At 32.2% G+C, this 182,826-nt stretch carries 157 protein-coding genes, 2 tRNA genes and 5 pseudogenes; 103 read left to right on the top strand and 61 right to left on the bottom strand.

Annotation, left to right across the window (positions count from 1 at the left end; translation table 11 throughout):
* The 5 genes from ACKTSW_RS11275 to ACKTSW_RS11255 form a co-directional block, all read left to right on the top strand.
* On the top strand, positions 1-689 hold a 689-nt coding region (locus ACKTSW_RS11275), incomplete at its 5' end, for an energy transducer TonB (protein WP_408025364.1).
* A gap of 684 nt (positions 690-1,373) precedes the next feature.
* Positions 1,374-2,003: a hypothetical protein gene (locus tag ACKTSW_RS11270; protein WP_408025363.1), complete on the top strand. Its 630-nt coding sequence runs from the start codon at positions 1,374-1,376 to the stop codon at positions 2,001-2,003.
* Positions 2,004-2,095: 92 nt separating this feature from the next.
* Positions 2,096-2,284: a hypothetical protein gene (locus tag ACKTSW_RS11265; protein WP_408025362.1), complete on the top strand. Its 189-nt coding sequence runs from the start codon at positions 2,096-2,098 to the stop codon at positions 2,282-2,284.
* Positions 2,285-2,346: 62 nt separating this feature from the next.
* Positions 2,347-3,264, top strand: coding sequence for a carboxypeptidase-like regulatory domain-containing protein (locus tag ACKTSW_RS11260; protein WP_408025361.1), 918 nt, complete (start codon positions 2,347-2,349; stop codon positions 3,262-3,264).
* 349 nt (positions 3,265-3,613) lie between these two features.
* Positions 3,614-5,776, top strand: coding sequence for a peptidase domain-containing ABC transporter (locus tag ACKTSW_RS11255; RefSeq protein WP_408025360.1), 2,163 nt, complete (start codon positions 3,614-3,616; stop codon positions 5,774-5,776).
* A gap of 80 nt (positions 5,777-5,856) precedes the next feature.
* On the opposite strand, the gene ACKTSW_RS11250 is transcribed toward ACKTSW_RS11255, so the two are convergent.
* Genes ACKTSW_RS11250 through ACKTSW_RS11230 form a run of 5 tightly spaced genes read right to left on the bottom strand, consistent with a single transcriptional unit; the run spans position 5,857 to position 10,465 of the window.
* A complete protein-coding gene (locus tag ACKTSW_RS11250; RefSeq protein WP_408025359.1) occupies positions 5,857-6,705 on the bottom strand; it encodes a 5-oxoprolinase subunit C family protein in 849 nt (282 codons plus the stop codon).
* Positions 6,698-7,417: a 5-oxoprolinase subunit PxpB gene (gene pxpB / locus ACKTSW_RS11245; protein WP_408025358.1), complete on the bottom strand. Its 720-nt coding sequence runs from the start codon at positions 7,415-7,417 to the stop codon at positions 6,698-6,700. Before pxpB ends, ACKTSW_RS11250 begins: the two co-directional genes overlap by 8 nt.
* Positions 7,410-8,150 carry a 5-oxoprolinase subunit PxpA gene (gene pxpA / locus ACKTSW_RS11240; protein WP_408025357.1) on the bottom strand — a complete coding sequence of 247 codons (741 nt, stop codon included), beginning with the start codon at positions 8,148-8,150 and terminating at the stop codon, positions 7,410-7,412. The genes pxpB and pxpA overlap by 8 nt, the downstream gene beginning before the upstream one ends.
* Positions 8,140-9,366 carry an Nramp family divalent metal transporter gene (locus ACKTSW_RS11235; RefSeq protein WP_408025356.1) on the bottom strand — a complete coding sequence of 409 codons (1,227 nt, stop codon included), beginning with the start codon at positions 9,364-9,366 and terminating at the stop codon, positions 8,140-8,142. Before ACKTSW_RS11235 ends, pxpA begins: the two co-directional genes overlap by 11 nt.
* Complete coding sequence (locus ACKTSW_RS11230; RefSeq protein WP_408025355.1) at positions 9,359-10,465, bottom strand: DUF2891 domain-containing protein; 1,107 nt, start codon at positions 10,463-10,465, stop codon at positions 9,359-9,361. Before ACKTSW_RS11230 ends, ACKTSW_RS11235 begins: the two co-directional genes overlap by 8 nt.
* 77 nt (positions 10,466-10,542) lie before the next feature.
* Here ACKTSW_RS11230 and ACKTSW_RS11225 point away from each other — a divergent pair, with 77 nt between their 5' ends.
* The 10 genes from ACKTSW_RS11225 to ACKTSW_RS11180 all read left to right on the top strand — a co-directional run bounded on the left by ACKTSW_RS11225 (position 10,543) and on the right by ACKTSW_RS11180 (position 21,122).
* The gene (locus tag ACKTSW_RS11225) at positions 10,543-11,862 is read left to right on the top strand and encodes an anthranilate synthase component I family protein (protein ID WP_408025354.1); all 1,320 of its coding nucleotides are present in this window, start codon (positions 10,543-10,545) and stop codon (positions 11,860-11,862) included.
* Positions 11,863-11,928: 66 nt separating this feature from the next.
* Positions 11,929-12,441, top strand: a complete 513-nt coding sequence (locus tag ACKTSW_RS11220; protein WP_408025353.1) for a hypothetical protein — start codon at positions 11,929-11,931, stop codon at positions 12,439-12,441.
* Complete coding sequence (locus ACKTSW_RS11215; RefSeq protein ID WP_408025352.1) at positions 12,442-13,266, top strand: alpha/beta hydrolase; 825 nt, start codon at positions 12,442-12,444, stop codon at positions 13,264-13,266.
* Between the two features lie 12 nt (positions 13,267-13,278).
* Positions 13,279-14,592: a tRNA lysidine(34) synthetase TilS gene (tilS, locus tag ACKTSW_RS11210; RefSeq protein WP_408025351.1), complete on the top strand. Its 1,314-nt coding sequence runs from the start codon at positions 13,279-13,281 to the stop codon at positions 14,590-14,592.
* 23 nt (positions 14,593-14,615) lie between these two features.
* Entirely contained in the window at positions 14,616-16,574 is a 1,959-nt protein-coding gene (locus ACKTSW_RS11205; protein ID WP_408025350.1) for a protein-disulfide reductase DsbD family protein, read from the top strand.
* 78 nt (positions 16,575-16,652) lie between these two features.
* Complete coding sequence (locus ACKTSW_RS11200; RefSeq protein ID WP_408025349.1) at positions 16,653-17,225, top strand: DUF4126 domain-containing protein; 573 nt, start codon at positions 16,653-16,655, stop codon at positions 17,223-17,225.
* A 220-nt stretch (positions 17,226-17,445) separates the two neighbouring features.
* The gene (locus ACKTSW_RS11195) at positions 17,446-18,981 is read left to right on the top strand and encodes a YifB family Mg chelatase-like AAA ATPase (protein WP_408025348.1); all 1,536 of its coding nucleotides are present in this window, start codon (positions 17,446-17,448) and stop codon (positions 18,979-18,981) included.
* Between the two features lie 148 nt (positions 18,982-19,129).
* Positions 19,130-20,137, top strand: coding sequence for a TlpA family protein disulfide reductase (locus tag ACKTSW_RS11190; RefSeq protein ID WP_408025347.1), 1,008 nt, complete (start codon positions 19,130-19,132; stop codon positions 20,135-20,137).
* Positions 20,138-20,237: 100 nt separating this feature from the next.
* A complete protein-coding gene (locus ACKTSW_RS11185) occupies positions 20,238-20,516 on the top strand; it encodes a hypothetical protein (protein ID WP_408025346.1) in 279 nt (92 codons plus the stop codon).
* Between the two features lie 99 nt (positions 20,517-20,615).
* Positions 20,616-21,122 (top strand): ferritin, encoded by a 507-nt coding sequence (locus tag ACKTSW_RS11180; RefSeq protein ID WP_408025345.1) that lies wholly within the window; start codon positions 20,616-20,618, stop codon positions 21,120-21,122.
* Between the two features lie 58 nt (positions 21,123-21,180).
* Here ACKTSW_RS11180 and ACKTSW_RS11175 read toward each other — a convergent pair whose 3' ends face one another.
* Both ACKTSW_RS11175 and ahcY read right to left on the bottom strand, forming a co-directional pair.
* Positions 21,181-22,362, bottom strand: a complete 1,182-nt coding sequence (locus ACKTSW_RS11175) for a hypothetical protein (RefSeq protein ID WP_408025344.1) — start codon at positions 22,360-22,362, stop codon at positions 21,181-21,183.
* Positions 22,363-22,538: 176 nt separating this feature from the next.
* The gene (gene ahcY, locus ACKTSW_RS11170; protein ID WP_408025343.1) at positions 22,539-23,855 is read right to left on the bottom strand and encodes an adenosylhomocysteinase; all 1,317 of its coding nucleotides are present in this window, start codon (positions 23,853-23,855) and stop codon (positions 22,539-22,541) included.
* Positions 23,856-23,917: 62 nt separating this feature from the next.
* Between ahcY and ACKTSW_RS11165 the strand changes: the two genes are divergently transcribed.
* From ACKTSW_RS11165 to ACKTSW_RS11120, 10 genes and pseudogenes are all read left to right on the top strand, one after another.
* Complete coding sequence (locus ACKTSW_RS11165) at positions 23,918-24,544, top strand: 4'-phosphopantetheinyl transferase family protein (protein WP_408025342.1); 627 nt, start codon at positions 23,918-23,920, stop codon at positions 24,542-24,544.
* Between the two features lie 149 nt (positions 24,545-24,693).
* Positions 24,694-24,954, top strand: a complete 261-nt coding sequence (locus ACKTSW_RS11160; protein ID WP_408025341.1) for a hypothetical protein — start codon at positions 24,694-24,696, stop codon at positions 24,952-24,954.
* Complete coding sequence (gene pnuC / locus ACKTSW_RS11155) at positions 24,938-25,570, top strand: nicotinamide riboside transporter PnuC (protein WP_408025340.1); 633 nt, start codon at positions 24,938-24,940, stop codon at positions 25,568-25,570. Before ACKTSW_RS11160 ends, pnuC begins: the two co-directional genes overlap by 17 nt.
* Positions 25,531-26,196: an AAA family ATPase gene (locus ACKTSW_RS11150; protein ID WP_408025339.1), complete on the top strand. Its 666-nt coding sequence runs from the start codon at positions 25,531-25,533 to the stop codon at positions 26,194-26,196. The genes pnuC and ACKTSW_RS11150 overlap by 40 nt, the downstream gene beginning before the upstream one ends.
* A gap of 227 nt (positions 26,197-26,423) precedes the next feature.
* Positions 26,424-26,558 (top strand): hypothetical protein, encoded by a 135-nt coding sequence (locus ACKTSW_RS11145; protein WP_408025338.1) that lies wholly within the window; start codon positions 26,424-26,426, stop codon positions 26,556-26,558.
* An 85-nt stretch (positions 26,559-26,643) separates the two neighbouring features.
* Positions 26,644-26,766: pseudogene (locus ACKTSW_RS11140) on the top strand (IS1 family transposase); the annotation flags it as partial.
* A 131-nt stretch (positions 26,767-26,897) separates the two neighbouring features.
* Positions 26,898-27,920, top strand: a complete 1,023-nt coding sequence (ruvB, locus tag ACKTSW_RS11135) for a Holliday junction branch migration DNA helicase RuvB (RefSeq protein ID WP_408025337.1) — start codon at positions 26,898-26,900, stop codon at positions 27,918-27,920.
* A gap of 1 nt (position 27,921) precedes the next feature.
* Entirely contained in the window at positions 27,922-29,652 is a 1,731-nt protein-coding gene (locus tag ACKTSW_RS11130; protein ID WP_408025336.1) for a SulP family inorganic anion transporter, read from the top strand.
* 11 nt (positions 29,653-29,663) lie between these two features.
* Entirely contained in the window at positions 29,664-31,073 is a 1,410-nt protein-coding gene (locus ACKTSW_RS11125) for an MBL fold metallo-hydrolase (protein ID WP_408025335.1), read from the top strand.
* Positions 31,074-31,080: 7 nt separating this feature from the next.
* Positions 31,081-31,461, top strand: a complete 381-nt coding sequence (locus ACKTSW_RS11120) for a rhodanese-like domain-containing protein (protein WP_408025334.1) — start codon at positions 31,081-31,083, stop codon at positions 31,459-31,461.
* 29 nt (positions 31,462-31,490) lie between these two features.
* On the opposite strand, the gene ACKTSW_RS11115 is transcribed toward ACKTSW_RS11120, so the two are convergent.
* Both ACKTSW_RS11115 and ACKTSW_RS11110 read right to left on the bottom strand, forming a co-directional pair.
* Positions 31,491-32,177, bottom strand: a complete 687-nt coding sequence (locus ACKTSW_RS11115; protein WP_408025333.1) for a TlpA family protein disulfide reductase — start codon at positions 32,175-32,177, stop codon at positions 31,491-31,493.
* Between the two features lie 165 nt (positions 32,178-32,342).
* Positions 32,343-34,721 carry a TonB-dependent receptor gene (locus tag ACKTSW_RS11110; RefSeq protein ID WP_408025332.1) on the bottom strand — a complete coding sequence of 793 codons (2,379 nt, stop codon included), beginning with the start codon at positions 34,719-34,721 and terminating at the stop codon, positions 32,343-32,345.
* A gap of 491 nt (positions 34,722-35,212) precedes the next feature.
* On the opposite strand from ACKTSW_RS11110, the gene ACKTSW_RS11105 reads away from it, so the two are divergent.
* The 6 genes and pseudogenes from ACKTSW_RS11105 to ACKTSW_RS14340 all read left to right on the top strand — a co-directional run.
* Positions 35,213-35,698 (top strand): acetyl-CoA carboxylase biotin carboxyl carrier protein subunit, encoded by a 486-nt coding sequence (locus tag ACKTSW_RS11105; protein WP_408025331.1) that lies wholly within the window; start codon positions 35,213-35,215, stop codon positions 35,696-35,698.
* A 1-nt stretch (position 35,699) separates the two neighbouring features.
* Complete coding sequence (gene accC, locus ACKTSW_RS11100; protein WP_408025330.1) at positions 35,700-37,136, top strand: acetyl-CoA carboxylase biotin carboxylase subunit; 1,437 nt, start codon at positions 35,700-35,702, stop codon at positions 37,134-37,136.
* 192 nt (positions 37,137-37,328) lie between these two features.
* A complete protein-coding gene (locus tag ACKTSW_RS11095; RefSeq protein ID WP_408025329.1) occupies positions 37,329-38,870 on the top strand; it encodes an acyl-CoA carboxylase subunit beta in 1,542 nt (513 codons plus the stop codon).
* 549 nt (positions 38,871-39,419) lie between these two features.
* Positions 39,420-40,508, top strand: coding sequence for a hypothetical protein (locus ACKTSW_RS11090; RefSeq protein ID WP_408025328.1), 1,089 nt, complete (start codon positions 39,420-39,422; stop codon positions 40,506-40,508).
* Between the two features lie 27 nt (positions 40,509-40,535).
* Complete coding sequence (locus ACKTSW_RS11085; protein ID WP_408025327.1) at positions 40,536-41,627, top strand: hypothetical protein; 1,092 nt, start codon at positions 40,536-40,538, stop codon at positions 41,625-41,627.
* Positions 41,628-41,874: 247 nt separating this feature from the next.
* Positions 41,875-42,437: pseudogene (locus ACKTSW_RS14340) on the top strand (IS1 family transposase); the annotation flags it as partial.
* Between the two features lie 46 nt (positions 42,438-42,483).
* Here the strand turns inward: ACKTSW_RS14340 and ACKTSW_RS11075 are convergent.
* The 6 genes from ACKTSW_RS11075 to ACKTSW_RS11050 form a co-directional block, all read right to left on the bottom strand.
* Positions 42,484-43,551, bottom strand: coding sequence for a CNNM domain-containing protein (locus ACKTSW_RS11075; RefSeq protein ID WP_408025326.1), 1,068 nt, complete (start codon positions 43,549-43,551; stop codon positions 42,484-42,486).
* Positions 43,552-43,636: 85 nt separating this feature from the next.
* The gene (locus tag ACKTSW_RS11070) at positions 43,637-44,476 is read right to left on the bottom strand and encodes a DUF3078 domain-containing protein (protein WP_408025325.1); all 840 of its coding nucleotides are present in this window, start codon (positions 44,474-44,476) and stop codon (positions 43,637-43,639) included.
* Positions 44,477-44,557: 81 nt separating this feature from the next.
* Positions 44,558-45,508, bottom strand: coding sequence for a DUF3078 domain-containing protein (locus ACKTSW_RS11065; protein WP_408025324.1), 951 nt, complete (start codon positions 45,506-45,508; stop codon positions 44,558-44,560).
* Positions 45,509-45,538: 30 nt separating this feature from the next.
* Complete coding sequence (locus ACKTSW_RS11060) at positions 45,539-46,051, bottom strand: DUF2480 family protein (RefSeq protein WP_408025323.1); 513 nt, start codon at positions 46,049-46,051, stop codon at positions 45,539-45,541.
* Positions 46,052-46,111: 60 nt separating this feature from the next.
* Positions 46,112-46,432 (bottom strand): DUF59 domain-containing protein, encoded by a 321-nt coding sequence (locus tag ACKTSW_RS11055; protein WP_115899355.1) that lies wholly within the window; start codon positions 46,430-46,432, stop codon positions 46,112-46,114.
* A gap of 5 nt (positions 46,433-46,437) precedes the next feature.
* A complete protein-coding gene (locus tag ACKTSW_RS11050) occupies positions 46,438-46,872 on the bottom strand; it encodes a SufE family protein (protein ID WP_408025322.1) in 435 nt (144 codons plus the stop codon).
* 190 nt (positions 46,873-47,062) lie between these two features.
* On the opposite strand from ACKTSW_RS11050, the gene ACKTSW_RS11045 reads away from it, so the two are divergent.
* Together ACKTSW_RS11045 and ACKTSW_RS11040 are read left to right on the top strand one after the other, a co-directional pair.
* A complete protein-coding gene (locus tag ACKTSW_RS11045; RefSeq protein ID WP_408025321.1) occupies positions 47,063-47,989 on the top strand; it encodes a PfkB family carbohydrate kinase in 927 nt (308 codons plus the stop codon).
* Positions 47,990-48,068: 79 nt separating this feature from the next.
* Positions 48,069-49,967 (top strand): amidophosphoribosyltransferase, encoded by a 1,899-nt coding sequence (locus tag ACKTSW_RS11040; protein ID WP_408025320.1) that lies wholly within the window; start codon positions 48,069-48,071, stop codon positions 49,965-49,967.
* 66 nt (positions 49,968-50,033) lie between these two features.
* Here the strand turns inward: ACKTSW_RS11040 and ACKTSW_RS11035 are convergent, their stop codons facing one another.
* Positions 50,034-50,396, bottom strand: a complete 363-nt coding sequence (locus ACKTSW_RS11035) for an SPOR domain-containing protein (protein ID WP_408025319.1) — start codon at positions 50,394-50,396, stop codon at positions 50,034-50,036.
* A gap of 217 nt (positions 50,397-50,613) precedes the next feature.
* Here ACKTSW_RS11035 and ACKTSW_RS11030 point away from each other — a divergent pair, with 217 nt between their 5' ends.
* From ACKTSW_RS11030 to ACKTSW_RS10990, 9 genes and pseudogenes are all read left to right on the top strand, one after another.
* Entirely contained in the window at positions 50,614-51,906 is a 1,293-nt protein-coding gene (locus ACKTSW_RS11030) for a c-type cytochrome (RefSeq protein ID WP_408025318.1), read from the top strand.
* A 32-nt stretch (positions 51,907-51,938) separates the two neighbouring features.
* Entirely contained in the window at positions 51,939-55,103 is a 3,165-nt protein-coding gene (locus ACKTSW_RS11025; RefSeq protein WP_408025317.1) for a TAT-variant-translocated molybdopterin oxidoreductase, read from the top strand.
* Between the two features lie 27 nt (positions 55,104-55,130).
* The gene (gene nrfD, locus ACKTSW_RS11020) at positions 55,131-56,531 is read left to right on the top strand and encodes an NrfD/PsrC family molybdoenzyme membrane anchor subunit (protein ID WP_408025316.1); all 1,401 of its coding nucleotides are present in this window, start codon (positions 55,131-55,133) and stop codon (positions 56,529-56,531) included.
* Positions 56,521-57,048 carry a DUF3341 domain-containing protein gene (locus ACKTSW_RS11015; RefSeq protein WP_408025315.1) on the top strand — a complete coding sequence of 176 codons (528 nt, stop codon included), beginning with the start codon at positions 56,521-56,523 and terminating at the stop codon, positions 57,046-57,048. Before nrfD ends, ACKTSW_RS11015 begins: the two co-directional genes overlap by 11 nt.
* Positions 57,049-57,057: 9 nt before the next feature.
* A complete protein-coding gene (locus ACKTSW_RS11010; protein WP_408025314.1) occupies positions 57,058-57,606 on the top strand; it encodes a c-type cytochrome in 549 nt (182 codons plus the stop codon).
* 22 nt (positions 57,607-57,628) lie between these two features.
* A complete protein-coding gene (locus ACKTSW_RS11005) occupies positions 57,629-59,251 on the top strand; it encodes a quinol:cytochrome C oxidoreductase (RefSeq protein ID WP_408025313.1) in 1,623 nt (540 codons plus the stop codon).
* A gap of 34 nt (positions 59,252-59,285) precedes the next feature.
* Positions 59,286-60,293, top strand: a complete 1,008-nt coding sequence (locus ACKTSW_RS11000) for a cytochrome c oxidase subunit II (RefSeq protein WP_408025312.1) — start codon at positions 59,286-59,288, stop codon at positions 60,291-60,293.
* Positions 60,294-60,326: 33 nt separating this feature from the next.
* Positions 60,327-62,096 (top strand): cytochrome c oxidase subunit I, encoded by a 1,770-nt coding sequence (locus ACKTSW_RS10995; protein WP_408025311.1) that lies wholly within the window; start codon positions 60,327-60,329, stop codon positions 62,094-62,096.
* Between the two features lie 96 nt (positions 62,097-62,192).
* Positions 62,193-62,321 (top strand): annotated as a pseudogene (locus ACKTSW_RS10990) (IS3 family transposase); the annotation flags it as partial.
* A gap of 513 nt (positions 62,322-62,834) precedes the next feature.
* On the opposite strand, the gene ACKTSW_RS10985 reads toward ACKTSW_RS10990, so the two are convergent.
* The 4 genes from ACKTSW_RS10985 to ACKTSW_RS10970 form a co-directional block, all read right to left on the bottom strand.
* Positions 62,835-65,249 (bottom strand): sodium-translocating pyrophosphatase, encoded by a 2,415-nt coding sequence (locus ACKTSW_RS10985; protein ID WP_408025310.1) that lies wholly within the window; start codon positions 65,247-65,249, stop codon positions 62,835-62,837.
* A gap of 116 nt (positions 65,250-65,365) precedes the next feature.
* Entirely contained in the window at positions 65,366-65,893 is a 528-nt protein-coding gene (locus ACKTSW_RS10980; RefSeq protein ID WP_408025309.1) for an inorganic diphosphatase, read from the bottom strand.
* Between the two features lie 103 nt (positions 65,894-65,996).
* Entirely contained in the window at positions 65,997-68,525 is a 2,529-nt protein-coding gene (locus ACKTSW_RS10975) for a DUF5686 family protein (protein ID WP_408025308.1), read from the bottom strand.
* 75 nt (positions 68,526-68,600) lie between these two features.
* Positions 68,601-69,581: a pyruvate dehydrogenase complex E1 component subunit beta gene (locus tag ACKTSW_RS10970; protein ID WP_408025307.1), complete on the bottom strand. Its 981-nt coding sequence runs from the start codon at positions 69,579-69,581 to the stop codon at positions 68,601-68,603.
* Positions 69,582-69,794: 213 nt separating this feature from the next.
* Here ACKTSW_RS10970 and ACKTSW_RS10965 point away from each other — a divergent pair, with 213 nt between their 5' ends.
* The 29 genes from ACKTSW_RS10965 (at position 69,795) to ACKTSW_RS10825 (ending at position 107,422) form a co-directional block, all read left to right on the top strand.
* The gene (locus ACKTSW_RS10965; RefSeq protein ID WP_408025306.1) at positions 69,795-70,535 is read left to right on the top strand and encodes an electron transfer flavoprotein subunit beta/FixA family protein; all 741 of its coding nucleotides are present in this window, start codon (positions 69,795-69,797) and stop codon (positions 70,533-70,535) included.
* An 83-nt stretch (positions 70,536-70,618) separates the two neighbouring features.
* On the top strand, positions 70,619-71,572 hold the full coding sequence (locus ACKTSW_RS10960; protein ID WP_408025305.1) for an electron transfer flavoprotein subunit alpha/FixB family protein: 954 nt from the start codon (positions 70,619-70,621) through the stop codon (positions 71,570-71,572).
* Positions 71,573-71,718: 146 nt separating this feature from the next.
* On the top strand, positions 71,719-72,330 hold the full coding sequence (locus ACKTSW_RS10955) for a bifunctional nuclease domain-containing protein (RefSeq protein WP_408025304.1): 612 nt from the start codon (positions 71,719-71,721) through the stop codon (positions 72,328-72,330).
* Positions 72,331-72,345: 15 nt separating this feature from the next.
* Positions 72,346-74,091 carry a NupC/NupG family nucleoside CNT transporter gene (locus tag ACKTSW_RS10950; RefSeq protein WP_408025303.1) on the top strand — a complete coding sequence of 582 codons (1,746 nt, stop codon included), beginning with the start codon at positions 72,346-72,348 and terminating at the stop codon, positions 74,089-74,091.
* 106 nt (positions 74,092-74,197) lie between these two features.
* Positions 74,198-74,380: a hypothetical protein gene (locus ACKTSW_RS10945; RefSeq protein ID WP_408025302.1), complete on the top strand. Its 183-nt coding sequence runs from the start codon at positions 74,198-74,200 to the stop codon at positions 74,378-74,380.
* Positions 74,381-74,497: 117 nt separating this feature from the next.
* Positions 74,498-75,322 carry a thymidylate synthase gene (locus ACKTSW_RS10940; protein ID WP_408025301.1) on the top strand — a complete coding sequence of 275 codons (825 nt, stop codon included), beginning with the start codon at positions 74,498-74,500 and terminating at the stop codon, positions 75,320-75,322.
* Positions 75,323-75,387: 65 nt separating this feature from the next.
* Positions 75,388-75,573, top strand: a complete 186-nt coding sequence (locus ACKTSW_RS10935; RefSeq protein ID WP_408025300.1) for a hypothetical protein — start codon at positions 75,388-75,390, stop codon at positions 75,571-75,573.
* 18 nt (positions 75,574-75,591) lie between these two features.
* Positions 75,592-76,077, top strand: a complete 486-nt coding sequence (locus ACKTSW_RS10930; protein WP_408025299.1) for a dihydrofolate reductase — start codon at positions 75,592-75,594, stop codon at positions 76,075-76,077.
* 97 nt (positions 76,078-76,174) lie between these two features.
* Entirely contained in the window at positions 76,175-77,068 is an 894-nt protein-coding gene (gene gldA / locus ACKTSW_RS10925) for a gliding motility-associated ABC transporter ATP-binding subunit GldA (protein ID WP_408025298.1), read from the top strand.
* Positions 77,069-77,349: 281 nt separating this feature from the next.
* Positions 77,350-77,925 (top strand): DUF4255 domain-containing protein, encoded by a 576-nt coding sequence (locus ACKTSW_RS10920; protein WP_408025297.1) that lies wholly within the window; start codon positions 77,350-77,352, stop codon positions 77,923-77,925.
* A 6-nt stretch (positions 77,926-77,931) separates the two neighbouring features.
* Entirely contained in the window at positions 77,932-79,002 is a 1,071-nt protein-coding gene (locus ACKTSW_RS10915; protein WP_408025296.1) for a hypothetical protein, read from the top strand.
* Positions 79,003-79,025: 23 nt separating this feature from the next.
* A complete protein-coding gene (locus ACKTSW_RS10910) occupies positions 79,026-80,990 on the top strand; it encodes a phage tail sheath family protein (protein ID WP_408025295.1) in 1,965 nt (654 codons plus the stop codon).
* Between the two features lie 42 nt (positions 80,991-81,032).
* Entirely contained in the window at positions 81,033-81,479 is a 447-nt protein-coding gene (locus tag ACKTSW_RS10905) for a phage tail protein (protein ID WP_408025294.1), read from the top strand.
* Positions 81,479-81,916 (top strand): phage tail protein, encoded by a 438-nt coding sequence (locus tag ACKTSW_RS10900; protein WP_408025293.1) that lies wholly within the window; start codon positions 81,479-81,481, stop codon positions 81,914-81,916. Before ACKTSW_RS10905 ends, ACKTSW_RS10900 begins: the two co-directional genes overlap by 1 nt.
* 1 nt (position 81,917) lies before the next feature.
* Complete coding sequence (locus ACKTSW_RS10895) at positions 81,918-82,079, top strand: DUF5908 family protein (protein WP_408025292.1); 162 nt, start codon at positions 81,918-81,920, stop codon at positions 82,077-82,079.
* Positions 82,079-82,765 (top strand): CIS tube protein, encoded by a 687-nt coding sequence (locus ACKTSW_RS10890; RefSeq protein ID WP_408025291.1) that lies wholly within the window; start codon positions 82,079-82,081, stop codon positions 82,763-82,765. Before ACKTSW_RS10895 ends, ACKTSW_RS10890 begins: the two co-directional genes overlap by 1 nt.
* Entirely contained in the window at positions 82,766-84,511 is a 1,746-nt protein-coding gene (vgrG, locus tag ACKTSW_RS10885; RefSeq protein WP_408025290.1) for a type VI secretion system tip protein VgrG, read from the top strand. It abuts the gene before it with no gap.
* Between the two features lie 3 nt (positions 84,512-84,514).
* Positions 84,515-84,805, top strand: coding sequence for a PAAR domain-containing protein (locus ACKTSW_RS10880; RefSeq protein ID WP_099215617.1), 291 nt, complete (start codon positions 84,515-84,517; stop codon positions 84,803-84,805).
* 2 nt (positions 84,806-84,807) lie between these two features.
* Positions 84,808-85,221 (top strand): GPW/gp25 family protein, encoded by a 414-nt coding sequence (locus ACKTSW_RS10875; RefSeq protein WP_408025289.1) that lies wholly within the window; start codon positions 84,808-84,810, stop codon positions 85,219-85,221.
* Positions 85,222-85,229: 8 nt separating this feature from the next.
* A complete protein-coding gene (locus ACKTSW_RS10870) occupies positions 85,230-88,406 on the top strand; it encodes a baseplate J/gp47 family protein (RefSeq protein ID WP_408025288.1) in 3,177 nt (1,058 codons plus the stop codon).
* Positions 88,394-91,132, top strand: coding sequence for a hypothetical protein (locus ACKTSW_RS10865; RefSeq protein ID WP_408025287.1), 2,739 nt, complete (start codon positions 88,394-88,396; stop codon positions 91,130-91,132). Before ACKTSW_RS10870 ends, ACKTSW_RS10865 begins: the two co-directional genes overlap by 13 nt.
* A 45-nt stretch (positions 91,133-91,177) precedes the next feature.
* Positions 91,178-96,295 (top strand): hypothetical protein, encoded by a 5,118-nt coding sequence (locus ACKTSW_RS10860; RefSeq protein WP_408025286.1) that lies wholly within the window; start codon positions 91,178-91,180, stop codon positions 96,293-96,295.
* The gene (locus ACKTSW_RS10855) at positions 96,295-97,971 is read left to right on the top strand and encodes a contractile injection system tape measure protein (protein ID WP_408025285.1); all 1,677 of its coding nucleotides are present in this window, start codon (positions 96,295-96,297) and stop codon (positions 97,969-97,971) included. Before ACKTSW_RS10860 ends, ACKTSW_RS10855 begins: the two co-directional genes overlap by 1 nt.
* A 29-nt stretch (positions 97,972-98,000) precedes the next feature.
* Positions 98,001-98,450 carry a hypothetical protein gene (locus tag ACKTSW_RS10850; RefSeq protein ID WP_408025284.1) on the top strand — a complete coding sequence of 150 codons (450 nt, stop codon included), beginning with the start codon at positions 98,001-98,003 and terminating at the stop codon, positions 98,448-98,450.
* A gap of 11 nt (positions 98,451-98,461) precedes the next feature.
* The gene (locus ACKTSW_RS10845) at positions 98,462-99,853 is read left to right on the top strand and encodes an eCIS core domain-containing protein (protein ID WP_408025283.1); all 1,392 of its coding nucleotides are present in this window, start codon (positions 98,462-98,464) and stop codon (positions 99,851-99,853) included.
* A 319-nt stretch (positions 99,854-100,172) separates the two neighbouring features.
* A complete protein-coding gene (locus tag ACKTSW_RS10840; RefSeq protein ID WP_408025282.1) occupies positions 100,173-104,510 on the top strand; it encodes an eCIS core domain-containing protein in 4,338 nt (1,445 codons plus the stop codon).
* Positions 104,503-105,198 (top strand): hypothetical protein, encoded by a 696-nt coding sequence (locus ACKTSW_RS10835; RefSeq protein WP_408025281.1) that lies wholly within the window; start codon positions 104,503-104,505, stop codon positions 105,196-105,198. Before ACKTSW_RS10840 ends, ACKTSW_RS10835 begins: the two co-directional genes overlap by 8 nt.
* A gap of 36 nt (positions 105,199-105,234) precedes the next feature.
* On the top strand, positions 105,235-106,587 hold the full coding sequence (locus ACKTSW_RS10830) for an ATP-binding protein (protein ID WP_408025280.1): 1,353 nt from the start codon (positions 105,235-105,237) through the stop codon (positions 106,585-106,587).
* 13 nt (positions 106,588-106,600) lie between these two features.
* On the top strand, positions 106,601-107,422 hold the full coding sequence (locus ACKTSW_RS10825; RefSeq protein WP_408025279.1) for a hypothetical protein: 822 nt from the start codon (positions 106,601-106,603) through the stop codon (positions 107,420-107,422).
* A gap of 6 nt (positions 107,423-107,428) precedes the next feature.
* On the opposite strand, the gene ACKTSW_RS10820 is transcribed toward ACKTSW_RS10825, so the two are convergent.
* Both ACKTSW_RS10820 and dnaE read right to left on the bottom strand, forming a co-directional pair.
* Positions 107,429-107,785, bottom strand: a complete 357-nt coding sequence (locus ACKTSW_RS10820; protein ID WP_408025278.1) for a hypothetical protein — start codon at positions 107,783-107,785, stop codon at positions 107,429-107,431.
* Between the two features lie 3 nt (positions 107,786-107,788).
* Positions 107,789-112,162 (bottom strand): DNA polymerase III subunit alpha, encoded by a 4,374-nt coding sequence (dnaE, locus tag ACKTSW_RS10815; RefSeq protein ID WP_408025277.1) that lies wholly within the window; start codon positions 112,160-112,162, stop codon positions 107,789-107,791.
* A 235-nt stretch (positions 112,163-112,397) separates the two neighbouring features.
* Between dnaE and ACKTSW_RS10810 the strand changes: the two genes are divergently transcribed.
* The 3 genes from ACKTSW_RS10810 to rimM all read left to right on the top strand — a co-directional run bounded on the left by ACKTSW_RS10810 (position 112,398) and on the right by rimM (position 113,809).
* Complete coding sequence (locus ACKTSW_RS10810; RefSeq protein ID WP_028891302.1) at positions 112,398-112,589, top strand: cold-shock protein; 192 nt, start codon at positions 112,398-112,400, stop codon at positions 112,587-112,589.
* 170 nt (positions 112,590-112,759) lie between these two features.
* Positions 112,760-113,263: a 30S ribosomal protein S16 gene (locus tag ACKTSW_RS10805; RefSeq protein ID WP_408025276.1), complete on the top strand. Its 504-nt coding sequence runs from the start codon at positions 112,760-112,762 to the stop codon at positions 113,261-113,263.
* Between the two features lie 18 nt (positions 113,264-113,281).
* Positions 113,282-113,809: a ribosome maturation factor RimM gene (rimM, locus tag ACKTSW_RS10800; protein ID WP_408025365.1), complete on the top strand. Its 528-nt coding sequence runs from the start codon at positions 113,282-113,284 to the stop codon at positions 113,807-113,809.
* Here rimM and ACKTSW_RS10795 read toward each other — a convergent pair.
* Positions 113,806-114,309, bottom strand: coding sequence for a GNAT family N-acetyltransferase (locus tag ACKTSW_RS10795; protein ID WP_408025275.1), 504 nt, complete (start codon positions 114,307-114,309; stop codon positions 113,806-113,808). The genes rimM and ACKTSW_RS10795 overlap by 4 nt on opposite strands.
* Before the next feature lie 50 nt (positions 114,310-114,359).
* On the opposite strand from ACKTSW_RS10795, the gene ACKTSW_RS10790 reads away from it, so the two are divergent.
* Positions 114,360-114,950 (top strand): PhnA domain-containing protein, encoded by a 591-nt coding sequence (locus ACKTSW_RS10790; RefSeq protein ID WP_408025274.1) that lies wholly within the window; start codon positions 114,360-114,362, stop codon positions 114,948-114,950.
* A gap of 179 nt (positions 114,951-115,129) precedes the next feature.
* Positions 115,130-116,167 carry a hypothetical protein gene (locus tag ACKTSW_RS10785; RefSeq protein WP_408025273.1) on the top strand — a complete coding sequence of 346 codons (1,038 nt, stop codon included), beginning with the start codon at positions 115,130-115,132 and terminating at the stop codon, positions 116,165-116,167.
* A 166-nt stretch (positions 116,168-116,333) separates the two neighbouring features.
* Here the strand turns inward: ACKTSW_RS10785 and ACKTSW_RS10780 are convergent, their stop codons facing one another.
* On the bottom strand, positions 116,334-117,389 hold the full coding sequence (locus tag ACKTSW_RS10780) for a nucleoid-associated protein (RefSeq protein WP_408025272.1): 1,056 nt from the start codon (positions 117,387-117,389) through the stop codon (positions 116,334-116,336).
* Positions 117,390-117,422: 33 nt separating this feature from the next.
* A complete protein-coding gene (locus ACKTSW_RS10775) occupies positions 117,423-118,022 on the bottom strand; it encodes a ribonuclease HII (RefSeq protein WP_408025271.1) in 600 nt (199 codons plus the stop codon).
* Between the two features lie 70 nt (positions 118,023-118,092).
* Here ACKTSW_RS10775 and ACKTSW_RS10770 point away from each other — a divergent pair, with 70 nt between their 5' ends.
* Together ACKTSW_RS10770 and ACKTSW_RS10765 are read left to right on the top strand one after the other, a co-directional pair.
* On the top strand, positions 118,093-120,045 hold the full coding sequence (locus ACKTSW_RS10770) for a putative porin (protein ID WP_408025270.1): 1,953 nt from the start codon (positions 118,093-118,095) through the stop codon (positions 120,043-120,045).
* Position 120,046: 1 nt separating this feature from the next.
* Positions 120,047-120,298 carry a hypothetical protein gene (locus ACKTSW_RS10765; protein ID WP_408025269.1) on the top strand — a complete coding sequence of 84 codons (252 nt, stop codon included), beginning with the start codon at positions 120,047-120,049 and terminating at the stop codon, positions 120,296-120,298.
* Positions 120,299-120,309: 11 nt separating this feature from the next.
* Here ACKTSW_RS10765 and ACKTSW_RS10760 read toward each other — a convergent pair.
* From ACKTSW_RS10760 to ACKTSW_RS10745, 4 genes and pseudogenes are all read right to left on the bottom strand, one after another.
* Positions 120,310-120,588: pseudogene (locus ACKTSW_RS10760) on the bottom strand (GNAT family N-acetyltransferase); the annotation flags it as partial.
* A gap of 174 nt (positions 120,589-120,762) precedes the next feature.
* Complete coding sequence (locus ACKTSW_RS10755; protein ID WP_408025268.1) at positions 120,763-122,229, bottom strand: Na+/H+ antiporter NhaC family protein; 1,467 nt, start codon at positions 122,227-122,229, stop codon at positions 120,763-120,765.
* Between the two features lie 71 nt (positions 122,230-122,300).
* Entirely contained in the window at positions 122,301-122,939 is a 639-nt protein-coding gene (locus ACKTSW_RS10750; protein ID WP_408025267.1) for a MarC family protein, read from the bottom strand.
* Positions 122,940-122,948: 9 nt separating this feature from the next.
* Positions 122,949-124,148, bottom strand: coding sequence for an aminotransferase class I/II-fold pyridoxal phosphate-dependent enzyme (locus ACKTSW_RS10745; RefSeq protein WP_408025266.1), 1,200 nt, complete (start codon positions 124,146-124,148; stop codon positions 122,949-122,951).
* 163 nt (positions 124,149-124,311) lie between these two features.
* Here ACKTSW_RS10745 and ACKTSW_RS10740 point away from each other — a divergent pair, with 163 nt between their 5' ends.
* On the top strand, positions 124,312-124,770 hold the full coding sequence (locus tag ACKTSW_RS10740) for an Lrp/AsnC family transcriptional regulator (RefSeq protein WP_408025265.1): 459 nt from the start codon (positions 124,312-124,314) through the stop codon (positions 124,768-124,770).
* Positions 124,771-124,786: 16 nt separating this feature from the next.
* Here the strand turns inward: ACKTSW_RS10740 and ACKTSW_RS10735 are convergent, their stop codons facing one another.
* From ACKTSW_RS10735 to ACKTSW_RS10700, 8 genes are all read right to left on the bottom strand, one after another.
* Positions 124,787-126,739: a DUF3857 domain-containing protein gene (locus ACKTSW_RS10735; protein ID WP_408025264.1), complete on the bottom strand. Its 1,953-nt coding sequence runs from the start codon at positions 126,737-126,739 to the stop codon at positions 124,787-124,789.
* A complete protein-coding gene (locus tag ACKTSW_RS10730) occupies positions 126,739-128,748 on the bottom strand; it encodes a transglutaminase domain-containing protein (RefSeq protein ID WP_408025263.1) in 2,010 nt (669 codons plus the stop codon). The genes ACKTSW_RS10735 and ACKTSW_RS10730 overlap by 1 nt, the downstream gene beginning before the upstream one ends.
* A 7-nt stretch (positions 128,749-128,755) precedes the next feature.
* Positions 128,756-130,762 carry a transglutaminase domain-containing protein gene (locus ACKTSW_RS10725; protein WP_408025262.1) on the bottom strand — a complete coding sequence of 669 codons (2,007 nt, stop codon included), beginning with the start codon at positions 130,760-130,762 and terminating at the stop codon, positions 128,756-128,758.
* Positions 130,763-130,767: 5 nt separating this feature from the next.
* Entirely contained in the window at positions 130,768-132,681 is a 1,914-nt protein-coding gene (locus ACKTSW_RS10720; protein ID WP_408025261.1) for a DUF3857 domain-containing protein, read from the bottom strand.
* A 56-nt stretch (positions 132,682-132,737) separates the two neighbouring features.
* Complete coding sequence (locus ACKTSW_RS10715; protein WP_408025260.1) at positions 132,738-133,838, bottom strand: DUF4407 domain-containing protein; 1,101 nt, start codon at positions 133,836-133,838, stop codon at positions 132,738-132,740.
* Positions 133,839-134,080: 242 nt separating this feature from the next.
* Complete coding sequence (locus ACKTSW_RS10710) at positions 134,081-135,538, bottom strand: M56 family metallopeptidase (protein WP_408025259.1); 1,458 nt, start codon at positions 135,536-135,538, stop codon at positions 134,081-134,083.
* Positions 135,538-135,906: a BlaI/MecI/CopY family transcriptional regulator gene (locus tag ACKTSW_RS10705; protein WP_408025258.1), complete on the bottom strand. Its 369-nt coding sequence runs from the start codon at positions 135,904-135,906 to the stop codon at positions 135,538-135,540. Before ACKTSW_RS10705 ends, ACKTSW_RS10710 begins: the two co-directional genes overlap by 1 nt.
* Positions 135,907-136,040: 134 nt before the next feature.
* A complete protein-coding gene (locus ACKTSW_RS10700; RefSeq protein ID WP_408025257.1) occupies positions 136,041-137,429 on the bottom strand; it encodes a dipeptidase in 1,389 nt (462 codons plus the stop codon).
* 101 nt (positions 137,430-137,530) lie between these two features.
* Here ACKTSW_RS10700 and ACKTSW_RS10695 point away from each other — a divergent pair.
* Positions 137,531-137,612 (top strand) — tRNA-Leu (locus tag ACKTSW_RS10695).
* 112 nt (positions 137,613-137,724) lie between these two features.
* On the opposite strand, the gene ACKTSW_RS10690 is transcribed toward ACKTSW_RS10695, so the two are convergent.
* Genes ACKTSW_RS10690 through ACKTSW_RS10670 form a run of 5 tightly spaced genes read right to left on the bottom strand, consistent with a single transcriptional unit; the run spans position 137,725 to position 142,040 of the window.
* Positions 137,725-138,534, bottom strand: coding sequence for a DNA/RNA non-specific endonuclease (locus tag ACKTSW_RS10690; RefSeq protein ID WP_408025256.1), 810 nt, complete (start codon positions 138,532-138,534; stop codon positions 137,725-137,727).
* Between the two features lies 1 nt (position 138,535).
* Complete coding sequence (locus tag ACKTSW_RS10685; protein ID WP_408025255.1) at positions 138,536-138,979, bottom strand: acyl-CoA thioesterase; 444 nt, start codon at positions 138,977-138,979, stop codon at positions 138,536-138,538.
* Positions 138,980-139,012: 33 nt separating this feature from the next.
* A complete protein-coding gene (locus tag ACKTSW_RS10680) occupies positions 139,013-140,080 on the bottom strand; it encodes an ABC transporter permease (protein ID WP_408025254.1) in 1,068 nt (355 codons plus the stop codon).
* Positions 140,073-141,338 carry a mechanosensitive ion channel family protein gene (locus ACKTSW_RS10675; RefSeq protein ID WP_408025253.1) on the bottom strand — a complete coding sequence of 422 codons (1,266 nt, stop codon included), beginning with the start codon at positions 141,336-141,338 and terminating at the stop codon, positions 140,073-140,075. Before ACKTSW_RS10675 ends, ACKTSW_RS10680 begins: the two co-directional genes overlap by 8 nt.
* Positions 141,339-141,350: 12 nt before the next feature.
* Positions 141,351-142,040, bottom strand: a complete 690-nt coding sequence (locus tag ACKTSW_RS10670; RefSeq protein ID WP_408025252.1) for a queuosine precursor transporter — start codon at positions 142,038-142,040, stop codon at positions 141,351-141,353.
* Between the two features lie 66 nt (positions 142,041-142,106).
* Between ACKTSW_RS10670 and fabD the strand changes: the two genes are divergently transcribed.
* Complete coding sequence (gene fabD, locus ACKTSW_RS10665) at positions 142,107-142,991, top strand: ACP S-malonyltransferase (RefSeq protein ID WP_408025251.1); 885 nt, start codon at positions 142,107-142,109, stop codon at positions 142,989-142,991.
* 67 nt (positions 142,992-143,058) lie between these two features.
* On the opposite strand, the gene ACKTSW_RS10660 is transcribed toward fabD, so the two are convergent.
* From ACKTSW_RS10660 to ACKTSW_RS10645, 4 genes are all read right to left on the bottom strand, one after another.
* Entirely contained in the window at positions 143,059-143,253 is a 195-nt protein-coding gene (locus tag ACKTSW_RS10660) for a hypothetical protein (protein ID WP_408025250.1), read from the bottom strand.
* 271 nt (positions 143,254-143,524) lie between these two features.
* Entirely contained in the window at positions 143,525-143,926 is a 402-nt protein-coding gene (locus tag ACKTSW_RS10655; protein WP_408025249.1) for an MFS transporter, read from the bottom strand.
* A gap of 12 nt (positions 143,927-143,938) precedes the next feature.
* On the bottom strand, positions 143,939-144,157 hold the full coding sequence (locus ACKTSW_RS10650) for a hypothetical protein (protein WP_408025248.1): 219 nt from the start codon (positions 144,155-144,157) through the stop codon (positions 143,939-143,941).
* Between the two features lie 46 nt (positions 144,158-144,203).
* A complete protein-coding gene (locus ACKTSW_RS10645; RefSeq protein ID WP_408025247.1) occupies positions 144,204-145,328 on the bottom strand; it encodes a DegT/DnrJ/EryC1/StrS family aminotransferase in 1,125 nt (374 codons plus the stop codon).
* A 73-nt stretch (positions 145,329-145,401) separates the two neighbouring features.
* Here ACKTSW_RS10645 and ACKTSW_RS10640 point away from each other — a divergent pair, with 73 nt between their 5' ends.
* Positions 145,402-147,786 carry a penicillin acylase family protein gene (locus tag ACKTSW_RS10640; RefSeq protein ID WP_408025246.1) on the top strand — a complete coding sequence of 795 codons (2,385 nt, stop codon included), beginning with the start codon at positions 145,402-145,404 and terminating at the stop codon, positions 147,784-147,786.
* Positions 147,787-147,959: 173 nt separating this feature from the next.
* Here the strand turns inward: ACKTSW_RS10640 and ACKTSW_RS10635 are convergent, their stop codons facing one another.
* The 7 genes from ACKTSW_RS10635 to ACKTSW_RS10605 form a co-directional block, all read right to left on the bottom strand.
* Positions 147,960-148,172: a hypothetical protein gene (locus ACKTSW_RS10635; protein WP_408025245.1), complete on the bottom strand. Its 213-nt coding sequence runs from the start codon at positions 148,170-148,172 to the stop codon at positions 147,960-147,962.
* 121 nt (positions 148,173-148,293) lie between these two features.
* Positions 148,294-149,028 (bottom strand): nitroreductase family protein, encoded by a 735-nt coding sequence (locus ACKTSW_RS10630; RefSeq protein ID WP_408025244.1) that lies wholly within the window; start codon positions 149,026-149,028, stop codon positions 148,294-148,296.
* 50 nt (positions 149,029-149,078) lie between these two features.
* Positions 149,079-150,452: an aldehyde dehydrogenase gene (locus ACKTSW_RS10625; RefSeq protein WP_408025243.1), complete on the bottom strand. Its 1,374-nt coding sequence runs from the start codon at positions 150,450-150,452 to the stop codon at positions 149,079-149,081.
* Between the two features lie 3 nt (positions 150,453-150,455).
* Positions 150,456-151,487, bottom strand: a complete 1,032-nt coding sequence (locus tag ACKTSW_RS10620) for an alkane 1-monooxygenase (RefSeq protein WP_408025242.1) — start codon at positions 151,485-151,487, stop codon at positions 150,456-150,458.
* A 29-nt stretch (positions 151,488-151,516) separates the two neighbouring features.
* Positions 151,517-152,203 (bottom strand): RluA family pseudouridine synthase, encoded by a 687-nt coding sequence (locus ACKTSW_RS10615; RefSeq protein WP_408025241.1) that lies wholly within the window; start codon positions 152,201-152,203, stop codon positions 151,517-151,519.
* Between the two features lie 33 nt (positions 152,204-152,236).
* Positions 152,237-152,848 carry a ribosome biogenesis GTP-binding protein YihA/YsxC gene (yihA, locus tag ACKTSW_RS10610; RefSeq protein WP_408025240.1) on the bottom strand — a complete coding sequence of 204 codons (612 nt, stop codon included), beginning with the start codon at positions 152,846-152,848 and terminating at the stop codon, positions 152,237-152,239.
* A gap of 25 nt (positions 152,849-152,873) precedes the next feature.
* The gene (locus ACKTSW_RS10605; protein WP_408025239.1) at positions 152,874-153,638 is read right to left on the bottom strand and encodes an alpha/beta fold hydrolase; all 765 of its coding nucleotides are present in this window, start codon (positions 153,636-153,638) and stop codon (positions 152,874-152,876) included.
* A 203-nt stretch (positions 153,639-153,841) separates the two neighbouring features.
* Here ACKTSW_RS10605 and mraZ point away from each other — a divergent pair, with 203 nt between their 5' ends.
* From mraZ to ACKTSW_RS10525, 16 genes and pseudogenes are all read left to right on the top strand, one after another.
* Entirely contained in the window at positions 153,842-154,309 is a 468-nt protein-coding gene (mraZ, locus tag ACKTSW_RS10600; RefSeq protein ID WP_408025238.1) for a division/cell wall cluster transcriptional repressor MraZ, read from the top strand.
* Positions 154,296-155,192: a 16S rRNA (cytosine(1402)-N(4))-methyltransferase RsmH gene (rsmH, locus tag ACKTSW_RS10595; RefSeq protein ID WP_408025237.1), complete on the top strand. Its 897-nt coding sequence runs from the start codon at positions 154,296-154,298 to the stop codon at positions 155,190-155,192. Before mraZ ends, rsmH begins: the two co-directional genes overlap by 14 nt.
* Positions 155,192-155,521, top strand: a complete 330-nt coding sequence (locus tag ACKTSW_RS10590) for an FtsL-like putative cell division protein (protein WP_408025236.1) — start codon at positions 155,192-155,194, stop codon at positions 155,519-155,521. Before rsmH ends, ACKTSW_RS10590 begins: the two co-directional genes overlap by 1 nt.
* 6 nt (positions 155,522-155,527) lie before the next feature.
* Positions 155,528-157,540, top strand: coding sequence for a penicillin-binding protein (locus ACKTSW_RS10585; RefSeq protein WP_408025235.1), 2,013 nt, complete (start codon positions 155,528-155,530; stop codon positions 157,538-157,540).
* Positions 157,541-159,007 carry a UDP-N-acetylmuramoyl-L-alanyl-D-glutamate--2,6-diaminopimelate ligase gene (locus tag ACKTSW_RS10580; RefSeq protein WP_408025234.1) on the top strand — a complete coding sequence of 489 codons (1,467 nt, stop codon included), beginning with the start codon at positions 157,541-157,543 and terminating at the stop codon, positions 159,005-159,007.
* Between the two features lie 3 nt (positions 159,008-159,010).
* Positions 159,011-160,237 carry a phospho-N-acetylmuramoyl-pentapeptide-transferase gene (gene mraY, locus ACKTSW_RS10575; protein ID WP_408025233.1) on the top strand — a complete coding sequence of 409 codons (1,227 nt, stop codon included), beginning with the start codon at positions 159,011-159,013 and terminating at the stop codon, positions 160,235-160,237.
* Complete coding sequence (gene murD / locus ACKTSW_RS10570) at positions 160,238-161,572, top strand: UDP-N-acetylmuramoyl-L-alanine--D-glutamate ligase (RefSeq protein ID WP_408025232.1); 1,335 nt, start codon at positions 160,238-160,240, stop codon at positions 161,570-161,572. It begins immediately after the preceding gene.
* 16 nt (positions 161,573-161,588) lie between these two features.
* A complete protein-coding gene (locus ACKTSW_RS10565; RefSeq protein ID WP_408025231.1) occupies positions 161,589-162,779 on the top strand; it encodes an FtsW/RodA/SpoVE family cell cycle protein in 1,191 nt (396 codons plus the stop codon).
* Positions 162,780-162,851: 72 nt separating this feature from the next.
* Positions 162,852-163,943, top strand: coding sequence for an undecaprenyldiphospho-muramoylpentapeptide beta-N-acetylglucosaminyltransferase (gene murG, locus ACKTSW_RS10560; RefSeq protein ID WP_408025230.1), 1,092 nt, complete (start codon positions 162,852-162,854; stop codon positions 163,941-163,943).
* A complete protein-coding gene (murC, locus tag ACKTSW_RS10555) occupies positions 163,943-165,289 on the top strand; it encodes a UDP-N-acetylmuramate--L-alanine ligase (RefSeq protein WP_408025229.1) in 1,347 nt (448 codons plus the stop codon). Before murG ends, murC begins: the two co-directional genes overlap by 1 nt.
* Before the next feature lies 1 nt (position 165,290).
* Positions 165,291-166,031: a cell division protein FtsQ/DivIB gene (locus ACKTSW_RS10550; protein WP_408025228.1), complete on the top strand. Its 741-nt coding sequence runs from the start codon at positions 165,291-165,293 to the stop codon at positions 166,029-166,031.
* Positions 166,018-167,355 carry a cell division protein FtsA gene (ftsA, locus tag ACKTSW_RS10545; RefSeq protein WP_408025227.1) on the top strand — a complete coding sequence of 446 codons (1,338 nt, stop codon included), beginning with the start codon at positions 166,018-166,020 and terminating at the stop codon, positions 167,353-167,355. Before ACKTSW_RS10550 ends, ftsA begins: the two co-directional genes overlap by 14 nt.
* Before the next feature lie 75 nt (positions 167,356-167,430).
* Positions 167,431-169,296: a cell division protein FtsZ gene (ftsZ, locus tag ACKTSW_RS10540; RefSeq protein ID WP_408025226.1), complete on the top strand. Its 1,866-nt coding sequence runs from the start codon at positions 167,431-167,433 to the stop codon at positions 169,294-169,296.
* Positions 169,297-169,365: 69 nt separating this feature from the next.
* Positions 169,366-169,812, top strand: a complete 447-nt coding sequence (locus tag ACKTSW_RS10535; protein WP_408025225.1) for a GatB/YqeY domain-containing protein — start codon at positions 169,366-169,368, stop codon at positions 169,810-169,812.
* A gap of 12 nt (positions 169,813-169,824) precedes the next feature.
* A tRNA-Arg gene (locus ACKTSW_RS10530) sits at positions 169,825-169,898 on the top strand.
* A gap of 160 nt (positions 169,899-170,058) precedes the next feature.
* Positions 170,059-170,919: pseudogene (locus tag ACKTSW_RS10525) on the top strand (IS1595 family transposase).
* Between the two features lie 91 nt (positions 170,920-171,010).
* On the opposite strand, the gene ACKTSW_RS10520 reads toward ACKTSW_RS10525, so the two are convergent.
* On the bottom strand, positions 171,011-171,643 hold the full coding sequence (locus ACKTSW_RS10520) for a Crp/Fnr family transcriptional regulator (protein WP_408025224.1): 633 nt from the start codon (positions 171,641-171,643) through the stop codon (positions 171,011-171,013).
* A gap of 141 nt (positions 171,644-171,784) precedes the next feature.
* Between ACKTSW_RS10520 and ACKTSW_RS10515 the strand changes: the two genes are divergently transcribed.
* Entirely contained in the window at positions 171,785-172,204 is a 420-nt protein-coding gene (locus ACKTSW_RS10515; protein WP_408025223.1) for a CBS domain-containing protein, read from the top strand.
* A 326-nt stretch (positions 172,205-172,530) separates the two neighbouring features.
* On the opposite strand, the gene rpe is transcribed toward ACKTSW_RS10515, so the two are convergent.
* The gene (gene rpe, locus ACKTSW_RS10510; protein ID WP_408025222.1) at positions 172,531-173,187 is read right to left on the bottom strand and encodes a ribulose-phosphate 3-epimerase; all 657 of its coding nucleotides are present in this window, start codon (positions 173,185-173,187) and stop codon (positions 172,531-172,533) included.
* Between the two features lie 134 nt (positions 173,188-173,321).
* The gene (locus ACKTSW_RS10505; protein ID WP_028891227.1) at positions 173,322-174,185 is read right to left on the bottom strand and encodes a sigma-70 family RNA polymerase sigma factor; all 864 of its coding nucleotides are present in this window, start codon (positions 174,183-174,185) and stop codon (positions 173,322-173,324) included.
* Between the two features lie 254 nt (positions 174,186-174,439).
* Between ACKTSW_RS10505 and ACKTSW_RS10500 the strand changes: the two genes are divergently transcribed.
* Genes ACKTSW_RS10500 through ACKTSW_RS10490 form a run of 3 tightly spaced genes read left to right on the top strand, consistent with a single transcriptional unit; the run spans position 174,440 to position 176,065 of the window.
* Entirely contained in the window at positions 174,440-175,009 is a 570-nt protein-coding gene (locus ACKTSW_RS10500; RefSeq protein ID WP_408025221.1) for an RNA polymerase sigma factor, read from the top strand.
* Positions 175,010-175,014: 5 nt separating this feature from the next.
* Positions 175,015-175,209 carry a hypothetical protein gene (locus ACKTSW_RS10495; RefSeq protein WP_408025220.1) on the top strand — a complete coding sequence of 65 codons (195 nt, stop codon included), beginning with the start codon at positions 175,015-175,017 and terminating at the stop codon, positions 175,207-175,209.
* A gap of 37 nt (positions 175,210-175,246) precedes the next feature.
* Positions 175,247-176,065, top strand: coding sequence for a mechanosensitive ion channel family protein (locus tag ACKTSW_RS10490; RefSeq protein ID WP_408025219.1), 819 nt, complete (start codon positions 175,247-175,249; stop codon positions 176,063-176,065).
* 379 nt (positions 176,066-176,444) lie between these two features.
* Here the strand turns inward: ACKTSW_RS10490 and porT are convergent, their stop codons facing one another.
* The 5 genes from porT to ACKTSW_RS10465 all read right to left on the bottom strand — a co-directional run bounded on the left by porT (position 176,445) and on the right by ACKTSW_RS10465 (position 181,586).
* Entirely contained in the window at positions 176,445-177,143 is a 699-nt protein-coding gene (gene porT / locus ACKTSW_RS10485) for a type IX secretion/gliding motility protein PorT/SprT (protein WP_408025218.1), read from the bottom strand.
* Between the two features lies 1 nt (position 177,144).
* Complete coding sequence (gene ubiE, locus ACKTSW_RS10480) at positions 177,145-177,873, bottom strand: bifunctional demethylmenaquinone methyltransferase/2-methoxy-6-polyprenyl-1,4-benzoquinol methylase UbiE (protein WP_408025217.1); 729 nt, start codon at positions 177,871-177,873, stop codon at positions 177,145-177,147.
* Positions 177,874-177,893: 20 nt separating this feature from the next.
* Positions 177,894-178,787 carry a NifU family protein gene (locus tag ACKTSW_RS10475; RefSeq protein WP_408025216.1) on the bottom strand — a complete coding sequence of 298 codons (894 nt, stop codon included), beginning with the start codon at positions 178,785-178,787 and terminating at the stop codon, positions 177,894-177,896.
* Positions 178,788-178,884: 97 nt separating this feature from the next.
* Entirely contained in the window at positions 178,885-180,279 is a 1,395-nt protein-coding gene (locus ACKTSW_RS10470) for an OmpP1/FadL family transporter (RefSeq protein WP_408025215.1), read from the bottom strand.
* Positions 180,280-180,323: 44 nt separating this feature from the next.
* Entirely contained in the window at positions 180,324-181,586 is a 1,263-nt protein-coding gene (locus ACKTSW_RS10465; protein WP_408025214.1) for a splicing factor U2AF large subunit, read from the bottom strand.
* 145 nt (positions 181,587-181,731) lie between these two features.
* Here ACKTSW_RS10465 and proS point away from each other — a divergent pair.
* A partial coding sequence (proS, locus tag ACKTSW_RS10460) for a proline--tRNA ligase (protein ID WP_408025213.1) occupies positions 181,732-182,826 on the top strand: 1,095 nt, incomplete at its 3' end.

Genomic DNA, 182,826 nt, shown 5'->3' with positions numbered 1-182,826 from the left:
TAATTACCCTTTTTTTAATAAGCAGTAGCATTAATTTTGCTATAGCCCAAGATAAATGTACATCTAAAGATGATGGTTTAGTAGATGTGAACATGGTAGATAAATGTCTCATAGAAAAAAAAGAAAATAACAACTATAAATCTCCCGTTATAGTTACAGTAGTTTCTAGTAGAAGATATTTAAGAAAACGTGTTTATTTTAAAAAAGCTATTAGTTTAACAAATAATTTAAAGGCTACTGCTTTGGCTCCTTTAAAAATTAATAATAAATTACTAATGACCAGCTTAGATAATATAGCACCTATTACAATTGAGTCTGAAAAAGGAGTTAGCTTTGATTCAGTTGATGAAATTCCAATGTTTTTATCATGTGTAGAATTATCAACAGATAAGATAGATTGTTTTAACTATGAAATGCAAAGGCATATAATTAACACATTAGTATACCCAGAAGAAGCATTAAAAAAAGAACTAGAAGGAGAGGTCAATGTTAGTTTTGTTATAGATGAAACAGGTAAGGTAACAGATGTTGAAACTAAAGGAATTAATGTACATGAAACCTTTAAAAATGAAGCAAGAAGAATTGTATTATTGTTGCCCAATTTTACTCCTGGAAAGCATAAAAGTAAAAATACTAAAGTCGTTTACAGCTTCCCTATGAATTTTAGTTTAGATACTTCTGTAGATTAGGGTGTAAAACTAGCTGTTTTTTATGGTTGATGAATTGTAATTTGTTGCTTGTAAAAGCACTAAACCCTTAGGTATAAAAAAAGTGATTTTATTAATGACATTAGTTGATTTTTATGCAACTAGTGTAATGTCACAACAAAAAGTATGTGAAAGCCTAGAGGAGTCTTTAAATTTTAATAGTATTACAAAATATACTATTGTCCCAAAAGACAAAAAAATAAAAAACAAGAAAAATTTTTGTAAGGGTATCTGCTAATAAGAGATACTTAAAAAAGAGATGTTTTTAAAAAGAAAGTAGTTTCAAAGACCACTGGATTATCAGGAGCAGGAACTGCTGCAATAGAAAATACAAATTCTCAAACAACTTTAAACCAGTCTTTAACTTTAAAAAGTAATCTTGAAGATTTAACTAGCAAGTTATCGTCAAAAGAGGTTAAGCAAAAAGTGGAGGAATAAGCTGAGAAAAAAGAATAAGCTTCTAGTTATAGTAAAACAAAGCCCCGATAGTTATATTACTGTCGGATTTTTTGTTTTTCAAAACACAATAACAGTGTGTATTCTTTAAAAGAACACTCTAAAACAAACAAATCAACACAATAAACGTTAAAAAAAAAGAATTGCTATCTGATGAAATTGCTATCTGATGAAATTGCTATCTGATGAAATTCTGTTAATTTTAAAAACGTGTCAAAACTTAGAGTTAGGTATTTATTTTTTGTCCTTATTGTATTATTAGTTACGATATTTTTTATAGAATTTCTATGTATAAACTCATACATAGAAAGTATGTTTCAATACACAAATTCAGAAATAAAAAACAATGCTTTAAATAATGAATTAAGAGAGTTTAAATTCCTATTGTTAGACACATTCCTGTTTTTATTCTTGCAAAGCCTAGGAATGTTTTTTTGCTTAAACATAGGTTTGCTTTGTTTTGATATTAAGGTAAAAATCAAAAATATTGTACAACTTATAATATTAAGCTCTTTTGCCATAATAATTTATCAATTTTTAACCATACTCATTATTAAAATTAATGGTTGGACATTTACAGTTGGTTCAATAAATTCAGTTTCAGAAAAATTGAGTATAGCAAACTACGTTTATTTAGGCAAAACAATTTCATGGACAAAGTTATCACTCAGCAGTATAAATTTATTTCAATTATTAACTATAACTCTATTAACAATAGGAATTCATAAAATTCTGCTATTAAATTATAAAAGAGCATTTTTTATAACCCTTAGAACCTACGGAATTGGTATTTTATTATGGTTTGTTTTTGCCATGGTTATGGAGATGAATTTTGGTTAGCTATCTATAGACGTCAGCTGATAGAAAAGGTTTACTTATTTACCTTCACATAAAAAATGAGAAAAAATTATTAATTTAAAAAATTCTAAAAAATGAAAGAATTATCAGTAAACAAATTAGAAAACCTTGAAGGAGGTAAATTTTGGGGAACAACAGAAACATGTCATGATGAATATGATGCATCTAGTGGCTGTACAACAACATATTGTGATTATGTAACACAGCGTTTTTGGATTGTTACTGAAAGATTAAATCATATTCCTTCAGGAACTACTTGTTAATATTAACTTTTACTGGCACAGTTAATGTGTTATCTTATACATTAACTGTGTATTTTTTATCTATGAACTACTTAAAATATACTATCTCCTTTTTCTTTTTTTATAATGTAATATTATTCGGTCAGAACTTATACATTATAGACTCAATCACGTCTGAAATTATTTCTTATGCTAACGTAAAACACATCAACAAAAACAGGGGTGTTTTTAGTGATGAAAATGGAATATTTAATAAAGAATATTTTAATACTCAAGATACTATCAAAGTTTCGCATTTAAATTATGTTAGTAAAACTTTAAGTATAAGAAGCATTAACAACAATACTATTTTTTTGAAACCAAAATCTGAAAGATTAAACGAAATAATAATTTCGAAAAAGGTTGGAAAAAATAAGACAATTGGCTATTTGAAAAACAATAAAAATTTATCTTGGTTTATTCAACCTAATAACGAGCTTGCTACATTAATTAAATATGAAAAAGATTATAAAACAGCATATATAAATAAAATTTTTATTCCCATAGGAAAAAAAACTATCATAAGAGATAATGGGAAGTTAAAAAAAAGTTATCCTAAGTTTAATAGTGTTTTCAAAGTTCATATTTATTCAAACAAAGGAAATCTACCTTCTAAAGAAGTTATTGATAAACCCATTATCATTAAATGTAATCAAAACTCCAATGATATAATTGAAATTAATATTTCTGAGCAAAATATTGAACTACCCAAAGAAGGTTTGTTTTTTGCTGTTGAAATGATAGGTGAAGTAAATATCAAAGGAAAAATAATAGAAAATAAAACCTTATTACCTTCTTTTAAGTTCACAAAAAAAAGTAAAAAAGATATTCAATCTATATCCTATACAAAATTTGCTTTTTCTAACAATGAGTGGATTAGTATAAAGAATGACAAAAAATATAAGCATATTTCAAAATATAATATGGCAGTTGGATTATCATTAGAAATATATAAAAACTAATTGTATACTAATACGAGTGTAAAACTCATGCTTGAAACCATAAATATCATATATTTTTTGTTTCAGTTATAAAAATGAATTTTAGTTGAATATAAATTAAGACATGAAAGGGTTTCTTATTTACATTTCAAAAAAGAAAAACTAAGTATAATTTAAAATTCAAAAAATTCCAAAAAGCTATGAAAGAATTATCTATAAATAAATTACAAAACCTTGAAAGAGGTAAGTTTTGGGGCACAAAAACAGTCTGTGAAAACATTGGTGATTTTTGCTATTGTGAAAGTACTTATTATGCTTTTTGGGTCACTACTAAAAGGGAAACTATAATTTCATTTGGTAACTGTTAAGAATGAGAAAAGGTAAGTTTAAAAAAGTTCATTCCCAACACCATGACCAATCTGATTGTGGTGTCGTTTGTTTACTTACGATCTTAAAATATTACAAAACTCATGTTTCATTAGGAAAGTTAAGGGAATATAGTGGTACTTCTAAGCAAGGTACAACAATGTTAGGGCTTATGCAGTGTGGTAATCAAATAGGATTAGAGGTAAAAGGCTATGAATCTACTATTGAAGTATTAAAGAAAAATAAAGTACCTGTCATCCTACACACTATCTATGAAGAAAAACTACAGCATTATATTGTCTGTTTTGGCTATAACAATGAACAAAAAAAGTTTATAATCAGTAATCCTAATAGTTCTAAAATTGAATATTTAAAGGAAGAAGAATTAAATGATATATGGAAGTCCAAAGCCTTATTACTTTGTAACGAAACTGATATCTTAGTTAAAGACAGGGCACAAAAAAAGAAAAAATGGAAATGGGTTTTTAACTATATCAAAGAGGATTTAAACCTACTTATAATGGCGCTGTTTTTAGGGATATTTTTAGCTATTTTAAACTTATCTACAGCAATTTATTCTCAAAAGTTAATAGATGTTTTATTACCTTCTAAAAATTCATTTAAGATAACATCAAGTATTTGCTTACTTCTACTTTTATTCTTAATTCAAGTTTTTTTCGGATATCTAAGAAGTTTGTTTTTAATACGACAAACGAAAAATTTCAACACAAGAGTTCTATATTTTTTTTACAGTAGTTTATTAAAACTTCCTAAACCTTTTTTTGATACCAGAAAAATTGGAGATATGGTATCTAGAATGAATGATACCACTAGAATCCAAAAGACTATTTCTAAAATAATTGGGAACATAATGATTGATATTTTAATGATTATTGTAGTTTCTATTGCTATTTTTAACTATAACAAAACTCTTGGTTTTATCTCTTTATCATGGATTCCAGTTTTTATCTTAATTGTTCTATTTTTTAACCCTAAAATAAAGAAAAAACAAGAGTTAGTTATGCAGTCATATGCAAAAAATGAAAGTAATTACATTGATACTATTGAAGGAATAGAAACCATAAAGATTAATAATAGAGAATCTTTCTATACAAAATACACAAGTGATATATTCAAATCATTTCAAAAGTCAGTATATGATTTGGGTAAGTTAGGGTTAAATTATGCTGCTATAAGTCAATTGATTTCGAATATTTTTATAATTACATCTTTAAGCTACAGTATATACTTAGTTTTAAATGAGAATTTAACAGCTGGTGTGATTATAGCAATTTTACAATTAGTAGGAATCTTAATGTCCTCTAGCTCTAACTTAGCATTAATTAATATTGAAATTCAAGAAGCCAAAGTTGCTTTTAACCGTATGTTTGAGTTTACATCGATAGAAAAAGAAAAACAAGGGAGTATTGAACTTCAAAAGTTTGAGTCTTTAGAAATAAACGACCTATCATTCCGTTTTGCAGGCAGAAGTCAACTATTAAAAAAAGTAACCCTTACCATAAAAAAAGGAGAGCTCTCAGCAATTGTTGGAGAAAGTGGAAGTGGAAAAAGTACTTTAGGGCAAATACTTCAAAAATTTTATGACTTTGAAAATGGGATAATAACTGTTAATAAAAAAGATTCTCTTAAAGATGTAGATTTAACTGATTGGAGAAATTTAGTTGGGGTTGTACCACAAGAAATTACCATTTTTAATGGGAATGTGTTGGATAATATTTTATTAGGTAAAGAAGACACCCCAGAAAACGTTGTAAAATTTTGTCAAGAACACGGTTTTGAAGAATTCATTAAAGAATTTCCACAAGGTTACGCTACTATTTTAGGTGAAGAAGGAGTAAATCTTTCTGGTGGCCAAAAACAAATTATAGCCTTAGCACGCGTTTTATACAAAAGACCTCAATTACTAATTTTAGATGAAGCTACTGCTGCAATGGATAGAAAAACTGAGAAGTTTAGTATTGGATTAATTTCAAAATTAAAAGAACAAATGGGAGTGTTGTTTATCTCTCATCGTTTAGAAACCTTAAAAAAATACGCAGACACTATTTACGTGTTAGAAAATGGAGAAACTAATATAAATGGTAGTCATAAAGAACTATTGATGACTTCTAATTTTTACAGCGACTATTGGAAAGAATTAGCGTAACATGAAAACTAGAGAAAGTAGATTACATCATACAAACCGTTATGCTTCTCGTTATAATGTTTTACAATATCTGTCTAAAATCAACGGTATAGTTTAAACCTCAACCTATCTCCTGTAGTTTTTTGAGCAAGGATGTTAATGGCGTTTTCAGAAAGTTGTAGTATACGAGGATACCCTCCTGTAACCTGACAGTCTCTCATTAGCACAATTAATTTTCCCGATGGTGTTAATTGTACCGTACCGGGTAATACCCCAGAAGTTAACATAGAATCGAATTTATTCGGTATACCTTCATTGAGTCGGTAACCCATTCGGTTATTATCAGAAGAAATGCTGAACACCGTTTCTTTAAGTAATGTGATTTGCTCTTGAGAAAGTAAGTTAAATTCAGGACCTTTAAAACAAAGAATACTTTCAGAAGTAAAGTGAGTTTCCTGTACTTTTACTGTAGCTAAAGATTGTTGTAAGTTATTCTTTGGAATAGCTAAGGGCAGGATATCTCCTTTTTTTAAAATAAAATCAGGAGTGATTTCTTTATAAAAACTTCGGCTGTTTAAAAATAGTGCAGTTTGTATGCCTCCCGAAACTCCAATATACGTGCGTACACCATATTTTCTTTTTTTAAAAGACAATACCATTCCCTTGGCTACTCTTTGCAACGAATTTAACTTGATATTTACATCATTCAGTCTCGGAGAAAAATCGGCTCCTGTAATACAAATAAAGGTATCACTTAAAAACTCTAATTTGCAACCTCCAAAAGTAATTTCGATTACCGCAGCCTCTTCTTCATTATGTAATAAATGATTCGCTAATTTTGCAGAAAAAACATCCATAGCTCCAGAAACTGGAACCCCTATTTTTCGATACCCTTTTCTGCCTAAATCTTGTACAGAGCTGTAAATTCCAGAAGTTAACACTTTAATCATATAGAACTGATTTAAATATTTGATATACTTCTTTTTGTGCTGTTATCTTTTCATATTCTGACAGTGTAATAGGTACAAATTGTATTTTATCGCCTGCTTTAGCAAAACAGGGTGTTTCTTTGCTTATATCAAACAAAGAAATAGGTGTACTACCAATAATATTCCAACCACCTGCACTTTGTTGTGGGTAAATACCTGTTTGACTTCCACCAATAGCGACCGACCCTTTGGGTACTTGTAATCTTGGGGTTACTTTTCTAGGAAAATGCAACCGTTTTTCTAAACCTCCTAGATATAGAAAACCTGGTAAAAAACCTATAAAATAAACAGTATAAATCGTGCTACTATGTTTCTGTACGAGTTCATCAGATGTTAACTGCAATCCTTTTGACAATTCTACTAAATCAATTCCAAATGTGGTGTCATAACACACGGGAATTTCCCATAAGCTGTTTTTTACTTCTAAAAAAACATTTCTTTTCTTGTAGAGTTCTTGGAGTGATTTTATTTCCTCTGTTACTGGTTTATCTCTATAAATAAGCATCAACGAATTATAACCTATAACACTATCTTCAATGGCTTTAGATTTCTCTGAACGTATGAGTTGTTCGAACCGAGTGATATCTTGTATAATTTCTTCTGAAATTACAGCTTCCCACTCTATTAAAACAGTACGTTCTCCAAAAAGTTTATATGTAGGTTTTTTAGGCAATTCTTATGTTGTTTTCAGTAAGTTTTGCATGAATATAGGCTACCAGTTCCACCGCATTTTTAGTATCTCCATGTACACAAATTGTATTGGCTATGATTTTTTTAACTCCCGAAATGGTATATACCTCTTTATCTACAATCATTCTTTTAACATGTGAGAATACCAGCTCTTTATTGGTTATCAAGGCATTTTTTTGACTTCTCGAAACCAAGCTTAAATCATCATTGTAATTTCTATCAGCAAAAGTTTCGTATTGTATTTGCAAATTACTTTTTAAAGCTTCTTTAGCGATTACTGAGTTGTAAGGAATATATAAAAACACTTCTGGATAGGTGTTTTGAACCGCTCGTATAACCAATTGCGCCATCTCCTTGTCTTTAGCTATTAAATTATATAAAGCACCATGAGGTTTTACATGATGGAGTTTTACATCTTGCAAAACAGTTCTTTCTTTCAATAATTGAATTTGCGCTTCAATACTTTTTTGCAAGGCTTCCGAAGAAATATCCATCACCACTCTTCCAAAATTTTCTCGATCCGGAAAGGAAGGATGTGCTCCTATTTTTACGTTATGTTCTTTAGCCAATCCTATTACTTTATCTATAACCTCAACACTTCCAGCATGAGCTGCACAAGCAATATTACAAGAAGAAATATAAGGCATGATTAATTTTTCATTTCCTACACCTTCACCTACATCACAGTTAATATCTATACTAAATTTAGAATACATTAAACACGTTTAAAATACTTTTCAATCCCAAGAATATACTCATGGTTAAAATAAATAATCCTATAAGATTTTGCCATTTCGTATTGCTATAGTTTCCTAATACCGACTTCTTATTCATAATCCATAATAAGATTCCTGCTACTATAGGTAACAACATTCCGTTAGCTACTTGTGCAAATTTGATAATTTCTATGGGTTTTATTCCTATAGAAGAAAATACCACTCCAATAATTAGAATTGTAATCCAAACAGCTCTAAATCGTTTTGATTTTAATCCATCTTTCCAACCTAAACATCCTTTGGCAACATACCCTGCTGCTAAAGGTGCTGTAATTGCTGAAGTAATTCCTGCTGCAAACAATCCTAATGCCAAGAAATATTTTGAAAAACTTCCATACAAAGGTTCGAGCCCTTTGGCTAAATCGGCTGCATTATTAATTTCTGTAGAATTAATTGCCGCTGCTGAAACAATAATTGCCATCGAAACCAATCCGCCAAGTACAATGGATACAATCGTATCTTTTTTAGCTAGCGGTAAATCGTTAGATGTTTTCCATTTTTCTTTGACCAAAGAAGCGTGTAAAAATAAATTATAGGGCACTACCGTGGTTCCTATTAACCCGATGATGGTTAACAAACTTTTCTCTGGAAACTTTGGAACCAGCATTCCTTTAAAGACTTCAATAAGATTCGGATTGGTAATAATTGCGGTTATTAGAAAGGAAACACTCATTAACAATACCAAGGCTACCAAGGCTCTTTCTAAAAATTTATAGTTACCTATGTACAAGAGTATAAAAGCAATAATTCCAATAATAAGACTCATCGCATTCAGGGTAAAACTTCCGAGGGTAAACGACCAGTTTCCAAATACAGTTTCTAATCCTAAAATTCCGCCACTAATATTTCCTGCTTCATAAGAAGCGTTTCCAATCACAATAGCTGAAAGTATTAAAATAGTAATCAATTGTTTTAAAAAAGGCGATTTTATTTCTTCTCGAATGACTTCCGATAATCCTTTTTGAGAAATAATTCCCAAACGAGCCGCCATTTCTTGTAAAACAATCGTTGCTATGATAGATAATAACATCGCCCATAACAAGTTCATTCCAAAATTCACTCCTGCCAGTGTGCATAAGGTTACAGTTCCTGGTCCAATAAAAGCTGCTGCTACTAAAGTACCTGGTCCTATATTTTTAAACCAGTCTTTAATCATTTTTGGTTGAGTTTAAAGCATAAATAGCAAAACTCCCTAACCAATGTCCTCCTTCATAACTGTCTCCTACTATATTTGGCAACGAATAATTTATGTGCTCATTGGCTATATTTTTTAAATGTTTTAACTCTGGCATACCATCAACAATTCTATATAATGCCCATGCTCTTGAAAAGTTTACTCCATCTAGGTGGACTAGTTTCCCATCTTTTCTATCCGACACCTCTCCTACGCTTAAAGTAAATTCTTTGTTTTTTAGTTGTGGTAAAAAATCAGCAAACCATAATCTAAATTCTGCAGGAGACATAATACGTTTCATAATGGCTGCCTCTTGTAAACATGGCGATAAGAAATCGTATCCGCTTGGCTCCCAAGACAACGGGCAGTGTGCATCTTTTAGATAAAAACTTCTGGCTCTCTTTCTAATTAAATCCTTTAATTTATCGTTTCTCACTGTATTGGCATAATCCCACGCAAATGTTAATCCGAAAGCCGTATTGGTATGTTCTCCTACTCTTATAGGGTATTTTAATTTAGGTAAAAACGCTATATATTTTTCAACAATTAAATCGGTTAATGGCTGTAGGTTTTCTTCTAACTGTTTTGCTACAGGATCATTCCACGTATGCAACTCTTCTGCTAGTTTTAACAACCAAGCCCACCCATAGGTTCTCTCCCAAGATTTATTGTGTTTTCCATGAAAGTATTCAACTTCTTTTTTAATATTTTCTTTTGAAATATTAGCTAGCAATTGCTGTTTAATACCTTCAGCATTATTTAAGTTAGGGAACTGTTTTAGTAACGAAATCAAACTCCAATGTCCATGTACTGAAGAATGCCAATCGAAGCATCCGTAAAAAGCAGGGTGTAGTTCTTTAGGAGATTGTAGGTCTTCATTACCTCCTATAACCTGATTCAATTTGTTAGGGTACTCTACATTAATACAGTTTACGGGTAAAAATGCTAGTTTGTTGGCTTGGGTTAAATTTAACTCAGGAGCCATTACTTCTTTCGCTTCTATTTGTGTTTTGTTATTACTATCAACTTGTTTACAGGCTACTCCTAAACAAATTAATCCTAAGAGGTATAGTTTCTTCATTTGATTTAAAAACTTAAATTTTTATAAAAGTAACAAAAGAAAACAGGAATATTCTCTTCATTTTCTATTTTTGTCGCATGTCAAAAAGAACACAGCGTAACTTTTCGGTTGACAATATTAAAATGTTTCAAGAAAAACTTTTTGCTTGGGCTCAACAATATGAAACTATCGTTTGGTTAGATTCCAATAATTATAAACAAGAATATTCTTCTTTTCAATGTGCTTTAGCTATTGATGAGTTTACTTGTATAAAAACAGATTACCACAACGCTTTTGATAAATTGAAAGAATACCAATCTTTTACCAAAGATTATATTTTTGGATACATTAGTTATGATGTTAAAAATGATACTGAAAAACTACGTTCAACTAATTTTGATGGACTTCATTTTCCTGATTTGTATTTTTTTCAGCCTCAAAAGTTGATTTTTATTAAAGATAATACGGTTGAATTTCACTATTTACAAATGATTGATGATGAATTGGAAGAAGATTTTGAAGATATTATTGAAATAAACCCTACAATTCAAAATCATATACAAGAAGAAACCAGTGAAGTAAAAATAAAACTACGTATTCATAAAGATGAATATTATGAAAAAGTAGGGAGTATTTTAGACCATATTCAAAGAGGTGATATTTACGAAGCTAACTTCTGTCAAGAATTCTATGCGGAAGAGACCATTATAAATCCGTATAAAGTATATACACAGTTAAACCAAATATCAGAACCTCCGTTCGCCACTTTTTTTAAAAACTACAATCATTACCTATTATCTGCTACTCCTGAAAGGTATATTAGAAAAGAAGAATTAAAAATTATTTCACAACCTATAAAAGGAACAGCAAAACGGCTCATTAACCCTATTGAAGATGAAAAAATTGCTTTTGATTTAGCTCGTGATGAAAAAGAACGATCAGAAAATATTATGATTGTTGATTTGGTACGTAACGATTTGTCGAGAACCGCAAAAAAGGGAAGTGTTCAAGTAGAAGAGCTCTGTAAAATATACTCTTTTAAGCAAGTGCACCAAATGATTTCTACAGTAGTTTCCAAAATTGAAAACACTACACATCCGGTTGATGTAATTAAAGACACTTTTCCGATGGGAAGTATGACTGGAGCCCCAAAAATTTCAGCAATGCAAATTATAGAAGCCTTAGAAGAAACTAAACGTGGCTTGTATTCAGGTACCGTTGGCTATTTCACCCCTGATGGTGATTTTGATTTTAACGTAGTTATTCGAAGTATTTTATACAATGCCGAGAACAAGTATGTTTCATATTCGGTCGGTGGTGCTATAACCGCAAAGTCTACTCCAGAAAAAGAGTATGAAGAATGTTTACTTAAAGCAAAAGCGATGAAATATGTTTTAACTCATACTAATAAAAGTTAACTATATTTATAGCAAATACTCATAATAGGTATTTATAACCAACAAATTATCACAAAAAACAAAGAAATGAAAAACACTTTTAAAATTATACTCTTCGTTGTTATCATTGCTACACTTACCTCATGTAAAGTGAACAATTATTCCTTTTTAAATGACTACCCTACTAAGACTGTTCCTTTAATTGACAGTACAAATTTTAGTAACCATATAGAAAGTACATTATTAACAAAGTCGCAGCAAGAACTTTTGAAACTTCCTTCAATTTTTGAAGAACAGTTAAACGATAAAAATGCTAAAATTGGTATTTCTTATCTTCCAAAAATTTCAGAAAACTTTCAATCAGTAGTCTATTATTTTTATCCTAATAACACGGAACTAATTTCTATGCTGGTGAATTATGATGATCAATTTAACATTATCAACAGTCAAGTGTTAGCTTATGATGAAATAGCAGAAGGCATGCTGCAAACTACATCTACACTTAATAAAAATAGTATTGAGTTAGTAGAATATATTTCTGATTCTCCTTCTACTATTATTTTTAATATTTTAGAAGACGGAAACATTACTAGAGACTAAATGACACATAATACATTTACATTCAAATTTCAAAAAGCTGAGTTTTTTGGTCAATACTGGAAACCTAAAAGCATAAAAGCTATAGTTGTAATTATTCACGGAATGGGAGAACATTCTGACAGGTATGAACATGTTGCAAAAAAGTTAAGCGATAATAATTTTGGTGTCATCGCTTTTGATCACTTTGGCCATGGAAAAACAACTGGAAAAAGAGGTCACAATCCAGGTTATGATTATGTATTAGAAAGTATTACTAAACTAATTGAAAAAGGCAAAGAAGTTTTTGATGACAAACCTATCTTCTTATACGGGCACTCTATGGGAGGAAATGCTGTAATTAATTACACACTTCGAAAAAAACAAAATCTAAAAGGAGTGATTGCTACAAGTCCTTTTTTACGTTTGGCTTTTCAACCACCTGCATGGAAACTTTCTTTGGGAAAAGTAATGCAAAAAATAGTTCCTTCAATTACCCTAGGTAATGAATTAGATGCGAATGATATCTCTAGAGATACCATTGAGGTTCAAAAATATATTGATGACCCTTTGGTTCACGATAAGGTTAGTCCTAATTTTTCTTTATCGTTTATTGATGCTGGTGAGTGGGCTATAAAAAATGCTTCCTCTTTAAAAATACCAATGTTATTACTTCATGGTACAGGAGATAAAATTATAGACTTTAAAGCAACAAAAGCTTTTGCTGAAAACACTACTAAAGTAGATATAAAATTGTATGAAGGTGGCTACCATGAGTTACAAAACGACTTATGTAAAGAAGAAATGTTACAAGATGTTGTAAACTGGTTAAATATTCAATTACAATAATTCTTTATTTGTATGCTTCAGAAATTAGCTAAACATATTGACCAACAGTTTTCTTTTTTAAAAGAAAAAAAAATGCTTATAGCTATTTCAGGAGGAGTAGACAGTGTAGTACTAACACATCTACTGTATCAACTACAATTTAATATTTCGTTAGCACACTGTAATTTTAAGCTAAGAGAAGAAGAAAGTGATAAAGATGAAAAGTTTGTTAAAGAATTAGGTAAAAGCTTAAATATCCAAACATTTACAGCACAATTCAATACTAATGAATATGCTATAAAAAATAAACTCTCAACACAATTAGCTGCAAGAGAATTACGTTATGATTGGTTTGATCAATTATGTAAACAACATTCTTTTGATTATATTTTAACAGCACACCACGCAGATGATAATTTAGAAACCTTTATAATTAACCTTAGTCGTGGTAGTGGTTTAGATGGCTTAACAGGTATTCCTTCAATTAACAAAAACATTGTTAGACCTTTTCTTATTTTTTCTCGTGAAGAAGTTTTAAGTTTTGCTAAAGAAAATAATATTAATTGGCGTGAAGATCAAAGTAATGCTGAAACAAAGTATTTAAGAAACAAAATACGACACCAAATAACTCCCTTACTAAAAGAGCTAAACCCCAGTCTTTTAACTAATTTCAATAAAACTATTAATCATTTAAAAGAATCTCAACAAATCATTAATGACAAAATAGAAGAAATTACTGATGAGATTCTTTTAAAAGAAGATAATTTGTTAAAAATCAATATTGAAAAAGTGTTAAAGTTATCAAACCCTAAAGCTTACCTCTACCAACTCTTAAAGCCTTATAAATTCAGAGAATGGGACGATATTTTTAATTTAATTCATGCTCAATCTGGAAAACGAATTTTAACAAAATTTTATACTTTGTTGAAAGACAGAGATTTTTTATTACTTTTACACACTAATGAAAAGGGCTTATTTGAGAATGAGCTTTTTATCATTAATAAAGAAAATAAAAGAATAACAGATCCTATTGATTTGGTATTCGAAGATGTTAAAAAACAAACTACTATTGACCATAAAACTATTTATGTTGATAGTGAATTACTTAGTTACCCCTTGTCTCTGAGGCGATGGACTGCCGGTGATTATTTTTACCCTAAAGGAATGCTAGGTCGTAAAAAAGTAAGTAAGTATTTTAAGGACGAAAAAATATCAATAGTAAACAAAACCAAAATTTGGTTACTCTGTTCTGGTAAAAATGAAATTATATGGATTATTGGAAAACGACAAGACAGACGTTTTTTACCTACAGAAAAAACAACCAAACTTTTAAAAATTAGTATTTAATTAACCCCATCAAACTACATAGAATGAAAAAATTCTTTCCTCTATTTTTATTATTCATAGGTTTAGCGGTTTATTCTCAATCTGATGATAACCCCGTAGTTGTAACTCCAACTGTAGAAAAAGTTTCTGACACTGAGTACGACTTAATTTTTAACGTGTTAATTGCTGAAGATTGGCATTTATACTCTCAGTATAATCCGGAAGACGCTTCACTACCTATGACAATTACACCAGCAGAAGGACAATCTGGATATACCTTAAACGGTAAAGCCAAAGAAAGTGAAACAGAAACTCAGTTTAGCGAAATCTGGGGAAAAGACGAAATTTTTTTCTTAGATGAAGGTAAGTTAATCCAAAGAATTACTGTTTCTGACTCTACATTAACAAAAGTAATATTGAATCTTGACGCACAAGTGTGTAAAGAATACTGCTTACCTTTTGATGAAGATTTCACATTCTCATTAACGGGAGATAAAGTAGAGCAAACTGTTGCTGAAGTAGATGATAAAAGTAAAGAACTATCTCAATCTTTAAATTTAGATTTAAAGAACACCGTGTTATTATCAAGATCTACGAATTCTTCTACTGGTGAAAAAGATAACAGCCTAGTTAATATTTTCTTATTAGGTTTTGTTGGTGGTTTATTAGCTTTCTTAACTCCATGTGTTTTTCCAATGGTTCCTTTAACTGTATCTTTCTTTACCAAACGTGCAGAGAAAAAAGGTAAAGGTATTGGTAGTGCTGTTTTATACGGTTTCTTTATCGTATTAATTTATGGGTTAATAAGTCTTCCTTTCCACTTCTTAGATACATTAGACCCAGAGATTTTAAATAATATTTCAACCAATATTTGGTTAAACTTATTCTTCTTTGTTATTCTAATATTTTTTGCTGGTTCGTTCTTCGGTTTTTACGAATTAACGTTACCTAGTTCTTGGAGTAATAAGGCTGATAGTGCTTCTAATATTGGAGGAATTATCGGAACATTTTTTATGGCTTTAACACTAGCTATTGTATCGTTCTCTTGTACGGGTCCTATTTTAGGGTCTTTATTAGCAGGGTCTTTAAGCGGTGGTGCAATGCAATTATCAGTAGGTATGGTTGGTTTTGGTTTAGCTTTGGCATTACCATTTGCTTTATTTGCTATGTTCCCTAACTGGTTAAACACTTTACCAAAATCTGGTGGATGGTTGAACACTGTTAAAGTTGTTTTAGGATTTATAGAATTGGCTTTTGCCTTTAAATTCTTATCAAATGCAGACTTAGTAGGTCACTGGGGAATTTTAAAAAGAGAAGTTTTTATTGGTATTTGGGCGTTTATTGCATTTTTAATGGCTTTATACTTATTTGGATTTATAGGAAAAAAATATGGAAAAATAACTCTTTTTAGAGTATTAATGGGATTAGGTTCTTTAGCTTTAGCTGTATACTTAGCCCCTGGAGTTATGGAAAAACCAGCATGGAATCAAAATGAATTATTAAGTGGTTTTGCTCCTCCTAAATTCCATAGTATTTTCCAAAAAGATAATCAATGCCCTCTTAATCTAAATTGTTTTAAAGATTTTGAAGAAGGTGTTGCTTATGCTAAATCAGTTAATAAACCTATATTATTAGATTTTACTGGTTGGGCATGTGTGAACTGTCGTAAAATGGAAGAAAATATTTGGAGTCAACCAAATATCTACTCAATAATTAATGATGACTATGTTTTAATTTCGTTATATGTAGATGACCACCAAAGAATGTTACCAGAAGATCAACAATTTGATTTTATAAAATCTAATGGTAAAATAAAAAGAATTAGAACCTATGGTGATAAATGGGCTACGTTACAAGCAGCTAATTTTCAAACAGCTTCTCAGCCATTTTATGTATTAATGAGCCCTGAGTTAGAGGTGTTAAATTCACCTCAACAATATACAGATCATACAACTTACTATAATTGGTTAAAAACTGGTTTAGAAAGATTTAATTCTAACTAATCTTAGTATAGTTATATAATATTAAAAGCCTCTTTTTTTTAAAAAAGAGGCTTTTTTTATATCTTTCAAAAAAAATAGATGACACCAGAAACAATAATTAGTATTTTCCTAGGAATTGGTTTAGCAGCCTCAGTTGGCTTTAGAGTATTTTTACCGTTGTTTGCATTAAGTTTAGCAGGATACTATGATATAATACCTTTAAACCATAACTGGGATTGGATAGCAAGTTCATCAGCTATTATTACTCTCGGTATTGCCACTTTACTAGAGATATTCGCATATTATATTCCTTGGTTTGATAATTTACTAGATACCATAGCTATTCCTTTAGCTGCTGTTGCAGGAACTGCTGTTATGGTATCTACAATAACAGATTTATCTCCTGTTATTACCTGGGCATTAGCAATTATTGCTGGCGGAGGAACAGCTTCTGCAATAAAAGGAACTGCTGCCTCCACTAGATTAGCTTCTACTTCAACAACCGCTGGTATTGCAAATCCAGTTATTTCTACGGTAGAAACTGGAACTTCAGTAATTATGTCTGCTTTTTCTATTTTTTTGCCTATTGTGGCTATTATTTTAGTAATCTTAATGTTTTTCGCTATGCGAAAAATATACAAGTATATCTTCTCTAAATCCAAAAAAGCATAATCATTGGCATATTTTTCATAATAAACCAAGACGATTATAGTAATGATTATTTTTCTATTTAGCAAAGCTTGTAAAAAAGCATTACTTCTTATTTATTGACAATTTCAATATAAGATGATTCTACAAGACTTCTTAAAAGAAGAGTAACCATACTCGTTGGAATTCTAAAGTTAGAGTTCCAATAAGTTTTATTTTTTTCTATATTTAACGAAAAAAAAATATGCTAGTAAAAGTTTATGGAAGTGCTGTTTTTGGTATTGAGGCAAGCACAATTACCGTCGAAGTAAATATTGACAAAGGCATCGGTTATCATCTAGTTGGATTGCCCGATAAAGCTGTAAGTGAAAGTTCATACAGAATTTCTGCCGCTTTAGCTAACAATAATTACAAACTCCCAGGGAAGAAAATTATCATTAACATGGCACCTGCAGATATCCGGAAAGAAGGTGCTGCCTATGACTTAACACTCGCCGTTGGAATCTTAGCAGCTTCTAATCAAATAAAATCTGAAAAAATTGACGATTACATTATTATGGGTGAACTTTCTTTAGATGGAGGTTTACAGCCTATAAAAGGTGCTCTACCTATTGCTATCAAAGCACATGAAGAAGGTTTTAAAAACTTCATCCTTCCAAAAAAAAATGCTAAAGAAGCTGCTATTGTTAGCGATTTAAATATTTTAGGTGTTGATAATATAATGGAAGTAATCAATCATTTTGATGGTAATAAACTCATTGAAACCACAACTGTTGATACACGTGCTGAGTTTTACAAACATATTGACTTTCCAGAGTTTGATTTTGCTGATGTAAAAGGACAAGAGTCTATAAAACGCTGTATGGAAATTGCAGCAGCTGGTGGGCATAACATCATTCTTATTGGACCTCCAGGGGCTGGAAAAACTATGCTAGCAAAACGCTTACCTTCTATTTTACCTCCTATGACTTTACATGAAGCTTTAGAAACCACCAAAATACATTCTGTTGTAGGGAAAGTAAAGAATACAGGTTTAATGTATCAACGCCCTTTTCGTTCGCCTCACCATACAATTTCAGATGTTGCGTTGGTGGGTGGTGGTCAATACCCACAACCTGGAGAAATCTCATTAGCTCACAACGGTGTTCTTTTTTTAGATGAGCTACCCGAGTTTAAACGTTCAGTTTTAGAAGTTATGCGACAGCCTCTAGAAGACAGGGAAGTTACAATTTCTAGAGCTCGTTTTACGGTAAATTATCCTAGTAGTTTTATGCTAGTAGCAAGTATGAACCCGAGTCCTTCAGGATATTTTAACAACACCGATTCACCTGTTACCTCATCTCCAGCTGAAATGCAACGCTATTTAAGTAAAATTTCTGGCCCTTTGTTAGATAGAATTGATATTCATATTGAAGTAACACCAGTTCCATTTGATAAACTATCAGATGAACGAAAAGGGGAAAGTAGTGTAGGTATTAGAAAAAGAGTTACACAAGCTAGAGAAATTCAAACAATACGATTTAAAGATTTTGAAAACATTCATTACAATGCCCAAATGAATGTAAAACAAATTAGTGAGTTTTGTAAATTATCAGAAGAAAGTAAAAACCTATTAAAAATAGCTATGGAAAAATTAAACCTCTCAGCTAGAGCTTATGATAGAATTTTAAAAGTATCTCGTACTATTGCCGATTTAACTTCTTCAGATAACATACGACCTGAACATATTACCGAAGCCATTCAATATAGAAGTTTAGACCGTGAGGGTTGGTTGGGGTAATATTATAAACTATAATTATCACATTAACTATTTAATTTTTTTTCTACAAAAAATGAAAGCAAGTGATAAAAAATTGCGATTTCATTTAAAATTACTAATTTAGGCTTTTATTATAAAGTTAAAAAGCAAAATTAAACATACACACCTAATGAAAAAATTAGTTTACTTATTGGTAATTTCTATTGCCTTAGTTTCATGTAAAAAAGAGCAAAAAGATTATGTGACTTTTTCAGGGAAAATTACGAACAAGAACTCAGACTCTGTTGTTATTTCTAATCCTCAATTCAAATTTAACAAAGTTATTACTGTTGATGAAAATGGAATGTTCAAAGACACCATGAAGGTAAAAGACGGTTTTTACAGACTTTTCGATGGTAAAGAGGCAACTACGCTTTATTTACAAAATGGAGCTGATATTAAAATGACTCTTGATACTAAAGAATTTGATGAAACCATTACTTATACAGGTGCTGGTTTTGAAGAAAGTGCTTTCTTAGCAAAAGTTTCTGTAGAGCAAGAAAAATTATTTAAAGATGAAGAGCTAATGGATTTACCAGAATTAGACTTTAGAAAAAAAGTTTCTACTTATGTTGACAATTTTAACAAAAGATTTGAAGGAACTTCTTTAGATTCTGCATTTGTAGCAAGTCAAAAACAAAATATTTCTGGTTTAGAACAATACCTAACCAAAGTATACAATGACAAGCAGTATATGGCAAAAAACTTAGCCAAAGGTATGGAATCTCCTAAGTTTGTTGACTATGAAAACAATGCTGGGGGTGCCACCTCTTTAGACGATTTAAAAGGGAAGTATGTATATATCGACTTATGGGCGACTTGGTGTCCACCATGTAAAGCTGAAATTCCTTTTTTAAAGAAAGTAGAAAAACAATACCATGATAAAAACATCGAATTTGTGAGTATTTCTGTAGATAGTAAAAAAGACTATGGAACTTGGAAACAAATGATCGTTGATAAAGAATTATCAGGAGTTCAGCTATATGCTAATGGAGATAAAGCCTTTATGGACGCATATAAAGTATCAGGAATTCCAAGGTTTATCTTATTAGATCCAGAAGGAAAGATTGTAGATTCTAATGCTCCAAGACCTTCTAACCCTAAATTAGTTAAATTACTCGAATCATTGAATATTTAGTCTTAAAAGACGTTTATAGCTTAAAAGCTCGCAAACTTGCGAGCTTTTTTGTTTTTAATTATTCTTCTTTAGATTAATTAAAAATAATTATATTTACCAGATGAATTTTTTTGTAGAAGAATTATCATTTAAAATATCTTGTGGTAGCAGAAACTGTTACCAACTAGATTTTGGCTATAAAGTAATAGAGTTTACTTTTTGTCAACTATTAGCCTTTAGGAAAAAAGTTCTACAACACTCGTCTTACGAATCGTTAGAAGCCATTATTAACGGAGATAACTTTATACTTCTTTTTGCTGCAGACAATAAACATGTATTACTCTTAGATGTCCCTCAACTTATAGAGCTTAGGCAACTTCTTTTATCAGTTTTTAAGTAATAAAGTCTTTACTAAGACTAGCTTTAAATTAGAACCTCCATTCTCTTTAGAGTCTTATAATCTGTATCTTTATGCTATATTAAAACTAAACGAAATATTATGGAAACAGCAATAAGAAGAGATATGATTTTAGATGTGGAAGTAGTTGATTTGCTAAACCACCAAATAATGATAGAGCAACAAGCTTCTTCTAAATATTTAGCTATGGCATCGTGGTGTGACCAAAGAGAGCTTAGAAATAGCGCTACATACTTTTATAAGCAAGCAGAAGAGGAAAGAACACACATGATGAAGATTTTTAAATTTGTAAACGACAATGGCGGTAGTGCATTGTCACCAACAGTTACAGAAGTTGCTCATGAATTTGAAAGTTTACGAGCTATTTTTGAAGCTTCGTTAGATGCAGAAATAGAAGTAACCAAATCTATTCACCACGTATTTAAAACCGCAAGAAAAGTAGGTGATTTCACTTCTGAAATCTTTTTACAATGGTTTGTAACAGAACAAGCTGAAGAAGAAGAAAAAGTAAGAGATATATTAGACCTAATTGGTTTAATGGAAGATATGCCATTAAAAATGATTGATGAGCGTATTCCTACTGAATAAAACAAAACGTTTATAAACAGCATAAAAAAATCCCGCAACTAAGTTGCGGGATTTTTTGTTATCTTTTTAATAGAAGAGCCTCTATTCTCGCCAATCGTTCTTTTAATTTTTCTGTTTCATCTTCTAGCTTCTTTAGCTTAACATCTTTAGTATGTAATGCTTTTTCTTGCTGAATAGTATATAAGGTTAATTCTTCTATTTTCTGCAATAATTTAGCATCCATCTCACCTAAATAAAAACCGTTTTTCTTAACTTCTTTGGCACTCGGTATATTTTCTAAATGCCCTTTTTCTTTAATATGTTGTTCTACCTCAGTAAGTGTTGGTAAATTATAGTCTTTTTCAAATACATAATCGGGCCAATTGGTTTGCAGTTGTACTTTCACTTCTTCTGTAATGGTTTTACCTGCAACTGCTAATTTATATCCTGTTGGTGCTGAAAGTGTACCTACAGCAACATTTCCACCTCCTCTAGCTAAAGAAATATTATTAGTACTAAATCGATTAAGTTGCATAGTACCTCCGGTTAAATCAATACTTCCATTTCCTGCATCTAATTTAATTTTTCTTCCATTAGCTACATTTCTTACTTGAACACTTCCATCTACAATATCCAATTTTTGCTCAGGAGTTGTTGTACCGATTCCTACATTGCCATTAGCATTTATAGTAACTTTTTCACCTGTACTATTTCTTAGAGCAATAACATCAGCTCTGGAAGCACTTTTACCATATAATAAAATATTAGCTCCAGAACCTAAGGTTGATGCACTTCCATACCCTGAGTAACCATAATCGTTGAATCGAAGAAAAGTATTAGAACCCGCTCTCTTAGATGTAATATGAGAAGTAAAACTCACCTCGCCAGTATCATTCATTATTATAGAAGGAGTTTCTAAATTTCCTGAAGTCCCTATAATTCCTATCTCACCAAAAGAACGATCACTATTTCTTCTTCCTCCCTTTAAATAAAGTCCCCTGTCATTTGAGTGATTAATTCTAACAATTGCGGCTGTATTATCACTATCATTTCCTCCTTCAAACCTAGCTACCTCAACATCTCCAGAAGTATTAACTTTTTTAACATGTAAAACAGTTGGTACTGCTACTGTCTCATTCTTATTTTTTGGAGTTGTTGTCCCTATACCTACGTTTCCTTCAGCTGTTTCTGTTATCACTGATTGCGCTTGCGTATTTACCCCAATAGCAAGTATAGCAATTACTAAAATTATCTTTCTCATTGTAATTCATTTTAAAAATTAAAAGTATGAGCCAGATAAAATTGACTTTAAAACAGAAGAAATTCTTTCATAGCTCTTTTTCTTTCGCAAAAAAAAGAAAATAAAACAACCCTTGCAAGAAAAATACAAGGGCTGTTTTATATCAAACCTTAAACCTTAAACCTTAAAACTATAATCTAGTATCTATAATGTTCTGGTTTGTATGGACCTTCAACAGTTACACCAATATATTTCGCTTGGTCTTCACGTAATTCTGTTAACTCAACACCAATCTTAGCTAAGTGTAATTTTGCTACTTTTTCATCTAAGTGTTTTGGTAACATATACACCTCGTTTTTATACGCATCAGAATTTTTCCATAATTCGATTTGTGCTAAGGTTTGGTTTGTAAAAGAGTTAGACATTACAAAACTTGGGTGACCAGTAGCACAACCTAAGTTTACTAAACGTCCTTCTGCTAGTAAGATAATATCATTTCCTTTTACCGTATACTTGTCAACTTGAGGTTTAATTTCAACCTTAGTATCACCATACGTTTCGTTTAACCAAGCCATTTGAATTTCGTTATCAAAGTGACCAATATTACAAACGATTGTTTTGTCTTTCATTGCTTCGAAGTGCTCAGAACGAACAATATCTTTATTACCAGTAGTAGTAATTACGATATCAGCATTTCCTACCACAGTTTCTAATTTCTTTACTTCAAAACCGTCCATAGCCGCTTGTAACGCACAAATAGGGTCAATCTCCGTAACCGTAACGATAGAACCAGCTCCACGGAAAGATGCCGCAGTACCTTTACCAACATCACCATAACCACAAACTACCACTCTTTTACCAGCTAACATTACATCGGTAGCACGACGAATTGCATCTACTGCCGATTCTTTACATCCGTACTTATTATCAAACTTCGATTTGGTAACCGAGTCATTTACATTAATAGCAGGCATTGGTAAGGTTCCGTTTTTCATACGCTCGTATAAACGGTGTACACCTGTAGTAGTTTCTTCAGACAATCCTTTAATTCCTGGCGCTAACTCAGGATATTTATCTAATACCATATTGGTTAAATCTCCACCATCATCTAAAATCATGTTTAATGGCTTTTTATCTTCACCAAAGAATAACGTTTGCTCAATACACCAATCAAACTCTTCATCGTTCATACCTTTCCAAGCATAAACAGGCGTTCCAGCAGCAGCAATAGCAGCAGCAGCTTGATCTTGCGTAGAGAAAATATTACAAGAACTCCAAGTAACCTCAGCACCTAAAGCCTGTAATGTTTCAATTAAAACCGCAGTTTGAATCGTCATGTGTAAACATCCTGCAATTCTTGCTCCCTTTAAAGGTTGCTCATCTTTGTACTCTTCGCGTAAACTCATTAACCCTGGCATTTCAGCTTCTGCCAATTCAATCTCTTTTCTTCCCCAATCAGCTAAAGAAATATCTTTAACTTTGTAAGGAACATATGTTGCAGTTTTTGTACTCATATTTTTATATATTTATATATCTTAAATTTGAGTCGCGAAATTACGAAATAACTTTCTAAAATATGCCTCTTTACAAAACATTAACGGTAAACAACCATGCTAAAGCATTGATTTGGAAGATTGAAGAATCTTTTGAACAACTTTCTAGCGGCGTTTCTTTAACAAAAGGAAATCAACAAAGAGTAAATGGCATGAAGTCCGATTTACACCAAAGAGGTTTTATGAGCGTACGTCATTTACTAAAAGAAGTTGGTTATACCGATGATGATTTACTGTACGATGGCTACGGAAAACCACACTTAAAAGACGGCAAATTTATTTCAATCACTCATTCATTTACCTTTTCAGCAATTATTATTTCTGATACGCAACCTGTGGGGATAGATATTGAAATGCAGCGCGATAAAATTATAAAAATCGCACACAAGTTTACTCCCATAGAAGAATACAAATCTATTGCCAACCACGATGCCTTGGTAAGTAAATTAACCATTGTTTGGGGAGCCAAAGAAAGCCTGTATAAAATATACGGAAAGAAAAAATTGCACTTTTTAGAGCATATTTATATTGAAGATTTCTCTTTTGAAACAAATGTAACTACAGGAAAAATCTTATACGAAGGACAAACTTTGGAATACGATATCCACTTTTTAGAAATGGAAGGTTTTACCTGCGTGTGTGCTTGTTAAAAAAACACCTACTCTGAAACTCCAAAACCTCACAACTTTGAAACTCTGCATCTTTAAATTCTACAACCCCAAAAAAACTCCCAAAAACCTTTTCCACACAACAACAACTTAACTTTAGTAACTTTGTATCTTTCTAATAAGGAACAACAATGAAAATATCCGTAGAATTGACCTTAAGTCCGCTTCAAAACGAATTTGAAGAACCCATTATCAATTTCATCAAAAAACTAAGAGCCTCGGAATTGACTGTATTAGAAAATCCGTTAAGCACACAGGTGTATGGTGATTATGATATCGTGATGAGTTTGGTTACTTCTGAATTGAAAAATGCCTTTGAATTGATTGACAACGGATTGCTATTCATGAAAATAGTAAAAACCGATCGTAGCGATTATGAGCCAACTTTTTGATTTTCTTTTTGGGCAGTATGCTGATTACAATCCTACTGATGTTTGGCTAGAAATTATCGCCGTTATCTTTGGTTTTTTATCCGTTTGGTATTCAAAACAGAATAAAATTTGGGTATTCCCTACGGGGATGATAAGCACTGCTATTTTTGTGTACCTATTATTAAAATGGGAGCTGTTAGGTGATATGATGATTAACGGTTACTATTTTATTATGAGTGTATACGGTTGTTATATCTGGACACGTAAAGTAGACGCTACACATGTAACTCCTATTTCTAGAACCACGCTCAAAGAAAAAAAACAAAGTGCAGCCATATTTGTAGCTACCTTAGTTTTTGTCTACGCTGTTTATACATTTTTTGATAAATGGACGAGCTGGACAGCTTATGTAGATACCGTTACCACTGCCATTTTCTTTGTAGGAATGTGGCTCATGGCAAAACGAAAAATAGAAAACTGGATTTATTGGATTATTGGTGATATTATCTCCGTTCCGCTTTACTTTTACAAAGGATTTACCTTTACCAGTTTTCAATATTTATTATTTATCTTTATAGCAATAGCAGGATATTTAGCATGGAAAAAGCACTTACACAACAACCTATTAACCTTGTAAAGGTGGTTTTATTTGGACCTGAAAGCACAGGAAAAACAACCCTTTCAGGTCAGTTAGCACGTCATTATAATACCGTTTGGGCTCCTGAATTTGCTCGTGAATACTTACAAGATAAGTGGAACAACGAACGTAAAACTTGTGAGCAGGACGATTTAATTCCGATTGCTGAAGGACAAATTGGTTTAGAAAATGAATTGGCTAAAAAAGCCGATAAAGTACTCATCTGTGATACCGATTTGTTAGAAACAAAAGTATATTCTGAAGAGTATTATGGTGGATTTGTAGATCCGAAATTAGATAAAGCAGCCATTGCAAACACCTACGACATGTATTTTTTAACCTATATTGATACACCTTGGGAAGCCGATGATTTGCGCGACCGACCCGAGCAACGTTTGGAAATGTTCAAAGCGTTTGAAAATGCCTTGAAAAAACACAACCGTCCGTACGTATTATTAAAAGGCGGAAAAGAAACCCGTTTTAAAAAAGCAGTAACAGTAATCGATAAATTACTCTCTAAAAAACAAAACTTATACTCTTTTTCCGACACCCTTACCGATTTAGACATGCATTTTATGCTCCAATCACAGGTAATGGGTCAAAATGGAGTTTTTGATTTTGACTGATAAAAAAGTATTTTCAATCAACATATATAGTCATCAAGCCTATAAATCTGAAGTAGACAATTTAATTAAAGATATGTTGAAAGAAGGATGTGAAATTAGAAGTGTAGGAAGGATATTGAATATTTGCCCTAAAACAGTTTTATCAAGAATACTGAAAATTTAGTAAACAAATCAAAGTTCCATGTTTTAATAAGTTTGGCTGTAAATTTGAGGTAGATGAGCTATTTATGAAAATAGCAAATGGTAAAACAGAATTGGTAATTTATGCTATTGAGGAAAAGACTAAAAATGTTATCGATTTTATAATTAATAGTAGAAATACAGAAAATTTGAAGTCAGTTTTTGATAAAGTTTTGCTATAAAATCAAAAGAAAAATTATACAGATAGATTGAATAATGTACCCAAGTTTAACTCCCAAATAAATTCATAAACGATTTCAGTATTCTACAAACAGAATTAAGAGAATGAATTTAAATTTAAGAACACACCTAAAAAGGTTAAGTAGAAAAACAATCTGCTTTACTAGAAATCAAAAATATTTAGAAGCTCATTTAAAAAAATATTTTTGAAGTTAAAAAACAACCTAAAATTTAACAATAAGGGTAAAACCTCAACGATTACCTGCTTATATAAGGTAAAAAATAGTTATGTTATAAAAGTTACATAACAAACATTACATTTCGATTATATTTGCAATAATATGAACGAAAACCTAAACCCTGAAAATACAAATTTCTCAAATGAAGAATTAGATGTAGAAAAAAAACTGCGTCCACTTTCCTTTGATGATTTTTCTGGTCAAGAACAAGCAATAGATAATTTAAAGATTTTTGTAGAGGCAGCAAACCAACGAGATGAAGCGCTTGACCATACCTTGTTTCATGGACCTCCTGGTTTAGGAAAAACCACTTTAGCACATATCTTAGCGAGTGAATTAGGGGTAGGTATTAAAGTTACCTCAGGTCCAGTACTAGACAAGCCAGGAGACTTAGCAGGTTTACTTACGAACTTAGACGAAAGAGATGTGCTGTTCATAGATGAAATACACCGATTAAGCCCTATAGTAGAAGAATACTTGTATTCGGCAATGGAAGACTACAAAATTGATATCATGATTGAGTCTGGGCCAAATGCACGTACTGTTCAAATCAACTTAGAACCATTTACGTTAATAGGAGCAACAACACGTTCAGGATTGTTAACTGCCCCAATGCGAGCCCGTTTTGGTATTAGTAGCAGGTTACATTACTACTCAACAGAATTGTTAACCACGATTATACAACGAAGCGCCTATATTTTGAAGGTTCCTATTTCTATGGAAGCAGCGATTGAAATTGCAGGAAGAAGTAGAGGTACCCCTCGTATAGCGAATGCATTACTACGTAGAGTACGTGATTTTGCACAAATAAAAGGGGATGGAACTATTACTATAGAAATTGCACAATATGCTTTAAAAGCATTAAATGTAGACGCTCATGGTTTAGATGAAATGGACAACAAAATTTTATCCACTATTATAGATAAATTTAAAGGAGGTCCAGTTGGAATAACCACCTTAGCCACAGCAGTAGCTGAAAACGCTGAGACCATAGAAGAGGTATACGAACCCTTTTTAATCCAACAAGGATTTATAATGCGCACGCCAAGAGGAAGAGAAGTAACCGATTTGGCTTATAAGCATTTAGGAAGAATTAAAGGAACTAGTCAAGGAGAGCTCTTTTAAAATGAAGCTATTAAAAAAACTCATACCCATATTAGAATGGTTACCTAACTATAAAAAATCACAACTAAGAGGAGATGTTGTTGCAGGTATAACCGTAGCCATTGTATTAATTCCACAAGGTATAGCCTATGCGTTAATAGCAGGATTACCCCCAATATATGGGTTGTATGCTGCATTAATGCCACAGCTACTATATGCCATATTTGGTACATCACGTCAAGTAGCAATTGGACCAGTAGCTATGGATTCGTTAATTGTAGCAACAGGAGTTTCTACCTTAGCACTTACAGGCTCAGAAAGTTATATAGCTATAGCAATACTACTCGCATTAGTCGTAGGAACTATTCAGTTTTTAATGGGGATTTTCCGTTTAGGCTTTATTGTTAATTTTTTATCAAGACCAGTAATTACAGGGTTTACATCGGCAGTAGCTTTAATTATTGGATTAAATCAATTTAGAAACTTATTTGGTGTTGAGTTTGTACAAAGTGATCAAATTTATGTACTTCTTGAAGATGTATTTGGAAAACTAAAATATTTAAAAACGAATACAACAATCATAGGCTTAATAGCATGTTTAGTTATAATTGTTTTTAGAAAAATTAATAGAAAAATACCAAATGCTTTAATCGTAGTCGTATTAGGAATCATAACAATGCGCTTTTTCGGAAATCAATTGGCAGACGTAGCCATTGTAAAAGATATACCTTCAGGATTACCTAAGTTTTCAATTCCAGTTATTGATGTAGCATTAATACGAGAATTAATACCAATAGCAGCAACATTAGTTATGGTAGGGTATTTAGAAACCATTTCTATAGGGAAAACGTTAGAAGCCAAACAAGATGAGTACAGAGTAAGACCAAACCAAGAATTAGTAGCCTTAGGGTTAAGTAATATGATAGGGTCACTATTTCAATCATATCCATCGGCATCAAGTTTTTCACGTTCGGCGATTAACCAAGAATCTGGAGGAACTACAGGAGTTTCTGCTATAGTTTCTGCAATTTTAGTGGTATTTACGTTACTTTTTTTAACACCAGTATTTTATCATTTACCAAAAACTATTTTATCAGCAATTATTATTGTAGCAGTTTTTAATTTAATAAATGTAAGAGAAGCAAAAAGGTTATGGAGAGCTAATAATTTAGACTTTTGGTTACTACTAGCTACTTTTTTAGCAACAATTTTTTTAGGAATTGAATACGGAATTTTAACTGGAGTAGCTTTATCATTAATCGTTTTGATTTTTAGAACCTCAAGGCCCTATGTAGTTGAGTTAGGAAAAGTGCCAAATTCAGATTTTTATCGTAATAAGAATAGATTTAAGGAAGTTATTTTAGATGAAGAAATATTAGTATTTCGTTTTGATGCACAGTTGTTTTATGCCAATTCAAACTATTTTAGAGATAAGTTAGACGAAATGACAGAAGAAAAAGGGAAGGCATTAAAATTGATTGTATTAGATGCAGAGAGTATTAATAGAGTTGATAGCACAGGAATAGAAATGTTAAAAGAACGTATTCTTTACTTTAATAAGCACAATATTCAGTTTTACTTTGCAGGTGTAAAAGGGCCTGTAAGAGATGCCTTTTTTAGAGGAGGTTTACTAGACGTAGTATGTCTAGATCACTTTTTTATGAGAGCCAATGGAGCTGTAAATTATTATAAAACAGGAGATAATCAAAATCAAAAAAAATACGCACAGTATATACACCAAGCGTATAAATAATTAATAATATTATGAAGATAGAGCAAATATATACAGGTTGTTTAGCACAAGGAGCATATTATATTGAAAGTAATGGAGAAGTAGCAATTATTGATCCTTTACGTGAAGTAGACCCTTATATAAATAGAGCTAAAAAACAAGGGGCTACAATTAAATATATTTTTGAAACACATTTTCATGCAGATTTCGTAAGTGGTCATGTTACGCTGGCCGAAAAAACAGGAGCAACAATTGTATACGGACCAACAGCAAAAACAAATTATGAAGCACATATTGCATCAGATGGAGAGGTTTTTACTTTGGGAAATATTACCATTACAGCACTACACACACCAGGGCATACTATGGAGAGTACCTCGTATTTATTAAAAGATGCAGATGGGAAGAACCATGCAGTTTTTAGTGGAGACACCCTGTTTTTAGGAGATGTAGGTCGTCCAGATTTAGCACAGAAAGCAGCAAATCTAACACAAGAAGAATTAGCAGGATTGCTGTACGATAGTTTACGTACTAAGATTATGACTTTGGCTGATGATGTAATTGTATATCCAGCGCACGGTGCAGGATCGGCTTGTGGTAAAAACTTAAGCAAAGAAACAGTAGGTACAATTGGCGATCAAAAGAAAACCAATTACGCATTGCGTGCAGACATGACTAAAGAAGAGTTTGTTAAAGAAGTAACTGACGGATTACTACCTCCACCTGAATATTTTCCTTTAAATGTAAAAATGAATAAGGAAGGGTATCAATCTATCGATGAAGTTATCAAAAGTGGAGCAACAGCTCTATCAGTAACAGATTTTGAAAAAATAGCAAACGAAACAGATGCGTTGATTTTAGATGTACGTCATCAATCAGAATTTATTAAAGGATTTATTCCACAATCAATTTTTATTGGTTTAGGAGGAACATTTGCTCCATGGGTAGGGGCATTGATTAAAGATGTTACACAACCAATTTTATTAGTTACTCCAGAAGGAGAAGAAGAAACCACTATTACACGCTTATCTCGTGTTGGTTTTGATAACGTGTTAGGTTATTTAGATGGAAGCTTTGCAGCTTGGAAAGAAGCAGGAAAAGAAGTAGACACGTTACGTTCTGTTTCTGCAAATGTTTTAGCAGAAGCAATAACAAAAGAAGCACCTGTTTTTGATGTTAGAAAACCAGGAGAATATGGCAATGAGCATATTGTAGATGTATCAAATACACCATTAGACTTTTTAAATGAACATGTAGAAGAGTTTCCAACGAAGGAAGATTTTTATGTACACTGTGCTGGTGGATACCGCTCAGTAATTGCAGCGTCTATTTTAAAAGCTAGAGGATTCCATAATATAATTGATGTTGCTGGAGGATATAAAGCGATTAAAGAAACTGATATTCCAAGAACAGCAACGGTATGTCCATCAACTTTAAAATAAGTAAAAAATGAATAAAGGTATTTTTTTAGTAAGTTTATTTTTAGCGGTGGTATTGTCGTGTAAGCCACAAACCAATGAGGCAAAAGATATCACAGTAGAAGATTTACAAGTAGTTTTAGAAAACGAAGATAATGTACAGTTATTAGATGTTAGAACCCCAGAAGAGTGGGCTGGAGGAGTTATTAAAACTCCAATTAAAATAGATATTACAGGTGATGATTTTGAAGGAAAGGTTTTAGAAAAGTTAGACAAAACACAACCTGTATATATTTACTGTCGCTCAGGAGGTAGAAGTAAAAAAGCTACCGAACTTCTAGCCAAAAAAGGTTATGAAGCTTATAATGTTTTAGGAGGCTATTTAGAATGGACAGAGAAAAATAAAGAATAAAGAAAAAACCGAGCAAATGCTCGGTTTTCTTATTTCTGGATTACGCTTATAAAACTTTTAGTTACTGGTTTAATAAATTCTGTTAGTTTTTTTTCATTTATTTTGTTGACTTTACCCCACCCCATGTTTTTATTAGGGAATGCTGCTCCTCTAGTCATGTCAAGAATTTTTTTGTGTTCATCAATTAAATAAGCAGCAGGATAATCAAGTTTATGATTGAATCCATTAATCAGTATAGATGATTTGTCAAGAGGTTCAGTTTTTGAAGGGATTAAGTGAATTCTTTTGTCATATTTTGAAGCCATTTTTCTCAAGTCTTTCTTTTTATTCCAGAAAAGAACAATAAACTCAATTTGACCATCATATTTTTGGGCTAGCTTGTTTAAAGTTGGAATTTCTCCCCAACAAGGGCCACACCAATTAGCTGAAGTTAGAAGAACAATTGGAGTGTTAATTTTACCAGTACTTATAGTTTTATTTTTTATAGTTTTAAAATCGTAGTTCGATAAATACTTTCCCTTGATGCAATTGTTTACAAGTGAATCAAATAATTTTATAGCTTTTTTATTTTCTTTGTCTTTCCAAGCTTGATTTATTTGTTTATTTAAATCTTCAATACAATTGTCAACAATATCTTTATAATAAATTTTTTCAGTAGTTTGACTATAAGAATTTAATGAAGTTAAAAAACCAAGGATAAAAAAAAGCTTCCTCATAAGTTTAAAATGGTGTGAATTAGTTTAAAGATGTAAATCTCTTTCCATGATTTATATTTCAAGTAAGCGATTTGTTTTTTATAGGGTAAAAATAGTAAAGATTATTCCATAAAAAAAAACCGAGACAATTTGTCTCGGTTTTTTGTTTTTCTAGCTTTTTTCCACTTAAAATTTGAAAGTTGCACTCACTAAAAAGTTTCTAGTAGCTTGCGGATAGTATCCAGCGCCGTCAAGAGTGGTTGTCGTTCCAGGATTGGACCAAGTATCGTCATACGTGTAATAGTAACCTCTGTCAACATATTCTTTATTAAAAATGTTGTTTACCAATCCGGTAAGTACAATCGATTTAAAAATCTTCTTAGTTTTAATTTCGTACACAATATTTAAATCACTTGTAAAAAATCCTTTTAGAACATCTAAATCAGATACATTACTATCTAGGTTACTCATAAATTGTTTTCCAACATATTTAGATAAGAATGCGATTTGTACATTGTTAACTGGTTGATACACCAATGCATTTCCAAAAATAATATCAGGAGAAAAAGTAATAGGAGTATCTCCTAAATTTTGTAATTCCCCATTAATTTCAGCATTGTAATCCTTATTAATATTTTTACTAAAAGCAATGTTAGGACGCATAGATACTTGTTCAGATAAGGTAATATCTGCATCAATTTCTAATCCTAAACGATAACTGCTACCACTAGAAGCACGTAAAGGTTCTCCTGTGTTTTGATCAATAGCACCCGTAAGAATCAATTGGTTTTGATAATCCATATAATACACATTGGTATTTAATCGAACTGTTTTATTAGCCAAACGCCAACCTAATTCATAATCATCTAAGCTTTCGTGTTGAGAATTACCACCTTCAAAATCATTTCTATTAGGTTCTCTGTTCGCTTTAGCGTACGAAGCATATAAACTATGCTCATCGTTTATGGTATAGGTAAGCCCAAACTTAGGATTAAAGAAGTTATAATCTTTATCAACATCAATAGGAACTCTATCAGATGTTAGCCCTTTCGTCTGATAGTTTACAAACCTTCCTTGTACATCAACAAAAGCTTTAAATTGCTCAGAAAGACTAAACGTAGCTTTTGAGAAAATACTCAAATCTGTTTTTTCAGAAGTACTATCATAATAATGATCATTAATGTTGGTATTCGGAGCTAAATCACTTCCCCAAATAATTTCTCCATAATGGTCGTTATTATAGGTACTGTACGAAACCCCTGAAATAACTTCTAACTTGTCATTTTTGTAAGTAGCATTCCCATTAGCAATATAAAAATGGTTGTCTAACCATCTTCTAACAATAACATCGCTTCCATCAACAATTAAACCATCGTAATCGGCAGCATCGCTTTCACCTTTAAATTGCTCGTAATACCCTTTACCACGAGTATAATTTAAACCTATGTTGGTAGACCAATTTTCAGAAAGTTTTTCATTCCAGTGTAATTGATAATGATCTTGCCAATAATTATCAGTTTCATTATCGTAGGTATACGGATTTTGACGACGATTTTCTTTTAGTTCCTCAGGAGTCAATCCGTACCAAGCTTGATAGGTTCTTTCTTTACCTCCAAAAACTAAGGCTTTAATCAACGTATTGTCATCGGTATAGCTACCTTGTAAGAAATACGATTTTAAATCGGTGAAAGCTCTATCAACGTAACCATCAGAGTAAATGTTAGATAAACGTCCAGCAAATTCAAACCCATTATTTAATTTTCCAGTAGTAAATTTTACGGTGTGCTTTCTTGTTCCGTACGAACCAAAAGCGTTTGAAATTTCTCCACCAGCTTCTTCCGAAACAGCATCGGTTAAAATATTTAAACTAGCACCAAAAGCTCCCGAACCATTAGTAGAAGTACCTACACCGCGCTGTAATTGTAAACTTTGTGTAGACGAAGCAAAATCGCCCATATTAACCCAAAAAGTTCCCTGACTTTCAGCATCGTTATACGGAATTCCGTTAATCGTAACATTTACACGAGTAGCATCTGAACCACGTACACGAATATAAGTATACCCAATACCAGCACCCGCATCTGACGAAGATGTTACCGAAGGCAAATAGTTTAATAACACAGGAATATCTTGCCCTAAATTACGTTTTTCAATTTCTTGTTTGCTAAGATTAGAGTGCGTTACGGGCGCATCCGCTTTTACACGAACCGCAGAAACCAATACTTCATCTAAAATGGCTTCATCAGAAGTTAACTGAAATGTAAACTGTTGATTTTTGGTTATAATAACCTCCTGTAAAAGTGGCTCAAAACCAACGTGAGAAACTTTAAAAACATAAGTTCCTTTTAATAGATTTAATTTAAAATCACCATTAAAATCGGTAGCAGTTCCTTTGTTTAGAGTGACAATAGTAACGGTAGCACCTACTAAAGGCTTTTTGCTAGCATCAATTACTTTTCCTGATAAAGTAACCATTTGTGCATTTGCTGTTAACGTTGTAAATAATACGAGTAAAAAAGCTACGACTTTTACTTGTATAAATTGTGATTGGAGTTTAAAAGACATCGGTCTCATTTTATAAAAAACAAAATCGAATAAAAAGAGGTAATTATTCTTTAGTTAAACATTGAATAATTAAAATTTGTCATTACGAGGAGTTTACGACGAAGTAATCTTTTCATCAATAAACAAGTTTCTCGTAATAATTGGTTTCCAAATGGCGATTATCGCCTCCCTAAACAGCATTACCTGTTCTAGGTTCGTTGGGTATGATCTCAGCCTACTTTTAATTATAAGTTATAAATGTTGAATTTGAAGTTAGCTAACAACTATTCACTAAACACTAATAACTCAAAAAGGCACCCCTTTATGAGAACAATGCAAAGGTATATATGAAATATGAATTAAGAGCGATAAATAGCAGGTTTTTCTAGGGTTGCTTGTAAATGAATAGGAAGTAATTAAGAAAGGAAAAAAACATTCTAATCAATTTATAGATTTAACTCATGTATTCCATCGTAATTTTAATATTTTAGTGGTGAAAATATCAGATATTTATGAGTAAATCTTTTAAAACGAGCGTTAATAAAATGCATGATTTTGACTTTACTGAAGCGCAAATAGAGGCGCTTGATATAGTAGAAAAATCAAAAAATAACTACCACGTACTTGAGGGTAACCAATCGTATCAAGCTACCATACTTCAAACAAATTTCAACAAAAAAACATATACCATTCAAATCAACGGAAATACTTACGAGGTAAATATTGCTGATGAATTAGATATGTTGATTGATGAATTAGGGTTAGAAGTAGCAACGGAGAAAAAAGAAAACGATATCAAGGCACCAATGCCTGGGTTAATTGTTTCTGTTGATGTTGAAATTGGTCAAGAAGTAAAAGAAGGAGATGGAATTTTGGTGTTAGAAGCCATGAAAATGGAGAATACCTTACAAGCACCAAGAGACGGAGTGGTAAAATCGGTAGCGATACAAGCAGGTGATAAAGTAGAAAAGAATACGGTTTTAATAGAAATGGAATAAGATGAAAAAGATATTAGTAGCAAACAGAGGAGAAATTGCCTTGCGTGTAATGCGTACTGCAAAAAAGATGGGAATTAAAACCGTAGCTGTTTATTCGGAAGCAGATAGAAATTCACCACATGTAACTTTTGCAGACGAAGCAGTATGTATTGGTCCTGCACCTTCTAATCAATCGTATTTACTAGGAAATAAAATTATTGAAGTAGCGAAGGAATTACACGTAGACGGAATTCACCCAGGATACGGATTCTTAAGTGAAAATGCAGCCTTTGGAGAAGCCGTAGCAAAATCAGGAATTGTATTTATAGGACCGAAAACCCATGCGATTGAAGTGATGGGAAGCAAATTGGCTGCAAAAGATGCAGTGAAAGCCTATGATATTCCGATGGTTCCGGGTATTGATGAAGCAGTAACCGATGTAGCATATGCATCGAAAGTAGCGAATGAAATTGGGTATCCGATTTTAATTAAAGCCTCAGCAGGTGGTGGAGGAAAAGGAATGCGTGTTGTTGAAAAAGAAGCAGATATAAAAGAACAAATGCAACGTGCCATTTCAGAAGCAGAATCTTCTTTTGGAGATGGTTCGGTGTTTATAGAAAAGTATGTAGGCTCACCACGTCATATCGAAATCCAAATATTAGCAGATGCTCACGGAAACGTAGTACATTTATTTGAACGTGAATGTTCGGTACAACGTCGCCACCAAAAAGTAGTAGAAGAAGCACCATCAAGTGTATTAACTCCAGAGATTAGAGAAGCTATGGGAGCCGCAGCCGTAAGAGTTGCGAAAGCGTGTGATTATTTAGGAGCAGGAACGGTGGAGTTCTTATTAGATGAAAATAAAAACTTCTACTTTTTAGAAATGAACACACGTTTACAGGTAGAGCATCCAGTAACCGAACTTATTACGGGAGTAGACTTGGTAGAGCAGCAAATAAAAATAGCAAGAGGAGAGGAGCTATCATTCACGCAAGAAGACTTACAAATTAGCGGACACGCGCTAGAGTTACGTGTATATGCTGAAGATTCGTTAGATAATTTTGCACCGAGTATTGGAGTGTTGGAGGTTTACCAACATCCGAAAGGAGAAAATATTCGTGTAGATGATGGTTTTGAAGAAGGCATGGAGATTCCTATTTATTACGATCCGATGATTTCTAAATTGATTACCTACGGAAATACGCGTGAAGAAGCTATTGAGTTAATGAAACAAGCGATTAGTAATTATAAGGTAAAAGGAATAGAAACTACGTTGCCGTTTGGAAAGTTTGTATGTGAACACGAAGCTTTCACCTCAGGTAATTTCGATACTCATTTTGTAAAGAAGTATTATACACCTGAGTTGTTAGAAGCAGGATATGAGAAGGAAGCAAAGATTGCTGCACAAGTAGCCTTACAGCAGTATTTAAAAGAGCAACGTATTTTAAAAACTTGTTAATACATAATGTGCGTTAGGGATTGCAGCGGCATCCTTTTTTGTGTTAGTAAATCTGTCATTACGAGTGAAACGAAGTAATCTCATCAATTTAAGAGATAGCCACAGCAAATAGTTAGTTGCTTCGCAATGACTCACAAAAAAAGATATAGCGGAAAGCCCGACCCTTGGGGAACGCCCAAAAAAAGAATATAGATGAAATCTAAAATAGAAGAATTACAACATAAAATTACCGAAGCAAAGTTAGGAGGCGGACAACAACGCATCGACCGTCATCATCAAAAAGGAAAATTGACCGCTCGTGAGCGTATCAATTATTTCTTAGATGAAGGTTCTTTTGAAGAGGTAGGTATTTTAGTAACCCATAGAACGACCGATTTCGGAATGGAAAATCAGCAATTTTATGGTGACGGAGTGGTAACAGGATACGGAACGGTAAACGGACGCTTGGTATATGTGTTTGCACAAGATTTTACGGTATTTGGAGGTTCGTTATCGGAAACCCATGCCGAAAAAATCTGTAAGATTATGGATTTAGCAGTGAAAGTAGGCGCACCTTTAATCGGGTTGAATGATTCTGGTGGAGCACGTATACAAGAAGGAGTACGTTCGTTAGGTGGTTATGCCGATATTTTTTACAGAAATGTACAAGCATCAGGAGTCATTCCACAAATCTCTGCAATTATGGGACCTTGTGCCGGAGGTGCGGTATACTCACCGGCGATGACCGATTTTACCATTATGGTAGAAAATACCAGTTATATGTTTGTTACGGGACCTAACGTAGTAAAAACAGTAACGAATGAAGAAGTGACTTCGGAAGAGCTAGGAGGCGCAAGCACCCATGCAACCAAATCGGGTGTAACACATTTAACGGCTGCGAACGATGTACAATGTTTGGAGGATATCAAAACATTGTTGAGTTATATGCCACAGAACAATCAGGAAACTACGCAGAAATTACCATTTGAATTAGGGGATGAATTCCGTGAAGAGTTAGCGAATATCGTTCCAGATAATGCAAACAAACCATACGATATGCGTGCGGTGATTGACGGTATTGCTGATGCTGATTCGTTTTTTGAAATCCATAAAGATTATGCGGATAATATCGTAGTTGGATTTGCACGTTTAGGAGGAAGAAGTGTTGGGATTGTAGCCAACCAACCGATGAGTTTAGCAGGGTGTTTGGATGTAAACAGTTCTAAAAAAGCAGCACGTTTTACCCGTTTTTGTGATTGTTTTAATATTCCGTTATTGGTATTAGTAGATGTACCTGGATTCTTACCAGGAACCGACCAAGAGTGGAATGCCATTATTACTAACGGAGCAAAATTATTGTATGCGTTGAGTGAAGCTACCGTGCCAAGAGTTAGTGTGATTACCCGTAAAGCTTATGGTGGAGCGTATGACGTAATGAACTCAAAACATATTGGTGCCGATATGAACTTTGCGTGGCCTAGTGCAGAAATTGCGGTCATGGGAGCGAAAGGAGCGAGTGAAATTATCTTTAAAAAGGAAATTGCCGAAGCTGACGATCACGAAGCGAAACTAGCTGAAAAGGAAGCGGAGTATGCCGATAAATTTGCGAATCCGTACCGAGCAGCAGCACGCGGATTTATAGATGAGGTTATTTTACCACAAGACACCCGTAGAAAATTGATTAAAGCCTTTGCCATGTTAGAGGGTAAAAAGGTAGAACGACCTAATAGAAAACATGGGAATATACCGTTATAAAAAATAAAGGGTAAAATATTAATATTTTACCCTTTATTTTTTAGGTGTTATTGTTTGTAAGAATTGTTATAAAAAGAAAGTACTACTTACTAAATTAAATTTCAATACACAGCTATGGTGTAGTGGAGAGATACGACAAATTTCCCTTCGTGTCATTTCGACTTTAGGAGAAATCTCATCTAGTCATTTCTATTTTATTGGTTTTTCCAGGTTTCTCAGTCGTTATCAATACTTCAAAAAGACTTTGGCCTTTTGTAGCGGACAAAGTAATCTGTCTATAAGAGGAGAATGCCACAGCAAAAGTGCTTGCTTCGCAGTGACGGTATTATTCTTAAAATCGGAAATTTGTTGTACCCCATGTGCACGCCATCCTTAATTTCAATATACAGCTATGGTATGATGAAGTAACTTTTAAAAGTACTATTGATTTTTAATATTTTATGTACTTTTGGCAAAAAATTGATGAATATTCTTTAACCGTAAATCTATATTGCTATGAATTTTAAAAGGTTACATCTTCTTAAGAACAAAACAAATAAAAATAAATATATGAAAACAACAATTAAAATTGCTGTCTTAGCTATAGCTATGCTTATGTTTAATGTAAGTCTTTTCTCACAAGGTAGCTTTAAAAATTATGTCAAAAATTTTACAGTAAATAGTACAACGTCCGCTGAATTGACAGATAAGGATGGTAATACGTTAAACTTAAATAATGTATATAAAGTACAACTTGTTACAAGAGGGACAGGAACTGATACTGGTGCAGAATATTTAGTATGGTCAAATAATTCTCTTTGGAATATCAGAGCGGTTAATTCAAACGGAAATTTTTCAAATCACCCAATCTTAGTTATAGAAGACAATATAATAAAAGTAAAGACAAACCATACATCTAATTATGGTGTAAGAGCATTTGTTGAGGAATTAGTAACAGAGGAGGGGGATGTGAGACCAAATATTTTTGGTTCTTCTTATCAATGGCAAAGGTATGCTAATAACTTATTCTACACTGATGGTAATGTAGGTATTGGTAAAAGTAGTCCAAGTACCCCTTTAGAAATTCTATCTAGAAAAACAAACAAAGGTTTAATGATAGGTACTAGTGGTAAGAGTACTAAAATTTCTATGTTTGTAGCGGATGGAAATTATGGGTATCTTAACCTAGGCGGAGCTACAATACTTCGTGGAAATGGACAAATATCATATTTTGATGGAAATTTAGGAGTAGGAACTAAGACAACAGGCAATCATAAACTAGCCGTTGAAGGTTCAATAGGAGCAAGGGAAATAAAAGTGGAAGCTAGCGGTTGGTCTGATTTCGTATTTTATGAAGATTACCAATTACCAACTTTAACCGAAGTAGAAAATCACATTAAAGAGAAAGGACACTTAAAAGACATTCCAAGTGCTAAGGAAGTAGAGAAAAATGGATTTTTCTTGGGAGCAATGGATGCTAAATTATTACAGAAAATAGAGGAGTTAACCTTATATACAATAGAGCAAGAGAAAAACTTAAAAACTCAAAATTCTAAAATAGAAGAGCAGCAAAAAGAAATTGAAGCATTAAAAAAACAAAATTCTAAAATTCAAGAATTAGAAAAATTAGTAAAGAAATTATTGGAAGATAAAAACTAAGCTATTTAAATAAATAAAAATAAGAATATGAAAACAGTACATAAAATTGCCGTGATGGCTATGATGGGAATGAGTTTGGGAATAAAGGTACAAGCCCAAGCAATAACTGATACGGGTGATAAAGTAGGAATAGGAACAACAACCCCTCAAACCAAACTAGATGTTAATGGAATTATTCAAGTAGGGGAAAAAAAAGCTACTGATGGAGGTATTATAATCGCTCAAAAATATAATGATAATAATTATATAGGTACATTGAGTTCGAATTACAGTTCAGGTGCATTAATTATGGGGTATGGCGCTGCAGGTATGCCTAATCAAGGAGTAGGACAGTTAGTTTCAACTTTTGATAATTGGAATGGTTTCCGAAGTGCAATAAGAGTTGCTTCAGGAACATTTGAATTTGTTAGTTCTCCAACAAAATTACAAACGACAGTAGGGGAACAGATAAATGTTGAGTCTAGATTCTTTATTAACAATCAAGGAAAAGTAGGGATTGGAACTACTAACCCGAGTGCTAAATTGGATGTGAATGGAATTATTACTTCTCGAAATGAAATAAGATCGTTGTCTGTAAACCCTGGTTTTCTTTTTGATGAATCGGATGTAATCGATAAAAACTGGCATATCCAAGTTAATGGAGGGAATTTAAAATTTTATGAAGTAAATGATGCACGTTCTATTTGGAGTCAAAAAATGTTCATTGAGTCTGGTAGTGGAAAAGTTGGAATTGGTACAACTACAACAGGAAATCATAAGTTGGCAGTTGAAGGATCAATAGGAGCAAGAGAAATTAAAGTTGAAGCAGGAACTTGGTCTGATTTCGTATTTTATGATGATTACCAATTACCAACGTTAACAGAAGTAGAAAATCACATTAAAGAGAAAGGACACTTAAAAGACATTCCAAGTGCTAAGGAAGTTAAGAAAAATGGATTTTTCTTGGGAGCGATGGATGCTAAATTATTACAGAAAATAGAAGAGCTAACACTGTACACAATTCAGCAAGAAAAGAAAATAAAGGTTTTAGAAAAACAAAATACTAAACTAGAGGAGCAAGAAAAGAAAATTGAAAGGTTGGAGATTTTAGTAGAGAAATTATTGAAAGAAAAAAAATAGAAAAGCCTGTTGATTGCTATTACGGTCACTCCTGCTGAGACAGGACGCTAACCTTGGTAATGGGTCAAAATGGAGCTTTTGATTTTTACTGATAAAAAAGTGTTAAATATCAGTTAATTATAAAATATATACCGCTTGAAAGGGCGGTATATTATGTTCATTGAAATAGTAAATTTTTTGTTACAGTTTTTAAAATCTAGGTTTATTTTTTCTACGTGTATTAAATTGGTGCTTAAAAATAAGTGCTATGAAATATAAAAATTGTAATTCTAATAGGTACATCAAAAAAGGTATACGTAATACAAATAACTATTTTACTGTAAAGAATGTAAAAAGTATTTTCAATCAACATATAGTTATCACGCTTATAAATCAGAAAAGGTATGTTGAAAGAAGGTTGTGAAGTTCGAGGTATTTTCAGAATATTAAATATTTCTAAAAATACCATTTTACAGAGAACACTAAAAATTAATAAACAGGTAAAATTCCATATTTCTACAAGATTGGATGTAAGTTTGAAGTTGATGAAATGTTTATAAAAATAGCTAATGATAAAAAACAGAATTGGTTAATCAATGCTATTGAACAAAAGACTAAACATGATATTGGCTTTATAATTGGCAGTAGAAATACAGAAAACATGAAGTCAGTTATTAATAAATTACATCTACTCCATCCAAAAAGAATTTATACAGATAGATTAAACACATACCCGAGTATAATTCCAAAAGAAATTCGCAAACATTTTCAATTTTTACCAACAGAATTGAACGAATGAATTTGAATTTAAGAATGTATATAAAATGGTTGAGGGTAGTATCTCACTAAGTGTGTAAAGTTTATTATATATGGTTGTTTATTCGTTGTCTTCAATAATTCCTAATCGTTTAGCACGTTGTTCCCAGCTTTTTCTAGCTAAGCTTTGTAAGTTAGCAACGTTGTCACTTTCATCCATGATTTCATAACCTAAAAGAGTTTCTATAACATCTTCTTGAGTTACCAAACCGCTTACAGCCCCATATTCATCTACAACTAAAGCTAAGTGTTCTCTTTGCTCGATAAGTTTTTCAAATAAATTTGGAATTGATAACTCTCTACTAGCTATAATAATTTCACGCTTAATTGTTTTTAAAGGTTCTTGTCCTTTATTATCAACTAAAGAAAGGAGTAATTGGTCTTTTAAAACATATCCAGAGATATTATCTGGATTTTCTGCATACACAGGTATTCTAGAGAAACGTAAAGGTCTGTTTTCATTAAAGAAAGACTCAATACTTTGGTTTTCATCAGCGATAGTAAGAACAATACGTGGAGTCATAATATGTTTTGCTTGAACTTCTTTAAAGTTTAGCATGTTTCTAATTACTTTACTTTCACTCTCATGAAAAACACCTTCTTGCTCAGCAATATCAGTCATGGCAGAGAAATCTTCTCTACTTAAAACACTTTCACCATGAGCTCCTTTACCAAATAGTTTTGTGAACAACTGAAGAGTCCAAATAATACCAGTGTATTTACATATAAAAATTAATACATTTAAGGCCTTAGTTGTAAAACCAGCTAAAGATTTCCAGTAGGTAGCACCAATAGTTTTTGGAATAATTTCAGAAGCAACTAAAATTAAAATTGTCATTATTGCAGAAACGATAAAAACACCATTTCCTTCATCACTAAATATTTTTTTTGCTTGTGCTCCAACGAGTATAGCACCCACGGTATGTGCAATCGTATTTACTGTTAAAATAGCAATCAGAGGTTTGTCAACATCTTTTTTTAGTGTTTCAAGATCGTTAGCATAAGCTTTTCCTTCCTTCTTTTTAACATTAACAAAGGTTGGGGTTACACTTAGTAAAACAGCTTCTAGTATAGAACATAGAAATGAAAAAAAGATAGATAAGGTGGCGTAAACAATTAATAATGTCATTTGTTGAAATTTTAAGCTAAAATACGTAAAAAAGAAAACCTCAAGAGTACACCCTTGAGGTTTTGATGTAAAATTGTATATTTTTTTAGAAACCGTAGTTTACACCTAAACCAAATACTTCTCTTGTTTGAAATCCTTTAAAGGCATTATCATCATAGATTGCTTGTATAGAAAGATTGGCAGATAAATATTCGTTAACCTTCATAACCACATTAACAGTATAATCAATATCTACATTTTGGAAGTCTTCTAAATAGTTACTATAAAGGTTTAAGATGTTTTCTACAGATACATTTTTCATTACTTCTAATTTATAATAAGCATTAACAGCAGCACCTAATTCATAACGTATAGTTTCACCTTGTTGAACCCCAAAAGCTGAGCCAAAATCAGTTAAATGTTTATGTACATATATCAATTTAGAGGTTATAGGAGCAATATTAACTTTTAAATTATCATCTTTTTTCCACAACATCCCTGGTCCAAATAGAAAGTATGCAGGAGAAAAGAAATGAGAAGTTTGTTCTCCACCAACATATGTTGACGACATTTGAGTTTTAAAATTAAAAAATATTGAGTAATACCAATAATCTTGTGCTTTTTTACCAGCTAATGAGCTTAACTCTAGGCGGTCATCTGTTTTTTGTAATTCTTGTCCTCTTAATTTAGTTAAACCATAAGAAGCAATTAATTTATTATCCCACGTCCAATCACCTTTGGTGTAGTTAAAATCATAATTTAAACCGATAGTACCAGAAATATTGTTTGTTCCACCAGCTAACCAGTTATTAAAAGCTGATTGGTTGAATAAGAAAGAAATATTACCACTTCTTTTCCACCCTTCTTTAGGTTCGTCTTTTTTTTCTTTTTGTGCATTAACTGTTAATGCTCCAAACAAAAGAATAACTGCTAATAATTTTTTCATTATAATAATTTTAAATTGATTTTTTTTGAGGGCGCAAATGTATAATTTACCTTGGATTTAGACAATATTATTGTGTAAAAGTCACGTTTTATGAAAAATATAATTTAATCCTAAACCAAACACTTCTTTAAATTGTATTCTACTAGAAGCATCATCATCTAGTATAGCATGTAACCCTAGGTTAGTAGATAAATTCTTGTTAATTTTAACAAAAAAGTTTAATTGATAATCAATATCAATGTTTTGTGGTTTGTTTAAATAGTCTGAGTATACAGCAACAATGCTTTCCATAGTTATATCTTCCATAACTTCTTTTTTTAAGTAAGCAGAAAAGTTAAAACCTAAACTAAAGTTTGTGTTTTTACCTTCGTTTACACCATACTTTCCAGAAAACTCATCAGATACAAATGTATAACGGGCTGTTGCAGGAGCTATGTTTATTCTTGCATCATCATTTCGTTTCCATAACATACCAGGGCCAAAACTCCAATAGGCAGGGGAGAAGAAATTAGAAACTGCTACTTTTGGTTCTTGTTTATAATCATAACCCTTTGAATACTGAGTTTTAAAGTTGCTAAAAAAAGAAAGAAACCACAATTTGGATGTCTTTAAACCTAATAGGGAGTTAAACTCAAAGCGATCATCTGTTTTTCTTACACCCTGACCATCAACATAGCTTAGTCCATAAGCAGAAAGTATTTTGTTGTCCCAGTTCCACCTTTTCTTTTTGTAGTTAAAGTCGTAACCAAGTGTCATATTTCCTGCAACAGTATTATTTCCACCTGCAGACCAATTAGAAAATGATGATTGGTTAAAAAGGAAAGTATATTTTCCCGTAACAGTCCATTTTTTTGGTGGGTTTTTTTTAACTAAAGGCTCTGCAAATACTCGTTTGTTAAATATATAAGATGCAAAACTAGTATTTAAAGGAGAGTTTACTAAACCTAGAGTAGATATACTGTCTTTTGGGATTTCTTGAGAAACTATAGAAAAAGTACAGCATGAAAACAAGATTAAAAACAGCTTTTTCATTGGTAATAAAAGTTGAGGAATTCTAGGAATCTAATTATCTTTTCTCTTATAAAGTGGTACAGTTGAACAAGCCTCGCCAAACATAATGGTTTTAGCTACAGGTTTAATTTTTTCAATTAAAAAAGTGTATGCAGAAGGTGGTATTGGCTTATTAGCACATCCCTTAATTATTACAGGTTTGTCTTTGTAATCAGAGACATCTAACTGTTGAATTATCTCTTGATATATTACAGTTTCTAATACTATTAAATCACCAACAATAACTTTTTTGGCAAAGGGAATAAGTTCTGTAGTTAATAAAAGGTAAGCCCAAGAAGGAATAATAGCATCAGTTGAACATGTTAAAGAAACATAACTATCTTGGTATTGAGACCAATCGTGATTTTTGACAAACTCTCTAAAATCTTTTTCACGAAGAATTAATTCTTCAAACAACCAATCCTTAATATCAAACACTATACGCCTACCTTCAGGGTAAAAATCTTCAAGATCTACCGTTGTAAGCTTACTATTTGCAACTCTATTTATAATTTCGTTTGCCATGTTTTAGTTGAAAAATTTAAAGTTGTATACTTTGTTTTTTTAATAGTTTTATCAACTGCTTTATAGCATTCCTAATTCTAATTTTGCTTCTTCGCTCATCATGTCTTGTGTCCAAGTAGGATCAAAAGTAATTTCAACTTCACAGTTATTAATTTCTTTTAAAGTTTTTACTTTTTCTTCTACTTCAACAGGTAATGTTTCAGCAACAGGACAATTTGGAGAAGTTAATGTCATTAATATTTTGGCATCATTCTCTTCTGATATAAAAACATCATAAATTAACCCTAGTTCATATATATCAACAGGTATTTCAGGGTCGAAAATTGTTTTTAATACACGAACAATTTTATCTCCTAATTCTTCTAATTTATCTTCAGTCATAATTTTTACTTCTTTGAATTGGCTAACTTACTTTGTTGTGCAATCGCATACATTTTTATTTGCTTTACCATAGATACTAATCCGTTAGCACGAGTAGGGCTTAAATGTTCTTTTAGCCCAATTTTATCAATAAAGTCAGTATCAGCATCTAAAATTGTTTTTGGTGTTTGGTTAGAGAACACTCTTAATAATAAAGCCACAATACCTTTGGTTAAAATAGCATCGCTATCGGCAGTAAAATTTATAGTATCACCGTTTAACTCAGAATGTAACCATACTTTCGATTGGCAACCTTTAATTAGATTTTCATCTAATTTGTATGTTTCATTTATTAGCGGTAGTGATTTTCCTAGTTCAATGATGTACTCATAACGTTCCATCCAGTCTTCAAACATTGAAAACTCGTCAATAATTTCTTCTTGTATTTCTTTGATAGTCATTTTTTAAAACTATTTTTGCAGAGTCAAAAAGACCGTTTTTAATTAAAGACACAAAATTACGACAAAAAAGGCAGTTAACATGAGAGTTTAAGCCTTAATGAGTAGAATTAGTAAAATTTTAAGTCTTAGTGATTTAAGAGACTTAATGAAATAAATACATTTCTTTAGGTAAAGGATATTAAGTAGAGTTATGAGTAAATTATTAGCAGTAGGAACCGTAGCATTTGACGCTATAGAAACACCATTTGGAAAAACTGATAAAATTTTAGGAGGATCAGGAACTTTTGTTGGATTAGCAGCTTCACAATTTGGAGTAAAAATAGGAGTGGTTTCTGTAGTAGGAGGAGATTTTCCACAATCATATTTAGATATGATGAACGAAAAAGGAATCAATACGAATGGAGTAGAGATCGTAAAAGAAGGAAAGACATTCTTTTGGAGTGGAAAATATCATAACGATATGAATTCTCGTGATACTTTAGTAACGGAATTAAATGTATTAGAACATTTTCAACCAGTAGTTCCAGAATCATTTAAAGATGCACCGATTGTAATGTTAGGAAACTTACATCCATTAACACAAGCATCAGTTTTAGATCAAATGAATGAAAGACCTAAGTTAGTAGTGTTAGATACTATGAACTTTTGGATGGATATAGCACTAAACGATTTACATGAAGTATTAAAACGTATAGATGTTATTACGATTAATGACGAAGAAGCACGTCAGTTAAGTGGAGAGTATTCTTTGGTAAATGCAGCAAAGAAGATTCATGAAATGGGACCTAAATATGTAGTAATTAAAAAAGGAGAACATGGGGCTTTATTATTTAATGAAGGAAATATGTTTTTTGCACCAGCTTTACCATTAGCAGAGGTGTTTGATCCAACAGGAGCAGGAGATACTTTTGCAGGGGGCTTCTGTGGATATTTAGCTAAAACCGAAGATATTTCATTCGAAAACATGAAGAATGCAATTATTTATGGATCTAACTTAGCGTCCTTCTGTGTTGAAAAGTTTGGAACACAGCGTATGGAAGAGCTAACTAGCGAAGAAGTACAGGCACGCTTACAAGCGTTTAAAGAATTAACACAATTTGATATAGCACTATCATAAGATATAAATCCGCGCTTTTTGCTGCGGATTTTTTTATACAGTACACAAAACTACAACACAACTAAATACTTGAAATTAAATGAGTGACGCTATTAAACACGAATGCGGAATTGCAATGGTTCGTTTAAAGAAACCATTACAATACTATAAAGATAAATATGGTACCGCATTTTATGGTGTAAACAAAATGTACCTGTTAATGGAGAAACAGCACAATAGAGGGCAAGACGGTGCTGGATTAGCAAGTATAAAATTTAATGTAGCACCTGGAACAAGATATATTAGTAGAATACGTTCCAATCAATCACAACCTATCCAAGATATTTTCGGGAAAATTAATCATAGAATTAATGGTGTTTTTGAAGAAAACCCAGACAAGGTTGATGATGTGAAATGGCAAGAAGAAAAAGTACCGTATATTGGAAACTTGTTCTTAGGGCACGTTCGTTATGGTACATTTGGTAAAAATTCTATAGAAAGTGTACACCCCTTCTTACGTCAAAGTAATTGGAAACATCAAAGTTTAATTGTTGCAGGAAATTTTAACATGACTAATTCCAAACAATTATTAAATGATTTGATTGATTTAGGACAACACCCAAAAGAGTTTACTGATACAGTAACTGTGATGGAAAAAATAGGCCATTTTCTAGAATCAGAAGTTTCTGATTTATACTTAGAAGCAAAAGAAGCAGGCTATAGTAAAAAAGATGCATCACCTTTTATAGAAGAACATTTAGATCTTCAACGTATTTTACAACGGTCAGCTAAAAACTGGGACGGAGGTTATGCTATGGCTGGGTTATTAGGTCATGGAGATGCATTTGTTTTGAGAGATCCTTCTGCAATTCGTCCGGCATTCTTTTATGAAGATGATGAAGTAGTTGTAGTAGCTTCAGAACGACCAGTAATTCAGACGGTGTTTAATGTTCCAATGGATACTATTAAAGAGATAGATAGAGGTCATGCGTTGATTATTAAGAAAGATGGTCAAACCACAATGGCACCTGTTTTAGAGAAAAGACCTAAAAAAGCATGTTCGTTTGAGCGTATTTATTTTTCAAGAGGAAGTGATGCTTCAATTTATGAAGAACGTAAGAACTTAGGAAAATACGTGTTTCCTGAAGTTTTAAAATCGATTGATAACGACATTGAAAATTCGGTATTCTCCTATATACCAAATACCGCTGAAACCTCATTTTTTGGAATGATAGAGGCAGCTGAAGATGTATTAAACCAACAAAAAACTGAAGCTATTTTAGCTGGTGAAGGAAAACTTTCAAAAGAAAGAGTAATTGAAATTCTTTCAAAAAGACCACGTTTTGAAAAAATAGCAATCAAAGATGCAAAGTTACGTACGTTTATTACAGATGATAGTAGTCGTGACGATTTAGTAGCGCATGTTTATGATGTAACTTACGGAGTAGTAAAGCCAACGGATAACTTGGTGATTATTGATGATAGTATTGTAAGAGGAACTACTTTAAAGAAAAGTATTATTAAGATTTTAGACCGATTAAATCCAAAGAAAATAGTAGTAGTTTCTTCGGCACCTCAAATACGCTATCCAGATTGTTATGGAATAGATATGGCTAAGATAAACGACTTTATTGCGTTTAAGGCAGCTTTAGAGCTATTGGAAGAGACAGGTCAATATCACATTGTTGATGAAGTGTATCAAAAGTGTAAGCAACAAGAGAATAGCGAAGATAAAGATGTAGTAAATTATGTAAAGGAAATTTATGCGCCATTTACTGATGAAGAAGTCTCTGCAAAAATTGCTCAAATGCTAAAAACTGCTGAAATTAAAGCAGAAGTAGAAGTAATATTTCAACCAGTTAGTGGTTTGCATAAAGCATGTCCTGAAAATTTAGGAGATTGGTATTTTACAGGAGATTACCCTACTGATGGAGGTCATAGAGTTGTAAATCAAGCGTTTATTAATTTCTATGAAGGAAGTGATAAAAGAGCCTATTAAAATTATATAGTGTAAAAGAAAAAGAGTAATTGTACAATTACTCTTTTTTTATGCTGTAAAAATTAGTTACATGGGTACCACAATTGCACCTGAGAATTTTTCACGAATTTTATTCAAAGCTCTATCAGCATGTAATCGTGTTTTGTAGTTACCCACCTGTATTTTCCATTCAGGAGCTTTATAAGTTAACTTAGTATAAATTCCTGGGTATTCAATTTGAAACCTGTTGCGTAAACTTCTTGCTTGTCTTTCTTGACCGTTGTATAGTTGAATTCTATACCCAGTACCATTATTTTTATTATATGCTCTTTTTTTTTCTATTAAAGAAATAATATCCTTATTATCAGTGTGTTCTCCCTGTGCGTTAGTGTTAAAAACACCGCTAAAAACGATGAATAGAAAAGCAATATATAAGTTATGTTTCTTCATTTTTTTTTGAATCTTTTTACAAAAGTAATGACTTGTCAGTTAATACATTGTTAACGTTAATTATTTAGAATTGTTATAAATTACAGATTAGGATTCTCTTAACATTTCACAATTTAGACAGAAGTAGTACTTTTGCGCAACTTTCTGTGTGCTGATTTTTAATTAGTGTAACAGAAAAAATTGTACCAAAATAGATACAAAACTTATATTTTATAGTATGAAAAGTGTGAATCATCACAGTAGATTAACCAAAACTCTAGTAAGGAGTTTAGCTTTCTTTTTAATTTTCTTAGTAAGTTTTTCAGCGTTTTCACAAGATATTGACGAAGCGCGTCAAAAAGAAGGGAAAAAATTATTTAAGTCTCTTTGTGCCTCATGTCATAAATTAGACAAGAAACTTGTAGGTCCTGCATTAGCTGGCGTGGAAGAAAAAAGAAGTAATGAGTGGTTGAAAGCTTGGATTAAAAACAATGCTGAACTTAGAGCTTCTGGAGACAAAGACGCGATAGCTGTTTTTGAGGAGTACAAAGGTTCTAATATGACTGCATTCCCTCAGTTAACAGATCAAAATATTGATGATATTCTTTATTATACGACTGTTGGAGAGGTGAAGAAAGCTGCTGTTGCAGGAGCAGAAATTGCTGGTCAACCTGAAGGAGGTCAAGCTCCAAGTTGGTTGATTTACATTTTAGCAGCGGCCATTGTAGTAGCATTTTTAATTATTGGTAGTTTGTTAAAGACTATTAGTGAGTTAAAAGGAGCTCCGAAAACTCCAGGATTAATGGGGCAAACTGCAGAATTATGGGAAGGTATTAAGCAAAATACATTCTTAAAAGTCTTAACAGTTATTTTTGGTGCTTTGGTAACAGCTTACTTTTTGTTTGGTACTTTGTTTAAAGTTGGTGTAGATGAAGGATACCAGCCAATTCAACCAATTGCTTTTTCGCATAAGATTCACGCAGGAGATAATAAAATAGATTGTCAATACTGTCACTCATCTGCTAAGCATAGTAAAACATCTGGAATTCCTTCAGTAAATGTTTGTATGAACTGTCATAAAAATATTTCAGAAGTTGCCGATGATACTAAAGTGGTTATGGATGATCATACTTTAGTGAAAGCAGATTTAGATAAAGAGATTGCAAAGATTTATGAAGCAGCAGGCTGGGATGCAGATAAATTAGAATACACAGGTAATACAAAGCCAATTAAGTGGGTAAGAATTCACAATTTACCAGATTTTGCATACTTTAACCACTCGCAACACGTAACAGTAGGTGGGGTAGCTTGTCAAAAATGTCACGGGCCTGTAGAAGAAATGGAAGAGGTATATCAATATTCTCCATTAACAATGGGTTGGTGTATTGATTGTCATAAGGCAACTAAGGTTGACTTAAAAGGCAATGAGTACTATGCTAAGATTCACGAAGATTTAGCTAAAAAGTACGGTGTTGAGCAAGTAACTATTGCGCAATTAGGAGGAAAAGAGTGTGGTAAGTGCCACTATTAATCAATTTAGAAAGTAGAAAAACACATATATAAATGGCTTCAAACAAAAAATACTGGCAAAGTGTTGAAGAACTAAAAGGTAGTTCTATTGTTGAAACGCTACGTAATAATGAGTTTGTACAAGATATTCCTACAGATGAATTTTTAGGCGACAAAGAAACCTTAGAAACATCATCAACGTCACGTAGAGATTTCTTGAAATATGTTGGATTTACCACAGCAGCAGCTTCTTTAGCAGCTTGTGAGGGTCCAGTAAGAAAATCAATTCCTTATGTAGTGCAACCTAATGATATCGTAGTAGGTGTTGCTGATTGGTACGCAACTACAATTGCAGATGGTTTTGATTTCGCAAACGTATTAGTAAAAACACGTGAGGGGCGTCCAATTCAAATCATGCCAAACAAAGAGGCAGGAGGAGTAACTAGCGCACGTACTCAAGCATCAGTTTTATCATTATACGATGAAAAATTACGTTTAAAAGAACCTAGAAAAGGGGAAGCTCAAATTTCTTGGGCAGATGCTGATAAAGAGATTGTTGCTAAATTAAACGAGTTAAAAGATGCTAACGAATCGGTAGTGTTGTTAACAGGTACTTTAGCGAGTCCTTCTACTGAAAAAGTAATTGCTGATTTTATTGCTGCTTACCCAAATGTTAAGCATGTAGTATACGACGCGATTTCTGATAGCGCAGCGGCAGATGCTTTTGAAGCTATGTATGGTAAAAGAGTATTACCAAATTACGACTTTAGTAAGGCAGAGGTTATTGCATCTATTGGAGCAGATTTCTTAGGAGATTGGCAAGGTGGGTACGAGAAGTCTTATGCAGAAGGACGTAGAGTTCAAACTGGTAAAATGTCTTACCATGTTCAAATAGAAAGCAATATGTCTTTAGCAGGAGCAAATGCTGATAAAAGAATAGTTGCTAAGCCATCTGAACAAGTTTTCGCTTTAATAAACTTATATAACCAAGTAACAGGAAGCAGTCTCCCTTCTAAAGCAACAGCTTTTGATACTGAGGTAAAGCAATTAGCTAAAGACCTTAAAAAAGCTGGTTCAAAAGGAGTTGTTGTTACTGGGTTAAATGATAAAAATGCTCAATTAATTGCCTTAGCAATTAATAAAGCACTAAGCAGTGAAGTAATTGATACTAGGGCTGTGAATTTAAAACGCCAAGGTAACGACACTCAAGTGGCTCAATTAGTAGCAGACATTAAAGGAGGTAAAGTAAAAGGATTAATTACTTATAATGTAAATCCTTTATACTCTTTGTCAAATGCAGCTGATTTAGCAGAAGGAATTAAGAACTTAAAATTATCTGTTGCTTTATCTACTCAAGATGATGCTACAGCTAATGCTACACAATATACATTGCCAGCACCTCACAACTTAGAAAGTTGGGGAGATGTTATGGCTAAACAAGGTGTTTATAGTTTAATGCAACCTACAATTCAACCATTATTTAATACACGTCAAGTACAAGACGTATTGTTAAAATGGTCAGGAAGTACAGTAAACTACTATGATACCTTAAAAGAATTTTGGAGTACTAATGTATTAGGAGGAGCTTCATGGAATCAAGCATTACATGATGGATTCTTTAAAGCTGAAAATGTTACAGTAGAAGAAGAAATAGCTTTTGAAGCTACAGCAGATGTAAATGCAGCAGCAGTACAATTAGTAAGAAATGCTAACAATACTTCAGGATTCGAATTAAACTTATATTCATCAACAGCTTTAGGAGATGGTAAACAAGCAAATAACCCTTGGTTACAAGAATTACCAGATCCAATTACGCGTGCTTCTTGGGATAACTACTTAACCGTTTCTATGGCTGATGCCAAAGAATTAGGTTTTGAAAACCCAGTTAAAGATAACGGTGCTATTGATGGTAACTATGCTAATGTAACAGTTAATGGAGTTACAATAAACAAAATTCCAGTAATTATACAGCCAGGTCAAGCAAAAGGATCAGTAGGTTTAGCATTAGGTTACGGTAGAACTCAAGGATTAAAGTCAGAAATGCAAGTAGGTATTAATGCATATCCTTTCTACCAAAACGGAAATAATGTACAGTACAATGTTTCTATAGAAAAAGCTTTAGGATGGCACAAGTTTGCTTGTATGCAAGTACAAAGTACCTTAGCAGGTCGTCACGATATCTTAAGAGAAGCTTCATTAAAAGAAGTAAACAATAAAAAATTAGACCCTAAGCATACTTGGAACAAGCCATTTATGGTTTCTTATGATCATCAAGAAGTAGAAGGAAGTACAATCGATTTGTGGGATGAGCATGATAGAAGTTTAGGGCATCACTTTAACTTATCTATCGATTTAACATCATGTACAGGATGTGGAGCATGTGTTATTGCATGTCACGCTGAAAACAACGTTCCAGTTGTTGGGAAAGATGAAGTTCGTGTAGGTAGAGATATGGCTTGGTTGCGTATAGATCGTTATTATTCATCAACTGTTGTAGATAAGCAGTATGATAAGAATGAAGACGGTGAAGTACGTATGACGCTAGAAGAGTTCAAAGCTAAAAACCCTAGTCTTGCAAACCAAGAAGTTGAAAGACGCTATACTGAGAAAGTATTAGAGTTAAGTAAAGGTGATTTATTTGATGCATTAGAGAACCCTGCTGAGAACCCTCAAGTAGCATTCCAACCAATGATGTGTCAGCACTGTAACCACGCACCATGTGAAACAGTATGTCCAGTAGCAGCAACTTCTCACGGTCGTCAAGGTCAAAACCAAATGGCATATAACCGTTGTGTTGGTACTCGTTACTGTGCAAACAACTGTCCGTATAGAGTTCGTCGTTTCAACTGGTTTAACTATGCTGATAACAATGAGTTTGATTTCAATATGAATAACGAATACGGAAAAATGGTGTTAAATCCAGACGTAGTTGTTCGTTCTCGTGGAGTTATGGAGAAATGTTCTATGTGTATTCAAATGACACAAGCTACTATCTTAAAGGCTAAGAAAGAAGGTAGAGCTGTTAAGAAAGATGAATTTGCAACTGCATGTTCATCAGCATGTTCTACAGGAGCAATGGTGTTTGGAGATATAAACAACTCAGAAGATTCAGTTGCAACATTAAAAGAAGATAGAAGAGCTTTCCACGTGTTAGATTATATTGGTACAAAACCAAACGTAGTGTATCAAGTGAAAGTAAGAAATACAAACGAAGCTTAATAGTAAAATTAATAAGTATATAGATTTATGTCGTCTCATTACGAATCATCTTATAGAGAACCTTTAATACTTGGTGACAAGAGTTACCATGATATTACTGAAGATATTGCTAGACCTATTGAAGGTAAAGCAAACAAAAATTGGTATATAGCATTTTATATCTCCTTAGCAGCAATGTTATGGGGATTTGGATGTATCTTCTACACCGTAGGAACAGGTATTGGTGTTTGGGGATTAAGTAAAAACATCGGTTGGGCATGGGATATCACCAACTTCGTATGGTGGGTAGGTATTGGTCACGCCGGTACACTTATTTCTGCGGTACTTTTATTATTCCGTCAAAAATGGAGAATGGCAATTAACCGTTCGGCAGAAGCGATGACAATCTTTGCGGTATTCCAAGCAGGATTGTTCCCAATCATCCACATGGGACGTCCATGGAACGGATACTGGGTATTACCAATTCCTAACCAATTCGGATCATTATGGGTAAACTTTAACTCTCCATTATTATGGGATGTATTCGCAATTTCTACGTATTTATCGGTGTCATTAGTGTTCTGGTGGACTGGTTTATTACCTGATTTTGCAACGATTCGTGATAGAGCTGTAAAACCTTTCCAAAAGAAAATTTATTCATTATTATCTTTCGGATGGTCAGGTAGAGCAAAAGATTGGCAACGTTTTGAAGAGGTGTCTTTAGTATTAGCAGGTTTAGCAACTCCATTAGTACTTTCTGTACACACAATTGTATCGATGGACTTCGCAACTTCTATTAACCCAGGATGGCACTCAACAATTTTCCCTCCTTACTTCGTAGCTGGGGCAATTTTCTCAGGATTCGCAATGGTACAAACGTTACTAGGTATTATGCGTAAGGTTACGAACATGGAAGCATATATTACACGTTTACACGTTGAGTATATGAACATCGTAATTATCTTAACAGGAGGTATTGTAGCTGTAGCTTATGCAACTGAGTTCTTTATTGCATGGTATACAGGTTCTCCTTACGAAAACTACACATACTTATCATTTGGAGCAGAAGCAGGAGCATACGGATGGGCATTTTGGTCATTATTAATCTGTAACATTTTTACTCCACAATTATTATGGATTAAGAAAATTAGAAGAAGCTTTATTTGGTCTTTCATTATATCAATTGTAATCAACATAGGTATGTGGTTCGAGCGCTTTGATATTATCGCAATTGTATTAAGTAAAGGACAATTACCATCTACTTGGTGGCGTTTTGAGCCAACGTTTGTAGACGTAGGTATCTTCATTGGAACTATAGGATTTTTCTTTGTATTATTCTTATTATATGCAAGAACTTTCCCCGTAATTCCTACAGCAGAGATTAAAACAATCTTGAAGTCATCAGGTGAGAATTTTAAAAAATCAAGAGAAGAGAACAATGAGCACTAATAAAGTAATTCACGCATTATATAATGATGATGATATCTTAATGGATGCCGTTAAGAAAGTAAAAGCAGAACATCATCATATTGAAGAAGTATTTTGTCCATTCCCAGTTCACGGATTAGACAAAGCAATGGGATTAGCACCAACACGTTTAGCAATTACAGCTTTTATGTATGGAATTACAGGTTTATCTGTTGCAATTTGGTTAACATGGTATACTATGATTGCTGATTGGCCTCAAGATATTGGTGGTAAACCAAGTTTTTCTTGGGCTTCAAATATGCCAGCGTTTGTGCCAATATTGTTTGAATTAACAGTGTTTTTTGCAGCACATTTAATGGTTATTACTTTTTATATGAGAAGTAGAATTTGGCCATTTAAAGAAGCAGAAAACCCTGATCCAAGAACAACAGATGACCACTTTCTAATGGAAATTCCTGTAAATGGAAATGAAGAAGAATTGAAAGCTTTGTTAGAAACAACGGGAGCTGTAGAAATTAACGTAGTAGAAACGCACTAATAAAGAGATATGAAAAGTTTTAAAATAATTATCGCTTTAGCTGTAGTAGTAACAAGCTTAAGTTCTTGCAACGATAAACGTAAACCACAATTACAATACATGCCAGACATGTATGTATCTGTACCTTACGATGCAAATGGTGCCGAAGGTTTAAATGGTGAAATGGTTAATAGACTACCTGTTTCAGGTACTGTTAACAGAAAAGGAGAAGTAGCTTATGACATTCTTGATACTAATGATGGATACGAAAAAGCTAAAACTGAATTAAAAAACCCATTACCAACAACTGAGGAAAACTTAGAAAAAGGTAAAGAGTTATACGAAATTTACTGTGCTTCTTGTCACGGAACAAAAGGTGATGGAAACGGAGTATTATCACAGAGAGATAAATTCAATGGTATTCCAAATTACGCAGATAGAGAGTTAACTCCTGGTAGTATTTATCATGTAATTATGTATGGTAAAAACTTGATGGGGTCTCATGCGTCACAGTTAAGACACAACGAGCGTTGGCAAGTTGTACAATACGTAGAAAAATTAAGAAGCGAATTAAAATAAGTCTATAATAGATAGTTAAGATATGTACCAGTTTTCAGGAAAATTAAAAATGCTAGCTATTGCTCTTATGATTTTAGGAGCTTTAGGTACCGCCTACAATTTTATGTCGGCACCTAAAACATTAGAAGAAGCAAAAGAAATTTTAGCAAAACAAGATGCACACCACGGAGGTCATGAAGCAGCAGCTACTCATACTGATGAAGGGCATACTGAAGAAGCTAAAGTTGAGAAGCATGTTGAAGTTGAAAATCACGAAGAAGAGGCAACGACAGAAGAACATGCTGCTGATAGTACAGCAACTCATAAAGAAGAAGCAGTTCATAGCAGTGAGCAAGAACATTCAGAAGAAGCTACAGAAAACACACAAGAACAAGATAGTTCAGCAGTACACGTAGCTGAAGATACTCATGAAGAAGTAGAAGTAGCAACTGAAGGAGCACATGATGAAACTACTGAAGTAGCAGAAGCACATAGTGAAGATCACGGAGATGCTCATGCAGAGCATGCTTTCCATCAAATGCAAAACAGACCTTGGTCTGCTGTGTATGTTGCTTTATTATTCTCTTTAGGAATTACATTACTAGTATTAGCATTTTATGCTTCTCAAAGAGTGGCACAATCAGGATGGTCTGTTGTGTTATTCAGAGTTATGGAGGCTATTACAGCAAACCTACACTATGTAAGTCTTGCTATGTTAGTATTTTTAATTCTTACAGTAATGCACATGAATCATTTATTTCCTTGGATGGGAGAAGGAGTTGTAGATCCTACAAGTCCAAACTATGATTCAATTATAGATGGTAAAAAATGGTATTTGAATACTCCAGGTTGGTTAATGAGAAGTATTTTCTATTTACTAGTATGGAATGCATATAGATTTATTATCAGAAGAAATTCTATTAAACAAGATAATGGAGACTTAAAACTACATAAGAAGAACTATAACATTTCTGTTATATTCTTATTTTTCTTCATGATTACTGAAAGTATGATGTCTTGGGATTGGATTATGACAATTGACCCACACTGGTTCTCTACATTATTTGGATGGTACGTGTTAGCTACTTTCTTAGTGTCAGCTTTAACAGTAATAGCATTAGTAACTATTTACTTACGTTCTAAAGGAGCTTTACCATTAGTTAATGATAGTCATATTCATGATTTAGCAAAGTTTATGTTTGGTTTTTCTGTATTCTGGACATATTTATGGTTTGCTCAGTTTATGTTAATATGGTATGCTGATATGCCAGAAGAAACTACCTATTTCTTATTGCGTTTTAACGAATATAAGGTGCCATTTTTAGCTATGGTAGTTATGAATTTTGTTTTCCCAATATTATTATTAATCAATAGTGATTTTAAGAGTATTCCTTGGTTTGTTACCTTAGGTGGTTTAGTAATATTAGTAGGTCACTATATCGATTTATTTGTAATGATTATGCCTGGTACAGTTGGAGGACAATGGGGATTCGGAATTGGTGAAATAAGCGGATTATTATTCTTTATAGGATTGTTTATTTTTGCAACATTCACCGCCTTTGCTAAAGCAAATCCAATACCAAAGGGTAATCCGTATTTACACGAAAGTGAAACATACCATTACTATAATATCGAACACAAAGGAGAAGATAGTAATCATCATTAATAAATAGAATTAATAAACAAATAGTTTAGATAATATGCTCGCTTTATTTTATATTTTCATAGCAGTTGCAATCGGAGTAAGTTTTTGGCAAATTACTCGTATAATGAATTTCCGTTCTGTAATTGCTACAGATGAGGACAACGAAAGACAAGGTAAATATGCTTTAGGTTTTTTAGTATTCCTTTATGCAATGATGATTTACTGCTTAATAGCCATGAACGTAATAATGTTACCAGAAGCTGCTTCTTTTGAAGGAGAGCACGATGATAATTTATTCAACATTACTTTTTGGTTAATTGGTATTGTTCAATTCGGTATGCAGTTTTTAATTTTCTTTTTTACCTATAAGTATAAAGGAAATAAAAACAACAAAGCATTATTTTATGCAGACAGTCATAAATTAGAGTTAATTTGGACAACTATACCTGCAGTAACAATTGTATTGTTAATTGGTTATGGTTTATGGGCCTGGAATAACATAATGTATGTTGGAGATGAAGAAAACCCAATAGTAATAGAGGTGTATTCACAACAATTTCGTTGGGATGCACGATATGCAGGAGAAGACAACCAATTAGGTCTTGGTAATGTAAACTTTATTAAAGGAATTAATACAATGGGTGTTGATATGTCAGACCCAAGTGCACAAGACGATAAACAAGTAACTGAACTATACTTACCAAAAGGTAAAAAAGTATTGTTTAAGTTCCGTTCACAAGATGTATTACACTCAGCTTATATGCCTCACTTTAGAGCGCAAATGAATTGTGTTCCTGGTATGGTTACTCAATTTGCCTTTACACCTAAATATACTACTGCAGAAATGCGTCAGAACAAAGAGGTAATGGCGAAAACAGAAGGAATTAATAAGATTAGAAGAGCAAAAGGGGAAGATCCGTATGAGTTTGATTACCTATTACTATGTAATAAAATTTGTGGAGCATCTCACTACAATATGCAAATGAAAATTACTGTTGTAAGTAATGACGAATACAACAAGTGGTTATCAGAACAAAAAACATTAGCTCAAGTTATTAAATAAGATATTTTTAAAAAGTATATAAAGATATAGATTATGTCAGATCATCATCACAAAGAAACATTTGTAACTAAATACATCTTTAGTCAAGATCATAAAATGATCTCAAAGCAGTTCCTAATCACAGGTATATTCATGGGGATCATAGGAGGTTTCATGTCTATGTTGTTTCGTTTACAAATTGCATGGCCAGATACATCATTTTCAATCGTTGAGGCATTTTTAGGAAGCCATCAAACAGATGGAATTATGAATCCAGATATGTATTTAGCGTTAGTTACAATTCATGGTACTATAATGGTGTTCTTTGTATTAACAGCAGGCTTAAGTGGTACATTTTCAAACTTATTAATTCCGTTACAGATTGGAGCACGTGATATGGCTTCTGGATTCTTAAATATGGTATCTTACTGGTTGTTCTTTTTATCATCAGTAATAATGATTATTTCACTGTTTGTAGAAGCAGGACCAGCATCAGCAGGTTGGACGATTTATCCTCCACTATCTGCATTGCCACAAGCAATTCCAGGTTCAGGTACAGGTATGACATTATGGTTAGTATCGATGGCAATTTTTATTGCATCTTCATTAATTGGATCATTAAACTATATCGTAACCGTTTTAAACTTACGTACAAAAGGAATGAAAATGACAAGATTGCCATTAACAATGTGGGCATTCTTTATTACAGCAATCATTGGTGTAATTTCATTCCCAGTATTATTATCTGCAGCATTATTATTAATTTTCGATAGAAGCTTTGGTACTTCATTTTATTTATCAGATATTTTTATTTCTGGTGAAGTATTACACTATCAAGGAGGATCACCAGTATTATTTGAGCACTTATTTTGGTTCTTAGGTCACCCAGAGGTTTATATTATCTTATTACCAGCATTAGGTATTAGCTCTGAAGTAATCTCAACAAATGCACGTAAACCAATTTTTGGATACCGTGCGATGGTTGGGTCTATTATGGCAATAGCATTCTTATCAACAATTGTATGGGGACACCATATGTTTGTATCAGGAATGAATCCATTTTTAGGGTCAGTATTTACTTTTACAACAGTATTAATTGCAATTCCGTCAGCAGTAAAAGCATTTAATTATGTAACTACTTTATGGAAAGGTAACTTACAGTTAAATCCTGCGATGCTCTTTTCTATTGGATTAGTATCTACATTCGTTACAGGAGGTTTAACAGGATTGGTATTAGGTGATTCAGCTCTAGATATTAACGTTCACGATACTTATTTCGTAGTGGCACATTTCCACTTAGTAATGGGAGTATCTGCTTTATTAGGGATGTTTGCTGGTGTTTATCACTGGTTTCCTAAAATGTTTGGAAGAATGATGAACAAGACTTTAGGTTATTGGCATTTTTGGTTAACAATGATTACAGCTTACGGAGTATTTTTCCCAATGCACTTTATTGGTTTAGCAGGTTTACCACGTCGTTATTATACAAACACAAACTTTCCAATGTTTGATGATTTGGCTGATATCAACGTATTTATGACGCTTATGGCTTTAGTAGGAGGAGCTGCACAGTTAATCTTTATAGCAAACTTCTTTATCTCTATGTATAGAGGTCAAAAAGCTACACAAAACCCATGGAAAGCAAATACTTTAGAATGGACTACACCAGTAGAACACATTCATGGTAACTGGCCAGGAGCTATCCCTGAAGTACACAGATGGGCTTACGATTATAGTAAAACAGATGAAAATGGTGAGTATGTTCACGGAAAAGATTTCGTGCCACAAACAGTACCATTGTTAGATGGTGAAGAACCATCATAATAAAAAATAAGTAGTAAAAAGCCTTCCAAAATGGAAGGCTTTTTCATTCCTAAATTTGTCCCGTCCTGAAATAAGTTGAAACAAAATCGACTTATTATGAGTAAAGGAGTAAACAAGCTGGTTAAGCGCACCCAACGCGATTACAATTTAGGCTTTAAATTAGCTGTGGTATCATAGGTAAAAAAAGAGGTAAGCTATAAACAAGTACAAAAAGCTTATAGTATCTAAGGCAGAAGTACTGTTTTGGTAACTTAACTGAAATAACGCCTCAATCCATTCCATGCCAAAATCAAACGAAATACCTGCATAAAATATCAACGGTTAGAACGAGGATTTAAGGATGAGATTCTCAACACGATGATAGATATTTCAGACAAGCAATATGGCACCTCTATTAGAAAAAAAATCACCCAAACCATGAGATGCACCCAACAAAAGCAAAGAATAAGTCTAGCTCATTGTTGTCATTTTTTTTGAGGTTATTAGACATGCTATATATCAGTCTGAACATAGATTATTACTTAGAAAACCTTCCATAAAATGGGTAAACTTTTTATCGAGGCTTTAACTTTTACACGATTTCTTTTTAGTCACTCATAGTTTTATGACCATTTCTTTGCAAAAATATTTTAAGTTTTGTGTTATTTTTTAATAAAATATATTGTTATTGTATTCTGGAAAAACATAAAACCGATAGTAATCTTACTATCGGTTTTATGTTTTACTATGACTAGAAGGTTATTCTTTTTTTTCTAATTTTTCTTTTATGTTTTTTTCAGTTTGCTCTACAATTTTTTTAACATCCTCTTCTTTAATAGTATCTTTATCCATAGTTGCCTTTACCTTTTGCTTTACTTCTTCTACAGTACCTTCAATGGTTTCTGTTTCAGAAATAGTCTCACCATTTTCAGTTTTGGTAGTGGTTACTACAGCTGTTGCTTTTTCATCATCAGTAGATTTTATTTCTACTTTAACTTCTTTATGACTTTCTTTAGTATGTGTAGAATGTCCGCCTAAAATTGGTGCAATTACCAAACCAACCAAACAGGTTAATTTAATTAAGATGTTCATAGATGGGCCAGAAGTATCTTTAAAAGGGTCACCTACCGTATCACCAGTAACCGCTGCTTTATGAGCGTCAGAGCCCTTATAAGTCATTTCTCCGTTAATTTCAACACCAGCTTCAAAAGACTTTTTAGCATTGTCCCATGCACCACCGGCATTGTTTTGGAAAATAGCCCACATTACACCTGATACACAAACACCTGCCATATATCCACCTAAAGGCTCAGCACCAAATAATAATCCGATAAGAATAGGCGTAATAATAGTAATTAACCCAGGTAAAATCATTTCTTTTAAGGCAGCTTTGGTTGAAATATCTACACATTTTGCATATTCAGGAGTACCTGTTCCTTCCATAATTCCTGGAATTTCTCTAAACTGACGACGTACTTCGTGTACCATTTCCATCGCTGCTTTTCCTACTGACTGCATTGCTAATGCCGAAAATATTACTGGAATCATTCCTCCAACAAATAACATTGCCAATACATCTGCTTTAAAAATGTTAATTCCGTCAATTCCTGTAAAAGTTACATAAGCGGCAAACAAAGCCAAAGCTGTTAAGGCGGCAGAAGCAATGGCAAATCCTTTACCAACTGCTGCGGTAGTGTTTCCTACAGAATCTAAAATATCAGTACGTTCACGAACGTGATCTTCTAGTTCACTCATTTCTGCAACTCCTCCTGCATTATCGGCAATAGGTCCGAAAGCATCAATAGCTAATTGCATAGCGGTAGTAGCCATCATTGCAGAAGCTGCTAAAGCAACTCCGTAAAAACCTGCAAAGTAATATGAACCATAAATTGCAGCAGCAAATAATAGAACAGATAAGAATGTAGATTTCATACCTACGGCTAAACCTGCTATAATGTTAGTTCCTGCTCCTGTAGCACTGTTCTGTACAATATCTAACACAGGTTTTTTACCTAAACTAGTGTAATAAGATGTAACCATTGAGATTAATGCTCCTACAGCTAAACCAATACAAGCAGACCAAAATACATTCATAGAAGAAACATCTTTAATTCCTTCTCCAAAGAAACTCATTTGCATGGTTTCTGGTAGCATCCATTTGATTAAAAAGAAACTTGCAGCTAATGTTATTATTATGGATGTCCAGTTACCAGTATCTAATGCTTTTTGTACTTGTGCTTCTTTCGCAGTATTATCTTTAATACCGACTAAAAATGTACCTATGATAGATGCAATTATACCAATACCAGCAATTACTAGAGGTAATAGAATAGGCCCCATATTGTTAAAATCATCAGTAAATGGAGTATTGATAGACATGTCTCTGATTACATAATTTCCTAGTACCATGGCCGCTAAAACAGTTGCAACATATGAGCCAAATAAATCAGCTCCCATACCTGCAACATCACCAACATTATCACCAACATTATCGGCAATGGTTGCTGGGTTACGAGGGTCATCTTCAGGAATCCCCGCTTCAACTTTCCCTACTAAATCGGCACCAACATCGGCTGCTTTAGTGTATATACCTCCACCAACACGAGCAAATAAAGCAATTGATTCAGCTCCTAGAGAAAAACCGGCTAAAGCTTCTAGAACAACAGTCATTTCATTATAGAAGTTTTCGCCATCTGTAATAAATTGACCAATGAATAGTAAAAAGAATAAACTTAGTCCTAAAACAGCTAAACCAGCTACCCCTAAGCCCATTACAGTTCCACCACTAAAAGATACTTTCAAAGCTTGTGGTAAACTTGTTTTTGCGGCTTCAGCTGTTCTTGCGTTAGCATCAGTTGCTATGCGCATTCCTATATTTCCTGCTAAGGCAGAAAAAATTGCTCCTATAATAAATGCAGGAACAATCATAATACTTGTCGTTTCTACTAATTGAGAGATTCCGAATAAAGCTAATGAAGCAATAATTACGAAGATTAATAACAGTCGATATTCGGCAGCTAAAAAAGCAAGAGCCCCTTCTTTAATACTTTTTGAAATGGATTGCATTTTTTCATTTCCTGCATCTTGTTTTTTAACCCAGACCATTTTTATATACATAAAAATGAGTCCTAAAATAGCCAATACTATTGGCACATATATCATGTTTTGTTTCATGTTATTATTATTTGATTAGTTATAAGTGTTCGTAAATATAACAAAATCAATAACTAAACAAAAAACCTCTCAGTTAGAACTAAGAGGTTTTTTTTATAAAAGTTGAATTTTACATATTAAATGATAAAATCTCCATTTGTTTTATGTTCGCTATTTTCATAACGTTCTAAACATTTATCTAAAATTTCGTAAGCTTCATCAGCATTACCCCAATCTCCGATATCAACTTTTTTCTTCTCTAAATCTTTATATACTTGGAAGAAGTGTGTGATTTCTTTTTGACGGTGTGGGTTTAAGTCTGTAATGTCGTTATATTTATTCCAAATAGGGTCTGATACTGGTACACAAACGATTTTTTCATCTGGACCTTTTTCGTCTGCCATGTGGAAAACTCCAATTGGTTTTACCTCCATAACACACATAGGAAAAGTTGGTTCTGCTCCTAAAACTAAAACATCTAAAGGGTCTCCATCTAATGCTAGTGTTTGAGGGATAAATCCATAATCTCCAGGATACATCATTGATGAGAATAACATTCTATCAAAACGAATTTTTCCTAAATTAAAATCGTACTCGTACTTGTTTCTACTTCCTTTTGGTATTTCAATTAAAACATCTACTGTTTTTCTTTCTTTTGCGGTCATATATTCTTAACTTTTCTTCGTTTTCTGAAATCGGTTTGCAAAAGTAGTGATTTATTAGCTTTTTAAAAGAAAAAATAAAGGTATTTTAAGGTTAAATGTATGATTATAAGCCGGGTTTAATGCCTATTCTAATTGCAAACTTAGGTGTTGGTGTTACAATTGAACCTGTAGGAGGAGTGTAATTGCTTCTCCAAATAGCGTCAATTCTAAGAAAACGTAAGTTACCATACCCAATATTTTCTAAGCCAACACTGTATTCATAATATAGTTTTTTAGGAGCATTATAGTTAATATTAAGTGCTCCATTACTATTAGATAAACCATCATTGATAGCTCTGTTTTCTTGCGAGATGTTTCCGTATGCAGCTCTAAAAGAAACCAAACTTCTTAGTTTTAATTTTTTTAATAATGGAATTCTGTTTAGTATATAGCCATTAAAGTGGTGTTCAAAATGTCCTGCTAAGTATTCATCAGTAACAAAATCATAGTAATTTAGTAAGGCAAAGGTATCTTTAACTAATGAAAATGTTTGATTGGCAGGAACTGGACTTAATAAAGCAACAGGAACAGTGCCAAACGTTTTTCCTGCTTCGATACTGGCATCTAAAGTTCCAAATTTACTAAGTAAAATAGGTTGACTGTATTTGAACTGAATTTTATCATAGCTGTGTGTTCCATTAAAAGGTCCTTTATACCCTTTTCGGTAGTTTAACACGAACGTAGGAAATATGTTTCGGCCAAAACGTCTTTCTACCCCTAAGCCGTATACAAACCTTCCTGGTGTAAAAGAAATATAAATATCAGAAGTAACATCAGTAACTCTTGACTGTATATTTCCATTTTGACCTCTATAATTCATAGAAAAATTTTCTTCAGAAGCTGAGGCTATTTTAGAATGAGAAAAGTTAAATCCGATATGTAAGTTTTGTTGAATTTGATAATCGAAGTTTGCGGCTACCTTTTCAACATCAGATAAAAAGAAGTTATCTCCTCTTGAAAATAATGCAGTGGTACCAAAGCTTCTACCTATGAGTTGTGTTGTATTTAATAACGTACTACCTAATTGTTCTATGTCATTTTGATAGGCCACACCAACTGCAATTCTAGGTTTGTATGTTAAGAGATATCGAGCTTCTAAGCCATATTTTACACGCTTGTCTTTAAAGCCATAAGCAACATGGCCGCTTAAACGAAAACGATCATCTTTAGTAACAAAAGTTCTAAACCCTAATTTAGTTCTAAATCCTTCAACTTGGTTGTTAGCAAAAGTTGTCCATAAAGACCCTATTTGTATACCAATATTAGTGTTTATAAAACCACTTGCTACAGTATTTATAAGACCTGTTAAGTTTTTAATTTGTTTTTTTTCTTTAACACTTTCAATTAATTGGTATGTTTTTTTGCTTTCGTCAGTTTGAATGGTTTCCCAATACGATTGTTCTTTTTTGTATTGATCAGGTCTAATCTTCTCAATAGTTTGTTCATAGAATTTTTTAGGAAGAGTTTTGTCTAGGATGTAATTTTTAAAAACAATATTTTTTTTAATAGTAAGTCCTTTGTTGCTTTCGTTTTTGTCAAAAAAAGTAAAATCTCCTTCGTAAGCATTTTTAACAGGAATATAAATACTATCATTACGTACCTCAAATTCTTTTTCAAAAGTTAACCTTCTTACAAAGTTTAGGTTGATGCTTTTATGAACTTTCATTTTAAGTTTTTTGATAGAGAAGTTTTTATCAGCAACCCAAAAATTCCCTTGAAAAGCTAAGTCACCATCTCTTCTTGGGAAGAAGTATATATTATATAACTTTTTATTATTGTTAATAATACTATCGTATAAAACATAATCGTAAGTTGAAAACCCATCTGTAGATAAAGGACTGATAAAAGGTTTTTGAAGTAGTGTTATGTTGTTTTTAAAAACATCAATATTTTGAAAAGTGTTTGCCATTCGGTCAAAAATAAAACCTTGAGCGCTTAGACCTTCAGATTTTTCAGCTTCTATGTCTTCTCTTATATTATTGTTTATATTGTCACCGTATACATTAGCAACTTGCTCATTTAAGTGAATGGGTATATAATAGTTTATCCCGTCACTATCATACTTAATTTCTTGAAGAGCTTTTTCATAGTCGTTTTTAAATATTTTTTTTAAGAAAAGCGTATCTAAGTTGTTAAGCCCAATTTCTATTGCTGTATTTTTTTTATACTGGTAATAGTCTACTAAATCAAGTCCATTTTTCCTCTTACGTTTCCAAATTTCTTTTAAAATTCTATAAGCTGGATTTTCTTTTTTCTTTAAACGTTTTTTAGGTTTGGTAACAATAACTACTTCTTCTAGTTCATTACTTTCTTCTTTTAGAACAATACTTAGAAATTTTGTTTTTTGACTTACTTTAATGGTTTGAGTTTGAAAACCCACAAAAGATATCTCAAGTATACCTCTATATTTTTTAGTTTTTAAATAAAATTTACCATTATCACCAGTGGTTGTTCCATATGTAGTTTTCTTTAAAATTACATTTACAAAGGGAATAGGGTTGTTAAATTCGTCAACTACTTTACCTTGTATAGTTAGCTGTGCGCTTAAAGTGTTGGTAACTAGCAGTAGTAGTAGGGCTAGAAGATGTTTCATTATATTTTTTACTACAAAATCCTTTTGACAGAAGTCAAAAGGATTTTAATTTATTTTCAATTTCTTTTTCTCTAATTATTTACGGTACATTACCTCTTTTACAGCAGCTATAACATCATTTGCATTTGGCAACCATTCTTCTAACAATACTGGAGAATATGGTGCAGGAGTATCTGCAGTAGTAATTCTTTTTATAGGAGCATCTAAGTAATCAAATGCTTCGTCTTGTACTCTAAAAGTAATTTCTGATGAAACACTACCGAAAGGCCATGCTTCTTCTAAAATTACTAATCTGTTAGTTTTCTTTACAGATTCTAAAATGGTTTTATGATCCATTGGACGAACCGTACGTAAATCAATAATTTCAACTGAAATTCCTTCCTTAACTAATTCATCAGCGGCTTTGTATGCTTCTTTAATTATTTTACCAAAAGATACTACAGTTACATCTGAACCCTCTCTTTTGATATCAGCAACTCCGATAGGAATAATATATTCTCCTTCAGGTACTTCCATCTTATCACCATACATTTGCTCAGATTCCATAAAAATTACTGGGTCATCATCGCGAATAGCTGCTTTTAATAAACCTTTTGCATCATATGGGTTCGAAGGGACAATTACTTTTAAACCAGGGCAGTTTGCATACCAACTTTCAAAAGCTTGTGAATGTGTGGCAGCTAATTGACCAGCAGAAGCAGTAGGGCCACGAAAAACAATAGGACAGTTAAATTGTCCACCACTCATTTGACGAATTTTCGCAGCATTGTTAATAATCTGATCAATTCCTACTAGTGAGAAATTAAAAGTCATATACTCAACAATAGGGCGATTACCATTCATTGCCGATCCTACAGCAATACCGCCAAAACCTAACTCGGCAATAGGAGCATCAATAACGCGTTTAGCACCAAACTCGTCTAGCATTCCTTTACTGGCTTTATATGCACCATTATACTCAGCAACTTCTTCTCCTATCAAGTAAATGCTTTCATCTCTGCGCATTTCTTCGCTCATTGCTTCGCAAACGGCTTCTCTAAATTGTATTGTTTTCATACGTTTTATAAGTAGTTGTTTATCAAGAGTGCAAAAATAATAAAAATAGGAGTAATATTGTAGCTTTAAAATCAACAAATGATTAAGTAATAATAATACCTTAATTTTGAGGGCGATTAAAGTAGGATAAAAAATTTACTATGCACGCATAGTAAATTAAAAAAAATCCTTAACTTCGTCGCACAAAATTAAGTTTCTTTAAAACAACGATATATGAAAATATTAGTTTGTATCAGTCATGTACCTGATACTACTTCAAAAATCAACTTTACTGATAACGATACAAAGTTTGATACTAACGGGGTTCAATATGTTATAAACCCATACGATGAGTTTAGTTTAACTCGTGCAATGTGGTTTAAAGAAAAACAAGGAGCAAGTGTAACGGTAGTGAATGTTGGAGGGGCTTCTACTGAGCCTACTTTACGTAAAGCTTTAGCCATTGGAGCAGATGATGCAATTCGTGTAAATGCTGAGCCAACGGATGGATTTATGGTTGCTAAAGAATTAGCTGAAGTTGTTAAAAATGGAGGATATGATTTAGTTTTAGCAGGAAAAGAATCTGCTGACTACAATGGACAAATGGTTCCTGGAATGTTAGCTTCTTTGTTAGATTTTAACTTTGTTAATGGATGTGTTGGTGTAGAGGTAGACGGGACAAATGCTACGTTAAATAGAGAGATTGATGGAGGGGAAGAAAAAGTATCTTCAACATTACCAATGGTAATTGCAGGTCAAAAAGGAATCGTAGAAGAAAAAGATTTACGTATTCCTAATATGAGAGGTATCATGATGGCGCGTAAAAAACCATTAAATGTGGTTGAACCAACTGGAGCTCCTGCAGCAACAGCTACACAAAACTTTGAAAAATTAGCACCAAAAGGAGCTGTCAAGTTAGTAGAGAGTGTAGATGAATTAATTGATTTATTACATAACGAAGCAAAAGTAATATAATCAGCTAAATAAAATAAATATAAAAACTTGTTAGTGTTTGAAAATCAAAAACAAATCATTAACAACTAAAAATTAAAATAATTATGTCTGTATTAGTTTTTGCCGATTCATCGGAAGGAAAATTCAAAAAAACAGCTTTTGAAGTGGTTTCATACGGAAAAAAAGTAGCAGAGCAATTAGGAAGCGACCTAGTAGTGTTAACTGTTAATGGAGGAAATGCTTCTGAACTATATACTTTTGGAGCAGAGAAAGTAGTAGAAGTAAAGAATGATTTACCTTCTTTTAATGCTAAAGGATATGCTTCAATTATTAAGCAAGTAGCGGAAGCAAAAGGGGCAACTACTGTAATTATTGATTCTAGTGTTGACGGACTAACTCTAGCGCCATTAGTAGCAGTTGCTTTAGAAGCAGGATATGCTTCAAATGTAGTAGCGTTACCAAGTAGTACAAATCCTTTTGTTGTTAAGAGAAAAGCATTCTCAAACAAAGGATTTAATAATACTGAAATTTCAACAGAGAAGAAAGTAATAGGTGTTGCTAAAAACTCTTATGGAGCGCATGAAAATTCAGTAAGTGGATCTACAGAAGGATTTGATGCTACCTTACCTGAATTAGGAGTGAAGTCTGAAAATATTAATAAAGCAACAGGTAAGGTTACTATTGCTGATGCTGATATCGTAGTTTCTGCAGGAAGAGGCTTAAAAGGTCCTGAAAACTGGGGAATGGTTGAAGAATTAGCTGATGTTTTAGGTGCAGCAACTGCATGTTCTAAGCCAGTATCTGATTTAGGATGGCGTCCTCATAGTGAGCACGTTGGTCAAACAGGAAAGCCAGTAGCATCTAACTTATATATTGCCATTGGTATTTCTGGTGCAATTCAGCATTTAGCAGGAATTAATGCTTCAAAAGTAAAAGTAGTAATTAATACAGACCCTGAGGCACCTTTCTTTAAGGCTGCAGATTATGGTATTGTTGGAGATGCTTTTGAAGTTGTTCCTGAGTTAGTAGATAAATTAAAAGCTTTTAAAGAAGCATAAAATAGTGGTGATTTTTTCTTTTACTAGAAATTAGAGTACAACTCATAATTTTTAGTAAATTGTGCCACTTAAGAAGGCTGTCTAAAATTTTAAGCATAAGGCCTAAATTTAGACAGCTTTTTGTATTTTATGATGATTGATTTTACATGAGCTTAATTAAATTAACTATAAAAGGGATTTCATATAGCCAAACACAAAGTGGGGCATATGCTTTAGTACTTAGTGAAATGGAAGGAACTAGAACACTTCCTATAATCATAGGAGCATTTGAAGCACAATCAATAGCCATCGCTTTGGAAAAAGAAATTCGCCCGCCAAGACCACTTACGCACGATTTGTTTAAAACGTTTTCTGATCGATTTTCCATTACTGTTAAACAAGTAATTATACACAAATTAGTTGATGGTGTATTTTATTCAAGTTTAATCTGTGAACGAGAAGGGGTAGAAGAGGTTATTGATACAAGAACATCAGATGCGATAGCATTGGCAGTTCGATTTGAGGCACCAATTTTTACTTATGAAAATATTTTAGATAAAGCAGGTATTTATCTAAAAATGGATGAAGAGTTAACAATTGAAGAAGACCTAGATTCGGACGAAGATGAAATAGAATTTTCAATTGAAGAGGAAGAAGAGCAAGGTAGCTACTCAAACTTATCACTTAAAGAATTACACGAACAACTTAACGACGCTGTAGCCAATGAAAACTACGAATTGGCAGCTAAGATTCGTGATGAAATTAGCAAACGTTCTTAATTTAAAATATTAAAAATGAAGAAACTATTTACTTTCATAATGCTTTGCGTTACGATGATAACTTTTAGCCAAAGCATTGAAAAAAAGTGGAATTTCTCATCAATTACAACAACAGAAGGAGATTCAATTGTCTCTATAGACCCTACAGATGTTTTTACCTTATCAGAAGGAAACTTTACATACTCTTTAGTAGAAAAAGATAGTTTACAAGCTTCAGGAAACTATATTCATCAAAACAACTTATTAATTTTCAACTACAAGCAACCTAATGATACTGTTCGTTATTACAACGTGGTTGAATTGACAAATGAAGTCTTAACACTTTCAGAAAAAAATATACTTTATAATTTTACAGCAGAGCCAAAAGTAGTTTTAGCTCAAGAAACTGAAAAAGAAGCAGAAGGTACAAGTAAAATAATTCCAAGCCAAGGTTTTTCAATGAAAAGTTTATGGCGAGGAGCTTTAGGAATGATTACCCTACTCATTATTGCTTTCTTATTCAGTGCTAATAGAAGAGGAATTGATTGGAAAACAGTGGGCTTAGGTTTGGCTTTTCAGCTAATAATTGCCATTGGGGTTTTGAAAGTTCCTTTCGTACAGGCTATTTTTGAGTTTATAGGAAAAGGTTTTGTAGAAATATTAGAATTTACAAAAGCAGGAAGTAAATTTTTATTCGAAGGACTTATATCAGATATGGATACTTTTGGTTTCATTTTTGCATTTCAAATTCTACCAACTATTATTTTCTTTTCAGCATTAACTTCCTTGTTGTTTTATCTAGGAATAATTCAAAAAATAGTTAAGCTAATGGCATGGTCATTAAGTAAAATTCTGAAAATTTCTGGTGCCGAAAGTTTATCGGTAGCAGGAAATATATTCTTAGGACAAACTGAAGCTCCATTATTAATTAAAGCCTATTTAGAAAAAATGAATCGCTCTGAAATCCTGTTAGTAATGATAGGAGGAATGGCAACGGTAGCAGGAGCGGTTTTAGCGGCATATATTGGGTTTTTAGGAGGAGATGATGAAGTGTTACGCTTATTATATGCAAAACACTTATTAGCAGCTTCGGTAATGGCAGCACCAGGAGCAATCATTATTTCAAAAATTTTATATCCTCAAACTGAAGAAGTAAATACTGTTGTTGAGGTTTCCCAGGAGAAAATAGGTTCAAATATTTTAGATGCCATTGCTAATGGAACCACTGAAGGTTTACAATTGGCGATGAATGTTGGTGCTATGTTACTAGTTTTTGTTGCCTTTATAGCTATGGTAAATGGAATACTAGGAGGTTTAGGAGGTTTCGATGGGATAGAGTATTTTAATTGGAAATTCACCAGCTTAAATCAGGTCATAGCAAATGCAACATCATACAAGTCGCTCTCACTAGAATTTATTCTAGGATATATTTTCGCTCCTCTAATGTGGTTAATAGGAGTAGCCAAAGAAGATATGGCATTGATGGGACAGTTATTGGGTATCAAACTAGCTGCAAGTGAATTTGTAGGCTATATTCAGTTAGCAGAATTAAAAAATATAGCTTCTGCTACACATTTAACATACAACAAATCAGTAATTATGGCAACATATATGTTATGTGGATTTGCTAATTTTGCTTCTATTGGAATTCAAATAGGAGGAATTGGATCATTAGCTCCAGGACAACGTAAAAACTTATCTGAATTTGGTATGAAAGCATTAATAGGAGGAACAATAGCTTCGTTAATGTCGGCAACTATTGCAGGAATGATTATAGGTTAAAACATTTTTTGTTAGTATAACTTATTGTTTTTTAGATTAATAATTTTTATTATTCTTTTTTTTTGATACATTTATACCAATATTAACCCTCGAAATTAAATCTATCATGAAAAAACTAAAAAATTTAAAAGGAATTAAAACGTTATCAAAAAAAGAGCAAAACGAAATTAACGGTGGAGGTTATACCTACTGTAAAGGAAGCAACATGTGTTGTACGAGATTTGGAAGCGGTTTTGAGTTTTGTGACTATGGGTATTGCCAAAGTAATGGAAACTGTATTTGGGCATAAGTATAGTTGATAACTTATTAATATAATTTTTAAAAGCATTTACATTTTTTGTAGATGCTTTTTTATTTTTACGCTGTTAAACAAGTCAAAATTTTAACGATTAAATGTAGTAGTAGAATGAAGCAGTATCATGATTTAGTAAAGCACGTTTTAGACAACGGAAATGAAAAAGGGGATAGAACAGGAACAGGAACCAAAAGTGTTTTTGGATATCAAATGCGATTTGATTTAAGTGAAGGTTTTCCGATGGTAACGACTAAAAAGTTACACCTAAAATCAATAATTTATGAATTGTTATGGTTTATAAAAGGAGATACAAATGTTAAATATCTGCAAGAAAATGGAGTGCGTATTTGGAATGAATGGGCAGATGAAAAGGGTGATTTGGGGCCAGTGTATGGTCATCAATGGCGTAATTGGAACAGCGATGAAATAGATCAGTTAAAAGAAGTAATAGAAACGTTAAAACAGAACCCAAATAGCCGTAGAATGCTAGTTTCAGCTTGGAATCCTTCGGTTTTACCTGATACTTCAAAATCATTCACCGAAAATGTAGCAAATGGAAAAGCAGCACTTCCTCCATGTCATGCATTTTTTCAATTTTATGTAGCAAATGGGAAATTATCATGTCAATTGTACCAACGAAGTGCAGATATATTTTTAGGAGTTCCTTTTAATATAGCATCGTATGCATTATTTACAATGATGATTGCACAAGTTTGTGGTTATGAAGTAGGAGAGTTTATTCATACGTTTGGTGATGCGCATATTTATAACAATCACATGGAACAATTAGAGTTACAGTTATCTCGTGAACCAAGACCACTTCCAAAAATGAAAATAAATTCAGCAATAAAAAATATTGAAAGTTTTACTTTTGAAGATTTTGAATTGATAGGGTATAATCCTCATCCACACATCAAAGGAGTTGTGGCAGTATAATTTAATTTTATTTTATACGTATTGTTTAGTAGCTTTGTATAAAACCAATCTAAAAAGTTATAAGAATGAATACAGATGTTGATGTTTTAAAAGAAGACCTCTACGATAAAATAGCAGAAATTAATGATGAAAATGTATTAAAAGCTATTCATACATTAGTTGATAATATGAAAAATGAAACTTTTGATGAAGCTATTACTGAAAAAAGAGACCTTACAGGATATATAAAAGAATGGGTGAAAAGTATGTAACCTATCCAAATTCAATTTATGATAACACTCATAGCAGCAATTGCAAAAAATAATGCTTTAGGGAAAGATAATGACTTAATCTGGCATTTGCCTGCCGACTTAAAACGATTTAAGAAAATTACTACAGGACATTTTATTTTAATGGGACGAAATACTTTTGAGAGTATAGGGAAACCATTACCCAACAGAACTTCGATTATTATTACCAGAAATAATAATTACTTTGTAGATGGGTGCTTAATAGCAAATAGTTTAGAAGAAGCGATAGCTTTAACGGAAGGAAAAGACGCATTTATTATAGGTGGTGCACAAATTTATAAAGAAGTTTTAGAAAGAAATTTAGTTGATCGATTAGATATAACTGTTATACATCATGAATTTGAAGCAGATGTTTTTTTTCCTGAAATTAATACAGATAAATGGAAAGAAGAAGTACGAGAAGACTTTAAAGCTGATGAGAAAAATAAATATGATTATAGCTTTGTTTCTTACATAAGAAAATAGAACAATTCTATTATTACTAAAATTTAGAGACTTCAAGAAACAATAATTTAAATCAACTAGATGCACTCTTGCTTGTATAAGAGTAACGAAAGAAACTATGTCAATAGAACTTACTAACATAACGAAAGTATACGAAGCACAGAAGGCAGTAAATAACATTTCTTTTTCAGCAAAAAAAGGAGAAATAGTAGGCTTTTTAGGTCCCAATGGAGCTGGGAAATCTACCACAATGAAAATATTAACTGGGTTTATTAAACCTTCAGAAGGAACTGTATTGGTAAGTGAAATTGATGTAATCTCAAATCCTATTGAAGCACAAAAAAAAATAGGATATTTACCAGAGCATAATCCGTTGTATTTAGATATGTATGTACGAGAGTATTTACAGTTTCAAGCATCTCTACATAACATAGAAAAATCTAAGGTTAATGATACTATTGAAAAAGTAGGGTTAACGATTGAAGCACACAAGAAAATTAACCAATTATCTAAAGGATATCGCCAGAGAGTTGGTTTAGCAGCTGCTATTTTACATGACCCAGAAGTATTAATTTTAGATGAACCAACAACAGGATTAGATCCAAATCAATTAGTTGAAATACGTCAATTAATCAAAGAACTAGGAAAAGATAAAACAGTATTATTGTCAACACACATTATGCAAGAAGTAGAAGCAATGTGTGACAGAGTTATAATTATAAAAAAAGGTGAAATAGTAATTAATAAACCTATTTTAGAACTTAAAACAGACAACGAACAAGTAATTAAAGTAACGTTTGATTATAAATTAGAAGAACAGTTTATAAAACGCTTACCTAATATAGTATCGTATAAAAACACTCTAGAAAATAACTGGATACTTGTTTTTAATTCAAAAGAAGATATGCGACTTGTAATTTTTGACTTTGCACAAGAAAACGGGTTAAAAATTCTAGGATTAAATACCGAAAACAAAAACTTAGAAAGTTTATTTAGAGAGTTGACTCAATAAAAAATTACAACTTAAAAAGTATAAACTCCTTGCATACACAGTATGTAAGGAGTTTTTTGTTTTACTTACTTGGTATCTCTAAAATTTAAGCTTTACTATTTAAAAAAGTCAGGGTGATTTCCCCTTTTTTGCACCTGCTATTCTATTTTATTTTTTTAGGATAAACTACCTTTTTAAAAGAGTTTTTCATTGCAGTTTCTTTTCACAGCAGAGGTTAATTTTACAATGTATGATTGTGTACCCTTCAATCACACACTAAAAATTAACCAAACTTACTACCAATGATTTTTGAAATATTACAAATCATTACTGAAGAATTAAATAACTATTTCGACGAAAAGGCTGTAGATTTATCTAATATAGCTATGGCAGAAGGAGAAGGTAACTCTCCTGGTAACAACCCAGATATTTCACTAACATTGATTAATACACAAGAAGAGTTTGCCTTAAAAAACACTTCAAATAATCGTGTAGAAGGTACTTCAGTAAGCTATAGAAACCCCAAAGTATACCTAAACCTTTATATTTTATTTAGTGTAGATAAATCTAGTTATTCTGAGTCATTGAAGAGTTTAACTAAAATATTAGCCTTCTTTCAGGGAAAAAAAGTATTTACTCATAAAAATACAAACTTTGAGGCTATAGATGGACTTGGAGACTTAAAGACCTTTAAGTTTATAACACAATTATATACACCATCATTTGAAGAGCTAAACTATATATGGGGAATATTGGGAGGAAAACAGTATCCGTCGGTACTCTACAAAATAACATTGTTAGAAATAGAAAGAGATATTATAACTAAAGAAGGTACTGTAGTATCTGCTGTTGAACAACAATCTATAATTAAAAATTAAAAGATTATGCACAAAACATTGTTCAATATAAATATATATCACTCTTATTTTTTAGATGAAGGAGAACGAACTTTTTTCGAATTGAACGGAGGAAATAATGGAGTAACACCATTAACAGACAAAGAAAAACAAAACTTAGAAGAACAGTATAATATCAATGATTTTTTATCAATCCAGCCAACTAAAGAAACTAATAAAAAGTTAAAAAATCATAGATTATTACTAAGAAACCATAAAAAAGGAATTCGAGTATTATCAGAAACTTTAAAGGTAATTACAGAAGAAAATAATCAAGAAGTTACTCGATATAGTCCAATAATTACACTGCCCAATTCGTTAACCTTAACTTTTTACTTAAAAGCACATCATCCATACTTTGAAAACTTTTCAAATGTTATTCAAAAAAAAGAAAAACAGTTGTATTATTTATCAAATAAAAGCTCATCAGCAATCAATTTATTTGAAACAATTTCAGAAGTAAAAAAATGGAACTCTTTTTTAATTTCAGATAGCGAAACAAGAAAATTGGTGCATCAATTAGAAAGAAAAAAAGAGTTTGAAACAGCTACACCAAACTTGGTAACTATAGCAAATATAGAAACTTCAGAATTAGAAGCTATAGAATCTAAAATAACAAATGCTATTCCTTTAACTGAAGAAGAGCAAAAAGTAATAGATACAATCAACGCCTTTGTGAGAAGAATTAAAAATAACAAGGTAATAGGAATTTTACAAATTCAAGTATCTGGAGCCAATAATACCAATTTAACCGAAGAAGTATTGGTTAAGAACGAGCAAACACAATTGTTTGATGTACCTAAGCAATGTTTGTTAAAAGAGTTTCCTCAGTTTGCTATTTGCATTGAAAATAGAACCACATTTTGGCGCTATACAAAAGTTAGCGAGAACTTAATCATGACAACATCTGAAGAGAAACCTTTAACAATGAATGGACGTGTGGAGATAGCGAAACAAGATGTTTCTCCAGTACCACAAGAGGATTATTACTTCCCTAATCCTACTCCAGAAAGCATTAAGAAAGAGGCACAAGATTATTATTCGGAAGTATTTATATAAACAAAAATTAAAAACTAGTAATTATGTCAGCGTACAAAACACCAGGAGTCTACGTAGAGGAAATTGTAAAATTCCCCCCATCGGTAGCTCAAGTAGAAACAGCAATTCCAGCTTTTATTGGTTATACTGAGAAAGCTAAAAAGAAAGAAGATGATGATTTACTGTTAGAGCCAAAAAGAATTACTTCGATGTTGGAGTATGAAACGTATTTTGGTTTTTCTGAAAAAGAAACAAGTATTGGAGTCAATGTAACAAATGCAAACCAAGCAAACGAAGAAGTTTTGGTTACACAACCAAGTACTGCATCTCCTTTTAAAATGTACTACAACATGCAAATGTATTTTGCAAACGGAGGAGGCCCTTGTTATGTAACTTCAGTAGGAACTTATACTTCAGCAAGAAGTAATAACAATGTAAGTCCTGTGCTTCTTGAGGAGGTAGGAAATAATGGTTTTAAAGGCTTAAAAGAAGGTTTAGAAGAAGTAGAGTATATAGATGAGGTAACCTTACTAGTGTTTCCTGATGCAACATCACTAACATCAGATACAGACTTTTATAGTTTATATGCTTTAGCACTTGCTCAGTGTAATAAATTACAAGACCGTTTTACTATTATCGATACCTATTCAGATAAAGAATATGATGATGGTGGAGGCGATGTAGATCCAGTAGAAGCCCTAAGAGATAAACTTTCTTTAGGAAAAGATTACTTAAAATACGGAGCAGCTTATTTTCCTTATTTAAATACAATTCTAGATTTTTCTTATGATGAAGATAGCATTCAAATTCAAGGTATTGAAGAAAGTTTATCAGTGCAAGCAGCCAATGTAATCGATGGAATAGATTTAACAGAACTAGATGGATTATTAACTGCATTAGTTGATACAGAAAATGCTATTGATGCAGCAGCAGACAATACAGCAGCATTATCGTTTAAAAACAATGCTATTTCTAATGTTAAAAATATTATAAGCTATTTGGAAGATGTTACTTCATCGATTAATGATTTAATCTCTGCAGCTGAAAATTCAGGAGAAGCTTCTTTAATAGCACCAAGTGCTGATATGACAACTTGGATGGACAATAACTTAGAAGCTACTCTAGCCGATTTACATGGTAAAGTATTTAAACTACAACAAGACGATACTAAAGCTAAGTTAACCGGAAGCTTAACCTCAAATGCAACCAATGTATATGGATTATTAGGAATTACTGACGAAGTAGATATGACTAATAATGGAATTTACACAAGCTTAGAAGATCAAACAACAGCAGGTGGATTATTTGTTTTAAAAGGAGTGATAGACGGTTTAGGAGGTGTAACAACAGTCCCTTCATTAGCTGACTTAAAAGTAGATAACAACGCATTATACAATAAAATAAAATCTGAGATTGGTTTACTGCCTGTAAAAGTAGCTCCTAGCGCAACCATGGCAGGTATTTATGCTAAAGTAGACTCAGATAGAGGGGTATGGAAAGCACCAGCAAATGTGGGGTTAAATTATGTATATGCCCCATCTGTTAACATATCACACGATGCACAAAAAGACTTGAACGTAGATACAAAAGCAGGTAAGTCTGTTAATGCAATTAGGTCCTTTTCGGGAAAAGGAAACTTGGTATGGGGAGCAAGAACACTTGCAGGAAATGACAACGAGTGGAGATATGTATCGGTAAGACGTTTCTTTAATATGGCAGAAGAGTCTATTAAAAAAGCATCAGAACAATTTGTTTTCGAGCCTAATGATAAAAATACTTGGGTACGTGTAAAAGCAATGATTGATAACTTTTTAACACAACAGTGGAGAGCAGGGGCTTTAGCAGGTCCTACCCCAGAAAAAGCATTTTATGTAAGTGTTGGTTTAGGAGAAACAATGACCGCTCAAGATGTTTTAGAAGGAAATATGATTATAGAAATTGGTATGGCAGTAGTACGTCCAGCTGAATTTATCATCCTTAAGTTCTCTCACAAAATGCAAGAAGCATAATTAAATAAACGAATCAAAAAAATATAAATAAAAATAAGAATCATGGCAGAGTTATATCCAATTCCAAAGTTTTCCTTCGAAGTGACTTTTGGAGATACGAAATTTAACTGTACAGAGGTATCTGGATTAAGTTTCGATAATAAAGTAATAGAATATCGAGGAGGAGCAGATAAAGAATACCATAAATCAAAACAACCAGGATTGTTTGAGTACAGTAATATTACAATGAAGCGAGGAACCTTTGTAGATAAAAGTAAAGATTTTTATCAACAATGGGCAAAAACAGTTTACTTCCAAGAAGGAGGTGAGCAATTTAGAGGAGACTTAACTATTAAGTTATTAGATGAAAATGGAGAGCCAGCAGTAGTATGGGAAGCTCAAAATGCATACATCACCAAGGTACAACCTACAGATTTAAAAGCAGATGGTAATGAAATTGCCATTGAAACTGCTGAGTGGGCTATTGAGAAATTAAAAATGCCATCATAATGAGCTATTATCCACCAGTAGGCTTTAGTTTTCAAGTAGAATTTGTAGATGTTTCAACTTCACAAGGAGATAATTCATTTCAATCAGTTTCGGGTCTTTCAGTAGACCTTGAGACTGAAGAAATAACCGAAGGGGGAGAAAATAGATTCAAACACACAATACCTGTACGTTCTAAGTATTCTAATTTGGTTTTAAAAAGAGGAATGTTGATGGATTCTGAAGTAATTAATTGGTGTAAAAAAGCAGTGACAAATTTCGAAATACAACCCTCAGATATTAATGTGATGTTATTGGGTGAAGATGGGCAAACCATACAAACTTGGAATATTGTTCGTGCATATCCTGTAAAATGGAATGTAGGGGACTTTAATGCTGAAGAAAGTAAGTTGGTTATTGAAACACTTGAATTAACCTATAACTATTTTAAAGTATCATAAGATGCCTATTACAATCAAAGAATTACATATCAAGATTAATGTAGATGAAAAATCAGCCTCACAAGGTAAAGCAGGTGGATCAAAAAACGGAAATACAGCAGCTATTGTTGCAGCATGTGTTGAAGAAGTAATGGATATTTTGGAAAGACAAAAAGAACGATAATGAGTCAAGGAGAGTTAAAAAAACTACTTATAAAAGCGTATAAAGATATTGCTTTTTCTGAACCAGTTGGCGATGGAGAATTTACAACATTAGTAAATCCAGAAAAGTACATGATTGCCTATAAACCTGAGTATGAAGAAGAACAAGGGCAAGGTACGAGTGCAACACAACCAAGTTTTACGAGAATCGCTCCGCAAGAACTAGACTTAGACTTATTATTTGACAGTAGTGGAGTTATAGATGGTAACCCTGATTTAAAAGATGGGATTATTGATAAAATAGAGGCATTTAAAAAAATTGTATTCGATTATAGCGGAGAAGAGCACAAACCATATTATTTAATGATAAAATGGGGAGCATTACTTTTTAAAGGCTCGCTAGTTGATCTTTCTATTGAATATAGATTGTTTGCACCTGATGGAACTCCTTTACGCGCCAATGCAAAATTAAAGATAAAAGGTACTGTTGATGATGATTTACGAGTAGCAAGAGAAAATAACCAATCACCAGACTTAACACACTACCGTAAAGTAAAATCAGGAGATACATTACCGCTAATGTGTCATCGTATTTATGGAGACTCAAAGTATTATTTAGAAGTAGCTCGTGTTAATAAAATAATACAGTTTAGAAAATTACAACCAGGACAAGAAATCTTTTTTCCACCCTTACAAAAATTCGCCTAGATGAATAATACAGGAACCATACAGACTTCAAAAAGTGCCGATTTAGTCACTTTTAAAATCTTAATTGAAGGTGAAGAACTCTCAAAACAATATGAGGTAAAAAATATTACTGTAGCAAAAGAAGTAAACAAAATACCTACAGCTCAAATTGTTTTATTAGATGGAGATGCTTCTCAGAGAGATTTTAAATTAAGTAATGAAGAATTATTAATTCCTGGAAAAGAAATTGAGATTACCGCAGGGTATCATTCAGATGAAGAAACCATTTTCAAAGGAATCGTCATCAAGCATAATCTAAGAATTAGAGCTAATTCAGCACAATTAATAGTTGAATGCAAAGACGAAGCGGTAAAAATGACGGTAGGTAGAAAAAGCAAGTATTTCTATGAAAGTACCGATAGCAACATTTTTGAAGAAATTATAGGTAACTACAATTTGTATAAAGAGGTAGAAGCTACCAATTACAACCACGCAGAATTAGTACAATACAATGCGTCAGACTGGGATTTTATGGTTTCGAGAGCACAAGCAAATGGGAAACTGTGCTTTGTTGATGATGGAACCATTATCATAGCCAAACCCAATGTGAGTCAGTCAGAAATTGAAACCGTAACTTTTGGAAGTTCATTATTAGATTTTGATGCAGAAATAGACGCACGTCACCAAGTAAAAAAAGTAGCTGCTTATAGCTGGAATCATGCCGACCAAGAAGTAGTTGAAATCGAAGGAAAAGACCCAAATATAAGTTTAAACGGAAACTTATCTGTTTCAGATTTAAACAAAACTATAGGTTTAGAAAGCATGGAGTTACGACACGGAGGCACAGTTACCGATACCGAGCTGCAAGATTGGGCAGATGCGAAATGGCTATTTCAACAATTAGCCAAAGTAAGAGGGCGTGTAAAATTTCAGGGAATCCCATCGGTAAAACCAAACACCATTTTAAAACTAGAAGGTGTAGGAGACCGATTCAATGGTAATGTATATGTAACAGGAGTTCAACATGTAATTTCAGAAGGAAATTGGGTGGTCAACGCACAGTTTGGATTATCAACAGAATGGTTTTCTGAAACGTTTGAAATCTCAGCAAAACCAGCTTCAGGATTATTGCCTGCCATTCAAGGATTACAAGTGGGGATTGTTTCTCAATTAGAAGAAGATCCTGATGGAGAAGATAGAATTCTGGTACAAATTCCCATAGTAAATAACGAAGAAGAAGGTATTTGGTGTAGAGTAGCTTCACCCGATGCAGGAGAAAATAGAGGTATTTTCTTCCGTCCAGAAATAGGAGATGAGGTAATTGTAGGATTTATCAATGAAGATCCTAACGATGCCATTGTTTTAGGAATGCTACATAGTAGTGCAAAACCATCACCAATAACTGCAACTGATGATAATCACGAAAAAGGAATCATTACTAGAAGCGAAATGAAAGTGTTGTTTGATGATGATAAAAAAATAATCACTATTGAAACACCCGCAGGAAAAATTATTTCACTTGATGAAGATGAAGGAGCAATTACAGTTAAAGATGATAACTCCAATATAATTACTATAAACAGTGATGGAATATCAATGGAAAGCGCTGGAGATATATCATTAAAAGCATCAGGAGATGTAAGTATTGAAGGCACCAATGTAAATATTACAGCCAATGCAGAATTCAAAGCAGAAGGTAGTGCAGGAGCAGAAGTTTCAACAAGTGCTATAGCTGTTTTAAAAGGCTCATTAGTTCAAATAAATTAAAAAATGGGAAATCCAGCAGCAAGAATAACAGACATGCATGTATGTCCGATGGTAACAGGAACGGTTCCTCACGTTGGAGGGCCAATTTTACCAGCAGGAGAACCTACCGTATTAATAGGAGGGTTACCAGCAGCTAGAGTAGGTGATATGGCTACTTGTACAGGACCACCAGATAGTATAGTGGCTGGATCAGGAACCGTGTTAATAGGAGGAATGCCAGCAGCAAGAATGGGAGATAGTACCTCGCATGGAGGAACTATTGTGCTAGGAGAAGCAACAGTTTTAATAGGATAACAATGGAAAATAAAAAAGCATTTTTAGGAATAGGTTGGGATTTTCCGCCAGAGTTTTCAAAAGATCTAAGTGAAGTCATTATGATTTCTGAAGAAGAAGACATTAAAAGTAGTTTAGAAATACTATTAACTACCAGATTAGGAGAACGTGTAATGCTACCTAACTATGGTTGTAATTTACAAGAGCTTCTTTTTGAAAAGTTAGATAGAACGCTAATAACCTATGCCAAAGACTTAATTGAAACAGCAATTTTATATCACGAACCAAGAATTGATGTGATTCGTATTGATGTTTCAGAAACAGATCCTTTAGAAGGAATGTTAGTTATAAAAATTGAATACAGAGTTAGAGCTACCAATAGTAGAACCAATGTGGTTTTCCCTTTTTATAAAGGAGAAGGAACCGATATAAATTAAGATATATCATGAGTAAAATCATTTCTAACATATTACAACGAAACGGAACAGGACAAGAGCTACGTTATATTGATGCGTTAAATCCTGAAAATTTCGAACTTCACGATTTTACTATAGAAGATTGGATTTTGTTTGCCTATAATTTTGCTAAAAAGCTAAATTATTTTCCTACAGAAAATCACGAAGTAGCTTCAGGAGATTGGCGACATTTTTTCAAAAAACTAACCACTGAAAATATTCCTTTTAGAGGAACAAGAGAGTACAATAAATTAAAAGAAAGTATTCAGGCAACTCTTGAGGGATATACCGAAGAAGGGAAATTAAGTCCGCACTTAACTTTATTCGTATGTTTTTTAAAGTTATTAGAACTCTCAAAAGAACAATTTAACAATTTAACCAAACGTCACTTAGACTTTTACTACAAAGAAATACTTCAAGTTCAAAAAAGAGAGCCAATCCCTGATCAAGCACATGTGATTTTTGAGCTAGCTAAAAAAATAACGGATGAACAAATAGAGGAAGGAACTTTATTAGATGCGAAAAAAGACAGTCTTGGTAACCCGTTAGTATACGAAACAGAAGAAGAGTTAATTGTCAATAAAGCATCAGTAGGAGCTATAAAAACAGTTTATAATAACAACACAGCAGAATTAAAAAAGATAAAAGCAAGTGAGGTAGCAAATACGAAAGATGGAATTGAAGAGGAATTACCAGAAGAGGCACCGTATTGGTATCCTTTTGGATATCCAGTAAGTGAAAAGAATGCTGCCGAGTTGCCAGATGCAGAACTTGGGTTTTCTATTGCTTCACCGATGTTGTGGTTACAAGAAGGAGAAAGAACTGTAACCGTTACAATTAAGTTTAAAAACAATTTTGAAGCATCATCTTTTGAGGTGAGTGATCTAATCCCAACCATTCAACTTTTTGGAAGTGGAAATGAAAAATGGATAATACCAACATTAACAGCAATTAACCATGTAAAAGAAGGTAATTTGGAAATTACCAACGAAGTAAGTTTTACATTCACATTAGGACTTGATTCAGAAGCGTTGGTAGCATATAATGAAGAGTTTTTACTTGAAAAATATAATACATCACATCCATTAATTCGTTTTGTTTTTGATGTTTCCAATACGAATGGATACGATTTTTATAGGTTGTTGGCAGGAAATACACTTGAAAAAGTAACTATAAAAACAAATGTTAAAGGAGTAAAATCAGCAACCGTTGAAAATGATAATGGAGCAGTAAGAACAAAAAAACCATTTCATCCTTTCACAACACGTCCTATTGAAGGATCGAATTTTAGTGTGGATTATAACGAAGCTTTTTCGAAAAAATGGAAAGATTTCAAAGTAAATCTTCGTTGGAAAAATACCCCAGAAGATTTTAAAGTATGGTATCAAGCATATGTGAAATCGTCAAGCTATACTTCAATTAATACATACAAAGCCCAACTTATTGAAGATATAAGTTCAAGAGAAATACTAGTTGAAGATGAGAACTATTTTAAGGTTACAAAAAGATTGTTACATGCTGCTGGAGAAACTAAAGAAACGATAGGGAAAATTGAAAATCTCTTTAAAAAGGAGGTTGATGAAGAGAGTGAAGATGTGTTTTATACTTCAGAGTTTAAGGTAGAAAACACAGGGAATAACTATGAAGTTGAAAAAGCTGGCCCTTTACAGTTAACGCTAGAGCAATCATTTTTACACGAGTTGTATCCTAAATTGTATGCTTTAGCGGTGAGTGCTGATGATAAAGATGTAAATCTTCCTAATGAACCCTATACCCCTTTAGTGGAATCTATTTCTATTGATTATACAGCAGAAGAGACCATAGTAATAGAAGAAATGGATTTAAAAGGAAATCGCATTCAATTGTTTCATGAACATCCTTTTGGGCAACACGAAGAAAACTATGCAGAGAAAAAGTATCTTCAAGAAGAAAAAGAAATTATAGACGTGTTTGATAAAGACACTATTCAAACTTTTTTAGTACCGAAATACTGTTTAGGAGGACATTTATTTTTAGGAATAGAAAACCTAGAACCTCAACAAAATTTGTCATTACTAGTTCAGGTTTTAGAAGGAAGTGAAAACCCGCTAGTAGAAAGTTTTGAAGAGAATGAAAAAATCCAATGGTCAATTCTTTGCAATAATAAATGGAAGACGCTAGAGAATAATATCATTGCAAACGATACGGATAATTTCTTAAAATCAGGGATTGTTAAATTCTCAATTCCTAAAGAAGCAACTACCAATAATACTTTATTACCATCAGGTTATACTTGGATTAGAGCTCAAATGCATAAATCATATGATACAGTATGTAAAGCAATTGGAGTTCATGCTCAAGCAGTATTGGCTACCTTCAAGAATAACGATAATGAGGTAAGTCATTTAAAAAACGGGTTGCCTAGTGAGACCATCAAAAAAATGGTGACACGCATTCCGCAAATAAAATCAGTTTCGCAGCCTTACAATGCATTTGGTGGAAGCACAGAAGAATCTGATGCTAATTTTTATAGAAGAATAAGCGAGCGATTACGTCACAAAAATAGGGCTATAACTTTGTGGGATTATGAACACTTAATCCTTCAAGAATTTCCAGAAATCTATAAAGTGAAGTGTTTAAATCATACTTCAGAAACAAGTTTTACTGCAGCTGGTCACGTTACTTTGATTGTGGTACCAGATACCGTAAATAAGAATGTATTTGACATTTACCAACCAAGGGTTAGCAAAGCTACCTTAAACAGGGTTACTACCTATATTAATTCATTAAACACCTTGCATGTAAATGCTGAAGTTATCAATCCTAATTATGAAGAAGTAACGATTGGGTTAGAAGTTAGTTTTCATGAAGGATATGATGAGAACTATTATAAGAATCAACTAAAAACCGATATCACGAAATTCCTATCACCTTGGGCGTTTGACGAAACCAAAGAAGTAACCTTTGGGATTACGTTACACAAAAGCATATTGATTGATTACTTAGAAAAACTGCCTTATGTAGATTATTTACAAAATGTAACCATGAATGGTGATGCTAAGGTGTATAAAATAGAACCAAGTGACCCAAAATCAATATTAGTTTCAGCAAAAGAACACAACGTAAGTACTGTATTAACTACCTGTAAAGGAACTAAAAAAATCATAGAACAAACATGTCAGCTATAAACGAACATATAAGTATTCCTAAGAATATATCCACCAAAGATGACTTAGATTTTTCTTTTTTAAGAAAAGAAGGAATCTCTTATTTGGAAACATTAGGGGGTAAGTTATGGACTGACTTCAATTCGCATGATCCAGGAGTTACTATTTTAGAAATGTTATGTTATGCCATCACCGATTTAGGTATGCGCATTAATACACCACTGGAAAATTTATTAGCATCTAAAGATTCCAATTTATCGCTGCAAGCACAATTTTACAAAGCTTCAGAAATTTTCCCAACCAAACCAGTTAATGAATTAGATTATAGAAAATTATTTATTGACTTAGAAGGTGTAAAAAACTGTTGGTTACGAATTTATGATAAACAGGTGTTTGTTGATTGTAAAAATAACAAACTAGGCTACAAGAAGTTTGAAGGGATTCTACCAGAATTTCAAAAAGATTTTAAGCTAAAAGGATTGTATTCGTTATTGGTTGATTTGGAAGAAGGCTATACAAAAGAACAGGTTTTTCCTCACATAAAAACTACCTATCATAAAAATAGAAACTTATGTGAAGATTTAATAGAAATAAAAGAAGTAGACACTCAACCGATTGCTATCTGTGCCAATGTTGATGTAATTCCTGAAGCAGACGAAGAATGGGTATATGCTAATATTTTATTCCAAATAGAAAACTACCTATCACCATCTTTAAAATTCTATTCAATTCAGCAAATGCTAGATAAAGGGTATACAACCAATGAGGTTTTTGATGGCCCTGTTTTAAAAAATGGATTTATTGATGTAAAAGAGTTGAAAAAAGCTGAGTTGAGAAAAGAAGTACGTCTTTCTGATGTGATGAAAATTATCATGAACATAGAAGGGGTAAAATTAATTAAAGATATCTCTGTAGGTTTTTGTGATGAAAATATTGCTCAAGAAAACAAATGGGTAGTTTGTATTGATCCTGATAAAAAACCTGTGTTATGTGAAAAGAGCACGTTTAATTTTAGTAAAGGTTTTCTTCCGCTAAACTTAAATTACAACAGAGTAGACGAGTATTTAAAACAGTTAAAAGAGGATGAGGTTGAATCGCAACAAATAACAGATGAAGACAAAGTTTTATCGTTACCGAAAGGAAGTTCTATAGAAGCTAACGAGTACACCACTATTCAAAATGATTTCCCAGATACATATGGGATTGGTCAAGAAGGGTTAGCTGTTCACGTTACCGATGAAAGAAAAGCAAAAGCGAAACAATTAAAAGCCTATTTAACATTTTTCGATCAAATCTTAGCGAGCTATTTTAAGCATTTATCAGAAGTAAGAACCTTACTTTCAGTTAGTGGACAAGAAACGCGTACTTTTTTTACACAAGCTGTTAAAGACATTAAAGACTTTGACGAACTCGTTAGTGAATATCCACAGTCAAATGATGATGAATTAACAAAGCTATTATTCAATCAGTTTGATAATAATATAGAGCGAAGAAACTCCATTTTAGACCATTTATTAGCGCGTTTTGCAGAACGATTTGGAGAGTACACATTTATTATGAAAGCCCTTTTTGGAACAGCTACTGATGAAATCGTATTGTCAAACAAAGAAGCTTTTTTAAAGGATTACAAAGTGATAAGTAGTGAAAGAGGACTTGCTTTTAATTATTACAAACAAACCCAAGAGAACTTATGGAATACTAGCAATGTATCTGGATTTCAAAAGCGAGTAGCACGTTTAATGGGAATTGCTAATGAAAAGCGAAGACATTTAACAGAAACCAATGTAGAAATATACGAACTAACAAACAGTGATGACCAAACAGTGTATAGATGGAGGTTGAGAGATAATGAAGGAAACATACTATTATCTGCTACTGAAAATTATGCGAAAGTAGCTTTCGCTATTGAAGAATTATATTTTGCGGTATTACAGGTTGTACAAACAAAAGAAAAAGATATAGAAAAAGCTTTTCAGAGTGAAATTGTAGACGAGATGCAAGTAGGGTTTATAAGAATTCATAAATCTACCCCCTCTAAACCATCGATTCCTGTTAAATATTCTTTCGATGTAATTGACCCAGAGCAACCAGTTAGTAGTTCCAATTATATCATAGCCAAACAGTACAAATATTATGCTAATATCAATGATTTGAAAGAGGCATTATTAGAGGTGATTTCTTTTCTAAAAAAAGACTTTACTGAAGAAGGAATGTTTTTAGTAGAGCATATGCTATTGCGTCCAGATGTTACCGATAATGAAGCAGAAAATTTCTTACCTATTTGTGCAAAAGACTGTGAAGATTGCGGAACTATCGATCCTTATTCTTATAGAGTTAGCATTGTTTTACCAGGGTATACTTATCGTTTTTCAAATCCAGATTTTAGACGCTATATGGAAGATGTTATCAGACAAGAACTTCCAGCACATATATTACCTAGAATATGTTGGGTAGGAGAGCGAAAAGGAATTGTGCCTGATAATGAAAATGACTTGTTACAGTTCGAAAACTCTTATAAAGAGTACCTGTTCGCTAAAACAAATCTAGAGCAAGAACAACCAACAGAAAATGGTGAATTACAAAATTTAATACACGCAATGCATCAGCTAAATACAATTTATCCGGTAGGAAGATTAACTGATTGTAGTGCAGAGGATGAAGCCCTAGACGGAAGAATCATTTTAAATCAATCCAGTATAGGAAGCATTGGAGCAGAAAAAGAAAATAATAACGAAGAAAACTCATAAAAATAGTACGTGTTTATTTATTAACACAGCCAAAACATAATACGTATGGAAACGACTAACCTAAAACTAAAAGAAATTACAACTGAATATAGTAAGTTTAATGCCAATCAAGTATTAACAGAAACACAATTAAACACATTTATTGATTATTTCGATGATCAAAACCGTTTATCGAGGTTAGGTTTGAGTGGTGTTGGTCTGGTTTGTGGTTTTAAAGTAACTCCTCAGTTTACTATAGATAAAGCTGCTGTTACAAGTATTGAAATAACGCAAGGAACTTCAGTAACTACTGATGGAGATTTAGTTCAGTTTTTTGATTTAATAGAAGAAAACCTATCATCAAAAACATTTTCATTCTATAAAAAGTTTGAAGACACTGATGGTAATTATGAGCGTTTTAAAGATTCTCAAGAAAAACAGTACAATTTATGGGAATTGCATACGGAAGAAGATGAGTCGTATACACCTTTGGTTGAGTTTCCTGAAATACAAAAAATGGCTGTTTTGTTGTACTTAGAGCAGTACTCGAATGAAGATGAATTGTGTAGTAAGTTGACATGCGATAATCAAGGTATTGAACAAATTAATAAGCTAAGAGTATTACTTATTAGCATTGAAGATTTAGAAGCAATTGCAACAAAAGACTCTATATTTTTAAAGCACAATTGGTATAAGATTAATAACGAATTACCTATTGTAGAAGCAAAAAGGGTGGTATTAAATGAAAATAACACACAAACATTTACAGAATTAAAAGCACAGTTTGACAATGTAGTTAAAGATGAAAGTATTAGTGTAGATCTAATAAAAGGATTTGATACAATATTCTCAAAACTTCAAAAACCTTCAATAACTACTAAAATAAAATCATTATTTAGTTTTAGCTCTTTAGCTGTTCCTCTAGATTTTCAGTACCGATATGATGTTATAAAAGACTTGGTAGATACTTACAATGAGATTAAAGAACTACTTCTTCACATAAATGTAAACTGTTGTCCAAACATAGGTGCTTTTCCAAAGCACATCATGTTGGGAAAATTGAAGCAAACAGAAGATTATCCAGAATTACGTCATCTATTTTACAAATCAACAATTGTAGGTCATGAAAATGAAAACTTTCAAAAACTACAGTTGTTAATTGATAGAGCAATAGCTATTGCAAGTAATTACATTGGGAAAGCAAAATCTGAAGAAGTTATTATCACGCCATCACAAGCACATACTCCTTTAAGCGATAAAGCAATTCCTTTTTATTACAATGTTTCTTCACAGTTTTTAAAGAATTGGGACTTTAACAAAACAAAAAATTACAGAGCAAATCAAAACTTAAGCTATCATAAAGAAAATCTTTCTAACTCCTTAGCAATTCAAAAACCATTATCATACAATATTGATAAAAATGATTTTTACAGAATTGAAGGACATCAAGGAAAAATGTATAGAGATGCCTTAGCAAAAATCTTAAAACTTAAAAAAGATAACGGATTGAGCTTTGATGTTAAAACGCTTTCTATCAATGCTACTGAACAAACTATTAATATAAATAATTACGAGTGTGAGTTTGAAGACTTAAAAATGTTGTTGAATGCATGGAGAGCAGAACAGAATTGTATTTTATCTGAGGTGAGTAAAACATTTTCAGCATTCAAATTAACCAATCCAAAAGTTAATACAGTTGTTGATGAATTTATTCCATTAAAAGATAAAGGTATTATTATTGAAAAAGGAGATGTTATTGATGCTGTTTCGTTAGATAAAGAAGTAACGAGTAGAATGGACATACTTTCAAAGACAGTCAATACCTCAGAAGAAAATATTTATAAATACGATGTTACTTACGATAAAAATTACACAAACTTATTTGACAAAGAAAATATAGTTAAAGAGAGTTTAACAAAAGAAGACGATTCGCTAGGAACTTTAATAGAAAAAGTATTTGATAAAAATAAAGATGGATCTGCTAGTGATATTATTGTAGAACTTAATAAAGAAACTGAAGCTATAAAGGAAAAAGAAGTCTGGAAAGAAGAGCCTACGCTTAGTGACTTCATTTTAACAGACCTTACTGAAACCTTGGTACATGCATATATCTTAGATACTAAAGTGCCATTATACATAAGAGATATAGATAATCTTGTGTTAACAAGTTATAAGCTAACTATAGCAGAGTTATGTAAAAAAGTAAAAAAATTACAAGCAAAGTATAACAGCACTTCATTAGATCTATCAACTAAACAAATTTTAGGATTATTAATTAACCAACTATCAATTGTTTGTTGTTCAGGTAAAAAGTTAGAAACACTACTTGCCGAAATAGATAAGAGAAAGAAAAAAATATTAGAAAGAATACAACTTTCAGAATTTGTAAAGCAACATCCGGGGCTTCAACATAAAGCGGGGGTTATTCCAGGAGGAACTTTTGTAATGGTGTATGTTACCGAAAATGCAGCTGATAAAAATACATTTGATGATGTAGTGTTAGATGTTGTATTTAAAAATCAACCTACCATTTTAGAAACTGAAATCGGAATCAAAGATGAGTTCATAGACTCAAAAGATTTTCTGTTTAGTAAAAGTGAAATACTATATAAAAATGGAGGAGCAATTAAATTATGGGATACAAGCTCAAGTATTAATTTTTCATTTGTAGATAGAAGTTACTTTAACCTAGAAGATAGATTGTTTTTTGAACAAGATGTTGTTTTGGTTGGAAAAACATTAGCAGAAACAGTAAGTAATTTTACAGCATTCTTAAATAGAACTTGGTTTAGAGCGGGTGTTTCTAAAATTCTTAGCGCAGAAGAAACAACTATGTATAAAGATGGGTCTGTAGGAATGCGCATTACTATTAAAGATCATTTAGTACCCAAAGGCGAATACTTTTTCCAAATCTATAACCCTGTTGTTTTAGAAACTACCAAACGATTGTATTTCGACGAAAATGAAGTGATTAGTGAAAACGAAACATTAAAAAACACAGTAGTAGCAGATTTTTCTTTACCCTATATGTGTTGTTCAGACTGTGCACCAGTAAATTTCATAATCCCTAAAGAACCACCGTTTTTAAGCTTACCAGTAAGTACTATTTGCTTGCAAAAAGATACTGTAATTGAACCTTTAATTTTTACCGTGAGACCAGTAGATGGAGAAGTAAAAGCAATTGCTCCTGAAGGAGTAACATCAGGAGTATTTAAAGATACAGAAGACGAAAAATGGAAAATAGATATTACTAAAATAGACAAAAGCTTATTAGGTAAACCTATGAAGTTTACAGTAAACGATGAACCTACCGATTGTGAACTCACGGTATATCCAGCATTAGAATTGGTAGTAGATGTAGAACAACCTATAGAATATAATGATGATAAATCGCAAGCAAGAGTAACCTATGTGTTGCATTGGAAAGATGCTGATTTTGTCAATGCTGATTTTTTTACCAGTATTAAGTATTCTTGGGACTTTATAGGAGATGGTACGAAAGTAGAACGTACTCCAGTAAACAATAAAGTTTTCCAAAATTACACATTACCAATTGATGATGTTAACAATGAAATACATCCTTCATTAGAAATTTCATTAGGTCCGTGTAAGAAAGTGATAGCTATTAGTTCTATAGTTTTTGATACACTAACACCATCAGAATTAGCCATTCAGCCATCATATTGTATAGATCTCACCATAGAAAAAGTAGCTAGAATTCCATTTACCGGTGTAAAAGGAGTTATAACGATGGTAGGAGGAGCTATTAAAGGTGTTACAATTGAAAATAATGAATTAGTTATTGATGCAGCTGTTTTTGAGAATTATGATCAAATAATTGAGTTTTTAGAAGATGGCCAAACAACAAATGCTAGAATTACCATTCACGAAGTGAAACAAATAAGTATTCGTGAACAAAGTGAATCGAGATTCATATGGAAAGATGGACAGTTGCTCTATGAAGCTGCTTTCGAAGCAGTACTTCCTGAAGGAGTAAAACCTGATGGATTGAAGTACCAATGGGGTGTAAATGAAATAGAAGCTACTACCGAGTTATTTAACCCTCAATTATTAGTTAAAGAAGGAGTAGAGAATTCTTATACAATAACATTAACTATAACTGATGGTGGAGGATGTACTTCAAGTGCAGAGTTTGTTAAAGAGATTCTGTTCCCTGATTTCACCATAAGCTTAGACGATACTACATTTTGTTTAAATGATAAATTATCACATCCTGTAATGGTTAGACCACAGTTTGAAGGAGTACAGTTAACAGGAGGAAATGTTAAGTTGAATGCAGAAACTAATTTGTGGGAATTTGTCCCTATAAACTCAGGACTAACAGGCTCAGGTACTGTAAGTATTGGTATTGTTGGAACATTTGTTACGCAAACTGTAAGCTTAATCACAACACCTCAAGCGAATTTTACACATAGTTTTGATGAAACAACAAGAATATTATCACTAACAAACACATCAGAGATAGGAAAAGAATACTTATGGGTTATCAATGGAGTTGAAAGGGAACCACAAGTAAATAGAGTTACAATTACCGAAGATTTAAGCAATTTTGATGGAAGCACTGTAGAAGTATCCTTGTCGGTTGTAAGTACTTGTGGCACGAATACTAAGAAAGAAGTTATTGATATTAATAATACACAAGACAAAACATGTGAGGATATCACTAAAGATAGTGTATTAAAAGACTTTGAATTGCTAAGTAGAAAAGACGCTAACTTGGGAACAGTAATAAGTACCAATGTGGTTATACCTACCAATGATATTTATGAGGAAATTGTAAAAGATGAAAGTAACTCTTATTTAAGTGGAGAAAAGAACAATCAATTACCAGTTGTTTTTCCAGACCTTTTAAGAAACACATCAGTACTACTTGTAAAAGATATAGAGAACAGAACCTTACTAATAAAATATTATAAGGCTCAAGTAAAACTATTCTTTAATATACTTCATTGTCAAGAGCAAACAGTTTTGGAAACAGATGAGAATCACGGGAACATTTCAGAATTGATAGATGTTATTAATAATGATTTTATAATGTTTAAAGAAGTTCAGATAAAAATAGCAGATGAGGCTTTTCTACAGTTTTTAAAAATATACGCTACTGAAATTCAAGCAGCATACATTTCTAAGTTGATTAATGAAAAATTAATACAAAACTTATAATGCTAGAGAAAGAACATAGTATTCAAAAAGTATTTGTTGAGGTAAATACAAAAAGTAAAAAGATAGCTGATGAGTATAAAAACTCGATAGAGAACTTTTTACAGGAAGAGGTATTTCCTGAAATTGAAAAATATTTTAGCTCTCAAGAAATTGAGAATGAAGAATTTATTCAACAAGTAGAAAGTTTGAATATTGAAGTTAATGTATCAAACAATAATAAAACTATAAATTTTAGTAGTGCAAAACAAGAAATTAAAGAACGCATAGTAAAAAAACTAAAAGCAGTTTTTAGAAATCCAGAATTGCATGAAGTAGCTATTAATACAGTTCCGGTTATACAATCTAAAACAGATTCCTTTTTTCATTTTTTACAATATGGAACAACCGCATGGTGGAATCAAAACGAAGAAAAAAGCTTAACCAAAAAGGTGTTGTTTGAAATTACTGAGAGCTCAAATTTCGAGGAGAGATTTTTAAGAAGTTTAAGTAATCCTATTCAAAAGAAGCGATTAATTCAGCAATTTAAAGAAGATGAACTTCAACTTTTATTTCTAGGTGTTTTTGATAAACCAACAGGGTATGTAGAGTTTTTATCATCTCTCAAAGAGATAAGATTCTTGTCATATAAAACAGAAAATAAAGTATGGGAAATCTTTATTAACGCTATACTTAGTAAAGATTTTTCGAGAGTAATAGGAGAGGTTCAAGAGGTAATAAAGATTTCAAAAAGAGAAGATTCTTCAAAAAACGACCAAAAGAAATTAACAAAGTTTTTAAAATTATTGACTTCAAAAAGCACACTGTTTGTTAATCAATTTAATATTGAAAGACCTAAAGGTAGTGAAGTTAAAAGTAAGAAGAGAAGCGATGAAATTACTAATGAAAAATTTATCGAGAGAAAAGAAGAAAGAGTTAGTACAAATGAAGACTCAACTTTAGAGGAAAAAGAAATAAATCGTTTTGGTTTAACTAATGAGGTTGAAGAAGCAAAGAGTTCAAGCAAAAAAGGTGTTTTAAAAGAAGAGGCATCAAAAAATGAAAATAAAAGTACTTATAAGAGTATAGAAAGAAGTTTAATAGAAGAAAAGACACTTAAAGAGCAAGAGAGAGCAGATTATCAAAAGAGGCATCAAGAAGCCTTGAAAAATGCATTTTCACAAGAAAAAGAGATAGTTAGTGAATCTAAATCTCATATTGTTAAAAATGCAGGGTTAATACTGTTACACCCTTTTTTAAAACAGTTTTTTTATTCATGTGGCTTTCTTGATAAAGAAAACCAAATCATCAAGCCTAATGAAGCTGTTCACTTACTACATTACCTAGCAACTAAAAAAGAACAACAGTTTGAAAACAATTTAATTTTTGAAAAATTTTTGTGTAACCTACCAATACAAAGTTCTATTGAAAGAAATATAGTATTGAGTGATGAACTTAAAGAAAAATCAGAAGAACTGTTAAGAGCAGTACTTCAAAAATGGGACGTATTGAAGAACTCTTCCACAAATCTTGTTAGAAATGAGTTTATTCAGAGAGAAGGAAAGTTAGACTTAACAAAAGATCAACCAAAAATTACTATAGAGAGCAAGACACAAGATATTTTATTACAAAAGTTAAACTGGAATATTTCAATAGTAAAACTACCTTGGATAAAATCAATTGTAATGGTTGAATGGTAGTGATTTTGAAACAACTAAAATGATAAAAAATGAAAACAAAAATAATTTATATACTCCCAATTATAGTAGCTATAGGGGTTTTATCTAGGGTTGATTTAGTATTGATTTCTTTAAAGCCCATAGAGAGTGTTAAGTTAGGAACGTTGTTTATGTCTTTTCCTATAGTGTTAGCACTAACAGAACGATTTAATGAGATTTTTATAGTTGAAAAGAATGCAATAAAAGAAAAGAACATAAAAAGAACCTCTTTTGCTTCATTTTGCGTGGGTATTGTATTGGCAATTGCTGGTTTTAGAATCTTAGAAACATTCATGGAAATTCCAGAAACAGCAGAAAGATTACAAAAAGAGATATTCACTTTTATAGATATTATTTTAACAGCAGCTATTATTGCTGGAGGTACAGATGGATGGCATCAATTAGTAGCCTTGTTACAAGATATAACAAAGGCTAAAAGAGAAGAAATTAAAAAAAGTTAAATACAAGAATTATGTTTAACAGAGATAAAAAACCAGCAGGCAATCATTCTTTGAATAACGACAAGCAAAAAACACCATTCATACAACCCAAATTAGCATTTGGTAGCAAAGGAGATCGATATGAAGTAGAAGCAGATAAGATGGCTGATAAAGTAGTGGGAAATAGTGCAGAGTCTAATTCAATGCAGAAGAAAGAAAATGAGGAAGAGATTCAACAAAAACCATTAGCTTCTGAAGTAACTTCTCTTGTACAAAAAGTAGAAGCATCAGAAGAAGAGCAACCTATCCAAAAAATGGAGGAAGAAGAAGCTGTTCAGAGTAAGGAAGAAGGGGAGGAACCCATTCAAAAACAGGAGGAAGAAGAAGAAGCAGTGCAAGCGAAATGCGACGATTGTGAAAAAGAAGAACAAGTACAAAAACAAGAAGAAGAAGAGGAAGCGGTACAATCAAAATCAGAAAATACTAGTCTAGCTAATAATTCTACTTCATTTGAAAGTAAATTAAGAGGAGGAAATGGGGGGCAAAAAATGGATGCTCAAACACGGGGTGAAATGGAATCGGGTTTTGGAGCTGATTTTAGTCGTGTAAATATTCATAACGATTCAGAAGCAGCCCAAATGAGTCAAGAAATAGGAGCACAGGCTTTTACTCATGGAAACAATATCTATTTTAATAAAGGAAAATACAATCCGAACACCAAAGAAGGAAAACATCTGTTAGCGCACGAATTAACACATACCATTCAACAAAGTGGTGCCATTCAAAAATCAGTAACAGAAGATTATAGTGAAAATTTAGAAGCAAACCGGTTTAGAGGTGACTATTTATTAGAAAAAGCACACGATCACGCATACTTAATCAGTAAAGGTTCTAAAGGGCACTCGGTTAAAAAATTACAATTAGGACTCATAAATCTAGGTTTTACACTTCCTATCTATGGGCCTGATGGTGATTTTGGTAATGAAACACACAATGCTATAGTTTCTTTTCAGCAAAGTTACGATCTAAGAGTGGATGGCATTGTTGGCTCAGAGACTATGGGTACCATGGATGATATTTATTCTGGAAAAGGGGTTAAAAAGCAAGATTCTTGCGAAGATACTATACCTTTTAGTGGAACCTTTTCCAATCTACTACCCGTTCCTTTTTTTAGTACCAAAGACTGTCCCAATATTACATTAACTTTTGAGCATAAAGCAAATATCCATGGTTTTGAGTCTTGTGTAAGTTTTGGTGTAAATATAGATTTCGTGGTCTTCAAAACTATACGAACCAAAGACAAATTTCAGAAAACAACACTCAAATTTAAAATGAAGAATGCTGTTAAACATAAATTAAATTTCACGGCGGACTGTCCAGGATTGAGTATTACGATTAAAAACGGAAAATTAAGAAGACATTAAATAAGTATGAAAGCTTTTGCTAAAAATACAAGTTAAAAAGGAACTCCTCAAGCTGCTATACTAAATAAAGGAGAAAACCCTTTTTTGGGAGTTCAAACCAAGTTAATTGGCTCATGAGTTTGGTCATATTCTGCTCAATCAAAATAATATAGCTCACTCTTCGGATGCTGATAATTTAATGGTTAATCCGAGTCTAGAAACACAGATTAGTAGAGGAAAAAGACACCTCAGTAGTAACAAAAAAAATAAGTGATTTAAAATTAAACCCTGAGCCACTTAAAATTTCAGATGTAGTAAAAAAACAAATAAGTAATTATTTATGTTTTCACCAAAAACCCAACATACCACAAAACCAACTTCTTCAAAACCAACTGAAGAAGGAAACTTTATTCAACCTAAACTAAACGTTGGGAAACCTGGTGATAAATATGAAGTAGAAGCAGATAAGGCTGCTGACCAAATAGTTGCCAAAGGAAAAGAAACTCCAAATACTTTTTTTGCACCTACAGTTCAAAAGAAAAACGAAGAAGAGATTCAAAAACAAGAATCAAACGAGCAAGAAATTCAACAAAAACCGTTAGTTGATTCCATAAGTCCAGTAGTTCAATTAAAATCAGAAAACAGTCTTCAAAAACAAGAAGAGGAAGAAGTACAAAAAGTTTCAGAAGAGGAAGTTCAAACAAAACAAGATAACTCTGAAATACCATCTGTAGGAGATATAGTTCAACAACAAGCTGAAGAAGAAATTCAAGAGAAAGAAGAGGAAGACATTCAGGAAAAAGAGGAAGAAGAAATTCAACAATTACAAATGTCGGGTGGAGATGAAAACTCTTCATTAGAAAGTAATTTGAGTAACTCAAAAGGAGGAGGAAGCTCTTTGCCAAGTAGCACTAAAAATGAAATGGAATCAGGTTTTGGAGCCGATTTTAGTGGTGTACGTGTTCATAACGATAGCAATGCGGTTCAAATGAATAGGGAGCTGGGGTCTCAAGCATTTACCAACGGGAATGATGTTTATTTCAATGAAGGAAAATACAATCCAACTTCTGAATCAGGAAAACATTTATTAGCGCATGAGTTGACTCATACCGTACAGCAAGGAGCATCACCTACTTCAAATAGTATTCAAAAATCAGAAGGAGAAACTGCTACAGTAACCCTAGTAGCCCCTACAGAAGCAGTAGATATCACAAACGGATTACAGTTGTCTGATGATTGGTTAGCGTATATAGAACAAGAATCAAGGACACGAAATTTTGATGTAAATGTTAAAATAGGAACACAATTCGAAGGAACTATTAAAATCAAAAAGTTAGGAAGACCAGCAGAAGGAGAATCGCAAAAATTTGAACTTTCAAATAGAAGAAGAAATAACCATTTAGATGTCCGTGGAATGGAGTTTTTAAATCCGTTGAGAGAAGCTGGTGTATTTCCTGTATTAGTACTGAATAGTTTTGGAGATGAACAAAATACTACGGGTTTTTTAAGTATTAGAACAGGAGAAACTGTAGTGCCAAATGTATTAGGAATTATACAAGGAATTAATGGTCACCTTGAGGCGATGAGTTTTTTGGGAGTAAGTCCCATAGAAGTGGCAGAAGGCTTAGAAAACAGATTTGAAAATGGAGGATTAAACTTTAGAGCCAATAACTTATCTGCAAATGTTGATGGGTACATAGAAGCAACAGGTAGTTTAGGAATAACGGATTCTAATTTAAGTTTTGAATTAAATTCGACAGTTGATGTGGCAGGTTTAGCCTCGGGAGAATTTAATGTAGCTAGAGGAGCAGATGGAAAGTTAAGCGGTCAAGCAAATATTGCTGCTGATATAGCAAATGTAAGTGCTTCCTTAACTATAGAATACGATGATGGTGCAGTAACTATTCAAGGTACAGGTAGAATGAATTCAGATAAATTCTCCGGGGAAATCACTTTATTGGTTACAGATAGTACTCGATCTCGACAAATGATGCATGCTGCATTAGGAGTTGAAAGCATGGACCAAGAAGCAGAAGCACCTGCTACCCAAGAACAAGTTACGGTACCAAAAACGAAAGAGAATCAAGTTTTAGCTGGCTGGGGTGAGGTACAAGCAACCATTACACCATGGTTAGAAGGGACTGCAAAAGTAGGAATAGACAACGAAGGTCATGTTACCATTGTAGGCGAAATAGTAGTTCCAGATGAGATTGAGCTGATGGAGCAACGCGGTAAGAAAGTAGATATTTTCCAAGTTGAAATAAGAGCAGGATATGGTATACCATTGGTAGGACAAGTATTTTTATTTGCAAGTATAGGAATGTTTGCTAATGCAGGTTTTGGACCATTAGTACTTAAAAATGTAGGTTTTACAGGAACCTATTCTACAGACCCATCTGTATTACAAGAATTTAATATCACAGGAACCTTGGGTATTAATGCTTTTGCAGTACTTGGATTAGAAGCTGAAGCAGGGGTTGGAGTTACATTGATAGGACACGATGTAAAAGCTGGGGTAAATGTAACTGCAGCAGCAGGATTAAGAGCCTATGCAGAAGCAACACCTACTTTTGAATATAAAGAAGAAGCTTCTCCAGAAGGAGGAAAAGTAGGAGAATCAAGATTAAAAGGACATTTTGAAGCAGCGGCTCAGTTGTTTTTGCAATTATCAGGAGCTCTATTTTATGAATTGGATAGCCCTTGGTGGTCACCAGCACCTGATGGTAGAGAAGAATTCCCATTAGGAGAAGTGCAGTATCCAATAGGAGACAGCTTAGGTATTGGAGCTGATGTAGATTGGTTAGTTGGAGGAGAAGAGCCACCAGAATTAAAAATGTCTCCTGTAGAGTTTGACCCTGATAAGTTTACAGCTGATGTGATGGCAGATCCACCTCCACGAACGATGGGTGATAGTGAATCAAATCCTGATGGAGAATGGCAAGGAGAAAATCCAAATAGTAGTCAAAATGAAAATCCGGAAATTACAGGAGAAGGAGAAGGATTACCACCAGGAAGAAGAGAAGAAGATTTGAGTACTCTTTCAGAAGAGCAAAAATATATGCGTGCTTTAGATGAATTGTCTCAAATGGAAAATGCCAATCCGAAACCTACTATTGGAGTAGTAGAAGATAAAATCAATACGGTGAAACGCAGATATGGTATCCGTAGAATTCAAACCAGAAACGAAGAAGCTGAAAGGGTAGCCATTTATGTAGAACATAGAGAAGAAAATAATGGAAGACATTTATTACAAATACCATTAATGAGTGAGGCGGAACGTTTGAGAATATTAGAAGAAGCCTTACAAGATTTGAGAAGAAAAGAGAGTCGTGCTGCTAATGAAGATGGCACTATGGAAGAATCTGCAGCAGATTCTATGTTACAATTATGGAAAAGAGAACATCTTGTTATTGAAAATGTAAGGGTTGTAGACGGAGGCAATACTTGGGACTATTTTATTGATTATGGGAATGAAAGTAGAACGGAAACAGGTAAAATAAAATCAAGTAGTTCTGATGAACAAGGAATTGAAGAGAATGGAGGAAATACAAGCTCAGAAGAAGTAGAAAGTATAATAGGTATGTCTAAATCTATTAACGTAGATGGAGGACACACTTTAAAAATAGAAGGAACAATAGAAAGAGTAGAAATTAATGTTTATAGTGAAAAACAAACTTTAAATGGGCTACTTAATGATAAGAGACAAGAAATTCACGAAAATCGTGAATCAGATTCAGAATATGAAGCTAAGTCGAGAGCAATAGAAAACTTGTTCAATGAGAAAAGAGTATTAGGAACCAATATTGGTGCTTATAAAAGGGCAGTAGATAATGCTTACACTGCAGGTCATGGTAATGAACCGATAAGGAGTGCATATAACTTAATAGTGACAAATTTAACTAACATAGCTGCCGATTTAGTAATAATAGGTGTTCTTGAGCACACAATTGAACTCCCTATTTCTCGAGTTTCTTTTGAAACAGACAGTAAGGGTAGAGCATATATATTAAGAGCAGCGCCATTATCTAAAATACCGGGGAATACTAGAGGATCTACCCCTACGCAAGATCCGCAAGGGTGGACTAATATTCCAGTTTCTTTGAGAAGTAGTGGTGCATGGGTAAGAGCTCATATGTTGAACCATAGATTACATGGACCAGGGACTAGAGAAAATCTTTTTCCAGGAACTAGAGATATGAATTTAAGAGACATGGAGAATCAAGTAGAACATTTTGCTAAAGAAGCAGTTTGGGATAATAATCAAGTTATTTACTACAATGTAGATGTTTCTTATGGTAATACAGGTGTATTTGAAGATATACCAACTGTAGTGGTAATGAGTTTTGGACCTTATAATACAGAGACGAATTTACCAGAAAGTCCTACAAAAACAAAAAGGTTTACACAAGCACCTCCAACAACAAGTGTAAAAGTTACAATAAATGAGTCAAGTTCTGGAGCTTTGAACTCAAAAGCTCTAGCCGAAGGAGGTAGTAATGGAACAGGTTTATCAGGTTTTTTTGACAGGTTAGTTAGTGGAAGACCATCAGGAGGATACCAAAATATAGTACAGGTAAGATCTGTTGTTTCGGCACTATATACTAATCAAGATGCATTTATGGCTGCCTTTACTAAGTTTAATAATTTAATTAATACAAATGTTTTAGAATATGATTAACATCAAAGAATTGTTTTTATTTAAAATGTTAGAAGAAGTTGGTTATGCTTTTGAACATGGAGTTAGTATAAAAACACCAGTAACATACGCGTTGCCTTCTCACAAAATAGAGAATATTCAATTGGATATACCTAAAGGTTTAATTGATTTTTATGAGCAAACATCAAAGTTAGAACTTTTGTGGGAGTTACAGAATACAGAAGAAAATACAAAACAGTTTAAAGAAAATAAGTATTTAAAAGAAAAATACTTCGAAAATAATTACGATTGGAGTGTTGTACATGAGTATTTAAGTGGATTTATAAATATAACTAAAGTAGAAGATGTATTTAATCCGATTTTTTGTAAAGAGCAAGGATATTACTATACATTATCCAATTTGGAAGAAAATCAAGATGATTTTTATCCTTTTGATATCTGTTGGAGTGTAACAGCCTGTTTAAAAAAAGAAGGAAATAAAATAGTAGATAATATATGGATAGTTCATACAGATGCAAACGCTATTTATAATATGAAAATTACCATAGAAGAATATTTAAATCTTGCATATCAAGCTAAAGCACTTCATTATTGGCAGCTAATATATTTATTTAAAGAGAAGTCAGAATATTTCGAATTAATGAAACGGTTTTTACCAAAAATACTACCTCACATCAAATTGGATTTAAAACCTTTTGGAATAGAGTAAAACTCTTTTTCAACTTAAAATTAAACTTAGAGAGTTATGAATACATTGGTTAATAATATAGAAAAAAAAGCAGATTTACAACAAGCGATTTCTTTTTTAAAAGAAATAATTTATACTAGATTGTCTTCAGAATTTCATGGTAATGATTTTTTAAAACTAGATATGAGTTTTGAAAAAAATGATTCTTATGTAGCTTCTTTCATACGAGATAATAAACTAAAGTATTCTGATAAAATATTATTACTCTTAAGTATAATACCTCATGTTTTACCTAATTTTTACAGTACTATTATTTCAGATTTTTTACCTAATGGAGGTGAACTACCTGAGTTTGGAGGAGTAAAAGGGAAAAACCATAGAGGAATTATTCCTACAGTAGAGACAGCTTTGTACATATTAGCAGGAAATGATATTGAAGAGCGTAAGCAGATATCAAACTTCATATTGTGCGAGAGCAAACTAATTAGAAAAGCTGTAATTGAGATAGAAAAAGTTCCTTATGGAGAACCACAAATGAGTGGAAAATTAATTCTTTCAGAGGAGTATATGTACTTTTTTTTAACAGGAAAAAAACTAAAACCACAATTAAGTCAAGACTTTCCAGCTAGCTTAATTACTACAGATTTAGAATGGGAAGATTTAGTGTTACAAGAAAAAACATTAAACGATGTAAAAGAGATTGAAAGTTGGCTAGCCTATAAAGAAATATTGATGAACGATTGGGGGATGTCTTCAAAAATAAAACCAGGATATCGTGTATTGTTTTGTGGGGCGCCAGGAACAGGAAAAACATTAACTGCAGGTTTGTTAGGAAAACATACAGGTAAAGATGTGTATAGAGTAGATTTGTCAATGGTAGTGTCAAAATATATTGGAGAAACAGAGAAAAATTTATCCAAACTATTCGACAAGTCTATTAATAAAGATTGGATATTATTCTTTGATGAAGCAGATTCAATTTTTGGAAAACGTACCAATGTGAGAGATGCTCACGATAAATATGCCAACCAAGAAGTATCATATTTATTACAACGAATAGAGATGCACCCAGGACTTATAATTCTAGCTTCCAACTTTAAGAACAATATAGATACCGCATTTACTCGTCGCTTTAATAATATTATTGAGTTCGAAGCACCAAACTATGATGAAAGGTTGATGTTATGGAAAAATAACTTGCCTAAAAACATAGAGTTAGAAAAGGAAATTACGGTAGAAGAATTAGCGAAAAAGTTCAATATAACTGGGGCTAATATTGTAAATGCGGTTCAATATGCATGTTTAAAAACAATAGCGAATAAAGAAAATAAGATACAGAGACAATATATTTTAGAAGGAGTAAAAAGAGAGTATACCAAAGAAGGAAAAACTACCAACATTACAATTTAAAAAATAATAGGTTATGAAAACAATAAATCAAGTAAACGGAATTCTATTACACTATGCACGTTTAACAAACCATCCTTATGGAACAAGAGGAGAACAACGCAATTTTGTAATAGAAGAGCATTTTTTAGATGTTTTAAAAAATGCTCTTCAAGAAGTTTTTGAGCATTGTCCTTTAGGAGTCCCTGAAGTAATTACCACAGCAGGAATCTTTGTTGATAAACCAGGACAACACGGTCACGGGAAAGCATTTGATTTAGATGCTGTTTTTTGGAGTAATGAAACCTTAGTAACAAGGAATTTTATACACCAAAAAGAATTGTATTTAGGAATAGAGTCTTTTTTAAGAAAACACTTTGGTATTGTGTTAAATTATTATTATCCAAATCATAAAGATCATTGGCATGTAGACACAAGTGTTCCAGTAGATTATAATGAAACCTCAAAATCAGAAACACTGTATTTACAATTAGTTTTAAAATATATTTACAAAGAAGAAATTTTAGTTGATGGGGTATGGGGACGTCAAACTTCTGGAGTCGTAAAAGAAGTTTTTAAAAAATTAGGAATAAATACACCCATAACTACAAAGGTAAATTACATAAAGTTTTTAGACATAACAGGAAAAATAGCATTCAAGCTATATGAAGAAAAGGTCTCTCCAAAACACTTATTAAGTAATTTAACAGAAGTAATTGAAGATTTACCACAACAAAATAGAATAGTTGTGCGAGAAGCATTAAATAGCTTTTTAGATCATGAAGAAACAGCAACTTGGTTGGGTAACTTTGAAGAAACTCACAATTTAGACTCTCTTATAGAAGAAGTAACAACATAAAGTTTTTTATTTGGAAAACTGATTTTTAAACCACACCTTTTTCCAGATTCTTTTTAGAATTAAGAATGTAATATTTTCTGTATACACATCAATATTGGTAGATTCAACAATTAGTGTATTCTTTTCAGAAACATCTATACGATATAAAAGGTTGGTGTACGAGCTAAAATCATGCAAAACGAGTTCTTTTATAGCAGTTTGTAAGTTTTTTTTTAATTGCAAGGGAGTATTTTCTTCAGAAAAATAAATAGCAATTCCAACCAAGCCAAAATCTTTGTTAAGTTGAAGAACGAGTTCTTTGTATAACTTTGCACTAACTATATTGGTTAATAAATCGATACTATTTTGATACCTTGGAAGCATTTTTTAATTCAATTTGTAATTAATAAATTGCTCATCTAAGGCTTTTAAAAACTCACCAGATACTTTAATTTTAGTGGTTCTACTCGGTAAACTCAATTCTATTTTTTCTTCAGTATCCCAAATGGTGAAATGCAAACTTTGCGAACCCTTATTAATCGCAAACAGGTGTTGTAACTCTTTAATGGTGTTTTCTTTTACTTCTTGGAGCGGGATTTTAATGGTAAGCTTTTTACACATTTTATCCATTATGTCATGCAAAAGTAAAAACTCATTAAACGCAACTCTAGGGTCACCTTTGACACCTTCTTTATTAGTCCATCCAGGTTTGATGATGGTTTTGATAAATAAAAATGAATTTGGAACCAAAAAGTGTTTAAACTTTAAGTAATCTTCACCAAAAATTCGGAATTCAAAACTATCGTTATAATCTTCCATAATAAACGAAGCCCACCCTTTTCCTGCTTTTGATACACGATGTTGAACATCAGTAACAATTCCAGCAAAAGAAAGCCCTAAGCCTTCATATTGAGCGATGTTTTTAAAATGTGCTAAGGTAGCATTGCAGAATTTTAGCTCGTTTTTAAAATCATCAAGTGGATGCGCAGAAATATACATTCCAACAACTTCTTTTTCACGTGCTAACAATTCCATGGTTCCCCAAGTTTCACATTCAGGAATTAAAGGCTCAGGTAAATCAACTTCAGAAGCTTCACCAAATAAAGAAACCTGAGATGAATTTTGATTTTCTTGAAATTTATTACCAAAACGAATAGCTTTTTCTAAAAAAGTCTGCCCTTTCTCATCTTTCACATAATATTGAGCTCTGTGAGTTTCAGTAAAGGAATCGAACCCACCAGCTAATACCAAACCTTCAAAAGCTTTTTTGTTAGCAACTCGTAAATCAACACGTTTAGCAACATCAAAAATAGAAGAATAATGTCCATTTTCTTTACGCTCATCAATAATTGCCTTTACGGCAGAACCGCCTACACCTTTAATTGCCGCCATACCAAAACGAACAGCTCCGTCTTTGTTTACCGAGAATTTAGCATACGATTCATTTACATCTGGCCCCAGTACTTCCAAGCCCATACGCTTACATTCTTCCATAAAAAACGAAACCGTTTTAATATCGTTCATGTTGTTGGAAAGTACTGCTGCCATGTATTCTGCAGGGTAATGTGCTTTCAAATAAGCTGTTTGGTAGGCAATCCATGCATAACAAGTAGAGTGCGATTTGTTAAATGCATACGAAGCAAACGCTTCCCAGTCTTTCCAAATCTTTTCTAGTGCTTTTTCATCATGACCGTTTGCTTTTGCCTGATTTACAAACTTAGGTTTCATTTTTGCTAGTACAGCCGCTTGCTTTTTACCCATTGCCTTACGAAGTACATCGGCCTCACCTTTGGTAAAGTCAGCTAACTTTTGCGAGAGTAACATTACTTGCTCTTGATATACGGTAATTCCATAGGTTTCTGCTAGGTATTCTTCCATAGCAGGAAGGTCGTACTGAATTTCTTCATCCCCATGTTTTCTTCTAATGAAAGAAGGAATGTATTCTAAAGGACCCGGACGATATAATGCGTTCATTGCAATTAAATCTGCAAATACAGTAGGCTTCAATTCGCGCATGTATTTTTGCATCCCAGGAGATTCGTATTGGAAAATCCCAACAGTTTCTCCACGTTGGAAGAGTGCATACGTCTCTTCATCATCAATAGGAAAATTCTCAGGGTCGAGCTCTACATTATGACGTGCTTTTACAATTTTTACGGTATCTTTAATTAAAGTTAAGGTCTTTAACCCCAAGAAATCCATTTTTAACAATCCAGCACTTTCTACCACCGAGTTGTCGAACTGAGTAACATACATGTCAGAATCTTTCGCAACCGATACAGGTACGAATTTGGTTATGTCATCTGGAGTAATAATTACCCCACAGGCATGAATTCCAGTATTACGAACCGAACCTTCTAAAATTCTGGCTTTGTTAATAGTTTCAGCTTCTAACCCACTACCATTGGCAATGGCTTTTAACTCGTTTACCATTTCAATTTCCTCAGAACGAAGTTTTTCTTTCAACCCTTTCTCATCTAAAGAAAAGATTTTTTTTAACTTCATTCCTGGAATTAGTTTGGCAATTCTATCGGCTTCAAACAGTGGTAAATCTAATACACGGGCAGTATCACGAACAGATGATTTAGCAGCCATAGTACCATAGGTAATGATTTGTGCTACTTGGTTAGCTCCGTATTTTTTAATTACATAATCCATTACTCGGCTACGACCTTCATCATCAAAGTCAATATCAATATCGGGCATCGATACACGTTCAGGGTTTAAGAAACGCTCAAAAAGTAAATCGTATTGAATAGGGTCTATATTGGTAATCCATAAACAATAAGCTACTACTGAACCAGCAGCAGAACCACGACCTGGACCTACTGATACATCCATGTTACGAGCTTCTCTAATAAAATCTTCTACAATTAAGAAGTATCCTGGATATCCTGTTTTGGCAATTACATCAAGTTCAAAATCTAAACGTTCACGAATACTATCGGTAATTTCTCCGTAACGTTTTTTTGCCCCTTCATACGTTAGGTGACGTAAGAAATTGTTTTCACCACGTTTTCCTCCATCCTCAAAATCTTTTTCATCTCTAAACTCTTCAGGGATATTGAAGGCAGGTAATAATACATCACGAGCTAAACCAAAAGGCTCAACTTTATCTACAATTTCTTGAATATTAATAATGGCTTCAGGTAAATCTGCAAAGAGTTTTTTCATCTCTTCGGTAGATTTAAAGTAGTATTCCTCGTTAGGTAAACCATAACGATAGCCTCTTCCTCTACCTTTAGGAGTTGCTTGTTTTTCACCATCTTTTACACATAGTAAAATATCATGAGCATTAGCATCTTCTTTATCTAAATAGAATGTGTTGTTGGTCGCAACAATTTTTATATCATGTTTTTTTGAAAAAGCAATGAGAGTTTCGTTTACGACTCTTTCATCCTCTTGTCCGTGACGCATTAATTCAATGTATAAATCATCACCGAATTGTTCTTTCCACCAAAGTAATGCTTCTTCGGCTTGGGTTTCACCAACATTTAATATTTTACTAGGAACTTCACCATATAAGTTTCCTGTTAGTACAATTATATCTTCTTTGTATTGCTCGATAATTTTTTTATCAACTCTCGGAACGTAATAAAAACCATCAACAAACGCAATAGAAGACATTTTTGCTAAGTTGTGGTATCCTTTTTTGTTTTTGGCAAGTAAAACAACTTGATACCCATTGTCTTTTTGACTTTTATTAGTATGGTCTTCGCAAATATTAAATTCACAGCCTACTATAGGTTTTAAAACACTTTGTGTTGGTTTTTCTCCTTTTTCTAAAGTTTCTTTATTAGCTGCTTCGGCTGCTTTATTATGTTCTAAAACTGCTTGTACAAAGTGAAAAGCAGCCATCATATTACCAGTATCGGTCATGGCAACTGCAGACATATTATCGTTTGCAGCAGCATTTACAATGTTACCAACCTGAATGGTTGATTGCAATACAGAGTATTGTGTATGATTATGTAAATGTGCAAATCGAATCCCTTCAAGTTCTGCCAACCCTTCAGCTGTAGAAATTGTATTTGCTTCTTCAGTTTCTGAAGATTTTCTTTTACGGATTTTTTCACTTTCCTTTTTAAGGTTTAAGTGTTTAAGTCCTATTACTTGAATTGGGTTTGGGTTAGCTTCTGTATAACGTTGAAAATAATCGGATGGAACATCTAATTGTTCTTCTGTAAATTGACGTAAACGAATTAACTCTAAAAAACAGCGAGTAGTAGCTTCTACATCGGCAGTTGCATTATGGGCTTCGCCAAAACCAGTACCGAACAAATGTTGGTGTAATTCAGTAAGGGTAGGTAGTTTGAATTTTCCTCCTCGACCACCAGGAATTTGACATAGCTGAGCTGTATGCTCAGTACAGGTATCTAAAACAGGTAGTTTTGTTAAGTTATTTTGAATGCCTAAACGATGGAACTCACAGCCCATAATATTAATATCAAAGCCAACATTTTGTCCAACAACGAAGGTTGTTTTTTGGAGAGCGTCATTGAATAACTTCAACCCTTCATTTAACTGAATACCTCGTTCAATAGCTAAATCGGTAGAAATTCCATGAATACGTTCAGCATCATACGGAATGTTAAATCCGTCAGGTTGAATTAAAAAGTCATTATGCTCAATTAAATTTCCTAATTCATCATGTAATTGCCATGCAATCTGTATGGCTCTAGGCCAGTTATCAGTATCGGTTATTGGAGCATTCCAGCTTTTGGGTAATCCAGTAGTTTCGGTATCGAAGATTAAATACATGAGCAAAAAGAGTTACTTGAAGTGTTTGCTAAAACAAAGTGTAAAAATACGAAGAATTTAGATTGTTATGTTGAGAAGTTATCAACGAGTTTTAGATTAATGTAAAGGCTTGAATTGCTGACTGTAATAAAGAAGTTATGTTAAGTGTAGGTTAAATTTAAGATAAAACAAAAAAAAGTAATTGATAATTAAATTAATAAAGTTATATTTGTGTTTTAATATAATATTTTTTACAATGAAAGAAGGAACAGTAAAGTTCTTCAATGAATCTAAAGGTTTTGGATTTATTACAGAGTCAGGATCAAACACAGAACATTTTGTACACGTATCAGGTTTAATCGATGAGATTAGAGAAGGTGATACTGTTGAGTTTGAACTTAAAGAAGGAAAAAAAGGATTAAACGCAGTAAGCGTTAGAGTATTATAATATATCTCACAATTTATTTTTCTTAAGAGCCTGTTAACAGGCTCTTTTTTATTTTAATAAAGTTATTTTTTTGCTGTTAAATAAAAAAGATTCTATAAATTTGCGCCCACTTATCACGAGATGATAAGATTTATTAATAATCAAGGTCGCGTACCTTAAAAATTAAAATTATGCCTGTAAAAATTAGATTACAAAGACACGGTAAAAAAGGAAAACCATTTTATTGGGTAGTAGCTGCTGATTCTAGAGCTAAGAGAGACGGTCGTTTCTTAGAGAAAATAGGAACGTACAACCCTAACACTAACCCAGCAACTATTGACTTAGATGTTGACGGAGCTGTAAAATGGTTACAAAACGGTGCTCAACCAACTGATACTGCTAGAGCTATTTTATCTTATAAAGGAGCTTTATTAAAGAATCACTTAGCTGGTGGAGTAAAAAAAGGTGCTTTAACTGAAGAGCAAGCAGAAGCTAAATTCAATGCTTGGGTAGAAGAAAAAACAAGCAAAGTAGGTGGTAAAGTTGACAGTTTGGCAAAAGCAGAAGCTGATGCTAAAGCAAAAGCTTTAGAAGCTGAAAAGGCTGTAAACGAAGCACGTATAGCTGCTGGAACTCCTGCTGTAGAAGATAGTGAGGATGCTGCTGTTGAATCAGGTGCTGATAGCGAAGAATAAAAAACGTGTAGCACGATGATGCAAAAAGAGAATTGCTTTTATCTTGGCAAAATCGTTAAAAAACATAGTTTTAAGGGTGAGGTAGTTATTAAGTTAGATACTGATGAACCCAATCTTTACGAAAATTTGGAATCAGTTTTTGTCGATTTAGGCAATAATCTGATTCCTTTTTTTATTGAAAAATCTACCTTAAGTAAGTCAACAATGTTCCGAGTAAAGTTTGAAGATGTTGATAGTGAAGCAGATGCAGAAGCTATTATACGAGCAGGAGTTTATTTACCTTTAGACTTACTTCCTAAGCTTTCTGGAAATAAGTTTTACTACCATGAAGTTATAGGGTTTACAGTTGTTGATGCTAGTTTTGGAGCTGTAGGAACAATTATGAGTATTAATGATTCATCAGCACAACCTTTATTTGAAATCGATAGAGAAGGGAAAGAAATTTTTATTCCTATGATTGACAATTTTATTAAAAAGGTGGATAGAGAAAATCAAACAATAGAGGTAGATACTCCAGAAGGATTAATTGAATTGTATTTGAGTTAAAAAACATATTCAAATACACAATCTTCTCCATTTTCAAAAACTTGTTGCATTCCAATAAACTCAAAACCTATATTTTTTAATAGTTTTTGAGATTTTTCATTTTTAGGCATAGTTAAAGCTAATACTTTTTCTTGTTTAAATTTAGTGTGAATATATTCTATAATTAGTTTTGTAGCTTCTGTTGCATACCCTTTACCTCTTCCTATTGGTAAAAAAGCATACCCTATATCGATAAAAGCTAGTTTGTCTCTTTGTAAAGCTGTAGAGGCACCAATGGGTCTGTTGGTTTCTTTTGAGATTACCGTAAAAAAACCTAGACCTCCTAATTGTAAATTCTTAAACAGTGTTTCCTTTAAGTAAACTTCTGTTTCTTCAATAGACTTTAAGTTTTTATTTCCTATGAATTGAATCCAGTCTGGATCATTGAATAGTTCAAAATAAAAAGGAGCGTCACTCATTAGAGCATCTCGTATAATTAATCGTTCGCTTTCTAATTTCATAGCTTAAATATAAATTAAAAATGTACTTTTGCGAAGCAAAAAAGAATAAAATGAGTTTATTACAAGAATTACAAGATAGAAGCGGAAATCAATGCGAACTATGTGCATCAAAAAACGATTTGTCAATTTATGAAGTGCCACCAATTTCAACAGGAGGCGTTGACGGTAGTTTGTTAGCTTGTGCTACTTGTATTGAGCAGATTGAAGATGCTGACAAAACAGAAGCAAATCACTGGCGTTGTTTAAATGATAGTATGTGGAGTGAGTTTAGAGCAGTGAAAGTTGTGGCTTGGAGAATGTTACATCGTGTTAAAAAAGATGGATGGTCACAAGACTTATTGGATATGATGTATTTAGAGGACGAGGAATTGCGTTTCGCTGAAGCTACAGGAGAGCATTTAGATGAAAGTGAAAAAATAATTCATAGAGATGTTAATGGAGCTATTTTAGAAGCAGGTGATAATGTAGTATTGATTAAAGATTTAAAAGTGAAAGGTTCTAGTATGGTTGCTAAACAAGGAACAGCGGTACGTAGAATTTCATTAGACCCTGAAAATGCTAAATACATTGAAGGAAAAGTAGACGGTACACAAATAGTGATTATTACCGATTACGTTAAGAAAATGGCTGAAAAAGAATAAGCTTACAGCTGTTATTTTTTAAAATTTAAAATATTATAAACTGTCTTGTTTTAATAGTGTTAATACTATTTGAACAGATAGTTTTTTACACAAATATTACTATGCGGAATAAAGAAAAATGCTGTAAAAATAAAATTGCTATTCTTTATTTATTAACGAACTAAACTAATTTATATACTATGAAAAAGACAATTTTTACAATTGCTTTGCTTGCTATTGGGATAAATGTACAGTCACAATCAGCGATAACAGAAACTTCTGAAGGAAAAGTTGGTATTGGAACAACAACACCTAGAGCAAAATTGCATGTTGCAGGGAACTCAGCAGTTTGGAGTGACTTTGCGGGGTATACAGGGGTTACCAATAATAGTACAACCCCCAAAGGAAAAAAAGCTACATTAGTTATTACTGAAAATACATCAGGAACATATGTTTCTGGAAAAGGAGGGCAAGTTACCTATAAAGGTGGTTTAAGTTTTGGTGAAGGTGGATCTGGTATATATTCGGTGAATCCAAACCCAGCAGGTAGTGGTCATTATGGTGATATTAGATTTCATACTACAGCATGGGATTCTAGTACTTCAAGTTATTACAATGCCGATAGAATGGTTATTAAATTAGATGGTAATGTTGGTATTGGTACACCTTCTCCAGAAGGCAAATTAAATGTTTTGGGAGCTTTTCAAGTGGGGACAACAGCTAATTATGACGGTGGTGTATTAAGTACATCATATGAGAATGGTAGTTTACATTTAAATATGATTGAGTATGATGATCCAGTAGTTATGAATTTTAAACAAACTTTAAATCCAGATTATAATGAAAAGATTTATTTTAATAAAGGAGGTTTTGGAATAGGAATTTCAGATACAAAAGGTTTTAAATTAGGTGTCAACGGAAAGGTTGCAGCAACAGAAGTTAAAATAGCTACTTATGATAACTGGGCAGATTTTGTATTTGCTAAAGATTATTCGTTACCAAGTTTAACAGAAGTGGAAAACCATATTAAAGAAAAAGGACATTTACAAAATATTCCAAGTGCAGCAGAGGTAAAAAAAGAAGGGTTTTTCTTAGGAGAAATGGATGCTAAACTATTACAAAAAATAGAAGAGTTAACCCTGTATACAATTCAACAAGAAAAGCAGTTAAAACAGCAATCAAAAGAAATTGAAGAGTTAAAAATATTAGTAAAGAAGTTGGTAAAACTTAAAGAATAGCGTTATCAATTTTGTAAAGAAGTAAAAGGAGCTGAAATGAAGTAGCTCTTTTTAGTGAGAATGAAAAAACGTCATTCCGAGTGAAGCGAAGGAATCTCAAAGTTAAACTGAATAACTTTTGAGGTTACTTCGGAATTAAAATTCCTCGTGATGACGTTTGTGGTTTTTATTTCTCAGTATTGTAAAACACTTTATAAAATTTCATTTTTTTCCCTTCGTCATATCCTTGCTCTAAATATTCAGCAGAAGCATCCGGAGCGTCTATATCAATTTTAATTTGAATGTTAGTGTCAAGTTTAATCTCTGTTTTAAACTTGCTTTTTTCTTTCTTTAAAACCACATCAGATACTTCAAAATTGTTACGAATTAGTACATCGTTTAACTTTTCAAAATGTTGTTTATAGTCTTCAAAAAGATCTTTATGCTTGTCTTCTTGAAAAATTTCATCTTTAAATCCGTGATAGTCTACACTTTCGTGTTCTTTAAAGTAGTCAACAGTATTGGCTAAGAAGTTACTCTGTTCTTGTTTTCCTAATTCAGGTTTTATAACTTCTTCAGAAAACTCTTTACACATTTCTAAGTAATTTTGAGTATGTAAGTTACGGTCATCAGCATACTTTACACTTAAAAAGTTTTTAATCCAGTATTGTGCATCGTACTGGTTATTATCTACCGATAAAACTACGGTTCCTTCTGCGTCAGAAGAGTTTAAAATTAAACAACCTTTATCTAATCTCTTGGTTGAAATCCCTTTTTGAACTACTACATCAAAACTATCATCATCTAAATAAGTTTGAAAAAAATCAACTTTACTTTCAATTTTAAAAACACCAACAGCTTCAGTTAAAACATCTTTATACTCGATGCCTTCAAAATAAGCAACAATTACATCACCCGTTTTAATATTGGCAGAGTTTGATTGTTCGTATAGATGATTAACAATGTTTTTAGAATGTTCAATAAAAACCTCTTTGCTGTCATCTTCAAAAATATCAGCAGCATATTTATTGATTTCGTTTAGGCGAACATCAGCATGATGACTAAAACGATAACTTTGGGTAACCGAACCAAAAGATTTTAACAAAAAGGGAAGTAGTAATTCGTAACTTTCTTCATCAAAACGAACTAAGCTTTCAGAAAAAGCATTCTGTCCGCTATTGTATTTGTTAGCTACTTTATGAATAATACACTTACTAATTTCGGTACGAGTTCTTTTAATCATCTTCTAAAAAATTGGAAGACAAAAATAGAAAAATTAAAGCTCTAATTTGAATTGTTCGGGTAACAATTTAAATGATTTTCTATGGTAAGGTGTAGCTCCAAATTGACGGATAGCATTGCGGTGTTCTTTGGTGGGGTATCCTTTGTTTTTTTTCCAATTATAGTGAGGGAATTCTTTGTGAATTTTCTCCATATATTCATCTCTGTAAGTCTTTGCCAATACTGAAGCTGCAGCAATACTCATATATTTAGCATCACCTTTTACAATGGTTTTGTATGGCACTTCTTGATAAGGGTTAAATTTATTTCCATCAACAATGATAAATTCTGGTTCAATATTTAATTGTTTAATAGAGAGATGCATTCCTGCAATTGAAGCTTGTAAAACATTTAGTTCATCAACCTCTTCTTGATGTATAAATGAAACCCCGAAAGCAAGAGCGTGTTCTTCAATGTAAGGTCGAAGTTCTTGTCGCTTTTTTTCTGAAAGTTGTTTGGAATCATTTAACAATGTATGCTTAAAGTTATTTGGTAAAATAACTGCAGCAGCTACAACAGGACCAGATAAACAGCCTCTACCAGCTTCATCTGTACCTGCTTCTAATTTATGACCGCTGTAGTTTAACTTCAACATGCTACAAATTAACAATTTTCAAAGAAATTAATCGTGATTTTTATCGTTAAATTATTTTACTTTTGCTGTTATGAAGAAAAATATTTTAGTACTTTTTTGTTTGATAAGTGTCCAAGTAATTTTTTCTCAGATTAGAAATGTTGATGGAAGTTTTGGGAAGATTCCTAGAAGGGGAGTAGATTCGCTACCTGATAACGAAATTAATGTAAAACTTAGTGGGAAAACTAAATATACTGATTATAAAATTATATCACACAAAAACGATACTACGATTGTTGATACTACGCTCACCATACAAAAAGAATACAAATTTAATTTTTTAAGAAAAGATAATTTTGAATTATTAGCGTTTCATAATCAAGGGCAGACGTTTAATAATTTAGGGTACGATTTTACAAAGATTTCTCAGTTTCCAGATATAGGTTATAAAGCAAAGTTGTTTAATTACTTTCATATAGAAGACATTAATTATTACCAAGTACCTACACCTACTACAGAAATTATGTATAGAACAGGATTGGAGCAAGGTCAGGTTCTAGATGCACTTTTTACAACAAATTTTTCAAAACGATTTAATGTAGCATTAGCATATAAGGGAATTAGATCTCTTGGAAAGTATAGGCGTTCTTTAGCTAGTACAGGAAATTTTAGATTGAGTTTCAGGTACGAAAGTCCAAAAGGACAATATGCTATTAGAGGTCATGCTGTGAATCAAGATTTTTTTCATCAAGAAAATGGAGGGATTACTCCTACCGCTTTGGAAGCATTTATAAATGATGATCCTAATTTTAGTGGTAATAGAGCAAGAATGGATATTAACTTGAATAATGCAGAAAATACTTTAGATGCCAAAAGATTGTATTTTGAACACACTTTTAAACTATTATCTTCAAAAGATACGGTGAATCAAAAAGATTTTTCAAACTTAAAACTTGGGCATTCATTTACTAGAGATTCTAAGTTTTATCGTTTTAATCAAGGATCAGCAACTACAAGTGTTTTTGGGGAGTCAAATACCTCAGTAGGCATTAATGATAAGACAACATATTTACTTTACGATAATCAGTTTTTTTTAGATTTTAATTCAAAATATGTATTAGGAAAGTTTCGTGTAAAAACAGCCTTATCTAGTTATACTTATGGGTATGATAACTTACAAAATAATACTGTTGGAATTACAAAAAACAAGTTAAAAGGAAAAGCTATTTCGTTTGGAGCAGATTGGAATGGTAGAATTGGTAATTTTTATGTGAATGCTTCAGGCATCTTAACGCCTGGGAGTGGACGACTATCAGGTAATAATTTTAAAGGTGAAGCATTCTATAAAAAAGACAGTGTTTTTACAGTAAAAGCTAGAGTAGGGATAAGTAACAAATCACCTAATTTTAATTTTCTATTACATCAAAGTAGTTATGATAGTTATAACTGGGAAAATAATTTTGCTCAAATTGGTACTAGAACATTAGGAGGAGTTATAGACTCTAAATGGGGAAATGCTTCGTTAGATATAACAAACATTAGTAATTATACGTATTTTAATGATAATAGTACACCTGAGCAATTTTTGGGAGATGTAAACTATTTAAAAGCAAAAGTTTCTAAAGAATTTACCTTTGGTAAATTTGCTTTGGATAACACTTTAATGTATCAAAAAGTAGCGAATGGAAACAGTGTTTTTAGAGTGCCCGAATTTGTAACAAGAAACACACTTTATTATACAGATGAATGGTTTAAAGGAAAACCTTTATTAGTACAAATAGGTGCTACATTTAAATATTTTACAAAATATAAAGCGAATGCGTATAACCCTTTGTTGGCTGAGTTTACTTTACAGAATGATACAGAAATAGGATACCCAACCGTTGATTTGTTTTTTAATGCACGTGTAAGAAGAACTCGAATATATTTTAAGGCAGATAATATTAGTTCTTTTGTGTTAAAAAAGAATTATTTTTCAGCACCAAACTATCCATATAGAGATTTTGTAATTCGTTTTGGGGTAGTATGGAACTGGTTTATATAATATGAAGGAGAAATTACGACAAAACTGGAAGTTGTTTTTAATAGCAAGTTTAACTTTAGGTTTAGCGCCTTTTAGACCTCCACATATTGTAGGGAAGTTAAAATGGATAGCTGGAGGGAATGCATTTTCAGGAGAACACGCAATGCAATTTATGGATTGGTTTGATGTATTTTTGCACGGAACCCCTTGGGTACTTTTAATAGTGTCAATTTTGTTACATGTTTTCAATAAAATAAAACTCCATTTCAGGTAAAAAACGCCTTTTATACTACTCTCTCGCTTACCAATTACTTCGAATCCATGTTTCAAATAAAAAGCTTCTGAGTTTGGGTCTGATAAAACATTTAATACAGCACAAGAACCACTTATACAAGATTTTTTTGCGTGCTCGAGTAATTTAGAGCCAATCCTTTGTTTTATAAATTTAGGAGAAACAAATAAAAACTCTAAAAAACTAGTTCTGATATTTGCTCGATATAAGACATAAAATCCAGCTATTTCATCGTTAACTAGATATTTGTTAATATTACAATCATTAAACATTTTTGGGGTTACCGTTAAGTCAGCTTTCCACTTTTCCATTTGATTTTTGGAATACCCCCCCAGTAAGCTTTAGAGTTTAAAGCAATTTTAGTTAGTAATTCAACATCTTGTAGTTGAGCTTTTACAATCACAAAAAAAACAGCCTCATTGTTAAGTGAGGCTTTATATATATTGTTATTTAGAAGCTAATTGTTTTATTTTAATTCTAAAAGCAGCAAATAGTAATGTTGTAAATGGGCTTAGGTAATTAAAGAAAGCATATAAAGCATATTCGCCAACACCAACTCCTAGTACACTAGATTGATATGCACCACAGGTATTCCATGGAATTAAAACAGAGGTAACTGTACCAGAATCTTCTAAAGTTCTACTTAAGTTCTCAGGAGCTAGCCCCTTGTCTTCATAAGCTTGTTTAAACATTTTTCCAGGAATAACAATTGCTAAATATTGATCAGAAGCTACAATATTTAAACCCAAACAACTTACTACAGTACTAGCAAATAAACCGAAGACAGAAGAGGCTATAGATAGTAAAGCTTTAGTTATTTTAGCTAAAGCTCCAATAGCATCCATTATACCACCAAATACCATTGCACATATAATTAAAAAGATAGTCCAAAGCATACCGTTCATACCTCCAGAGCTAAATAGTTCGGTTAGTTTTTCATTATCTGTTTTAATTTGAGTATCTGATAAAATAGCATTTATAATTGACTCAAGCTTTGTTTCAGCCAACCCAATTAATACATTGTGTTGAAAAGTGAAAGCAAAAATTGCAGCTAAAACTACCCCTGTACCTAGTGCTATTAAAGGTTTTGTTTTTAGTAAAATCATAACAATTACTACAAAAGGTACTATAAATAACAAAGGAGTAATGTTAAAAGATTTATTAATAGAGGATAATAAATTACTAATATCTGCGCTTCCAGTAGTATCTGTAGTTCCGCTTAGAATGGTAAATATTATTAAGGTTACTATGATTGTAGGAACGGTTGTGTACGCCATGTACTTTATGTGTGTGAATAAATCAGTACCTGCCATGGCTGGAGCCAAGTTGGTAGTATCTGAAAGGGGAGACATTTTATCTCCAAAGTAAGCACCTGAAATTACTGCACCAGCAATCATTCCAGAAGGAATACCTAATGCACTACCTATACCAACCAAAGCAATACCAACAGTTGCTGATGTGGTCCAAGAACTACCTGTAGCTATTGATATAATAGCTGCAATAATTACAGAAGCAGGTAAAAATATAGCAGGACTTAAAACCTGTAAACCGTAATAAACCATTGCGGGAATAATTCCACTAATAAGCCAAGTACCAGCCAAAGCTCCAACTAAAAATAAAATTAAAACAGGAATAAAGACACTTTTCCAGTTTTCCCAAATCTCTAAAACCATTCTTTTAACTGAAACCTTATTTAAAAAACCGACGCCAGCTGCAATTCCACCACCTATTAGTAAAATATATTGATTTGAGTAGTCTCCTAACCAAGCACCATTAGCACAGAAAATATTATACGCAAGTAATCCCATTAAAATAACAACTGGAACTAGAGCTTCCCATATATTTAACTCAGTATTTTCAATTATTTTTTGATTTTCTATTTCAATTTCAGATAAATTTTTGTCGTCTTGCATGTGTGGTAATTTTTTCGGCTTGTAATGTTACGATTTTGTAAAGAATTACACAAATGTAATCCGTTCAGAATCTACTTACTGCTTAACATATCAATGATAATAGGTTTAAGACCACTAAAGAAAAATTCAACTGCAATTACCATAACTATAAGTCCCATTAACCTCATCATAACATTTATACCCGTTTGACCTAGTATTTTAATGATTTTAGAGGAGCTATATAAGATTAAATAGGTTACTATAATTACCAAAAAGGCAGCAATGATTAATGCTAATTTCATTTCAATAGAATTGGCATCTTCCATCATTACAATAGCATTGGTTAAGGCTCCTGGACCACAAATCATAGGTATAGCTAATGGAGTAACAGAGATATCGTTAACATACGTTTTAACCTCAGAGCTACTCAATTTTACTTTTCCTAATCTTGCTTGAAGCATGTCCATTCCCATTAAAAAGAAAATTACTCCACCAACAACTCTAAAGCTGTTTACAGAAATTCCGAAGAAATTAAATAATAACTGGCCTGAAAAGGCAAAAATTAAGATGGTTATAAAACTAACTATAGAGGCTTTTCTAGCTGTTTGATTTCTGCTCTCTTTGTCTAAATCAGCAGTCATCGTCATAAAAATAGGCATGGTGCCTAAAGGGTTGATGAGCGTGAAAAATGAGGTAAAAGACAAAATACCAAAAGAAATTATTTCGTTCATAGTTCTAAATTATAGTACGCCTACTTCTTTTATGCAAGTTTTCATCATTTGATAGGTACGCTCTATGTCGTTATCTAATCCAATAGAGAAACGAATTAGCCCATTGGTGAGCCCCATTTCTTTTTGTTCTTCTAAAGGAATTTCTGATGATGTTGAAGTTCCTGGGGCAGAGAATAAGGTTTTATAAAAACCTAAACTAACAGCTAAATATCCTAAATTTCTTTCTTGCATTAATTCCATCAAGGCATTTGCTTTTTCTAAAGAGCCAGCATCAATGGTTAACATTCCTCCAAAACCATATTCTTCATTCATCATCGATTTGAAAACTTCATGGGAAGGATGTGATTTTAATCCAGGATATACGGTTTTTAATCCGTCAGCTTCAAACTTTTTAGCCAAATAACTTGCATTTTTACTGTGTTGTTTTATACGAATATGAAGAGTTCGCATGTTTTTTAAAATAGAAGCAGAGCGCATAGAATCCATGGATGTACCAAGTAACATACTAGCACCATCAATTACACTTTTTTGAGAGTTGATAAATTCTTTAGATCCACAGACAACTCCCCCCATAGTATCAGAAGACCCATTTATAAATTTAGTTAAACTATGAAGTACTAGATCAGCCCCTAATTGAGCGGGTGAAATTGATAACGGAGAAAAGGTATTATCTACGACTAATTGTAAATTATGTTTCTTAACTAACATTGATAGTGCTTTGATATCAGCAACTTCTAATAAAGGATTGCTAACCGTTTCACAGTAAATCATTTTGGTGTTTTTAGTAATTGCTGCTTCAACTACATCTAATTTTGTAATATCTATAAAGGAAGTTTCGATACCCATTCTAGGGGTAAAATTCTTTAAGAAAGCATAAGTTCCTCCATAAATAGTTCTGCTTGATACAATATGGTCTCCGGCTCCACAAATTTGTAAAATAGTAGGAGTAATGGCTCCCATACCAGAGCTAGCAACGTTTGCCGTTTCAGTACCTTCCATAGCAGCTAAAGCTTCAGATAGGTACAGGTTTGAAGGAGATGAGTGACGAGAATATAAATAGCAACCATCTGTATTTCCCTCAAAAGTATCAAACATAGTTTTTGCTGATAAAAAAGTATAAGTAGAAGAGTCAGATATTGATGGGTTTACTCCACCAAATTCTCCAAAGTATTGTAGGTCTTGAATGTTGTTTGCGGGTTTAAATTTCATGATAACTCGAATTAATTGTTAATAGACCTCTAAAATCATTTTTTTTGGTTAAAAAATCAAGATAAAACATTTATTATAGATTTTTATACTATATATGTGTACTTTTGTGGTTTTTATAACATTAATAGTGTAGGTTTAATTAAGTAAGTAGATTTTTTTTCAGATGAAATTAGATAAAATTGATAAGAAGTTATTAGAATTACTTCAGGTAGATAGTAAACAAACTACAAAACAACTATCATTACAATTAGGATTGTCAGTAACTGCTGTTTATGAGAGAATAAAGAAATTAGAAAAAGAGAAAGTTATCAAACAATATGTTGCTTTAGTAAATAAAAATAAAATTGAAAAATCATTTTTAGTTTTTTGTCATGTTCAACTAGAAAAACACAATAAAGACTATATAGCGGTATTTGAAAAAGAAGTTAATAGGTTAGAAGAGGTAACCGAATGTTTTCATGTGAGTGGTGATTATGATTACATTTTAAAGATTTATGTGAAAGATATGGATGCTTATCGAGATTTTATAGTAAATAAACTTACTGCCCTAAAACATGTTGGTAGTACTCATAGTATTTTTACCATTGGAGAAGTAAAAAACTCTATAGCAATAGCATTATAGATAAAAAAGCGAGTAATTAATTACTCGCTTTTTCTATTTCAATAAATACGTCTTGAGATTTTATTATTTGATTGTAAAATTCTTTTAAATAATGATACTCTTCACTAGTGTAAATTCTTTTGTTTAAATTCACTTTTGAGTACACACTAATTGTATTGTTTAAGTATTTAAAATTAACTATAAAATTACCTCCTTTATTAGGTAAACTCAGATGTCTTTTTTCGGGTAAACTTTGTGCAATATACCCTTCAGGTAATTTTAAGGAAAGCATATAGGTATAACTCCTAGGATAGCCATAATCTACTGGATATTCCCTTTCATTTAGTTTAAAAGGATTTTTTGTAAAACGTTCTATTAAAAAAGGGTTTAACCTAAGTTTAGTATCAAAGTTTAAATTATCTGAAGTTATAGTATAAATTTGATGCAGTATGTTTTCTTTGTTATTTAAGTTCTGATGGTCCAAACTTTCTACTTCAAGATTCGGATGTTCAGATTCAAAGTTTTCAATATAGGTTTCAAGACTCTGAGTATTTAAATTTTCTCTATCATTTACAGCAAAAAAACCATCAGTAGAAACCATTAAACTTCCTTGTAATCCATTATCTTTATTTAACGATAGTTGAGCTTTGATACTTTTATAGGTTTTTCTGTTTAATTTTATAGTTTCCCAATAACTTCCTTTTTTAAAATCCATAACCCTACCATCACCATTTAATGATTCACTTCTAACTAACCCAAAAGAGAGCTGTTTGTTAGTAGCATCTAGGAAATAAGTTTTGTTATTGATAATAGCTTTTACTAGTAAGTAATTAAAGTCATCAATAACAGGATACAGTTTTGTAGGTATTTCTTTATTTCTTGTAGAAGAAAGAACTAAATAACTTTCAATATTTACTGCTTTTAATGAATTGTATAGAGATAAGTTAATATCAAAAATATTTCCTGTCTTATTGTCGAAAGCTTCTTTAATTCTAACTTTTTTTGAAGGCCAATATTTTTCATTCCACGTAAAGTGGTTTTGAATAAAGGTATACATTTTTTTTGCTCTCTCTAAATCATTTTTAATTGAAATTAGATTAGGAGGTAAATGTTTTTTAAAAAAGCCTTTTTTTGAAGTTTGGTTATCTAGAAAATCATGTTTTAAACTTTTATCTGCATCTTTCCATGTTTTTGTGTACCTGTCAATACCTCCTTTTGGGTTTTGAAAAGACTCTAATTCAAAAGATAGTTTAGACATAAAGTTTTCTTTGCTTAGCATATAGTCTTCTTCTTTAAAAGCAGAAATATCATCCATTCCGTAGTCTAAAATCAAACAAGCACCATCACCAAGCCCAGGAATATAAACACATCCTTTTTTTACTGAAGCATTGTTTTTATTAAGTTTTTGAAAACCAACCACCCTTATATTATACTTCCAATTACCAAGAATAGCAGCGGTGAAATCACTCTTAACTTTGGGGATATCAGATTGAAAATTCCAATCGTCTATTTTAGAGTAAGGAGACGTTACAGAATATGTATATTCTATGACACTCCCTTTTTTTATATTTGGTAATGTAAATATAATTTCTTTCCATTTTCCATATAAATCTTTGGTGTAAACTTGGCTGTTTATTAAATGATTTTTAATGATTTTATTGCTTTTAGAAATGTTATAGGTAATCCCTTTGATAGAATGCACTACTTCTTCTCCATAGAAAGGAATTTTTACGGTAGCTTTATCTACTCCTTCATTTTTAAGGATCTTTACTTTAAAATAAAAATCGGTGGTTTTTTTATAATCTTTGTTTTCATCTATGTAGTAGTTGGCATGTTCGTATAGAACTACTGCATTTGCAGTTGTATCTTTTTCATAACTAACCATTTTTAGTTCTTTAATACTAATTTTCCCAACTGTTGTAGATCTCTTTTTTTGAGAGTAACCGTTTAAAAAAATAAGACTAGTTAAAGCTAAGAGTATATTTCTCATTATTTTTTTATTAATACTATTTTTTCTGTTTGTTTTTGTACTAATTGCGTGTAAAACTCTTTGATAGTTGGATAATAACTTGGAGAAATAATACTTGAATTAAATTGAGTTACAGACAATAAGCTTATTTTATTGTCTTTAGTAAGAATTTTGTATTTAAACACACCTATGTTTTCGGGTAAACTAATTGCTAACTCTTTAGGGTATGATTCAATAATATATCCATCAGGGATAGATATAGAAACTGAAAAATTATTTTGCCAAGGCATACCAAAATCAATAGGAAATTTTCTTTCTTCCGATTTAAAAGGGTTTTCTTTAGTAGCCAAGAAAAAAGCAGGATTGAAATACAATTTATTGTTAATTTCTTCAATGAAATCTTCACCTGTAAACTTAATTGTTTGCATTATTGGTTTATTGATTTTTTTTGTGTTAAGAACTTTAAAAGTTTCAATTTCAATACCAAGTTTTTCTTCTGTAGAGGTAATAATATCTTCCTCTTTTTTAACATTATTTTTTTGGCGATAAAACATCGCTGAATGTCCTGTGAGAGACTTTCTAAATATTCCAGTTACACCTCCCAATTCATCAATTTTTACAAATAGACTATTAGTTTCTTTAGTTAAAGAAGAGGGGGTAAGTTTAACCTGTTTTGATTCTCCATTTTTTAAAACTTCTCTACCGTACCAGTTTAAAGCTCTAATAGGAAGGGTGTTAGGAGTAGTGTATATCTCGGTTGCGTCTAATAAAATATATTTTCCATCAGAAAAATTTACTTTAGAAATTACGTAATTAAATCCATCTAATGTAGGAAATAAAGGAATTCCGTTATTCCTAGTACTTACTAAAACTGGATTTGTATCAAGACCAGCGTTTCTTAGCATTGATGTAAGTATTAAGTTAATTTCAGCAGCATTACCAACCCCTTCTTTATATGCTTTTTTAACCCCTTTGTCTGTATATTTAGCATAATAAGTATTCCATTTTATTTTAGTCTTAACGAATTGAAATATTAATGCTGTTTTTTCATAATCATTTTTAGCGTAGCTTAAGATATTTTGCAAGTCTTTTTTATAATAACTACTTTTTTCTAATTCACTACCAAAGTTTGATGATTTATATATTGTCTTACAAACACTATTCCATGACCCAGTGTAGTTGCTATACTTGGTGTTAGGAAATTTGATGCTAGAAAGTTCAAATTCTAAGCCAGCTCTGTAATTATTAATATTGCCACAGTAAGGTTCTGTATCTTTTAAAGAGGGTAAGTTTTCTTCATTAATTTCGATGCTACTTTCTAGCAAATTTACCTTTTCATTATATCTGCTTGTTGTAGCACAAGTAGTGCAATTTTTTTGCCTATATGAATAATTTATAATTCTATTCTTGTTTGATTTTTGAAGACTTATTGGATAATATCCTTTTTGGTAGCTTTTAAAAGTAAAATACTCGGGGATATTAACCTTAATGCTGATTTTTTTTACAGGAATATTTTCTTGTATTGTGATTTTATCGATATACTGGTAATAAGGAGATTTTTTTTGATATGTTAAATCTATTATAACTCCCTCTTTTATACCAGGCATAGTTATTTTTTTTATACTCCAGTAATCGGTTTTTTCCTCTTCAAAAACTTCTTTTTTAGAAAGTTTTAGTTTACTTACTTCTCCTTTTTCGTCTATAAAAAAAGTATAGGCCTTTAAATTTGTAACTTTCTCATCTTTTCCCCCTCTATTAAACAGTTTAATAGTTTTGTTTGCGTAATCAAAACCCTTTTTATTGTAAATTTTAATTCTTTCATGAACTTTTGTTATTAAGTACCAACCTTCACTACCTGTAAACTCATATGAAACATCTTTACTTTTATACAAATAAGCAGCATCGGCTGTAGAGTCTAAAGGATAGAGTTTTTCTTTTAATTCTTTTGTTGAAATTTTTCCAAATACCACATCCTGTGCTTTACTGTTGAATGAAAAACACATAGTTAAAATAAATAATAAGTATTTCATTATAGCTCTATTCTCTAATTAATACTATTTTCTCTGTTTGCTTTTCTACAACTTTACTATAAAAGTCTTTTAAAGCTGAGTAGTATTCTGGTATAATAACAGATTTGTTAAACTGTAAAACAGATAGGACTTTAATTTTATTACCAACTTGTGAAATTTGATATTTAAATAACCCTAATTTCTCAGGTAAACCAATGGCTAAAGTTTCTGGCAAAGATTCTACTTTATAATCTGTAGGAATTTGTATAGAAATAGAGTTTTTGTATTTTAATGGTGAAGCAAAATCTACAGGAAATTTTCGATCATTTATTTTAAAAGGATTTTCCCTTTCTGTTAAAAATAATAAAGGTTCTATATATATTTTATTATTAACTTCTTCGATTAAATCCTCACTTGAAAACTTCACATCCCTGTTAACTGGAGTACCTAAATCTTGAATATTAGAAATTTTAAAATTTTCAATTTCTATATTGTTATTTTCTTCAAAGTTTGTTTTTAACGCTTCTTCTTCAACGTTATTATTTTTTTTTCTAAACTTCAATGCTTTATGGTTAAAGAATTTTGTTCTAACAAACCCTTCAACGGTTAAATCTTCAGTAACTTTAGCCATTAAAATATTATCTACAGTAGCATGTTTTGATGGAGCTAGCTTAACCCATGTAGAGCCTCCATTTTCAGCAACAACTCTACCATTCCAATTTAGCGCTCTTGTAGGTAAAATATTAGGGAGGCTATATGGTTCAGAAGCATCTAACAAAATATACTTGTTGTCTGAAAACTTAACCATTGTTATAACATAGTTAAAACCACTTAATGTAGGGGATAAAGGGGTTCCATTTGCCCTAGTACTCACTAAAACAGGGTAAGCGTTTAGGCCTGCATAACGTAACATAGAGGTAAGCATTAAGTTAATTTCTGCAATATTACCAGTACCTTCTTTATAGGCTCTTTTAACGCCTTTTTCTACATATTTTCCATAGTAGTTATTCCATTTTACTTTTTCTTTTACAAAATGAAAAATACTAGCTACTTTTTCATAGTTATTTGCAGCGCTATTTATTAAAGGATCAATATCATTTTCAAAATATCCCGTTTTCTCTAGTTCACTTCCAAAATTAGGAGATTTGTATATTTGTTTAGAAACATCTTCCCAAGAACTTGAGTAAAACTTCATTGTTGAGTTAGGAAATTTTGTCGAAGCTAATTCATATTCAATACCACCTCTGTAGTTTTCAATATTAGAAATATAAGGTTCCGTATCTTTTAAGGCAGGTATATTTTCAGCTTCGTAAACATCTACGTTGTTTTTATAATCCACTCTTGAACTTCCAACTTCTACCCTAAGATTTTGAGAATTACTGTACTTTTTAAAGGAGGTAATAGATTTGCTTTTTGTTGAAGTTTTTACAGGAATTAAAAAATAACCTTTTTGTTTTTTTGTAAACGTATAATACTCTGGAATTTCAATAGAACAATAAAAAGATTTTACAGGAATACCAAATTGATAATCTATTTCATCTATTACATGAGTATAAGGAGAGGTTATTTTATATTCTAAATCAATAACAGCCCCTTCTTTTATATTAGGAAACGTAATTTTTTTCAGGCTTTTATATTTCGATAGCTTTTCGTCAAAAATTGAAGATTTTGATAGCTTTTGTCTTTCTATCTTGCCGTTTTCTAATGTAAAAGTATATCCTTTTACAGAGTTTATTTTGTCTTTACTTCCAGAATCTGGTTTGTAATATATAATTGATCTAGTGGCATTTTCAAAGCCTTCTTTTGTGTAAATCTTTATTCTTTCATGTATTTCATTTACAATTTCAAATCCTCTTTTTTCAGAAAAAGTATAATATGTTTTTCGGGTTAGATTTAAATAAGCAGCATCGGCTGTAGAGTCTAAAGGATATAATTTTTCTTTTAGCTCTTCTTTAGATACTTTACCGAATTTTATTTCTTGGGCATTTAAATTATAGGCAAAGATTAGAGCTAGGATAAGTAATGCTTTTTTCATAGTTTTTATTTTTTAATGAGTTCTGTTCTTAAGTTGTCGTATTTGGCAACTAATTTCCTGAATTTTCTATACGCTTTATAATCTTCTTTAGGGTATATGCCTTTTACAACAGAAAATTCTCTTGCATACTTAAAAGATGTTTCGTCTATTTTTTCAAAATTTATAATGTAAGTGCCAAACTTATTTGTAATTTTCTTATTACTCGGTAGGTTTATTAATGAGTATTCTTCAGGAAGTTTAAAAATAAATTCATCTTTATCAGTAAAGCCTCGTTCAATTTCTAAAGGGTATTGCCTATCTCTATATTTTTTCGGAATTCCTGTCATCCTATTGAATACATTTAGCTTAAATAGGTAGCTGTTATCCCTTACTGTAGCAAATTTTTCTATTTCAGTGTCAATACTTTCAGTAAACTCAATTTTTTCTTTATCATTAAAAAGTTGAGTGTTTTTTACTTCTAAATTGTTATTGTAATCCCAAACGGTAGACTTGTAGTACTTAGTAAGTTCTTTTTGAGTATAGTTCTCGATAGTATATTTGTCATCATATTGAGTTCCGTATGATTTTATTTCAACATTAGCAGCAATATTTCCATCAGCTAACAACTCAACATTTGCTTTTGTTATTTGTAAGTTGTCGTTATTAATGTATGCAGGAGTTCTTTTAATAACTCCACCTTCTGGAGTAATAACTAATACATCTCTGTCATCTGTGAAGTCACCTAAAAAACCAAAAGGAATTGTTTGACTAGTACATTCTAACCAAATATCTTTTCCCTCGTTGGGAATATTTAAAATCATATGATTTCCTTGGAGAGAACTAAAATTTTTATCTATATTTTTTTTATTCTGTGCATAAACAAGAGTGTGGTAAGAGTCAACACCAACAATATCTAAGAGTGCTTTGGTGTAATTTGTTAACCCTTTACAATCACCATAACTAACTTGGTCAACTTTGTTTGCGGCTATTGGTTCCCAACCACCAATACCAACTTGTACGCTAATATATCTTGTTTTGTTTTGAACATAATCATAAATGATTTTTGCTTTTTCTATAGGGTCATTTACATTTTTAACTAAGTCTTTTACCTTTTCTACTGTAGCACGTGGTAGCTCATTTCTACCACTAATAAGATTATTATACATCCACTTTCCAAACTCTTCCCAGTTTTTGAAGTTTCCTTTAATACCTTTTAAGCTAAATAAATTAAAAGAAATAGATGCGTTTGGAACTAAATCTTCATAATTTAAGCTATAATATTCTGGTTTTATTGCTTTTTGGTTTGTTAGGTTGTAAGATAAATTACTCTCATTATATGTGTTTTGAATAGAAAATCCTTTAAAGTTTTTTTCTTTTTTTCTGAAAGGAATTTTTTGCGGATTGTTTAAGATATATACACTTTTTTCGATAGCTAAATTGTAGTTTTCAATTGGAAACCATTTAGGAATAAACCCTGTTGATGAGCTTTCTTCTTCAGATTCAAACACTACTGTATAAGGATATGAAGTAGGTGTGTGTTCTAAGAACTTAACTCTCGAGTCAGAGTATAATGTATTACCATCTATAGCACTTACATCTTTAAAATCGTTTTTTGAATATTTTTTAATTTTCTCACCAAAAGCATCGTAAATAGTAGCTTTTAGTTTTGTTATTTTAGTATCATTATCATAGCCTTTGTATGCCTTAATATGAACTTTGCCTAGCTTGTTAAAAACAGTTACAATTCTTTTCTGTCTTACAATAAGTTTGTCTACTGCTTCAACATTTATAACCACTTCGTTAAGCCTAATGATGGCATTTGCATTTTCTTTTAATTCTTTAGAAATAAAAAGAGAGGAAAGGTTTTGTTTTTCTTGAGAAAAAATATTGGTACATAGCAAAATCACTATTAAAAAAATAGTGTAATTAGTCTTTTTCATGCAATGAATTTAAATTTAAAGCAACAAAAATAAAAAAAAAGAGTAAATAAAAAAAACTATAAATTATCTTGCTGATTCTTAAAGAAAGAGTCAGCTTGGAGTTTCATTAAATTACGAGCCATTTTTTGTTTGTAATTGTATAACTCTTCTTCAGTTTTTAAATCGGAATAGACCTTGTTGTTAAGATCCTTATCAGTTTGCAAAATGGCTTCTCGTTGATGTACTTGTTGTTGAATCCAAGTTTTTACTGAAGACTCATGGTTTTCTAATTTGTAATCGTATTCACTTTTTGAGCTGATAAGTTTGGCAAAAATAGGCGCAGTTTCTATCGCTAGAAATAGTAGGAAGATGAAAAAAGAAGGTAGCCAAGGCAATTTGTTTAAAGCATTTACTCGAGCCATTAATCCATCAAAATTGGAAATAATGGATTGTGTTTGTGTTTCTTTTAACTTTTGATCTTTTTTCAAGCTAGCAATAGTTTCTTCTTTAGCTTTTATCTTTTCAGAATTATTAGTCTTTAATTGAGTTAATTCTTGTAGGGCAACATCATGCTTCTCTCTCTTTTCTTTATAAACAGGGCCTTTGCCAATGAGTTTTGTTCCTTTTCTGCCTTCAGCTTCTGCAATATAGGTTTCGTATAAGGTATTTACCTCATTTTCTTTAGTAGTTATTTCTTTTTTTAAAGATGAGATTTCTGAGTTTATCTTTGCTATTTCTGGGATAAATTGTTGTGCAATTTGTGTTTTGTTATCCAGTGTCATCTGGTTTTTTTCGGTTAACAGTACTTGATTAATTTCCTTTTCAAAGATTTTTAGCTCCAAAGGTTTAGAAATTACGACAGCAATAATCATTGCGAGTAATAACCTAGGTAGTACTTGTATGATTTCTTTTTTCTTTGATTCTCTTTTTTTGATTGTAGAAACAATAAATCTATCTAAATTAAAGATGAGCAAGCCCCAGATAATTCCGAAGAATACAGCGCTATAGATGTTGTCAAAAACAGTGTATAGAGCATAAGTAGAAGCAATAGTTGCCATTAGTGCCGTAAAGAAAACAGTAGCACCAATACCTACATATTTATTTTGTTCTCCATTAGCACATTTTTCGAGCAAATCTAAATCTGCTCCTGAACAAAGAAGGAAAAATCGTTTTAACATAAAAATAAGCTTATGTGTAGATAACGAGTGTTTTATGTAATTGTTACAAAAAAAGCCTCATTTAAGAGGCTTTTAACAGAAATAGTTTTTTATAACTATGGGTTTGTTTGTAGGTTTAAATATTGTTTTGCCAATTTTATTCCAACTTTGTAAATTCATAGAGTTATCAGGTTTTAAAAATTTTAAAGCTTTTTGATAACTTATTTTTTTCTCATTGTAGTAATATTTAGCGTCCTTCTCTTTTATATTTTAGGAGGAGGGGGAGGTAATAATTTTTTTTGTATTTCTTTTATGTGATTTTTAGTATTTAATTGATACTGGTATTTTTGAGGGAAACGAGTGGTTCTAGCATTTTCATGAATAAAACTTCCAGAATAATTGAAAAAATCGGTGCTTTTATAGCTGTTCAAAATAGTATTATTAACTGCCTTACCATCTATCCATATAGCATATTTTTCAGGGTTCTTTAAGTCTTGAAATAGTTTTTTAGATAAAACTCTTTTTTTTAATTTAACAGGAGGAGGTGGTGGAGGTAACATTTTCTTTTCCTTATCTGTTAACTCATCTAGTTTTTTAGTGATTTTTTCACCACTTTTTGTCGTATAAGTAAAAGTGCTTTTGTGTTGATTCACAAACCTTTTAGAAGTTGATTTAGGAATAGAGTCCATAGTACTATTAAACTCAATTTTTTTGTTATTTGTTAAATCAAAATCAAGAGAGTTTTCTTTACCCGCTATGTTCTCTAATAAACTCAATGAAGATGATTGAGGCTGAGTTTTTTCATAAGTATTTTCTAGAATACTTATTTCAGGGTTTAAATCGTTGTTAATTACTAAAGTTTTAGCTTCAATCCTTTCAGCAAAAAGGATAGTAAAACCAATTAAAACTGGTATTACTGAGAGTTTTTTTAGTAAAATTTTGGTATTTGAACTTTGTTTTGTCATCATTAATAATCTTTTTTTAGTTAATAAATAATTCAAATTACTGGCCAAGTAATATTCGTTGTTCCAAGCTGCTCTATTTAAAAGTAAGTATTGATATTTAGTAGTATTTTTATATGTACTAATAACTTTACTATCTGCTAAAAATTCGTGATTTAACTTTATTGCTTTCTTTAAGAAGATAAATATCGGGTTTATCCAAAAAACAACTTGCAAAAATTCAATAAGTAATATATCGAAGGTGTGTTTTTGTGAAGCATGAGTTAATTCGTGAGTGTAGAGTTCAGTTTCTATTTTATTTGAACTGTACTCTTCTTTATTTATAAAAATGTAATTCCAAAATGTATATGGACATATAGCATCATTTACCAAAACAATTGTGGCTTGTCCTTTTTTTATTTTTGGATGCTGTTTTATCTTTAAATATAAACTTATTAGATTTTTTATAAAGCGTACTAATAGAGCTAATGTAATAATAGTATAACCTATAAGTAAATACAAAGTATAATTTATCTCTTCTATTTGAGGAATGGTGTTAGTAGTTATGTCGCTATTTATAATTGTGGTTTGGAATGCTTTAGATGTTTGTGTAGCTGTTTTTTCGTATATTTTATAAAAAGGTGCTAGGAAAGAAAATAGTATGCTTCCTAATAAGTAGAAGCGGTTGAATTGATGCATTTTTTCTCTTTCTAATACTAGATGATAAAAAACAAGTAATAATGCTAAACAAATTCCTGATTTGATAAAATAGGTAATCATTATAGTTGTTTTTTAATTTGATTATCAATAATCTTTTTTAAATTTTTTAATTCAGAAACAGATAAATCTGTTTTTTCAGTAAAAAATGAAGCAAACTGACTTGTAGAATTGTTGAAAAAGTTTTTAATCAAACCATTTACATGTTTTGAAAAGTAATCTGTTTTTTTTACTAACGGAAAATACTCTCTCGAATTTCCATGTGATTTATAATCAACAAACCCTTTGTCTTTCATTCTTTTAAGTAAAGTAGCTACAGTTGTTGTCGCTGGTTTTGGTTCTGGAAATTCAGCTAAAAGGTCTTTCATAAATGCCTTTTTTAGCTTCCATAAATATTGCATTACTTGTTCTTCGGTTTTCGATAATTGCATCTCTACAAAATTAGAATTAACTCTACAAATGTAGAAATAAATTTTAATTCTACAAGCGTAGAGTTAAAAAAATAACAAAAAAAATAGCCTTGTATATAAAACAAGGCTATTTTAAAGGGTTTATTTAGAATGTATTATTTTGATAATTCAGTAAAATATTGATAAAAATAAGGAATGGTTTCAATACCTTTTAAATAATTCCAAACTCCGAAATGTTCATTTGGTGAGTGAATTGCATCAGAGTTTAATCCGAATCCCATTAAAATAGTTTTACTTTTTAATTCTTGTTCAAATAAAGCAACGATAGGAATACTTCCACCACTTCGTTGTGGTATTGGGGTAACTCCAAAGGTTTCTTGATATGCTTTACTTGCTGCTTGGTATCCAATATTATCAATAGGAGTTACATATCCTTGGCCACCATGGTGAGGTTTTACTTTTACTTTTACCGAATTTGGAGCAATGCTTTCAAAGTGTTTTTTAAATAATTCGGTAATTTCTTCCCATTCTTGTCCTGGAACTAAACGCATTGATATTTTTGCATATGCTTTTGAAGCAATTACTGTTTTTGCTCCTTCACCAGTATATCCACCCCAAATTCCGTTAACGTCTAAAGTAGGTCGAATAGCGTTACGTTCGTTGGTGGTATAACCCGCTTCTCCGTGAACATCATCAATATCTAATGCATTTTTATATGCTTCTAAAGAAAATGGAGCTTTAGCCATTTCATCACGTTCTTCACGTGATAAGTCTTCTACTTTATCGTAAAATCCAGGAATGGTAATATGATTGTTTTCATCGTGTAATGAAGCAAGCATTTGTGTTAAAATATTAATAGGGTTGGCTACAGCACCTCCATATAAACCAGAATGTAAATCACGATTAGGACCAGTAATTTCAACTTCAACATAACTCAATCCACGTAAACCAGTAGTAATCGACGGTATATCGTTAGCAATCATCCCTGTGTCAGAAATTAAAATTACATCGTTGGCAAGCCTCTCTTTATTTCTAGGTACAAACCAAGCTAAACTTTCTGAGCCTACTTCTTCTTCACCTTCAATCATAAACTTCACATTACAAGGTAAATTACCTGTATGGGTCATATACTCTAATGCTTTTACGTGCATATACATTTGCCCTTTATCGTCACAAGCACCACGAGCAAAAATAGCTCCTTCAGGATGTATGTCTGTCTTTTTGATAACAGGCTCGAAAGGAGGAGACGTCCATAAATCAATAGGATCTGCAGGTTGTACATCGTAATGACCATATACCAATACTGTAGGTAAATTAGAATCTATTATTTTTTCTCCATAAACAATTGGGTATCCAGGAGTTTCACAAATTTCTACTTTATCACAGCCTGCTTTTTCTAAACTCTCTTTCACAGCATCAGCAGTATTTAATACGTCTTGATTAAAGGCAGGGTCTGCACTTACTGATGGAATTTTTAATAAATCGATAAGCTCATTGATAAAACGATCTCTATGCTGAGCGATATAGTTTTTTACTTTTTGCATGTGTTGTGTATTAATAAGTTTCAAAAATAAGAAAAATAGTATACTTCTTCTTTGTAGTTTGTAAGTATTGTTTATATTTGCACCCACAATTTCAAAAGTACGCGGGCGTGGTGGAATTGGTAGACACGCTAGACTTAGGATCTAGTGCCGTGAGGTGTGAGAGTTCGAGTCTCTCCGCCCGTACAAATAAAAAGAGTAAAAACTTAATTCTTATAGAGTTAAGTTTTTTTGTTTTTAGGAGTGTATAAAAAAACCTCTTTTTGTAATAAAGACTTATCTGTAGTCAAGTATATTTTTATCTAAAACTCCAGTTTTTATAGTCAGTAGAAGCTTCTAATTGGTTTTCTAAACTATCAGGTAATTCAGGAAAAAAATCAATACCTGTTTTTTGTTCTAATTCATCAATAGAAATTACAAAATCATATAAAGGCTTGTTACTCTCTTTATGCGGAAGCAAAAATGCAATTGCTTTAATTTCGGGTTGCGTGTAATCTAATAAAACCTTATAAAAATAATTAGGAACACTTACGTTTTCTTTTCCTATAGTTTTTAAATTAGGTTCTAAAACACCACCAGTAACAACATACAAACGATTATATTTTTTTGCCCAATAACGAGTTTTTTGCTCTAACTTATTCCAAATGCCAGCATTAAATTCGTGGTTTTGAGGAGAGATATTAGAGGTGTAAAAGGTTTCATCATGAGTACTTTTAGAGGCGCGTCTATCACCAGCAGGACATAAGTGCCCTTTGTCATAGCCAGATCTTTTGTAATTTCTCCAATCGGCAGATTTGGTTGTTATTTTTGGATCTTGAATAAAAAAAGGGCGTTTATGATTGGTATAAACAATATCATTTTTATTTAAGATATAAGCAACCCATTCAGCTTGTTCATGCTTTTCATTATAGGATAACTGGTAGCCATTATGTTTTATGGTGATTCCAGTAGTTGAGGTAGGAAAGTAATTGAAGTTATCAGTTGTATTATGGGTTGTTTCTGTTGTAGGTAGAGAAGAACCCTTAGTATCTTCTTTTTGTTGTAACCAATAACCTACTAATAAAGCAACAATGGTAATAACTACTTTTATTTTTCTTGAAGTGCTCATTTTAAGCTTTTAAAAAAATTTCTTTGAATTCATCTGTTTTTTCAGCGTCATTAAAAATTTGTTGAAATTTAGCTGGAGGTACTGTCAGTTTTCGCTGAACCAAATCTAACCAAGCACCATATACCGTAATAATTGCAGAGAGCTTACCTGCTTGGTTAAAAACTTCATGCTGAATTTTCCAACGTTCACCTTTACTAGATAAACCTATAACCTTTAAATTTACAGTAATATCCTCACCCATATGTATTTCACGTAAAAACTTAGTGTTCTCTTCAAATAAAATAGGGCCTACATTTTCCTTAGTAAAATCTTGAATTGTAATATTATGCTCTTTAAAAAAGCGTAAGCGTAATTCAGCAGCATAATCATTATATGCGGTATGACGCATATGTATGTTGGCATCAAAATCTGCCCATCGTGTTTTAAACTCAACACTAAAACTCATATCAAAAAATTTAAGAAAGCGAATTTACAAATTTTAAGTCTTCACATCCAAAGCATCACGAAGTGTATTTCCAATTAGCATAAAAGCCATTACTAAACTCATAATGGCAATTCCAGGAATGAGTGCTAAATAGGGTTTACCAAGAATAATATAGTTGTAATGATTTTTAATCATAGCACCCCATGAAGGTGTTGGGGGTTGTGCACCAATACCTAAGAAACTTAATCCACTTTCAATTAAAATAGCCGCTGCAAAATTTGCGGCGGAAATTACAATGATAGGAGCTAAAATATTGGGTAAAATATGTTTAAATATGATTCTAAAATCAGAAAAACCCAAAGCTTTGGCAGCTTCTACATATTGTTGCTGCTTGGTAGTAATTACTTGCCCACGCACGACACGAGCAACCTCTACCCACATGGTTAAACCTACAGCAATAAACACTTGCCAAAAACCTTTTCCTAAAGCTAATGTAATGGCAATTACCAATAAAAGTGTAGGGATAGACCAAGTGATATTGATAATCCACATAATAAAATTATCAATTTTTCCACCAAAATAACCGGCAATAGCCCCAATAGGAATTCCTATTAAAAGCGAAATAAAAATAGCGATGAAACCAATAAAAAATGAAACTCTAGCACCAATGAATAATCTGCTTAATAAATCACGTCCATATTTATCGGTTCCTAAATAAAATATTTTTTGCGTAATATATTTCTCGTAAGAAGCAGGAAATTCTTTTGGTAATCCATCAGCATATTTGATGACTTCTAACTGGTTTCTTTTTACTAAAAAGGATTTAATAGGTATTTCTGTTGATGAATTTTTTTTTCCTTTCATAAAAAAAGAAAACCATGATTGTTTATTTAGAACTTCAGAAGGAATACTTAACATTTGTACTGAAAAACCAGGAGCTTTAGAATGAATTTCTAAATGCATTTGATTTGCATCATTACTATTATCAGGCGCTAAAACATAACAAAATACAGCAATAAACCCACATAAAGTAATATACCAAAAACTAAACATACCTGTTTTACTACGTTTAAATTTTTGGAAGGCTATTTGCCACAAAGATGCACCAGTATTATTATTCACTCTTTTGTCTTGCTTTCAAGTTATTGATGTCAATACTTGATGGGTTTTGAAAAACTTCCAAATCAAAATATTTTACAGAAGCTAAAATATGATCAAAAATGTTCGCCATAACACGCTCATAATCTACCCAATTTTTTTCTCTACTAAACGCATAAATCTCTAACGGAATTCCATTAGGAGTTGGATCTAATTGACGAGACATAAGTAGCATGTCTTGATTTATCTTTGGGTGGTTTTCTATGTATTTATCTAAATAAATTCGGAATGTTCCAAAATTAGTTAGGTTTCGACCATTTAATAAAACAGTTTTATCAACATTATTTTCGGTATTGTACTTTTTTACCTCCAAACTTCTTTCTTTTATATAGTCAGAAATCAATTCAATTTTCTTGAAACGCTCAATATCTTCATTTGTAAGAAAATGGATACTATTAATTTTAATTAAAATAGCCCTTTTAATACGTCTTCCGCCAGAGCTATTCATTGTTCGCCAGTTTTTAAACGAATCTGATGTTAAATAATAGGTAGGAATACTAGAAATCGTATTATCAAAGTTTCTAATAATTACTGAAGTTAAATTAATTTCAACGACATCACCATCAGCACCATATTTTTCCATAGTAATCCAATCACCAATTCTAACGGTATCATTTACCGCTACCTGAATACTTGAAACAAAACCAAGTATAGTATCTTTAAAAACTAATAGTAAAACTGCCGAAAAAGCTCCTAAAGCAGTAAGAAATCTAATTAAAGGCTTGCCTGTAAGTACAGAGAATGAAGAGATAATAGCAATTAACCATAATATAATCATGAAAATTTGCACGTAACTTTCTAAAGGTTTGTCTTTAAAAGCATTGGTAGTGCGTAAGAAGTCTTTCACAGTAAGTAATATACTGCGTATAAACCATACAATAGAAAAAACAATAGCTATAGTCGTAATACGCTCAGCATAAATAATTAAATCAGGAAAATCTTCAAGTATTTCTTTTAAAAGATTGAAAATTATTATAAGAATAACAATTCTAGAAAGGCTTAAAAAAGTTTTATTTTTAATGAGTAAATCATCAAAATTTGTAGATGTTTTATTGGCCATTTTACGAATGGCCTTTCTACCAAAGTATCTAAAAATTTTAAAGAGGATATAACCAATTAAGGCAAAAGTAATTAAGTTGGTAAATAGGTTAAGATATATAGCTGTAGTTTCAGAAAGAGAAAATTGTTCTTTAAATATTTTATAAAAAAACTTGTTCAACATAATATTGTTAGGTTATAAATTAGTTAGTTCTTCTCCAATTTTTAAATTGAATTTTTTTCTAAATAAGTATACAATAATGTATAAAATTGGTGTGTCAAGCGCAGCCACAATAATCTTAAATAAAAAACTGCTTAGTAAAAGACCTCCAAAGATATCCCATGAAAGAATCTTAAAAGAACATAACAAAAATAATATGGTAAAAGTATCTATAAATTGTGATAAAAAGGTAGAAAAATTATTACGAAGCCATAAGTGTTTACCTTTAGTTAAGTTTTTCCAAAAATGAAAAATGCGAATATCTACAAACTGAGCTGATAAGTAGGCTAACATTGAAGCTAAAACAGCTAAAGGAGACAACCCAAAAACTTTACTAAAAGTCTCGTTGCTAACAGGTGAATTATCAATAACAGGTACATAATCAGCAACTAAAATAATTAACATAGAAAAAAAGGAAGCAAAAATACCTGCAACAACAACTTGATTGGCTTTTTTTTGACCATAAATTTCAGAAAGAATATCGGTAATTAGAAAAGTAATTGGGTAAGGAAGTATTCCAACAGAGATTTCAAAACGAAATAAATTAAAAGGTTCCCAATAAAAAAACTTCTGAAAAATTAAATTCGAAGTTACTAAGGAGGCAATAAATAAAGCTGCTAAAACTAAGTATATAAGTTGCGCTTGGTTTTTAAGTCGTGCCGTCATAAAACGAAGATAGTAATTTTAAAAATTGTATGTTTGCAGGGTTAAACAAACAACAAAAATAAATAGATGAAAGCGTATATTTTTCCAGGTCAAGGAGCACAATTTTCAGGAATGGGTTTAGATTTATATGAAAATTCGCCATTAGCTCAAGAACTTTTTGAAAAAGCAAATAATATATTAGGATTCAGTATTACCGACGTAATGTTTGAAGGTACCGCTGAAGAGTTAAAACAAACAAAAGTAACACAACCTGCAATTTTTTTACACTCAGTAATTTTAGCGAAGGTTTTAGGAGATGAGTTTAAACCAGAAATGGTAGCTGGTCATTCTTTAGGAGAGTTATCGGCATTAGTAGCTAATGGAGTATTGTCTTTTGAAGATGGGTTAAAGTTAGTTTCTAAACGTGCATTGGCAATGCAAAAAGCATGTGAAGTTCAACCATCGACGATGGCTGCGGTGTTAGGGTTAGAAGATACTATAGTCGAAGAGGTATGCGCTTCTATTGATGGAGTAGTAGTAGCAGCAAACTATAATTGTCCAGGGCAATTAGTAATTTCAGGTGAAATTGAAGCAGTTGAAAAAGCTTGTGAAGTATTAAAAGAAAAAGGGGCAAAAAGAGCATTACTTTTACCCGTAGGAGGAGCTTTTCATTCACCAATGATGGAACCAGCTCGTGAAGAGTTGGCAGCGGCTATTGAAGAAACTACATTTAACGAGCCTACTTGTCCTGTTTATCAAAACGTAGTGGCAAAGGCAGTAACAAACCCTGCTGAAATTAAAGAAAATTTAATAGCACAATTAACAGCTCCTGTAAGATGGACACAATGTGTGCAGGCAATGATTACTGATGGAGGTACTGAATTTGTTGAAGTTGGCCCAGGTAAAGTATTGCAAGGATTAATGCGTAAAATAGATAGAAGTGTAGCTGCTAGTGATGCTTCTTTAGTATAAAAACAAGTATAAAATGGAAAATCCCGCTCTTTTGGAGCGGGATTTTTGTTTTATAAAAGTAAAAATATTATTTAGCTAAAACACAATCTTCACAATCTTTAACTTCACCGTAATAAGTTTCTCTATACTTGTGTATCGTTTCTAAAGGTATAATATTTAAAAACATTTTTTTTATGTAAGTAACATTAGTATGTAGCTTACCCATTTTTTTTGAAAATCGTTTTTCTAAACGTGTCTCTCTTTTAATTTTAATCAATTTCATTGTTCTATTATCATTTAATTAGGGTACAAAGCTAAAAACCTTAAAGGTTAATGTCAATTAATAAATGCTAAAACCTTAAAAATCAGGTGATAAATATGAGTTGTTAAATTAGAGGTAGAAAATTTTAAGAATATGACAATGTATAGGGTGAATAAATAACAGATTCAAAGTGGAAAAGTTTAGGTTTTAACTAAAAATAACTAAAAAACCACTCAAAATTGACTAAAAAGAATCAAAAACGAGTGATTTTGTGTTTTTTTACAGAAAATTATTAATTTCTAATATTTAAAGTTTTGAATAGTTGCTTCTTTTTAGGTGCTAAGAGAATTAAATAAATTAATAAAATTACTCCTAGTAATAAAAAATCTGGTTTTAAGATAATAAGGATAAAACAAGCGCCTTCTAAAATAGCCCACCTTATAATGGATGCACTTTGATAAATGGCAAGTTTTTCTTCAACAAGAGCATCATTCTTTATGGTTTTTAGTGTGTTTTTAAACATGAAGTTACTAGTAACGTAAGCTATCGCTGGAATAAAAGCATATAATAACGATGAGTCGTCAATAACCATATTAAAAATGGTTTTAAAATCACCTAAAAAAGTATACCCTAAAGTTACACTTCCTACCATTGCTAGATGAATAATTTTTAAAGTTTTGATCTTTTGATTCATAGCTAAAAGAATTTATTGAATAGTTATTGTCATATTATTTTCATTTTTCCAAGTCCCATTTTCTAATGTTATCAATCCAAACTCAGGGTGAATATATTGATTACCTAATTCGAAATTATGATTTAGACCATTGATATACTCAGGAATACAAATTTCATGACCGCTAGAGTTGTATGGTTTATATCCATCATCACATCTATCTTCGTTACAGCTAATTAATGTTAAGCTCATAGCTAACATGGAAAATAAAATTTTGTTTTTCATAGTTTTTATAATGTTAAATAAAATCGTTTATGGCCTTGGTAATAAAAGCTAATTGTTCTTCATCTAATTCGGTATGCATTGGTAATGAAATTACTTCATCAATTAATTGATTGGTAACCGCAAAATCTGCTTCGTTGTATCTGTCATCTTGATATGCTTTTTGAGCATGTAATGGAACAGGATAGTAAATAGCATTAGGAATAGCGTTATCTAATAAATGTTGATGTAATTCATTACGTTTACCGTTGGTAATTCTCAACGTATATTGATGGAACACATGTGTAGTAAAATCGCTAATGATAGGCGTAATGATATTTGGATTATCAGTAAAAGCATTTGAGTAATATTCTGCAGCTTTTCTACGAGCATCACAATAGCTGTCTAATAAAGGTAGCTTAGCTTTTAATACAGCTGCTTGAATAGAATCTAATCGAGAATTCACTCCAACAACATCATGGTAATAGCGTTTATACATTCCGTGATTTACCATTCCACGAAGTATGTGTGCTAATTCATCATCATTTGTAAAAATAGCTCCACCATCACCATAACATCCTAAGTTTTTAGAAGGGAAGAAAGAAGTGGTTCCAACATTACCCATGGTACCTGCTTTCTTTTTAGTTCCGTCAGCAAAGGTATAGTCAGCACCAATAGCTTGTGCATTATCTTCTATTACAAATAAGTTGTATTCTTTGGCAATTTCTAAAACTGCTTCCATGTTTGCGCACTGCCCAAATAAATGCACAGGAACAATAGCTTTAGTTTTTGGTGTAATCGCTTTTTTTAAAGCCTCAATATCAATATTGAAACTATCTGGCTCAACATCAACTAATATAGGTGTTAATTTTAATAACCCAATCACTTCAACCGTAGCAGCAAATGTAAAGTCAGCAGTAATAACTTCATCACCTTGTTCTAGTCCTAAACCCATCATGGCAATTTGTAAAGCATCAGTTCCATTAGCACAAGGTATTACGTGCTTTACTCCTAAATACTTCTCTAAATCAGCTTGAAATCCATGAACATACGGACCGTTAATATATGCTGAAGAGTTTAATACTTCTTCTATTGAAGTATCTACAGTTTCTTTTATTTTTTGATACTGACTTTGTAAGTCAACCATTTGAATTTTTTTCATTAGGAAATGAATTTTTTTGATTCCCCAAAAATACGAATTAAATTTCTGATATATTTGGGGAAAACTAATCCTAATGAAGTTATTTAAGAAGCTTTCAAAAATTATTCTATTATTTTTAATTCTGTTAAGTGTTGGAGTTTGGTTGTTCGCAAAAACCTTATATCCAACGTATAAAGGCGAATTACAACTGACATCAATTTCAGATAAAGTCACTGTGTATTACGATGAGATAGGTGTACCGCACATTAATGCACAGAATCAGCAAGATGCTTATACTGCTCTAGGTTATGTACATGCCCAAGACAGGTTATGGCAGATGGAACTCATTAGAAGAATTGCAGCTGGAAGATTAGCTGAAGTTTTTGGGAAAGATTTGGTTAGAGTAGATAAATTTTTCTCTGGATTAGGAATTGAAGAAGCAGCTGAAAAAACTATTCTAGAATTAGATAAAAATTCAGAAGCCTATAAATTAACAGAAGCTTATTTAAATGGGGTTAATCAGTTTATAGAAGAAGGCGCAACACCATTAGAATTTTATTTAGTAGGATTAGATAAAGAAAATTACACGATTAAAGATGTGTACAATGTTTTTGGTTACATGGCATTTAGCTTTGCAATTGCGCATAAAACAGACCCGTTACTAACAGAAATAAGAGAAAAATTAGGAGAACCGTATGTAAATGAATTGCTAAACTCGTTCAATGAAAATTTAACATTGAATAAGACAACCAATAAAATAGAAATTAAGGCAGAATTGTCTTTAGCGGTGAGTGAAATTATGGATAAATTACCTGTAGCTCCTTTCATAGGAAGTAACTCTTGGGTAATTGCACCACCAAAAACCAAAAACGGAAAGGTAATTTTTGCAAACGATCCACATATCAATTTCTCACAACCGTCGGTTTGGTATCAAAACCATATAAAAACACCCAATTTTGAGGTTTACGGATTCAATTTAGCACTGATGCCGTTTCCATTGTTAGGGCATAACAAAGACTATGCATATGGTTTAACGATGCTAGCAAATGACGACTTGAATTTTTATGAAGAAGAAAACAATCCAGAAAATTCAATGAAGTATAAAACTCCTCATGGATACCAGAAATATGAGTTGTGGGATAAGCATATAAAGGTAAAGGGTGGAAGAGACACAATTTATCAAGTAAAAGTGAGTAAACATGGTCCGATTATGAACGGATTGATAGAGCATATTACAGATGAAAGACCAATTGCAATGAACTGGATTTATACGCAGTTACCTAATCAATTGTTAGAAGCATCGTACAAAATGTCACATGCAAATTCGTTACAAGATTTTAAAACAGGAACAGCTAAAATTCACGCACCAGGATTAAATGTAATGTATGGAGATGCTAAAGGGAATGTAGGTTGGTTTGCATCTGCTAAACTGTATCAATTAAGAGATAGTTTGTCTTCTAAAATGTACTTAAATGGAGCTTCAGGAAAAGATGAAATTATAGAGTATTTAGAATTTGAAGAAAATCCGCAAGCAGAAAATCCAAGATGGAATTATGTGTATTCAGCGAATAACCAACCCGATTCTGTGAGAGGGAAGTTATATCCCGGCTATTATCAACCAGAAGATAGAGCTAAGAGAATTGTTCAGTTATTAGAACCTAAAAATGATTTCACTCAACAAGATGTAGCTGAAATGATTTACGATGTTACTTCATCTGTTGTTCCGGAAATAGGAAGGGAGTTGTTAGCAAGTGTAGATAAGTCATCACTATCTCCTTCGGCAAAAAAAGCATATTCGGTGTTGGAAAAATGGGATGGAGAATATGCAAAAACCAACGTTGCTCCGACAATTTACAATCGATTTTTGTACGAATTTTTAACTGCTACTTTCAAAGATGAGTTAGGAGACAGTTTTCAGTTGTTTATCAATACACCGTTACAAGATCAGGTATTAGCTGAACAAGTTAAAAGAGAGCAATCGGTTTGGTGGGATGATATTTCAACTACAGATAAAGTTGAATCTAGAAATGAAATAATTACCATAGCTTTTCAAAAAGCTATTGTGTTTTTACAAAACCAATTGGGAGAAAATGTGGATGGTTGGAAATGGAATCGAGTAATTTCTGTGGAGTATGAGCATGCCATTGGTAAAGCAGGTGGTTTGTTACGTAAATTCTTCAATGTTGGTCCGTTTGAAACCATTGGAGGAAATGAGGTAATTAACAATCAGATTTTTAAGTTGGATAGCACAGGAGTGTATAAAATTCACGGAGGGCCTTCAACACGTAGAGTAATTGATTTTTCTGATGTAGAAAATAGCATTGCTATTTTACCCACAGGGCAATCGGGTAATGTGTTTAGTCCATATTATAAAGACCAAGCGCAAAAATATGTAGATGGTGAGTTTGTAAAGATGAGCCTCAATGAGGAAGATATAAAGAAGAGTAAAAATAAATTGGTGTTTTTACCAAAACAGTAATAAATTAAACATGTCATTTCGACCAGAGGGAGAAATCTTATTAAAGTAAAAGAATATTTCAGTCGTGTCTTCTTCGTGATGACGGTTAGTCAAGTTATATCCTACATCATTGAGAGGGGCGAAGCAATTTTTCCGTTAAAGTGTCCTAATTTTTTTAAAAAATTTCAAGTAATTTATAGCTTAGGTTTTGAATAAATAATATTTCTTAAAACTCTAGGAGTGTCTTCTGAATCAATTTTCTCAAACATTTCATTGATTCCGTACTCTGAGTTAAAATCAGAAATGATTTCAGTACCTGCGATTCTGCCAAATTCAATATCATCTTTTGTAGCCGTTTGGTTAAAAACACAAAGCCATTGGATTTCTTTTTTTTGTTTTTTTATCAAAGACTTGAAACCATTTCTTTTTAAGTGTTTTTAGTTCGACAGAAGCAGAGGTTAAAGATTTTGGGATATGATTGTCAAAAGCATGCTTAGCACTTTCTATTAAGAATTTATCTGTCATATGTTATACTTCTTTATAAATTTCTTCAAAAGGAATTCTAAAACGTTCACCATATACACCTTCAGGTTTACGAATACCACAAGAAACAATCATATTAATTTCTGCACCAAAAGGTAGGTTTAATAAACGTTTTACACGCCAAGTATCAGAACCTTCCATAGGGCAGGTGTCGTATCCTTCAGCGGCCATTGAGAGCATGAATGTTTGTGCTGCTAATCCACAAGTTTTGTGAGCTACAATGCGCATATCACTATTGCGAACTTCACGATAAATAGGTCGGAAAAGACCAATAATAAGAATCATTAAGTATTTAAGCCATCCAAAAATTCCAAAAAAATCAAAGTAGGTAAACGGAATCAATTTTCCGTAGTAGTTACGTGCTACTTTTTCTCGACTTCGTTGTTCTGATTTTGGATTGTTTTTACCAAAAACTTTATCCATAAAAGCTAAATTAGCTTTGGCTCTTTTACGCCATAAATCCTTACGAACCACAAAAACCACTAATTGTTGCGCAGTTTTAGCTGCATTTTGATTAAAACACAAAGGAGCTATTTTGTCGATTGTTTCTTTTGAAGTAATATGATAAAACTCCCATAGTTGCATGTTGCTACTGGTAGGAGCTAAACTAGCTTGCTCTAAACATTTTTTTACAATAGAAGTGTCTATCGGTTTTTCAGGGTCGTACACTCTTACTGAACGACGATAATTAACTGCTTCTGATACGGTTTTTTCACTCATTTATTATGGTGTCTTGATTTTTGTGTCTGATTGTCTTTTGTCTAACAAAACTATCCCAGTTTCATTAAAGTTTTTAATTGTTGCAATTTTCCTTTGTATGGAGCATATCGAGTAGGAATGTCTAACCAGGTTCCGCGAGAAACCACTCCTTTATGATGAGAAAACGTATCAAACGTTTGCTTTCCGTGATAAGCTCCTATACCACTTTCTCCCACACCGCCAAAAGGCAATCTGTGATTGGCAAAATGAACTGTAGTGTCATTTATGGTTCCGCCTCCAAATGAAAAACGTTGAATCATTTTTTTAGCAAATGAATTTCGATTGGTAAAAACATATAAGGCCAAAGGTTTGTCATATTTAGCAGTGACTTTTTCAATATCCGATTCGTTTTCGTAGGAAATTAGCGGAAAAATAGGTCCGAATATTTCACCTTTCATTACTTCACTATCCAAACTAGGTTCATCAATTAATGTAGGGGCAATGTAGCGATCGTCTCTATCGGTTTGTCCGCCTATCACACAGTTTTCATTTTCTAGCATTAAAGCTAAACGATCAAAATTACGAGTGTTAACAATACGTGGGAAATCAGGAGAGTTTTGTGGGTTTTCTCCATAAGCTCTAAAAATTTCTTCTTTAAACTGTTGTATAAATTGTTCTTTAACCGATGTATGAATCAATAAATAATCAGGAGCAATACAGGTTTGTCCACCATTAATGAATTTACCCCAAACCAAACGTTTTGCGGCCAATTTAATATTGGCGGTTTCATCAATGATACACGGACTTTTTCCTCCTAATTCTAAGGTAACAGGGGTTAAATGATTGGCAGCAGCTTTGGCTACTATTTTACCTACAGGAACACTACCTGTAAAGAAAATATAATCCCAACGTTGGGCTAGCAATTCTGTGGAAACATCTACACCTCCTTCAATTACAGCAACATGGTTTTTGTCAAAAACAGCTTCAATAATTTCTTTGGTAATTTTACTAGTGTTGGGTGTTAGTTCTGAAGGTTTTAGTACCACGGTATTTCCTGCGGCAATTGCGCCAAGTAAAGGTGCAAAAGCTAGTTGGTATGGGTAATTCCAAGGAGCGATGAGAAGTACAGTTCCGTAAGGTTCTTTATAAATTTTTGCTGAGGAAGGAAAGTTTAACAAAGATGGTAGTACACGTTGAGGTTTGCTCCAAGAATGAATATTTTTTATGGCCATTTTTAATTCAGCTAACACAATAGAAGTTTCGGTCATTACTGCTTCGTATTCCGGTTTTTTAAAATCATCGTGCAATGCCTTTATAATGTCTTTTTCTCTAGCAATAAGCTCTTTTTGCAATCTTTTTAAAGCACTTTTTCTAAAGGATATATCTTTGGTTTGTTGCGTAGCAAAATAGTTTTTTTGCGACTGAACCAATTCGGGAATATTCATAAGCTATAAGTCTTGTAATTTTTTATTCATTATTGAAAACCATAATGGTGGAATTAAAGCAACGAGCATCATACCCGGATATCCTGTTGGCATTTGTGGACTTTCAGGTAACGATTTTAAAAGTTGATAATGCTTACTTCCGTTATAATGATGATCAGAGTGACGAGATAAATTAAAAAGCATTAACAAACCTATTCTGTGGTCTGAATTCCAAGAATGAGTTCGTTTTACACGTTCATAACGACCTTTTTCGTTTTGTTTACGTAGTAATCCGTAATGTTCTATATAATTTACAGTTTCAAGTAATAAAATTCCAAAAACAGCAGCAGCTACAAAGGCGAATAGTGCTTTTAGTCCGAAGAAATAGAAAATGCCTACTAATAATAGAATGTTGCAAAGTGTATAAATAAGCATCCTATTTTGTAGGTGAAACCATCTTCTATCAGAGCTTTTTAAACGTGTGTTTTCTGCTTCCCAAGCTTGGTAATAACTTTGAAAATGAGAACGAATCCAAAATAGGTAAACAATCTCATTTTTTCTTGCAGTAGCAGCATCATTAGGAGTAGCTACATTAAAGTGGTGTCCTGCATTATGGTAAGGTAAAAAGTGAGTGTCTAATGAGGTTAATAGTAAAATTTCGCCTAATAATTGATCAAAACGATTATTGCGATGTCCTAGTTCATGACCTACATTAATACCAATTACGCCACATAGTAACCCCATAGCAGAAACTCTTCCTATATACTCTAAAGTAGTTAGTTCAATGTCTTTCATCATCCATAAAAACCATCCTAAAAAAAATAATTGGACAGGAACAGTTGCATATAATATATAGGTGTATAATTTGTTTTCTTTTTCTCGCTGCTCTTGTTCTGCATTAAGATTCTCCTTATCAGGATTGAAAAGTAATTCAAGTAGCGGAACCAAACCAAAGAAAACTAGTAAAGGGAGCAAGGTTATCCAACCTGTGCTGGTAAACGAAATGTAAACGGTGGCAGGAAGTATTAAAATTGCTAAAAACTTAAGAGCTTTCATCTTGGGTGAAATTTGTCTAAATATACAAATTACAAACAAGCATCCCAAACGGGATCAGAAGGAGTTGGGGCAGTGATTTTAATAAGTTCTTTACTAACGGGGTGTGTAAATTCAATTTTTCGAGCATGCAAATGAATACCTCCGTCTTTATTACTTCTTTTAGCTCCATACTTTAAGTCGCCTTTGATAATAGCGCCAATGTTAGATAATTGTACACGAATTTGATGATGACGCCCTGTTTCTAAGTCGATCTCTAATAATGAATAATTGTCTAAATTTTTAAGTGTTTTATAGTGAAGTATGGCTTTTTTACTTCCATCAACCTCTTTAGTAAAAGCAGCGGACTTATTATTCTTTGGGTTCTTTTTTAGATAATTTATTAAGGTGTCTGTGGCTTTTTTAGGCTGCTGTTGAACTATTGCCCAATACGTTTTTTTAATGGTTTTGTCACGTAACATTTTGTTTAGTCGTTCTAAAGCTTTTGAAGTACGTGCGTAGATAACAATACCTGTAGTTGGGCGGTCTAATCGGTGAACGGTTCCTAAAAATACGTTTCCAGGCTTGTTGTATTTGTCTTTGATGTATTCTTTAACAACATCTGAAAGCGGTTTGTCACCAGTTTTGTCACCTTGCACTATATCGCCTGCACGCTTATTAACAATTATAATGTGGTTGTCTTCGTGTAAAACCTGTAAATTTTCTTTAGTAGAATGCATGGTCGATACTTCTCTTAAAGGATGATTGAAAAATTATTTAAAATTTTCTGCAACGTCTTCGTTTACTTGGTCAATAAAGTTTAAAAACTCATCACGTCCCATTCCTGTAGATGAAGAGGTAACAAAATTCATTGGTAGTTCTTCCCAGAAGTTTAGTAACTTCTTTTTGTATGAGGTAATTTGTTTGTTAAGTTTAGAGCTTCCTAATTTGTCTGCTTTGGTAAAAACAATACAAAAAGGAATACGATTTTCGCCTAAAAACTGCATGAATTCTATATCTATTTTCTGCGGATCGTGACGAGAGTCAATTAAAACGAAAGTGCATACAAGTTGTTCACGTTCTTTAAAGTAATTTTCAATAAAATATTGAAAAATGGTACGTTTCTTTTTTGAAACCTGTGCATAACCATATCCAGGTAAATCAACCAAAAACCATTCGTTATTAATCATAAAATGGTTGATGAGTTGTGTTTTTCCTGGTTTTCCAGAAATTTTAGCTAAATCTTTACGCTCCATTAACATATTGATTAATGATGATTTACCAACATTAGAACGACCAATAAAAGCATATTCAGGTATTCTGTCTTTAGGTGCTTTGGTAACATTGCTGTTACTCATTACAAATTCAGCAGATTTTATTTTCATACTATAAATTAAGCTTATTTAGCTGTTATATTTTGCGTTTAGAAAGCCAGTCTTCTAGAACTTCATTAAATTCTTTTGGGGTTTCCATCATCGCTGCATGTCCGCATTTATCAATCCAAAATAAATCGGCATCAGGTAAGAGTTTTTTGAAATCTTCAGCTACTTCTGGTGGAGTAACACTGTCTTGTTTTCCCCAAATTAAACATGTAGGTTGTTTCATGTTGGGTAAATCCTTAGCCATGTTATGACGAATGGCACTTTTAGCAATAGCTAGGGTTCTAATCAGTGTATTTCTATCGTTAATAACATCATATACTTGATCAACTAGTTCTTCGGTTGCAATCTCTTTATCATAAAAAACATCTTGTGTTTTTTTTCTCACAAACTCTTTGTCTCCTCTTTTGGGATAGCTATCTCCCATAGAGTTTTCGTAAAGTCCAGAACTACCTGTTAAAACTAGAGCTTTAACATCTTTAGGGTAGTGCTTAGTGTAGTATAAAGCTATGTGACCACCCAGAGAATTTCCCAGTAAAGTAACATTTTTAAGTTCCTTGTGTTCTATGAAATCATGTAAAAATTTGGCTAAATTTTTTACGTTAGTTTTAAGGAGAGGTAAGGTGTATAAGGGTAATTCTGGTATAAAAACTTGATATCCTTTTTTTGAAAGATGATTAAAAGTGGAGTCAAAATTACTTAAAGCACCCATTAAACCATGAAGTATAATAATTGGGCTTCCTTCTCCTGCTTCTGCGTATGTGAATTTGTCTTCTTTCTTTAAAAATTCAGTCATATATGTTTCTGATTTGACTTAACCACAAATGTAGTTCTTTTTTATTACTTTTTCATTTTTATTATTCCGCCTAAAGTAGTTGTGTAGAAGTCTTTTAGTATCAGTTTTTTAGCTTAAAAATTAAAACTTATTAACAAAGTGGTAAAAAGTGGTAAAAAGTGGTAAATATTTTTTATTTTTGATGCAAACTATAGTTTCTTTACGTGGTAAATTTAATTGGAACATATGAATGTAAGGTGGATGCTAAAGGAAGGTTGATGGTGTCATCAGCGTTCAAGAAGCAGTTGTCTTCTGTGTTGCAAGAAGGTTTTGTGATTAAACGCTCTGTTTTTCAGTCTTGTTTAGAGTTGTATCCGATGCAAGAGTGGAATTTGATGATGGCAAAAATCAATAAACTAAATCGATTTGTAAAGAAAAATAATGATTTTATCAGAAGATTTACAGCCGGTGTGAAGGTGGTAGATATAGATGCTTCTGGAAGGATATTGATTCCGAAAGATTTATGTCAGTTTGCGGGGATTGAAAAGCAAGTAGTGCTTTCTTCTGCAGTGAATATTATTGAGATTTGGGATAAAGATAAGTATGAAAAAGTAATAGATGATGCTGTTGTTGATTTTGCTGATTTGGCAGAGGAGGTAATGGGTAATACGGAAGAAGATGAGTTATCATAATCCAGTTTTGTTGAAAGAAAGTGTAGACGCACTTAATATAAAAGAAGATGGAGTTTATGTAGATGTGACCTTTGGAGGAGGAGGGCATTCTCGAGAAATATTAAGTAGGCTAGGGGAAAAAGGAAGGTTGTTTGCTTTTGATCAGGATCCAGATGCACAGCAAAATAAAATTGATGATCACCGCTTTGTGTTGATTGGGGAAAATTTCCGATTTATAACTAGGTTTTTACGTTTTTATGGTGTAAAAAAAGTAGATGGTGTGTTGGCTGATCTAGGTGTGTCATCACATCAATTCGATGAAGCAGAAAGAGGATTTTCAACTCGATTTGATGCAGATTTAGATATGCGAATGGATCAGAAGTCAGAGCTGTCTGGAAAGAAAATCATCAATACTTATACAGAAGAACAATTGTCAAATGTGTTGTTCTTGTATGGAGAACTACGTAATGCTCGAGCTCTAGCGAAGACTATTGTTGAGATGAGAATTACTGGAGAAATTAAAACAAGTTTTGAATTAAAAGAGGCGTTGCAAAAGTTTCTTCCGAAAGCAAAAGAACATAAAATTTTAGCGCAAATTTTTCAAGCTATACGAATAGAGGTAAATCAAGAATTGGAAGTATTGAAGGAGTTTTTACAGCAGATTCCAGATTTGTTAAATGAAGAAGGAAGATTGAGTGTGATTTCATACCATTCGTTAGAAGATAGGTTGGTGAAGCGATTTATAAGAACAGGACTGTTTAGTGGGGAACCAGAGAAAGATTTTTATGGTAACACTAGCGAGCCACTTAAAAAAGTTGGTAAAATGATTATACCAACAAGAGAAGAAATAAAAGAAAATAATAGAGCACGTAGTGCAAAATTAAGAATAGCAACATTAAAGTAATGTCTAACGTAAGAAAGAGTATATACGATCTTTTAAGAGGGAGTTTTCTTACAGACGAAAGTTCTTTTAAGAATTGGCGGATTTTGATTTTTGTTGTAGTGCTGTTGTTAATTATGATTTATAGTTCGCATAGTGCAGATGCAAAAGTGGTGCAAATAGCGGCGCTGAATAAGAAGAAAAGAGAGTTGCGGGCAGAAGATGTGGATACGAGTACTCAACTAATGCGAATGAAGTTAGAAAGTAGTATTCGAGATAAGGTAAAAAGTAAAGGATTGTGTCCTGCAAAAAAACCGCCCCAAAAAATTAAAGTAACATATAATAAAGAGTAATAAAAAATGGTAGTAAAAAAAGGCATATTAAACAAACTCTATGTGGTTGTTGTTTTAATGACGCTTTTCTTTGTAGTTATCATTTTTAGACTTTTTAAACTTCAATATGTAGAAGGAGATAAGTATAGGAAGCTTTCTGAAGAAAAAACAGTTAAAAACGACACCATTTTTGCAAATAGAGGAAATGTGTATGCAGCAGATGGTAATTTGTTGGCAACCTCTATGTCGAAATTCACCATTCGTATGGATGTAGAGTCTGTAGATTCTGAAGTTTTTGAAAAAAATATCCGCGCACTTTCCGAATCTCTTTCTGGTTTGTTAGGGAAACCTTCAAGTTATTATCAAAAGAAATTACGTAATGCAAAAAAACATAGAAATCGTTATTTGTTAATAGCTCGTAATGTTGGGTATAATGATTATGTAAAAATGAAAAGCTTCCCAATTTTTAATAGAGGGGTGTATCGAGGAGGATTTATAGCTGAACAAAAAACAGTTCGTGTTCATCCTATTGGTAAAATAGCAGAACGTACTATTGGGTATGATGATTATAGAGGAGGAGCAGGAATTGAAGGTGCTTTTGCAGATTATATGCAAGGTGAAAATGGTTGGCGTTTAAAGCAAAAAATAGCTAAAGGGCAATGGAAGCCAATCAATGATGTAAATGAGAAAGAACCTATAGATGGAAGTGATATTATTACAACAATAGATGTAAATATCCAAGATATTACACACCATGCTTTGTTAAGGCAAATGGAGTATTTTGAAGCAGATCATGGTTGTGCTGTGGTGATGGAGGTAGAAACAGGAGAAATTAAAGCGATATCTAATTTGGGAAGAACTTCTACAGGTAAATATTACGAAAAAAGAAATTATGCTGTATGGGAGAGTCACGAACCAGGATCAACCTTTAAACTAGCTAGCTTAATGGTAGTTTTAGAAGATAAAGTTGCAGATACTTCAACTGTGGTAGATTGTGAAAAAGGAAGGATCTATATTAATAACCGTAAAGTAGAGGATAGTAAAAAAGGGGGATACGGAAAAATATCATTAGCAAGAGTGTTTGAAGTTTCTTCAAATGTTGGAATTGTAAAAACAATACAAAAACACTACGATAAGAACCCAAAAAAATTTACGGATAAAATTAAGTCTTTTGGTTTAGATCAAATGACAGGTGTTAAAATAAAAGGAGAAGGGAAGCCTTATATTCCAAACCCCTCAGAAAAAAGTTGGAGTCCAACTTCGTTAGAATGGATGGCTTGGGGGTATGGAGTTTCTCTTACCCCATTACAAACATTAGCGTTTTACAATGCGGTAGCTAATAACGGAAAATTGGTAAAACCATATTTTGTTAAAGAGTTACGTGTAGGAGGAGAAGTAGAACAACGTTTCGGTACAGAAGTACTGAAAGAAAAAATAGCTTCTCAAGAAACGTTGGATAAAATGAGAAAAGTAATGGAGAATACTATAAAGTATGGAACAGGGAAAGAAATATATTCTCCAAATTTTTCAATGGCGGGAAAAACAGGGACGGCAAAAAAGTATATACCAAGAATTAAGAATGCTAAAGGAGAATATGAAGGCGGGTATTATTCAAATGAAAAATATGTAGCTTCTTTTGCAGGCTTTTTTCCGGCAGATGAGCCGAAATACTCTTGTATTGTAGTAGTTCATAGCCCTAAAAAAGAAAAAGGATATTACGGAGCTACGGTAGCTGCTCCTATATTTAAAGAAATAGCTCAAAAAATTTATACTTCAACAGCAATTAATAACCAGTTTGTCTCTGATGAAATTTCAGAAAAAGTTCTCGATCAAGAATATCAAGAATATTACCAAAAATTAAGAAAGTATAAAACAATTATGCCTAAAGTGATAGGTATGAGTGGGATGGATGCAGTTGCATTATTAGAGAATATGGGATTGAAAGTTAAATTTTCAGGAGTAGGAAAGGTAACAGAGCAATCTGTAGAAAGAGGAGTGAAAGTCTCAAAAGATGCAACGATATATTTAAAATTATCATAGTTGAAAAGATTAAAAGACATATTATATAAGGTAGCTGTAAAAGAGGTTTACGGAAGCACAGATGTTGATATAAACAATATTCAGTTTGATAGTAGGCAAGTGAAGAATGGAGATGTTTTTGTAGCTCAAAAAGGTGTAACTGTAGATGGACATCGGTTTATAACAAAGGCAATATTATTAGGTGCTAAAGCTGTTGTTTGCCAGGAAATACCAGATGATAAAAATGAAGAAGTAACTTATATTAAAGTAGAAGATTCAAATACCGCATTAGCAATACTAGCAGCAAATTATTATAATAACCCATCAAAAAGTTTGCAGTTAGTAGGAGTAACAGGAACAAATGGTAAAACTACAATAGTAAGTTTATTGTATCAATTGTTTATAAAAGCAGGATACAAAGTTGGGTTGTTGTCAACAGTTCGAGTGATGGTTGATGAAGAAGAATATAAGGCAACACACACAACACCAAACTCCGTAGCGATAAATAACTATCTATCAAAAATGGTTGAGGCTGGGGTTGATTATTGTTTTATGGAAGTAAGTTCTCACGGAATTCATCAAAAACGCACTGAAGGGTTAGAGTTTTCAGGAGGTGTGTTTACGAATTTATCGCACGATCATTTAGATTATCATAAAACATTTGCAGAATATCGTGATGTGAAAAAATCGTTTTTTGATTCGTTACCAAAATCGGCATTTGCTTTGGTAAATATTGATGATAAGAATGGAAGTATAATGATGCAAAATACAAAAGCGAATAAGCAAACCTATGCGCTAAAAACAATAGGAGACTTTAAAGCAAAAGTATTAGAAAAAAGTCTTTCAGGAACTTTATTGGCAATCAATGGAGTAGAAGTTTGGACAAAGTTAATAGGTGAATTTAATGCTTATAACTTGTTAGCAATATATGGAGTAGCTGAGTTGTTGGGACTTGAAAAGATAGAAATTTTACGAATTGTAAGCGAGTTAGAAAGCGTAAGTGGACGATTTCAGTACACAGTTTCAACTGAGGGGGTTACAGCAATAGTAGATTACGCACACACGCCAGATGCATTAAAAAATGTGTTGCAAACCATTAATGATATTCGAACAAGAAATGAAACAATAATTACTGTTGTAGGTTGCGGAGGAGACAGAGATAGGACGAAACGTCCTAAAATGGCATTAATAGCATCTCAGTTAAGTGATCAGGTTGTTTTTACTTCAGATAATCCTAGAACAGAAGACCCACAGTCAATAATTGATGAAATGGAAGAAGGAGTTGCTGCGGGAAATTATAAAAAAACACTATCAATTGTAGATCGAAGACAAGCTATAAAAACAGCTTGTAAACTAGCAAGTTCAGGAGATATTGTACTTATCGCAGGAAAAGGACATGAAACCTATCAAGAAATAAATGGTGTTAGGTATCATTTTGATGATTTAGAAGAAGTAACCAACTATTTTAATCAACTAAAAAAACACTAACGAATGCTATATTATTTATTTCAATATTTAGAAAGTGAGTTTAGCTTAACAGGAGCAAGTGTGTTTCAGTTCATCACATTTCGATCTGCTATGGCGTTCATATTATCTCTGTTAGTTTCAACTATTTTTGGTAAAAAAATAATCAATTACCTAAGAAGGCAGCAAGTTGGTGAAACAGTAAGAGATTTAGGTTTAGACGGTCAAGTACAAAAAACAGGAACACCAACTATGGGAGGTGTGATTATAATCCTAGCAACGTTAATTCCGGTGTTGCTGTTAGCTAAGTTAGAAAACATATACATTTTACTTTTATTGATAACCACCGTTTGGATGGGGCTTATTGGATTTGCAGATGATTATATAAAAGTATTTAAAAAAGACAAGGCTGGATTAAAAGGAAAGTTTAAAGTGCTAGGACAGGTAGGCTTAGGCGTAATTGTAGGTTCTATGCTGTATTTTCACCCCAATGTAACCATAAAAGAACAACTGCCAGTTTCAGAACAAGTTGTGCAAGTAGATGGTAAAAAGAAGGTATTTGGAGAAGCACATAAATCAACAAAAACAACAGTTCCTTTTTTAAAGGATAATGAATTAGACTATGCAAAAGCATTTAGTTTCTTAGGAGAAGGGTATGGAAAGTATGGATGGATAGTCTTCATCTTTGTTGCTGTCTTTATTGTTACAGGAGTTTCAAATGGGGCGAACTTAACAGATGGAATAGATGGTTTAGCAGCAGGTTCATCAGCAATAATGGTGATAACTTTGGCGATTTTTGCGTGGGTATCTGGGAATATCATTTTTGCAGATTATTTAGATGTGATGTATATCCCAAAATCAGGAGAAATGACAGTGTTTATCTTGGCTTTTGCAGGAGCATTAATAGGATTTTTATGGTACAATACTTATCCAGCACAAGTATTCATGGGAGATACAGGAAGTTTAACTATTGGAGGTATCATAGCGGTAATAGCAATTGCCATAAGAAAAGAATTATTACTGCCAATTTTAGCAGGGATATTTGTGGTTGAAAACTTATCAGTAATACTACAAGTTTCGTGGTTTAAGTATACCAAAAAGAAATTTGGGGAAGGAAGGCGAATTTTTAAAATGTCTCCTTTACATCACCACTATCAAAAGCTAAATTATCACGAAAGTAAAATTGTAGTTCGTTTTTGGATTGTAGGAATTTTATTAGCGGTATTTACCATAGTAACGTTGAAGTTAAGATAAATGAAAAAATTAGTTGTGCTTGGTGGGGGAGAAAGTGGTGTAGGGACAGCACTTTTAGGAAAGCAAAAAGGATATGATGTTTTTGTTTCAGATAAAGGAAGTATAGCAGAGCGATATAAAAAAGTTCTTTTACATAGTTCAATCGACTTTGAAGAAAACCAGCATACAGAAGAAAAAATTTTAAATGCTGATGTGGTGATGAAAAGTCCAGGAATTCCAGAAAAAGTATTGCTTGTACAAAAATTAATTTCAAAAGGAGTTAAAGTAATTTCTGAAATAGAATTTGCTTCAGAATTTACAGATGCTAGAATTGTTGGAGTTACAGGTTCAAACGGAAAAACAACCACAACCATGTTAATACATTATGTATTGAAAGAAGCTGGTTTAAATGTGGGAGTTGGAGGGAATATAGGTGATAGTTTCGCAAAACAAATAGTTGACAATCAATATGATGAATATGTGTTAGAATTAAGTAGTTTTCAGTTAGATGGTATAGAAAAATTTAAACCACATATTGCAATAATTACCAATATAACACCAGATCATTTAGATCGATATGAATATAAGTTTGATAACTATATAAACTCAAAATTTAGAATTACAAAAAATCAAACAAAAGACGATTTTTTAATATATGACGCCGATAACGAAGCAATTCAAAATTGGTTAAAAAACAATAAAACAGAAGCAACGCTAGTGCCATTTTCAGTAGAAAAAGAATTGGAGTACGGAGCTTTTTTAAGACAAGACACGATAATAATGAAAATTAATACAGAAGAAAAATTAATGAAGGTTTCTGAACTAACGTTACAAGGAAAACATAATACTAAAAATGCCATGGCTACATCGATGGCAGCAAAATTATTAAAAGTAAGAAAAGAAACAATCGCAGAGAGCCTATCTGATTTTGAAGGTGTAGAGCACCGTTTAGAAAAAGTACAAAAAGTAAATGGAATTGAATTTATTAACGACAGTAAAGCAACCAATATAAATGCAGCTTTTTATGCATTAGAATGTATGGATAACCCAACAGTTTGGATTGTAGGTGGTGTTGATAAAGGAAATGATTATACCGATTTATTACCTCTAGTGAGAGAAAAAGTAAAAGCGATAGTTTGTTTAGGGTTAGATAATCAAAAAATTATAGACACTTTTGCTAACGTAGTTGATGTTGTGGTAGAAACTGCCGGAGCAGAAGAAGCAGTAAAAGTAGCATATAAAGTAGCGCAAAAAGGAGATACAGTATTGTTATCACCAGCATGTGCTAGTTTCGATTTATTCGAGAACTATGAAGATAGAGGAAGAAAATTTAAAGAAGCTGTAAGAAATATATAATGTAGAATAAAGATTGATGAAAAACATCTTTCGACATATAAAAGGAGACCGAGCCATTTGGGCTATAGTTGCAGTATTGGCAATATTTTCATTTATGCCAATATACAGTGCAAGCACCAATTTGGTATATGTAGTTGGTAACGGATCTACCTTAGGGCATTTGGTAAAACACATTGTATTGTTAATTACTGGGTTTGCTGTTATTTACGGAGTGCATAAAATTCCATATAGGTATTTTAGCGGAGGTTCAGTTTTAATGCTGCCTGTAGTTGTTTTACTACTGGTTTTTACCTTGGCGCAAGGAACAACTATTGGAGGAGCTAATGCGAGTAGGTGGATTCGTATTCCGTTTGTGGGTATTGGGTTTCAAACCTCTACATTGGCAGGGCTAGTATTAATGGTATATGTAGCACGATACTTGGCAAAAAATAAAGAAAAAGTAATTTTTTTTAAAGAAAGCTTATTGCAATTATGGCTTCCTGTAGGATTGGTGCTAATATTAATATTACCAGCAAATTTTTCAACTACTGCTATGGTGTTTTTTATGATTTTAATAGTATCATTTATAGGAGGGTATCCATTGAAATATATAGGTTATATCTTAGGAATAGGACTTTTTGCATTTCTGTTTTTTATACTGGTAGCTAAAGCATTTCCAGATGCAATGCCTAACCGTGTAAACACATGGAAAAGTAGGATTGAAAGTTTTTCTCAATCAGACGGTGAAGAAAATTATCAGGTAGAAAAAGCTAAAATAGCTATAGCAACAGGAGGGGTTATAGGAAAAGGACCAGGGAAGAGTGTACAGAAAAACTTTTTACCACAATCGTCATCCGATTTTATTTATGCAATTATTGTTGAAGAGTATGGGTTTGCTGGAGCAATTGTGGTGATTTTTATTTACTTTTTGTTGCTCTTTAGAATTTTAATAACTGCTAAAAAAGCTACTACCATATTTGCAACTCTATTAGTTGTAGGGGTAGGAATTCCCATTGTTTTTCAAGCAATGATAAACATGGCAGTAGCAGTGAATATTTTACCAGTAACAGGACAAACACTTCCGCTAATTAGTAGTGGGGGTACCTCTATTTGGATGACATGTTTTGCATTAGGAATGATTTTAAGTGTAAGCGCTTCTAAAAATGAAACTGAAGAAACAATTTTAGATGATAACCCTTTAGATATTTTACATGAAACATTGGATTAAAAATACAGATTTATGGGTTGGAACTATTATGAGTTTCACATACAACCATAATGTTAAAATAAAAAAGATTGTATGAAACAGTCAATTAATGTCATAATAAGTGGTGGAGGTACAGGAGGTCATATTTATCCTGCCATAGCGATTGCTAACGAAATAAAAGTTCGTTATCCAGAGGCTAATATTTTGTTCGTTGGAGCAAAAGATAAAATGGAGATGGAAAAAGTTCCGCAAGCAGGATATGACATTGAAGGGTTGTGGATTTCAGGAATACAAAGAAGATTAACTCTAAAGAACTTACTATTTCCATTTAAACTGTTAAGCAGTTTATGGAAAGCATATCAAATCATACGAAAATTTAAACCAGATGTAGCTGTGGGTACAGGAGGTTTTGCAAGCGGGCCAACATTAATGGTAGCTAACAAAAAAGGAATACCAACCTTAATTCAAGAACAAAATTCGTACCCTGGAATAACCAATAAATTGTTAGGGAAAAGAGCACAAAAAATATGTGTCGCATACGATAATTTAGAGCGCTTTTTCTCAGAAGAGAAAATAGTAAAAACAGGAAATCCAGTTCGTCAAGATTTACTATTTATTCATACGAAAATAGAAGAAGGAAAAGAATTTTTTGAATTAGATACATCAAAAATAACAATTTTAATATTAGGAGGAAGCCTTGGTGCTCGTAAGATAAATCAGTTAGTTGAAGCAAATTTAGATTTCTTCAAAAGACAAGGAGTTCAATTGATATGGCAATGTGGTAAGTTGTATTTTGAAGAATATAAAAAATATGATGAACTAGAAAATATTCAAGTACATCAGTTTTTAAATAGGATAGACTTAGCGTATGCTGCTGCAGACTTTATTGTGTCAAGAGCAGGAGCAAGTTCAGTGTCAGAATTATGTATAGTGGGTAAACCAACTATTTTTATTCCATCACCAAATGTTGCTGAAGATCATCAAACAAAAAACGCAAAATCTATTGCAGATAAACACGGAGCATTAGTAGTTAAAGAAAATGAATTAGATACATTTCCTGTAGTGTTAGAAACCTTGCTGAAAGACAAAGGTAAGCAAGAAAGTTTAAGTGAAAACATTAATGAGTTAGCATTGCCCAATGCAACCAACCATATCGTTAACGAAATAGAAAAATTAATTAGTTAGTGAATTTAAAGACGATACATAACGTTTATTTTATAGGTATTGGCGGAATAGGAATGAGTGCCATAGCTCGCTACTTTTCTGTCAATGGAAAAGTAGTTGCAGGGTATGATAAAACACCAACACCTATCACTAAGAGTTTAGAAGAAATAGGGGTCGAAGTTCATTTTGAAGATGTTATAAAGAATATTCCAATTTCATTCTTACATAAAGAAAAAACATTGGTGGTTTATACACCAGCAGTTCCTAAAAATCACTTACAATTAAATTATTTTAAAGATAACGGATATACAGTTTTAAAAAGAGCAGAAGTGTTGGGAGAAATAACCAAAAATACTTTTTGTTTAGCTGTGGCAGGAACTCATGGAAAAACAACAACATCTTCTATTCTAGGACATATTATGCAGCCTGAAAAAGCAACTTCTTTTTTAGGAGGTATTGCAGAAAACTACAATTCTAATTTAATTTTAGGAGAAGATAAAGTTTCAGTAGTTGAAGCCGATGAATTTGACCGTTCGTTTTTAAAACTATCACCCAACATTGCATGTGTAACCTCTATGGATGCTGATCATTTAGATATCTATGGGGAAAACGAATTCTTACAGCAATCATTTAGAGATTTCGCAGGTAAAGTTTCTGACACTTTGATTGTCGCAAAAGGATTACCGTTAGAAGGGTTAACTTATGCTGTAGGTGAAGAAGCAGACTATAAAGCTTATAATGTAAAAATAGAAGAAGGAAAATATGTTTTTGATGTAAAGACACCAACATCAGAAATTAAAAATATAGCATTTCATTTACCAGGAAACCATAACATGATGAATGCTTTAGCAGCATTAGCTATAGCAGATGTATATGGTGTTTCATTAGAAAAAATTAAAAAACAATTAGGAACTTTCAAAGGAGTAAAACGTAGGTTTTCTTACAAAATTAAAACAAAAGATGTTGTACTAATTGATGATTATGCACATCATCCAACCGAAATAAAAGCAGTAGTACAATCTGTTAGAGAAATGTACCCAGAAGAACAAGTACTGGCTGTATTTCAACCACACCTATTTAGTAGAACTAGAGATTTTGTAAACGATTTTGCAGAAGCATTATCGTTATTTGATGAAGTATTGTTATTAGATATTTATCCAGCCAGAGAAGTTCCAATTAAAGGAGTTACTTCTAGCTGGCTACTAGAAAAACTCACTATTGATACTAAAAAGTTAATATCAAAGGAGAAATTAAGTGACGAAATAATCAAATCTGAGTCAAAAATTGTGACAATGTTAGGTGCAGGAGATATTGGCTTATTAGTTGATGAAATAAAAAATAAATTAGAAATAAAACACAAAAAATAAAATGAAAAAATTAGCAACATACTTGTCTTTTTTCTTGCTGCTGATGTTTTTGGTGTTTTTATATGGTTTTACAACCCATAGAAATGGAGCAAAAAAAGTAAAAAATACGGTAGTAGAGTTTGCTGCTGGAGACAATAACTTTTTGACACACAGTATGGTTGATAAATTGTTAATACAAAATAATGAATTTGTTAAAAACCAACCAAAAAGATTGGTAGATTTACACTTTTTAGAAGCTAACGTTTCGGCAAATCCGTATGTTGAAAAAACAGCTGTGTTTTTAACTGTAGATGGAGTGTTAAAAACTATTATAAAGCAGCGAACACCGATAGCTCGTATTGTTGATAAAGACAAATCTTTTTATGTTGATAAGTATGGGGTAAAAATTCCTTTATCAACAAATTTTTCAGCAAGAGTGCCGTTAGTTTTAGGAGTAGGGGAGCCTGAAGAAATCAAAGAATTAACAACGTTAATAAAGATAATAAATAGGAATAGTTTTTTCGCTAAAGAAATTATTGCTATTCAAAGAGACGCTCAAAATGAATATACGTTTACGGTTCGTAGTGGCGATTATAAAATAATTTTTGGAGAGTTAAAAGGTGCTTCAATCAAGTTTAAAAAGCTAACAGCATTTTATAACAAAGCATTTTCAGACAAAACCATTAACAATTATAAAGCGATAAATGTAAAATACCACAACCAAGTTGTGTGCACAAAACAAAATCAAGATGGAAAACAATAAAATAGCAGTTGGTCTAGATATTGGTACAACCAAGATTGTTGCCATGATTGGTCGTAAAAACGAATATGGAAAATTAGAAGTTTTAGGTATTGGTAAGGCAAAAAGTTTGGGCGTAAAACGAGGGGTAGTTAATAACATTACGCAAACCATACAATCTATTCAGCAAGCAGCAGAAGAGGCAGAAAGCATTTCAGGTTACAAAATAGAAGATGTAGTAGTAGGTATAGCAGGTCAGCATATACGTAGCTTACATCATAGCGATTATATAACAAGAGAAAAATCAGAAGAGGTAATTGACGCCAACGACATAGAGAATTTAGTTAGTCAAGTACATAAACTTGTAATGTTGCCAGGTGAAGAAATTATACATGTATTGCCACAAGAGTTTAAGGTAGATAGTCAGCCAGATATAAAAGAACCTATAGGGATGTATGGAGGTCGATTAGAGGCAAACTTCCATGTAGTAGTAGGTCAGGTGTCTTCTATACGCAATGTAGGAAGATGTATAAAAAGTGCAGGATTAAAACTGTCAGATATTACTCTTGAGCCCTTAGCATCAGCATCAGCGGTATTAAGTCAAGAAGAAAAAGAAGCAGGAGTTGCTTTAATAGATATAGGAGGAGGAACTACAGATTTAGCCATATTTAAAGACGGAATTATTCGTCACACGGCGGTAATTCCTTTTGGAGGAAATGTAATTACTGAAGATATTAAAGAAGGTTGTTCAATAATAGAGAAACAAGCGGAGTTATTAAAAATTAAGTTCGGTTCTGCATGGCCAGGAGAAAATAAAGAAACAGAAATTGTTTCAATTCCAGGTTTAAGAGGAAGAGAACCGAAAGAAATAACACTTAAAAACTTATCAAAAATAATCCATGCGAGAGTTCAAGAAATTATTGAGCATGTATATTTAGAAATTAAGAATTACGGACACGAAACTCAAAAAGGGAAATTAATAGCTGGTATTGTATTAACAGGAGGTGGAGCTCAATTAAAACATTTACGTCAGTTAGTAGAATATATTACTGGAATGGACGTTCGTATTGGTTATCCAAATGAACACTTAGCAGGAGACTCTGATGAAGCATTATCGAGCCCAGCATTTGCAACAGCTGTAGGTTTGTTAATGGAAGGTTTGCAAAAGGAAACAGAAGAAAAAGTAGTTGAAGAAGCATCAGAAATGTTAATGGAAGAAACTATTGTAGAAGAAAAAGAAATCATAGAAGAAGTCCAAGAAGAACAAGAATATAAAGCGAAAAAATCTAAATCATTTTTTGATAAGTTTACAGAACGATTCAAAGAATTTTTAGATAACGCAGAATAATAGATAAAAACTCCTAATTAATCCCCTAAGAAGGAGTGTAAAATTGAATAAGAATTAATAAAAAGGAAAGTTATTATGAGCGCAGAATTCGATAACATTTCATTCGACATGCCAAAAACACAATCGAATGCCATTAAAGTAATTGGTGTTGGTGGGGGAGGAAGTAACGCAGTAAACCACATGTATAGTAAACAAATTCACGGAGTAGATTTCGTAATTTGTAATACTGATGCACAAGCATTAGAAAATAGTCCAATACCTAATAAAGTTCAATTAGGCGCACACTTAACTTCTGGGTTAGGCGCAGGTGCAAACCCAGAAATTGGAGCACAAGCAGCGGCTGAAAGTATGCAAGAAATTCAACAAATGTTGAGCACACATACCAAAATGGTTTTCATTACCGCAGGTATGGGAGGAGGTACTGGTACAGGAGCAGCTCCAATCATAGCTAAAATTGCAAAAGACATGGATATTTTAACGGTAGGTATCGTTACTATGCCATTTCAATTTGAAGGAAGAATGCGCTCAAAACAAGCTCAAAAAGGAATTGATGAGCTACGCAACAATGTAGATTCATTAATTGTTATCAATAATAATAAACTGCGTGAAGTTTATGGTAATTTAGGGTTTAAAGCAGGATTCTCTAAAGCAGACGAAGTATTAGCAACAGCAGCAAAAGGAATAGCAGAGGTAATTACACATCACTACAAACAAAATATCGATTTACATGATGCAAAAACGGTATTATCAAATAGTGGTACAGCAATTATGGGATCTGCTAAAGAAACTGGCGCAAACAGAGCAAAAAATGCCATTGTAAAAGCATTAGATTCACCATTATTAAACGATAATAAAATTACAGGAGCTAAAAATGTATTATTATTAATCGTTTCAGGAGGTAATGAGGTAACCTTAGATGAAATAGGAGAAATTAATGACTATATCCAAGATGAAGCAGGTTACGATGCTAATATTATTATGGGTATCGGCGAAGATGAGTTATTAGAAGATGGAATAGCAGTAACAGTTGTCGCTACGGGCTTCGCTGCTGATCAGCAAGGAAATATTACCAATACAGAAGTAAAAAAAATAGTTCATACTTTAGAAGATGAACAAAAAGCAACTTATAATTTTGGAGATCAAAAAGTGCAAACAGCTCCAGTAATTGATGAGCCTATAAAAAACAAATCATCAAATAAAGTTGTTCATGTTTTAGAGGAAGAAAAATCTGAGCCAAAATCAGAGATTATTCCTACAACAGAGGCAATTAAAAATATTGAGGTAGCATACGATGAAATCGAAATAGAAACAATTTCTGAAGAAGATTTTATCATTACCAATATAGCTGAGCCTAAAGTAGAAGAAAGAGACGTAAAAGAGCAACCAACGCAACAAGACTTGTTGTTTGATTTACCATTAAACTCTTACGAAGAAATTAAGCCAGCCTCACATTTAGTTGAAACGACTAACGAGATTAAAAATATTGAAGTAAAAGCAGAAGAAATAGCATATCATAAAATTGAAAAACGATATGTACTAGACGACTTTAGTGCACAGCCAACAATTGGTAAAAGCTCTACTCCAACAATTAAAGAAGAAGAAGTAGAAGAAGAATTGCAGTTTGAAGTAAAATCTAAAACACAAGAAGAAATTAATAATATAGAAACGACAAGCGAAGAAGTTTCTCCTTTAAGTCTAACGATATCCGAGCTACAAAAAAGAGCACAAGAAAGACGTGAAAAAATGAAAGGTTTTAATTACAAATTTAACGATCAAGTAAGTAAAAATATTGATGAAATAGAACGTCAACCTGCTTATAAAAGATTAGGAGTAGATATTGATGCAGGATCAGATATTAGCAAGTCAGATACCACATTAAATACAGATAATAACGATTTATCACGTTCTAATAATTCGTTTTTACACGATAATGTAGATTAATGAAAGAATAATACTTATTTTTAAAATCCCGATTTATCGGGATTTTTTAATATTTAAAATAGATAAACTATGAGTTTGCAAAAACAGGTGATGAATAAAATGAAAGAAGCTATGAAGTCTAAAGATACGGTAGCTTTAACAGCTTTAAGAGCATTAAAATCAGCTTTTATGATAGCAAATACTGAAGCGGGTGCAGGAGAATTATCAGAGGCAGAGGAGTTAAAGATTATTCAAAAACAAATAAAGCAACGTAAAGACAGTGCCATGGTGTTTGCAGAGCAAGGTCGTAACGATTTAGCAGACCCAGAATTAGCAGAAGCGGCAATTTTAGAACAATTTTTACCAGAAGCTTTAAGTGAAGAAGAAATAGGAGAAGTTATAGAGAAAACAATTGCAGATGTTGGAGCTGAAGGGATGAAAGATATGGGGAAAGTAATGGGGATAGTGTCTAAACAATTAGCAGGAAAAGCTGATGGAAAAACGATTTCAACAATTGTAAAAGCTAAATTAGCTTAATAAAAATTTAAAGACTCAGTAGTTCAACTGGATAGAACATCAGATTTCGGCTCTGAGGGTTGGGGGTTCGAGTCCTCTCTGGGTCACAAATACACTTGTAATTTTTTACTTTTAAGGATAAGCTTATAGGTAATTTTTAAAGAATCTATCGTTTTTAATTAAGTATTTTGTAAAACTTGTATGTCCGCAAACCATTCTAAGTTGCATTAATTTTTGTATATCATATTGAATTTAAAGTAATTAAAAATGAGTATATTTTCTTTTAGAGTGGCAGTTTACAGATGAAAAGAGTTGTCGATTACATTTTAAGGCACAATGAGATAAACAAGGAGTTATTTGTAAGTGTTGTCAGGCTAAAATGATTACTGGTTGATTAATAAATGATAAACCCTGTAATTCTAAGACATCGTTACGTAGTGGTACTATAATGGAAAGTTCAAAGTTGTCATTTATGATTTGGTATAAAACCATATTTCTTTTGAGTGCCACAAAGAAGGGCTTTTTTTCAAAGAAGATACAATGTCAATTAGGGGTAAAAAGTTATGAAGCTGTATGGGCAATGGTTCATAAACTTTGTAAAGCAATAGGGCAACGTGATGATAGATATACTTTGAAGGGAATGATAGAAATGGATGAAGATTACTTCACTATAAAAGCTTCACAACAAACTCATAATACACAGAAAATTGGTTGTGGCAGTAAGCTAAATCTAATGTTATGGTAATGGCTGAGAGTACTGTTTTAGAAGATATTGATACAGCAAAAGGAATAGCAGAGGTAATTCACATCACTACAATCTGCAATAGGTGATGACCAAACGATTGTCTTTACAGGTCAAAGTACCTTCTATGTCAATATCGCTGATTATATAGAGATACATATGAGTGAAAAATCAAACGAACAAACTACCAAAGAAACACTCAAATAGGTACATATAGCCATTAATAATGCTAAGAGAAATTTTGTAGAAACTTCCTATAAAATTAAAGTAAAATACCTACAACTCTACCTAAATGAGTTTGTCTACAAGCTAAATAGACAATATTTTGGAGAATGAATCTTTGGATAGCCTTTGTAATAGCTATTATTAAAGGCAATGGACATTAAACAGATATACAGATATTTTTTTTCATCGTCCTAAAATTTAGGATAAAGGTAGAACGATTCTTATATAAAAAATGTAACTTAAGTTACGGGGTTATAGCTCTAAAACCTTAATCTGGTTTCTGTAAAGTTTTATTTTATCTTTTTTTTCTAAAGCTTTTAAAAGTCTAGATATTACTACTCTCGAAGTGTGTAAATCGTTAGCTATTTGTTGATGAGTGACACTTATCGTTTCGTTTTGATTTACTAAGGCTTTATTTTTTAAATATTTTAATAGACGTTGATCCATGTTTAAAAAAGCTATAGTATCAATAGCATCTATAAATTCTTGTAATCTACTATGGTAACTTTGTAAAATAAACTCTTGCCAACTTTTATATTTACTAAGCCATTCACTCATTTTTTGTTTAGGAATCATCAATAACTTAACATCAGTTTCAGCAACAGCTTTTATTTTACTCTTAGTTTGTCCCATGCAGCATGAAAGTGTCATAGCACAAGTATCTCCTTTTTCAATATAGTATAGAACTAAATCACCCCCTTCTTTATCTTCGCGTAAAATTTTGATAGCTCCACTTAATAATAAAGGAATAGAGGTAATATAACTACCTATATCAATAATAACTTCATTAGCTTTGACTTCTTTCGCTATAGCTACATCAGCAATTTCTTGCAATAGTGCTTCGTCAAATAAATAGCCATAGTATTTTTGTAAGTCCTCTATCAAGATATTTTTTTTGTAAAAGTAGTTAAATATTTACACTTCTAACTTGAAATAAAATAGTTGAAAACCTATGACTTTAATCAGCTTTTTAGTTCAATTTATTACAGAAATTTGTAGTAGATAATAACACAAAACCATACAAAAATGAAAAAAAGAACACCAGTTTCTGTTATAATGACTAAAGATGTAATTACTTTAAGTAGTACAGATGATTTAATGACAGCTGAAAAATTATTTAAAAAAGAGCAAATAAGACATATCCCAGTAGTAAGTGGAAACGAAATAAAAGGAATGTTAAGTTATACTGATTTACTTAGAATTAGCTTTGCGGATGCTATTGATGAAGATGAAACCGATGTAGATACAGTAGTTTACAATATGTTCTCAATAGATCAAGTAATGGCCAAGAATTTAGTAACGGTTAGTTCTAATACGACTGTTAAAGAGGTAGCCGAAATTTTGGCGAAAAGAGAGTTTCATGCTTTACCAGTAGTTGATAATAATGAGTTAGTTGGTATTGTAACTACCACCGATTTAATTTATTATTTACTAGAGCAGTTTTAGTACCAAAAAATAGTGGTTTAGGGTAAAAGTAATTAGTAAGATTACGAAAAACACTTACTTTTATTACGGTTTTTTTTGTAGGAATCTATTTTTGAGAAACTTTAAACACTTTATTATGTTAAAAAATATTTTAAACTTAGGTTCTATTTTAAATAATAAATCAGAACAAAAAACATTAAAGGAGAGTAGGCTTACGTAATGTGTACTAGATGCGAACCTCTTCCTCGAGTCTATATTTGTATGAATGAGGTTTTTTGTGTATCTATTTAAAAAGATAAAAAGCTATATGGCATAGGGTTATATAGCTTTTTTAAAAAAAGTAATTACTAATTAATAATAGCTTTTAAATTTGAAATTGTTTCTGTAGGACTCTCACTTTTAAAAACAAAGCTACCAGCAACCAGTACATCGGCACCAACTTCTACAAGTTTATTAGCATTTTGGTCATTTACACCTCCGTCAATTTCAATTAGGGTAGAAGCTTCACTAAATTCAATCAAATTTTTTAACTGTTGAATTTTTTTGTAAGTATTTTCAATGAATGATTGTCCTCCAAATCCAGGATTAACACTCATAATACAAACTAAGTCTAAATCTTTAATAATATCTTCTAAAGCTGCGATTGGTGTATGTGGGTTTAAAGCAACTCCAGCTTTCATACCAGCAGCCTTTATTGCCTGTACAGTTCTGTGTAAATGTGTACAGGCTTCATAATGTACTGTTAAAATATTTGCACCTATATCGGCAAAGGTTTGAATGTAACGATCGGGGTCTACAATCATTAAATGTACATCAATTGTCTTATTAGCATGTTTTGTTATTGATTTCAAAACAGGTACACCAAAAGAGATATTCGGGACAAAAACCCCGTCCATAATATCAATATGAAACCAATCTGCCTTACTATCATTAACCATTTCAACATCACGTTGTAGGTTACCAAAATCAGCCGCTAAAATTGATGGGGCTACAAGTTTTTTCATTACTATAAGTTGTTGTGTTATTTAGTACAAATATAGTTAAAACCAAAAAGAAAGCTCTCAAATTAGAGAGCTTTCAATTCATTAATTAGATATAAAAACAAATAGTTAATAACTACTTGTTGTTATTTATACTGTTAACCTAAATAGGTCATTAAAATTTTACTACGAGATGTATGCTTTAATCTTCTAATAGCTTTTTCTTTAATTTGACGTACACGTTCACGAGTTAAATCAAATGTTTCACCAATTTCTTCTAAGGTCATTGGTTGGTGTTCTCCTAAACCAAAGTATAGCTTAACAACATCTGCCTCACGAGGAGTTAATGTTTCTAAAGCACGATTAATCTCAATACGTAATGATTCGTGTAATAATGTTTTATCTGGGTTTGGTGATTCACCAGAGTTTAAGACATCATATAAGTTAGAATCTTCACCTTCAATTAATGGAGCATCCATAGATACATGACGCCCAGAGTTTTTCATTGATTCTTTAACATCATTGACTGTCATGTCTAACTTTTTAGCAATTTCTTCAGCACTTGGAGGGCGCTCATTTTCTTGCTCTAAAAAAGCGTACATTTTGTTAATTTTGTTAATCGAACCAATTTTATTTAGTGGTAAACGTACAATACGAGATTGTTCAGCTAAAGCTTGTAAAATAGATTGACGAATCCACCATACAGCATATGATATAAATTTAAAACCACGAGTTTCATCGAAACGTTTCGCAGCTTTAATTAACCCTAAATTACCTTCATTAATTAAATCGGGTAGGGTTAAGCCTTGGTTTTGGTATTGTTTTGCAACCGATACTACAAAACGTAAATTGGCCTTGGTTAGTTTTTCAAGAGCTCTTTGGTCACCAGCTTTAATTCTTTGTGCTAATTCAACTTCTTCATCAGCAGTAATTAAATCTACTTTTCCTATTTCTTGCAAGTATTTATCTAAAGACGCGGTTTCTCTGTTAGTAACCTGTTTTGTAATTTTAAGTTGTCTCATTCTACTTCAATGTGTTTTAATTTATCAATCGGTCTACATAAACTTATACGTGTAAGAATTACATAATGTTACAAAAACATTTATTTTTTTTGAAAGAATCGGTTATTCTATTAATAATAATGTTAAATTTGAATTTGAATTTGAATTTGAATTTGAATTTAAATTTAAATTTAAAAAGAGAAAGTAGTGACTTCATACTATGCTTAGTGTCTAAATTAATGTAATAACTAAAGGAAAACTAACTGTACTGCCCCTTGGAGAGTATTGATATAACAAAATTAAGTGACGAAGATTTGGTTCGTAATATAGTAGAGAAAAATGATACTCATTTGTTTGCATCTTTATACGATCGCTATGCAAGTGTTGTTTATAATAAGTGTTATAGTTTTTCATCTAGTAAAGAAGAGGCGCAAGATTTAACACATGATGTTTTTATTCGTTTATTTGTTAAATTAAGAACATTTAAAGGGAAGTCTAAATTTTCAACATGGTTATATTCTTTTACATATAACTTTTGTGTAAATTATGTACAAAGAAATAAAGAAAAAAGAAAAGAAAAAGTTACTGTAGTAACTGACCAAGTAAAAGATGATAGTAGTGTTGAAGAGGTTGACGAAGCAATACTTTTTGAATTAAAATCAGATAAACTAGCAAAAGCACTTGAAGTTATAGCGCCTTCAGAAAAAATGATATTATTGATGAAATATCAAGATGAAATGAGTATTAAAGATATTTCACAAGTATTAGATTTAGGTGAGAGCGCAGTGAAAATGAGATTAAAAAGAGCTAAAGAAAAAGTTGTTAAAGCGTATAATGAACTGTAATAAGTATGGATAATCCATTTAAAAAAATATTACATAACGAAGAACTGCCCGAAGTACTAAAAGAAAAAGTACTTAATGATGTGGCAATGATTAAACTTTCAATCGACATGGCTGATTTGTTTGTGGTTAAATACCCAAGTACCATTATCGATTTGTTAGGAGCAGGAGATACGCAAAAGAAAGATAAAAATGATAAATAAACCAGAATGAACTATAATACTACAACAATAAATTATTATGATTACTTTACAGTTAGATATTTTAAAACCCTTTAAAGATACTTTTGAAAATATAATAGACTCCCTACCAACTGTTGCTGGGTTTATAGGTTTTATTATTTTTTCATGGTTATTTATAAAACTATTTTTATACGTTTTAAGAAAAGCGTTAGCAAAAACTAAAATAGACGAATGGTCTAAAAAATTAAGAAAAACAGAAATTTTTGGAAATACTACAATTAATATTGTATTAACCAATGTAATTTTAGCTGTTTTAAAATGGTTTTTAATATTTGTTTTTGTCATGGTTGGAGCAGAAACGTTTGGGCTAAAATTAGTATCAGAAGGTATAAAAAGCTTTTTTGCGTATTTACCCAACCTATTAACAGCTTTAGGTATTTTTGTAGCAGGAGCTTATTTAGGAACTATGGTGAAAAAGGCCATACAGTCTATGTTTAAATCTTTTGAAATTTCAGGAGGTAATTTGGTAGGGAATGTAGCATTTTATCTAATTATAACATTTTTATCCATAACAGCCCTAGATCAGGCAGGTGTTGATACATCGGTAATTAAAAGTAATTTAACACTCCTAATAGCTTCGGTATTACTAGCTTTTACTTTAGCTTTTGGATTAGGAGCTAGAGATGCTGTTGCAAGATTACTCTTTGGATATTATTCTAGAAAAAACATATCAATAGGAGAAAAGATAATTATTAATGATATAGAAGGTGTGGTAATAGCGATTGATAATATATGTGTTATTATTAGTACTGCAGAAGGAAAAGTTATTTTACCTATTAAAGATTTAGTTGATAGTAAAATAGTTATAAAAAAATAAAAAACTTATTCATTTTTTTATATCTTTGAATATGCTAAAAACAATGTTTTTAACAGTACGATAGATTTCGGGGGACTTCTATCCAATAATAAAGACCACATTTGTGGTCTTTATTTATTCTTTTCAGGCTAAATACCCAATCAATGGCTTGCCTCGTTAGTAAATGATTAAAGTTTGAAAGCGTTACTTACTCCACTAAATACTCCATGGGCTTGCCCCAGAGAAATTAATGAAAAGTGTGACCTAGAAAAATAATGTGTGTCTAATAATATAATAAATAATAAGATTTCGGGGGACTTCTATTATTTTAAACATAAAAGGCTACCAATATTGGTAGCCTTTTTTATACGGTAAATTTATACAGTAAAAGTATGTTCTTCTATTCAAAAGCTAGATGTAAGAACACGCCTCTAGTACCCATAAAATCAATAGGGTCAGTCCATTGACTAGGATTTTTGTTATCGTACTTCATCTCATTATTAATTGCAAATACGCCTCTTATAGAAGGAGAGAATTTAAAGTAACTTAAATAAAAATCAACACCAATACCAATTTCATACATAAAATTATTAGTAGTGGTTCTAAATTCTCCGGCAAAATTATCATTATTGTTTTTTTCGTTACTTGAAAAATTATGATCATAAGAAAAACCTCCTATTACATAAGGCCTCATGTTATTAAGTCTATTCGTGCTTAATTTTAGAAGCAAAGGTAAGTGTAGGTATGTGGCACCTACTTCACGTGTATTAACATTATCTGCGCCAGGAATATGTTTAAAGCGAAGCGTTTTGGTATTAGACAATAACCCAGGTTCAAAACGTAGATTTATGTTATTATGCAATCTTAAGTCAGCAATTAAACCTACATTAAAACCAATTGAAGATTCCACTTCAATTTCAGCATTACCAAAATCACTAGGCTTATAGGTTACTTTATAACCATTGTTATTAGCTCCAAGGTAAAACCCATAGTGAAAAAGGGGTTTGTCAAAACTAGGGAGTTTTAATATTTTTTCTTTCTGTGCTTGTATTGAAAATGACACAGCTAAAATTCCGAAAAGTAAAAGCTTTTTTAACATACTATTTTAAAGCGGTATAAATTGATGCAACACCAAATGTTACAGGTATATTCTTTGCATTCTTAAACCCATTTTTTTTCAAAATATTGTTGAAAGCTTCTCCAAAAGGAAAAGAATTTGCTGTTTCTGATAAATATGAATAGGCAACTTTATCTTTTGAAAAGAGTTTTCCAATGATTGGTAAAATAAAATTAGTGTATAGTTTGTAACCTTGTTTAAAAGGAAATTTGGTTGGGTTTGAAGTTTCTAACACAACAAATTTACCACCAGGCCTTAAAACACGTAGTATTTCGGTTAAGCCTTTGTCTAAGTTTTCAAAATTCCTAACACCAAAAGAAACTGTTATGGCATCAAAAGTGTTGTCAGCAAAAGGTATATTTTCACTATCACCAACAATCATATCTATTTTGTTTGCTAAATTAGCTTTTGCTATTTTTTGTCTTCCTACTTGTAGCATACCTTCAGAAATGTCTAAACCAACAATTTTTTTTGGTTTTAAATTAGACATCATTAGGGCTAAATCACCAGTACCAGTAGCAATATCTAAAATTTGTTGTGGATTGTTTTCTCCTACAAGTTTTACTACTTTTTTACGCCAGCTAACATCTATTCCTAAAGAAATAATACGATTTAACCCGTCATAATCTTCAGAAATATTATTAAACATTTGAGCGACTTGCTCTTTTTTTCCTAATTCAGAATTCTTATATGGTTTAATCTTTTCAGACATATATTTTGTTTGGTTTGGAATTACCCGTTAATGGCAACTACTTCATTAATTTGATTAGGTAACATTTCTTTAAGCATGGTTTCAATACCATTTTTTAATGTTACTGTTGATGATGGGCAGCCACTACAAGCTCCTTGTAAAATAACACTTACTCTTTTGCTATTAGCATCGTATGATTGAAAAGCGATATTACCACCATCAGAAGCTACAGCAGGTTTTATATATTCATCTAAAATATCAACAATCTTGGTTTCAGTATCTGTTAAATTCTCTTTAGGAACTTCAACATTTTGTGTAGTTTGTTGTTTTGGTAATTCAGATATGATTTTTTTACCCTCTTGAATATAGCTACGAATAAAAGTACGTACCTCCTGATATACTTCATTCCAATCAATCATATCGTATTTAGTGATTGAAATGTAGTTTTCAGAAATAAAAATCTCTTTTACAAAAGGAAAGCTAAATAATGCTAGTGCTAAAGGAGAAGATTTGCTAGCTTCTTCAATGTTTTTGAACTCAACATCAGTTTGCGTTAAAGCTTTGTTGGTCCCAAATTTCATTACAGCCGGGTTTGGAGTAACTTCTGCATATACTTCAACAGCATCTTTTTTGGTAGTTTCTTCTTTTACTACAGAATTACCATCTTGTACGTAAGCTTCTATTTGTTCGCGAACCTCTTCTTCAACATCGCTCCACTCAACAATATCATATCGTTGAATAGCAATGAAGTTAGCAGTAATTAATACTTTTTTTACAAAAGGAAGATAAAAAAGTTGTTGTGCTAAGGGAGAGTTTTTAGCCTCATCAATATTATTGTATTCGTAACTACCACCATTGACTAAAATTTTGCTACTAACAAATTTTAAAATGGTTTCATTATTAGTTTCTTGTATGTTTATTTTTATAGAATCCATAAGTTGTAAATGTGGAGCAAAATTACGTTAAAAAACTGAAATATGTATATATAAAAAGTCCTGCTTTAAGCAGGACTTTTTATGTATATTTTTTTTATTATAAACTAAATGTAATAGTTCCAGAGATTCTAGAAGTATCATTTGTTAACTCAATAGGGTTTACATTCATATTAGGTGAGTTATATATATGGTATGGGCTGTTATTTTCTGAATTAGTATAAGATAAATCAAACTTAACGTTTCCGAAATTATAACCAAGCCCTAATGAGAACCCAGAAATATGATCATCATCTAAAGCATCCTTATAAGGATTTTCTTCAAAATGATACCCACCTCGAACACTCATTTTGTCAAAACGCCACTCGGTTCCTATGTTTAATGAATGGGTACCTTTAAAATCAGTATCAAAAATTTGATTAATTTCTAAAAAGTAGGTGTCATTTTCCCTGTATTTTATAGAGCTATAATCTTTGTAGGTGTAGTCTGCACTAATTAACCCTTGTTTTCCAAAAACAAGTGCAGCACTAGCGGTTAATTTGCTAGGAGTTCTTAGTCTGAAAATATTAGAATAAAATTCTTCACCACTGTTAACATCAGTATCTTGGTTTGTAGCAGAGATTTCAGTGTAACCAACCCAGTCATCGTATCTTGAGTCATTTGGATCGAAAACATCTAAATTGCTATCTTCAAAAACTTCATTGTACCAGGTTGGCGTTTCGTAAGCTAATCCGAAACGGAAGCTTTGATTTACTTTGTATATAAAACCAGCACTAAAAGAAACCCCGCTACCTTCAAAGTAACTATCTTGAACGTTTAAGGCGTTAAGGGTATTGCCGTTATCATCTTCATTAGTTTCTCTTAATCGAGTAACTTGACTAAAACTAAAATTATGGAATTTTATACTAGCTCCTGTATATAATTTATTTTGATGTACTGCAGAAACTCCCATTTCAAATAAGTTACTCTCTCCGTAGGTAGAGTTATTGAACCTTTGTTCTTGTCCATTATTAAATTGATTTGTTATATCATCTGGATGTTCATTAAATAATGCTTGCTCACTATTACCAGAAGCAGAAAAGAAGTTTTCAAAATCGTTTTTTAATCTATAATTAAAGGTTAAAGCAAAACGATTCCAGTCAGAATTAAGAGCAGAATCAAAAGATAAAATACCACCAGCTTGAGTAATATTAAAAAAATCATCTTCTATTTCTGTTGTGTTTCCGTAATAATTAGCAGTGTATGTAGTGTTTCTATTACCTAAGGTAATTCCAAACGTACTCTTAACAGCAACAGCACTACCAGCAGGGTTTATTCCGAAAGCTGATATATCGCCTCCAAGTGCTCCAAAGGCTCCACTCATAGCTTCAAAACGAGCGGTTCCATAATTATTATCTTTTGAGAATAAAACACCTAAATCGTTGTAACCTAATGATTGTGAATAGGCAGTAAATGTACTAACGATAATTATCGCAAGGGTTAAAGTTCTTTTCATTTTTCCATTAATTCGTTAAAACTTATCTTAAGTTTGGTTTAATATTATCTTCTAGAACCTCTTGAAGAGCTTCTGCTACCACTTCTTGATGAAGAGTTGCTCCTAGAACTTCTTGATGGAGTTGAGTAACTACGTGAACTTCTTGATGGAGTTGAGTAACTTCTAGATTTTCTTGAATTGCTACTCTTACGAGAAGCATAGTTTTTTCTATTATTCCTAGTTGATTTTGAATAGCTTTTAGAGTTTCTTGGAGAATATGATTTTTTAACAGCTCTATTAGAACTTTGGTTTCTCTTAGTATAACTTCTAGAGTTTCGAACTGATGAAGATTTACGAACATCATTATTGTTGGAAGCTCTATGGTTTCGTGTAGAGCGTGTTGTGCCTCTGTAACTACGAGGAGACCTATTACCACTAGAATTATATCTTCTTGTTCTAGTTGATCGTTTGATGCTTCTGTTGTTAGATCTATTTCCTCTTCTTGTATTGTAGTCTCTTGTAGAACGAGTGTTTCTGTTATTACGATAGGTTTTACCATTACTTCTTCTGTAAACATCAGAAGAACGTCTTGAGGTTGTAGTTCCTCTACGACCAGAGGTATAACCTCTTCTAGATGTGGTTGCATTTCTACGACCTCGGTAATAATTAGCACCTCGGTAAGGCCTTCCGTAATGACGGTTGTTATAATATCTATATGGTCTGTAGTAATTGTATCCGTAGTAAGGAGAATTCCAGTAAGAGTTATGATAAAATCCACCTAAACCAACATAAAATCCACCGTTCCAATGGTAAGGATGCCAGTAAGAATTATACCCCCAACGATTCCAACGCCAGTTATTCCATCTCCATGGACCATCCCAATATGGATCATAAAAACTATTATAGCCCCATCCCCATCTAGGAGTAGTGTTAATATTTATGACCACATCACTATTATTGTCATAACCCCAAGGTTCGTTGGCGTTGTAGGTAATTCTCGTTTCAGGCTCTGCTTCATAAATAATATTTTCTTCGTCATAAGAATCTACATTTTCTGACTTGTAGTTTTCAATATCAGTAAAAATATCAGTGCCATTTAAAGTGCCGAGACGTTCTAATTCTTTGGTAAAATAATTTTCTTGATACTCATCATATTCACGATCATCTGTAACAATTACTCTACGTTGAGGTTGTTCTATCTCGTCAGCATAAATACCATCATCATTACCAACAACTGTTTGTGCAGAACCACAAGATATGAATGTAGCTACCATCAAAAATGATAGAATATAGAAAGAGAGTTTGGTGTTGGTGTAATGTAGCTTCATGACTTTATTTTTTTAGGTTAAAGTAAATTGTTTTTAAATGGCTGCAAAAAATTAGTTCTTTGTTGGGCTTGTTACCTTTTTAATGTAGTTTTGCAGAGACAATTTACGCATAAAAAATAACAATATTTATGCCAAACTTTTGATTATGAGCAAACATTTAACAAAAAGAGCCGAAGATTACTCGAAATGGTATAACGAATTGATTGTAAAAGCCGATTTAGCTGAAAACTCAGCAGTAAGAGGTTGTATGGTAATTAAACCTTATGGATTTGCAATTTGGGAGAACATGCAAAAAGAATTGGATAGAATGTTTAAAGAAACAGGACATCAGAATGCATATTTTCCGCTTTTTGTACCTAAAAGTTTGTTTGAAACAGAAGAGAAGAATGCAGAAGGTTTTGCAAAGGAATGTGCTGTAGTTACACATTACCGTTTACAAAATGACCCAGATAATGAAGGGAAATTACGTGTAGATCCTGAGGCTAAATTAGAAGAAGAATTAATAGTTCGTCCTACATCAGAAGCTATTATATGGAGTACATATAAAGGATGGATTCAATCTCACAGAGATTTACCATTGTTAATTAACCAATGGGCAAATGTTGTTCGTTGGGAGATGCGCACACGTTTGTTTTTACGTACTGCAGAATTTTTATGGCAAGAAGGTCATACTGCACACGCTACTAAAGCTGAAGCTCTTGCTGAGGCAAAACAAATGCAAGAAGTATACGCTACTTTTGCAGAAGATTTTATGGCAATGCCAGTTATTAAAGGAGCGAAAAGTGAAAGTGAACGTTTTGCAGGGGCTGATAATACCTTAACAATTGAAGCATTAATGCAAGATGGAAAAGCTTTGCAGGCAGGAACTTCACATTTTTTAGGACAAAATTTTGCGAAAGCTTTTGATGTTAAGTATACATCTAAAGAAGGAAAACAAGAATATGTATGGGCTACTTCATGGGGAGTGTCAACACGTTTAATAGGTGGATTGATAATGACACACTCTGATGATGCGGGACTAGTTTTGCCTCCAAAGTTAGCACCAATTCAAGTTGTAATTGTACCTATATATAAAGGAGAAGAGCAATTAAATGCTATTTCAGAGAAAGTAGATGTAATTGTAAAAGAATTACGAGCTAAAGGAATTTCTGTAAAGTTTGATGATAGAGATACCTTTAGACCAGGAGCAAAGTTTGCTGAATATGAATTAAAAGGTGTTCCTGTGCGAATTGCAATGGGT

This window comes from Tenacibaculum sediminilitoris, from assembly GCF_964513795.1.
GTDB lineage: Bacteria > Bacteroidota > Bacteroidia > Flavobacteriales > Flavobacteriaceae > Polaribacter > Polaribacter sediminilitoris.
This window is presented reverse-complemented; position numbering and strand designations above follow the sequence as displayed.

What these genes read in the sequence shown, in the direction of transcription:
- ACKTSW_RS11265 (WP_408025362.1), top strand. Translation starts at nt 2,096, where the DNA reads ATGAAAGAATTATCAGTAAACAAATTAGAAAACCTTGAAGGAGGTAAA.
- ACKTSW_RS11260 (WP_408025361.1), top strand. Translation starts at nt 2,347, where the DNA reads ATGAACTACTTAAAATATACTATCTCCTTTTTCTTTTTTTATAATGTA.
- ACKTSW_RS11255 (WP_408025360.1), top strand. Translation starts at nt 3,614, where the DNA reads ATGAGAAAAGGTAAGTTTAAAAAAGTTCATTCCCAACACCATGACCAA.
- ACKTSW_RS11250 (WP_408025359.1), bottom strand. Translation starts at nt 6,705, where the DNA reads ATGATTAAAGTGTTAACTTCTGGAATTTACAGCTCTGTACAAGATTTA.
- pxpA (WP_408025357.1), bottom strand. Translation starts at nt 8,150, where the DNA reads ATGTATTCTAAATTTAGTATAGATATTAACTGTGATGTAGGTGAAGGT.
- ACKTSW_RS11235 (WP_408025356.1), bottom strand. Translation starts at nt 9,366, where the DNA reads ATGATTAAAGACTGGTTTAAAAATATAGGACCAGGTACTTTAGTAGCA.
- ACKTSW_RS11230 (WP_408025355.1), bottom strand. Translation starts at nt 10,465, where the DNA reads ATGAAGAAACTATACCTCTTAGGATTAATTTGTTTAGGAGTAGCCTGT.
- ACKTSW_RS11225 (WP_408025354.1), top strand. Translation starts at nt 10,543, where the DNA reads ATGTCAAAAAGAACACAGCGTAACTTTTCGGTTGACAATATTAAAATG.
- ACKTSW_RS11220 (WP_408025353.1), top strand. Translation starts at nt 11,929, where the DNA reads ATGAAAAACACTTTTAAAATTATACTCTTCGTTGTTATCATTGCTACA.
- ACKTSW_RS11215 (WP_408025352.1), top strand. Translation starts at nt 12,442, where the DNA reads ATGACACATAATACATTTACATTCAAATTTCAAAAAGCTGAGTTTTTT.
- tilS (WP_408025351.1), top strand. Translation starts at nt 13,279, where the DNA reads ATGCTTCAGAAATTAGCTAAACATATTGACCAACAGTTTTCTTTTTTA.
- ACKTSW_RS11205 (WP_408025350.1), top strand. Translation starts at nt 14,616, where the DNA reads ATGAAAAAATTCTTTCCTCTATTTTTATTATTCATAGGTTTAGCGGTT.
- ACKTSW_RS11200 (WP_408025349.1), top strand. Translation starts at nt 16,653, where the DNA reads ATGACACCAGAAACAATAATTAGTATTTTCCTAGGAATTGGTTTAGCA.
- ACKTSW_RS11195 (WP_408025348.1), top strand. Translation starts at nt 17,446, where the DNA reads ATGCTAGTAAAAGTTTATGGAAGTGCTGTTTTTGGTATTGAGGCAAGC.
- ACKTSW_RS11190 (WP_408025347.1), top strand. Translation starts at nt 19,130, where the DNA reads ATGAAAAAATTAGTTTACTTATTGGTAATTTCTATTGCCTTAGTTTCA.
- ACKTSW_RS11185 (WP_408025346.1), top strand. Translation starts at nt 20,238, where the DNA reads ATGAATTTTTTTGTAGAAGAATTATCATTTAAAATATCTTGTGGTAGC.
- ACKTSW_RS11180 (WP_408025345.1), top strand. Translation starts at nt 20,616, where the DNA reads ATGGAAACAGCAATAAGAAGAGATATGATTTTAGATGTGGAAGTAGTT.
- ACKTSW_RS11175 (WP_408025344.1), bottom strand. Translation starts at nt 22,362, where the DNA reads ATGAGAAAGATAATTTTAGTAATTGCTATACTTGCTATTGGGGTAAAT.
- ahcY (WP_408025343.1), bottom strand. Translation starts at nt 23,855, where the DNA reads ATGAGTACAAAAACTGCAACATATGTTCCTTACAAAGTTAAAGATATT.
- ACKTSW_RS11165 (WP_408025342.1), top strand. Translation starts at nt 23,918, where the DNA reads ATGCCTCTTTACAAAACATTAACGGTAAACAACCATGCTAAAGCATTG.
- ACKTSW_RS11160 (WP_408025341.1), top strand. Translation starts at nt 24,694, where the DNA reads ATGAAAATATCCGTAGAATTGACCTTAAGTCCGCTTCAAAACGAATTT.
- pnuC (WP_408025340.1), top strand. Translation starts at nt 24,938, where the DNA reads ATGAGCCAACTTTTTGATTTTCTTTTTGGGCAGTATGCTGATTACAAT.
- ACKTSW_RS11150 (WP_408025339.1), top strand. Translation starts at nt 25,531, where the DNA reads ATGGAAAAAGCACTTACACAACAACCTATTAACCTTGTAAAGGTGGTT.
- ACKTSW_RS11145 (WP_408025338.1), top strand. Translation starts at nt 26,424, where the DNA reads ATGAAAATAGCAAATGGTAAAACAGAATTGGTAATTTATGCTATTGAG.
- ruvB (WP_408025337.1), top strand. Translation starts at nt 26,898, where the DNA reads ATGAACGAAAACCTAAACCCTGAAAATACAAATTTCTCAAATGAAGAA.
- ACKTSW_RS11130 (WP_408025336.1), top strand. Translation starts at nt 27,922, where the DNA reads ATGAAGCTATTAAAAAAACTCATACCCATATTAGAATGGTTACCTAAC.
- ACKTSW_RS11125 (WP_408025335.1), top strand. Translation starts at nt 29,664, where the DNA reads ATGAAGATAGAGCAAATATATACAGGTTGTTTAGCACAAGGAGCATAT.
- ACKTSW_RS11120 (WP_408025334.1), top strand. Translation starts at nt 31,081, where the DNA reads ATGAATAAAGGTATTTTTTTAGTAAGTTTATTTTTAGCGGTGGTATTG.
- ACKTSW_RS11115 (WP_408025333.1), bottom strand. Translation starts at nt 32,177, where the DNA reads ATGAGGAAGCTTTTTTTTATCCTTGGTTTTTTAACTTCATTAAATTCT.
- ACKTSW_RS11110 (WP_408025332.1), bottom strand. Translation starts at nt 34,721, where the DNA reads ATGTCTTTTAAACTCCAATCACAATTTATACAAGTAAAAGTCGTAGCT.
- ACKTSW_RS11105 (WP_408025331.1), top strand. Translation starts at nt 35,213, where the DNA reads ATGAGTAAATCTTTTAAAACGAGCGTTAATAAAATGCATGATTTTGAC.
- accC (WP_408025330.1), top strand. Translation starts at nt 35,700, where the DNA reads ATGAAAAAGATATTAGTAGCAAACAGAGGAGAAATTGCCTTGCGTGTA.
- ACKTSW_RS11095 (WP_408025329.1), top strand. Translation starts at nt 37,329, where the DNA reads ATGAAATCTAAAATAGAAGAATTACAACATAAAATTACCGAAGCAAAG.
- ACKTSW_RS11090 (WP_408025328.1), top strand. Translation starts at nt 39,420, where the DNA reads ATGAAAACAACAATTAAAATTGCTGTCTTAGCTATAGCTATGCTTATG.
- ACKTSW_RS11085 (WP_408025327.1), top strand. Translation starts at nt 40,536, where the DNA reads ATGAAAACAGTACATAAAATTGCCGTGATGGCTATGATGGGAATGAGT.
- ACKTSW_RS11075 (WP_408025326.1), bottom strand. Translation starts at nt 43,551, where the DNA reads ATGACATTATTAATTGTTTACGCCACCTTATCTATCTTTTTTTCATTT.
- ACKTSW_RS11070 (WP_408025325.1), bottom strand. Translation starts at nt 44,476, where the DNA reads ATGAAAAAATTATTAGCAGTTATTCTTTTGTTTGGAGCATTAACAGTT.
- ACKTSW_RS11065 (WP_408025324.1), bottom strand. Translation starts at nt 45,508, where the DNA reads ATGAAAAAGCTGTTTTTAATCTTGTTTTCATGCTGTACTTTTTCTATA.
- ACKTSW_RS11060 (WP_408025323.1), bottom strand. Translation starts at nt 46,051, where the DNA reads ATGGCAAACGAAATTATAAATAGAGTTGCAAATAGTAAGCTTACAACG.
- ACKTSW_RS11055 (WP_115899355.1), bottom strand. Translation starts at nt 46,432, where the DNA reads ATGACTGAAGATAAATTAGAAGAATTAGGAGATAAAATTGTTCGTGTA.
- ACKTSW_RS11050 (WP_408025322.1), bottom strand. Translation starts at nt 46,872, where the DNA reads ATGACTATCAAAGAAATACAAGAAGAAATTATTGACGAGTTTTCAATG.
- ACKTSW_RS11045 (WP_408025321.1), top strand. Translation starts at nt 47,063, where the DNA reads ATGAGTAAATTATTAGCAGTAGGAACCGTAGCATTTGACGCTATAGAA.
- ACKTSW_RS11040 (WP_408025320.1), top strand. Translation starts at nt 48,069, where the DNA reads ATGAGTGACGCTATTAAACACGAATGCGGAATTGCAATGGTTCGTTTA.
- ACKTSW_RS11035 (WP_408025319.1), bottom strand. Translation starts at nt 50,396, where the DNA reads ATGAAGAAACATAACTTATATATTGCTTTTCTATTCATCGTTTTTAGC.
- ACKTSW_RS11030 (WP_408025318.1), top strand. Translation starts at nt 50,614, where the DNA reads ATGAAAAGTGTGAATCATCACAGTAGATTAACCAAAACTCTAGTAAGG.
- ACKTSW_RS11025 (WP_408025317.1), top strand. Translation starts at nt 51,939, where the DNA reads ATGGCTTCAAACAAAAAATACTGGCAAAGTGTTGAAGAACTAAAAGGT.
- nrfD (WP_408025316.1), top strand. Translation starts at nt 55,131, where the DNA reads ATGTCGTCTCATTACGAATCATCTTATAGAGAACCTTTAATACTTGGT.
- ACKTSW_RS11015 (WP_408025315.1), top strand. Translation starts at nt 56,521, where the DNA reads ATGAGCACTAATAAAGTAATTCACGCATTATATAATGATGATGATATC.
- ACKTSW_RS11010 (WP_408025314.1), top strand. Translation starts at nt 57,058, where the DNA reads ATGAAAAGTTTTAAAATAATTATCGCTTTAGCTGTAGTAGTAACAAGC.
- ACKTSW_RS11005 (WP_408025313.1), top strand. Translation starts at nt 57,629, where the DNA reads ATGTACCAGTTTTCAGGAAAATTAAAAATGCTAGCTATTGCTCTTATG.
- ACKTSW_RS11000 (WP_408025312.1), top strand. Translation starts at nt 59,286, where the DNA reads ATGCTCGCTTTATTTTATATTTTCATAGCAGTTGCAATCGGAGTAAGT.
- ACKTSW_RS10995 (WP_408025311.1), top strand. Translation starts at nt 60,327, where the DNA reads ATGTCAGATCATCATCACAAAGAAACATTTGTAACTAAATACATCTTT.
- ACKTSW_RS10985 (WP_408025310.1), bottom strand. Translation starts at nt 65,249, where the DNA reads ATGAAACAAAACATGATATATGTGCCAATAGTATTGGCTATTTTAGGA.
- ACKTSW_RS10980 (WP_408025309.1), bottom strand. Translation starts at nt 65,893, where the DNA reads ATGACCGCAAAAGAAAGAAAAACAGTAGATGTTTTAATTGAAATACCA.
- ACKTSW_RS10975 (WP_408025308.1), bottom strand. Translation starts at nt 68,525, where the DNA reads ATGAAACATCTTCTAGCCCTACTACTACTGCTAGTTACCAACACTTTA.
- ACKTSW_RS10970 (WP_408025307.1), bottom strand. Translation starts at nt 69,581, where the DNA reads ATGAAAACAATACAATTTAGAGAAGCCGTTTGCGAAGCAATGAGCGAA.
- ACKTSW_RS10965 (WP_408025306.1), top strand. Translation starts at nt 69,795, where the DNA reads ATGAAAATATTAGTTTGTATCAGTCATGTACCTGATACTACTTCAAAA.
- ACKTSW_RS10960 (WP_408025305.1), top strand. Translation starts at nt 70,619, where the DNA reads ATGTCTGTATTAGTTTTTGCCGATTCATCGGAAGGAAAATTCAAAAAA.
- ACKTSW_RS10955 (WP_408025304.1), top strand. Translation starts at nt 71,719, where the DNA reads ATGAGCTTAATTAAATTAACTATAAAAGGGATTTCATATAGCCAAACA.
- ACKTSW_RS10950 (WP_408025303.1), top strand. Translation starts at nt 72,346, where the DNA reads ATGAAGAAACTATTTACTTTCATAATGCTTTGCGTTACGATGATAACT.
- ACKTSW_RS10945 (WP_408025302.1), top strand. Translation starts at nt 74,198, where the DNA reads ATGAAAAAACTAAAAAATTTAAAAGGAATTAAAACGTTATCAAAAAAA.
- ACKTSW_RS10940 (WP_408025301.1), top strand. Translation starts at nt 74,498, where the DNA reads ATGAAGCAGTATCATGATTTAGTAAAGCACGTTTTAGACAACGGAAAT.
- ACKTSW_RS10935 (WP_408025300.1), top strand. Translation starts at nt 75,388, where the DNA reads ATGAATACAGATGTTGATGTTTTAAAAGAAGACCTCTACGATAAAATA.
- ACKTSW_RS10930 (WP_408025299.1), top strand. Translation starts at nt 75,592, where the DNA reads ATGATAACACTCATAGCAGCAATTGCAAAAAATAATGCTTTAGGGAAA.
- gldA (WP_408025298.1), top strand. Translation starts at nt 76,175, where the DNA reads ATGTCAATAGAACTTACTAACATAACGAAAGTATACGAAGCACAGAAG.
- ACKTSW_RS10920 (WP_408025297.1), top strand. Translation starts at nt 77,350, where the DNA reads ATGATTTTTGAAATATTACAAATCATTACTGAAGAATTAAATAACTAT.
- ACKTSW_RS10915 (WP_408025296.1), top strand. Translation starts at nt 77,932, where the DNA reads ATGCACAAAACATTGTTCAATATAAATATATATCACTCTTATTTTTTA.
- ACKTSW_RS10910 (WP_408025295.1), top strand. Translation starts at nt 79,026, where the DNA reads ATGTCAGCGTACAAAACACCAGGAGTCTACGTAGAGGAAATTGTAAAA.
- ACKTSW_RS10905 (WP_408025294.1), top strand. Translation starts at nt 81,033, where the DNA reads ATGGCAGAGTTATATCCAATTCCAAAGTTTTCCTTCGAAGTGACTTTT.
- ACKTSW_RS10900 (WP_408025293.1), top strand. Translation starts at nt 81,479, where the DNA reads ATGAGCTATTATCCACCAGTAGGCTTTAGTTTTCAAGTAGAATTTGTA.
- ACKTSW_RS10895 (WP_408025292.1), top strand. Translation starts at nt 81,918, where the DNA reads ATGCCTATTACAATCAAAGAATTACATATCAAGATTAATGTAGATGAA.
- ACKTSW_RS10890 (WP_408025291.1), top strand. Translation starts at nt 82,079, where the DNA reads ATGAGTCAAGGAGAGTTAAAAAAACTACTTATAAAAGCGTATAAAGAT.
- vgrG (WP_408025290.1), top strand. Translation starts at nt 82,766, where the DNA reads ATGAATAATACAGGAACCATACAGACTTCAAAAAGTGCCGATTTAGTC.
- ACKTSW_RS10880 (WP_099215617.1), top strand. Translation starts at nt 84,515, where the DNA reads ATGGGAAATCCAGCAGCAAGAATAACAGACATGCATGTATGTCCGATG.
- ACKTSW_RS10875 (WP_408025289.1), top strand. Translation starts at nt 84,808, where the DNA reads ATGGAAAATAAAAAAGCATTTTTAGGAATAGGTTGGGATTTTCCGCCA.
- ACKTSW_RS10870 (WP_408025288.1), top strand. Translation starts at nt 85,230, where the DNA reads ATGAGTAAAATCATTTCTAACATATTACAACGAAACGGAACAGGACAA.
- ACKTSW_RS10865 (WP_408025287.1), top strand. Translation starts at nt 88,394, where the DNA reads ATGTCAGCTATAAACGAACATATAAGTATTCCTAAGAATATATCCACC.
- ACKTSW_RS10860 (WP_408025286.1), top strand. Translation starts at nt 91,178, where the DNA reads ATGGAAACGACTAACCTAAAACTAAAAGAAATTACAACTGAATATAGT.
- ACKTSW_RS10855 (WP_408025285.1), top strand. Translation starts at nt 96,295, where the DNA reads ATGCTAGAGAAAGAACATAGTATTCAAAAAGTATTTGTTGAGGTAAAT.
- ACKTSW_RS10850 (WP_408025284.1), top strand. Translation starts at nt 98,001, where the DNA reads ATGAAAACAAAAATAATTTATATACTCCCAATTATAGTAGCTATAGGG.
- ACKTSW_RS10845 (WP_408025283.1), top strand. Translation starts at nt 98,462, where the DNA reads ATGTTTAACAGAGATAAAAAACCAGCAGGCAATCATTCTTTGAATAAC.
- ACKTSW_RS10840 (WP_408025282.1), top strand. Translation starts at nt 100,173, where the DNA reads ATGTTTTCACCAAAAACCCAACATACCACAAAACCAACTTCTTCAAAA.
- ACKTSW_RS10835 (WP_408025281.1), top strand. Translation starts at nt 104,503, where the DNA reads ATGATTAACATCAAAGAATTGTTTTTATTTAAAATGTTAGAAGAAGTT.
- ACKTSW_RS10830 (WP_408025280.1), top strand. Translation starts at nt 105,235, where the DNA reads ATGAATACATTGGTTAATAATATAGAAAAAAAAGCAGATTTACAACAA.
- ACKTSW_RS10825 (WP_408025279.1), top strand. Translation starts at nt 106,601, where the DNA reads ATGAAAACAATAAATCAAGTAAACGGAATTCTATTACACTATGCACGT.
- ACKTSW_RS10820 (WP_408025278.1), bottom strand. Translation starts at nt 107,785, where the DNA reads ATGCTTCCAAGGTATCAAAATAGTATCGATTTATTAACCAATATAGTT.
- dnaE (WP_408025277.1), bottom strand. Translation starts at nt 112,162, where the DNA reads ATGTATTTAATCTTCGATACCGAAACTACTGGATTACCCAAAAGCTGG.
- ACKTSW_RS10810 (WP_028891302.1), top strand. Translation starts at nt 112,398, where the DNA reads ATGAAAGAAGGAACAGTAAAGTTCTTCAATGAATCTAAAGGTTTTGGA.
- ACKTSW_RS10805 (WP_408025276.1), top strand. Translation starts at nt 112,760, where the DNA reads ATGCCTGTAAAAATTAGATTACAAAGACACGGTAAAAAAGGAAAACCA.
- rimM (WP_408025365.1), top strand. Translation starts at nt 113,282, where the DNA reads ATGCAAAAAGAGAATTGCTTTTATCTTGGCAAAATCGTTAAAAAACAT.
- ACKTSW_RS10795 (WP_408025275.1), bottom strand. Translation starts at nt 114,309, where the DNA reads ATGAAATTAGAAAGCGAACGATTAATTATACGAGATGCTCTAATGAGT.
- ACKTSW_RS10790 (WP_408025274.1), top strand. Translation starts at nt 114,360, where the DNA reads ATGAGTTTATTACAAGAATTACAAGATAGAAGCGGAAATCAATGCGAA.
- ACKTSW_RS10785 (WP_408025273.1), top strand. Translation starts at nt 115,130, where the DNA reads ATGAAAAAGACAATTTTTACAATTGCTTTGCTTGCTATTGGGATAAAT.
- ACKTSW_RS10780 (WP_408025272.1), bottom strand. Translation starts at nt 117,389, where the DNA reads ATGATTAAAAGAACTCGTACCGAAATTAGTAAGTGTATTATTCATAAA.
- ACKTSW_RS10775 (WP_408025271.1), bottom strand. Translation starts at nt 118,022, where the DNA reads ATGTTGAAGTTAAACTACAGCGGTCATAAATTAGAAGCAGGTACAGAT.
- ACKTSW_RS10770 (WP_408025270.1), top strand. Translation starts at nt 118,093, where the DNA reads ATGAAGAAAAATATTTTAGTACTTTTTTGTTTGATAAGTGTCCAAGTA.
- ACKTSW_RS10765 (WP_408025269.1), top strand. Translation starts at nt 120,047, where the DNA reads ATGAAGGAGAAATTACGACAAAACTGGAAGTTGTTTTTAATAGCAAGT.
- ACKTSW_RS10755 (WP_408025268.1), bottom strand. Translation starts at nt 122,229, where the DNA reads ATGCAAGACGACAAAAATTTATCTGAAATTGAAATAGAAAATCAAAAA.
- ACKTSW_RS10750 (WP_408025267.1), bottom strand. Translation starts at nt 122,939, where the DNA reads ATGAACGAAATAATTTCTTTTGGTATTTTGTCTTTTACCTCATTTTTC.
- ACKTSW_RS10745 (WP_408025266.1), bottom strand. Translation starts at nt 124,148, where the DNA reads ATGAAATTTAAACCCGCAAACAACATTCAAGACCTACAATACTTTGGA.
- ACKTSW_RS10740 (WP_408025265.1), top strand. Translation starts at nt 124,312, where the DNA reads ATGAAATTAGATAAAATTGATAAGAAGTTATTAGAATTACTTCAGGTA.
- ACKTSW_RS10735 (WP_408025264.1), bottom strand. Translation starts at nt 126,739, where the DNA reads ATGAGAAATATACTCTTAGCTTTAACTAGTCTTATTTTTTTAAACGGT.
- ACKTSW_RS10730 (WP_408025263.1), bottom strand. Translation starts at nt 128,748, where the DNA reads ATGAAATACTTATTATTTATTTTAACTATGTGTTTTTCATTCAACAGT.
- ACKTSW_RS10725 (WP_408025262.1), bottom strand. Translation starts at nt 130,762, where the DNA reads ATGAAAAAAGCATTACTTATCCTAGCTCTAATCTTTGCCTATAATTTA.
- ACKTSW_RS10720 (WP_408025261.1), bottom strand. Translation starts at nt 132,681, where the DNA reads ATGAAAAAGACTAATTACACTATTTTTTTAATAGTGATTTTGCTATGT.
- ACKTSW_RS10715 (WP_408025260.1), bottom strand. Translation starts at nt 133,838, where the DNA reads ATGTTAAAACGATTTTTCCTTCTTTGTTCAGGAGCAGATTTAGATTTG.
- ACKTSW_RS10710 (WP_408025259.1), bottom strand. Translation starts at nt 135,538, where the DNA reads ATGATTACCTATTTTATCAAATCAGGAATTTGTTTAGCATTATTACTT.
- ACKTSW_RS10705 (WP_408025258.1), bottom strand. Translation starts at nt 135,906, where the DNA reads ATGCAATTATCGAAAACCGAAGAACAAGTAATGCAATATTTATGGAAG.
- ACKTSW_RS10700 (WP_408025257.1), bottom strand. Translation starts at nt 137,429, where the DNA reads ATGCAAAAAGTAAAAAACTATATCGCTCAGCATAGAGATCGTTTTATC.
- ACKTSW_RS10690 (WP_408025256.1), bottom strand. Translation starts at nt 138,534, where the DNA reads ATGAGCACTTCAAGAAAAATAAAAGTAGTTATTACCATTGTTGCTTTA.
- ACKTSW_RS10685 (WP_408025255.1), bottom strand. Translation starts at nt 138,979, where the DNA reads ATGAGTTTTAGTGTTGAGTTTAAAACACGATGGGCAGATTTTGATGCC.
- ACKTSW_RS10675 (WP_408025253.1), bottom strand. Translation starts at nt 141,338, where the DNA reads ATGTTGAACAAGTTTTTTTATAAAATATTTAAAGAACAATTTTCTCTT.
- ACKTSW_RS10670 (WP_408025252.1), bottom strand. Translation starts at nt 142,040, where the DNA reads ATGACGGCACGACTTAAAAACCAAGCGCAACTTATATACTTAGTTTTA.
- fabD (WP_408025251.1), top strand. Translation starts at nt 142,107, where the DNA reads ATGAAAGCGTATATTTTTCCAGGTCAAGGAGCACAATTTTCAGGAATG.
- ACKTSW_RS10660 (WP_408025250.1), bottom strand. Translation starts at nt 143,253, where the DNA reads ATGAAATTGATTAAAATTAAAAGAGAGACACGTTTAGAAAAACGATTT.
- ACKTSW_RS10655 (WP_408025249.1), bottom strand. Translation starts at nt 143,926, where the DNA reads ATGAATCAAAAGATCAAAACTTTAAAAATTATTCATCTAGCAATGGTA.
- ACKTSW_RS10650 (WP_408025248.1), bottom strand. Translation starts at nt 144,157, where the DNA reads ATGAGCTTAACATTAATTAGCTGTAACGAAGATAGATGTGATGATGGA.
- ACKTSW_RS10645 (WP_408025247.1), bottom strand. Translation starts at nt 145,328, where the DNA reads ATGAAAAAAATTCAAATGGTTGACTTACAAAGTCAGTATCAAAAAATA.
- ACKTSW_RS10640 (WP_408025246.1), top strand. Translation starts at nt 145,402, where the DNA reads ATGAAGTTATTTAAGAAGCTTTCAAAAATTATTCTATTATTTTTAATT.
- ACKTSW_RS10630 (WP_408025244.1), bottom strand. Translation starts at nt 149,028, where the DNA reads ATGAGTGAAAAAACCGTATCAGAAGCAGTTAATTATCGTCGTTCAGTA.
- ACKTSW_RS10625 (WP_408025243.1), bottom strand. Translation starts at nt 150,452, where the DNA reads ATGAATATTCCCGAATTGGTTCAGTCGCAAAAAAACTATTTTGCTACG.
- ACKTSW_RS10620 (WP_408025242.1), bottom strand. Translation starts at nt 151,487, where the DNA reads ATGAAAGCTCTTAAGTTTTTAGCAATTTTAATACTTCCTGCCACCGTT.
- ACKTSW_RS10615 (WP_408025241.1), bottom strand. Translation starts at nt 152,203, where the DNA reads ATGCATTCTACTAAAGAAAATTTACAGGTTTTACACGAAGACAACCAC.
- yihA (WP_408025240.1), bottom strand. Translation starts at nt 152,848, where the DNA reads ATGAAAATAAAATCTGCTGAATTTGTAATGAGTAACAGCAATGTTACC.
- ACKTSW_RS10605 (WP_408025239.1), bottom strand. Translation starts at nt 153,638, where the DNA reads ATGACTGAATTTTTAAAGAAAGAAGACAAATTCACATACGCAGAAGCA.
- rsmH (WP_408025237.1), top strand. Translation starts at nt 154,296, where the DNA reads ATGAGTTATCATAATCCAGTTTTGTTGAAAGAAAGTGTAGACGCACTT.
- ACKTSW_RS10590 (WP_408025236.1), top strand. Translation starts at nt 155,192, where the DNA reads ATGTCTAACGTAAGAAAGAGTATATACGATCTTTTAAGAGGGAGTTTT.
- ACKTSW_RS10585 (WP_408025235.1), top strand. Translation starts at nt 155,528, where the DNA reads ATGGTAGTAAAAAAAGGCATATTAAACAAACTCTATGTGGTTGTTGTT.
- mraY (WP_408025233.1), top strand. Translation starts at nt 159,011, where the DNA reads ATGCTATATTATTTATTTCAATATTTAGAAAGTGAGTTTAGCTTAACA.
- murD (WP_408025232.1), top strand. Translation starts at nt 160,238, where the DNA reads ATGAAAAAATTAGTTGTGCTTGGTGGGGGAGAAAGTGGTGTAGGGACA.
- ACKTSW_RS10565 (WP_408025231.1), top strand. Translation starts at nt 161,589, where the DNA reads ATGAAAAACATCTTTCGACATATAAAAGGAGACCGAGCCATTTGGGCT.
- murG (WP_408025230.1), top strand. Translation starts at nt 162,852, where the DNA reads ATGAAACAGTCAATTAATGTCATAATAAGTGGTGGAGGTACAGGAGGT.
- ACKTSW_RS10550 (WP_408025228.1), top strand. Translation starts at nt 165,291, where the DNA reads ATGAAAAAATTAGCAACATACTTGTCTTTTTTCTTGCTGCTGATGTTT.
- ftsA (WP_408025227.1), top strand. Translation starts at nt 166,018, where the DNA reads ATGGAAAACAATAAAATAGCAGTTGGTCTAGATATTGGTACAACCAAG.
- ftsZ (WP_408025226.1), top strand. Translation starts at nt 167,431, where the DNA reads ATGAGCGCAGAATTCGATAACATTTCATTCGACATGCCAAAAACACAA.
- ACKTSW_RS10535 (WP_408025225.1), top strand. Translation starts at nt 169,366, where the DNA reads ATGAGTTTGCAAAAACAGGTGATGAATAAAATGAAAGAAGCTATGAAG.
- ACKTSW_RS10515 (WP_408025223.1), top strand. Translation starts at nt 171,785, where the DNA reads ATGAAAAAAAGAACACCAGTTTCTGTTATAATGACTAAAGATGTAATT.
- rpe (WP_408025222.1), bottom strand. Translation starts at nt 173,187, where the DNA reads ATGAAAAAACTTGTAGCCCCATCAATTTTAGCGGCTGATTTTGGTAAC.
- ACKTSW_RS10505 (WP_028891227.1), bottom strand. Translation starts at nt 174,185, where the DNA reads ATGAGACAACTTAAAATTACAAAACAGGTTACTAACAGAGAAACCGCG.
- ACKTSW_RS10495 (WP_408025220.1), top strand. Translation starts at nt 175,015, where the DNA reads ATGGATAATCCATTTAAAAAAATATTACATAACGAAGAACTGCCCGAA.
- ACKTSW_RS10490 (WP_408025219.1), top strand. Translation starts at nt 175,247, where the DNA reads ATGATTACTTTACAGTTAGATATTTTAAAACCCTTTAAAGATACTTTT.
- porT (WP_408025218.1), bottom strand. Translation starts at nt 177,143, where the DNA reads ATGTTAAAAAAGCTTTTACTTTTCGGAATTTTAGCTGTGTCATTTTCA.
- ubiE (WP_408025217.1), bottom strand. Translation starts at nt 177,873, where the DNA reads ATGTCTGAAAAGATTAAACCATATAAGAATTCTGAATTAGGAAAAAAA.
- ACKTSW_RS10475 (WP_408025216.1), bottom strand. Translation starts at nt 178,787, where the DNA reads ATGGATTCTATAAAAATAAACATACAAGAAACTAATAATGAAACCATT.
- ACKTSW_RS10470 (WP_408025215.1), bottom strand. Translation starts at nt 180,279, where the DNA reads ATGAAAAGAACTTTAACCCTTGCGATAATTATCGTTAGTACATTTACT.
- ACKTSW_RS10465 (WP_408025214.1), bottom strand. Translation starts at nt 181,586, where the DNA reads ATGAAGCTACATTACACCAACACCAAACTCTCTTTCTATATTCTATCA.